The organism is uncultured Sulfitobacter sp. (genome assembly GCF_947499945.1).
Classification (GTDB): Bacteria; Pseudomonadota; Alphaproteobacteria; order Rhodobacterales; family Rhodobacteraceae; genus Sulfitobacter.
On the sequence record NZ_CANMQD010000001.1, the window covers coordinates 516468 to 747153 of the forward strand.

Below are 230686 nucleotides of genomic sequence, written 5' to 3' on the forward strand. Positions count from 1 at the left end.
TGACCTGATGCAAACCCTGCCCACTTTTGTCTACCTGATCCCCGCGATTGTGTTTTTCGGCCTCGGTATGGTGCCGGGCTTATTTGCAACGGTTATTTTCGTCATCCCCGCCCCGATCCGGCTCACATATCTTGGCGTCTCGAAAACTCCGACCGAACTGACCGAGGCCGCCGAGGCCTTTGGCGCGACCCCGACCCAACTCCTCTGGAAGGTCGAATTGCCCTATGCGGTGCCCCAGATCATGGCAGGTTTGAATCAGGTCATCATGCTGTCCTTGTCCATGGTTGTGATCGCGGCCTATGTGGGCGCCGACGGTCTGGGCAAACCAGTGGTGCAGGCGCTTGGGCGCAATGATCCGGGTCTGGGGTTTGAATCGGGCTTTGTCATTGTCGCTGTTGCGATCATGCTGGACCGTATGTTGCGGGTAAAACGGTCATGAACGCGGTAGAGTTCGATAACGTTAGCATCGTCTTTGGCGATGACCCGGCGAGTGCCCTCCCCCTGATGGACGCAGGGCAACAACGCGCCGAAATCAGCGCCGCCTGCAACCAGATCCTTGGTGTGCACAACTGCTCGCTCACTGTGGAAGAGGGCGAAATTCTCGTGCTGATGGGCCTGTCCGGCTCTGGCAAATCGACATTGCTGCGCGCGGTCAACGGCCTGAACCCCGTGGTGCGTGGCGAAGTTCGCGTCCGGACCGGTAACACGATGACAAGCGTGTCTGGCGCCGACCGCAAAACACTGCGCGATATAAGGCTGCGCACCGTCGCGATGGTCTTTCAGCAATTTGGCCTGCTCCCGTGGCGAAATGTGCGCGATAACGTCGGACTTGGGCTGGAACTGGACGGGCAATCCGCTGCCGTGCGCCGCAAAAGGGTGGATGATGAGCTGGAAGGCGTCGGCCTATCGGACCGCGCTGACGCTTTGGTCGGGGAGCTTTCGGGCGGGATGCAGCAAAGGGTCGGACTTGCTCGTGCTTTTGCCACAGATGCTCCGATCCTTTTGATGGATGAGCCGTTCTCGGCCCTCGACCCGCTTATCCGCTCGAGGTTGCAAGACGAGCTGCTGGAACTGCAAGCCAAACGCGGCCGCACGATCATTTTTGTCTCCCATGATCTGGACGAAGCGTTCAAGCTGGGCAACCGCATCGCCATCATGGAAGGCGGGCGGATTGTGCAATGCGGAACACCCCAAGACATCTATACCAATCCCGCCAACGATTATGTTGGCGATTTCGTCGCCCATATGAACCCGCTCAGCGTGCTCTGCGCGCGCGACGTGATGGAGCCTGTGACGGGTGCGCCCTCAACGACCGTTGCCGCTGAGACGAGCATCCGCGATGTGATGGCACAGCTGGGCGAAGACCAGACGACGATTGGTGTCCTTGAGGGCAAAAAAATGATCGGGCAGATTTCAAAAGACCGCATTCTCGCAAAGCTGAGCGACCCCCGCACCTAAGCAAAACAACAAAGCAGACCACTGTGCCACCAGATTGCTGCATAAATGACGAATGGGAGCTTTTAAACCAATCGCGAAGGTTCGCTCAGGGCCGAGAGTGCAATTATGTTGAGCCTCTTGATCCGAAGGCCACTCGTCGGTCTGAATGAGCGTACCGCCTCAAAACTCCGCTAAGTTATAGTTTAGAAAAGTCCTGTCTATCTCGTCAGCCAGTTCGAGCGCGGGGTGAGCATCAGCGATGCGCTGTTCGTTTCGTGCTGCTTGCCTCGCCACGGCGTGCAGTGTCCAGATGGTTTGCTGGGGGTGGTTTAAGTCAATAGGCGAACCAAACATCAAAAGAAGCAAAGCAGCGCACACCACTCACATTACCTACGATCACGACAAAAGGAGCAGCAAGGTACTTCTGGGAAAAACGCCAGTGCATCGTATTGCGCTTTACATCCCAAGGAGTCCGTAGAGAGACCAGCGTTAATAAAAATTGAATAAGATAGTTTGTCTTAGCGTAAATATTTGAACAACTGGTGCGGGCGGGGGGACTCGAACCCCCACGGGCATACGCCCAACAGATTTTAAGTCTGGTGTGTCTACCATTCCACCACGCCCGCAATGGGTGCAACATACCGTGCTCTGGCGCGGTGTAAATGTCTCAAATGTCTTCGCCGATCTTGCCCAGCGGCGCACCTTTGGCCAGCAGCGCCTTCTCTGACAACCACGGGTTATTCGCCACGGCCTCCAGCATCTGCGCGCGCGCCTCCGCGATGCGCCCGAGGTTCATCAACGTCAGGCCCCTGCCCGATTGCGCCGCGACATGGCGTGGCTGTAGTTCCAGCGCACGGTCAAGGTCCTTTAACGCAGCAGCGTAATCCTCGCGCAAAAAACTGATGTAGGCCCGCTGGTTCCAGCCTTCGGCATAATCGGGGCAATACTCGGTAAGCCGTGTAAATTGCGCGTAGGCCTCGACAAAATCGAAACTACCCCGCGCCGCCATGCCACGCTCCAGCACGGCTTGGGCCGCATCGTCGGGCGCACGCAGCCAGACCTTCCACATCGCATCCGAAGCAGCCTGCCCTTCACGGAAGTTCTCCGCCGCCTGCGCTTGAGCGAACAATCCTTCCAACTCTGCACTTACATCCGCAGATGCAGGGCACTCCTGCGCAGATGCAGATAAGGAAAACGCGGGGCCGACCATCACGGCTAAGGCAAACAAGATACGCATGTCCTATAGAATGGCGCGACACGCCCTTGGGTCAAGTCCCCTCCGACAGCATCACTTCCTTCACCGCTTCCATCGCCACATAGGTAGAGGTCGAGGCCACATGGGGCAGCGCCGAAATCGTATCACCCAGAAACGCACGGTAGCTGTTCATATCCCGCGTGCGCACTTTCAGAAGATAGTCAAAGTTCCCTGCGATCATATGGGCCTGCTCGATCTGCGGCACCTTTGCCACTGCTGCATTGAACGCTGCCAAAGCGGCCTCGCGCGTATCTGTCAACCGAACCTCTACAAATGCCACGTGATCAAGCCCTAGACGGATCGGATTCAGCATGGCACGGTAGCCCAGAATAACGCCGTTCTCTTCCAACCGCCGCAGCCGCGCTTGGGTGGGAGACTTGGACAGGCCAATGCGTTTGGACAGGTCGGTAATACTAATGCGTCCATCCTCGGCGAGGGTCGCCAGAATCGCCTGATCGAATTGATCCAAATCAGAAGTGTTTTGCGCCATAAATCTGCCCTCAATGACGTGTTTGGCCCTGAATTTCGGGCATCTTCAGGCAACATGCCTGCAAACGACGTGATAAACTAGTCAAAACCCATCCATGGAGAATCCAATATGGCACGTGACACATCTCTTTCCCTGCGCGCAACCATCGACACAGGCACCTATGCCGAACCCGATGCTGTATTGGCCACTCTTATCGAAACCGCCAACCTCTCGGCGCAGGACCGCAAGGACATTACCACATTGGCCGCTGGCCTTGTGCGCGACATTCGCGGCACCACATCACCCGGTCTGATGGAGGTTTTCCTTGCCGAATACGGCCTTTCCACAGATGAGGGTGTGGCGCTGATGTGCCTCGCCGAAGCGCTGTTGCGCGTGCCTGACGCCGAGACGATGGATGCCTTGATCGAAGACAAGATTGCCCCCTCAGACTGGGGCCGCCACATGGGCCACTCCACCTCCACTATGGTTAACGCATCTACATGGGCGCTTATGTTGACAGGCCGTGTTCTGGACGACGAGCAACCCGGCCCCGTCCGCCACCTGCGCGCCGCGATCAAACGCATGGGCGAACCTGTGATCCGCACCGCCGTAGCCCGCGCCATGAAGGAAATGGGCCGCCAGTTCGTTCTGGGTGAAGACATCAAAAAAGCCATGAAACGCGCCGCAGGAATGGAAGCCAAAGGCTACACCTATTCCTATGACATGCTCGGAGAGGCTGCCCGCACCGAGAGCGACGCCCGCCGCTATCACCTGAGCTATTCCGACGCGATCTCTTCCATCGCCCGTGGCTGTACCCACGACGACATTCGCAAAAACCCCGGCATCTCCGTCAAACTCTCCGCCCTGCACCCCCGCTACGAAGTGGCGCAGGAAGCATCTGTGATGAAAGACCTCGTACCCCGTCTGCGTGCTTTGTGCCTGCTCGCCAAATCCGCAGGCATGGGCTTGAACGTTGACGCAGAAGAAGCTGACCGCCTCGGCCTGTCGCTCGACGTGATCAACGCTGTGATGTCCGAGCCAGCCCTTGCAGGATGGGACGGCTTCGGTGTGGTTGTACAAGCATACGGACCCCGCGCCGCTGGCACCATCGACGCACTTTATGACATGGCAGAACGCCACGATCGCCGCATCATGGTTCGCCTCGTTAAAGGTGCGTATTGGGACACAGAAATCAAACGCGCCCAAGTTGAGGGCGTCGATGGCTTTCCGGTATTTACGCGAAAAGCGGCCACTGACGTCAGCTATATCTCCAACGCACGCAAGCTGCTGGGCATGACCGACCGCATCTACCCCCAATTCGCCACCCACAACGCGCACACCGTCGCCGCCGTTCTGCACATGGGCGAGGACAAAGAGCTGTATGAGTTCCAGCGTTTGCACGGAATGGGCGAGACACTGCACAATATCGTCCTCAAGAACCACGGCAGCCGCTGCCGTATCTACGCCCCTGTTGGCGCACACAAAGATCTGCTCGCCTATCTGGTCCGTCGCCTGCTGGAAAATGGTGCGAATTCCAGCTTCGTAAACCAGATCGTAGACGAAGACGTCGCCCCCGAAGAAGTCGCCGCCGATCCGTTCAGCAAGCTCGAAGAGAGCATTCCGGTGATACCGCGCGGTCCTGAAATCTTCCGTCCCCTGCGTGCCAACGCAAAGGGGTTCGACCTCACGCATACGCCTACACTCACCGCGATTGAACAAGCACGTGAACCCTTCGCCAATGCGACATGGACCGCCAAACCCATCATCGCGGGCGGCACTAAAGGCGGCGACGCGCAAGAAGTGGCAAACCCGACTGGCGCCACCTCCCCCGGTACAGTCCACCCAGCTACACCTGCTGACGTTGCAAAAGCGCTCGACGCGGCAAAACCGTGGGACGCACCCCTCGACGAGCGCCGCAAGGCCCTCCTGCGTGCCGCTGATATCTACGAGGAACGCTACGGCGAAATCTTCGCGCTCCTGACGCGCGAAGCTGGCAAAGGCCTCCCCGACTGCGTGGCCGAGCTGCGCGAAGGCGTGGACTTCCTGCGCTACTACGCCGCCCAAGCTACCAATATGCCCCCCGCTGGCGTGTTCACCTGCATCTCGCCATGGAACTTCCCCTTTGCAATCTTCTTGGGACAGATCAGCGCCGCCCTTGCCGCAGGCAATGCCGTACTCGCAAAACCAGCCGAGCAAACACCACTCATCGCCCATTTGGCGATCAGTGTACTGCATGAAGCTGGCGTTCCAGCGACTGCCCTGCAACTCCTCCCCGGCGCAGGCGATGTGGGCGCGGCTCTGACTTCTGACGTACGGATCAATGGCGTCGCCTTCACTGGCTCCACTGGCACGGCACAGCGAATCCGCGCCGCCATGGCCGACCACTGCGCCCCCGGCACGCCGCTCATCGCGGAAACGGGTGGCCTCAACGCCATGATCGTCGACTCAACCGCCCTGCCCGAGCAAGCGGTTCAGGCCATCGTGGAAAGCGCCTTCCAATCCGCAGGACAACGCTGCTCCGCACTGCGCTGTCTTTATGTCCAAGCGGACATCGCCGAAGACTTCACAAAAATGCTCATCGGCGCGATGCAAGCGCTGCAAATGGGCGATCCGTGGAACCTGAGCACAGACGTTGGCCCCGTTATCGACGAGACAGCCCGCAAAGGCATCGCCGATCACATCGCCGCCGCCCGCGCCGATGGTCGCCTTGTGGCAGAATTGCCCACACCCGATCACGGCACCTACATCGCGCCGACAATCATCAAGGTCAAAGCCATCAGCGATCTGGAGCGTGAAATCTTTGGCCCCGTCCTGCACATGGCGACCTTCAAATCCAACGAGTTAGACAAAGTCATCAACGCGATCAACGCCACAGGTTATGGCCTCACCTTCGGCCTGCACACCCGCATTGACGACCGTGTGCAATACGTCTCCGAGCGGATCGAGGCGGGCAACATCTACATCAACCGCAACCAGATTGGCGCAATCGTAGGCTCGCAACCCTTCGGCGGTGAAGGCCTGTCGGGTACAGGTCCAAAGGCGGGCGGCCCAAACTATCTGCCCCGCTTCTCGGCACCTGATCTGGCCGACGTCTCTCCCGCATGGGACAAAGCGGGCACGCTTCCGGCGCTGCCAGCGCATACACCTACTGCGCTCGACACCGTATCGCTGCCAGGCCCTACAGGTGAGAGTAACCGCCTCTCGACCCTGCCACGCGCCGCGATCCTTTGCGCAGGCCCCACAGCCGACACAGCCGCCGCACAAAAGCGAGCTGTCGAAGCACTGGGTGGCATCGCCGTTGTCGCAACAGGAAGCATTGCAGCCGATGCGCTGACAACTGGACCCGACTATGGCGGCATCCTGTGGTGGGGCGACGCAGAAACGGCACGCCAGATGGAGCAAGCATTGGCAAAGCGTAAAGGCCCTATCATGCCGCTGATGCGCGGCCTGCCCGACACTGCGCGCGTACGCCAAGAACGCCACGTCTGCGTCGACACAACTGCCTCTGGCGGCAACGCAGCCCTTCTGGGCGCCTCTGCGTAAATCCAAACGGTCAGCCCCTATTTGGTGGGCTGACCTTTCCCTTCATTTTGCCATTAGACTGAATTCCTCCAGCTGCACCATGACACCGCGCCGACGGCTTTCGTCCCCGCCCATCGCTTGCCCTTGACGCTCCTCGCGCAATCGCAGAACGTGGCCCGATGTTTCCCATCCGTGATCATAATCCTTCTGGCCGCGTGCCTTACGTGACCTATGCGCTGATGGCCGCCAACATCGGCATCTTCCTCAGCATGCTTCCCATCGCGGGGGATGAGCGTGCGCTGGCACAGCTCTACTACGACTACGCCCTCCTGCCGCGCCGCGTGATGGAGGGCGACGGCTTCAATGCCCTGCTCAGCTCCCAGTTCTTGCATGCAGGCTGGGCGCATATTGCTGGCAACATGCTGTTTTTATGGATCTTCGGTGATAACGTCGAGGACGAGATGGGCCATGCCCCTTTCCTCGTCTTCTACCTCGTCGCGGGTGCGCTCTCGGGCTACGCCCATGTCCTAGCCGATTCCACGTCATATGTCCCCACAGTCGGCGCATCGGGTGCCATCGCTGGGGTCATGGGCGCCTACCTTTTGTTGTTCCCAAAAGCCCGCGTCGACATTCTGTTTTTCATTAGAATTATCCCCATCCCCGCATGGATCATGCTGATGGTCTGGTTTGCAATGCAATTCGTTGGCGGCATGGGGGCTACGCCCGAAACGGGTGGCGTCGCCTATTGGGCCCACGCAGGCGGCTTTGTCGCGGGTCTGCTATTGGCCCTTCCGCTCTGGCTGCGTCTTGGGGGGCCAAAGTTCTGGAAAGCCACCCATGGCCACCCGCCACATCCCCCCGCCCGCTACAACATGCCAAAGGTCAAACGCAAATGAGCCTCAAAATCACAGTTACCTGCCACTGCGGCGCATGCAGCGTGACTGCAACTCTACCCAATGGCTTTACCGATGCGGCACGCTGCACCTGCTCGTTTTGTAAACGCCGTCAGGCGGCGGCTGTCACCGCAACCACTGCCAGCGTTGTAGTCACAAAAGGCGCAGACAGCCTTACAGTTTACAGCTGGGGAACCCACACGGCGAAACACTATTTTTGTAAAACGTGTGGCATCTACCTCTACCACCAACGCCGTTCCGATCCCGCACAATGCGGCATCAACCTTGGATGCATCGAGGGCGTTAACACATGGGAACATGAGCCTGTGGCGTGGACGGATGGCGTAAACCACCCCTCCGACCGCAAGTAGCATTTAGCCGCGCACGAGCTTCGAGAAACCGGTAAAGATCGCTTCGTTCGCGGCGATAATCTCGCCATCCTGAACAACATCGCCGCGCGGATTGATCGGCTCGACCAGACCACCCGCCTCTTTTACGATGATTACACCCGCAGCCAAATCCCACGAGTTCAAACGACGCTCCCAGAACCCGTCATAGCGGCCCGCAGCCACATAGGCCAAATCAAGCGATGCCGCACCCCAGCGGCGAATACCCGCACAAGACGGTGCAATACGCGCCATATCCTGCAAGGTCGCCGGCAGATCAGAGCGTCCACCAAACGGGATACCCGTGGCAAAGATTGACTCGATCATCTTGTGACGCGCCGAGACGCGCATACGGCTCTCGTTCATCCACGCACCCGCACCCTTCTCAGCGAAAAACATCTCTTCTTTAGCTGCGTCAAATACAACGCCCGCGACAACCTGCCCCTTATGCTCAAGTGCTATTGAAATCGCCCAATGTGGCAAACCGTGCAGAAAATTCGTCGTGCCGTCCAGCGGATCAACAATCCAGCGGCGTGTGGGGTCTTCACCCTCCTCTGCACCACCCTCTTCGGCGATCCAGCCATAGGTCGGGCGCGCCGTGCGCAGCTCGTCCTTAATAATCTTCTCGGCGTTGATGTCAGCGCGGCTCACAAAATCGCCTGCACCTTTCATGGACACCTGAAGCTGCTCTACTTCACGAAAGTCCTTCACCAACGCACGCCCCGCTTTACGCGCAGCCTTGATCATGATGTTAAGATTTGCACTGCCAACCATGTCATTACGGCCTTTGTCTTAGAGGATTTCCGCCCTCTTAGGACGTACCGCTCCAATTGCCAATAGCCAGTGACGCAGCGTGCCACTTGTGCCGCCTTGCAACTGCGATACCGTGGGCCAAATCCAATGCCAGAAACCAAAGGGAGAACACCATGTCAGAGACAATGAAACAAATCGTCCTCGCCAGCCGCCCGGACGGCGCACCGACCCCCGCCAACTTCCGCATGGAAGAATTGCCAGTGCCCACACCGGGCGAAGGCGAAGTGCTCGTGCGCGTTCATTATATGTCACTGGACCCCTATATGCGCGGTCGTATGGATGACGCAAAATCCTACGCCGCCAACATCCCAGTTGATGGCAAAATGGAAGGCGGCTCTGTCGGAGAAATCATCGCGTCGAATGCAAAAGGCTTTGAAGTTGGCGAATTCGTCATGGGCGGATTTGGCTGGGCCACACATTCTGTTGCTCCTGCTGCGGGGCTGGCCAAAATCGACCCCAACACTGCCCCCATCACATATGCTCTGGGCGTTCTCGGGATGCCTGGCCTCACAGGCTGGTACGGCCTGACGGAGCTGGGCAAACCAAAAGAGGGCGAAACTCTCGTCGTCGCTGCGGCCACTGGCCCCGTAGGTTCCATGGTCGGCCAGATCGCCAAATCGCGCGGCCTGCGCACCGTTGGCATCGCTGGCGGACCTGCCAAATGCAAACTCGCAGTTGATCATTTCGGCTTTGACGTCTGCCTTGATCACCATGCGTATGCCACCGCGTCGGAGTTACGCGCCGCAATCAAAGAGGCCGCGCCCAAAGGCATCGACATCTACTTCGAGAACGTAGGCGGCAAAGTTCTTGAGGCTGTCATGCCTCTGATGAACCAGTTTGGCCGCATTCCGATCTGCGGCATGATCGCATGGTACAACGAAGGTGGCCTCGGCGCCGATGCGATCGAAAAAGGCCTCACCGCCCCGAAACTCTGGCGCACGATCCTTGTCAACTTTCTGAGCGTGAACGGCTTTATCATCTCCAACCACTGGAACCGCATGGGCGATTTCCACAAAGAGGTCGGCCCGATGATCGCCAACGGCACCGTCAAAGTTCAAGAGGACATCACTGAAGGTCTGGAGAACGCCCCCGACGCCTTTATCAAACTCCTGACAGGCGGCAACACCGGCAAAGCCATCGTAAAAGTCATCTAAACCAATCCCCCGCGCGACTGTCAAAGCTAGCGCGGGGTGCCCCTCTTTCTTTCTGAAATGCTGGACCCATTACCCAGCGCCCCACCTCTCTTCCGCTGTGAAAAGATCAGGCCCTTGTGTGAATGCAGCAAAAGACCGCTTCCAGTCGGAATTTACCGATGCGGCCCTATACAGAATGGCAGCTTTCCGTCGAAGAGTTGAGCCGCGCCCGCAATTCTATCGTTGTTAATAGCAGGATTGCTTTCGCGGCAATTCTCGAAGTGTGGCCGCGCGTTTTTTCAAATTGCTTCGGGAAATGGTGCAATACTCTCTGCGAGCACCTTAGGAGTTTTAGACATCGTCATTAAGCGGGCTTATTTTATTACCATTCCGTTACGACAAGGACAAAAATATGGAAATCCAGTGAGATACAAAATCGCAGCTACCGGACTCTGCTTATTACTTCCCTTCACTTCCCTCGCCTTTGAACCAAAAGAGGTTATCGATATGGGTAGCTGGTGAGGATGCAGGCTCGATTGGTCCAACAGAATGCGTAGATCAACAGATTTGTTCAAGTATGAAGGCTGCGGATGCTCAAGACGACGCATATGTTACGTCACGGTTCTGTGCTACCGAAGCCTCTAATCAGGCTGATCTACTGCTGAAGAAGTTTTATCAATCAGCAATTCTTAAAAAGAACGCTGATAACTTGCTGCCCCAAAAATTCCGGTGTTTTGATTTAGCCTGTTCTCCAACTGAGGAGACAGACGATGAAGAGAAGCTGCTTCAGCGAAGAACAGATCATTGGGATATTGAAAGAGCATCAGGCCGCACTTGGCGCGAAGGAATTGTGCCACAATCACAGTGTCAGCGATGCGAAGTTTTACAAATGGCGATCCAAGGACGGTGCAATCAAAGTCTAGGGCCACTAGGTTCGGGAAATTGGATCATCGCTGCCTTTTCAATTATGATCATTTTGGGTTGCCACAAAGGGCCAAGGCAGTCAGGTAGGATGAAGCGGGTACGAGTTTCTGTTTCTGCCACTTGGGAGATGGACAATGGTTTTTGCCAAATTTTCAACCAGAGCTGACTACAACAGTCTGGTTATCGGACTTCGCACATTGAACAGACGGGAATTCTTCGGAAAGTCCCGCAGATCGTCCCGAATTGTCCCTCAACATATCAGGAAAGTTTGTTAGATGGCATATTTACTCGAACCCGCCATTGGCATCTGCCGTTTTTCGTTTTGTGGTAAAGGGGACTGGCGTGCATCTCGTGCAGCCAAAACACCCGCCGAGATTGAAGACATGCGTGCCAAGACGGCTGAACAGCTTTACACAGATGAACGCATGTCGCTGCGATTTTACCTGTTTGAAAACTTTCTGCTTCCGTCTCTCAAAGCACAATCAGACAAGAACTTCCTGTGCCTGATATTGACGTCAGATATCATGCCAGAGGTGTATAAAAACAGACTTCAAGACATCTGTTCAGCTGATCGCAACCTCGAACTTCTGGTATCATCAGAAGCGACCGTTCATGAGGCATTGTGGCCCAGAATATCCGAGTTGAATACGCTTGCAGGGCGACCGTTGGTCGAGTTTCGGATAGATGACGATGATTGCTTGTCTCGCGATTATGTTCAAGAACTACGTGGATTTATGACCCGCCTCGGGGACCGCATGCCCGTCAGTTATTCGCGTTCGAACGGATTGGTCATAACCAATTATGAGGTCAACGGTGAGATGTTCATCTATCAGGCCCATTTGCCCTTCAACAGCATGGGTACCGCGATCCGCGTTCACGGAGATCGCACAATTTTCTCCTTCGGGCACAATGCTCTGCACAAGCGGTTTTCTGCAATCGTGGATAACTCTGGTATGGGATATATTTCGATCAAAATTGACGGACACGACTCTGAACCGATCAGCATGGAAATGCCTCATATCAGAGACAGCCACGTGCCGATCGGGCGTGATGAGACAGAGGTCATTCTGTCAAAGTGGTTTCCATTTCTAGCCGAGGACAACGCGTCGCTCTATGATGTTTTAGTCAGCAGGATATATCACGCTGCATCACTGTCTCGGACCAAATCCAACGCTCCAGTTCCCGATTGAAAGGAGCCCATGTTTGACGCGTGTTTTCAGCATATTTGAGCGGATCGGGCTTGGCGGCGGGGGAAAGGTCAAGGCCGTCTATCACCGCATGAACGCTCTGTCCGAGATTGCCGAATTCGATCCGATTTTGCTGAACCTCAATCACAGTCCCAACCAAAAGCTCAAGTTTGCCGAGCTGCAGGCGAATGGCACAATCGCGTCCGACGTACAAAACCTCACTGTGCCAGAGGCGTGTTACCAGTCTGCGATTGATGCAGGTATTCAACCCTTCAATGACTTCCCCGAATTTGATCAGACATCGGCCAAAGGGCACAAGGTCGTATACTCCCTAAACGGGATTCCCGTTTTTACCGACACAGTCAAACAGACTCCGATCGGCGTAATCACCAAACGCAGAGTACCTCACCCCGATGGAGAGCTGCTATACACACTCATCGAGGGGGAGGTTCACCAATTGATGCGGCGCACCACCAAAGGTACCGTTGAGACAACTGATTTTGTAAAATCGCTACCTATCCGCTGGTTCAAGACCCAAGATCGCCAGTTCGTCATTGGCAAAAACCTGATCACTGACACAATCTGCAGAACCCAACGCATCTTTGGCCAGAATTTGTTCGAGCTGATCAGCTGGGATGATGCAGTCGTCTTTTTCGACGGCGTTACCTCGGCCTATCTGTCCCCAGTAACCAGTGTGCCCCGCGCCCTTTTTTTGCACGCCGATCATCGCGGCCCCGAGGGCGACATTGTCCCCCGCTCAAAATTCCTAATCGAGAATTTCAAAGGCGAAGCCATCATCACATCAACACATGTCCATAAGCAACAAATCCACGCAGACGTGACACCATCAGCGGAGATCCATGTGATTCCGCATTTCTGTGAAACAACTTCGGTCATTGGCGCACCGCGCAGGAACCTCGTGACCGTCTCGCGGTTGGAGTTGACTGGCAAACCTATTCACGAATGCATCGAGGCCTTTTGTCAGATCAAAGACGAGTTCCCTGACATAGATTATCTGATCTATGGCTTGGGCGCAGGAGAACAGGAGCTGGAAGCACAAATCGTGCGTCTTGGCTGTGATGACCGTGTACAACTGGCAGGGTATACCTCAGAGGCATTGAACGTTTTTCGGCACGCACTTGCATCTGTCTATCCCACAACCACCGAAGGGTTCGGTCTCGCTATTCTAGAGGCACTTTCAAACGGATGTCCGGTAATTTCCTATGACGTAAACTATGGACCGCGCGAAATGATCTCATCAGGTAAAAACGGGGAATTAGTGCAGCGCGGTGACATACCTGCCATTGCAGACGCAATGCGCCGAGTGCTTTTGCAGCCAGAACAGTATCAGCGCAATACGGATCACGGGCTAGAGCGGTACACACGCCAGACCTATGTCTCTAACTACCGCGACTTTGTAACCAAGCTTGCGAAATCAGGCATCTCCGATTGAGCGCAACGAGGTCGCGTGCCTAGCGTTGCAGCTCAAAATCCTTACTCGCAAGTAAGGCCGCTGCGCCGATCATCAATCCGCCGCATATTTTGTTCACCAAGCCAAAAGAAATCCGCTGAAGCACTTTGGCGGCGCGCACGCCAACCCATCCCCAGAGCATCAGAATAACGCCATCCACCACCAAGTAGGTGACCCCAAGGATGAACAATTGAGGCAGCACCGGAACGGTAGGATCAATAAATTGGGGAAAGAGAGCACCAAAAAACACGACCGCAAACGGGTTTGCCATAGATGTCACAAAACCTTGGCGGAACAGACGGAGCGATTGACCGGATGGATTTGCCATAACCTCGTGCGGTTTGCCTTTTGACACGATGAGCTGAACACCGATCCAGACAAGATAGGCCACTCCGAACCATTTGATCAAGATAAACGCATTTGCCGAGGTCGCAATGATCGCAGCAAGTCCGAACGCCGCGCCTGCCATCTGGAGACTGTTGGCTGTCAAATCTCCCGCGATAGTATAAGCACTACGCCTCAGCCCGTGGCGCACGCTGTTTGATATGATCAAAAGTTGGCTGGTATCTGGTGGCGTGGCGAAAAACACGGCTACCGCTGCCAAATAGACCAAATAGCTTTCCATGGGCATCATCGCATTCCTTCGGACATAATCCGCCAACCTTTGGCCTTCGCACCAAATTAGTCAAAGCTTCAATGCCGCCGTTCGCATCTGCACATTACACCGCCGCTTTGCCCCGCTTCGCTGTCATAGCGCAGCCGCCCCATCTCACACCGCTTGCAATTTGCGTGCCTCCGTTCCCGCCAGCCCCAACAACTCCTGCATATACGGCTTTTCGCGGTCATCACTCCGGATTGCCGCATACAAGCGCCGCGTCACACCTTTTTTGGTAAGCGGCCGTGTGACGTAATCCGATGAATACTTCACCTCCCGCACGACCCAGTCGGGCAGTACCGACACCCCGCGATTGGAAGCCACCAGAAGCAGGATGACCGCTGTCAATTCCACCTGACGGATTGCCGCAGGCTCCACTTTGGCAGGGATCAACAACTGACTGAACACATCCAGCCGCGTGCGCTCTACTGGATACGTGATCAGCGTCTCACCACGAAAATCATCTGCCTCCACATACTTTTTTTGCGCCAGAGGGTGCGCCGAAGATGCTACAAAAACCGCCTTGTAATCAAACAGCTCGATAAACTCGACACCTGCAATCTCTTCTGGATCAGAAGAAATTACCAAATCAACCTCTTCGCGCAACAACGCAGGCAGCGCGTCAAAGGCCAAACCGGGCCGGATATCCACATCCACATCGCCAAAGCTGCGGCGAAACTGCTCCAGCACTGGAAACAACCACTCGAAACAGGCGTGGCACTCAATCGCGATGTGCATCCGCCCCGTACTGCCATCGCGCAAGCCACTAAACTCCTCCTGCAAGGCCGCGACCTGTGGCAACACCTGCTCGGCCAACTTTAAAAGGCGCTGCCCCGCAGGCGACAGCTTGAGCGGTTTGGAGCGGCGTACAAACAGCTCCACCCCCGCCTGATCCTCAAGTCCTTTAACCTGGTGACTGAGTGCTGATTGCGTGATGTTCATCATCTCCGCCGCCCGCGCCAATCCCCCCGCGCGGTGGATGGCCTGAATGGTGCGCAGATGCCGAAACTCAATATGCATATGAGATCATCCTCATGTTAATGATGAAAGTTATGAATTTGTTTCACACTCAAACCCATGCGACAAGATATGAAATCAAAAAGGATACGGACCATGACAAACCCTGCCGTTTCATTCGAAGTCTTCCCGCCCAAAACCGTCGATGCCGCATTCAAGCTGTGGGATACGGCACAAGCACTGGCTCCGCTGGCTCCCCGCTTTTTCTCCGTAACCTATGGCGCAGGCGGCACCACCCGTGATCTGACCCATGACGCTGCCCATGTTCTGCGCCGCACATCAGGCCTGCCTGTTTCCGCCCACCTCACCTGCGTTGGGGCGTCCGTGGCCGACACAATGGAGCAAGCCGAGAAATTCCACGCCGCTGGCGTCACCGACATCGTCGCCCTGCGTGGTGACCCGCAAAACGGCGAGGAACGCTTTGCTGCGCATCCCGAGGGCTTCAAAAACTCTGTCGAGCTGATCGAGGCACTTGCCCTGCAAGACAAGTTTACCATCCGCGTTGGCGCCTACCCCGATTGCCACCCCGATGCGGCCAGCCAGCACGCCAACATTCAATATCTTAAGCGTAAATTCGACGCGGGCGCGCACGAAGCGATCACGCAGTTCTTCTTTGAGCCCAAAAGCTTCCTGCGCTTCCGCGATCAATGCGCCGCCGCTGGCATTACCAAACCCATCGTGCCCGGCATCCTGCCCATCACCAACTGGACCTCAGCCCGCAATTTTGCAACCCGCTGCGGCACCAAAATTCCTGCGTGGATGGAAGAGGCCTACCGCGCTGCGGAGCGCGATGGCCGTACTGAACTGCTCTCCACAGCGCTCTGCGCTGAATTATGTAGCGCGCTGGTCGACGAAGGGGTGGATGCCTTGCATTTCTACACACTTAACCGCCCCGATCTAACTCGTGACGTCTGCCGCGCATTGGGGGTTACACCACAAACCGCCCTTTCAAACGTGGCGTAACAGGTTGCGCCATGGCGCAAAACGGTCCTAGGCTGGGGAAATCTTTTCCCAGCCGGAGCGACCCCCATGCGACGCCTTGCCACCTCTCCCGATGATCTGCTGCCCCCATCCGAAGCGCTCAAACTCTCGGGACTGGAATACATGCAAAGCATGCTCGACGGCACCAACCCCGGCCCGCCGATTGGTGCCACGATGGGTTATACCCTTCATAGCGTTGAGGCAGGCGCATGCGTCTTTCGCGGCACACCGGAATTTGGAGTAACCAACCCGATGGGGACGGTGCACGGCGGCTGGTACGGCACCCTGCTCGACTCCGCGATGGCCTGTGCCGTGATGACCCGCGTGCCGCGCGGCTCGGTCTACACGACACTGGAATACAAGATAAATATCTTGCGCTCGATCCCGCTGGGCATGCAGGTTGATTGTATTGGCACAACCGATCACGTGGGCCGCTCAACGGGTGTCGCACATGGCGAAATTCGCGGTGTTGAAGATGGTAAGCTTTACGCCACAGGCTCAACTACCTGCATCGTGATGAAAATCGCGTAGGTTCAATGTGAAGAAGACCGCCTGACCCTCACCCGTATTCTTCCGTCCCCTGCCTTAAATTGCCTGCCGTGCTAAGTCCTCGGGGTCCGGCTGAATACTCTCATGTAGCCGCTCTGACGGGTCCCCCCCCACCACCCGCTTGCGCCGGGTAACAAACAGCGGCCCCCATCCAGCCCATGTGCCGATCGAAGGCGCTCTTGCGTCTTGCTCGAACCGCGCCCGCCACCCGTCAGGCAAAGGCAGATCGGCTGCCTCCGCCCGCTCCAGCATCCAGACCAACGGGATATTCGACAAAGGCCGTGCATGATGCCGCCCGCCCAATTGTCCGCCAACATCGCCATGGCTGCCCCGAAACCAGACCTGCTCGATCTGCACGGGTCGATCAGGGTCACTCTCCCAAATGATGGGTCGATACGCCACGCGTGTCTCGTCGCGTGCCAGCGCGTGATATCCCATCTTCACGTGACGGCCCAGCGCATGGTTGTGAAACGCGTACCGCGCCACACTGAGCCGCCACAACACAGGTGCGTTGATCCCCAGCGATTTAACTGTGTCCCAAACGCCGATCATCTCGATTGGGACGTCTGCCCGGCAATGCGCCGTCGCGAATGCCTCTACCGTGCCATTTTGGGACATACCTTCATACAAGCGATAGGCTTGTCTGATATTACGCTCTGTCGCACAATCACGCCGCAACAGCCCCACTCGGTCAATGATACCTGCAAGCGAGCGGACGGCATATGCGCCCCGCGAATACCCCATGAGGTAAATCTTGTCCCCATCACGGTAACGCGACGCGAGATAGCCGTATGCCCGCTTGATCTGGCGATTTATCCCCCGCCCCGAAACAACGTCACGCACGGTGCGCCAACTGTCCCACTGTAATCCAGGCTCATAATAAATTGAAATCTGTGCGCCCATTTCCTGCGCCAGGTGATAGGCGATGCCTGCGTTCGTCTGGCACCCTTCCTTGAGCGTGGACATGGTCCCGTCAAGAATTACCAGATGGATTTGTTGGCCCCTACTGCTCTTGGAAGGTCCAAAATCACTATCCGGACGCGTCCAGAGGCGGCCAAACAGCCGCCTCAGAAACGGCGTCTCGTTATCTTGCTTATTCGGCGGCGATGGCCTCACCTTGCAGCAACTCCCAAACCTTATGCGGCGTGAACGGCATGTCCGCCTGACGCACCCCATGCTCCCATAGCGCGTCCTGCACCGCATTGGATACCGCCGCAAGCGCGCCAACCGTTCCCGCCTCGCCGCAGCCCTTCATGCCCATGATATTTGCAGTTGAGGGCACAGGCTCACTTGTGAACGAGATGAAAGGGACATCCTGCGCGCGCGGCATGGCATAGTCCATGAACGATGCCGTGAGCAGCTGCCCATCCTCGTCATAAACCACCCGCTCCTGCACGGCTTGCCCGATGCCTTGAACAACGCCGCCATGCACTTGCCCCTCGGCCAGCAACGGATTGATCAGATTACCAAAGTCATCCACGACGGTATAGCGATCCGTGGTCACGATCCCCGTCTCGGGATCAATCACAACTTCGCAGATATGCACTCCGTTGGGGAAGCTACGCGCCTCCAACGTGGCCCGCTCATGGTGAGTCAACAGATCGTCACGCCCCTGTGCGCGCGCCATGTCGGCCACTTCCAGCATTGTCGGCGTCAAGTTAGACCCCTCCGCACGGAACCGCTCGTCGTCAAAGCTAATCTCGGCGGCAGGCACGCCCATCTCATCGGCCAGAAACGCGGTGAAATCCTCGATCATCTTGCCCACAGTCGCCAGCGTGGCATTGTTCTGCACGGTAACAGAGCGCGATCCACCTGTGCCGCCCCCCGTCGCAATGCGGTCACTGTCGCCCTGCACCACCACGATTTTATCGGCTGGTATCCCCGTCTGGTCACTCAGAAACTTGGCGTAAACCGTCTCATGCCCCTGTCCACCCGACTGCGTCCCAACGAGGATCTCAACCGTACCATCCTCAAGGAAGTTAACCTTCGCCCCCTCGCTCGGATCACCCAGAATACTCTCGATGTAATAGCAGAGCCCCTGACCGCGCAGCTGCCCCCGCTTTGCATCCGCCGCCTTGCGCGCGCCAAAACCAGCCGCATCCGCCTCCAAAGCGCCGCGCGTCAACACCTTGTTGAAATCGCCGACGTCATAGGTCTCGCCCGTACAGGCCGCATAGGGAAACTGCTCCGGCTTGATAAAGTTGATGCGCCGCAATTCCAGCGGATCAACCCCCAGCTCACGCGCCGCCCGGTCCATAATCCGCTCCAGCACATAAATTGCCTCGGGCCGCCCCGCGCCACGGTAGGCATCCACCTGCACCGTGTTGGTATAGTAGCCCTCAACCTGCAGCCAAGTCGTCTGCACATCATAGACGCCCATCAGCACGCGGGAGAAAAGCTGCGTCTGGATAAACTGGCCGAACTGGCTGTTATACGCTCCCAGATTACACTTGCTGGTCACACGATAAGCGGTAATCTTGTTATCCGCATCAAAAGCCAACTCCGCCAGTGAGGTCAGATCGCGCCCGCCATTGTCCGTCAGCATCGCCTCGGTCCGCTCGGACATCCAGCGCACAGGTTTGCCCAATACACGGGTCGCATGGCTGATGACAAAATACTCGTGATAGGCCATCCCCTTCATCCCGAAGGCACCGCCCGTGTCAGGATTGGTCACCCGCACCGCATCCTCGTCCAGCCCGAACGCATTCACCAAATTCTTCTTATGAACCCAAACGCCCTGCCCGTTATACGCCACGTGCAGACGCGTCCCGTCCCACTCCGCATAACATCCACGCGGCTCAATGCTGTTCACGATGATCCGGTTGTCTTCAACGTCCAACGCAACAGTCCGCGCCGCCGCCTCAAACGCAGCTTCCGTCGCCGCCTCATCGCCCATGCCCCAGTCGAATGCACAGTTATCCGCCGCCTCAGCGTGCAACGCCTCGCCGCCGCGCACCAAATCCATTTTGGCAGGTAGCTCGTCCACCTCGAACATAATCAGCTCAGCGGCATCCCGCGCCTGCTCATAGGTATCGGCAATCACCATCGCCACAGGCTCGCCCACAAATCGCACACGATCCCGCGCCAGCATGGGCCGCACAGGCGCCGCTGCACCCGATCCGTCACGGTTCTTCACCACAGCCCCGGGTATCTCAACCTTCACGCCTGCGGCTTCCAGATCGGCACAGGTCACAACCAAATGCACACCCTCGGCCGCTGACGCCTCACTCACGTCCAGCTCGGCAATAACACCATGCGCCACAGGAGAGCGGAAAGCAAAAGCATGCAACGCCCCCTCAGGCGAGATATCGTCCACATAGCGCCCCTCGCCGGTCAAAAAGCGAACATCCTCAACCCGTTTGATCGACTGGCTCTTACCGAATTTTTCCATCTGACGTCTCCTGTTGGCCGCGCAATATAGTTGAGCGGACAGTAGCGTCAGAGCAGGCGATGTCCAGTGCGCGCACTCAATTCAGACGTGCTGGAAGAGAGCCGTATTCCGTCATAACCGTCAGCTCGACGGGCTGACCGTAGGCTAAGACTGTAACATCGCTGTTGCGCGCTACACGGCAAACATTCCGCGCTTCCGCCTCGATGTAATAAGCCTCCATCGCGCCCCCTGTTGGATCTTGGAGCCCGCGACTGACCCTTGTCCGTTGCTCCGCCGCCAACACCAAACGGTCCATCCGGATCAACGGGCATAACAGATCAGCATCGCGATCGGTCGTCTGACGTATCTGCGCCCAGCCCTGCATATCCGATTGCCCGGCCGCTGCACTGTCAAATCGGATCAACTGCCCTGCCTTATTCGCACGCATGTGGTCCAGATACTTGAATCCGTGCAGCCCGTAGTGCACCGCATTGATGAAATAAGGGTCCGCCGCTGTCAAACCGCCCCCCGCCCCGGATCCCTCGCGCTGCACAATCTGCCCAAGAGCAAGCCAGTGATCTCCGTTGTAGGGCGCAATAAATACCCGCCGCCTTGCATACTCCAGACGAGTCTGCCCGGGGATATCATCGGCCACGGGTGTCATCGCATATCCTGTCTCGGTTCGCTCCGTCCGCATGCTGGTCCGCTCCATCAAATCAAGCGCGCTAGTATTATAGGGATCATGCTCCAACGTGTCGCGTGCCCAAACTTTTGCACGGTCCAACACCTCGTATTCCATAAGATCAAGACCAAAGCGCAGCGCGATATGCTGGTCGAAATGGTTGGCTTCGGCCACGTCAGTATACCAGTCTTTGCGCATATAGGCCTGAATTTCCGCCGCCGATTCCGCCGTGTAGGGCGTTGTATTCATGAGTGCCTCATGCGCAAAAGCAGCCGCGTTCGGCACATCGCCCTGCGCCAGCAACGCCGCCATGCGCACGGGCCAGTCGTCATAAACGCCCACCTGCGACATCATATCAATCATACAGTAGCGCGGAACATCCAATCCTTCGCTTGGCACCATTGGGGCCAGAACCTCACACAGATATTCCCCGATCTCAGGCGTGCCGCCATATCCCTGCTGCACAAGGGGGAAGGCTTTGGTCAGGGTATGGTAATTCGGCCGCGCCTTCATCACCTCCAACAACACGTCAATGGACCGCTGCCTGTCCCCGCCCGTATTGGCCAGCCGGATCACAGTATCGGACGCCGCCAGCAGATCGCGGTTCCTGTGATACGCCTCCAGCGCCAGTTTGAAGGCCTCGTCGTGCATCTCGTAATGCGCGTTAAATGCGCTTGGATAGGTTTCACGCCCCAGCTTGGTGCCCCGCACCACCCATCCCAAGTGATACAGCACCACAGCATGCGCCGTTTGCGCATGCGCAGAGGTCGGCATCGCCTCCAGCCACGCAGCGGTAAGGGATCGCACAACAGGGTGCGTGGTCTCGAAAACCTCATAAGGCATGCGGGCATTGCGGGGCGTCACATCCCCCGCAAGATAGCTTTCCTGATGTCGGACCAGCGCTGCCTCGACGGCCGATATATCGCCCGCCATCACCAAACCGCGCAACGCTTCCACGGTCACGGGCTGCGCCTGGGCAGTATTCGTGCCCATAACCACCATCACCAATCCTGCAATCCATGCACGCATTCTACGTCTCCTCCAATATTTCCCTCATACAGCAGCCAGAATCTGACCAAATTGCGGAGCCTCAAAGGCAATATCCCAACGCACAGCCCTTCCCCTCTGACGCGTCACAGGCTACATCAGCCTCAAATCCACACCGACGGGAGCCGTATCATGGCACTGGACAAAAAATTCGACGCGGCCGAAGCCGAGACCCGCATTTACGCCGCTTGGGAGCAATCAGGCGCGTTCAAAGCAGGGGCAAACGCCTCCCGCGACGAGACATATTGCGTCATGATCCCGCCTCCCAATGTCAACGGCTCCCTGCACGTGGGCCACGCGTTCAACCATGTCCTTCAGGATATCCTCGTGCGCTGGCACCGTATGCGCGGCTTCGACACGCTCTGGCAGCCGGGTCAGGACCACGCGGGCATCGCCCTGCAACTTGCTGTGGAAAACAAACTCGCCGAGAGCCAGATCAAACGCACTGATCTCACCCGCGAGCAGTTTTTAGACCACGCATGGGCGTACAAAGAAGAAACAGCGGGCACGATCATCGGCCAGATGAAACGATTGGGCAATTCCTGCGACTGGTCGCGCAACGCTTTCACCATGTCGGGCGCTCCGGGTGATACCCGCGTGGGTCACGAGAACTCACCGAACTTCCATGACGCGGTGATCAAAGTCTTTGTGCAGATGTACAACGACGGCAAAATCTACCGCGGCAAACGCCTCGTGAACTGGGACCCGCGGTTCGAGACTGCGATATCCGATCTCGAAGTGGAAAACACCGAAGTCCCCGGTCACATGTGGCACTTCAAATACCCGCTCGCAGGCGGAGCCACATATGAGTACGTTGAAAAGGACGAGGACGGAAACGAGACACTGCGCGAGACCCGCGACTACATCTCTATTGCCACAACCCGACCCGAAACCATGCTTGGCGATGGCGCAGTCGCTGTTCACCCGACAGATGAACGTTACGCCCCAATTATCGGGAAACTTTGTGAAATTCCTGTTGGACCGAAAGAGTACCGCCGCCTGATCCCGATCATCACTGACGAATATCCTGACAAGGATTTCGGCTCTGGCGCGGTGAAAATCACGGGCGCGCATGACTTCAACGACTACCAAGTGGCCAAGCGGAACAATATCCCGCTCTATAACTTGATGGATACCAAAGCCGCCATGCGCAGCGATGGCCTCAGCTATGCCGAGAGCGCGGACAAGGCTCGCACTTTCGCCGAAGCCATGATCGCCCTGATGGAAGACGCAAAATCCCGCTTCCACTCCCCCACCGATCACCCGATGCCAGACGTGACCGAGATTAACCTCGTCCCCGATGACTACCGTGGCCTTGATCGGTTCGAAGCGCGTAAAAAGATTGTAGCCGACATCACGGCAGAGGGCCTCGCCGTCATGCATGAGGTAACCCGCACCGTAAAAGACGAAGACGGCAACACATCCGAAGTCACGGAATCCGTTGCATACGTTGAATCCAAACCCATCATGCAGCCCTTCGGCGACCGCTCAAAAGTCGTGATCGAGCCGCTGCTGACCGACCAGTGGTTCGTGGACACTGACCAGATCGTAGGCCCCGCCCTCGACGCTGTGCGCAATGGCGACGTCAAAATTATGCCCGAAAGCGGCGAGAAAGTGTACTACAACTGGCTCGACAACATCGAACCATGGTGCATCTCGCGCCAACTCTGGTGGGGGCATCAGATCCCAGTTTGGTTCGATGGCGAAGGCAACGAATATTGCGCATCTTCATGGCAAGAAGCCTACGTTATCGCATCAGCAAAATTCCAAGAGTTAGGCGGGTCAGCCAAAGATGATCCGTTTCCGAAATGGGTAACAGCCGATGGAAATGAACCTAAAGATGGGCCGCTCACACGCGACCCCGACGTCCTGGACACATGGTTCTCCTCCGGCCTCTGGCCCATCGGCACCCTCGGTTGGCCCGAGGAGACGCCCGAGCTCCAAAAGTACTTCCCCACCTCCGATCTGATCACAGGTCAGGATATCCTATTCTTCTGGGTCGCCCGCATGATGATGATGCAGCTCGACACTGTGGGCAAAATTCCGTTCGACACCGTCTACCTCCACGGCCTCGTCCGCGATGCCAAGGGTAAGAAGATGTCGAAATCCGTGGGCAACGTCATCGACCCGCTGGAAATCATCGACGAGTATGGCGCCGACGCCCTGCGCTTTACCAACGCCGCCATGGCGTCGCTCGGCGGCGCACTCAAACTCGATGCGCAGCGCATTGCAGGCTACCGCAATTTCGGCACCAAAGTCTGGAACGCCCATAAATTCGCCGAAATGAACGGCGTCTTTGACACCGAGAAGACGCTTGCAGGGGCTGTACCCGTAGCGCCCCGTGCCACACTCAATAAATGGATCATCGGCGAGACGGCACGCGTGCGGATGGAAGTCGACGCAGCGCTCGACACCTACCGCTTCAACGACGCCGCCAGCGCACTCTACGCATTTGTCTGGGGCAAGGTTTGCGACTGGTACGTAGAGTTGTCCAAGCCGCTGTTGCAAGACGATGACGGAAAAGGCGATCTGGCAAAAGAGACACGCGAAACTATGGCTTGGGTACTGGATCAATGCCTGATCCTGCTGCATCCCATCATGCCCTTCATCACAGAAGAGCTCTGGGGCCAAACCGCCGAACGCGAAAAACACCTCGTCCACGCCGACTGGCCCACCTACACCACGGCGGACCTGCTGGACGAGGCCGCCGACCGCGAGCTGAACTGGGTCATCACCCTGATCGAAAACATCCGCTCCGCCCGCGCTCAAATGCACGTCCCAGCGGGCCTCAAGGTGCCCATGATTGTTACTGATATGGACGATGCTGCACAAGCTGCATGGGACAACAATGAGGCGATGATCAAACGCCTTGCACGTGTTGAAGCACTTGATAAAAAAGAGCAGTTTCCAAAAGGAACAGTTGCCATCCCCGCCGCAGGTGCCACCTTTGGCCTGCCCTTGGAAGGGATCATCGACATCGCCGAAGAAAAGGCGCGTTTGCAAAAATCCCTCGACAAACTGGGCAAGGAAATAGGCGGCCTTAAAGGGCGTCTCAACAACCCCAAATTCGCCGCCTCCGCCCCGCCGGAAGTCGTCGCCGAAGCTCAAGGAAACCTTGCCGCGCGACAAGAAGAAGCCGATCAGCTTCAGGCGGCAATGGATCGCTTGGCCGAAATCGGATAACCAACACAGAAAAGGGCGCGGATCAAGATACCCGCGCCCCCGCTTCTCTAGTTTTTCAATAAACCCAATCCCGTAAGAACAACCAAGTTCTCCGCAGCAGTTACTTAAAAACCGCCGCCCGCTTCCCGAATGCCGCTGCCACAACTTCCATTTGATGTGGCTTGCCCATCAGGTCCACCTGCTCGCGCGATTCAGCATCCAGCACCGCCACCGCATTCTGTGTCTCCGCCACGCCAATCAGACGTTTGGCCGCACGGATCGCCGAAGGGCTTTTTCCTGCAATTGTCTCGGCCAGCGCCTGCGCCGCAGCCAGCGGATCATCGGCAATCTCGGTCAACAGCCCCCAGCGCTCCGCCTGCTCAGCCCCCACGGGCTCAGCCGTATAGGTCATGCGGCGCATCACGTCCGAGCGGACCAAGCGGGGCAGCAGAACCATTCCACCCATATCAGGTACGATGCCCCACTTCATTTCCATCACGGCAAACTTTGCATCCGGCGAGGCAATTCGAATATCCGCGCCCAGCGCAAGCTGGATACCCGCACCAAAACATACCCCATGCACCGCCGCGATCACCGGAATATCCATCCGCGACCAGACCATTGCAAACTCCTGCCATTGGTTCGTCGTGCCACCCCCGTGCGTGCGCGGCATCAGCAATTCGGCGGGGTCTTTTCCAATCATCCCCGACAGCCCAGAGATGTCAATTCCTGCACAGAACGCCTTGCCCTCGCCAGAGACGATAACCGCCCGCGCATCTGAGGCGGCAACTTCGTTGCCTGCGTCAATCACCGCCGTGATCATGTCCTGATCCACCGCATTCATCTTGTCAGCGCGGGTCAGGCGTACATGGGCGATGTGGTTTTCATAGGTGACTGAGACGCGGGACATTAGCTTTCCTCCAGTGATGCTTTGCTCGCACCACAGCAGAACACCCCCGAACGCACCAGCAAAACGTGGCGGCACTTACATCGGGACAAGCCGCTCTACCGCACGCATCATGCCGAGACCCTTGTCATAAGCAAGCGTGAGGATTCGCCGCATCTGGGGCTTTGCCACTGTAACGCCGACACCGCGCAGCGCACCTGCGGCAGCTGCCGTTCCGATAAACCCGCGTCTTGTAAGTTTGGCCATGATCCGCCTCCCGTTTTTGCGATCCATTCTCAAATAGATATGGACATCACGATTTACAAGGCTTGCCCTCGCCACAGCCTCCGCATTAACTGCATTCCATGACACACACACGCCTCACCCCGCTTGCACAATCCCTTCCCGCGTCTGTCCCGTTTGTGGGGCCCGAAACCCAAGAACGCGCACGCGGCGCTGCCTTTGACGCGAGGCTTGGCGCGAACGAGAGCGCCTTTGGCCCCTCGCCCCGCGCGATCAGCGCCATGGCCGAGACACCCCAATGGATGTATGGTGATCCGGAGAGTTTTGATCTGCGCACAGCCCTTGCTGCGCACCACGGCTGTACGCCTGCGCATATCATGGTCGGCGAAGGGATAGACGGGCTGCTCGGTTATCTTGTGCGGTTGTTTGTGGAGGCTGGCGATGCTGTCGTGACTTCCGCAGGTGCCTATCCAACGTTTAACTACCACGTCGCAGGGTTCGGCGGCACACTACACACTGTACCTTATGTGAACGACCATGAAGACCCCATAAGCCTATTCGCAAAAGCGGCGGAAGTGGATGCAAAGCTGGTCTATCTCGCCAACCCCGACAACCCGATGGGCAGTCATCATCGCGGTGCGGATATCGTGAAAGCAATGAAGGCACTTCCAACGGGCACTTTGTTGGTGCTGGATGAGGCTTATGTGGAATGCGCCCCCGAAGGCACCGCGCTCCCTCTACCCGCAGATGACCCTCGCGTGATCCGTATGCGCACGTTTTCAAAAGCTTACGGCCTTGCAGGCGCGCGGGTCGGCTATGCCATCGGCCATCCCGACCTAATCGAAGCGTTTCACAAAGTGCGCAACCATTTCGGCATGAACCGCGCCGCCCAAGCGGGAGCATTGGCGGCGCTTAAGGACCACGGTTATCTTGCAGAGGTCCAGCAGCAGATCGCCGGAGCCCGCGACCGCATCACACAAATTGCGCTACAAAACGGCCTCATGCCTCTGCCAAGTGCAACCAATTTTGTCACCATTGATTGCGGCAAAGACGCGGATTTTGCCAAGGCGGTCCTCGACGGGTTGATCGCACGCGGCATCTTTGTGCGCATGCCCTTTGTTGCCCCGCAAAACCGCTGCATCCGCGTCAGTTGTGGCACAGGCCCGATGCTCGACGCTTTTGCCGCTGCCCTGCCTGCCGCCCTCAAGGACGCAGAAAAAAGCTGACGTTAAGGAATTACGCGCTACTCTGACATCCATGCGACACTGATGAGGCCAGACATGCGGAACAAGCCAGGCAGCGCGCCCAACTTCACCAACGCAGCCGTTGTGATGTTCGGCGTGAACATTACGTGGATATTTGTGACGATCTGGGCCGTATGGGGACTAATTGCTGTTGCCGCAGCAGGTTGGGCTGTTCACCACATCATCAACTTTATCGACAAGCGGCGCGGATAGCCCGTCACCAGCGATCACATCTGCCGCCGCATCCAGTGCGCCGCGTCCGTGGGCAATGCCAAGTGCGGACATACCCGCCTGCATCCCGCCAAGTAGGCCCATAATCATCTGACCATTTACATGCCCCATATGTCCGAGGCGGAAAAACGCATCCCGCGCGGGATCGCCCACTTCGGCCATGCCAAGGCCAATGCCAAGCGTCAGACCAAGCTCCTGCTCAACCCAGTTGCGCAGGCGCGTGCCATCGTTCCCCTTCAAACGAAGGGAAGTCACAGCCGTACTGCGGTTAGCAGGATCGGCAATATTCATGCGCAGATCTCCTCCCGCACCCCATGCATCGCAAGCTGCCCAGATCGCACGGGCCAGCACTGTGTGGCGCGCCCAGACCTGCTCAATCCCCTCATCGTGGATCATGCCCAACGCCACGCGCAGCCCGTACATATGATGCGTGGGTGCTGTGCCGTTGAAATACTGCCAAAGCTCGGTGCCCGTGCTGCGCGGGGTCCAGTCCCAATAGACGCTAACCCGCGGCATGGCCTCTCGCACGGCCTGCGCACGCTGGTTGAAAAACACGAATGAACAGCCGGGCGGGACCATCAGCCCCTTTTGACAGCCCGTGACCATGACATCGACGCCCCATGCGTCCATCTCGAAACGGTCACACCCCAGCGACGCAATGCAATCCACCATCAGCAAGGCAGGATGCCCAGCCGCGTCCAGAACATCCCGCACGCCCTTGATATCGTTCAGAACAGAGGTGGAGGTATCGACATGCACGGCCAGCACGGCCTTGATCTTGTGACTTTTATCTTCGGCCAGCGCAGCCGCGATCACATCCAGATCCATGGGCGAGGATTTCCCGAAATCGATCAGCTTTACATCTGCACCAATGCCCGTTGCCATCTCGCCAAAACCGTGACCGAACCGCCCCGTTGCAGGGACCAGTACCCGCTCCCCTGGGGCGATCACATTGCTTAGCGCCGCTTCCCACGCTGCATGGCCGTTGCCGATATAGACTGCGGCGTAATGCTCGGTCCGTGCCACGCGTTTGAGACCATCAAAGATGCCGGGCATCATATCAACCATTTCACCCTCATAGATGTTGGGCGCGGGGCGGTGCATCGCCTGCAAAACCGCATCAGGCATGATGGAGGGGCCCGGAATGGCGAGGTATCCACGCCCATGCGACAGGTTTGGCCTTTGGCTCATATGTCATTGTCCTACAAATCAAACAGGTGCCACAGGGGCGGTTGAGCCAACCATAGCCGCCCGTCGCGCCGCGTCAATCGTGCCACGTCCTTGCCCCCACCTGCACAGCGCTTTATGTTGGCGCAAACGCGTACAAGCGATCCATCAAAGGCCAACATCCCCATGAGCAGTGAACAGACCTACACCTCGAAAGAGCTGATGCGCTGGCTATGGCGTGATTACCTAAGCAAACACCTCGGCAAACTCTCCATCGCAATTGTGTTTATGATCCTTGAAGGCGCCAGCCTCGGGGCCATGGCAAAACTGATGGAGCCCATGTTCGACCGTGTTTTCGTCGCAGGAGAGCAATCGTGGCTGCTCATCGTGGGCTTCGTCCTTATGGGCATCTTCGTTGTACGTGCTGTGTCTGGCGTGGCACAAAAAGTGCTGCTGACCCGTATCGCACAGCGCTCTGCTGCTGATATGCGCATTGATCTGCTGGACCGCATGATGCAACAGGACGGCGCATTCCATCAATCCCACCCGCCCGGCTTTCTGATCCAGCGCGTGCAATCCGACGTGAACGCCGTGAACGATGTCTGGCGTGCAATTATCACGGGCGCGGGGCGTGATTTTATCGGCCTGATGGTTTTGTTGGTGGTGGCGATCTCGATCGATCCAGTTTGGGCACTGTTGGCCTGTATTGGTATTCCGGTGATGGTCCTGCCCGCTGCCTTTGCGCAACGGTTTGTGCGCACGCGCGCGCGTGAGGCACGCGATCTCGGGGCCAGCCTCTCCACCCGTCTGGACGAAGTGTTCCACGGCATCGTCCAGATCAAACTCAACGCACTTGAGGCCTATCAGTCGCGCCAGTACCGCGACATCTCCAAGAAATTCGTTTCCACCGAAGTGCGCACAGCCTTTGGCAGTTCCGCCATTCCCGCCATGATCGACATCATCTCTGGCATCGGTTTTATGGCTGTGATCCTCTATGGCGGCTCCGAGATCATCTCGGGCGACAAAACCATCGGCCAGTTCATGACTTTCTTCACCGCGATGGGCTTCACCTTCAACCCGCTGCGCCGCCTCGGGTCGATCTCGGGCCAATGGCAGGTCGCCGCCGCCGCACTGGAGCGCATCAAGGAGCTGCTGGATGCGCCGCTCAACCAGACCTCTCCGGTAAAACCCCTGCCCGCGCCTGTGAAGGACACCGACATCACCCTTGAGGATGTAACGCTATCCTTTGGCGAGACAGAAGTGTTGCACGGTCTGTCGCTCACGGCGAATGCGGGTGAAACAACTGCCCTTGTCGGCGCCTCTGGCGCAGGGAAATCAACGATTTTCAACCTGCTGACCCGCCTGCTCGACCCGACCGCAGGTACTGTGCGCATCGGCGGCGTGGCCACAACCGAAATGGCCATTCCCGACCTGCGTACGCTGTTTTCCGTTGTGAGTCAGGAGGCTCTGCTTTTTGACGAAACATTACGCGAGAACATCGTCCTTGGCCGCGAGGATGTCACCGACGAGGCGCTGCAATCCGCGCTCGACGCCGCATTCGTCTCCGACTTCTTGCCGCAGCTTGAGCATGGCCTTGAGACACGTGTGGGGCCGCGCGGCTCTGCCCTCTCTGGCGGTCAGCGCCAACGTGTGGTGATTGCACGCGCTCTGCTGCGCAACACGCCTGTGCTGCTGCTCGATGAGGCCACAAGTGCGCTGGATGCCCAATCCGAGCAGGTTGTGCAGGATGCGCTTGACCGTCTGTCCGAAGGGCGCACCACGCTGGTCATCGCGCACCGCCTCAGCACCATCCGCAACGCGGACAAGATCATTGTGATGGACCGTGGCCGCGCCGTGGACCAAGGCACCCATGAGGAACTGCTGGAACGTGGCGGCATCTATGCCGACCTCTACCGCCTGCAATTCAAGGATGGTAAAATTGTCTCGGATCGCAAGCGCGGGATTTTACGCCGCAGTGACAAAGCAACAGAGGAACGCCAGCCCAACCTGCTCCAGCGCATCGGTCAGTTGTTTGCCAGCTAAGCCAGCGCTCTATTTACGGTAAGCCTGCGCGAGGCGATCTGGAGAGGTCCCCGCCGCGTAGCGTATCAATGTCCAAAGGTTCCGCCCCCCGCGCCGCAGCCACCCTTGGGCGCGGTATTTAGCCGCCGAGGTCACGGCCAGCCCGTCCAGCTTCCGCAGCTTCCCGCGCAAGGCCCGCGCAATCGCCACATCCTCCATCAGCAGTTGATCGGGGTAGCCTCCGATAGCATCATAAAGGGCGCGGTGAATGAGCAATCCCTGATCGCCGTAAGGCAGTCCCGCGCGGCTGCGCAGATTGGCCCAGCCCGCAACGATCCCCGCCGCCATACCGCGCCGGTCAAACGCGAGCGGGAACCAACCCGCCTTATCCTGATGTGCCAGATGTGCCGCGACTGCACCGCTCCATCCCGGCGCAAGCATTGTGTCGGCATGTACGATGAGCAGCCATTCGCCCTTTGCCGCCGCCACACCTCGCCTGAGTTGCCCGCCCCGCGAGGGATCGCCATACACAACTTCCGCCCCCCATGCCTGCGCCGCAGCCCCCGTCGCATCACTCGATCCGCCATCGCTGACAATCAACTCGCGGATCAGCCCTGCTTCCAGCCCCTCCATCAGCGCGCCAAAACACGCCCCAAGGAACCCTTCGGCGTTTAATGTCGGAACGATCACTGAAATCTGCGCTCGCATCACGGCTTCCTCTTACGCTGCCCCATACACTACCCCTGTCAAACGGGGTGCGAGTTGCTATATTGAAAACGACCCCGAAAGGACACCCCGATGACCGCACCCTCCCGCCGTATCCTGCGCATTTCAGGCAGTGCCAACCGCGATTTTCTGCAAGGGCTGATTACCAATGACATCACCCACATTGATGCGGGGTTGGTCTATGCTGCCCTCCTGTCGCCGCAGGGTAAATACATGGCTGACTTCTTTTTGACCGCAGATGGCGATGACGTGTTGCTCGACGCGGACGCGGCTCAAGCTGACATGCTGGCGCAGCGCCTGACCATGTATAAACTGCGGGCCGATGTGCAGATCGCCGCCACCGACCTGCACCTGCATCGCGGCTTGGGCGATATACCAGATGACGCCATGACCGATCCGCGCCACGAGGCCTTGGGCTGGCGGGCCTACCGCGAAGCGCCGCAGGACGACGACGCGACCGATTGGAACGCCCTCTATGTCACCCACATGATCCCGCAAAGCGGCGTTGAACTGACGCCCGATACCTTCATTCTTGAAGTGGGGTTCGAGCGGATTCACGGCGTCGATTTCCGCAAAGGTTGCTATGTTGGCCAAGAAGTCACCGCACGCATGAAGCACAAGACCGAGTTGCGCAAAGGTCTGGCCAAAGTATCAGTGCAAGGCGATGCCGCCACAGGCACACCAATCACAGTGGGCGACAAACCCGCAGGCACCCTGCTCACCCGTGCAGGCGATCTCGCACTTGCCTATTTGCGCTTTGACCGTGCCACAGGTGAGATGAAGGCAGACGCAGCAACGGTCACGCGCATCGACTGAAACGCAAGCGCAGCCCCGAGGGGCTGCGCTTGTATGTTCGGTGCGGAAGAGAGCCTTAGGCGCGCTCTACATATTCGAACGTTTCAGTATTCACGATGATATCCTCATCCTGCCCAACAAAGGGCGGCACGGAAACTTTGATCCCGTTGTCCAACACAGCAGGTTTAAACGAATTGGCCGCAGTCTGACCTTTAACCACAGGCTCCGTCTCGACAATCTTGCATGTCACTTTCTGCGGCAAGGCGGCGTTGATCGCCTCTTCCTCGTGGTATTCGACAACAATCATCATGCCGTCTTGTAAAAACGGACGACGATCACCCAGCAGATCAGCGGCAAGCTGCACCTGCTCATAGGTGTCCGTATCCATCAGCACCAACATCCCGTCATCCTCATAAAGGAACTGCTGGTCTTTTTGCTCAAGGCGCACTTTCTCGACCTTGTCCGCACTGCGGAAGCGCTCATTTAGTTTGGAACCGTTGCGCAAATTCTTCAGTTCGACTTGCGCAAATGCACCACCTTTGCCCGGTTTGACGTGATCGACCTTCACCGCAGCCCAAAGACCGCCGTTGTGTTCGAGGACGTTTCCGGGGCGAATCTCGTTTCCGTTGATTTTGGGCATGTGTCAAAACTCTGGCAAAAGGTTGATGAAATCTTGACCCACCCTATATATTGGGGAGAAACTGCACACAAGGAGCCGTGTTTAGTGCTGAACTGAACGTAGCCATGCAAAATTTGCATGGGTGCCATGCCAAAACAGGGTATCCGAATCGCTCGTTATATGTCAGAAGAGGCAGACGCCGAAAATGACAAGAGCAAGAATAATGGAAGGACGACGAGTTGAAAGATTTCGTTGATGGCACGGCCTTTAATAACGAACAAGGTAACCGCGCCCGTAAACTGTTCGCAGCCGTAGTACTGGCTGCACTAGATGATGCAATCGCTGATGATAAGAAGTACGGCAATGGTCCTGAGCAGATCGCCCGTTGGGCACGCTCACGCGACGGTCGTGAAGTTCTTAGCTGTGCGGGCATCGACCCGAACGAACGTGTTGTGACTGGTCTCATGGACTTTGTCGGCAAAGGTGTACGGACATCCGTCGCCTTGTCGCGCGAGGAATCCGAGCGCCGCAACGCTGCTCAGCAAGCTGAAGCCGCATAAGCGACTTCCGTTTGCGAGAAGAAAAAAGACGCAGCCTGCGGGCTGCGTTTTTTTATGCCTGCTGTTCATTGTAAGTGCGTTGAAATCCGCTTTTCCTCCCACCGTCTTTACGCCACGTTGCGCAAAACACAGTCAGGGGCGGCATAATGGCAAAAGCGATCATGATCCAAGGTACAGGCAGCAATGTCGGAAAATCCATGATCGTGGCAGGTATCCTGCGTGCCCTCCGCATTCGCGGCCTTACTGTGCGACCGTTCAAGCCGCAAAATATGTCTAACAATGCCGCGGTCACCAGCGACGGCGGCGAGATTGGGCGCGCCCAAGCACTCCAAGCGCGTGCCTGCGGTATTGATCCCCATACCGATATGAATCCTGTCTTGCTCAAACCACAAACCGCAACTGGGGCGCAGGTTATCGTGCAGGGAATAGTTGCAGGCCATCAGGAAGCACGAAGTTTTGGCAAAAACAAACAATCCCTAATGCCTTTTGTGCTCGAAAGCTTTGCACGACTTGCGACCCAATGCGATGTGATCGTTATTGAGGGCGCAGGCTCCCCCGCCGAGACGAACCTACGCGCAGGCGACATCGCCAACATGGGTTTTGCCCGCGCCGCTGGTGTGCCTGTGATTCTGATGGGTGACATTGATCGTGGCGGTGTCATCGCCCAGATCGTCGGCACCCAGGCGGTGCTGGAAGCAGGTGATAACGCAATGATCAAAGGGTTCTGCGTCAACAAGTTTCGCGGGGATCGCAGCCTCTTTGACGCAGGCCGCGATGATATTGCGACGCGCACAGGCTGGCCCTCCCTCGGTGTGCTACCGTGGTTCGAACACGCAAGCCGCCTGCCCGCAGAAGACGTGATGGACCTGCCTGCACGCTCCCGCTCCGGCGGGCGTGGACTGGTCATCGCCGTGCCACAACTCCCGCGCATCGCCAACTTTGACGACCTTGATCCCCTGATGGCAGAGCCATCAGTAGACCTGCGCATGATCACCAACGGCAATCCTATTCCTGCTGATGCCGATCTTGTCCTGCTGGTCGGCAGTAAATCCACCATCGCTGATCTGGCCGATTTGCGCACTGCTGGTTGGGACATTGATATCGCTGCCCATGTGCGGCGCGGGGGGCATGTGATGGGACTGTGTGGCGGCTATCAAATGCTGGGCAAAACCATAAGCGATCCTGACGGCATAGAAGGACCCGCGGGCACCGTGACCGGCCTTGGCCTTCTGGATGTGCATACGGTTTTAGAGCCTGTGAAAAATCTGGCGTTGCGCGACGGCCATCACATCGCATCAGGTGCAGCGCTCAACGGCTACGAAATCCACATGGGCAGGACTGAAGGCCTTGATTGCACCCGCCCTTGGCTGCATTTCGGATTAACGAGAGATGGTGCAAGCAATGGGACAGGCCGCGTATTGGGCTGCTACTTACACGGCCTGTTTACATCTGACGCCTTTCGCAACGCATATCTCGGCGCACTTGGCACGCAATCAACGGTTATTTTCGAGGATCAGGTTGAGGATACACTTGACGCCCTTGCCGCACATATGGAGGCGTATTTTGACCTCGACGCTATGCTCGTAGCCGCCGCCAAGGTCAGCTAGGTCTTATTCCATTTCCTGCGCAGTCAACGCACGATGGATCTCGCGGCGCACCAGCTTGCGCACATTTCGGGTGATCCGCTCTCCCAATGCACCTTGCAACTCGGCGCGTACAATCTCACTCACCAGATCGCGTAGGGCGTCCTCATCCATCACCTGATCATCCGTTGCGAACGCAGCTGCCGCAGGTGCGGCTTCTGGCTCAATCTCGGGCTCGACCTCCTGAATTAACTCTGGCTCGGCAACAAAAGGCGCTCCTTTTGCGTCCAGTTCAACATCGTCTTCCCACGCCATCGCAGGCGCATCCGTGAGGGGCAGCGTATCGGCCTCGTCTCCGTCCGGCTCCCATTCCTGATGAGTACCGCGCAGAGCAGCTTCCAGGGCTGCAATCTTGGCTGTCAAAGGGGCCCCTGCTGATAGTTTCTCAACCTTGGGGGCCGCATCTTCATCCGACACCGAGGGGTCATCAAGCGCGGCCTCCGGGGCATCGATATTACCCGAACGGTCATAACTTTCATAATTGTCCTCAGACAACTCTGCAATGACGTCTTCTTGCAGATCCCAGTTGGCTTCATCATTCTGATCAGACGCTTCGGCTGCGCCCTGCTCATGATCTAGCTCGACCGCGACCTCATCATCATCCCAGAATGCCTCATCTCCATAGTCAGCCTCATCAAGCTCATCCTCGATGGCCTTCGCCTCATTCTCGAGCGCGTCATGCACCAGCGCATCGAGGGCATCCATTGCCGCGTCTTTCCTCTGCTCTGGCGCGGCAGGAAACAGCACCATGGGACCGGGATCAGCACCATCGACTATTTCTTCAACAGACCCATCCACATCATCTGTTTCATTTTTCCAAGTTTCACGTGCAACAGAACCGAGGTCCAACGGACCATCCTCGGCTTCATCATCCTCAACTTCGGCCTCAAGTTCATACTCGGGCTCAGGCTCTGAAGGGAGCACACGCAAGGCTGGAGTCAGCACCAAACGGTTTGCCTCTGGCATGTCATCTTCCACGGCATCACTTACCTTCGGAACATCATCCACAGGGTTCTCTTCCGCGGCAAGTTCCTCGACAGGCGTGCTACGCAAACCCGCAAGAGGTCGCTTGTCTTCGGATACCAATCGGCGGATTGAAGACAATACATCTTCAACCTCTTCATTCGTGACGGCTTTTGACATTTTTTACCACTCTCTGCTCAGCGCCAAAGATAACCCGCATAACCGATTCCCACAATGGGGCGAAAATCGTTTAGAAATATAAAATTAGCCGATTACCCTCACGCGATCCCGCTACATTAACGAAAAAAGACTGCCCAATGGGCAGCCCTCTAATCCAGCGTTCAGGCGACCGGACCTAGTTTTTCTGCAACCGCCTCAGCACTCGGTCAAGCTGTGCACCCTGCTCGGATTGCGATGTAGGGCTGTCTTTGACCAAATTATAATACTCATTCACATCATACTGCTGAATAGGCAAACGCAGATCACGCGCCGTCAAACGTCCGGTTGCCGCCAACACGGCATAGGCCGCGTTATAGAGCAGAGACTGCGCCGAAATGCGTGAAGCTTCTGCATCCAGCAAAGCCTGTTCTGCATCCAGCACATCAAGTGTCGTCCGCGCACCCAATGTAGCCTCTTCACGCACACCGCGGAATGCAATACGTGCGGCTCTGATTTGGCGCTCCGATGCCTCAAGCGATGCACGCGCAGAGCTCAGCTGCGCATAAGCGATGCCCACGTTCTGCTGGATGTTGTGACGTACCACATGCAGATTGCCGCGCTGCGCATCACGCTGCGCTTGTGCCCTGCGCACTGCAGAGGAACGTGCACCGCCCTGATATATCGTTCCGCCCGCGTTCAGACCAATGCTGGCACCCGTTGAAAAATTGCTGCTGTCGAGGTTCTCGCTCAGCGACAAAGTGCCTTGTGCTGTTACTGTCGGGCGCTTGCTCGCCTCAGCCTGCTTTATGGCCAGCTCTGCCGCCGCAACTTGGTGCTGAACAGCACGCATATTGGGATGCTGACGCACTGCAATTCCTTTGGCCGCATTTATATCATTGCCAATCTTGGGCAGGTTCGGCGGTGGCGACAAGCGGCCAGGCTTGCGCCCGATCACATTGCGATATTCCTCAACAGCGATGGCATAGTTGCCCTGCGCACTAGACAAGCCACTGCGTGCTTGCGCCAGTTGCGCCTCAGCCAAGGCCACATCAGTGCGCGTCACTTCACCAACTTCAAAACGATTGCGTGCAGCACTTAATTCTTGGGTCAGAACCCGCACGTTATTCTGGCGCAATGTCACGAATTCTGCTGCTTCGATCACGCCCATGTAAGCCTGCACGCCGCGTTGTAGCACCTGCTGCTCGATCCCGATCAGCGTTTGGCGCGTCGCCAAAACGGTCTCTTTTGCAACTTCAACACCAAGTGCTGTAGCCCCGAAATCATAGACAAGCATTTCGGCTATCAATCGACCACTCGCCACAAGGCTATCGGAATTTTGCGCACCCAAAAGCAGTGAAGTCTGCCCGCGCCCTAAATTCTGGGTAATGCTCGCCGTCCAGCGCAGGACCGGCTCAAGCGCAGCTCCCGCAGCCGCAACATCTTCATCCGCAGCACGCAACAAAGCGCGATTTTGCACCAAAAGACCAGAGTGCTCATAGGCACTGACCAGTGCATCCGCCAAAGTATCTGCTTTTACAGCCGGCGATGACATCCCCGTCAAAAGAGCAGCGACACCTACAAGAGCAGTCATACGCATCGCACGAACCGCCGCTTGCTTCACTTCACCAAAAAACATTTCCAATGCCCCCAAAGCATATGTCATTCCGCAGATCAAAATCATATCGTCCTGCGGAGACGCGCAGACAACTGCGCGTTCGCTCAAAAATCAAACGTCATCTCTTTTTCAAACCCGGGCAAAATCGGCGCTGTCGCGTTGAACGCCAACCGCCAGCTGATTTTCCCTGCCCGTTTGTAGCCCACGCGAACCTCACCCAGTGGTCCAGACATAAACATCGCAGCGATACGCCCTCCCTCTTTGAGTTGGTCCACCAGTGCTGCAGGCACATCTGCCACGCCGCCCTGCACCACGATCACATCATAAGGACCATGCTGCGGTGCGCCCTCGACGAGTGGCCCTTCATGGACCACTGCATTGTCGGCCCCTGCCGCCACCAGCGCATCCTGCGCTTCGCGGGCCATGTCCTCGTCCTGCTCAACTCCAACAACTGCCTGCGCCATACGGGCGATAACAGCCGTGGAATAGCCCAATGCACACCCCACATCGAGAACGAGTTCGTCCCCGTCAATTGCCAGCGCATCCAACATCTTGGCCAAGCTACGAGGCTCAAGCAAAACGCGCCCCTGCCCTAAGTTCAAATTCTCGCCTATATAGGCTGCTTCACGCTGCGCCGTGGGCACAAAATTCTCACGCGCGACGGTCAACATCGCGTCGATAATCGGAAATTTGGTCACATCGGAAGGCCGCACCTGCGTGTCGACCATCATCGTGCGTCTTTTGGAAAAATCGGTCATGTGGAAATGCTCGTCTGTTCAGAATCCTGTTGGCCCCAATGTGCCACAACCCAGCCGCGTCAGCAACGCCACATCCCAACGTCCTCGCACAGCAGCAAGTCGTAGGCATCTTGCCCCTTGCAGCGCTCAATTTCACGGTCTATAGCGGGGAAACTTCGGCGAGTTGGCGGAGTGGTTACGCAGCGGATTGCAAATCCGTGTACAGGAGTTCGATTCTCCTACTCGCCTCCATTTACATTCAATGAGTTAAATGAAGAATGCTCCATTTACAGGGGGTCATTTTACTGGGCATTTTACATTTATGTTCCTGTAGCATTCCTTTTTGCCTTCGCGACAAGTTCCAAAATCTTGTCGGTTTTGTCAGCTGCAACAACGGCATAGATCTCGATCTATTTGGGTGGCGTATCGTAAGTTCCATCCAAACACTGTCTCGAGCTGAAACGCGTCTGCCCCCGCCTTAAGTAGTTTAGTAGTAGCAGTTCCACGGCAGTCATGCGTATGCAGGCTGTACCCTAGCACCCCCTCAGTGAGACCAGCGCAATTTTTCCAATGGCTCAGACTTTGAGATACTGAGCAGCCCCAATTGAGTGGTCCATGTAAAAAGTCAGTGCATGATTGGCCGCTGGTCCATCGGGATGATGGCCACTGGCGCAGGTGGGCGGTAGCCCAATGCACTATGGGGTCGTTTGGTATTGTAATGTTTCCTCCAGCTTTCGATGAAGATCTGGGCTTCACATAGCGAGTAGAAGATTTCGCCATTCAAAAGCTCGTCTCTCATCCGCCCGTTGAAGCTCTCGCAGTATCCGTTCTGCCAGGGCAATCCTGGCTCAATGTAAGCAGTCTGTGCTCCGACGGCTTTGATCCAGTCCTCCCAGTCTCAGCGATGAATTCCGGGCCATAACACCTTCGGAATGATGCTGGTTCAAAGCCTATGATCGCCTGCGCAGCCCTCATATAGCGCAGCAGGTGATCATAGCCTTGGCTTAAGTCTCTACAATGGTTTTGCATAAACCACACCGCAAAGTAGACCAACTATGACCGTGATTACAATTGCGCAGACCGCGCCTGCTTTTGATGGCTATCGACATTGCCAAAGCGCGGCATGAAGTTTTGATTGCAGTTCTTGGCACGAAGCGCCGTCGTCTCTTAACTGTTCTAAACGACCTTGCTGACTTCATCCGCCTTATCACTACGCTAAAGGACTACGGTCGCCCAGTGCGTGCAGCTTTTGAAGCTACTGGGAATTACCACCGCGCCTTGGCTTATCATCTGGCAACCGCAGGCTTTAAGGTGAAGTTGGTGTCGTCAGTAGCGTTGGCGCGCACTTAGGAAGCTCTTCACAACAGCTGGGACAAGAACGACCCCAAGCATGCTCAGGTCATCCTCCACATGATGGAGATCGGGAACGAGCAATTCTACCACGATCCGCTGCTTTGTGGGACAAACGATATTCAGGAGCTGTCCAAGAGCCACGATATCGTTTCCAAGTCAAAGACCGAGCTTTGGCACCGCGTGCTAACGCATTATCTACCGCTTTATTTCCCCGAAGCTGACCGTTTTCATCGCAGTTCACGCAGCGACTGGTTCTTTGCGTTCCTTTAGCGTTACCCGTCACCACATTTCATCACTGCTATGGGCAAGGATGCATTTACCGCTGACGCTTGGGATGTTGTGGGCCGCAAGGTCGCAAAAGAACGTTTGCTTGCCGATATTTACCAGATATCCAAAGTATCAGTGGGATCGCCAGTCGGTTCTGACTCCGATGTAATTAGAATGTTCCGTTTGGTTCTCAAAGAAGGCAGGAGTTTTATCGCACAATGCAATGAGATCGAGGATCGTACAGTTGCATTGCTCAAAGATCTTCCTGATTATCAACTTTTCACATCAATACCTAGGATCGGTCCGATCAACTCGCTGACCATCTTAGCCGAAGCAGGTTACCTACGCCGCCTCAGACATCACCGACAATTCCCTAAATTCTGCGGAATGGACCTCGCGACCATCCAGTCCGGCACATTCCGCGGCCAAACCAAACTTTCCAAATATGGTAACACACGCCTGCGCCGCACCCTCTGGATGGCCGGCCAAATCGCCATTCTGCAACGAACCAACAGCTTCTGCGACAAGTTCGAACGCTACATCGCGAAGGATCGCCACAACACCCTTTTGCGTCGTAAAGAGTATACTGCAATCGCCGCCGAGATGGCCCGTACTGTTCATGGGGTCATCAAAAATGGCGACCCTATCGCGCCTTCTTTGAGGGGTGATCGATCGCATAAGGACCTTTCTCTGTGTGGGCCGTAGAGGCAGTGATCTGACCTCGTAGATAATGTTTAGGCCCTTCTGTGTTAGCGACACGATGATCTCGTCTTAAGGACGGTGAGAGCCGCAAAAGCGTACTCTGTGTTTGTTATGGGAGAGACTGTCGTTGACCAAAATGCCGAACTGAGCAATGATTTGAGCGTGTCGAGATGCCTCGATACGATAATGACGTGATGCCAAATCAGCCAATTATTCCTCGCATAAGACGTTGTCCGAAGGAATGTAGGCTGGCACGCCGCGCAAGATGAACAGGTCTGTCAGCGCGTCGATAACTTCGTTCGAGTTGAGTTTTCTTTTTACTCGGATCCAAGGCATTCTCGGCTGTGTTCATCGAAAATATTGAGCGTCCGGAACACTCTGCCATCATCTGTCCGGTTATGCGCGAAGTCGTAAGATCAAACATGATTGCGATACTCGGGGCGAAGCCGAAAACATGACCCATCATTCAGCCAGAGCCGTCCCTTCCTTGGGTGCTTCATTGGCACTTTAAGCCGCTCACGTAGCCATAGGCGTTCGACACGCTTGTCATTAACTTGCCAACCCGCATCCCTCAAAAAAGAAGCAACCCGACGATAGCCATATCGACCGAACTGGCGTGTCAGCTCGATCATGTCCGCAACCAAGCGTTCTTCGTCAGCACGCCCTCGTGGCAACCGCCGCTGCGTGGATCGGTGTTGGCCCAATACACGGCAGACACGACGCTCAGAAACTGTGAACTGACTACGAACGTCATCGATGCAGGCACGCCTGCGCAAGGGGCTTAGAAGTTTCCCGATGTGGCCTCCCTTAAGATCAACTTATCCAGCGTCAGGTCGGAAACTGCACGCCGCAGACGCTCGTTCTTTTTCTGTAGTCGCTTCAACTTCTTAAGTTGTTCTGCGCCCATTCCACCGTACTTCTTCATCCAGCGATAATAGGTTTGTTCAGTCACATTGATCTGTCTGATTGGATCAATCTGGGGCATGCTTTGCCCCATCAAAACTTCAACCTCTCGTAACGTCACGACAATCTCTTCCTGCTTAGATCTCTTGATTGCAATCTTTGGTCCTCCGCTTTCCTAACTATAGGCGAGGACCACCTCAAAGGGGGAGGCTCAGTTGCGTGGGGAGTTTGATGCGGCAAAACAGTATTGCTGTTGTTAGAACGCGCAAACACAAAGCGACAAGGGACAGCAATCAAAAGTTCAACATTGCGCCAAACCTGCTGGATCGTAACTTCACGGCAGATCAACCAAACCAGAAATGGGCCGGTGACATTACTTATATCTGACGCGCGAGGGTTGGTTGTGTCTGGCTGTGATCCTGGATTTGCATTCGCGGCGCGTGATCGGCTGGGCGATTAGCAATAGGATGAAACGGGGCCTGGCAATCAGGGCGTTGAAGATGGCCATCGCGTTCCGGTCTTCGCCAAAGGGCTGCATCCATCACACGGATCGCGGTAGTCAGTATTGTTCGCATGACGATCAGATGATCCTGCGCCCGAACGGGTTTAAAGCGTCGATGAGGGGAAAAGGAAATTGCTATGATAATGCGGCGGTTGAGACGTTCTTCAAAACCATCAAGGCAGAGCTGATCTGGCGAGACACCTAGGACACCCGCAGGCAGGCTGAGATAGCGGTCTTCGAATACATCAATGGCTCCTACAATCCGCGTCGCCGACACTCAGCACTGGGCTGGGAAAGCCCCGTCGCTTTCGAACGGAAGGTGGCTTGAACGAGCACTTGGAGCGGCACGAACGCGAGACAGGTCCAATCTCTCGCACCGTCCTGTCTCCACGAAGCGCTTCAAGCGCCACCTTAGCTTTAAACTTGGCTGAAAAACTGCGTCTCTTCCTCATTCGTGTATCCTATCGTCGTGATCGGAAACATCTTAGCACGATGTCCAGTTTTGTCGGACCACTTCAGCCCCACCGGAATAGCATAGCTCAAGCGGCTTCACCTCACCACAAAACGACGGGAACCCTTTTCCATCGTTTCACAATCCCCAGTATTCAGGGGCTGCGGTGTGCGACAGATTTTCATCTTACCCTTGCATAGGGCTTGCCAAATTCTTGGCTATACCAACCGTTTATAGTTTAACGCGGCATTTTGTGCCCGCAGGGATGTCGCCGTTGGGGTTTGGCAGCTCGAGTCTTACAAAAAAGGTGCTGCTTGCGGCATCAAAAACACTATCTACGACCGTGACCTCAGCCTCAAAGCTGCGGTCAAATGGCAGGACTTGGCGCACTTGGCGCGTGGTCCCCACGGAGACCCGACCGAAGGCTGTGATCGGTGCGAATACGCCCACGTGTAACGGGTTCGTTTCCGCCACCGTAACAACGGGAGTTTGCTCATTGGCAAATTCCCCCTTGGCAGCAAGGATCGCTATTACAATGCCATCAACGGGGCTGCGAAGAACGCGCCGGTCGCGCACCTGCGTCGCTTGTGCCAGCTCAATTAATGCAACTTTCTGCTCCAACTCCGCTTCCTCTACGGCCAGCGCTGCAAGTGCCAGTTCGATCTCCGCGCTTTGACGCAGAGCGACGGCCGCCACATTGCGCTGCTCGAGCTGCAAAGCGCGATCAAATTCCGTCTGGCGCAGTTCCAAACGCGAGACTTGCGCCCGTATGTTTACGTCAGATGATGCCCGCGCTTGAGCAAGGTCGATCTGGAGGGTTTCAAGACGGTCATCAAGCCGCGCCAAAGCCTGCCCCGCTTTGACAGGGTCCCCCCGTTTTACCAAAATCTCAGAAATAATACCGTCTGTTGCTGCAGAAAGGTCAGCGATCGAGCGTGGCTCGATCAGACAATCCAGATCTATCAACGGCTCCGTAACCGCTTGTTGTGCCTCTGCCTGACTGCTGTTCACAACCCCAGTCAAGCTGACAGTGGCCGCAAGAACCACACCTGTAAGGTTTCGCGCCGATGCCCTGATCATTCTACTCTCCCAGCAAATCCAAATTGTTCTTCACGGCGCAAATCATGCCGCAGTAAGTCCGTGCGAGCGCGTGCATGCAACCGCTCTGCGCGGGCCTGTGCGCGGTGGAACGCCTTTGGTCCCTGCACCCATCGCAATAGCCGCGCGCGTGCAAAGCTGCTGATCAGCGGGTCCTCCCAGCTGACGAATGCTTCGCAACTACCCGGATCACCCTGCCGTGCACAACGTCCAATCACCTGCCTGTCAATCCGCCGTGCTTCGTGCAGTTCCGTCAAGAGCACGTGCATCCCGCCCAAGGCCCTTACCTGTGTCGCCAAACCGATATCTACGCCACGCCCCGCCATATTGGTCGCAACGGTGATCGCGCCAAGCTGTCCGGCAGCGGCAATAATCTCGGCCTCCTGACCGGATTGCGCGGCGTTCAGTAACTCATGCGGCAATCCTGCTTCGGTCAAACGCGCTGAGACCGCAGCACTGGCACGAACGGTACGGGTCGCGATCAAAACGGGGCGCCCCTTTGCGTGCAGCTTGGCCACACGTGCGGCGACCTTGTCCCACTTCACCGCTTCGTTCCGCAAAATACGTCCGCGCCCATATTTGCGCCTCGAAGCGCGCGGAGGGGGGACAGGCACCACCGACAATCCATAGACCGCGCGTAACTCGGCCGAAACTTCGCGCGCCGTCCCTGTCATGCCCGCCAATCTGCGATAGCGGCGGAAAAACCTCTGATAGGTCATGCGCCCGAGCACCTCTCGGCGCCCCGTGATCTCGACATCTTCCTTGAGCTCGATCAATTGGTGCAGACCGTCCGACAGAGCCCGATCAGGAGAGACCCGACCAGTGTATTCATCGATCAGCTTTACTGTGCCGTCTTCGATCAGGTAATGCTCATCGCGGTCAAAAAGATAGCGCGCCGACAAGGCAAGCGTGGCGGCATTCTCGCGGCGCGCCGTGTTGCGCCAAATACCTCCCATCTCTTCAGCCTCACGGGTCAGCGCACGGCGGCCGGAGGCGGTCAACTCAATCTGCCTGCCAGAACGATTCACCACAAAATCGCGCCCCTCGACCAGCAGCTGTGCCAAGTGCCACGCCGCTGCCGCCCAGTCAGGATCAGGCTGCGCTGTTGCCGACAGGATAAGCGGCGTGCGACATTCATCGATCAAAACAGAGTCCGCCTCATCCACGATAGCAAAAGGCAATCCATTCATCGAAATCCCCGCACCACGCGGTGTCTGCGCACTGATCATCTCAAAGGTCAGCCGTAGTGGTCCCACTTCTCCGGTCAGCCGGATGCGGTCGCGCAGATAGTCAAAGGCCATCTCCTGATTGGAGCCATAGGTGATCGCGCAGCGGTAGGCGGCGGCGCGGTTCTGATGCTCGATATCAGCAGTGATCAGCCCGACCCGAAGGCCCAAAGCCTCAGCAAGAGGCAACAAAGTCTCACCATCGCGTGCGGCAAGGTAGTCATTGGCCGTAATGACATGGACGCGTTCCCCCATCAGGGCGATCATCACAGCGGCGACAGAGGCGGTGAGGGTCTTGCCCGATCCCGTCTCCATTTCGGCGAGCCGTCCCGAGACAAGAACCAAGACGCCGGCGATCTGGCTACGAAACGGCATAAAGCCGAGCTTGCGTTGTGTGAGGACACATAGAAGCGCCAGCAAGTGCCGCGCAGGACGAGACAGCGGTTTGCGCAGATCTGCCCGCTCTCTTGCCGTCTCGATGCGGACCATCAGGACGTCGTCCTCAAGATGGCTGAGCTTGCGGGCCTGACGGGCGATGCCACGCGCACGCCACATCATGCGCCGACGTGTGGCAACAGCGACAACCGGCTGGGTCGCCTGTGCCACCACCCGTTTTAACGTAAAGCGCCAGTCCAGCGGCTGCTCGACCCCCTGTGCAGGTACCATCTGCCGAAAAAGGCCAAGCCCTGCAACGGCTTGCACCTTAGATGGCGAAGGGGAAACCTGATCAAACATTGAAACGTCTCAGGAAAAGCTGCCGCAAACGGCGCCACCCACGCTGAACCAACGGCTCGGATCCGTGGTCAAAACGCACATGGACACGCATGCCCAACACCAAACTGGGTGGTGCCGCGACCGGTTCCAGATCAAACTGCATCACCGGTTGCAGCGCCACCGCTGCACCATTTGCGACAGGATCAAGCGAAAACTGCCCCCCTCCCTCAGTGGTCAAAGCGAGCGAGGCCAGCTCATATCCGATTGCAGGCACTTCTCTGGCAACACGCGCCTCATACCGGTGTTCAGGCGCATCCGCAGGACGCATTTCAACGCCAAGAGTGCGGGCTCTGACAAGGTCGGCCTTGTCTTGGGACACCGCTACACGCACGACGATGGAGGTCGGATCAACCACATGCCCGATAACATCACCCCGCCGCAAAAATCGCCCTTTAAGATCACCGGCATTCGGCAAGACAAGCTCTCCGGCCCGGTGCGACACCACATCCCGCGCAACCGCAAGGCTTTGCAGAATGTTCAGCTCTTGCTCTGCGCGCACGGACTGCGCTTTCCACAGCTGCATATCATAGGCACTCTCGCTTAAGGCCTGTTCGTAGCGGTAGCTATATTTACGGAACTCCGCCTCGGCGGCACGCAGGCTGGCATCCGCATAAGGATCGGAAAGTTTCAGGATCACCGCCCCCTGCGCGACTTGATCGCCTGAGGCACTGACGACCTGCTCGATCACGCCTTCGGCCTCGGCATAAACCGTCTCGTCACGAGTGGAATGAACCACGCCTTCGGCCATCGTCCGGTACGGGACACGGATCACTCCCAATGACAGCACAAGTGCACAGATCACAATCCCACTGACCGCAAATGCCCTGCCCCGCCGCCCCCGCAGCCGCTCTCCAATCACAACAAACTTCAGATGTTTGAGCATCGGCACAATAAACATTAACGTCAAAGACCAGATCGCAAGCGCAATGCCGACAATGAAAAAACGCACAGCCACAATGGAGATTATCGTCACTGTTATCACGATCCGATAGCAAAACGCTGCGATAGAATAGAAAAAGAACCATCCTTTTTCGCCGCGCGCCCGCACTGGAGACCGCGCATCGGCAATGCCAAAGGCATAACGCTGGATCAAATAACCCAGATACTGGTTCGACCGGTTGCCAAGATTGGGGATTTCAATCGCGTCCGCCAAAACAAAATACCCGTCAAAGCGCAATAGCGGATTGCCATTGAACAGCAGCGTTGAAATCCCGCCAATTACCATCGTATTAAATGCAACCGCCCGCCACAGCCCCGGCTCCAGCTCGACCCACAGCAGCATTGCGCCCGCAGCCAACCCCAGCTCGACCATGATCCCCGCCGCACTGACCAGAATCCGTGCGCGTTTGTCCGGAAAACCAGACGCCGCGGACGCGTCAACGTAGGGCACGGGGATGAACACAAGAAACATCAGACCGACTTCGCGCACTTCGCCGCCAAATTTCTTTAGCGCAAACCCATGGCCCAACTCATGCAGGAGTTTGACCACCGGATAGACCATTACCAGCGCGATGAGCGAATTTGTCGCCAGCACACGATCGATCAGGTTTTCGGTCAACGCGTCCCAATGCTGTACCGCCGTCACTGCACCAGCGCCGAGAAGCAACAGATATAACAACCCGCCCCAGATCGTAAAAAACGGCCGCGCAAGAGGCCAGCATTCCGTAAGAAAATGGTCGGGATCCATCAGTGGAAACCGCAGCGCAAGCGGGTTCATAAATCGCGCAACCAGCCCTTTGCCTTCCTTTTTTAACGCCCGTTCAACCAGCCGGTCATTGTCAGGCATCCCATCCGTTACCAGCAGATCAATCGAGCTAAGCTGCGCAATCGTGCTGAGCATTTCATCTTGCGTGGGTGCAGTCTCACCCAGCTCCGTACAGGTGATGTCCCAGATTTCACCAACGGTGCGCTTGCCATCCATTTGGGCGACAACCCAATGCGTGCTGTCCGACAATCTGCAAAATTTGCCTGACAGGGGATCGCGCATAACGAACCACTCGACACCACGAAACACCTGTCGCGTAATCTCTGTGCGCGGAGCAAGCCACGGGCGCAGATGTGCTGCGCGGTACCATATCGGGCTTTCAAATCCGGCGGCCATCCTCTCAGCCCGTCCAGCGCCAAATGGCCAGACGCGCCCAATCGATGATCGGCCGTGTCCAAACATCGATCAACAACCGCTCTTCAATCTGCACTTTACCGATGCCGCGCATGCCAGGCCGCAAATCGCCAGAAGTTTGGGTCAACTGCGCCTCTACTATGGCAAAGTTACGCCCGCCTTGGGCGTTCATCCTCGGTGTAATCTGGGTCAGCTTGAATTCGAATTTTTGGTCTGGCAAGGGCGCAAGAACAAGCGAGCCTGTCTGGCCGATCCGTACTTGATCGAGGTCGCGTTCCTCAACCTCCAGCGCCACACGGTAACTGTCGAGCGGAGCCAGACGGAAGAGTTGTTGCCCCAAACGAACTGCTGCTCCGAGAGACTGGCTGTGGTCGCCCTCAATCACGACCGCATCAAAAGGCGCACGCAAAACTGCACGATCCAACTGGCGCTGCGTCAGTTCCGCCTTTGCGCGAGCCTGCTCGATATTAGCCGATGCGATGCGCGCAGTTGCGGCTGAGCGCCCTGCAAGCGCTTGGTCATACTCACCCTCATACCGGCCCACATCTGTGAGCCAACGGGTCAATTCGATTTGCAGATCACGCTGGTCAAGGCCCAGCAGCGGCTCACCTTTTTGCACGATGTCACCGGCACGGACGAATTGCTCAGCGATATGCCCGTCGAACGGCGCGACCATCATCCGCACGATTTCGCCCTGAATTTCCGACTGTGCCACAACGCGAAAATCCGCCTTGGCATACCAGAAAAACGCAATCAATCCCGCAAGCGTTAACACCGCCAGTTTGCGGCCCAAATAGCCTGCCCCAAACAAGCGCCCCAGGGCCTGACGGCCGCTTTGCCACAGCACACGCAGCACGCCACGCTCACCTTGTTCACGCTCGTCAATCAAAGCACCCAATGCCGCCCCTACGCCCTCGGCAACCATTAAATCCTGTTCCGAGAAACTCTCACCTGCTGGTCTTGCCAGATGCAAAGCGCCAATTGCCTCCCCGCCCGCGCCGGAGAAAAGGGCAACGGACAAAAGCTCACCCATGCCTGCCTCACGCAGCAAGGCGGCATGATGTTGCGCCACCATGAAATCCTGAGAGTCTCGCGGCGGATAAAGCACTGATCCTTCTTGGTAAAAAGCCTCGGACATTGCCAAAGCGATAGCCTGTGCATGGGTCGTCTCGCGCGGGCGTTCCGAGACATCGGACAAGGCTGTGACTTTCATCCGCCGTCTCGGTGTCGCGCGTCCAATCGCAACATATGCACAGTCCAACTCACGCGCCAGAAGATTGCACGCCGCCAACATGGCCGACCGCGACGAGTTAGCCTCCAGCACAGCGCCAATCGTGTCGAGGACCAAGGATGCCTTTGCGCGATCACGGTCCTGGGAAAAAGCCAAATCACGGCGCAGCGCCGCGATGAGCCAACCGCTCGCCCAGCGCATACCATGAAGCGTCACAGCAGGATCATCTGGTGGCGTCTGGAATTCCAGACAGATCGCGCCAAGTACCTCTTCGTCAACGATCAACGGCAGAGCTAAACATGTCCCCGACTGCACAACGCCCCGCTCCTCTTCGAGAGCAGCTTCGACCGTGTTCATAATCGTGTGGCCCGGACTGTCCCCCTGCGGCCACAGAGCGATCGGCACAAGACCTTGTGGCATCATCACGACGACCGCGCCAGCGGCACACGGCCCAAGCGTTCGCACAGCAAGCGCAAGCCAGACCCGCGCAAAATCATCAAGATCAAGATCGTCAGAAAACCGCGACCATAGAGCCTTGTCCAGGATCGAAACTGTGTCGTCTTGGGCCTTTGGCGCTTCCGACGCACCGGACCGGTCAGGTGGAGGGCTCATCATAATCTACTCCCCGCAATGCGGCGGATTGGGAAAGGATCAGCCGCTCAGGCGTCCCCACCCTTGGCTTTTTGCCCACCCGCAGCCGCAGCAGCAGCCAATCCGTCGAGCTTGATCTCGCCAAAGCGATTTTCATATTGCGACAGAACAGCACCCATCAAAACAAACAGTCGCTTTGCAGCGTGCGGATTGAGAATAATCCGCTCTTCCAGCCGTACATCAAATTCTTTACCCGCGGCAGGGTTCCATGTCTGATTAGAGCCGAACAAAAGCGTCACTTCCTCACGCGTTGAGGAGGCATTAACCACATTCGCATAAGTGGTCTGCATTTGACTATCATCCCAGTTCACGACCGGTGCAGCAGGAGCGCCGACTTCGGCAGGAGTGGTCGATGCGTCAGCGTCATTTGCAGCGGTTTTCTTATTCGTCATCTGAAACTCTTTCTTATTGATATTTATAGATTAATATTAAAAATAGCATGGCTCAGCTGCTGGTAAAGTACAAGAAAATTAACTGTTTTACACCCTAATTCATAGGCTGCGCAGCAGAGAATTGACTCCGCTGCGCAAGAGCTACTGTGCGGCCCATTTAAAAGACTTGGCCTTCGCCTTGCCTTTTCCCTTAACCACCAGAAGCGGTGCGGCATCAGCTGCATCCAGAAGCAAGACTTCGTCAGGTGTCAGCATACCATCTACACGTGCATCATAGACCAGCACCTCATTTGTGTTGGTCGCTGGCGCAGTATCGGCAGCATCTTGCGCTGACATCATAGGGAAGAGCGGTTGAGCAGGGTCAAAGCCACCAATCTGCGTGGTATCGCCCAACGGCGACAAGGCCGAGACGATCTGGCTTTCAACGGATTGAACCGACAGCATGGTCACGCTGGTGTCGGCCTGCAAAGGCGCAGAGGTTACGGCAGGATCAGCGTTTGGCCCACCCTTGCCGTTGTTGCCTTTACCGCTGTTTCCGTTGCCGTTTCCATTGCCACCGCCGGTACCGCCTCCGCCAGTCGTACCAGTGCCCAGCGTTGTATCGCCTGCCGCACGGGTGTCTTTCGCCCCGCGCGAATTACCGGGCTGAGGATCATCAGGCGCACCGCGCTGATCGCCCGCATGCGGGTCTTGCTGTTTCACAAGACCAATTTCGCCAAACGGCTCACCATTGCGCGCGGCGTCTCCTCCATCGGCAATACGAGTCGGATCGGCGCCGTCCGCCTCAGATAAATCGTAGAGGAACGCTACAATCGACGGGTTACCCGCGCGGACAATCGTACCTGCCCCGAATGGAGAGAATGGCACGAGGTAGCTGTTGTATTCGCCATTCCAGTCGATCATCCGGTCGCCACCAGTATTGGCCAGAAGGATATCACGCCCGCCGCCGCCAAAGGCGATATCGGCATAGCTGTCAAACGGGTCAGGCGCATCGTTGACGCCATCGCCCGTCGAACGATCATCGTCGATGTCCAGCATGTCATCGCCAAAGCCACCAAACACATGGTCACGACCAGTCCCGCCAACCAGCCAGTCATTGCCCAGATCGCCAAAGATGCGGTCATCACCATCGCTTGCCAGACCGTCAACCTGATCGGTGATATCGGTGCCTGTGCCATCGCCCGCATCAAAGTTGAGCAAGAAGGGCACAGCGTTCGCATTCGTCGCAGGATCAGCAAAAACATAGCCGTTGGTCGGATCGACAAAGATCAAAGGCCGCGGGCTGTTCTCGTCATAGGCGGCAAATTCGGTCGGACGACCATCCGCGCCACCCCAATTGAGGATATCTCCCGGATTGCCGGGATTGTCATAGCTAAACGGCAGCAAGGTGAAGTCATAGGTCACCCCGTCAAAGGTGTAGCTCACATCGCCCGGCATCGCCTCGGCACCTGATATGGCGTCAGAACCATATCCGCCATGCAGTGAATCTGAGCCAAGACCACCAAAGATGATGTCATTATCTCCCGTGGAGCTGTCCGCTACGTAAGCCAGTGGATCAGCAATATCGTCAGAGGAGAAGGGCGTCAGATCGATCGTCTTTTTCAGCGCATTATCTACGTGGATAACAGCCTGATGCATATCACCATTGGTTTCAATCAACTGATCTGTTGGTACGGTTTCAATACCGTAAAGTGTTTCGGCAAGGCTGCCATCGGAGGTGTTCTTAGATGTCCATACGCGGCCATCCCCACCGATCATACCATCCTGACCGGTACCACCCGACATCCAGTCATGGCCATACCCGCCAATAACATCATCATCTTCGCTATTACCGTAAAGGGTATCATCACCCACCTGACCATAGAGGGAGTCGTCGCCGCTTTCCCCGTGGATTTCATCTGCATGGCCCAGATCGCCGGCCGCTGATGCAGCATCCACATCCAAACCGCCTATGGTATAGTCAATTAGCTCTGCGGCACGCACAACAATACGTTCAGGAGCATGAATGGTAAGTTCTGATTGTACCACTGGGTCGCTGGTCAAATTGTTCGAAACTGACGACGACGCCATGAAGAATCCTTCAACACCGCGTTCGTGTGCGCTGTAGTGTTCATCTGCATTGTCTCTTAGCGCGTCGTAGCTGAAAGACAGATACGCATTGTTGGCAGTTGCAGGATCTACACTTATCAACCGGAATATCCGGCCGTTATCACCCAGTATGATATCTGCGTCCCGAGCGTGACGCTCTTCAATGGTAATATCATCAGTACCGGTGTTCAGCGCGCCAAGGTCTTCGACATAATTGTTGCGCGCAATCCGCGTGCCTGCGCCACCAAAGAGGATATCAGCACCCGTCGGGGTTCGCTCATCCAGCGTATCAAGGCTGTAGAGGTCGGAGTTATCCCCAAGGATGTCGTCCTGCCCGAGGTTACCAAATATCAAGTCGTTGCCGCCGTTGCCTTCGATATAGTCGTCGCCATCTTCCGCTGATTTAACACCTGTGCTCAGCTCAAAAGACGCGCGGATGGTCAAGGCCCCGCTCGCATCGCGCATCGCAAAGACGCCCTCACCGTTCTGGTCCAACCCATCAACCGAGCCATCGCCCTGAACCGTATCATCGCCAAGCTGGGCAAAGATCACATCGTCATCGCCGCCCCCTGCGATATAGTCCGCACCAAAGCGGTTCTGGGCGTCGCCCTCAACAGCAGTAGTGTGGTCCAGCAGATCAATCTCGAAGTTTTCCCAGACTGCGGCATCTTCGGTTTTCGCCACCGGGGTTCGGTCAACAAGAGCAGCCCCCTCGTCCCCCGTGCCAATGCCATCGCCATAAAGCTGTGTGCCGCTGAGTTGAACAAAGCGCGGATCGGTCACATCGTCGAACAGCGCATCTGCAATGCGATCAAGTGTGACATTGTCGCCAAAGATCAGATCGCGGTGCGTGTCGCCATCAATCACGTCCGCACCCGCGCCGCCAATCAGCACATCCTCGTCTGCGTCACCAAAGATCGTGTCGGAGCCGCCTTGGGTATTGTCGGTGATCGTCACATGGCGAACAACATTGTCCAGCAGCTCAATCCGACCAAAATCTCCCAACACGATATCGTTTTGCGCACCTGCTGCAATACGGTCATTGCCAAAGCCACCCAGAACAAGGTCATTGCCAAGAGAAGTGGTTATCAGATCATCGCCGCCTTGTTGCGTGTCCGTTGTGCGGATCACGTCCAGTGTTGTCAGATCAACTCCGCTTGGGGCTGCCCCCTGCGCGGCAATCGCCGTACCTACATAGACATCGTCAAGGATAACTTCGCCATTATCTCCCAGCACGATATCTTTTTGATCATGCGTAGTTGTCAGGCCGCCCATATGATCGCCGTGCAGCGTATCATCGCCCAAGCCACCAAGAATGATATCGGTGCCCGACGCACCCGTAATGAAATCCGCAGCCCCCGTCGTCGCGGCAAAGCGTTCTATCGCGTCAGTCGTCCGAATTTGGGTAAACAGACCACCATCCATACGGATTTCGCCATTGTCAGCCAGCACAACGTCATCGCCATCCACAGCCGCATCAAGGTTGCCTGCATCATTACCATGCACCGTGTCACTGCCGTAGCCCGCAATGATCAAATCAGCCCCACGATCGCCAGTGATCAGATCATTGTCGCCCTGACGGTTGCTCTCTTCAACGCCTTCCTGAGCTTGGCTGGTCACCACATCCAGATCGGACAGATCACCATCCGCATCCCAGACCAATTGACCATTATCCCCGAGGATCAAATCATTGCCGTCATGTATGCTGCGAAGTCCGGTCATGTGATCGCCGCGGATCACATCCTGTCCCAGACCGCCGATCAGGATATCGCCACCTGAGGCACCCGTAAGCGTATCATTGGAGGAGAAGCTGCCTGTGGCATCTGTGGCGCGGATTTGTGCGAACTGGCCAGTCGTCAAAAGGATTTCGCCATTATCGCCCAGAATGACGTCCACAGTGTCCAGCTCTGCGTCTTCGTTCGTGTCGCTGTTACCCGACAGCTCATCAGCACCGTAGCCACCGAGGATCAGATCGGCCCCTGCATTGCCCGAAATGACATCTGCGCCCCCAAGACTATCTTGCGCGCTCACAACCTGATCAAGCGTGGTGAAGTCCGGCGTTATCTCCGCCCCCCAAAACATCAGGCCATTATCGCCAAGGATGACGTCATCACCGTCGATCAGGCCATCACCTGCACCGATGTCTGTGCTGCCCGCATCGCCATAGATCGTGTCGGCGCCAACGCCGCCAATCATACGGTCCGCACCAGCGCGGCCACGAATAAGGTCGTCGCCACCTGTGGCAGAGCTCAAGTCCGTGCTTCTGATCTCCGACAGGCGTGAAGTGCCGGTCGAGGTCTCGAACAGGACCAAACCGTTGTCGCCGATCAGCAGATCATTCCCGTCCGTGGCACCTGCGTTGCCCTGTGCGTCATCGCCGTCAATCATATCACCGCCAAAGCCGCCAATCACAATGTCAGCGCCCGCATCAGCCGCAATCGTATCAGCACCGCCCACAAAATCACCTGCACTTGTCACCTGTAACAGGATCGACGTGGTCGGTGCCATACTGTCATCAAGGGTCATATCAATGCGGCCATGATCACCAAGGATCACGTCATCGCCGTCTACTGCGCCCAGATCAACCACCGCAGCATCACCACGGATTATGTCACCGCCCAGACCACCAAAGATCAGATCACCAGCAGCATTGCCAAAGAGCGCATCCGCCTCACCGTTGGTCCGGTATGTTTCTGCAAACTGCAACACACCGTGCAACAGATGGGCATAGCCCGCGTCGCCAAAGATCAGATCAGCGCCATCGCGCCCTTCGGCTCCTGCCCCATCGGCATCACCAAAGACAGTATCACTACCTACGCCACCGATAAGCATATCGCTGCCTGCGTTGCCGCGCAGCGTATCGTTACCGCCGATCGACAATTCAACCGAGTTTACGCGCGAGACGAAGGTTTCCACTGCCTCACCGATGACAGGGTTCAGATTGGGGGATGCGCCAAAGTCAAAGGTCACCCGACCCAGATCACCGAATACGACGTCATCATCGCTCAGCACTCCAGCATCATCTACGCCCGCTGTGATATCATCGTCCGCCTCACCGCCCATGACCACATCGTCGCCCACACCGGTCGAGATCACATCATCATCACCGCCCGCATCCGCAATCGCAATCACAAGCCCAGCGCCCCATTGCACCATATCAGTCTGGTCTTCGGGGAGAGTCGAGATTCGCAGACCCGATGTCGCGTCAAGCGCGGTTGAGAAGTCAGGAGAGATGGTCATGCCGTTGAGGGTATTCCCCTCGATCAGTCGCGGCTCTTGCAGGAAGCCGGTTCCGTTGTTGATGTCAACATAAAGACCGATCAGGCCGGTATCACCACTCAACAGTGGATCACCTTGCAGACCGCTTGCCAGATCGGGCAGCGGCAATGTCTGGTTGGTGTTCAACACGCCAAAGCCAAACGGCCCGACGGCAAGGCCGCCGATCACATCCGGCGTCTGGCCAAGACGGGTGACAACCGCGCTTACTCCATTTGCGTTGGGAATGCCGCGATAATCCACACGACCCACGTCGCCCAAAACGATATCCGCACCACTGCCCGTCAGGATTGCATCCTTACCGGCGCCACCGAAGACGACCACATCCATTGAGGAGCCCTGAGCGTCAAACCTGTCGTCACCACCCTGCAAATCAACCGAGAGGTTCCCATCCGCTGGATCAAAAATCTCCCACGTAGCATCTATGCCAAAGGCATCGATCGGGCTATCGATATTCAGCGTATTTGCGTCGTTTCCAAGGATCCAGCGCTCAGCCAATTGCAGCCCGCCTGCATCCAGAATACGAACTTTCTGGCCCAGATATTCATCAACGACAAAGCTGCCATCAAGGGTAAGGGTGGTCCGGAAATCTGCGGCGTCCTGCGCGTTTTCCAGCACGGCGGCCATACCGTCTGCCAAGATACGCTCTTCTTTGTGGATGTCGGCCGTGACTGTATCGCCCACACGCACGCCCGGCTGGTTCGGATCAGTAATCTCGTCGCCGGTGCGGATGATCGTCCAGACCCGTCCGCCATCATCGCGGGTTGGTGTCCCCTTGATTTCAAAGTCATTGTAGCCCGCACCAAGCGTGATATCGATCACTTCAAGGTTGCCGAATGTGATACCGCCCGCGCGCTCACGCTCACCGATCACGGTGTTTGGCCCCATGTTTAGTCCAAACAAGCGGTTGGCGGTCAGAACGCCGCTGCTGTCGGCTGGGCTGTCATCATCATTCACAAACATCACATCAACCGATGCGACCTCATCGACAAAGAAATTGAGGCTTTCGGACGTCAGGGCATAGCCCACATCACCCGTCAGCGCCTCAATTACAGTGCCGTTTTCATCTGTGGCAAGCTCATAGGGCGCATTCAGCGTAAAGACGACTTCGTCATCGGCCAGATCGGCCGTCCCTTTCGTGTCAATCTGCGCGTCGATGATCAGGCGGAACTGGTCTGTCACGGACTCTGCATTCTGGGCCGAAACGATCTCGATGGTTTTTCCCACGAGCGCGCCGATTTCAGCATCAGTGGCCAGCGGGAAGGGCGCGGCAGTGTCATCAACCGAGACGCGTAAGCGAAGATCATCCAGCACAATGCCCGTCAGATCCGTACGGCTCACGGTGATTTGCGTGTTGCTTGCTGAATTGTCGATTGCCAGTGCCGTGCCAATGCGCGGCTTGGCATTCAATTCACCTGGCAGGCGCACGGGTTCGGCCAAACCGTCCAGCGATCCGCTGCCGCCTGCGCCGTCGATATAAACAGGCCCAAGGATGCCCGCCAGCGTGGCAGGACCAGGTGCAAACACTTTGGTATCCCCACCGTCCACAACAGCGTCGTCAACCGCAGCCACCGAAATGACCATGGGTACGTCCCACTTGTCGGGTGCAAAGGTAGCCATCACTTTTGTTACCAGATTGCCGCCTGAATCGAATTGCTGGTTCCCGCTGGCATCCAGCGCTGCCACTTCGGTGAGCGCAATGGTATCGGTGCCCTGCGTGATACCAGTGATCTGGAGCTGTACCAGATCATGGCGGATTCCGCCTGTGAGGGTGGATTTTGTGACCAACTCGGTCAGATCAACGGTAACCGCAGCACTTGGCTGGCCCGTCAGAACCAGCTCATAGGTATCGCCCGGACCGCCCTCAATCACATTTGTCGATCCACCTGTTTCCCGCAGCAGCAGCGTTGGCGCGTCATCATCCGAGATGGTCACCAGAACGCTTTGAGAAAAGGCTTTGTCAAAGGTAGGAAGTTCGAACGTATATGACACGGCAATCCTGCCGGACCGCTCTGATGGCTGACCCGCCGCATCAATAAACATGATGACGCCAGAACCTTTTACGACAACATAGTCCTGCCCTTCAATCTGGGCGACATTATCGACGGTAAATGCGGTGATCGCTTCGGGCAATTGCGTCAAGCTGAACGAAGTTACCGGCGCGCTGGCCGGAATATCGAGCGCCAGCGACGTGCTATCTTCGGTCGCCTCAGCAAAATCAGGTGCAAAGCCAAAGCGTATCTGCTCTGAATGCGCACCTTCGCGGGCAACGTCATTCACCGCGCGCACTTCGAGCAAGATACCATCCAGCGCATTTGCAGAAGTAAAGTCGATGGACGTCACTGGAGCTGCGCCCTCGGCGGCGCCCACGGCCACCAGATTGATCTGTGAGGTGTCATAATTGAGCGAAAGGGTCATCGTATCGGCCCCCGCCACAGCCTGGTTCAGACGCAGGCGCAGAACGTCACGCTCACCCTCTTGATCGCCATCGGACCCTTCGATCACAGCAGTTAGCGTGTCGTCATCCGCAATTACATTGCCGTCGCCGTCGAGAGCGATGTTCTGATCAACAATCAGGCCCGGCGTGTCGTTGTCATTGATCGTCACTTCAACGCTGCGGGTTTGCAGCCCGTCATACAAGCCGATGCTGAAGACGCTATCTGCAGCAGGATCAACGCCCCAGATACCATTCAACGTCAGTTCGGTCGCGGTGTTGCCGATGATCAAAAGCTCTTGGCCCGCGCCCGTGCCACCCACGATCTTGAGCTTGCGCCCGATCATGCTGTCGTCCGCGCCAAATTGCAGCGAAGCACCAGAGGCCGTTGTCGCAGTAAGAGTCGAGCGGTCGTCAAAAATTTCTTCGCCTTTTATCTCAGTCACCGTATCGATGAGGCCGGTTACAGCATCCGAGACACGCAGGACAAAACCGGACTGCAATGTAGCAGGCAGATCATCCGCGTCCCAAGCGCTGTCAAATTCAAGCTGCATCGTCGCGCCAAAATCTACAGCACCGGTGATGAAACGGCTTTGTCCAAATCCGGGCCCGGACGAGATCGTAAGACTGCGGCCCAGCAGATCATCGGGTGTCTGGCCCTGCAAAGCAGTTTTCAGAACCACCATTTCCGTAGCTGTCGCCTCAATCGTCGCACTGGCACCCACCACGACATCAACGCCCGATTTGAACAGATGCGTCACCACGCCGTTGGTCTGGTCTTCGTAGGCGGCATCATCATAGTTGAATGACACCGGAAGGTTGCTTTGACCGTCCAGATCGCCACGTGTGAACAGGCTGCCGGGTGTCTCCTGACGGATACCGTCGGCAATAACCGAAACATTTTGCGCAGTAGCCCAATTCGCCGCCGTAAACGTCAGCGTGACAGCAGATCCATCCGCTTTGACATTTGCGCCACTGGCTGTGCTGTCAACGCGGAAGGCATATTTGCTTTGATCGCGACCATCGGGTGACGGTAAAGGTGCGCCCACAATGACCTGCACATCGCGCGTGGGCGCCCGGGTCAGAACAACGGAGTAGACGTCGCCAAGGGCGTCGCCTTCGTCGATGATCGTGCTACCCTGAGTTTGGGTGATCACGGCAAAGGCCTGATCATTGTCCGCCACATTTGCCGAAACGCCAAAAACCTTCTGACCGTCATAGCGCGTATCCGACGACGTCATGTCGTGGGTGATGATGCCGGAATGACCCCGTAGATCATTAGAGACCACAGGAGGTGTTGGCCCGCTGGCACTGAAGGTATCGCTACCCAAGCCGCCAAACAATTCGGTGAAGACTGTACTCTTGGTAGATTGCAGGAAGAAGCGGTCGTCCCCCTCGCCCCCGTCAACCCGCAGGCTTTCGATGTTTACGAAGCTCACGTTCAAACCTGCGCCAAACACGCCCTCGTCCGTGATGACGAAATCATCACCGAATTCCGTGCCGATCACAACCAGCGTATCATAGCCGTCACCGCCGTTGATGTTGAGGGGCGCATTCACGGCATAACGCACCGTATCGGCACCGGCACCGCCTGTCAGATCCGTCCGCTCGCGCTGAGGCTCAGACGAGCCGATAAGGGCAAAGGCGCGTACTTCGAAAAGGTCATCTCCGCTTTCGCCATTAAGCTGCAAGACGGCGAGGTTGTGATAGACAACAAAGGTATCGTCCCCGATGCCACCATTCACAGTCATCGGGAAACTGATCCCGTTCGACAGCCAGCCGCGCGTCGTCTCGATCGACAAGAAGAAATCGTCAGCATCAATGCCCGTATCGATTCCGCCATTTTCGGCGTTCACATTGCGCGCTGTGCGGAACAATTGACCAATCTGAAACTGGTCAGCGCCAGCGCCACCATTGAGCGTCATCTCCGCTGCAGTGTCATCGGCCGCAAAAATATCATCTCCACCGTGACCGTTTACAATCAAACGCTCAAGCGTGGCACCATAGTTTACTCGCTCGACATAGAATTCACCATTCAACCCCGCGATAAACGCGTTCGTCCCGGACGCATCCGAGCGCACAAGGAAGCGGTCGGCACGGTCCGTGCCGTTGACCTCAAGAAGGTCCACATCACCGGAATCGCCTGCATCTACAATGGTAATCCGGCTGTCCGTTGTCCCACCAGATAAGTTGACGCGGTAGGTATCGCTACCCTGCCCGCCGTTCAAATCATCCGAGCCTTTGGTGGCAGTAATCAAATCGTCGCCGTCACCGCCCTCGACCGTGTCGGCGCCAGTGCCGCCATCAAGGATGTCATTGTCTTCTCCGCCTTCAAGCCGGTCAGCCTGACCGCCGCCCCGAAGATCGTCCATGCCCGCACCACCACGCAGATGGTCGCTGCCGCCGCCGCCCAGAACCAGATCATCACCAGCCCCCGCCGTGACGTCATCATTGCCCACACCAGCAATAATAATGTCTTTCGAGCCGCCCGAAGTGATTACATCACCCGCGCCGTCTGCCCCAATGGCCAAACGCTCCAGCAGAACATTAACATTGCTCGCGTCCGTCAACGCCAAGAGGTTTGCGACGAAGTCATCCGACGCCGCAACCAGCAAGGAAGACAAAATCCGCCCGCTGTCACCGAAGATCAGATTGTTGCCCTCACCGCCCGAAATCGTATCAAAGCCGCTGCCGCCAAAGATAATGTCTTTGCCCGAATTTCCGCTAACCATATCATCGCCATCAGCGGCAAAAATCACGTCGTGGTCCGCACCACCTGCGATGTTGTCAGCTGCCCCGCCGCCATCAACATCTGTTACGCCGCCATTGTGCAAAGCGTTTAAGTTGCTCAGTATTTTGAGGCCGGTGGAGGCAAAGCTCAATGTGCCGCCATCACCCAGCAGCAAATCATTTCCGGAACCGCCGTCGAGCGTATCGCTGTTGCCGGCACCGACCAGAATATCATCACCGCCACCACCGCCAACAGTATCACGCCCGTCTGTCGCTGTCGCTTTGGAGGACACCACAGTCTCAAGTAGATTGGCCTGATCACCCAACACAAGGTCATCGCCCGCGCCGCCAAATACGTCGTCATCACCCGCACCACCGATCACAAGATCGTTGCCGCTGGACCCGATAATCGTGTCGCGGCCCGCGCCACCGTCAAGTAGGTTGAACTTGGACGACACTCCAGAAGGTGTTTGATTATTGGTAAACTGGATCAGGTCGTTCCCTGCACCACCGCGAATGTCAAAGTGGACTTCGTTTCCGTTCCAGCCTTCTAGCGTAATAATATCATTGCCGTTGCCGCCATCGACAACAACCGTCTGGCCCTTGCGAACCTGATAGGTAAATGCCGCGCCACTTGTTGGGCTGTCTTCGCCAAAACCATTCGGTGTCGTAAAGACATCGACATTGATAAAACCACCCGCATCTGTACCCTTGCGCACCGTGACGGTTTCGCCAAAGTCCGTCGGATTGCCCAGCAAACGCTGCGGCGCGAATTGACCAGTGTTGATGATCAGATCGCCATTGGCAGCCTCAGAGGCCACAACTGGAGGGCGGAAGAAATCAATCTCGAATTCGGCAATCGTAAACTGTTCGACCAGATCCCATTCCTTGTCGATCTCGAACAAAAACAGATCAATCTTGAGGAAGGCAAACAAGCGCGCAAAAATCTCGCCCGTTACGTCAAAGATCGCAAGCGGCGCAAGCAATTTGTCCGCGTCATCCGGCGCGCGCGTCTGGTTCACGAAGTTCGATACCAATTCGTTGATCCGCACCTTGCCATCGTTGTCAGGGTCAAACAGATCAAACAGAATTTCGATGAACAGACCACCGGCCACACCCGCCCGCGCCACACCCAGGTTCAGCTCGGCAGCCGCCGTAATGCCGCCAAGGAACGTCAGTTCGGGGACGTCGGCACCAGTGCCATCGGCGTTCTCACGGTCAGATACATATAGTCCGTCCAGCAACAACAGCGGGTTGCGGAAATCACCGTCCACAAAGCTTGAAATACCCGTGGTGTCATAGCCAAAGGCAAAATCAGCAACAAATTCAATCCCGAGGTTCAGCGAGACGCCCAACGGGCCAAAGATCGAGAAGAAGAAGCTCTTTTCGAAATCAGCAACAAGAGGCGCCAGATCATAGGTAACAAGTGTGGCCTCATCGCCCATCAGCAGACCGAATATCTGGCTGGGGTCGGACAGGATCGGGAAGGCAAACGCGCCATTGGCCTGCAAGAGACCCTTCATGGTCCGCGCGCCTTTTTTGTCGGCATTATTGCCGTTAGCCGCTGCAGTATCGATTTCGCTATTCACATCACTGGTTTGCAGCGTGCCACTGGCTTTGCGCTGCTGATAGACATCATTCCCCGAGAACCCGTCACCAAACGGATTGCTGCCTTCACCGCTGCCATCGAGGTTGTCGAATATGACAAAATCACCAATCGGAATAACCAGATTGATGTTGCTTTCCGCAAGCTCGGCAACGGTGTTGACCAGCGTGATCACTTCGGCAATCGCCTTAATCATACCGGGATCGACCTTGCCCGCAGTGGCGGCGATATCCAGCATCGTCAGGTTAACGCCGAACACATCAATCAGCGGGATCGGGGCCGTCAGAACATCAATCAATGGCTGCAGCGGCTCTGTCACCTCAGCCACTTTTTCAACAATAGGACCAAGGACTTCAGTGATATATTCACCCAGATCCAACTGCACATTGTTGAAGGCAAGATATTTCATACCGTCCGCAAGCGACGCGCCCAGATCGTCTGACTCGCCACTCCCGATCAAAACAAACGTGTTTTCAAACTCCCACAAGAAGTCGAAATCAGCCATGATCGAAGGGAAGCCAGAAGCACTGTTGCCGCCCAACAAGCTCGGCGATATGCCAAGCGTCGCGTCCAGAACTGCTGCCGCCGTTACATCAATCCCGAAATTGAGACCAATCTCGCCAAATTCAGCGAGACCCAAGCGGTCCAAATCGTCGCCCCCACCGCTATCAACATCGTCGGTCACATCAAGCGAGACCACAGCGGTCAATTCGGTCGTCTCGTCAAAGCCGTCACCGTCAATATCACGCCCCGAGGACGTCTCGGCGTTTAGCCCCAGAAAGCCCAGTTCGCCGCTGATAGAGCCACGCGGCGTTGCCGTTGCGGTGAATTGCAGCTCTTTGATCTCGTCGCCATTTTCGTCGATCTCATTGCCCACATCAAGGTAGAAGCCTTCCTTGGTCGAAAGGCCAAAGCCAAGATTGAGCGCCCAATCAATGCTCAGGTCCATCTCCGCCTCGGAACGCAGACCAAGACCGGGAATGCCGATATCAAACCCAAGGTCGATGTTGCTGAGATCGTCGGGCAACAGCGCTGCTCCGAGGGTGAAGTCCCAGAAGATGTCGGCGGCGCTAATGTCTGCACCTTCAAACAAGACCTGACGCAGGGCCTCTCCGTCCAGCGCGATATAGTCGCCAGCCGTTACTTCAGTCAGGTCAGCCCCGTCAAGCGCAAGCAACAAATCCAAGCCATCCGGTCCAAGCAGATCGAACAACAGGTTTGAGATCACGTTAAGGTCCGCATCGGTGAAGTCAGCAGCTGCATCCTCGATCGCGTCCACCGCGTTGCGGAAGTCACCGATAAAATTGTCACGAAAATCGCCAATAAAATCAGATGCATCGGCAAAGGATGAGCCAACAAGCGGCAGATTTAATTCTGCCAATGTGCCGAATAGATTGTCGCCCAGCAGGCCGAGAAACCCGTCAAAGCCGTCAACGGCCAGCCGGATGTTGTCAAAGATCGACAAGCGCGAGAAATCAAAAGTCTCAAGGTAGGAAACAAGCTCGCTGATATCGATGACGACATTGCCACCGGTGACCGCCGCATCCAGCGATGCATCATCAGTCGCGACAACAAGCGATGCGATGTTGGCAAGGTTGCCCTGCGAAGTGGTGAGCGCAGTGCCTGAGGAATCCTCGGCGATGGCGTCACCTACACGGATTGCTCCGATATAGTTGGCATCATTTGGGAAAAACAGCGGCAGCACACCTTCGACGGTGCCATATGCGCCGTTTTGATTCCCACCAATGTCAAAAACACTGTCCAACTGGATGTCCGCCAGCGCGATGGCCTCTAGTCCAGCATCGGCCCATGAAACCGCAGCACCAGCATTGATCTCTACGCGCGCCGTCTCGCTGTCACTATTCTGGATCGCCAAGGCGAGCGGGCCCAGCGAGGCGTTAAAGGCAAGGTCTTCACCGCCCACGCTCAGTGTGGCTTCAAGCGCTGTTTCATCCAATAAAAAGATGGAATCCGCCACCGAAGAGGACGGATCAAGAATGGTATCAAGGTCGATCCCGAACGCCAGCGTCATAAAGACACCACCCTGCGCCCTCAGACCCGCCGAGCCGGAGAAATCGACGATCCCACCGATGCCCAGATCGTCAAAAATGTCGCCAAACCCCAGATCGGCAAAGCCCACATTCATGGTTTCGCTAAAGGCGGTGCCCAGATTAAGGCTGAAGGTTAGCATTTCCTGATCGCCGTTATCTTCAAAGCCGATGCTGAAGGCTTCAAGCGCGGTATTCGTAGATCCGGTAGCAAGTTCAAACGCTTCGCCCAATGTCGCCGAGGACAGACCGATCGCGTCATTCAGCGCGTCTTCGAGGAATTGCAACGATTCTGCAGGATTATCGCGCAGCGCATTGATATAGTCACGCAGATCATCGGCCATGGCCAAGACATCGCGGATGGATTGATCAAGGACAGGAATGTCTTGATCAAGGAACTCGAAGCTTTCGAAATCGGCAAGGAAATCTGCGACAAGGATCAGGGCGTCAAGAATTTCATTCAGGCCGAAGTTACTGATTCCGTCGCCCAGAATCGCCGATACATCAGGCAGATCGACAGAGACAGAGGGGCGCAGTACCACGCTATCGATGGCCGCTGTTTGCAAGGTGGTGACAGGCGCGCCAGGGCTGATTTCGCGGAGGTTTTCAAGTGTGACCGTGGTTGTGGCCCCACTGGCGAGCGTTGCGACTGTCGCGTCAAAGATCGTACCATCCGCGTTCGTGAACCGAAGATCGGCACCGATAGCAAGGATATCGCTCAGGTCCTGCCCGACGCTAAAGCTGTCAGGCCCTGTAACATTCAGGCCGCCATAAGACTCAAATCGCGTGCCCAGAAACGGATCGCCAATGGCCAGAACATCGACGCCTACACTGACGGAGGTGTTCCCTCCCAGAAGCGCGCTCGACAATGCATCAAATCCGGTAGAGTCGCTTTGCAAAGACAGCAAAAGATCAGCGCCACCATAGCTGGTCGCGTCCGGATCACCGCCCGTCCCCTTGGCAAAAGTGATTTGGGGCAGGGCCAGCAGGTCCAGCGGACTATCACCGTTTCCAAATGTCTCAAGGATCTCCCCGAGGGTCAAAATATCATCACCGGCAGGCGCACCCACGGATGTGTTGAAACCTAATGTGGCCGTCGCTGCAAAATTCGCCGTGCCCGTCAGATCGACACCAATGAACCCGAGGCTCGCCTCGGCCTCAACGCCGGTCTCGAGAACGCCTTGCCCACCGCCCTGTCCCGCATCACCCACTGAACCACTCAACCGCACACCAACTGAATCGAGCGTGCCATCGCCAGTCGTATCAATATCAACATCTGCGCCGATGATATAAGTGCCTGCCGTAAGATTACCTACACCTGTCAGGCGGATGCTGGTTCCAGTATATTCTGTCAGATCAAAGGTTTCAGAGAACACCACATTGCCCGCGCCATATACGGCAACATCGCTGATCAACCGACCTGCTTCGGCTTCGAAGGTGAAGCTACCCACATCGGAAAGATCGTCACTGCGCAGGAAGAGACGGTCTGCCAGTTGCACGCCACCAATATCGGTACCCGTGATCACCCCATCCGGCGTCTCAGGGGTTGAACCCGCTATAGTTACGGCCGTATCTGTTCCAACGATCCCCAGATCGGATGCTGCGGTTGAGCCATTTGTCGCCTCGACCGAACGGAGCAGAACGCCTCCATTGTTATAGCTGATCTGAATGCTTTTGCCGGATTCGTCCTCTGCTGTCAGGTCATCATCAGGCGTCACGACCGCCTGCAGGTGGCCCGCGCTATCGGCGGCCTCAATCGCGACGAGTACATTGCCCAGATTGACTGCATTTGTCAGATCAACAGTAAAGACCGTGCCATCATCTAAACGGATCAAAATGTCGTCGGTGTTTGACGCACCCGCCTCAAAGCCCAGTTCGGGCACGCTGTTTACAACGGAAAAATCATTCGCACCCAATGCGTTGCCAGATTTCACCGACAACACCAGCAGGTTGCCCTGATAATCCGCCTCGATTACTCCAGATAGGTCCGACGTGGTGCCATTCAATGCTGTCCAATCCAGCCCGCGCGCCTCGGAGAGGGCCGCGTTCAAATCGGCGACCAGATCAATAATATTGCGGTTCAAAGCCTGAGTGCTGCCGCCATCAACAGACAACGTTGAACTGGCAGGAACCACCACATCATAGGCCGTACCATCAACATTCAGCGTCAGTGTCACATCATTGGCAAACACACCGACGCCTTTGGCAACCGTGCGCGCCGCCTTGAGAGTTTCTGTGCCAGCTTGCCCATCATTGATGCCCAAAACCGCAATTGCAGGGTCGCTATCTCCGACGTTTAATTGAATGCCAACACCTACGCCCGCAGAGAACACGAGTGTGCCGGTGCCATCCACCGCCGCCGTAATACCAGTCGCACCAGCAGATAGATCGGCGTTGATCAAGCCCGCAATTGTTGCGGCGCTCACCTGAAGATCCTGATTGGCCAACTGCACCTGTGTGCTTGTACCCGCAGTGGTGTTCGCAACCGTGAAGTTCAGTGTCGCAATGCCTGTAGGCACGCTTGTCCCCGTGATCGCTTCTTCAGATTTAGGCTGCACTTTCAGTGCGCTCAACAAGGTCTGCGGATCCATATCGCCCGTGTCAGAGGGCACGCTCCCCGCAGGGACGCCCGGGATCGGGTCGCCCGTGATTGGGTCGATCGTGTCCGGGCCCGGCGTGAAATCAGTGGTCAGGTCAATCCCGAAACCAATCTGCAAATCGCCCTGCCCTGTCAGGACAATGCGGCTGTCGCTACTGACGCTTGCCAGCTCGCCCAGATTGAGGTCGAAGTCGGTTTCAAGCTCGGTCGCAAACAGGCTGCTCGACAGGGCCAGATCAAATATGAGCTGGTCCTCGGTGGTGTCATAAGTAAAACCGTCAGGCAGAATGCCGCGATCCTCGAGAATATCAAAGAAGCCCTGCGCAGAACTGAAATTCGCGCCGTTAAAGCGGTTCAGCAAACCTGCCGTATCATCGCCTAAGCCTACGTTATTCCGCAGCGCCTCGAGGGTCACTTCCATGTCACGTTGCAGGCTTGCACGGGTCGTGTTGAAATTCACAGTCACGCTTGCAGCCAAAGCCGCACCAAGCTGGCCACTCAGATCGGCCACAGTCCACGAGCCGCCAGCTCCGGAAGTGATCAGCGTCGTGTCCACAAGACCACCCAGCGTATCGTCAAACTGGACAGAGGCCACAGTCGTATCGACGACTTTCAGTTCAAGTGCTGTTCCCACACCGCGGAATTCGATGAAATCAGCCAGACCTGCCTGCCCCAAAGCGTCGTTCAGGTCTGTGACCAGCTTGTCCGCGGCATCTTTGACGCCATCCGCGCCACGGTCGTACAAGATAAGATCGGACAGCATGCCGCCCAGATCTGCAATGTCATCCAAACCTCCAGAGACAAAGGGAAGATTGATGTCGGACAACAAAGTGCTATCGGTCGCATCTTCCATCCAGACGATGAAGTCAGCCAACATCGAAATAAGATCATCAGCAGAAAAATCATTAAAATCAAGAAAGTCTGCAACGCTGCCGCCCAAAACGACCTCTGCACCTTCGCCGTCAAACAAATCCGTCTTCGAGAACTCAAGGGTCATCTGCCCCAAGCTGGCCAAGCCACCACCCGCAGCGAGCGTTAAGCTGCCATCGAGGTCCGCAGTCCCGCCCAAGGAGAACACATCAGAGTTAAAGTTGTAGGTGGCACCGGTCGTCGACAACGTGAGTGCAGCGGCTAGGCTCGAGCCACCTGTAGTCCCCGTAAAGGAAGCAGCACCGGTCGCGTTCACGCCAGCGGCCGCATCCAAACTCCCCGTGATTATCCCTTCCAGAACGCCAACCTGCGCTCGGGTATTGAGGTCTAGATCAGCCACAAATCCCGCGCCCAAGCTGTTGATTTCGCCAGTAACACCAGAGGTCCCAACCGTCAGTGAGGCATTTACGACGGCGCCAACGCCCAGACGCGCCTCGGCCTGCGCGTCCAGCTCAAGCCCGACTGCATCGGCTTTCGCCCCGAGATCAACCGTCAGTCCTGTTTGCCGCGCTGCTGACAGCTCAAAATCAAAAATAACTTCATTGGTACCCGTCAGACCAAAAGACACATCCGACAGATCAAGGTTCAACGCACCAAGCCCGACCAGACGCTGCTCAATCGCGTCGCGCAGAATTTGCTCTGGCGTGTTGCTGAAGCCAAGCGCCGAGGCAACGGCATCAAGCGTGCCTGTTGTGACGCTCAAGGATTGCACATCATCCGCTTTGATCTGGAATGCGATCCTGTCATCGATCTCGCTGACAAAAATCCGATCCCCAAGCTCCGAAAGGGTGGCATTTGTCGCTAGCTCCGCCGCAATACCATCCACGATCTGCTCAAGGGCCGACGCTGCCGATACCGCAAGAGGAGGCGTGAAAATTGTCGGCAAGACATCCACGACAAGGGCCTCGTTAATGACAGTGCCGTCTGTCAACGTAAGCGCAATATTAACATTGAATTGACCGGCAGGAATTTCTTCCGTCAGCTTCAGCGGACTCTTCACCGACGGCCCGATCTCACCTGCTGCAAAATTAACTGCGTTCAGCGCCGCCTCAAAGACCGCGGCACTGCTGTCACCGGTCGGAAGGGCGGCGATGATTTCCGCACGGGTCGCATCAATCATTTCGTAAAAATCAATGGCCTGCCCAAGGGTGACACCGGCCTGTCCAATCAGTGTGCTGCCCCCTATAAAAGGTAAAGACTGCGCAAATTCGGCAGCACCGGACAGCCCTGCGAGCACATCGGCAAAGGTATCGAAACCGTCACCAACCGCATCAGTGATCTGCGCCAGCGTTAGCGCCAGATCAGGGCCGGTAATCGAAGCTATGTTATTCGCCGTCCCAGCAGCCAATCCACCAAGCGAGGTGACACCACTGCCCAATTCGACCAGATCGCCTGCGCTGGCCTGAAAGCTCTCAACATCACGCAAGCTGACTTCACCATCAAGCGCTGCAGTTGCTCCGTCAATGATCCAAGTATTCAGAACGCCGGCACCCGAATTGATAACCGTATCAATCCCATCGCCGCCATTAAAAGTAATTGGAGGAAAGATAAAATCACCCAGAATAAGCTCATCATTCCCAGCGGTACCGTCAATCGTGATCGTACTCACATCAGCGAGCGTATGCGTTTCTGTCACGGTGGACATGTCAGCTCTGATCTTTTCGATCTCAAGGTTGCCGCCATCGATATCTAGAGCGATCTGCGCAAACCCCGCCATCGAGACCATCGGATCAGCTGACAGCAATATCCGCGGCTCCAGCATTTCCACGTCCATCTTCGCCGCCTGCGGTCCCTTGCGCGGTTTTGACAGGATAGCCCGAGGAGAAACGGCCCTCAGGAAGCTTGATTTCTTTTTACCAGCAGGTTCATACACACCGCCCGAGAGATGCTCGCCAAAAATAAAATCTTTCATGCAGAAATATCCAATATGTGCGGCGCTTCAGCCACGTCTCAGGCTGACGGCTAAAGGCAGTAGAATTAAAAAGCGCAATTAAACGAAAATAATGGCGAATATAAGGTTACAAGTCGAGGCAGCAGGTGTGGGTCGGATAGACTCGCGGGACAGACCACCCCCGTAGATATTATACCTCAAAGAACCCGCAAAGCTTACCTAAAGTCAAGGAAAACCGCCATAGTCATGGATTTTCAGTTGAAAATGGCACTGCGCTAGATCGGTAATTTTGGCCAAGAATTGACCCGCTAACTTCGCCCTGTTCCATGCGGCAGCCTGTTGTGTGATTTTCTTTACAGCCTCGGAACTGGTCTTGAGGCAATCATTGTCAGACACAATCGATCTCGTCGTTGCGGTGAAGCAATGTGTCGTGGTTTGGCAAAACCGAACAGCGTGCTTAGGTGTATCCACAATGACGACAGGAAACAGACGCAGTTCTTCAGACAAGTTTAAAGCCCCAGCGGCGCTTGAAGCGCATCGTCAAGATCGCAAAGTGCAAGAGACAGCAGCCAAGCACACCGTTAAGGCTCAAACCGGACCACCGCATCGCCCTCCAAAAACGACTGGAATACTCGGAGGCTTTTCGAGCGTGCCCGCACTTTACCCCGCTCATGGAAATAAATACAAATTGTCGGTAATGAAACAAATCATGTCTGCTCATAGCCGGCTGAGAAGAGCGATTTGTAAATGTTTCATTTTACAACGGCACTGTTAAGCCATTGAATGCAGGCGGTCACTGGCCACGTCACTCTACAAAACTAATCAATAATTTCAATTGAAAATCCGTGTAGAGGAGTTCGATTCTCCTACTCGCCTCCACTTACCTTTGATTTGACATAGATAATGCAACGATAATCGCAGTCTTCGGCGATCATGTTCTTGAGAGACATGCTACACGTCGGGTATGGCGTGGCTGGTCTTGATAAGAATTCTCCCGGAAATCCGATTTACGTTCGCGATTTTTCAAAAGCACTCCAGGCGCGCTCGAAGGTCTCGAAATCAAAACCTGCCTCACGCGCGGGTCCAAGGATCAGCGTTTCTGTCTCCTGCATCTTGTGGATTGCTGCAGCCAAACCTCCAAGCACCTCCATTGGGACTACAACTGCACCGTGACGATCCGCATGAATTAAATCACCCTGCGAAACAGTCATCCCGAAAATTGTGACAGGCGTGCCAATTTCGCGCACATGCACAAAACCGTGGCTTGGCCCGATTGAGCCAGCCACGACGGGGAATCCTGACGCCATGTCCCCCAGATCGCGCATCACTCCGTTGGTGAGCGCACCAGACATGCCGAACCCTTTATGGATAGTAGTGTTCACCTCGCCCCAATAGGCACCGACGGCTTGGGGATAATCCAGATCCTCGACCACTGCCACAGAGGGCGTTGGCCCCTCGGACATCGCCTTGTAATAGGCCATGCGCCGCGCACGAATCACAGCTGGCGCGTCTGTCGGTGGCTCCACGGCAGCAATCTTTGCCGTCACGGCAAAGCCGACAATCGCCCCGCCATCGGGATCAGAACACAACATCGTGCCTCGGGTAAACGCATCAAACCCGCGCCTGCCCTGCGCCACTTCAATGGCATTGCATACTGTCGGTGTATCCGCTGACCGCAGCAGCGCCAACAATGCCTTGTCCAGAACCTTATCCGTCATGCGTCCTCCATCCAGCGAAGCAGTGCCGCCGTGGTTTGTTGTGGTTGCTCAAGGGTCGGCAGATGACCTGCCCCCTCAATGATCTCCAGCACCGAGCTGACCACCAGCTCATGCATCAATTCATGCCGCGCCACTGGGCACAGACGGTCATCACGCCCGCACAGGACCAACGTCGGCACGCACACCCCGCGTAACGTATCGCGTTGGTCTGGCCGCCCGCGCAGGGCCATAGACTGGCGTACAAATACATCCGCGCCAAGGTCCATTGCCATATCCATGCACAGATCAAGGATCGCAGCACGTTGCGGCCCCTCGGTGAGGTAATTCGGCTTCATCTCCTCGCGCATGACTTGTTCAAGCTGCCCTGCCAGTGCCTTCTCCAACTGTGGCCCGCGCCGCACCTGCATTTCAGGCGCTTCAGCCAAAGGGTTGGTATCCATCAACGCCAATTTCGCCACCCGATCAGGCGCTTGGCGCAGCACTTCCATCGCGACAATGCCCCCCATCGACAAACCGCCCAGCGCAAACATTGGCGGCGCATCGGCCAAGATCCCTGCCGCCAGCGCTTCCACCCGATCATGGCCACTCATGTCAGCCACAGTCACGGGCCAATTAGCCGAAAGCGCCTCAACTTGCGGCGCAAACAGCCGCGCATCGCACATCAATCCTGGCAACAGAACCAGAGGCATGATCATGACGCCAGCGCAGCCCCGTCCGCTAATGCCCGCAATTTCGCAAACGCGATATCAGGGTCAACCGCACCGAACCCCGCAAAAGTGCCAAAGCCACAATCGCTGCCCGCGATCACGCGGTCATGGCCCACCAGCGGGGTAAAGCGGTCAATCCGCTGCGCCACCAGTTCTGGATGCTCGACAAAATTGGTCGTGGTATCGACAACACCGGGCACCAGCACCTTACCGTCAGGAATGTCATTCTTGCGGTCGCGGAACACGGTCCACTCGTGGCCGTGACGCGGGTTGGATGTCTCGAACAACACATACCGCGCCTTTGCCGACATCAGCGTGTCAAACATCGTGGCCATCGGCACATCGCACACATGCGGCCCCTCATAATTGCCCCAGCAGATGTGGATGCGCACTTTTTCTTCGGGAATGTCGCTCAGCGCGTGGTTAAGCGCCTCCACATGCATATTGGCGATCTTCACAAACTCCGCATCCGACAGATCGTTGAACAACATATGCCGCGACAACGCCAGATCGGGACAATCCAGTTGCAGATCAAGCCCCGAAGCCACAATCGTCTCGTACTCCGCCTTCATTGCATCCGCCAAAGCGGCCAGATAGGCCTCGCGCGTTTTGTAAAAATCATTCTGCAAAAACAGGCTGATCACACCGGGCGACGCTGCGTTCATAAATCCGCGCGTGGCTCCATGCTCGGCCATACCTGCCTTGAGATTGGCGATATCCTTATCCAACTCACCCTGCCCCTTGGAGCGCACTTCACCCACACACATGGGCCGCGCATATTTTGGCGTCCCGCCCTCTTCGGTCAGCCGCTTCAAATAACCGGGAAACTGCTTGAGGTCCGCAGGCGCATTGCGCGGGCTGTCCCCGTCAAATCCGGTGTAGCGGTCCTTGACGTAGGTGGCATAGCTGATCTTGGACGTCTCGCCGTCCGACACAATCCCAACCCCTGCCACGACCTGCTTGGCCACAGTCTTGGAGACCGCCTTGGTCATCGCCGTATCAAACGCACCCTGAACGTAAGGCGTGTTATTCTCCCGCGCGAAAATGAAATCCACCACTTCCTGAGAGCGCGGCAACGACCCCACATGGGTTGTAAGAACTTTTGACATAGCTGAGACCTCTTATTTGTTTTTAGCACGCAACCCACGATCACATCGCCTTAATCGGAAAGCAGACCATTCGCGCCAAGATACACATCAGCGCCATGCTCTTCTTCCCAAGGCAACACAAAATGCGCAATCAGTTTGGTGTCCGCATCCTGTTGCGCAATTATTAGGTTAACATGAGAAAGCCATTCAGGATCGACCCACCCCGCAGGTGGTGTACCGTCAGCATTCAGGCCGTAGTGCACCCAATTCACTTTATTCACTTCCGACTGATTCAGGGTGTATGATTCGTACCCAACACCTTCAATGAAATCGACAGCATGTCCGCGACAATTCTGCGCTAATGCACCCGCAAGCTCGGACAAACGATCAGAGCCATAAGCGAGAAAGTCATTTACGCGGTCCGCAGCAACCTGTGGCATCGGCGCTTTCGGGTCATGCTCAAGCACCACAAATTCGACAGTAGTCCCAAGCAGCGGAACGAAAATCTCGCCATACCGCTCATTGGGATACGTCTCGTCTGGCACGGTCATGTCGCGAATTTCTTGCGGCGTCATTTCTTATTCTTTCCACGTGGGGCCTGCGCCCTCACCCGTCGCCACAACATGAAACAGCGAGGCCTCTCCCGTCATTGACGGCACCGCACTATGCATCACCCCTTCAGGCACCGACATCGTATCACCAGGGTTGAGCACGGCGCTATGTGTCGCGCCCTCCGCCTGCCACGTCACGTTCCAATGGCCCCGCATCGGCATCAGCACACTTGGCACATCATGCATATGCATATCCGCCGTGGCAGAGCCGCGTGTCACAAGATGCACTTCAAATCCGGGCTTGTCGGGCAGCATCCCGTTCTCGCCAATCACCAGCGCGGGTTTGCGATCCCCAAGAGCGACCATATCCCAATACCGCGCCACATGACGCGGCACCACGTCAGCTGTTGTCGGCTCGGGATAGGCCTTCAACTCATCCTCGGTCAGCACAGGCATGGGCGAGATACCCTCGGGCAAAGTCTGCCCCTTCTTGGTGTCATAAAGCTTGCCGTTACTCCCCAGCATCAGCCCGTGATCCGCTGCATCCTCAATCACTTGCGGCGCCCAAATGACACCGCCGCCAGCATCATCACCGCCCAGCACGGCCATAATCATCCCGTAATCGGTGCCGATATTCTCGAACCCGCGAAAGATGCCTGTGGGGATGTTGATGATATCCCCCTCTTCCAGCACGACCTCACCCGCCGTGCCATAGCGCCCCCAGAAAAACCGCCAGCGGCCCGACAGCACAAAAAACACCTCCGCCGTGCGGTGGGAATGCAGCGAGTTGCGGCACTTAGGCGGCTGCCCTGCGGCCCCGATGTTGAACCCGTGTGGAATACCGATATGCACATGCTGATCTGGGCTCTCCGAGACGCCACCGCCAATAATCGTAAAATTCTCTTTCTGGTCCGATCCAGGCGTATGCGCGTCAATAAACGCAGTCTTACACGGCATCAGCTCACCATAGCGGACAATGCGGGCGTTCATTTGTTCGGGAGTCATAGCGCACCTGTGTGCAAAAGGATCTGCTTCCAGATCGCGGTTTCGTCAAAGATTACGTATTCGCGGCGCAGCTTCGGCTCGGAACCGGTGATCGCGCCGAATTCAGCATGGGAAATGCCCATCACATAAACCTCCGCGCCCGTCGGCTTGCCAAATCCGCCCCAGCCGGAGTGCTTGCCATGCAAGCTCCACCGCACCGCAGCACGTGGCGGCAGGGTAGGATCATCACGGCCAATCACATGGTGGACTTTGAACTCGGCATCGGGGAAGGCCGCGCGCAGCCCCATCCAGAACGTATCTGCATCGCCCCAGCCATGCCCCGTCACACCACCGGGCAATTCCTGCTGGCAACCACGGTCATAGCTGGCAGGGATCGCGGCCATATCCGCACCCATGATCCGCGTCAGCAGATCGGCATAGCGTGCGCCCCACTCGTTATCATTGCCGCGCCCTTTGTAGGGGCCAGGTTTGTCAATTGCGGGCGTAAACGGCTTGACCGCCGCCTCTGGCCCGCCCTCGGTTGCAATCAGATCGCGGGCATATTGCTCGGGGTCCCAGCCCATCTGCCGCACAATCGCACCTTGGTCGCGGATCAGCCATTCATCATTGATTTGGTCGTTGATCGCATGACAGTCGGCAATGATGCGGTAGCCAAGCTTTTTGCCCGTCGCCTTGCCGTAAACCCCGTCGCCCAGATGGGTCGCAGTGGAATAGATACGGTGCGAGGACAGCATCCCCTCCTCAGGCGTGCCGGACCAGATCACGTCCTCCCCCAATAATGTCCGATCAGGAAATTCCGCCAGCGTGGCCATAGTCGCCCCGATGACATTTTCGTTCCCGGTCACCACGGATGAGGGCGAGCGGACCACCAGGTCAGGCGTGTAATAATGGTGCAGCGTGGCAATCCCGCGCTCCTCCCAAATCTCGCGTGTAATCCCCAGAATATAGTCGGGAAAATCCTCGAACTTCTCTGAAAAACCCTTCATTGCGTCCATCCTTCTGGTATTCTGGCCGATCCTCGCAGGATCAAAGGCCCTTCAATTTCAATCTTCTGCGAGGGGCGCGCCGCATCCGTAATCTGCCCCAAAAGCGTGTCCACAGTCGCCTCAACCATACGATTGAGCGGCTGGCGCAAAGTTGTCAGATCATAGGCCGCCCAAGCGGCCAGCGGCACATCATCATAGCCCACAACCGATACGTCTTTCGGCACTGACAGCCCCAACTCCCCGCGCAGCGTGTCCATAACGGCAAACGCCATATGGTCATTGCCCACAAATATCGCGTCGGTCGCGTCGCTTCGCGCCATGAGATCACGGGTGGCCTGCGCCGCAATCTCGCGGTCAAAATGCCCGTCGATCACAGTGACAGGTTCCATGCCACGCGCCGCCAACCCTTCGCAAAATCCACGCGCACGGTCACGGCCCGTCGAGGACCCCTCCCACCCCGCAATATGCGCAATCCGTTTATGCCCGCCAGCAATCAGGAACTCTGCAATCCGTGCGCCACCTGCCACATTGGCAGACGTCACCGAGGATATCCCACCCCCATCCTGCCCACGGTTGAACATCACCACAGGGATGCCCGCATCCGCACAGCGCTGGGTCAGATCGTTGGTCATGCCGACACTGGCCGTGATGATCCCCGCCACCTGATAGTCCATGAGGTCATGCACAACCTTCTCAACCGCGTCCTCGTCATTGGGTGCCATAAACACCAGCACATGATAGCCCTGATCCTGAAGCGCGTTCGACAACCGCTCCAACGCCAGCGGGTAAAACTGGTTGTTCAAATAGGCAACCACCAGCCCGATCATCTTGCTCTTGCCCGTGATCATCGCACGGGCCAGCGGATTGGGACGGTATCCCAAATGCTCGGCCGCCTTGCGCACTTTGATCACTGTCTGCGGTGAGGCCGACGCCCCCGAAAACACACGGCTCACCGCCGACTGGCTGACCCCTGCGCGCCGCGCAACATGCAGTGATGTGACCTTTCCCTCGGGCATCAGTCGGCTGTCCAACCCCCGTCAATAAGCAGGCTGGTCCCCGTCATTAACGCCGATGCATCCGAGGCCAGAAACACAATCGGCCCCATCATATCCTCGATCTCGCCCACACGGCCCAGCTTTATCATGCTCTCGATCCATGCCCGCCGCTCTGGAATGGCCAATGTCTGCTCGGCCAGCGGCGTGCGGATGAACGTCGGGCACAGCGTATTGACGCGGATGCCCTTTGGCCCCCACTCAATCGCCATCGACTTGGTCATCCCTTCCAGCGCGTGTTTCGTGGCGCAATACACCGCACGGTCAATCCCGCCCACATGACCCATCTGCGAGGATATGTTGATAAGGCTGCCGCCCCTGCCCGCCTCGATCAGACCGCGTCCGACATTGCGCGTCAGGAAATAGGCCGCCTTCACATTGAGGTCGGTCACGGCATCATAATCCGCTGGCGTTGTCTCAACCGCAGCCGAATGCCGCGCCAGACCTGCTGAATTCACCAGCACATCAAACGGCCCATGCGCCGCCACAGCCGCCTGCGTCGCGGCAATATCCGTGATATCCAGCTGCAAACTCTGCGCCGACATACCCGCCGCCGTCATCTGCGCCGTCACAGCCTCCAGCGCCACGGCCCCCCGCGCCACCAGCACCACATGCGCCCCCGCCTCTCCCAAGGCGACCGCAGCGGCGAGGCCAATGCCCGAACTGGCCCCCGTCACAAGCGCACGCTTGCCTTCAAGGCGGAAACTCGGTGTCTGTGGCAGGCTCATGAGAACTGTCCTTCTGGCAATGTAATCGGGCCCAGATTGCGGGCCTTGTTAAACTCGCCCATGCGGCCAAAGACATCCACCCCCAGCTGGCGGTAGATATCAATCAGATCAATCAGCACCCAGTTTTCGCGGATCAGCCCGTCTTCCATGCGCCAGAAATCAAGCGACCGCATGAGGATTTCGCGCCCAGCAGGCGCAATCCCCATCCACTCCCCCTCACTTACCGTGAGGCGCATATTGGGCCAACCTGTCTCACAGACATACTCCCCTTGGGCGAACCAATGCGACATCAGATCCCCCATCGCATCCAGCTTGCGATCAGGCATCGCCTTGAGAAACGGTATCTGGTGCCAGTTGCGGAACCCCGCAATCCCGCGCCCCGTGCCAATGCCTGCAGGCCCGTACCAGTTGCTGCGCGGATGCCAGTATGTCTCCAGCTTCATCACCGCAGGATCAGGCTCAGCAGGATGCTTGCACAGGTCTGTCAGCATCGCGATCACATGATCCATCGTGGCGCTGCCATCGCCATCCGCAACCAACCCGTCTTGCGTCATCGGCGCAGGGGTGGCGATGAATTTGCCCAGCTGCGGGGCCAGCGGCCATGCCCGCGCCTGCATCATCACTTCGGGAATGTCCCAGATGATCTGGGCCTGCGTGACCCGTCCGCCTTCAATGCGAAAGAACTCGTGATAGCGCATATGCACCAGATGCCCCGTGGGCGGAATATCCAGCCACGGGCGCAGCATCGTGCCCATGTAATTGCCCATACACCCGACCCAGACCTCGCCCTCGGGTGTGGTATTGGTCAGCGTAATCATATCGCGCCGCTCAAGATCGGGCATCGCCTCAAGCAGGGGCGCATACATCCGCTCAAACACATCCTTGCCAGCAATATCGCCAATCGGCGCACACATATGGATCACCGCATCGGGCGCAATCACGCCCAGCGCGTCGCGCAGACCATCAGCCGTGGCTGTCGCCAGCGCCTTTTGCAGCGGCACCAATGCCGCATGCATCGTCATTCCGCCGCAGTCCCGTAGGCGACATTCTTCCCGCCATAGCGCCGCACGCGCACATTGCACTGCTCCGCATGACCGACAAACCCCTCCAGCATACACAGCCGCGAGCCATATTCGCCCACGGTCGTCGCCGCCTCGTCGCTCGTAATCCGCTGGTAGCTGTGGGTCTTGAGGAATTTCCCCACCCAAAGGCCACCGGTATACCGCCCTGCTTTTTTCGTGGGCAGAGTATGGTTCGTCCCGATCACCTTATCCCCATTGGCCACATTGGTCCGCGGGCCAAGGAACAGCGCCCCGTAGCTGTGCATATGCTCCAAGAACCAGTCATCACGGTCCGTCATCACCTGCACATGCTCATAGGCCATATCGTTGGCAACACTCAGCATTTCCTCATGCGTATCGCAGAGGATCACATCACCATAGTCACGCCAGCTGACCGCAGCCGTCTCCCGCGTGGGCAAAATCTCCAACAAACGGTCAATCTCCGCCAATGTCTCCTCCGCCAACTTGCGGCTGGTGGTGATCAGGCACGAAGGCGAGTTATAGCCATGCTCCGCCTGCCCCAGCAGGTCAGTCGCGCACAGCTCCGCATCGACTGTGTCATCTGCAATCACCATCGTCTCGGTTGGTCCTGCAAAGAGATCAATGCCGACGCGCCCAAACAACTGCCGCTTGGCCTCCGCCACAAAGGCATTGCCGGGTCCGACCAGCATATGCACAGGCTCGATCGTCTCCGTGCCGATCGCCATCGCGCCCACGGCTTGCATCCCGCCCATAACGTAAATCTCATGCGCCCCACCCAGCTGCATCGCGGCCACAATCGCAGGATGCGGCGCACCATTCATCGGCGGGGCGGATGCCACAATGCGCGGCACACCCGCCACAGTCGCCGTCAACACGGACATATGGGCCGAAGCCACCATCGGAAACTTCCCCCCCGGCACATAGCACCCCACCGATTGCACAGGAATATTCTTATGCCCAAGGATCACACCCGGCATCGTCTCGACTTCGATATCGGTCATGCTCGCCCGCTGTGCTTCGGCGAATGTCCTGATCTGGGTCTGGGCAAACTTGATGTCCTCCATGTCCCGCGTGCTGACCTTCTGCATCGCTGCTTCGATCTCGGAGGCACCCAGACGAAAGTTGGCAGGCTCGTATTTGTCAAACTTCGCCGACAACTCACGGATCGCCGCATCGCCCCGCGCCTCGATATCGCCCAGCGTCGCCTCCACCGTCTTGCGCACGGCGGCATCATCCTCCGCACGCTCGGACTCGGGCTTGCCTGATTTCATGTGAGTAATTGTCATGTCAGTCTACCTCAAGAAATTAAAGACGCTCGCCAGTCTGGCGGTCAAACAGGTGGCACATATCGGCGGGGACAGTTGCAGCAAACGCGGCACCAATCTCGGCACGAAAGTCCTTATGCGCTTTGACCGAAACCAACGCACCGCCAGACTTCACTGTGACCATCGTGGCATCGCCCAATAACTCCAGCGAATAGATCGGCGCACTTACCTGCCCCGCCTCCGCAGCCTCCGCATCCTCGGCGCGAAAGCCAAGGGTCGCAGGCCCGTCAGGACCGCTCAGCCCACCAATCTCGACGTTAGGCGCGATAAACACGCCGCCCTTCAACGCCCCTTCGATCAGGTTCATCGCAGGGCTCCCGATAAAGCTGGCGACAAAGGCATTGGCAGGACGGTCATAAATCTCAGTCGGCGTGCCAACCTGCTGCACCACGCCTTTGTTCATCACCACCACACGGTCGGCCAGCGTCATCGCCTCGATCTGGTCGTGGGTCACATAGATCGTCGTGACCTTTAACTCATGGCTCAGGTTCTTGATCTGCGCACGGGTCGAGACGCGCAGCTTTGCGTCCAGATTTGACAGCGGCTCATCCATCAAAAACACATTTGGCTCGCGCACAATCGCGCGGGCCAAAGCAACGCGCTGACGTTGTCCACCCGATAACTCCGCAGGACGGCGATGCAAGAACTCGTCCAGCTCCACCATCGCACTAGCACGACGGACGCGCTCGTCATGCTGATCCTTCGGCACGCCCCGCACCTTGAGTGGAAAGCGGATGTTTTCATAGACATCCATGTTCGGGTAAAGCGCGTAACTCTGGAACACCATCGCTACATCGCGGTCCTTTGGGTCCAGATCATTGACCCGCTTGCCGTCAATCAGGATGTCCCCGCTTGATGCCTCCTCGAGACCCGCGATCATCCGCATGGTCGTCGTCTTGCCACAGCCCGATGGCCCCAAGAGAACCAGAAACTCGCGGTCCGCAATGGTCAGATCGAAATCTGCCACCCCAACAAAGTCCCCCCACTTCTTCGAGATATTCCGGAGTTGAACTTCCGCCATGGCACGGCTCCCTGCATACGTTTGCAAACATTCAATGCAGCATTTTTGAACGCATGCAACTCCTTTTTCTAATAGCTGCATTGATCGGTTAATTATCCAGAAAACACTTGCCTAATGGGCTTGTTTGCGAATTTAATTGCAATCGTATGCAGACGACGCTCGATTCGTCAGATCACCAAACCGGCATAGGTCGGCAACTATAATCAACGGCCTCCCCCGACATAAGGCGGAGCACCGATACGATAGGGATAGAATTTCATGAACATGTTTAAAACAGCAGCTCTGGGTACGGTATTCGCCGTGCTGTCAGGCACCACAGCCATCGCAGGCTGCGGCATCGGCGCGGGCAACGTGTCGATCATCGCAAACGATTTCCCCGCGATCCACGCCATCACCGACGCGGCGAAAGCATGCGCAGATGACGGCCTCACCGTCACCGCAAACATGACCAAAGAGCATCAGACCCTCAACGCCCCTGGCATGAGCGGCAACCCCGCCGAATACAGCGTCGCGGTTGTGGCGAACTCCTCCATCGTGGCTCTGCTCAACGATGGCCTGATCCGTCCGCTGGATGATCTGATCGCACAATACGCACCAGACCTGCCAAACGTGAACAAAGTGACCGTTGACGGCAAAGTCATGGCCGTTGCCTTTATGGCCAATGCCCAGCACCTCTTCTACCGCGCTGACGTTCTGGAGAAGGCAGGCGTCGCCGTGCCTACCACATATGAAGAAGTCGTAGCAGCAGCCGAAGCCATCCGCGCCGCTGGCATCATGGAGCATCCTGTTGCGTTGAACACAGGCGCAGGCTGGAACCTCGCCGAAGAATTCATAAACATGTATATGGGGACGGGCGGTGAATTGTTCGAGGCAGGCAGCGCCGTGCCAACAATCGAGAACGAGAACGGCGTGGCGGCGCTGAACATGCTCAAATCGCTAACAGAATACTCCAACCCCGACTTCCTCACCTTCGATTCCAACGCAACCCAAGCACTTTGGGAAGCGGGCGATACAGCCCTCTCGGTCATGTGGGGTTCACGTGGCGCCGCAGTTCTGGACAACGAAGGCTCCTCCGAAGATGTCGTAAGCTCGACTGTTCTGGCAGCGGCCCCCACACTTGGCGGTGGTGCCACACCTGCAACAACTCTGTGGTGGGACGGCTTCACAATCGCCTCCAACGTATCTGACGAAGATGCAGCAGCCAGCTTTCAGGCGATGATGGTCGGCCTGAGCGAAGACGTGGTCAAAGCAAATCAGGACGCAGCCGTCTGGCTCAACCCTGCCTACGTCGCCACACCTGCCTCCGCTGGTGTAATCGCATCTGCTGAAGCAGGCGCAAACCCCTACCCGATGCTCCCTTACGTGGGCCTGATGCACTCCGCACTGGGTGATAACCTCGCCGAGTTCCTGCAAGGCTCCGAAAGCGCGGAACAGGCGCTTGCCGATGTGGTTGCCGCCTATACCACTTCCGCGAAAGAGCAAGGCTTCTTGCAGTAAACCAATCAGTTAGGGGGCGGCGCTTATGTCGCCCCCAGCCACCTACCGCCTCCCCAAATTGACAGGTCGAAGCTGATGCCCCATCGCACGTTTTTCTGGTTCATCCTGCCTTCCGCCCTTGCGATGCTCCTGTTCATCGCCTTCCCGCTTGTCTCCGTGATCGTGCAATCGCTTCACGTCGAGCATGAACAAATCCTCGTCACTTCTGAGAACTGCGGCCCCTTCGGCTGCAAGCAAAGCACTTCTGTTGATGTCGAAGCCACCGCCAAACTGAAAGACGCCGCCCCCCTTGGCCGTTTCAATAGCCTAGGCACCTACATGGACCGCGGCCACCTCGCCACTGCCGAGATATCCCAAGCTTGGTCCACCACCGACAGCTGGCGCGCGTTCTTTTCCCGCGTCATGAACCTGCCCTTCTACAAAGCGCTCGCTTTCACCCTCGCCTATACCGCCGTCGTCACGCCGCTAGTGATCCTCTTCGGGCTGGCAGTTGCCTTGGGCGTAAACGGCCTGCCCAAACTGGTGAAAGGGCCAACAATCTTCATATCGCTCCTGCCTATGATCGTGACGCCACTCATCGGCTCGCTGATCCTCTATTGGATGATCGACGCAGACGGCATCTTGGGCAAAGGGCTGCAATATATCTTCGACGATCCTGCCCTCTCGCTCAAAGCATCGCCCCTGCTGACATGGCTCACGCTCTTTACCTACGGCGTCTGGCACGGCATCCCCTTCGCCTTTGTTGTCTTCTACGCGGGTCTGCAAACCGTGCCCGAAGAAACCCTTGAGGCCGCCATGATCGACGGGGCAAGCCGTTGGGAGCGTATCCGCTATGTCGTGATCCCCTACATGGGGCCGCTCTTTGTCTTTGTCGCTCTCATCCAGTTGATGGATAACTTCCGCGTGTTCGAGCCGATCATCGGCTTCTCCGCACAGGCCAATGCCTCTTCGCTCTCCACTGAGATCTACGGCGATCTTTTGGGCGACAATGCTCAATATGCCTCCGCTGCCGCAACCTCCATGCTCACCGTGATCGGTGTGGCGATCCTCCTGACGCCCGTGCTGATCCGCACATGGCGCGACTTTAACCGCAAGGCGGTGTAACCCATGGCTATCGCATCCAAACGCCGCTCGACACCGCTGGTCCTCATCTCCTCCGTCCTCGTTCTGGCGTGGATCGTGGTCGCGGCTTTCCCGTTCCTGTGGACCCTCTGGGGCTCGTTCAAAGTCCAAGGGGACTTCTTTTCAAAAGCCGACTGGATGAACGCCCTCTGGGGCACCCGCACGGTGATCGAGACCGGCGCGCCCTTCACAGGCGCAGGCTATGAGGGCGCATGGATCGAGAAGGAATTCTGGCGTGCAGCCCTGAACACAGGCATCATCGTGTTCTTCACCGTCATCATCTCACTCACCCTTGGCACGCTGGGCGGCTACGCACTTGCGCGCTCTGGATACCGCTACGCCTTCTGGCTGCTGATGCTGGCGCTTGTCTTCCGCGCCATGCCACACATCACGCTTGTTTCGGGCTATCTACTGCCCTTCTTTGAGTGGAACCTCTGGGGCCATATCCCAACCACCATCGTCGTGCTTGTCGCCATCAACCAGCCCTTCACCCTCTGGATGCTCCACTCCTTCTTCCTCAACATCCCCAAGGATCTGGACGAAAGCGCTATGGTCGACGGCTGCACACGGTTCCAAGCGTTCCGCCATGTCATCGTACCTGTCATGTGGCCCGGTGTGATCACCACGGGGCTGTTCTCCTTTCTGCTGGCCTATAACGACTTCACCGTGACGGCCCTGCTGCTCAATCAGGAGAACCAGACGATGATCCCTAAGATTGCCAGCTTCCTTGGCTCGACACAGGTTGAAGGGAATGTGATGTTCGCCGTTGCCGCCGTTGTCTCGGCCACCGCACCGCTGTTCGTCCTCATCCTGTTTTTCCAACGCCAGATCGTCAGTGGCCTCACCGCAGGCGCGGTAAAGGGGTAGCCCCATGTCCGACTTCCAAAACGCAAAAGCGGTTGTCCGTGCCTATCAAGCTGCCGTGATTGCAGCCGCCCCCGATGCCGTGGCTGATGCCTTGGCCACCCACACCAGCGCTGATTATCTCTGGCGCGGCATGCACCCCTTTGACATTTGCAACGGTGCTGCCGAAGTGGCCGAGGTCTTCTGGACCCCCCTCAAAACCACCCTCACTTCACTCACACGCCGCGAGGATATCTTTATGGCAGGGCGCAATCAGATGGATGATTTCAAATCCGTCTGGGTTGTCTCTATGGGCCACCTCATGGGCCTGCATGACACTCCGTGGCTGGGCATCCCCGCAACCCGCAAAATGGCCTTCTTGCGCTACGCAGAGTTCTCACGCGTCGAGGATGGCAAGATCACAGAAACGGCCCTCTTTTGCGATATCCCGCATCTTATGGTGCAAGCAGGCGTAAACCCCTTCCCGCCCCAAACCGCCGCCCATCTGGTGCAACCCGGCCCTCTTACCCACGCAGGTATCATGGACACCCCCCAAGACCCCTCCGAGGGCGAGAAAACCCTCGCCGTGATCAACGCCATGATCAACGATCTGGGAACATGGCAATCAGGCCTCCCGCTCGTGGAGGAACTGGCCCGCACGTGGAACGACGATATGATCTGGTGGGGACCCGCAGGCATCGGCGCGACCTACACGATTGACCGCTACGCGGAGCAGCACGCTGGCCCCTTTCGCGCCAGCTTCACCAACCGCACAGGCACGGGCCATCTGTGCCGACTGGCCGAGGGCGAATTCGGCGGCTTCTTCGGCTGGCCAAACTTTACTGCCACTGCGACAGGCGGTTTTATGGGCCTGCCTGCAACAGGCAAAACAGGCGAATTCCGCGTGGTCGATATCTACCGCCGCGGCGGAGAAAAACTCTCCGAGAACTGGATCTTCATGGACCTGCTCCACTGGCTGCACGGTCAGGGCGTGGATGTGCTGGGCCGCATGAACGCAGGCGCGCGCTAGTCGATAAAGGCTGGCGCACGCTCGGCAAATTCAAATCCGCCAGAACGCCCTCCGACCTGCTCGGCCAGAAACTCCTCGATGAGCCGCGCACGACGCAGATGGTCACGCCAGCTGCTCATGCCGTGGCCCGCCTCCTCGAAATAATGGGTCACCACTGGTGCATCTGCTGCCTCCGCCGCCTTTTCGAAATCCCTGACCTGCTGGATCGCTGTGATCTGGTCCTTCACGCCCCCTAGCACCATGATCGGACCATGGATTTCCGCCACCCGATTGATCGGCGAATATTCCCGCATCATCGCAAGGTCATCGTCATTCTCGATCCGGCCAAAATACCGCCACCAGACGTTCAGCCCGTTCTCCCAAAAGCCCGGGTAGTGCCGTGTCTGGAATTCCGCATCCAGCATCGGAAACTCGACAATCGCGGCATCAAACAGACCGGGATCACGCGTCATCGCCATCGCAGCGGCATACCCGCCATAGCTTTCGCCCATCACGACCAGCGCATCCGTATCGGCCAGCCCCTGCGCCACCAGCCAGTTCGCCGCGTCTGTTATGTCATCCTGCATCGCGCGGCCAAATTCCTTGAACCCTTTGGATTGGAACGCCTTCCCGAAACCTGTCGAGCCGCGATAATTCACCGCCAAAACGCCGTAGCCGCGGTTCACTAGCATCTGCGTGAAATGCCCGTATCCAACCTCAATATGCAGCGCAGGACCGCCATGTACATAAACGATAAAAGGCACAGGCCCCTCCACACCTTTCGGCAAGGTCATCACGGCAGGTATCTCCAACCCGTCGCGGGCGGTGTAGGTCACCGCCTTCTCCAACACCAGATCATCGCCGTAGCCCCGCAGCGGATGCTCGGACAGAGTGACATAGGATTTCTCCTCCAGATCAATCAGCAAAAAAACATAGGACTGGCTCTGCACCGACAATGCTTGGGTCACATAGCGCCCGGAGGCGGTCGGGACGGTTGCCCCCAGACTGACAGGCTGCGCGAACTGCGCCAAAACATCCAGAAACGCCTGCCCCCGCTCGGTCAACGCCTTACGCTCATGGGTATTTGCACCCATCTGGATCACATCAGGCTCCCCCTGATGGGTGAGCGCGATGGTCCACCCGATATCGGCGTCAGGGTTCTCAATAAGCACAGTTTCCTCGCCCGTATCCACGTCAAAGGACACCATCGCCGCCTTATCGCGCCCCCGTGCCGAGCGCACAAGAAGCGTCCCATCACTACGCACCGCAGACAGGGGCCAGAACACATCGTTCAAGCTGATATCAATCAAGTTGCGCCAGCCATCTTCAGTCTTCCGCATGAGCCGCTCTGTTGCGGGATCAAGGCTGTCGAGACGCAGCACAGGGGCTATGTCCGCATCAAAAACCCAATACCGCGTCTTGTCCGTGCCATCGGCAACTTGCTCCGCGCTCTGCCCGTCCTGCGAGACAAGCCACATGGCGGGTGTCGCACTCGGCGAAGTCCTACCCCATGTCAGGATCGTCATCTCGTCATCTGTAGCGATCCGGTTCTTCGCCCAGCCCCCCGACAGGCGCACTGGACTGGTCCGCTTCCAGTTCTTGCGCTCGGGCGCAACTGGATCAACTTCCCAATCCTGACCCTCAAAAATGAACCGCAACAGCGGCTTGCTCGGATGCCAGCGCAGAGCTGACAGACCAAGCGGCAACTCACCGAATGTCTCCGTCCCGCCCACTTCGCGTACCAAAAAACTGCGCCCGGTGATGGTCGCCCGCTCGAAAACGACGAATTTGCCATCAGGGGACGCGACGTGGTTTGAATCGAGGTTGGGGTTGGCAAAGAACGTCCGCGTCGGAATGAGCGGCGGCAGATCGCTCGCCTTCAGCCCTGCATGTGTCGCCCCACGATCAAGCGTCGCGACATAGCCACCCGCACCCAACAACAGCACACAGGCCGCCACTCCGATAAGTATTTTCTTCAATCCAACCAGCCTTTTACGAGAGTATCTGGCAAGAATGCTAGCATAGCGTGAAGATTCAACAAGGCTCTTTAAGGTGCTAATTGTGCAGGCGGGTGAAAAACTTATCAACAGATCAGCAGATTATGTTGATAACCCGAGATATTCAAACCCCGCCAGTGGATTACCTGTGGCAGCTAAAGTAGAATACCTAAAGGATATCCACAGCCTCAATACTGCGTCCGCAGATAGGCCATCACAGAGTCGCGCACAGACATTTCCCCCCGCGCGCGCGCATCCTCAATCACCGCACGCACTTCGCCCAGATCACAGCGCCGCAGCAGGCTCTTTACAGGCCCGATAGAAGCAGGGCGCATGCTCAAGGTCCGGAACCCGATCGCCGCAAAGCAAAGCGCCTCAACAGGCCGCCCTGCATCCTCCCCACAAAACGAAACAGGCGTGTTGGAGGCCTCACAGCGTTTCACAATGCCCTCCAAAAAGGTCAGAAAACTCACGTTCAACGTGTCATACCGCTTGCGCACCCGTTCGTTCTCACGGTCCGCCGCAAAGAAAAATTGCTTCAAGTCGTTGCCCCCAATCGACAAAAACTCGACTTCCTCAAAAAACTTATCCGGCGCAAAGGCCAAACTCGGCGTTTCCAGCATCGCCCCCACTTCGATCGAGGACGGCACCACATGGCCCAGCTTCTTCTCCCGCACCAGCGTTTTGTCCACTTCGGCACGCGCCGCGCGGTACTCCTCGAACTGCGCCACAAAGGGGAACATCACCGTCAGCGGCCCACCATTGGCCGCCCGAAACAACGCCTGCAACTGCATCCGCATGATACCGGGTTTATCCAAGCCCACGCGGATCGCCCGCCACCCAAGCGCAGGGTTCGGCTCGTCGTTGGGCTTCATATAGGGCAGCACCTTGTCCGATCCGATGTCGAGCGTGCGAAAAACCACCCGTTTACCCTGCGCCGCGTCCAGGACACGCTTGTATAATTCGCTCAATTCGGAGCGTCTGGGCATCTGATTACGTACTAAAAATTGTAATTCTGTGCGGAATAGACCAACACCCTCCGCACCAGAGCTTTGCAAGGATGGCAGGTCCGCCATCAGACCCGCATTCATTTGCATCCCGATGATATTGCCGCATTTGGTCTCGGCAGGCTTGTCACGAATGGAGGTATAGCGCTCCTGCGCCGCCGCCTGCATTGCGATCTTATCCCGAAATGCCGTGGCCACATTGTCCTCGGGGCGCAAATGCACAATTCCCTGCTCCCCGTCGATCATCACATGATCCCCGTTAAGCGCCTCATTCGTAATCCGTCCCGCATGCACGATCAGCGGAATCGCAAGCGCCCGCGCGACAATCGCCGCATGCGACCCGACAGACCCCTGCTCCAATACGATTCCGCGCAGGCTGCGCCCGTATTCCAGCAACTCCGCAGGCCCGATATTGCGCGCCACGAGAATCGGATCACTCGGCATTTCTGCACCCGTATTGGATCCTTGCCCCGTCAATATCCGCAACAAACGGTTCGACAAATCATCCAGATCGCTCAACCGCTCGCGCATATAGCTGTCCGAGGACTGCCCGATACGAGACCGCGCCAGCGATTGTTCTTTCTCCACAGCCGCTTCCGCCGACAAACCTTGTACAATATCCGCCTGCATCCGCTGCATCCAGCTTTTGGAATTTGCGAACATGCGGTATGTCTGGATCACTTCTTGCTGGTCTTTATCGCCCAGCGACATGCCCATCATCTGGTCCACACTCAGCCGCAGCGTATCCACCGCTTCCGTCAGACGCTCCGCTTCACGCTCAGGATCGTCCGAAATCAAATTCGACACGACAACACGCGGTTCGTGCAACCAGATATGGCCCTCGGCCACACCCTCTTGCGCAACTGTCCCGCGCAGCAAAACCGGCTGGCTGTGGCGGGCCGACATGGCCGCGCCCTCACCCACAAAGGCACCCAATTCCGTCATCTCGGCCAACACCATCGCCACAACTTCGAGAGCATACTCCTCGTCAGGATTGAACTCCCGTGCGGTTTTAGACTGCACGACCAGCACGCCCAAAGTGTCGCCCAACCGTTGGATCGGCACACCAAGAAAACTCGAGAAAATTTCCTCGCCTGTCTCGGGCATATAGCGAAAGCCTTTGGCCTGTGGCGCGTCAGGTGTATTGATCACGCGCCGCCGCTTGGCCACGCGCCCCACAAGGCCCTCACCCATCTTCATGCGCGTCTGATGTACGGCGTCCTTGTTCAAACCCTCGGTCGCACAAAGCTCAAGCGTGTCCTCATCCCGAAACAGATAGATCGAGCAGACTTCACACCCCATCGAAGTCGCGATCAAATTCGTAATTTTGTCTAGCCGCGCCTGACCCGCATCGTCGCCCGCCATCGCATCCCGCAGACGCCCTAGCAGCTTGCGACTGTCGCTTTCTGTCCGTTCTGCCATGCTGCTCCCCAGTCATTGCCTGATTGCGATCATATCCCCTTTGCAACCGGATGGGGAGAGAGAAACATGCAATCAACATGAATGGGTTTCACTGCAAAAAACGAGTTAAAGCATTACCTTAAATATCTCAATTAAATTATTGAATTTATTGTATAAATTATTAAAAAAACAGGCTTAACCAGCTTTATCCAACTCAAACGCATCATGCAGCGCCTGCACGGCAAGCTCCATGTATTTACGGTCAATCAGAACACTTATCTTGATCTCGGAGGTAGTGATGACTTTGATGTTCACCCCTTCATCCGAAAGCACCTTGAACATCTTGGCCGCAACACCTGTATGGCTCCGCATCCCGATACCCACGACCGATACCTTGGCAACCCCCTCATCCGCGATCAGCTCATCATAGTTAATCACGCCGTCCTTGGCCGCCTTCTTCATTGCTACATCCGCACGCTTGACTTGATCGACAGGACACGACCATGTCATGTCTGTGCGTCCCTCTTCGGCAATGTTCTGAACGATCATATCGACATTCACGCCGCCTTCGCTCAGCGCGCCAAAGATGGCCGCCGCGATGCCCGGACGGTCTGCAACCGACACCAGCGTCATTTTCGCCTCGTCGCGGCTGAACGCCACACCCGCTACTACATTGCTTTCCATGATTTCCTCCTCATCACAAACGAGCGTGCCAGCATCGTCCGATTGTTCCTCAAAACTGCTCAACACCCGCAGCTTAACCTTATAGCGCATCGCCAACTCAACAGAACGCGTTTGCAATACTTTCGCACCCAAAGACGCCAGTTCCAGCATCTCCTCGAACGAGATCTTATCAAGTTTACGTGCCTTGGCCTCAACCCGTGGATCAGTGGTATAAACTCCGTCCACATCTGTATAAATATCGCACCGCTCGGCCTCAAACGCCGCAGCAAAAGCCACCGCAGTCGTGTCAGACCCACCGCGCCCCAACGTTGTAATCCGACCCTCAGGGCTCACCCCTTGGAAACCCGCAACAACCGCCACACGCATACCATCGGCAAACTTCGCCATGATATTCTCGGGCGGGATCGCCTCAATCCGCGCGGCGGCATGGGTTGATGTGGTCTGTACCGGCACCTGCCAGCCCTGCCAACTGCGGGCAGGTACGTCCATCTCTTGCAACGTAAGTGCCATAAGCCCCGCCGTCACATTTTCGCCCGACGACACAACCGCATCATATTCGCGTGCGTCATACATCGCAGAAGTTTCATTGACCCAGCCAACCAACTCGTTAGTTTTGCCCGACATTGCGGAGACAATGACGATCACGTCATAGCCTTTGGCCACTTCCACGCCCACTCGTTTCGCCGCGCGGCGGATACGGTCCAATGTGGCCACCGAAGTGCCACCGAATTTCATCACCAATACAGGCATCTGACCCTCGTCCTATTGCTCGGGCCGCGTTTACGCGAGGGACGCGGCCTGCGCAACAAAGATCAGTAGGGGTGCGGGCGGCCGTCCCATGTCTCGAAACATCCCGTTGTCTCGAGGTTCAGCGCCGCAAACCGCTCCACCAGCCCCGCAACAGACGCGTCCACGGTGATCGCGGCCGTCTCCCCGCCCATATCCGTCTGGACCCAGCCGGGGTGATAGATGCCCACCGCAATTCCCTCATCCTTCAGATCAACCGCCAGATTGCGCCCCAGATTAAGCGCCGCCGCCTTACTTGCGCGGTAGATATAGCTGCTGCCAGAGGCGATCTCGCTTGATCCCATCTGTGACGAAATGATCGCAATGCGCGGATTACTTGCACGCCGCAGATGCGGCAACAGCGCCTGAATGCTCAGGAACACACCCGTCACATTGGTCGCAAAACTCTGCGCCCACAAATCAGCACCAAAACCCGTCTCAAGGTCATCACCACGGTCCAGAAACACCCCAGCATTACACACCAACAACTCGACAGGCTTGTCGCCCAGCGCCGCCGCCATTTCCGTATGGCTGCTCGGATGCGTCACATCCAGCGTGATATCCCCCATTGGCGAGCGGCTGGTCCCCGCCACATCAAGTCCCTGCGCCCGGTAATGCTCAGCAAGACCTGCCCCGATGCCACGGCTCGCGCCTGTTATCACAACTGTCATCTGAATGTTCCTTTGGGTTATTGTAGCTTTTGCTTTGCTTTGAATGGCAACGGCACAACCGGCACGCCGTCTTCGATCAAGGCTTTTGCCTCCGCCAGGCTCGCTTCGCCATAGATAGACGTCTCGGGCGATGTCCCCTCATGCATTTCACGTGCGGTTTGTGTGAACTTGCCGCCCACATAGGTCGCATTTCCCTCAACCTGCTTGCGCATCTGCGCAATGGCCACATCCGCGTCCACTTCGCGCTCGGATTCGGCCTTTGGCTCGGTCGCCACTTCGGTTTTGCCCACCAGCCGGGGCGCCATGAGCGCTTTGGACACATCCGCACTGCCACATGCCGCGCAGGTTACATGCCGCGCCTTGACCAACGCATCAAACGCCTGCGCCGACTGGAACCAGCTCTCAAACGCATGTCCATCCCGACATCTTAGCGCATAACGGATCATCGGCTCACGTCCCTGTCTGTGTGTGCTCTCGCCTCACGATGTGTCACGCCGCCCCGATTGGTCAAGAAGCCTCAACAGCTGCGGGTGCCGATTTCGGCGGAGAAAAGCCGGCAATCAGCTTGGACAAACCCCGCTCACTCACCATCTTGGCCGCTTTTTTGCGCGATACCCACTTACGCCTCCTGTCCTTGCGCTCAGGAAATTTCTTCTTTAGTGCCTTGACCTTAACGGGATAGATCATTGCCAAACAGGGGATATCTTCCTCTCCCTCACGCAGCCGCGCATAGGAATAGACACCCAAGCAGGCATCACTCGCCTTGCCCACCACGCCCGCTTCTTCCCACGCTTCCGTGAGCGCACATTCTGCCGGGGTTTTGCCATCCATGGGCCAGCCTTTGGGCACAATCCAGCGTTTGCGCCTGCGCGATGTGATCAACAATATCTGCACTTTGCCGCGCCGCTCGCGCCAACACAGCGCGGCAAACTGTGTCCGCGCGCTGCCCTTTGCTCCGCCATGTAACGAGATCGGCAATTGCTTTGCCATATCGCGAAACCCATCCTTGAAATACCGCTCAAGCCCCTGTCATAGAGGGTTTTCCCCGTGAGCACCAGATGGGACCCGATGATGCTCCGGCCCCCCTTGCAGCAGCCCCCCGCTTGGCGGATAGTCACCCGCATATGCGTACCCTCATTGCCCTTCTTTTCGCGATCCTTACCCTGCCTGCGCAGGCGCAAAACGTGACGGTCTTCGCTGCTGCCTCGCTGCGCGATGCCCTGACCGAGATTATAGCGGAGTACCCCGCCGAAGTTACGCTCTCCTTCGCAGGCTCAGGCACCCTCGCCCGCCAGATCGCCGCAGGTGCGCCCGCCGATGTGGTCATCCTCGCCCACCGCGACTGGGCCGACTGGATGGCAGACCAAGACCTCATTCTGAAGGAAACCCGCACAGAGGTCGCAGGCGGCCAGCTTGTCCTTATCGGCGGCCCCAATGCCGCCCTTATCCCCAATCCAACTGCGCAAACGCTTAACTCAGCCCTGAACAGTGGCCGCCTCGCCATGGGCCAGCGCGACGGCGTCCCCGCAGGCAGCTACGCCCGCCAATGGCTCTGGCACATCGGCGCATGGGATGCGATCCTCCCCCAGATCGCCGAGACGGACAACGTGCGTGCTGCCCTTGCCCTCGTGGCCCAAGGGGCCGCCCCCCTTGGCATTGTCTATGCCTCTGACGCCATGGCGGAATCGCGGGTGAAAATCCTTTACACGATTCCGTCCGACACCCATGCCCCCATCCGCTACCCCGCCGCCGCCATCACCGAGGCGGGCCGCCCCTTTCTCACCCACCTCACGACACCTGAGGCAACCGCAGTCTTCACCAAATATGGCCTCACCCCATGACGCTGGACGCAGTTGCATGGGACGCCCTGCGCCTCTCGCTTTGGGTTGCGGTCTGGGCCACAGTCATCGCCGTTCCATTGGCGCTCTGGATCGCATGGATACTGGCCCGAAAGGAATTCTGGGGCAAATCCCTGCTCAACGCCCTCGTGCATCTCCCCCTCGTCCTGCCCCCCGTGGTCACAGGCTACGTCCTTCTCGTTCTTTTCTCCCCCAACGCCCCCGCAGGTGCTGCACTCGCCACCATCGGCCTCACGCTGGCATTCAAGTGGACAGGTGCGGTCCTCGCGGCCATCGTCATGGGCTTTCCGCTGATGGTCCGCGCCATGCGCCTCGCATTCGAGGCCGTAGACCCCAAAATCGAAGACGCCGCCGCAACATTGGGTGCATCGCGTCTAAGCGTCTTCACCCGCGTCACCCTGCCCCTCATCGCCCCCGGCATCCTCGCAGGCTCCGTCATGGGCTTTGCCAAGGCGATGGGCGAATTCGGTGCCACCATCACCTTTGTCGCTAACATTCCGGGCCAAACCCAGACCCTACCCATCGCCATATGGACCGCCCTGCAAATTCCGGGCGGTGAGGGCAAAGCCGCCGCAATGGCGCTTCTTTCTTGTACAGTCGCCCTCGGCGCCGTCTTCCTCTCCGAATGGCTGGCGCGGCGCGTTGCACTCCGCATCGCAGGTGCCCCATGAAACTCCGCCTCAAACACCACTTCTCCGACTTCACTCTTGATCTCGATCTTGAGGCAGGCAGCGGCATCACCGCCCTCTTTGGCCGCTCTGGTGCTGGCAAAAGCACGATCATCAACGCCGTCGCGGGCCTGCTGCGCCCAGATGAGGGCCATCTCGAAGTCGGCGGCGAGACCCTCATGGACACCACCCGCAACCTCCACACGGCCCCGCACAAACGCCGCTTTGGCACCGTGTTCCAAGACGCGCGGCTTTTCCCCCACCTCACCGTGGCCCAAAACCTCGATTTCGGCACGCGCTACGCCCCCAAGGGCAGCAATATCCCCCGCAATGACGTCATCGACCTGCTCGGCCTCAACGCCCTCCTCACCCGCGCGCCCAACACCCTGTCGGGTGGCGAGAAACAGCGCACAGCCCTTGGCCGCGCCCTCCTCTCCGCTCCGCGTATGCTCTTGATGGATGAGCCGCTGGCCAGCCTCGACGCCACCCGCAAACACGAAATCCTCCCCTACCTTGAGCATCTGCGCGACGGCCCCCTCAAACTCCCGATCCTTTACGTCAGCCACGCCGTGGACGAGATCACCCGCCTCGCCGACACACTCGTTCTGCTCAAAGATGGAAAAATCGCCGCCCAAGGTCCCCTGCGCGATGTCATGTCCGACCCCGCCGCGGTGCCGCTCATCGGCGTGCGCGAGGCAGGCTCCGTGATCGAAGCAACCGTGCAAAGCCACGACACAGACGGCCTCACCACGCTAAAACTCCACGCAGGCACGCTGGTCCTGCCCGCCGTTACCGCATCCGTTGGGACAAAACTCCGCCTGAGGATCAAAGCGCAAGACGTCATGATCGCCCGCACGCGGCCCACAGATATCAGTGCGCTCAACATCCTCGCCGCCAGCATTACAGGAATTCATGAGGGCACAGGCCCCGGTGTCGCAGTCACCCTCGACATAGGCGGCGAGGTCGTCCTCGCCCGCATCACTCGCCGCGCCGTTATTGCACTCGACCTGCGCGTAGGCACATCGTGCTTTGCCGTGGTCAAATCAACAACAATCGCACCGACCAGCGTCGGGCGCTAACGCCCGCAAATTTCATTGCGCTAACGCCCGCCAAAATCCATTACGCTAATGGCTCAGCGCGTGTCTTTGGTCTTCTTGCGTTTGAAATTACAAACCTTTGTCTTTGATCCATCGCCGTTCTTACGCCACACACAGCCCACATTCTTCGGCTGCGTCTCGTGGATGATAAACTTGCCCCGCTTTTGCTTGGTGAAGGTCTGGTTCGACACATCATTGCCACCAATCCGCACGTTGTTGCCAAACCGCACTTCGGCAGACACGGGCAGCGCAAAGCTGCACACACACGCAACAACAACGGCAAAACGGATCATAGCATACTCCTCTGGTTGACCTCAGTCTGACCCAAGCCTGCTCACCTGACAAGAGCCAGCACTCAGGCCTTCGTCAACAGCAACATCTTCGCCGCCAGCCGCTTGTTCAACTCCTCAGGCGCAACATCCGCCTCGATCGCCAGCTTGCGCAGACCAAAATGCACATGCGCCATATCGTGATAATAACTGGTATAGGCGTAATTCGTCGCTGCCCCTGCAACAGCCCCCAAAACAGGCACCGCTTGCGCCGCCAGCTTCTGCCCCAACACTACCGCCAACCGTGGTGCCACTTTGTGAATAATCGCCTGAACCGCCTTGCCCGACAACGCCAACCGCGCTGTTAGAAAGGCAAGGTCAGACCCGTCATCCTCCGCCAACGGCCCCGCCGCAGAGAAAACTTGCACACAATCAAACCGCACCGACTCAAGCTCTGGATCAAACCCGTGCTCGACCGCCACACCCTCAATCACCCGCAGCAGCAGCGTTGTCGTCACAGGCAGCTCCGCCAACGCCGTAGGCAATCCACCCGCACCCCCCGCAGCCCCAAGGCCCATCGACACGGCAGAGTTCAACCACGCCGCCTGATCAGGCACTTTACCACGGCTCTTATGCGCCGCCGACATCGCGTGATCGAGCGCGCGAACAGTCGCCCCCTCCAACTGCTTGCACACAGATACGGGCAATCGGTCCAGAAGGTTCTCCGCCTGCCCGCCAATAACATTGAGGACATTGATCCCGACCCCACCCGCAGCATTATACCGCCGCGCAATGCGCTCCAGCTCAATTTCCACATCTATCGCGACAGGTAGTTTCATATCACTCATCGGGTTCTCCTCTGCAGTTACATGTGGGCGGACAGGCTGCGTTTTTCAACGCGCGCGCATAACCTCACCCGTCACACCGTCCCACGCACCCTCAACCAATGCACGCCCCAATACCCGCTCGGGGTTGGTCGGCGGCGGCATGATCACACCGTGCAACATCGAAAACCCGTACCGCCCATAATAGGGTGCGTCGCCGACCAGCATCACACGCTCCCACCCCTGCGGGCCCGCATGCTCCATCGAGGTTTGGATCAGCAAACCGCCAAGGCCCTCACCCTGACGCGTCGGATGCACCGCCACAGGCCCCAGCAGCAGCACGTCATGCCCACCCACTGTCACAGGCCAGAACCGGATCGCCCCGCCCAAAATCCCCAAATCATCCCGCGCCACATGGCTCAGGCCCGCAACTGGCGGCACCCCCTCGCGCAAGCGGTAGGACGACAACGCCGTGCGCCCCGGGGCAAAGCATGTGTCATACAGCGCCTCAACCTCCCAGTGGTCATCAGCTGTCTCAGCGGCAAGCTCGTACACGGGCAGCAGTCCTTTAGGGAATTTCTATCTGGTCAGCGGCCTATCACGGCGCTAGCTCTATGTTCAATCACAACAAAAGCGAGCCCGCATATGTTCTACCGCCCCGCAGACGGCCACGACCTGCCTCACAACCCGTTCAACGCCATAGTCACCCCCCGCCCCATCGGCTGGATCAGCACGCGCGACGGGCAAGGGCGCGATAACATTGCCCCCTATTCCTTCTTCAACGGCGTTGCATATGTCCCCCCCCAAGTGATGTTCGCTTCCACAGGTGTCAAAGACGACGTGGACGGCACCAAGGACTCCATGGCCAACATCAAGGAAACAGGCGTCTTCTGCGTCAACATCGTGCAACTCAGCGCCGCGGACGCCATGAACAAATCTTCCGCCACCCTGCCCCACGGCACAGACGAGTTCACACAAGCTGGCATCGCAAAAGCTGAATGCACAGAGATCGACTGCCCACGCGTCGCAGACGCCCCCGCATCGCTTGAGTGCCGCATGACCCAGATCATCCAGATCGAAGGCCAGAGCAATTTTGTCTGCTTCGGAGAAGTCATCGGCATCCACCTGCGCGATGATTGCATTGTAGATGGCCGCTTTGACGTGACGCAATACACCCCGCTCAGCCGCATGGGCTATCGTGATTATACCGCCGTGCGCGAAGTTTTCGAGATCATCCGCCCCGATGATTGATCCTGCCTCCCAAAAGGATAAAACATGAGCGATCCCAACGATCTGGCGGCCTTCCTTGCACAAGCGTGGCAGCACCTGTCGCGCGGAGTGGCCGACCGCCGCGCCCCCGCACGCTATCCCACTTTCGCCACTGTGGGGCCTGATGGCACACCCCAATCCCGCACAGTCGCCCTGCGCGGCGCGTCCCCCAGTGCTGGCACGCTTGAAGTCCACACCGACATCGTCACAGACAAAGTTACCGCCTTGCGCCACACCCCCGTCGCTGCCCTACATGTCTGGATCCCCCGCTCAGACCTGCAAATCCGCGTCACCGCACAGGTCGAAATCCTGACAGGCGACGCGGTGCAGTCCCAATGGAACCAAATCCCTGCAGGATCGCGCGTATCCTACGGCACCCTCCCCGATCCCGGCACACCGATCGACCACGTCTACGCCTTTGAGAAACCCGCCGAGCGCAGCCGCTTTGCTGTGCTGGCTTGCACCGTCACAGCGCTTGACCTTGTACACTTGGGCGAACAGCACCGCCGCGCAGGCTATTCCCGCGCCGATGGCTTTGCAGGCAGGTGGCTCGCTCCCTGATGACGCCTCGGCAGAATCAGCCGTAAAAACCCTCCCCTCCGTCTGGTTGAAACTCCAAACCCCTCATTCCCTTGCAGTTTTTGAACGTTGACTCATCTCAAATATGTAATAATGTAATTACATGACTACAAATGATTCGATGGACGCGGTTTTTCACGCGCTTGCCCATACAACACGCCGCGAAATGCTCGACCACCTGCGCGCAGATCCGGGCCTGCCCGTGGGCAAACTGGCCAGCCATTTCGACGTGAGCAGGATCGCGGTGATGAACCACCTCGCGGTGCTGGAAAAAGCAGGGCTTGTGATCTGCGAAAAAGAAGGTCGCACCCGCAAACTCTACCTCAACGCCATGCCCATTCAGGACATCCACGAGCGTTGGACCGACACCTATTCCGCCCACTGGGCCGACCGCGTGAACATCATCAAACACGCCGCCGAAGCGGCAGTGCCCAAACTACAAGAAAGAGACGACGATGACTGACCCCGTATATGCAAAAGCAAACATCAACCGCACCTTCATCAAGGCCCCGATTGAGACGGTCTGGTCAACGCTTGTCGCCACGGACAAGGCGCTGCCCTTCTTCTTCGGTTCCATCTGCCAAACCACCGATGGCCTGAAAGCAGGCGCAAAATACCGCATGGTCCACCCGAACAAGAAACTCGCCATGGTCGTGGGCGAAGTCATCGCTTTCGATCCACCCCGTCTCTATTCCCATACCTTCCAGATGACCAACATCGACGAGCCACCGTGCAAAGTGACCTACACCCTTGTCGAAAAAGACGGCGGTACGGAATTTTCCCTCACCATCGAAAACGCCATCGAGGGCGGCAAACTCTTCAAGGAAATGGCCTCCGCCCAAGGGTTCATCGGCTCCAACCTCAAGGCGCTGTGCGAAACGGGCCGCCCCGCTTTCACGGGGCGCATGGTCGGCCTGCTGTCACCCGTCTTTGGTCTCTTGGCCAAGAAAAGCCAGCACATCTCGAACTGGCCGCTCAAGTAACCGTCCCTAAGGACCAGAAAAAAGGATACCAAAATGAACACCGCAACACACGCACACCCCGCCCCGACATGGATCAAAGCCGCCGCGAGCATTGGCGTTGTCTGGTATGCTTTTGGTCTGTTCCAGTTCTGGTTAGGTTTCTCGACTGACACCGCCGCCGCAGTGGATGCAGGCAAGATCACAACGGCCCATGGTGCGGCCATCGACGCGACACCGCTCGTCATCTGGCTTGCCTTCGCCGCCGCCTCTGCCGCTGGACTGATCGGGTCGGCGCTGCTGTTTGGCGGGTCCCCCGCCGCACGGACCCTGTTCGCCCTCTCCCTTATCTCAGCAGCGCTCTACTATATCTGGATCTACGTAATCAGCGGCACAGGCGCAGATCGCCCCACCGAGGAAATCTATGTCGCCGCCATGGTTGTGGCCGTCACCCTTGGCTTCAACTTCCTCAGCCGCCGCATGACATAACAGCAAAGAGGCAAATCCCGTTCAGGCGACAGAACGTCCCGCCACATAGCCCCACGACAAGCGGAAAGACTGGAGAAGGCACATAATCGTAAACGCAAGTTGCGCAAAGAACGCGATCAACACAGCAGCCTTGAACACAACAACCCCTTCCGCCCCGCTCCCGCTTTTTGCCAGCGCGACCGAGATCGCCAACAGCCCAAACGCCACCCCCCAGCCAATCATCGCCCGCCAGAAAAACGCGATCTGGCGAGTGTAATGTACCGTGCTCTGAGGCTCAGTCTGGCGCCAGCGGTAGGCCAGAAAGACACCGATAAACATCGACACCACAGTCACCGTGCCCGCCGCACACAAAGCAAAGACAAGCGCGGGATAGGCAGAAGGCGCAGTCGCAACGGGGATCGGCGGCGGAGCAACCTCATCCTCCTGCTCGACCTTCCACAGCAAGATGCCATCGCCATCGCGATCGTCCCACTTCTCTTTCTCAGGCTCTACAAAAACAGGCTTTATCCAAGGCCGCTCGATATCCGGCAAAATTGCAGACCAAACCCCGATTTCATGATCCGCAAAGACCAGCTGACGCGCCACGCCCTCGGCATCGGGTGCGAGCAGATAAGAATCTCCACACCCGTTTTCTGCCACAATGAACGCCCCTCCATCAAAGTGCCAGTACTCTGCGGGATCACCCCAGCCGTTCATCTCGGTGAGCAGGTTCCCCCACTCATCGTCAAACAGCGCACCCCCACGCGCCTTGTCAGACAAGACCAACTTAAACGGGTTTCCCTCAGGCATCTTGATCTCAAAAGCGCCCGTCTCAATCAGGCGTGCGCGCGCATCATCAGGCAACACAGAGCCGAGCGTTTCCTCGGCCTGCTCAATGATCAATCGGCGCTCTTGGGGTGTCGTCATGGGGTCGCATCCTTCGGTTTCACCCGAAGTGTGCCAAACCCCTTAGCCAGAAATGAGGCAACCCTGCGTAGAAATCGCGACGGCGCAGCATCCCTGCCACGCCGCGAGGTTTAGTGCCCGCCCAGAACGCCTGTGCGCACACGGTAATCCACCGCGATCTGGTAATCAGGGTCGTCATCGCTGTCGATCATCAAGTGCCCCGCTTTGGTGAGCAGCGCATGGCAATCGCGCGTCAGATGTCGCAGCTCGATCCGCTTGCCCGCATCCTCGTATTTCCCCGCAATCGCTTCAATCGCCTGCAAGGCGGACTGGTCCACCACACGGCTGTCGTTGAAATCCACAATCACCATGCCGGGGTCATTGTGAATATCGAACAACTCCACAAAGCCCGCAGCAGAGCCAAAGAACAGCGGACCCTGCACCTGATACACCTTGGCACCCTCGGGCGTTGTATACGTCTTGGCATGGATACGCCGCGCGTTGTTCCACGCATAGGCCAGCGCACTCACGATCACACCGACAACCACTGCAACGGCAAGGTCTTTGTAGACCGTCACAACCGTCACCAGCAGGATCACAAACACATCCGTTTTCGGTACTTTAGTCAGGATCGTTAGGCTGTTCCACGCGAACGTCCCGATCACCACCATGAACATCACACCCACGAGGGCCGCCAGCGGGATCAACTCGATCAACGGTGCCGCCACCACGATAAACAGCAGCAAACAAATCGCCGCAGCGATCCCCGCCACCCGCGTACGACCACCGGACTTCACGTTGATCATCGACTGACCAATCATCGCACAACCGCCCATACCGCCAAAGAAGCCGGTCACAGTATTGGCCACACCTTGAGCCACACATTCCTGTGACGCACCGCCCCGCGTGTTGGTCATATCCCCCACAAGATTCAGCGTCAGCAAGCTCTCGATCAAACCAATCGCAGCCAAGATCACAGCATAGGGTGCGATGATATACAGCGTTTCCATGTTAAACGGCGCAAGGGCTGTCCCGTACAGACCAAGCCCCTCACCGAACGGATTGTGAAAGCTCGGCAAACCGCCTTGGATCGACGCCAGATCACCCACACGTGGCACATCCATACCCGTGAAAATCACCACCGCCGCGACAATCCCGATACCGGCCAAGGGCGCAGGGATCGCCTTGGTAATGCGCGGCATCACCCAGATAATCGCCATCGTTGCCGCCACCAACGCCAGCATCAGATAAAGCGGCATCCCCGACAGCCACTCACCACCGGACATGCCGTGGCCTGTATCAACCATCGTACCCGGAACTTTGAACTGCCCCATCTGCGCCAGAAAAATAACAATCGCGAGGCCGTTCACAAAGCCCAACATCACAGGATGCGGCACCAGTCGGATAAATTTCCCCCACTGCATCACCCCTGCAAAAATCTGCAAGAAACCCATCAAGACAACAGTCGCAAACAGATACTCAACCCCGTGCTGCGCCACGAGCGCGACCATCACAACCGCCAACGCCCCCGTCGCCCCCGAGATCATGCCCGGACGGCCCCCGATCAGCGCCGTAATCAGCCCGACTAAAAACGCAGCATAAAGCCCTACCAGCGGATGCACCCCCGCCACAAAAGCAAAGGCCACCGCCTCGGGCACCAGCGCCAAGGCCACCGTCAGGCCGGAAAGCAACTCGATCCGCAAGCGCGAGACCGAAAACCCGTCCTCCCCCATCCATCGCAAATCCGTCATACCTTTAGGGGTCAACGCTTGGGTAAAACTACGAAATGCTGTGCGCACCATGGGGCATCCTGTCTCAATGTCTGGAAGTCAAAAATGTGCAAACGCACGTTGACGCTGCCCTAACAAACATGCCGCAAAAGTGCAAACCCCACGCCGCAGCGGGTTCGTTTGCGATGCCAAAACAAGTATCGCGTGACCGACAATCTAATCCATCTCGCCGCACACACAACTCTACGCCACACAAATGGATTTCAATAAGCCAATCTCAACCCCCTCATAAGCCCGTCAAAAAACCTCCCCAAACCGGCCTTCCCTTACCTTAGTCTCCAAGCTCCGCAACGCGGGACAGAGTTTGACTTCGCTGCAGCTCTCTCGAACGGCTGCTTCACTCAAATAGCCTATGAACATGGCCCTTGGTCTCTCCGATGACCTCTTTCAGCACGGACGCCGGTGTCGGCCAGTAGGGATGGAGGACAGCTTCAATCGCATCCTGATCATTGCGCAGCAGCGCATGGTGCTTTGACGCCAAGTGTCGCATGCGGTTGTTTTCTTTCAGGCACATCATCTGAATGGTCCTGACGCCCCGGTTCTGGGCCATTGCAAACATACGTACAAACAACGCATCTCCTATCCCGATATTCTGCCAGTCAGGTTCGACAGAGAGCGCAGCTTCCGTCGTTGAGCTCCAAGAACGAAAGACGCTGCGCAATTCAACAATTCCCCGCAACTGACCATCGACGAAAGCGCCGCAGACGATGCTGTCATCACGAAAGATGTTCTGTGCGTATTCTAAGATTCCATCGTCGCTGACCGCTCCACAAAACCGCGCGCGACGAGATCGGATATCGAGACGTAGAAAATGATCGCAAATATTGCCTTGATTGGCCGCATAAAGACGACTGACCAGCATATCCTGAGGATGTCTGTTGAGACGCATTGCTTGAGCCTCCTGTTTGCCCGAAAGTTCGGGCCAGCATCTTCGGGAGGAGGTGAAGATGCTGGCCCTGTGCATTGGCGCTCCCTGTTGGTTTTGTTGCCGCCGCTGCTCGTGCTGGCTTACTCTGGGAGGAGTGAGAACCAGCACTTTTCGTGTATTTCTCAGACCGATCGGCCTGTCCTTTATTCCTCAGCCATCAGTGTTTCTGCATACTTGGGTATGTCGGAGCGCTGGATGCCGATCTGGGCAAGCTGATGGTCGCTCATGTTCGCGAGAGTGGACAACATCCGGGCCATTTGAAGGGACTTCAGTGCGGAATGCGCTTTGACACCAATCCGCGCCAGTATCGAAACAAAGCCATGCGCCATCTTTGACAAAGAGGTCGAAGCGGCGGCTGCGTGACGGGTATCCGACCCAATCATATCTGAATTAAAGGCCATATGCTGCCTCCAAAGCAAATCTCTTGATGTTGCTGCGCGGAATGCCCAGATCTCTTAGATCACGATCCGTGAGCGCCGCGAGTTCTGAAAACGTGGCGCGATAGACCTTACGCTTGGCCAGAGACTGTCGGATCTGATCAAGCTTTTGATGAAAGATTGAGCGGCCAGCATCCAAAACGACATCTAGCCCAGAATTTGATCGTGTAACTGCCATGTGATTACCTCGTCTATTGCTGCGATGCAGTATTCATGCTGCACTGCAGAGGTACGAGTATTTGGTAGCGCTCACAATTGGGCTATTTGGCAAAGGGCCTGTTCCAGAGTGGCACAGGGAAGTGATGTAAAATGGATATTTCTGCGCAGATGTTGACCTTTGCGACTGTTGTCGAACGCGGCAGCATTTCGGCTGCGGCACGCAACATCGGACAGACGCCCTCTGCGGTCAGCAAACAAATTGGTCTGCTTGAGGATCAGGTTCACTACCGTTTGCTTAATCGGACCAGGACGGGCGTGACACCGACACAGGAAGGTCAAGAATTCTACGAAAAGTGCAAAGCCATGGCGGAAAAGTTCAGGGAGGCCGAAGCGCTAATCCTGAACTTGGACGGTATCCCGCGTGGGATGCTCAAAATCGCATCAAGTGTTGCGTTTGGTAAGTCTCAGTTGATCCCAGTTTTGCCTGCATTTCTAGAGGAAAATCCCGACGTTCAAGTCTCATTGGAGCTCACAGATCGTGTTGTCGATTTGCAGAGCGAAGGCTTTGACGCGACCATATGTTTCGCCGAACAGCGTAAAATTCCTGACGTCATGGTCCGTCGCATTATGCAAAGCCGACGGGTGTTGTGTGCGTCACCTGCCTATTTGGAGCGGTGCAGAACCCCCCAAAGTTTTGAAGAACTGAGCGAGCATAATTGCCTTAGGATTGCTGGAAATAGCGAGCGGAACTCTTGGAACAACCCCGAGCCATTCAATGACCAAGTTTTTGAGGCAAAGGGAAGTTTTGAGGGAAACAGTACTGACGTTGTATATCGCGCAGCGCTTGCCGGGATTGGTATTGCGCGGCTGCCTTGCTACTTGGCAGACCAAAAATTCCAGTCTGGTGAGTTGGTCCATGTCTTGCCGGAATACGCGCCACCAAGTACCGACATCGCCATCATGTTTGCCGACAAGCGCAACCTCGTTCCCAAAACACGTGCGTTTATTGATTTCCTCGTGCGTCAGTTCCGGGATGTTCCAGAATATAAAATGACGGAGTCTTAATCGCTGGCAAATGGAAACTCTCAAAACAGGAAACCCTATGACAAAGAATACAACACAAACAGGCAGAGACCTTTCCGAACGTTTGAACCCAGGGATGGAGGATGCGCTCAATGCGCGCTATGGCCACTTGCTGCCCGGTATGGCCGAGGGGGTCGTCGACTTTGCATATGGTCGCCAGTATGCTCGGCCTGGGTTGCCCCTGCGTGACCGGTATCTGGCAACCATCGCTGCTTTGACTGCATTGGGTGGGCACACAAGACCGCAGTTGATGGTTAATATTGCGGGTGGTCGCAAAGCCGGATTATCACAGGAAGAAATCGCAGAAGTTATCTGGCAGATGGCGCTCTATGGCGGCTTCCCATCAGCGATCAACGCACTGAACGCGGCGCTGGAAGTTTTTGAAGCAGAGAATGATGAGACCTGAGAAGAAAATCTGGGTTAATAATGCCGGTTTTTTTTTGAGCAAAGCTGATTGTCAGGAAATGTGAAAATATCAACATAAGAATTGCCGTACTTGCCGATATTCACGAGAACTCGTTTGCTTTGGAGGCAGTCCTTTAAAAAGACTGCGCGCTTCGACCAATCTTTAAGCAGAGGTACGCTCGTCAAATAGAGAGTGTAACGAAACAGAGGTTTCATACGGCTCCGAAATTTCCGGCATTGAAACCTGCTGGTTATGCCCTTCTTTCCTGCGCCATTTTAGAATGATCGTGGCCGTGTTTTTGATCCCGTGGTGTGCAAGAGTTGCCGACAAAGATTGGATTTCGCATGTCGCGATTACCTGTGCTTCAGATTGTGCATTTGCGACAATCGTAACACAGATATCAGCCGCTCCGGGTTTCGCAGACAAATGCGCGCTGACATTCTCCGCCGCACCCACCGCCATATACAGAGCGATACAGCTGCCCGGGGACAGATCCTTAACCGCATCAGTTACGCCGTATCCACCGGAAAGATGACCCGTGGTCAGGATCAGGGTGTCGATCGCATCGCGTTCAGTCAACGTCTGTGAAGCAGCCGCTGCGGCACCGCAGGCCGCTGTCACACCCGGCACTATCTCAAAGGGTATGGCGGCGTCACGCAGTGCCTCCATTTCCTCTAAGCTGCGGGCAAAAATCGCAGGATCACCAGATTTCAAACGAACGACACGCGCACCATTCTTTGCCGCCGCAACCATTGTCTGAGTAATTTTTTCCTGCGGCCAACTGTGGCATCCGGGTCGTTTGCCAACATAAACGCGCATTGCATCCCTACGGGCAAGTTCCAGAATTTCAGGATCAACCAACCTGTCATAATAGATGACATCCGCTTCCTGAAGTCGTTGCACACCGCGCAGGGTGATCAGGTCTTTCGCGCCAGGGCCCGCACCGACCAATGCGACACTGCCCCCCGTATCGTGACCAAAATCGCCGGTTTCAATCGCCTGTTTGATCATCTGGGCGGCTTCTCTTGCGGCACCGCGTGCATGGCTGCGGCGCGGCGCATCCCCAAACACCCAACGCCACAGATCACGCCGCAATCGCGGGCTAAGGCGTGCCGCAGCACTGGCGCGCAAACGCCCTGCCAGCGCTGCCAAATCACCCAGGTTTGGCTCCAACATTTGCTCAACTTGGGTCTTGATCTGGCGCGCCAGAACTGGGGCAGTGCCTTCGGTGCCGATGGCGACAACCACCGGATCACGGTCCACAATCGAGGGTGTGATGACATCGCACAGGCTCGGCTGGTCGACCACATTCACAGTGGCTCCAGCGGCTTTGGCCACAGCGTAAATTGCGCTGTCCGCACCGGGGCATCCCGTCGCAATGAAAACCAGCGTTGTGTCGGCAAAATCGCGTGTCCGTATCTCACCACCCTGCTGCGTGATGCGGCCTAAGGCCGCCAATCCCGCAAGCTCGTCGTCAAGAACATCACTGATCACGACGATATGCGCGTCCGTTTTGAGCATCAGGCGGGTTTTCTGCGCCGCTTGCTCACCTCCGCCGACAATCACGACCTTCCGGTCGGTCATTTGAAAGAACATGGGAAACGTCTTCATGCAGGGAGTCCTTCGTATGCGTCGCGATTGGCCCACAGGTCTTGTGCTTTGACCTCGGCCTGCGCAATTGTTGTGGTTGGATCGACAGTCCAAAGGGCGAGTGCTGCCGTCCCGGTAACTGTCGCTTGGGCGAAAGCGTCGCGCGTTTGACCCTGCCAAAGCTTGTGGGCGTCAACGGCTGCATCAATTTCATGCAGGCGGCGGGTTTCAGAAAGCATCGCAGGCGCTGTCTGTTGGATATGCGCACCTGCGCGTAGCCCGAAACAGACGGTGTCTTTGGACGGATGCCGCTCAAACTCGCCGCCACCACCTTTGATAATGCTCAGGGTTTGTTGCCCCAAAATTTCCGCAGCTTGAGCCTGCAAGCTGCGATAGGACGGATGGAAAACGCCTTGAACGGTGGCATTGGCACGCGCGGGGTTCCACATGCGCAGAACCGTGTTGATACAAGACCGCAGACCAAGATCAGCGCGCAGATCAAGGAGATGAAACGCCTCGGGACACAGCGTAGCAAGCGGATCGTACCAGACCAGCGGCCCCAATAGCGCACGGATATCTTCGACCCTAAGCGTCGCGTTTTGATACGCGTTATGCCCATGCATCGAGATGCGGACCCCCGCTTGCGCCACCAGCCGTGCTGCCAGCAAATAAAGCGGCGCACCACGACTGCGTCCCGCAGCATAGCTTGGCCAATCCAGATCGGCGGCAGGGAGTACTCCGGACACATGCCCCCGCAATGCAGCCGTAAAACCAGCTATCTCTTGTGCCTCTTCGCCGCGCAATCTAAGCACCATCAGCAGCCCTCCGACGGCCTCGGGTGCGGCGCGACCTTCCAGTATTTCGGTCATCGCCTCTTGGGCCTCGGTAAATGTGAGGGCGCGGGCGCGGCCCTTGCCTTGGGCTACAATCCGGACAAAGGGGGCAAGCGTCATTCGGCGGCCACCGGCATAAGGTTCTGCGCAACAAGGCGTGCCAGTTCTGGCTTGCACGACCCGCAATTCGTCCCTGCACTCGTCATCTCTCCAAGGGCCTGAACAGACTGCGCGCCTTCACCAACCGCCCTCAGTAAGGTGTTCTCCCCGACATTGAAGCAAGCGCAGACCACGATACCCGGATCGGGCTGGTCTTGTCCCATTCTCCCTGCAAGCGCGTGAAGCGATGCTGTAGGGGTGCCAACAGATGAGACCGCAGCCGCGCGCGACAAGATCACAGGCGCGCGCGCCGCAAAGAAGACCGCCTGCACCAGATCATTTTCATGCAGGACAACACGAATGGTGCCATTTGTGTTGTCCTCGTAGATCGACGCCATCGCTTCGGGCAATCCTGCAAAACGGCGGGCTTCAACTATCCAATCCTCAGGCGTCTGTGTATTGGCCAATTCCATCTGCCAGCCAGTGCGGGTGCGCGCGATTGCTGCATAGGACGTATCTGCGACGGGTCGGTTCGTGCAGGCCAAAAAACCGTACCATTTGGCCGTGTACAGATTTATGGAAACGCTGCCACTTTTTAACGCTGGCTGGCCAGAATAGGGGTCTGTAAGGGGGGCAATCACGCTGTTGATCGTTGCATTCCGCGCAGTCTGGCGGGTCCAGTGCATGGGGGCAAAAAGCTGGCCCTTTGTAACACGGTCCGTAACCACCGCCCGCAATACCGTATTGCCAAACGCGTTTTTCACTTCAATCAGATCACCATGAGATGCGGCTATGTCTGCCGCATCATCGTGGTGTATTTCCAGATAGGGCTCTGCCAAATGCGCGCCCAGCTTTGGTGACTTCCCCGTACGCGTCATCGTATGCCATTGATCGCGGTTACGGCCCGTGTTCAAGGTCAATCCGGCGCGGCGCGGTATTGGGGCATTTACTGGTAGCATCCGCGCTTTTCCATCAGCGTGGTAGAACTGCCCTTCAGCAAAGAACCGCATGTCATTGCGCGGCCATTGTGTTGGAAGCAGATTGGCATAATCCGCATCGGCAAATATGCTCAGGTCGAGATCACGTCCAAAGGTTCGTGCGGATGCGTCCAATGCGATATATTCTGCAAATATTTCCGAAGGTGATGTATAGTCAAAAGCACCCCCAAATCCCATCCGCGTAGCCACGTCGCTGATAATACGCCAATCAGGACGGGCTCCGGCAAGTGCGGGCAAAAATGCACGCTGGCGCGAGATCCGGCGCTCGGAGTTGGTGACTGTGCCGTCCTTTTCGCCCCAACCAGCCGCGGGCAGCAGCACATCGGCCAAATCGCCTGTATCCGTGCGCGCCATAATATCGGAGACGGCAACAAAGGGCACGTTCTTGATAGCCTGCGCAACGCCGTCCGCGTCTGGCATGGAGACCGCGGGGTTGGTGGACATGACCCACAGCGCTTTGATCTTGCCCGCAGCACAAGCGTCGAACAGATCAACTGCCTTAAGACCTGCTGACGTGCAAATGGTCGGACTGTTCCAGAAGTTCTGCACCGTTCCACGGTGGTCCGCGTTCTCGATATCCAGATGATTGGCGAGCATATTGGCAAGGCCGCCAACCTCGCGACCGCCCATGGCGTTTGGCTGTCCAGTGACCGAAAACGGACCAGCGCCAGCCTTACCGATGCGTCCCGTGGCCAAATGACAATTCAGGATCGCACCAACCTTATCGGTGCCACATGCAGATTGGTTTACCCCTTGCGAATAGACAGTGACGACCTTTGTCGTCCGCGCCCAAATCTGGTAGAACTGCGCAAGCGCTTCGGCTTCGACACCGCTCTCCAGCGGATCACTGGCGCGCGCCGCGTCCAAGGCCGCCCTACAGCCGCCCACATGCGCAGTGACATACTCCATATCTAGGTGATCGTGATCTGCAAGATATGCCAGAAGCCCGTTGAACAGAGCGACATCACCGTCAGAGACCACGCGCAGATGCATATCCGCCAAATCACAGGTCGCCGTTCTGCGCGGGTCAATGTTCACGACACGCATATTTGGCCGCGCCTGCCTGGCCGCCGCGATGCGCTGGTACAGCACAGGATGACACCACGCGAGGTTAGAGCCGACCAGCACAATAAGGTCCGCCTCGTCCAGATCAGCATAGGTGCCCGGCACAGTATCGGTGCCAAACGCGCGTTTGTGGCCCGCCACAGATGACGCCATGCACAGCCGTGAATTGGTGTCGATGTTGGCTGATCCGATAAAACCCTTCATCAGCTTGTTGGCGACATAGTAGTCCTCTGTCAGCAGTTGCCCCGAGACATAGAAGGCAACGCTATTAGGGCCATGCTCGCGGACCGCCTCGCTGAATTTCCCAGCGACCAGATCAAGGGCGCTGTCCCACGTGGCCTGCTTGCCTGCGATCTGCGGATGCAATAGCCGCCCCTCCAGATCAATCGTCTCTCCCAATGCCGACCCTTTAGAACACAGCCGCCCAAAGTTGGCTGGATGGTCAGGGTCGCCCTTGATCGTCCCATCCGCCCCCGCCAAAACGCCACAGCCGACACCGCAATAGGGGCATGTTGTTCGCGTCAGGCTCATGCGACGATACGTTGGTTCAAAGTGGCTTTATCCAGCAAGATACGCCCGTTCTCCACCTTTGCAGGGTAGGTATCAACGCGCCCGATATCCGCCCCCCGTGCCTGTCCAGTCTCAAGTGAAAACACCCAGTTGTGCAGCGGGCAGGTTACAGAAGCGCCATGCACAATGCCCTCTGACAGAGGACCACCCATATGCGGGCAGCTGTTGTTGAGCGCATAAACCTCATCTTCGGCGGTTCGGAATACGGCGACACAGCCACCGGGCGTTTTTACTACCCGTGACCCGCGTTGTGGCACGTCGTCCAAGGCTGCGATGTCCATCCAATCACTCATTCTGCAGCCTCCAACGAAAAGTTTGCCAAGGGTCGATAGCTTTGTGATTTGTCGCGCACGTGATCCGCCCATGGGTCGCGGCGATAGATTGTCTGGCTCAACTCGAACCGTTCCACGAGGGCCGCGCGTTCCGCTAAATCCTCAACCACGCGCTCCTTGATCCAATCCATTCCCACCTTGCCCATCCATTTATAAATGCGGTCCAGATACCGCGCGTTCTCGCGGTAAGACTGTGTGATTGCTTTGATAAGGTTGATGGTTTCCTCTTCCGTGGCCACCTGCACCAACAACTCGGTTTCGCGCACATCCATGCCCGCAGCACCCCCGATGGAAATCTGAAAACCACTGTCGACACAGACCACACCGATATCCTTACAGGTCGCCTCCGCACAGTTCCGCGGACAGCCTGATACACCGAGTTTCAGCTTATGCGGCGTCCACGATCCCCACAGCGTCTTCTCCAGTTTGATGCCCAGTCCTGTGCTGTCTTGCGTGCCAAAGCGACAATGATCAGTCCCTACGCAGGTCTTCACCGTCCGCAGTCCTTTGGAATAAGCGTGCCCCGAAACCATCCCGGCCGCGTTCAGATCGGCCCAGATGGCGGGCAAGTCCTCACCTTTCACCCCCAGCAGATCAATGCGCTGGCCACCAGTAACCTTGACCGTCGGCACGGCGTATTTATCCGCTGCATCGGCAATCGCTCGCAGCTCGTCAGGTGTGGTTATCCCGCCCCACATGCGCGGCACGACGCTGAATGTGCCGTCCTTTTGAATATTGGCGTGTTTGCGTTCATTAATGAAACGGCTTTGTGGATCATCTTGATACTCAAGTGGCCAATCAGCCAGTAGGTAAAAGTTGAGCGCAGGACGGCAGACGTGACACCCGCAGGATGTCTTCCACCCACATTCCTGCCAGACGGCAGGCATGGAGGTGAGGCGTTGCGACTTGATCATTCGGCGCACGTCCTCATGGGTCATGTCGGTGCAGGCACAGATCGATGCGGCAGCAGGCAAGACGAAATCATCGCCCAAGGTGGCGGCCAAGACCTGTTCGACCAATCCGGTACATGTTCCGCAAGACGCCGAGGCTTTGGTGGTGGCTTTTATCGCTGCCAGATCACCAGCGCCCGCTGCAATCGCGTCTTCAATCTGGCCTTTGCAAATGCCGTTGCAGCCACAGATTTCCGCATCACGCGATAAGGCTGCAACGGCTGCGAGCGGGTCCAAGGGGGTTCCCCCCTGATATGCGGGGCCAAAGATCAGCGTATCGCGCATCTCGGCGATGTCGGTCTTGTCGCGGATCAAGCCAAAGAACCAGTTGCTGTCGGCGGTGTCACCGTACATGACCGCGCCGATGACGACGTCATTCTCGATCACCAGACGGCGGTAGACGCCGCGTGCGGGATCGCGGAACACAATGTCTTCGCGACCATCCCCGTCGGCGAAATCACCAGCACTGAACAGATCGCATCCCGTCACTTTCAGCTTGGTCGATAGCTCCTTTTGAACGAAGGTCGCATGCTCGCCCAGCAAGGTTTTGGCAGCCACACGCGCCTGATCATACAAGGGTGCGACAAGGCCAAAAATCGCGCCGTCATGCTCTACACATTCACCCACAGCCAAAATGTCGGCGTCAGAGGTCAGCATCTGATCATCCACATGGATGCCGCGCCCGACGGCCAGTCCAGCCTCAGCCGCCAGCGCCACATTAGGGCGAATGCCGACGGCCATGACAAGCAGGTCGCAAGGCAACTCGGTGCCATCATCCAGCAACAATGCGCGGACATATCCGTCTTTACCCAGTATCTCTTTTGAGTTGGCGGAACATTTGATTGTAATGCCTTTGTCCACCAGTGCGCGGCGCAAAAGGTACCCCGCCGCTTCGTCCAACTGGCGCTCCATCAGGTGGCCCATGATATGGACAACCGTGACATCGACGCCGCGTGCAGCCATGCCAGCGGCGGCCTCAAGTCCCAACAAACCACCGCCAATGACGACGCATTTGCTGACAGGTCCAAGCCCCATCATCCGTTCGGTGTCTTCCAGATCGCGGTAGGCGATGACGCCCTCCAGATCATGACCAGGCAGGGGGATGATGAAAGGATTGGAGCCGGTTCCGAACATCAGCTTGTCGTAGGCCAGCACATCGCCGTTCGCGGCTGTCACCGTCTTGGCCACGCGATCGATGCTGGCGATCTTTTCGCCAAAGCGGCAAGTCACACCATTGTCGGCGTACCACTGCGCATCGTGCGTCTCAATCTCGGCATAGGTTTTGTCACCAGCCAGTACGGGCGACAGCATAATGCGGTTATAATTACCGCGCGGCTCGGCGTTGAACAGGGTCACGTCATAGGCGTCCGGTGCTGTTACCAGCAGGGTTTCCAAGGCACGACCTGTCGCCATGCCCGCCCCAATGATGATCAGTTTTTTTTTCATCTCTTCACTCCGCTGCGATTGGTTTTTTGGGGGTGGTTGAGGCGATCTTGGATGTGTTGCCATGCTCATACTCCTCAAGGAAATCGAGAACCTCTTGGCGGTAGGCATAATAATCCGGATGCTCCAGCAGCGCTTTGCGGGTGCGAGGGCGCGGCAGTTTCACGTCCGTGATCTTGCCGATGGTCGCTTGCGGCCCGTTGGTCATCATCACCACACGGTCGGCAAGCAAGATCGCCTCGTCCACATCGTGTGTCACACAAATGGCGGTGACTTTGGTACGCGACCACACCTCCATCAGGACCTCTTGCAGCTCCCAGCGGGTGAGGCTGTCGAGCATGCCAAAGGGCTCATCCAGTAACAACAATTTGGGCGATAGCGCAAAAGCCCGCGCAATGCCGACACGTTGCTTCATGCCGTTGGAGAGCGACGCTGCATCCTTGTCCATACTGTCGGCCAGACCAACGCGTTCAAGATAATATTCGATAACATCCTGCCGCTCTGCCCGAGATGCGCGGGGATAAACCTTGTCCACCCCGATCGCGACGTTCTCCTTGGCTGTCAGCCACGGAAACAGGTTGGGCGATTGGAACACCACAGCACGTTCGGGGTCTGCGCCCTCGACGTTCCAACCATCCAGCCGGATCGCCCCTTTAGAAATGGGGTTAAGTCCCGCCGCCATGGTCAACACGGTTGATTTACCGCAGCCCGAATGCCCTATCAGCGAAATAAACTCGCCTTTATTGATCTTGAGGTCAAAATCCTCAACCACCGTCAATGGTCCTTTGGGCGTCGGGTATACTTTGTGCAGCTGCGAAAAGTTGAGGTAACGTTCTTCAATCGGGCTTTTCTGCGCCTCAGTCACCACACGTGGCACCGCGTGGATCGGGGTCACATTGGGCAAGGTCTTGGTCTCTTCAACCTTCGCCTCGATGCCGACATCCATCAGGTAATTGGTCACACTGGCCCGCAACGCTTTGAATGTCTCGTCGTTGTTCATGGCCATCCGGTCACGCGGGCGCGGGATATTGACCTCAATTGGGTCGGCAAGTGTGCCATCTGGGTTCAGCGGCACGATGCGGTCGGCCAACAAAATGGCCTCATCCACATCATTTGTAATCAGGATGCACGTCTTTTTGTCTCGCTCCCAAATCTCGAGGATTTCATCCGCCAGATTGGCCCGTGTCAGCGCGTCCAATGCCGACAGCGGCTCGTCCAGCAGCAACATCTCGGGGTTCATCGCCAGCGCGCGCGCTACGGCAACCCGCTGCCGCATACCGCCTGACAACTCGGACGGGCGGCGGCTGGTGGCGTGGGACAGGCCAACCATCGACACATAGTGGTCGATCTTTTCCTGGCTCTCTGCCTTTGACAGCTTGGGGTACACCGCATCAACGGCCAGACCTACATTGCCGCCGACTGTCAGCCACGGCATCAAGGAATAGCTTTGGAAAATCAGACCCCGTTCCGGCCCCGGCTCGGTGATTGGCGCGCCTTTGAACGTCAGGCTGCCGCTGTCGGGCGTCTCCAGACCCGCAATCAGGTTCATCAGCGTTGATTTTCCCGTGCCGGAAAAACCAAGAACGGCGAGGAACTCACCCTCCTTAACCTCCAGATTAATGTCTTTGAGGATCTCGGCGCGGTGGGTACCTACGCCAAAACCTTTGTTCACGTTTTTGATGGATAGAATGCTCATAGGGGTCACCGGTTTGCCGAAAAGGTAAACATGGACTGCAGCGCGTACATCACGCGGTCCAGCAGGAAGCCGATGATCCCGATGGTGAAGACCGCCACCATGATCTTGGCCAGTGATTGCGACGATCCGTTCTGGAACTCGTCCCAGACGAATTTGCCTAAACCGGGGTTCTGCGCCAGCATTTCAGCGGCAATCAGCACCATCCAGCCAACACCAAGGCTTAAGCGCAGTCCGGTGAAGATCAGCGGCAGCGCCGAGGGCAGCACCAGCTTTGTGATTTTTGTCCACGTGTTCATTTTAAGAACGCGGCTGACGCTCACGAGGTCTTTGTCGATACTGGACACCCCAAGTGCTGTGTTGATCAGCGTGGGCCAAAGCGAACAGAGCGTCACGGTGATGGCGGAGATCAGGAAAGATTTGGAGAACATCCCGTCATTGCTGGCGTAAACCGCAGAGACGATCATAGTTACGATCGGCAGCCACGCCAGCGGAGAGACGGGTTTAAAAATCTGGATGAGGGGGTTGAGGGCCGCATTTGCCGTCTTTGACAGACCCGCCGCGATGCCAAGCGGGATGGCGATGATGGAAGCAATCAGAAAGCCGAAGAATACCGTTACGATAGAGGTCCAGATTTGCGCGTAATAAGTGGGTCTGCCTGTATAGACACGCTCTTTGACGTCCTCCGCCTTGCCGTCTGCAACCAACTTTGCATTGCGCGTATCTTGGCGCTCGTAGAATGCTGCCGCTTTTTCACGCTCGCGTATGGCATCGGCGTTCAGGCTGACGGCCTGCTCCCAAACTTGTGCGGGACCAGGGACCGCGCCCAGCGATGTTTGCACTTTGGGGGCCAGCGCACCCCATGCCAGCAGGAAGATCGTAATTGCCAATAGGGGCACCCCCAGCAAACGCCAGACCTCGCCAGCCTGTGCCTTTGGGTTATCCCCCGCCGCCGCTTTCAGGATCGGCGTAAGCCATGCCAGACCAAGAACCTGAAACCAGTTGTCAGCCTTGTTGATACGGGTGAACAGGCGGGCACGCTTGGCCTCTTTGTTCAGGGTGGCAGTGGTGAATGTATCGGGGTCTGTTGCAGACATGTGGGGTATCCTTTGATCTTGGCAAAGATGTTGAGTGCGCCTCGCAGCAGATCCCACGAGGCGCTCAGGGCTCAGCCCTTGATTTCGCTATCAACGATTGTTTGCTCACCCTTCAGACCAATCGGAAGACTATCGAGGTAGGCGTTGGGCGTGCGCCCGTCATAGCCGATACCGTCAATGATATCCTCGGCAGGTGTTGGCGCTTTGAAACCGTCGCTGTCGAAAGGAAAGTCGGCCTCGTTCGCCATTCCGTCATCGACCAGCAGCTTGGCCGCCTGAAGATAGATATCGGGGCGGTAGACATCCTTGGCCGTCTCCATGAACCATGCATCCGATTTCGGCTCGGCGATTTGCCCCCAACGGCGCATCTGGGTCAGATACCAGATGGCGTCCGAATAGAACGGATAGGTCGCGTTATACCGGAAGAACACGTTGAAATCTGGTGCGGGACGGCGGTCGCCCTTCTCGAACTCGAAGAAACCGGTCATCGAGTTGGCGATCACTTCGGCGTCGGCTCCCACATACTCGGAGCGCGATAGCATCTCGACCGCTTCCTCGCGGTTGGCGTTGTCATTCTCGTCCAGCCAGATGGCTGCGCGGATCAGTGCTTTGGTCAGGGCGATGGTAGTATTGGGATTCTCATCCGCGAATTCCTTGTTGATGCCAAAGACCTTCTCGGGGTTGTTCTTCCACATGTCATAGTCGGTGATGACCGGCACGCCGATGCCCTTGAAGACAGCCTGCTGGTTCCACGGCTCGCCCACGGCATAGCCATAGATTGTGCCGGCTTCCATCGTGGCAGGCATCTGCGGCGGCGGTGTAACAGAGAGGAAAACATCCGCCCCAATTGTACCTGTCACATCATCAGGAGAGTAATAGCCCGGCTGCAACCCCCCAGCTGCGAGCCAATAGCGGATCTCGTAATTGTGCGTGGAGACAGGGAAAACCATACCCATGTTAAAGGGCAGGCCTTCGTCCTTATACTTTTCCACAACAGGGACGAGGGCGGCGGCGCTGATCGGATGCTGAGGGCGGCCATCGTCCATCATAGGCACATTTGGTTTCATCTGATCCCAGATCTCGTTGGAAACCGTGATGGCATTGCCGTTCAGGTCCATCGAAAAGGGCGTGATGATATGTGCTTTGGTACCGTAGCCGATGGTGGCGGCAAGCGGCTGACCTGCCAGCATGTGCGCGCCGTCAAGTTGGCCATCGATGACACCGTCCAACAGCACCTTCCAGTTGGCCTGTGCTTCCAGCGTGACGAACAAACCTTCGTCCTCGAAATAGCCGTTTTCATATGCGACGGCCAAAGGTGCCATATCGGTCAGTTTGATAAAGCCGAAGGTTAGCTCGTCTTTCTCAAGGTCCAGCATTTCGGCGTACGCGGCAGTTGCCAGAAGGCCGGATGCCACGACTGCATATGGGAAATTTCTAAACATCTGTGATGTCCTTTGTGTGGAAGGGCAAAGCCCGAAAAACAGAAAAAGCCGCACGTAAGCACCACGGAAAAATCCATGCTTCTTACGAGCGGCTTTGCTCTTGGGAGTGTTCCACCGTCATTGGCAGAATAAAGTCAGGCAGCAGTGTCTGACACGTTGATACAAAGATTGAACAGATTACCGGCAGCTTCAACAGCTTTCTGCACTGCGGCATAAAAACGGCGATGGTAATGGATGAATGCCTATTTATTCACCAGCAATTGCCACAAAATCGAACGTTCTGCCGTCAAAAAACGCATCCGGCGCAAGAATCATCTGACCACGAGACGATGCAACGGCAGTCTCCTCGCGGATCGTTCCTTCAATTTTTTCCGACGCGCCGGGCAAGTCCGCACCGATGGGGCCAAGGTTCTCGCGGTATAGATCAGTGCGAAAGCACTGTTTGGCGCGGCCGATGCCCGTCGCATCCGCCCCCAGTTGCCCCGCAATCCACGCGGCCTGACTACGCCACGGAAATGACGCGGCATGATTATGAAACATCAAGAACCGGTCGATCTTCTTTGGCGTACCGCCCTGCGAAAGCGTTAGAAAACCAGTGACCGCAGGTTCGATCACTTCATGAGAGAGGTTAAGGTGTTCGCTGCGCCCCAGAATTTCGATGGCAAGTGGTTTGTTCTTTTCTAAATCCAGCCAACGGGCGGATTGGTAAACAGCACGCATCAATTGCCGCGTTGTATCAGGGTTATCAGCGATCCAGTCATGGCGGGCCGCCAGCACTTTTTCCGGCGCAAAGCCCCAGACATGCCGCCCCACCATTAAGATGCTGCCGACACCACGCCCGACGATCGCACTGCCCCAAGGTTCACCGACCCAAAATGCATCCACGTGACCGTCCGCGACAGCATCCGCCATGCGTGGAGGTGGGACGGTCACAATCTCGACCTTTAGATCAGGAGCCGTGGCGATCCAATAGGACAGAAGCAAGCGATGCATGGAAAAGGGAAACGGCACACCTACTCGCAAGGGCTGGAGATCACGCGTTATTAATGCGGAAAGCAACAGATTTGGATCGCCAAAGGGCAACATTCCCAAAGTATCCGCCAGCCTTGTAGATACACCAAACACAGTGCCATTGGCCGACAGTCCCATCAGATTGTCGATCTTTGCCGGCAATCCACCAAGCCCGAGCGACATAGCGACTGGCATCGGTGACAGCATCTGTGCAGCATCCAGATGTCCCAAAGCAAGCATGTCACGCAGCGCCGACCAGGATGGTTGCCGGACAAGATTAAGGTCCAAGCCTTCTTCGGCGGCAAAACCAAGCTCGCGTGCGATGATCAGCGGCGCAGAGTCCACCAACGGCACATAGCCGCAATTCAACACGGTGCGACTCATGTCAGTAGGTCCGATGCGGTCACCAATGCTTGGGCTACATCAATCACCTTGCGCCCCTGATCCATCGCGGCCTTGCGCATCAGTTTATAGGCTTCGTCTTCGGGGATAGAACGCCTGCGCATCAAGATGCCCTTAGCCCGATCAATGGTTTTGCGATCCTCAAGGGCCCGTTTGGCAGCATCCAGCTCCGACTGCATCTGCCGCATCATCTGGAACCGTGCAATCGCGGTTTCGATCACCGACTTGATGCGATTCATCTGCAACCCGTCAACAACATAGGCGCTGACACCGGCGGCAAGGGCGGCTTGGGTCAGATGCTGGTCGGTCTGATCAACAAACATCGCAACAGCTCGCGATTTGGCATCGGAGACCGCACCTATGTGCTCCAGCGTGTCACGGTCCGGGTTGGCTATATCGATCAGCACTATGTCAGGGGCATGTTTTGCAACAGACTGCTCAAGCCCAGAAACCTGGGCAATTGCATGCACATCGTTCCACCCTGCCTCCAACAGCGCGTCGATAATGTTTTTTGCTTTGGCACTATCAGATTCGACAACAAGGATGCGCAGATCTTTTCTCATCCTGGTCAAGTAGCGCCGTACTGCTTGAGAAGACATCGCCGTGAACGCGATAGCGTGTGAGGTCTGTTGGAGTGTGCGTATTTTGTGCAGTTTCTTGGCTTAGCGACTTATAAATGGGCACTTGGAGGTTGTGGGCCCTAGAGAAATTGGTTGGTTGAAGTCACTGAACTTTAGTAACAGATGGCCGCTTTCAGACATCACAAGAGAAGCAACGAAAGTTCATTGTGGCTCTCACACGGACGTTTTGGTCAGCAAAATACGGCGCAATGCAATAATAGTCGCTATGGCGAAACTGCGCCGCATCATCGATAATTTTTGACGACGGTCCAGTTCGGGCCGAAAATTTTGCAGTGATTTTTCATTGCACCGGTACCAGACATTCGGTGGGTCACAGAAGATCGGTAAAGAGGGCTCCTTGCTGCCGTTCGCTGCGTTCTACATAAAGGTCTGCTTATCAAGTTAGTCAAAGAAATGACCCAATGGCGAAAGCCGCAAAACGCCCTACCCTCCATGCATCATAAGGTGTACAAGGGGTTTCCAGCGGGTGTACGCATGGCACCCCCCTCACATCGCGCCATTTGTCCGGTTGCATTAACCTTTGCCCCGCGCCACCATCGCCGAAACCGATCTGAGGATATCCCATGACCAACACCAAAATCGCCGTCATCGGCGGCTCCGGCATCTATGACATCGACGGCCTTGAGGGCGCACAATGGACCACGGTTGAGACCCCTTGGGGCGCACCCTCCGACGCCATCCTCACAGGTACTCTAGACGGGGTCGAGATGGCCTTTCTGCCGCGCCATGGACGCGGTCATGTCCACTCTCCCACCACAGTTCCCTACCGCGCAAACATCGACGCGCTAAAGCGTCTCGGCTGCACCGATGTGATCTCTGTCTCCGCCTGCGGCTCCTTCCGTGAGGAAATGGGGCCGGGAGATTTTGTCATTGTAGATCAATTCATTGACCGCACTTGCGCACGCGAAAAATCCTTCTTCGGCACAGGCTGCGTCGCCCACGTCAGCATCGCCCACCCCACCTGCCCGCGCCTGTCGGATGCTTGCGAAACAGCCACCAAAACAGCTGGCGTCACCGTCCACCGCGGCGGCACCTACCTCGCCATGGAAGGCCCGCAATTCTCGACATTGGCCGAGAGCAAAATGTACCGCACCGCTTGGGGCGCAGACGTCATCGGCATGACCAACATGCCCGAGGCAAAACTCGCACGCGAGGCCGAACTCTGCTACGCTTCGGTCGCCATGATCACCGACTACGACAGCTGGCATCCCGACCACGGCGAAGTGGATGTCCCCGAAATTATTAGAACATTACAAGGCAATGCGGCGAACGCCCGCGCCCTCGTCGCACAGCTCCCAAACCTCCTCGGTGCTTCGCGGGCAGATTGTCCCAACGGCTGCGATCGCGCCCTCGAATACGCCATTATGACCCAGCCTGACGCCCGCGATCCCGCATTGCTGGCCAAGCTGGACGCAGTAGCAGGGCGCGTCCTCTGATCCGTGTCGCCCTCCTGATTTGCATGGCCCTGCCTGCTGTTGCCCAGGATTTTGTCGACAGCAGCGGGCCGCTTAGTGACGAGGCATTCTACCGCCTTGTGGCCTGCGCTGCCCCTCCAGATGGACAGTGCACCAAACCATTCTACAAATGGGAGAAACCCAGTATTACCGTTGGCATCACCCAACGCGACCCTGCCTTTCTCGGCGGCAAGCTCAAGCGGGCCGAAGCCGCCGTCGTCCGCGCCATCCAGCGCCTCAATGCGGTCGGCATGGGCGTGACCCTCGTCGCCACTGAAACCGCGCCTGACATCACCATCCATCTGCTCGACATTGGCCGTGGGCAAAAAATAGCAGGCAGCGCTGCGCCGCTGCTCAACGGTCTCACTATGGCCAACGCGATCACTGCACTGGATGTAGAGGAAACCATGATCACAGGCGCTGCCATCGGGTTTTCCAACACCATGACGATGCGCCAGTACGAGTCGGTTATGCTCGAAGAAATCACCCAAGCGCTCGGGCTCATCACCGACATCCAAAACCCTTATTACCGCACCCGTTCAATCCTGTCGCAAAAAGCCGACAACAGCTTGAAGCGCCTTGGGATACAGGACAGTATGGCTCTGTTCCGCCATTACCCCCCAAGCTGAAAGCACCTCTATGTCCTTTGACCTCTGGCTTACTTTTGTCGCCGCAACGATTGCCCTGCTCCTAATCCCTGGCCCTACGGTGATGATCATCCTGAGCTATGCCCTGTCAAAAGGGCGCTCTGTTGCTGTGGCCACTGCGGCGGGGGTCGCGTTCGGAGATCTTGTCGCCATGACCGCCTCCCTCATGGGATTGGGTGCGCTGGTACTCGCCTCTGCGACTGCATTTACCCTGCTCAAATGGGCCGGTGCAGTCTATCTGATCTATCTCGGGTTCAGGCTGATCCGTTCCGCTCCCTCGGACGGCCTCGACATGCCCGAGGCGGATAACATCACGCCTGCACATGTATTTCGCCACACGGCTGCTGTGACTGCATTTAATCCTAAGAGTATCGCGTTCTTCATCGCCTTCGTTCCCCAGTTCATTCAGCCCTCCGCGCCCCTGCTGCCGCAGTTCGCAATCCTTATCATCACTTTCGTTACCCTTGCAGGGGTCAATGCATTTGCCTATGCGCTGGCGGCGGACCGTTTGCGTAGCATCATCGCACGGCCCAGCATTATCACGTGGATCACCCGCACAGGCGGGGCCGCACTCATTGCAATGGGCGTCCTCACGGCCACCCTCCGCCGGAGCACAACATGAAAACTGTCGCCGACTACATCCGCACCATTCCCGATTTTCCGCATGAGGGGATCATGTTCCGCGATGTCACAACACTATTTGCCGATGCACGCGGGTTTCGCATGGCGATTGACCAGATGCTGCACCCCTATGCGGGCACCCGCATCGACAAGGTTGTAGGACTTGAGGCACGCGGTTTCATCATGGGCGGTGCGATCGCGCATCAACTCAGCGTAGGCTTTGTCCCGATCCGCAAAAAGGGCAAGCTGCCCAGTAAGACTTTGAGCCAAGATTATACGCTGGAATATGGCACAGCCACCATGGAAATCCATGACGACGCCGTGCAGCCAGGCGAAAGGGTGCTGGTTGTCGATGACCTGCTCGCCACGGGCGGCACCGCAGAGGCGGGGATTAAACTGCTGGAGCGTCTGGGCGCACAGATCGTCTCAACCAGCTTTATCATCGACCTGCCCGCACTCGGTGGTCGCAAAAAACTTGAAGCGATGGGGATAGACGTCCAAATCCTCTGCGAATTTGATGGGCTTTAAGCTCGGCGACTAGGCCTTGAGGACTGCACCAGGGTTCATAATTCCTAAGGGGTCCAGCCCCGCTTTGATCGCCCGCATTGCCGACATTTTGGCTGGATCACCGTACTTCTCAAGGTCGGCGACCTTAAGGCGCCCCACCCCATGTTCTGCAGAGATTGAACCACCAAGCTCATGGGTCAGATCATGCAAACAGGTCTTGATGGCGTCGCGCTGGTTCTCGTGGTCTGCACGTGTCCGCCCCTTCTGCGGGAATACGTTATAGTGCAGGTTCCCGTCGCCCACATGACCAAAGCAGTTGATCCTGAAATCGCCCATCTGAGCAATCCGCGCACCGCCTTTGGTGATAAACTCGGAAATCGCGCCGAGGGGCACCGAGATGTCGTGGCTTGAAACAGACCCTACGCGGCGGTTCGCCTCTGGGATGCTCTCACGGATTGTCCAGAATTCATCAGCCTGTGTTCCCGACTGCGCGATGAGGCCGTCAGGCACGAGGCCTGCGTCGAAAGCTTGGGAGAACAATGTCTCAAGCGCCTCTTGCGGGTCCATACCTTCGGCCAACCCAAGCTCGATCAGCACGCACCATTCTGGCGGCGTCTCAAAGGGCTGGCGCACGTCGGGCATTGTCTCCGTCAGGAAATCAAACCCTTGGCGGTGGATAAGCTCAAACGCGCTTACCATCTCGCCAAAAAGACTACGTGCAATGCTGAGCAGCTTGAGCGCCGCGTCAGGGCTCTGCACCACCAAAAGCGCGGTTCCCGTTCGGGCAGGCCGCGCAAAAAGCTTGAGCGCGGCGGCGGTAATCACACCCAATGTCCCTTCGGCCCCGATCAGTAGATGGCGCAGATCATAGCCCGTGTTGTTCTTGCGCAGCCGCGTGAGGCCATGCCAGATTTGCCCGTCAGGCAATACGGCCTCAAGGCCCAGACACAGATCCCGCGCATTGCCATAGCGCAGCACGCCTGTACCGCCCGCGTTGGTCGCCAGATTACCGCCAATCCGCGCCGTCCCTTGCGCCGCAAGGCTAAGCGGAAACAAGCGGTCCACCTCTTCGGCGGCTTTTTGAACGTCAGCCAAGATCACACCCGCTTCCGCGATCAACACGTTTTCATCCGCATAGGTAGCGCGGACCTTGTTCATGCGCTCCAGCGACAGGATGAGCGGGGCTATACCATCCGTGGCCACTTGGCCTCCGACCAGACCCGTACCACCACCATACGGGATCACGCCGACACGCGCCTCCCCTGCCATACGGATCAGGGTCGCCACTTCCTCCACGGTGCGCGGACGGGCCAGCACACCGCTTTGGCCCGCATAAAGGCCGCGCGGCTCTTCGAGATAACGCGCAGAGGCGTCCTCCAGCGTACCATCAGGCAAGGCAGCGCGCAGGGTGTCGGCAAAGGCGGTATCGGCGGGGTTCAATGCATGTGTCATGGTTATTGATCTAACGCCCCTGCACAGGATGCAAGGGCTAGTCGTCAGAGATATAGGTCGGGCGCAGCACCATAATCGTAGGTTGGCTCGGCAAGGCATCGCGGCGCACGTTGAGATAAGGCCCCTCAACGTCAATCACCGTAAACTCGTCCCGCATCCCGTCCAGAAACTCCTCCAGCGCAAAAAGCGAGAACCAATGCATCGGAATCACAATCCGCGAACGCAGGCGTTTAAGCACAGCGATCATCGTCGCATGGTCGAGTGTCATGCCTCCGTCCACAGGAGCCATCACCACATCCAAACGGCCAATCGCAGCATATTGTTCCTCATTCGGGGCATGGTGCAAATGGCCCAAGTGCCCGATGCACAGGCCCGCAATCTCGAAAACAAAGATCGAATTGCCCTTCTCCTCTATCCCCGACCACTGTGAGCGGATATCGGTTGAGACATTCCGTACCAGCACCTCACCAAGATCAAGGTTATGCTCGACCCCCTCGCCAAATGTCTCGCCCCAGCCGCGCAGGACATAGGGAATGGCAGGATCAGGAAAGGCCGTCCAATGGGTGTCATGGGCGTGGTTCATCGTGACCACATCGGGGATCATACGGGTAGAGCCGACAAAGCCTGTGAAATCAGTAATCATGTTCAGGCCAGCCGCACTGCGGATAAGGAAGCTGGCGTGGCCAACGTAATGTATATCGACAGTCTCCTCCGGCACATCACGCAGACTGGCACGGTGGATGAACTCCATCCCGTCGGTTGCATCGGCAAGGGCGTGACAATGGCTGGGCGTGCGCGTGACCTCCGTGTCCTGCGCGACAGCAGGGTGGGCGAGGACCATCAACGATATGAGTAAACGGATTATCATAAAATCAAAGCTAGCACCCTGATCCGATTTCATACAAGAACAAGATGCCCCTGCGTCAGTCTGGCTCACCTAGCCTGCGGTGCTTTTACCCCGACGGTCACCACGCAGACTGGCATAAAGGACGTGGGTACGCCAGCGCCCGTCAATCTGAAGATAGCTTTGCGCGACACCCTCGTATTTAAAGCCCGAGCGCTCGAGCAGCCCGCGCGACGGGGTATTCTCGGGCAGGCAGGCAGCCTCGATGCGGCTCAGTTCCAGATGGGTGAACGCATAATGCACTACCGTCTCTATTGCTTCGCGCATGTATCCCTGCCGCGCAAATGGCTCTCCCGTCCAATACCCCAATGTGCCCGCAAGTGCCGGACCACGGCGGATATTATCCAACGTGATTGCCCCCAACAGCGCGTTATCTTCGCGCCGCACCAGAAAAAGCGGCACCGCTGTCCCTGCATTAACCGACCGATTGGCCCAATATACACGGTTAGAAAACGCCTTGCGCGAAAGGTGATCAGCAGACCACGCGGGCTCCCAAGGGGTCAGGAATTCACGGCTGGCACTGCGCAGGGCCACCCAGGGACGAAAATCCTGATGGGTGGGCGGACGAAGGGTCATCCGCTCTGTCTCGATGCTGAGTTTGCGCCGTAAAGACAACATCAGGCCGCGCGCCTTGCCTCAAGCTCTTCCAGCGTGGGCGCCTTCTCGACAGGACCGTAAAGCGCCAATGCCGCAGGGGCCGTAGCCGCCATCCGCTCAGCAAAGTCGCGCACGTCCCCTGTGGTCACGGCATCAATCTGCGCAATGGTTTCTTCCAGCGGCGGAATACGGTCCCAAATCTGGATCAGTCGCGCCAGACGCTCGGCACGGTTGGAGGGAGACTCCAGCCCCATCAGCAAACCAGCCTTCATCTGGGCGCGCGCACGTGCCACTTCGGCGGCGGACATGTCGGTCGCTGCACGCTTCATCTCGTCGATGGTAATCCCGGCAAGCTCTGGCAACTGCTCGCCCGACGTGCCTGCATAGACGGTCATCATCCCAGTATCGGCATAAGCGCCCGCTTGGGCAAAGATGGTATAACACAAGCCGCGGTTCTCACGCACTTCCTGAAACAGACGGCTCGACATGCCGCCGCCAAGGGCCGAAGCATAGATTTGCGCCACATAGATATCGTCGGCGCGGTAGCCGGGGGACTCAAATCCAAGGGCGAAATGCGCCTGCTCTAGTTCCTTCACCTGACGGTGCTCGCCGCCAGCAAAAACAGCCGAAGTTGCGCGCAGCAGCGGCTTTGTCGCCATATCCCCGAACAACTTTTCTGCCATCGCAACCAGCGCATCATGATCCACCGCGCCCGCCGCCGACAGGATCATCTGCTCGGGGCCGTAGTGCTGGTCGATAAAGCCTGTCAGGTCCGTGCGATTAAAGTTCGACACACGCTCGGCCGGGCCAAGGATTGTGCGGCCAATGGCCTGATCGGGATAGGCCTGCTCTTGCAACCAGTCAAAGATCACATCGTCGGGCGTATCAAGCGCTTGGCCAATCTCTTGCAGAATCACACCGCGCTCCACCTCGATCTCGGAATCGTCCATGACCGGATTGCGCAGAATATCAGCAATGACCTCAAGGCCCAGTGGCACATCATTTTCCAGCACACGCACATAGTAGGCCGTCACTTCGCGCGAAGTATAGGCGTTGATATAGCCGCCCACATCCTCGATGGCTTCGGCGATTTGCAGGGCGGTGCGCGTCTTGGTGCCCTTGAACGCCATATGCTCAAGAAAATGCGCGATGCCGTTTTGGGCAGGCGTCTCGTGGCGGCCACCAGCCCCCACCCAGATCCCGATAGAGGCCGAAGCAAGGCCCGGCATATGTTCAGTTACAATGCGAAAACCGTTTGAGAGGCGATGGGTTTGAAGGGTCACTGAGCAATCAGTCCTTTAATTTGGGCTTTGAGCGCTTCGAGGTCATTTGGCACGCGGGTCAAACGCTCGGGGCGGTCATAAAGATCGGCCATACGCGGAGGCAAGGGCGGGCGGATGCCTGTCGCCACTTCTACCGCGTCGGGGAATTTTGCAGGATGTGCTGTGGCCAGCGTCACCATAGGTGTCTTGGGGTCGCGCAACTCATTGGCGACTTTCACACCAATGGCGGAGTGCGGGCAGAGAAGCTCGGCGCTGTGCGCCAGCGTGTCGGTGATGGTCTTCGACGTTTCCTCTTCGGAGGCACGGCCAGAAGCGTAATGCTCGGACAACACCTGCGCCGCCCCTTGAGACACATCAAACCCGCCCTGCCCCAGCTCTGTCATCAACTGCGCCACGGCACTGCCGTCACGGTCATAGGCGTCGAACAAGGCACGCTCGAAATTGGAGCTAACCTGAATATCCATCGACGGGCTGATCGACGGATGCACCGTGTCCTTGTGATAGCCCTGCCCGCTCAAGCAGCGATGCAGGATATCGTTCTGGTTGGTCGCCACGATGAGCTGGTCAATCGGCAGGCCCATCTTCTTGGCAATGTAGCCCGCAAAGATGTCGCCGAAATTGCCGGTCGGCACGGTAAAGCTCACTTTGCGCTCGGGCGCACCAAGGCTCACGGCGGAGGAGAAATAATAAACCACCTGCGCCAGCACACGGCCCCAGTTGATCGAATTGACGCCTGCGAGTTTTACCCCGTCGCGGAATTCAAAATCGTTGAACATATCCTTGAGCCGAGCTTGGCAATCGTCGAAATCGCCGTCCACGGCCAGCGCATGCACATTGCTCTCCACTGGTGTCGTCATCTGGCGGCGCTGCACCTCGGAGACGCGACCATGAGGGTAGAGGATCACAACGTCCACGTTGTCGAGGCCTCGGAACGCTTCAATCGCCGCCGATCCCGTATCGCCCGAAGTTGCACCCACAATCGTCACCCGCTCACCTTTACGGCCAAGAGCAAGTTGGAACATCTGCCCGATCAGCTGCATGGCGAAATCTTTGAAGGCCAGCGTCGGACCGTGAAACAACTCGAGCAGGAAATGGTTGGGTGCCAGTTCTTTCAACGGTGCGCGGCTTGTATGGCCAAACCCTGCATAGGCTTTGGCAATCAGATCACGGAATTCGGCATCGGTGAAGGTATCGCCGATAAAAAGGCGCATGACGGTAAATGCCACTTCCTCATAGGACTGACCCGCCATCGCAGCGATATCATCATGGCTTAACTGCGGAATGCTTTCGGGGACATAAAGACCGCCATCGCGGGCCAGCCCTGTTAGCATCGCCTCCTCGAAACTTAGGATCGGGGCAGTGCCACGGGTAGAGATATAGCGCATCGGTCAGCTCGTCTGTTTAGGGGCGCGGCGGGCGCGCAGGGTAAAGGCAAGGGTCATCGCAATCCATATCGCAGCAAGCGAGAACCACGTAATCGCGTAGGAAAGGTGGTCGTTCGGAATCGCCGTGGTGTCAACAGGCAGCGGGCTGATTGGCCCATCGTCAAAGGAAGTTTGTTTCGACACAACAAAAGTTTCTTCGGTATTTAACGCGGCTGCCATGGCCGCCACATCGCGAGCAAACCAGATGTTTTTGGCCACATCAGGCTCTGGCGTGAAGCCGTCCACCTCCTGCGGCCATTGCAAATTGCCGCGCACAGTCTCGGATCCTTCATGCACAGGCACCTCTGTTTGGTCCACCAGCATAAAGCCACGGTCAAGCAGCACACGCCGCCCGCCCATATCCATAGCCGAGATAATGCGGTAGCCCGCGCCGATCTCTTTCTGGCTAACCAAAACGCGCAGATACTCAGGCTCTACTACGCCGCGCACTTCAACAGGCAAATAGGCATCGTTTTCAGGATCAAGCACATCCGGCAGCGGGATCGGTGCCGCCTCTATCCGCGCATCAATATCCGCGATCACACCCAGCTTCCACTCCAACCGCTGCATTTGCCAGAACCCCAGCCACAACAGGATCGCAGCCCCACCAATACCAACAAAAACGAAAAAGAAACTGCGACGCATGAAAGCTCCCATGAGCGGTAGGATATGAAAAACGCGCGAGGCATCGCCCCGCGCGCTTTATCTAACTTGGATCGCTAAAGGTACAAGTCCGCGTTTAGTTTGCGGGGATACCAAAGACGTAGACGGCGAAGAAGAGGAAGAGCCATACAACGTCAACAAAGTGCCAGTACCATGCAGCCGCCTCAAACCCCACGTGGTTTTCACTGTCGAAGTGACCTGCACGGGCGCGGAACCAACAGACCAGCAGGAAAATCGTGCCGATCACAACGTGGAAACCATGGAAGCCTGTTGCCATAAAGAAGTTGGAGAAGAACTTGTCCCCGCCAAACTCCCAGCCTTTGTAGAGCAGGTAGTTATACTCATAGGCCTGAAGCGCTGTGAACAACACACCCAGAACAACTGCAATCAGCAGACCGTTCTTGAGGTCGGCACGGTTGTTGCCGTGGACCAGCGCGTGGTGCGCCCAAGTAACGGCACAACCCGACAGCAGCAGGATCAGCGTGTTGATCAGCGGCAGGTGGAAGGCGTCAACCTGATAGATCACTGGCGGGATATAGGTGGAACCGAAGTATTCGTTCATCGGGTACATGGCGTGCTTGAAGAAGCTCCAGAACCACGCAACGAAGAACATGACTTCGGACATGATGAACAGGATAAAGCCATAGCGCAGGCCGATCTGGACCACGCGTGTGTGATCGCCAATCTTGCTTTCCTCAACAACCTCGGACCACCATGCAAAGCTGCAATAAAGCGTGCCAACAAGGCCGATCAGAAACACATATGGTGTCACGTCGTGCATCCAGAGGACACCGCCGGTGAGCATGACAAATGCAAAGAGCGCGCTGAGCAGCGGCCAGATGGAGGGGGCGAGAATATGATAGTCGTGATTTTTTGCGTGGGCCATTTTGGGCGTCCCTGTGTTTTAGTCTTAGTTCAATTCAGTAGGCTGATCGGCATCAAGGGCGGCATACCCCTCGGGCAAATCGATTTCGTAGAATGTATAGGAGAGTGTGATGGTATGTATATACTGACCTTCACGATCCCCTACAATTTCGGGGTCAACAAAGAAGCTGACGGGCATTTGTACGCGCTCACCTGGGGCGAGCACTTGCTCCTCAAAGCAGAAGCAGTCGATTTTCTCGAAAAACGCGCCGGCCTGATAGGGGGTCACGTTGTAAGAAGCCATGCCAGCGATGGGGCGGTCCGTGGGATTGTAAGCCTCATAGAAGGCCAGTCCCGTCTCACCGATGCGAATCTCCATCTCGCGCACGACAGGTTTGAATTCCCACGACATATGGTTGTTCAAGGAGCCGTCAAAGCGGACTTTGATCGTTTCTTCCAGCACATCTTCGGGAGCGACCGAAGCATAGCCAACTGTGCCACCAAAACCGGTCACACGGCAGAACCAGTCATAAAACGGAACGGAGGCCCAAGCGAGACCTCCCATGACCACGACCAACCCGACCGTCTGCGCAACAGTTTTTTGCGGACCAGAGAGCGCCATCAGTTGGACTCCTCTACGGGTATCTGCTGCCCCACACCTTTTGCCGCAGAGGCAGGGATCTGGAATTCAGCAGACGTAATCTTGGTATAAGTCAAAAGCATCACGAGCAGTACGAAGCTGCCCAGCATTAGGCCAACGCCGATGTTCAGGCTTTTGCGACGGGTGTGAATTTCGTGTTCGGGTCGTAGTGCCATTACCAGCCTCCAAATCCGATGGGTTTCAATGCCGCTTCGGCCAAAATCGCAAGGAAATGCGCGAAGAGATACCACAGCGACAGGCGGAAGAATTTGCGCTCGACGGCGAAGTTATCAACTTCGCACATCTCTTCATCACGCTTCCAGATATCATATGCGCCCTTCAGGAACAGCGCGTTCAGAACTACTGCGGTTGTCAGATAGACCCAGCCACCAACGCCCGTAAAGGCCGTACCAACAGCCAAAACAACCAACAAAACAGTGTAGGCCAGAATGTGATTGCGCGTCGAGCGGCGGCCATGTGTAACCGTCAGCATCGGCACTTTTGCATCGTCGTAATCATTGCGCATGAACAGCGCCAGCGCCCAGAAGTGCGGTGGTGTCCACATAAAGATAAGCGCGAACATCAACCACGGCTCAAGCACAAGGATGTCACCGGTGGCGATGATCCAACCGATCACAGGCGGAAACGCACCTGCTGCACCTCCGATCACGATGTTCTGCGGTGTCGAGCGTTTCAGCCACATTGAATACGGCACAACATAAAAGAAGATCGTGAACGCCAGCATAAAGCCCGCCAAAAGGTTCGCGCTCAGCGACAGCATCATGACCGAAAGACCCGAAAGCGCCACACCAAGGTACATCGCGGACTGCGCCGTGACCTTGCCTGCGGGAATCGGGCGCTTGGCTGTGCGCTTCATAATTGCATCGATATCGGCGTCCCACCACATGTTGAGAGCACCCGACGCACCCGCGCCAATCGCCAGAAACAGGATTGATGCAAAGCCGATCACAGGGTTTACAGCAACAGGAGCCGCCAGCATGCCAACAACGGCTGTGAACACAACCAATTGCATCACACGGGGCTTTAACAGGGCATAGTAGTCACCCAGCTGCGGTTCGTTTTCAAAGCTCTGCACATTTGTCACGTCGGTCATTATCCGGTCATCCCATTTATGGCGCGTTGGGCAAATTATTCAGCAAAGGTCCACAGCACAGGGTCAAAAGCTGGGAAAGGTGGTCGGGCGGCGCGTTGGCCCCGCCCTCCCCTATTTAGTCAGCGGAAGCGACTGTCAGCGGCTGGGGAATACCTGCGTATTCCTCTCTCGCGCGGCTCAGCCATTCGGCATAGGCGTCCTCGGAGACAACTTTTACCGTAATCGGCATGTAGGCGTGCGCTTGACCACACAGCTCGGAACACTGGCCAAAGTAGACGCCTTCTTTCTCGGCCTTGAACCACAGCTCTGCCAGACGACCCGGTACGGCGTCTTGCTTCACGCCAAAGGCAGGAATGGTCCATGCGTGGATCACATCAGAGCCTGTTACCTGCATCACGATCGTCTTGTTGATAGGCACAACAACCGCTGTATCTGTCGCCAACAACCATTCGCTTTCGGAATATCCAGCTGCCTCAAGCTGCGCGATAACTTCTGGCGTTTTCATATTCTCGCCACCCAACGCAGGGGCGCCAATCATGTAGCTATCAAAGCCGAAGTCGTCGTCCACGTACTCGTAAGACCAATACCACTGGTTGCCCACAGCCTTGATCGTCACGTCAGCGACAGGAATTTCCTGCTGGCGGAACAAGATCGGCAGGGACCATGCACCAATCCCCACAAGGATCAGAATCGGAACAATTGTCCACGCAATCTCGACCGGAGTGTGGTGGGTGAATGTCGCAGGCTCGGGGTTACGCTTTGCGTTATAGCGGAATGCGACCCAGAGGATCAGCGCGGTCACAAACAAAGTGATCACAGTAATGATTACCAGAATCATACCGTCGAGCCACTGCAAGTCTGTGGCAAGTTCGGTCACGCCGGGCTGGAACCCCATTTTACCGTCTACAGGTTTCCCGATGATCTCAAGACCTTGTGGATCAACGCTTTGTGCCCATGCTGGGAGGCTTGTGAAGCCAGCCAAAAGACCGGCAAGTGTGAGGTGCTTTGTCATCATGTTCGTCCTGATTTTTTTGACCCTAGGTGGCTAAAACGCGCGGATAGGCTCACCCGGCGTTGTAATCTTACGCCTTACAATCATATTCTGGTTACGAAAGAAAGTCCTATGCTTGCGTCAAATGGACACCAAGCAGCAACAAATCCCGCAGCCCCCACTTCCCCCACCGGAGCGCTTTATATGTCTGATACCCTCTTTTTGCCTTTTGACGATATGCTTGACCGCGACACAGCTTTGACCGTGCTGCGCGAAGCAGTCGCGGGGGCAGACGATGGCGAACTATTTTTCGAGCGCACCCGCTCGGAGGCGTTGATGTTTGATGATGGCCGCCTAAAGACGGCCAGCTATGACGCGACAACAGGATTCGGTCTGCGGGCTGTGCGCGGCGAAGTAGCAGGCTATGCTCACTCGACCGAAATATCGGAAGCCGCCCTGCGCCGCGCCGCCCAGACCGCACGCCTTGCTGTGGGCGATGGAGGCGGCACATGGGCAGATGCGCCTGTTGGCACAAACAAGCAGCTGTATACTGACCAAGACCCCATTGCAGGAGCCGCGCTTTCGGTAAAAGTCGACACATTACGCGAGATGGACGATTACTGCCGCAGCCTCGACAAACGCGTGGTCCAAGTAAGCGCGTCGATCGCCGCCTCGATCCAAGAAGTCGAAATTCTGCGCCCTGAAGGCACCTCTTTTCGCGATACCCGCCCCATGACGCGCGTGAATGTCTCTATTATAGTAGAGCATGAAGGCCGCCGCGAAAGTGGCACGGCAGGCGGCGGCGGTAGGATCGGCCTCGACGGCCTTCTCGCCCCCGAGGATTGGCAAGCCAAAGCCCGCGAAGCGTTGAGAATCGCCCTCGTCAATCTCGACGCTGTCCCTGCCCCTGCTGGCATGATGGACGTGGTCCTCGGCCCCGGCTGGCCCGGTATCTTGCTACATGAGGCCATCGGCCACGGCCTTGAGGGCGACTTCAACCGCAAAGGCACCTCCGCTTTTGCGGGCCTCATGGGCCAGCAGATCGCCGCCAAAGGTGTGACTGTACTTGACGACGGCACCATCCCCGACCGCCGCGGTTCTATTTCCGTCGATGACGAGGGCACGCCCAGCGCCAAGAACGTCCTGATCGAGGACGGCAAGCTGGTTGGCTACATGCAAGACCGCCAGAACGCCCGCCTGATGGGCGTCAAAAGCACCGGCAACGGACGCCGCCAAAGCTTTGCCCACATCCCCATGCCGCGCATGACCAACACCTATATGCTGGGTGGCGACACGGCCCCCGGTGACATAGTGACGGGGCTAAAGGATGGCATCTATGCCGTAGGGTTCGGCGGTGGTCAGGTGGACATCACCAACGGCAAATTCGTCTTCTCCTGCACCGAAGCCTACCGCGTAGAAAACGGCATCGTCGGCGCGCCCGTCAAAGGTGCAACCCTAATCGGAGACGGCGCAACCGCGCTGAAACAAATCCGCGCCATCGGCAATGACCCCAGCCTTGACCCCGGCATGGGGAACTGCGGCAAACAGGGCCAATGGGTGCCAGTGGGCGTGGGCCAGCCAACGCTAATGATTAGCGGGCTGACGATCGGTGGTGCGGCAGCTTGAGAATGTGGAAAACACGAGAGTTCGGACAAGAATTTCTCAATCGAGATGATTGGACAGTCGTTGCCCTTTCCACAGTTTTTGTAACCCCGATATTAGCCTACGGAACTGCATCGCTTGCAAATCATTTGCTGCGCGGCACATCAAAGTCGGACTTGATAAGTTTCTATTTGAGATTTTTGTATTCCCACGCATTTGCGCCGTTGCTCACCATATTCCTGATTGTACCTGCGATGTTCGTGCTTTTGGGGCTACTCAGGGTCGGCTGGGCTGGCTTGGGAACCGCACTTGCCGCACCCGCTGCAATCTTTTTCATTGGCGCAGTCGCTTTACTTCCAGTTCATATTTTAGATGGCGTTCAATTTAAAGCTGCTGCCAACTTAGCTATATCTGCGGCACTGCATGGCGCTGTTATGTGGGTGTCCTTGTTCCTCCGGTGTCCTGAAGCAGTTGCGCCACGCAAAACTTCATCCTGAACCCGCCTGTTGAACCGAATTGCACCCAAACGATTCACCCCTTGTTAACCACCAAAAGCTATACCTGATTCTAGCAACAGACGGAGCATCGGGATGACTATCGAGGACCACAATCCTTCTTCCACTCACCCCCCACTCCCACCCACCCCGGAAGACGAACAGTTTGCCCGTCTCCGTTTGTTGCGCTCGCGCCGGGTCGGTATATCCACGTATAAACGACTGCTGATTGAACACGGCACTGCGCAAAACGCGCTGGCCGCGCTGCCAGAGGTGGCGCGCGCCGCGGGCGTTGCAGGATACGAGATTTGCCCCGAGGGCGTTGTGCGTGCCGAACTACGTGCCGCCCACGCCCAAGGCGCGAAGCTGCTGCACATCGACCACCCCGATTATCCCGCCTCCTTGGCCGAACTTGACGATGCGCCACCATTCCTTTGGCTCATGGGCGATCCCGCTCTGCTAAGTAAACCGATGATCGCCCTCGTGGGCGCACGAAATGCCTCCTCACTCGGCACCCGCATGGCCCGCAGCCTCGCCCATGACCTCGGCGAAGCTGGCTTTGTCGTCGTCTCGGGCCTTGCGCGCGGCGTGGACGCTGCCGCTCATCTCGCCGCCCTGCCCTATGGCACCATCGCGGTGCAAGCAGGCGGTGTCGACATCATGTACCCCGCCGAGAATACCGCCCTTGCCGAAGATATCGCAAAACAGGGCCTGCGCCTGTCTGAGCAACCCATGGGCCTGCAACCCACAGCGCGATACTTCCCGAAACGTAATCGCATCATTTCCGGCCTCGCCCGCGCTACTGTTGTGGTCGAGGCGGCGGCAAAATCAGGCAGTCTGATCACCGCACGCGATGCGCTGGACCAAGGGCGCGATGTGCTGGCCGTTCCTGGCCATCCTTTTGATGCACGCGCATCGGGTGGCAATATGCTGATCCGCGACGGGGCCACTTTGGTGCGCAATGCAGCCGATGTAATCGACGCCCTCGGCCCGATGCAAAGCGACGCGCCCCAACTCCCGCTTGAGGCCCGCCCGCCCGCCGCCAAAGCCCCAAAACCACGGCGCAGCCTGCGCGAAACAGCCAGCCTTCATTTGACCATTCTGCAACGCCTCGGCCCCTCCCCCGTGGCCGAGGATCAACTGATCCGCGACCTGCAACTGCCCTCCTCGTCGCTTACCCCCGCGCTGGTCGAACTTGAGATGGAGGGAAAGGTCACGCGCAACGCAGGCGGTCTTTTGACCCGCCCCGTCTGAGCGCCGAAACTAGCCGATCCGCCTCTGCAATTGCGCAGATTTGAGACGGACACCCCACGCTTTCCCCCTGCGATAACAGCCTCATCCTCTTAGTGCGCATTGACAAAGACCCCTTGCATCCCACATGTCAAAGGCCATAGACGCCGCAACACACCTCCGTCGAAGGACCTTATTTGCATGCCAGTAGTCGTTGTCGAATCTCCCGCCAAGGCCAAGACGATCAACAAATATCTCGGGGATAACTTCACGGTTCTGGCCTCATACGGTCACGTCCGTGACCTCCCGCCAAAGAACGGATCAGTCGATACCGACAATGATTTCGAGATGCTTTGGGAGATCGACAGCGGCTCCAAAAAGCACATGAAGGCCATTGCCGACGCGCTGAAAAACGACAACGAACTGATCCTCGCGACCGACCCCGACCGCGAAGGCGAAGCGATCAGTTGGCACCTCCAAGAGGCGCTCACACTGCGCAAGTCGATCAAGAAAGACACACCCGTCAGTCGCGTTGTATTCAACGCGATCACCAAAACCGCCGTGACCGAGGCGATGAAAAATCCGCGTCAAGTGGACATGCCACTGGTCGAGGCCTACCTGGCCCGCCGCGCGCTCGATTATCTTGTGGGCTTTAACCTCAGCCCCGTTTTATGGCGCAAGCTGCCCGGTGCAAAATCCGCAGGCCGCGTCCAGTCGGTTACACTGCGCATCATTTGCGAACGCGAGATGGAAATAGAAGCCTTCCGCCCCCGCGAATTCTGGAGCGTTAAGGCAATCGTATCCACCCCTGCAGGTCAGGAATTCGAAGTGCGCCTGACCGAACTTGCAGGCAAAAAGCTCGATAAATTCGACCTCGACAACGCGACAAAGGCCGAAATGGCGGTCCAAGCTGTCTCGAGCCGCGATTTGCATGTCGCGTCCGTCGAAGCCAAGCCTGCATCGCGCAACCCCTCCGCGCCCTTCATGACCTCAACCTTGCAACAAGAGGCCAGCCGCAAGTTCGGCATGGGCGCACGCCAGACCATGAGCACCGCCCAGCGCCTCTATGAAGCCGGTCACATCACCTACATGCGGACCGACGGCATCGACATGGCACCTGAAGCGATCGAGATGGCTCGCAGTGCCATCGCTGACCGTTATGGCGAAAAATATGTCCCCGAAAAACCGCGCGTCTATAAGAACAAGGCAAAAAACGCCCAAGAAGCGCACGAATGTGTGCGCCCCACCGAGATGTCCAAAGACGCCGATGCGCTCAAACTCATGGATGGCGACCAGCGCAAACTCTATGATCTGATCTGGAAACGCACGCTGGCCTGCCAGATGGAAAGTGCGCGGATGGAGCGGACAACTGTCGATATATCCTCGGCGGACAAGCAGGTCGCACTGCGCGCCACAGGTCAGGTTGTCCTCTTTGACGGCTTTCTCAAAGTCTATGAAGAGGGCCGCGATGATGTAGCCGATGACGATGAAAAACGTCTGCCACAGATTACCCAAGGCGATAAGGTCAAGAAGGCAACCGCTGCACGCTATAGCGAAGAATTCACCAAAGCCGCAGGTGTAGCGGATGAAGAGCTCATCGACGCTGGCGACAAAGGCAGCGCTGGCATGCAGCGCAAAACAGGCGCGGTCTTGGCCGAAAAAGAAGCGATCCTTGGCGGGCAGCACTTCACCCAACCGCCACCGCGGTACACCGAGGCGACACTGGTCAAGCGTATGGAAGAGCTCGGCATCGGCCGTCCCTCCACCTATGCCAGCATCGTGACCACCATTCAGGACCGTGGATATGTGCGCCGCGAAGGTCAGCGTTTGATCCCCGAAGACAAGGGTCGTCTGGTCACTGCGTTTCTGGAAAACTACTTCCGCCGCTATATCGGTTATGACTTCACGGCCGATCTTGAAGACCAACTGGATAAAGTGTCGGCTGGTGACGCCGACTATAAGAAAGTGCTGGACCGGTTCTGGCGCGATTTCTCGGCCGCGATTGCGGAAACATCCGAGCTGCGCATTACCGAAGTGCTCGAAAAAATCAACGATGTGCTGGCGCCGCACCTCTTCCCACCGAACGAGGAAGGTACAGATCCGCGCCTTTGCCCTAATTGTGGGTTGGGTCGTCTGAGCATGCGCACGGCCCGTTCGGGTGGCGCATTCATCGGCTGTTCCAACTACCCCGAATGCCGCTACACACGCCCCTTCGGCCCCCCCAACCCCGAGGCTGAGGCATCCGCAATCCCGCCAGATGGCAAATTGCTGGGCGAAGATAACGGCGACGAAATCCGCGTGTTTAAAGGCCGCTTTGGTCCTTACGTCCAGCGCGGCGCACAGACCGACGAAGTACCAAAACCACCGCGCCAGTCCATTCCAAAGGATTGGGAGCCGGAAGAGCTCGACCTTGAGCGTGCAGTGATGCTGCTCTCTTTGCCTCGCGAGATCGGACCCCACCCCGAGGATGGCATTATGGTTTGGGCAAACATCGGCCGCTATGGCCCCTATCTCAAACACGCGCCAAGCACCTCGGATCGTGGCGGCACAAACGCCAACCTTGAGGGCATCGACGAAGTCTTTACTGTTGGTATGAATCGCGCGGTGCAGCTGTTGGCGGAAAAAGTGGCCTCACGTGGCCAACGCGGTGTTGCCGCAGCCCCGTTACGCGAGTTGGGTGAGCATCCGACTGCTGGCGGTCCTGTAAACGTGATGAAGGGCAAATATGGCCCCTATGTGAAGTGGGAAAAGATCAACGCAACGATCCCCGACACGATAGAACCTGAGGACATTACAATAGATCAGGCTGTGATCCTGATTGACGAGCGTGCCGAGAAAGCAGGTAAGAAAAAGCCTGCTGCAAAGAAGAAGGCCGCACCCAAGAAGAAAGCGGCAGCGAAAAAGACGTCTGCAAAAAAACCTGCCGCAAAGAAGGCACCTGCAAAGAAAGCCGCAAAGAAGCCTGCGGCAACAAAAGAAGACGGGTAATATAGAATAAGACAGCCCTGCCTGTGCGGGGCTGTCCCTGTCCTTGATAACGTTTGCGTCAGATTGCTAAACGGCTCTTTTATTTCTGCTCAAAATAACTCATTCGTGTTTTTGAATATCTCAGTGAAAGATAGAGCAGTAACATGACACAAAACAACTTCTCCCGCCGCCGTATGATACTCGCAACAAGCGCCGCACTGGCCTCCCCCTCGATCCTGCGGGCGCAAGATGCTCCGCCACCTGTGGTCACGCGCCGCAACATTATGGGCTTCACACCACAACGTTGGCAGGACCACTTTGAGGATTTGGGTAAAGGTGCCATTGTTGCAGATATTGCATCACGCACTCTCCACTTCTGGAGCGGCGATGGTGAAACATACAAGATGTATCCGTCCTCTGTACCGCGCACCGAAGAACTGACCAAGCGGGGCTACACAAAGATCGTACGCAAGCGCATTGGTCCCGACTGGACGCCAACCTCCTCTATGGTAGAGCGTGACCCGACCCTCAAATACATGCCCCCCGGCCCCGGCAATCCGCTGGGCACCCATGCGATGTATCTATCATGGCCTGCCTATTTGATCCACGGCACCCATGATACGCGCAAAATCGGGCGGCAGTCGTCCGACGGATGTATTGGCCTCTATAATCACAAGGTCGAAGAACTCTTTGCCATCGCGCCCATTGGCACGCAGGTTCGCCTCCTTTAGAAGTCGATATGTGCCGCGCCGCAGCATATCATTGACACCCCCTTGCCTGCGAGTCACATACTTCACTGACCATTTCACGGATCAGGGGAGCACCACTGCATGAAAAAAGTTTACGCAAACGCCAACGAGGCCCTCGACGGGGTTCTCAAGGACGGCATGTTGATCGCCTCGGGCGGGTTTGGCCTGTGTGGTATCCCCGAATTGCTGCTGGCAGCGATCCGTGATGCAGGCACAAAAGATCTGACATTTGCCTCGAACAACGCGGGCGTTGATGATTTCGGCATTGGCATTCTCTTGCAGACCAAACAGGTCAAGAAAATGATTTCTTCCTATGTGGGCGAGAACGCCGAATTCATGCGCCAATATCTCAGTGGAGAGCTTGAGCTGGAGTTCACCCCCCAAGGGACATTGGCCGAGCGTATGCGCGCAGGCGGCTCAGGTATTCCCGGTTTCTACACCAAGACAGGCGTTGGCACCGTTATCGCCGAGGGCAAGGATGTGAAGAACTGGAACGGTCAGGACTATATCCTTGAGGAAGGCATCTTTGCCGACCTCGCCATCGTGAAGGCATGGAAAGCGGACGAAACAGGCAACCTGATCTTCCGCAAAACCGCGCGTAATTTTAACCCCCCTGCGGCCATGTGTGGCAAAATCTGTGTTGTAGAAGTAGAAGAGATCGTGCCGACTGGCAGCCTCGACCCCGATCACATCCACCTGCCAGGCATTTATGTGCACCGCATCATTCAGGGCGATCATGAAAACCGCATCGAACAACGTACGACCAGACCTCGCCCCGATGGGGCGACACGCAAAAGCGAGGAAGCATAATCATGGCATGGGATCGTAACCAAATGGCGGCACGCGCCGCACTTGAGCTTGAAGACGGCATGTATGTGAACCTCGGCATCGGTATCCCGACGCTGGTGGCCAACTATGTCGGTGACAAAGATATCACCCTGCAGTCAGAGAATGGCATGCTGGGCATGGGCCCCTTCCCCTATGAGGGTGAAGAGGACGCGGACCTGATCAACGCGGGCAAGCAGACCATCACCGAGATGGATCGCACGGCCTATTTCGATAGCGCCACATCCTTTGGCATGATCCGCGGTGGGAAGATTGCTGCGGCGATTCTGGGTGCGATGGAAGTGGCCGAGAATGGCGATCTGGCGAACTGGATGATTCCGGGCAAACTGGTCAAAGGTATGGGCGGCGCGATGGATCTGGTCGCGGGCGTGGGCCGTGTGATCGTTGTGATGGATCACGCCAACAAACATGGCGAGAGCAAAGTACTCAAGGAATGTACCCTACCCTTGACAGGTAAGGGTGTTGTGGACCGTATCATCACCAACCTCGGTGTGCTCGACGTGGTCGAAGGCGGCCTGCGCATTGTCGAATGCGCCGAAGGGGTAACAGAAGAAGAATTGCGCGCCGCAACGGACGCCACACTGGTCTGATACGGCAGCGTTTAAGTCTCCGTGAGACTTTGTGCACAGAATTTCAAAGAAATTCTGACGCCGCTCTATTTCATCTGGGCAAAGACACAGCCGTCCGAGATCAACTCGGGCGGCGTTTTACATAACCCCTTCGCGACCTGAAATGCGGCCAGTACTTTAGGGACATAATCGCGTGTTTCCGCAAATGGCGGGACGCCCGCATGCTTGCGCACTGATCCTTCTCCTGCATTATATCCTGCAAGTACTAGAATGGGATCGTTCCCGAACTCCCCCATTAACCAATCAAGATACTTGATGCCGCCAGAGATGTTTTGCTGTGGGATGGTGCTGTCCTCGACACCAAAGCGGCTGGCAGTTGCTGGCATCAACTGCATTAACCCTTGCGCACCTGCACTACTTACCGCGTCGATGCGACCGGACGATTCCACAGATATTACTGCCAAAGCCAAGGCTGGCGAAACTTTTGTACCAATGCTTGCTCTTAGAATGTCGATGCCATGCAGTTTCGCGATGTTCTGCATATGCTGAAGGCGCGGTGCAGGCACGCGTGAGCTCGAGGCAGAGAGTGTCGACATCGCTTTTTCCAAACGCCCTGGCCCCGAATCCGATGCATCGGGTGAAATTTTCGCCCAGAACCAATCGTATTGCCCTGTCTTAGGCCTGCTCACAGCGCCAGAAGGCGCGATTTGCGCCACAGGAGCTGGCGCCACTGCGGGCGAAGGACGGTTTATTTGTACATTTACCCGTTTTCTCTCGCCCGCTTTGGGCGGTTTTACAAATTTTGGCTTAAAATCAGGGAACGGTTTGGGCGGTTCCGCATGGAGTGCGGCCCCGATGGGGACAAAAACCAGCGCCGCAGCGCATACCAGCGGCAAAATTATACGTTTCATGGGGCCTGCATTCATTTCTCTACCGCTTTTTTTCTTCAATATTGCTGAAAACGGCCCTCAAAACCAGCAAATGAGGCAGCCAAACATGGCGAATTTGCCTTAATTGGGTTGTTTTGGCCGCACGCGTTAACCGTGCACAAAAAAATCGAACTTAAAAATGTATATATTTCAGCATTTTAAGTAATTACTTCAAATTTAATGGTTATCTCCGCCAAAAGCCTCAATTGCCGCCAAATTCATGCCCCATTCATACAGCTATATAGCGTCATACCAAGTCGAGCAGGCCTGAATGAGAGCGGGCCACACGGTAAGACAGGGTTGTAACTTAAACATTGAAAAATCCTTTGGAGGGATACTAACATGATGAAATTCGTAAAAAACTTCCGCAATGACGAAGACGGCGCAGTAACAGTTGACTGGGTTGTTCTGACAGCCGCAGTTGTTGGCCTGGCGATCGCAGCCTACGGCTCCATCCAGACCGGTTCCGAAGCCATGACAGCCAACACCTCCACCTTCCTTGGCGCACAGGTTATCGGTGAAGTTGGCGCACCAGCAGCTGACTAATCTCTACCGGGTTTAACGGCTTAGGCCGCGACCCACCTAAGGGGCTGCGTTCTGCATGGAATGCAGCCCCTTTTCTCATTTTCCTGGGTTGCGTACCGCCGCGACGAAATTGAAAGAATAGTGATGATACATCGCATTAAAACATTCGCCGCCGACGAAAACGGTGCAGTAACCGTGGATTGGGTTGTACTAACAGCAGCTGTATGTGGGCTTGCCCTCGCAGCGTTTGCGTCGATTCAAAGTGGTAGCCAGAGCGTTGGCCACAACGTCAACGAATATCTCGTCGACACATCCATCGAAGACATCATGGATTTGGGCGGCAGCTAAACCCGCCCGCTTCGGTCCGCTTATAAAAAATCTCTGGACCGCACAAACAAGATTTCTGCGCCCAAGCCGCAGAATTACCACAATCAACTGGCAGTATAGTCAGACTACGAAACACGTTCGGCCTTGCCGGACCTTGAGGTAAAGAGGAACATAAAATGCGCATGATTTTTGGACTCGTGTTACTGGTCGGAATAGCTTTGGCCGGCGGCGCTGTGTATCTCGCAAAAGGTCAGATCGGCCAGTACAAGACCGCAATTGCGCGCGCGGAAGCCGCAAAAGCAAAGATCGTCCCAACAAAACCAGTATTTGTCGTGAACAGAACCCTAAAATATGGTGAGAAACTGTCAAAAGAGGATGTTCGCTCGGTCGACTTTCCTGTGACAGCAATCCCTGAGGGTCATTTCAACGATATCAGCGTTATTTTCCCCGAAAATACTGACGAACCCCGCGTTGTGCTGCGCCCTATTGAAAAGGACGAAGTCCTGCTTTCTATAAAAGTGACCAAGCCTGGCGAAGACGCGGGGCTTACATCACGGCTTGAGCGTGGCATGCGCGCATTCGCGATCAAAGTCGACGTTTCCTCTGGTGTGTCAGGCTTCCTGCGCCCTGGTGACCGTGTCGATGTTTATTGGACTGGCACTGTTGGTGGCGGACAAAGCCGCACAGAAGTCACAAAACTGATCGAGTCCAGCATACCCTTGATCGCAGTCGACCAACGCTCCGGCGATGTTGAAGGTGCACAGATTGCCCGCACCGTGACCGTGGCGGTCAATCCGACACAGGTCGCCTCCCTCGCTCAGGCTCAATCAACCGGGCGTCTGGCGCTCTCGTTGGTTGGTGTTGGTGATGATGTGATCGTGGCCAGCAACATCGAAGTGAATCAGCAGGATTTGCTCGGTATTCAAGCGGCTGTTAAAGCGCCAGAAGCCGAAGCCGAGAAAGTTTGCACCATCCGTACCCGTCGCGGTGCAGAGGTCCTCAACATTCCGATCCCCTGCACAAACTAAGCGAGGAACAGGCGGTTAGCCCCGCCCTTCCATGCGAAAGACGCAACGCCGCCCTCTGCTCGGGGCGGCGTTGCGCATTTGACGCTGTTGCCATTTATCCACAGCAGGTTCGCCATTGAACGCATTGATTCTTGCATAAAAATCGGAATTGCCGCAGAGTTATCCAAACGACGGGCACTAAGACCCTATTTTGAGGCGTGATCAAAAAGGCAGGTCACATGAAAATTGATAGATTTCTTAAGGCAACCCTTCTCGGGTTGTCACTGAGCGTATCCGCATATGCAGTGACTGCCCCTTCGGCAGCCTTCGCAGATAACTTGCGCATTGTGAAAAGTGGCACCAGTTCAAAACTGAACGTCCCGCTTAATCGTGCAATTGTTGTCGAAAGCGATACCCCATTTGCAGAGCTGAGCATCGCCAACCCTGGCATTGCCGACCTCTCATCGCTGTCGGATCGCACGATTTATGTGCTGGGCAAATCGCCGGGCACAACCACGCTCACGCTGTTTGATGCGGCAGGACGCTTAATCACGAACGTTGATGTGGTTGTGACTCCTGACCTGTCAGAGTTCAAAGAGCGCCTGCGCCAGATCCTTCCAGGGGAAAAGATCGAAGTCCGATCCGCTAATGACGGTATTGTCCTGTCTGGCGTGGTATCATCGGCCCCCAAACTGGCCCGCGCACTTGAACTTGCGCAACGCTATGCACCTGAACGGGTTTCGAACCTGATGAGTGTCGGCGGCATCCAACAGGTCATGCTCAAGGTGCGCTTTGCCGAAATGCAGCGTTCCGTATCCAAATCCCTCAGCTCCTCACTCTCTTTGAGTGGCGGTATCGGCAGCGATATCGGCGTGCGTGGCGGTTCTGGTACTTTGACTACAAATGGTGGCAGCACAGCAGCCATCGCAGGCAGCCTGCCCGCAACCAATACCAACAATGGCGCGATTCTGTTCGGCTTCAACGCAGGCTCCACTCAAGTTGGCATCCTTCTCGAAGCACTTGAGCAAAAAGGCGTCGTGCGTTTTCTTGCAGAGCCGAACCTTGTGGCGCTATCAGGCCAAGAAGCGAAATTCCTCGCGGGTGGTGAATATCCCATCCCCGTTTCGCAGTCCGACAACCGTACTTCGGTTGAATTCAAACCGTTCGGTGTAGAGCTCTCCTTTATCCCCCGTGTGGTGGACAAAGACCTCATTAATCTTGAGCTGAAAGCGGCTGTTTCCGCGATTGATCCGTCTAATGGTATCACGCTTGACGGGGGCTTCTCTATTGCCGCCTTCTCGCGTCGCGAAACCTCGACAACAGTCGAGATGCGCGACGGCGAAAGCTTTGCCATCGCAGGTTTGCTGCAAGATGACTTTACTGACAACTCGTCCCAGCTCCCGTGGATCGGCGATGTGCCTGTTTTGGGCGCCCTTTTCCGCTCCGCAAACTACCAGCGCAGCCAGACCGAGCTGGTCATCATCATCAGTGCCCACCTTGTGACCCCGACTCGCGGCGAAGCCCTCGCCCTGCCCACCGACCGGATCAGACCGCCGACCGAACAAGACCTCTTCTTGCACGGTCGTACAGCTGCCGGCACGCGGACCCCGAAAAAGGGAGCAGCAGGAGAGGTTGCAAAGCAGGACTTTACCGGGTCATATGGCTACGTACTGGATTGAGACAATGAACCGCATGACCCATCGCAAGATAATTACCGGCAGCATACTGTCAGCCGCGATTGGGCTGACGGCCTGCACCACCAGTTCTGATCCCATTTATACCCAGTTTTATTCGGAATCCGGTGCGCTTCTCGACACAGGTGACTTTGGCGAATCAACGCTGAACAATCGCCTTGTGATGACAGGAGAGCGCCAGTACACCTACGATCTTGCACAACGTTTTTCCTCTGAGGTGGATAGCACCGTCAATTTCGCGTTCAATTCTGCGCAGCTTGATGCGCGGTCCCAGTCTATTCTTCGCCAGCAGGCCGGATGGATTCGGCAGTTCCCCGAAATCCGCTTTCGGGTCTATGGTCATACTGATGCCGTCGGCTCCAACCGCGCGAACAAAAGCCTTGGCCTGCGCCGTGCAAACGCAGTTGTCCGCTATCTTGCGACACAGGGAATCAGCCGCAACCGTCTAGAGGCCGTTGTTTCCTTTGGCGAAACGCAACCCCTCGTTGTGACCCAAGGGCGTGAGCGCCGTAATCGTCGCACCGTGACAGAGGTCAGCGGCTTTGTGAAACGTCACCCAACTGTGTTGGATGGCAAATACGCCCAGATCATCTACCGTGACTATGTTGCCAGTGCTGTGAGCCCATCGACCCTGTCGAGTGACCAAGTTGTAGGTCTCGGCAGCGAGTAAGACAAAAAAATTTTCTACAAAGGCGTCCTCTGAGGGCGCCTTTTGCATGTCTGATTGCCCGTCTTTGTCATGGGTCAATCCTGCCGATATGCGGTGATCGTTTCACGATACCCAACAATCGCAGCTTTTCGGCCCCAATCTTGCCTAACTTCCCTGCGATTAATCCTTCAACGAGAAAACTCTGTCCGGGAAAAATACCGGCGGGGGGCAGGTCTTATCAGACGCTGACGCAAATGCGCGGCACTGTTTTGACCATAACGCCCTTTGATAGAAGGAATGAAGGCAATGAGCAGCGTAATGCCACAACCCGATCAGGACGCGATCCTCGCATGTACGGTCAGCCGTGATGTGCAGAACTTTGATCTGTTGATTGAAGACATGGAAACCGCCATGGGCGAGGCGTGGGGTGATCTCGGCTTTGCCGAGGCGTTATCATTTTTCGGTCAGCCCGAGGCGAAAGGCATGGAATTCATTGCCTTGGCCATGGATGAGGAAGATGAAGACAACTTACCTCTGATGACCGAAATTATCACCCAAGCCAAAGCACGTGATATAAGGGTGATCCTGATCGCCGAAGATGTGACTCCCGGCGCGCTACACTCGTTGTTGCGTCAAGGCGCAGATGAATTTGTCCCCTACCCGCTCCCCGAAGGTGAATTGGCCCAAGCGATTGAGCGTATCCGTACGCCCGCACAAGCTCCTGCTACCGCAGCGGCACCCCAGCCCAACGCGTTGCATGCAGGTGCCCAAAAAGATGGCGCAGTTATCGTTGTCCATGGTTTGGCGGGTGGCACAGGGTCCACCACACTGGCCGTGAACCTTGCATGGGAACTGGCAAATGTCGAAAAAGCAGGCGGCCCTTCTGTCTGTTTGATTGATCTGGACCTTCAGTATGGTTCTGTCTCGACATTCCTCGACTTGCCCCGTCGTGAGATCATTTATGAAATGCTGTCAGACACCGAGAGCCTGGATGAAGAAATCTTCGGTCAGGCGCTTTTGGCCTACGAAGACAAAATGCAGGTATTGACGGCTCCGTCGGACATGCTGCCCCTTGATCTGATCACCTCTGAGGACATTGGCCGTGTGCTTGATATTGCCCGCAACCAGTTCGACTATGTGGTTGTCGATATGCCCTCGACGCTGGTGCAGTGGTCCGAAACCGTACTGACTTCCGCACATATCTATTTTGCGATGCTTGAGCTCGACATGCGCTCGGCTCAGAATACGCTGCGGTTCAAGCGTGCCCTGCAATCCGAAGAGCTTCCGATCGAAAAGGTCCGCTATGTGCTGAACCGTGCGCCCAAGTTTACGGACATCAACGCCAAGAGCCGCGTCAAGCGTATGGCGGAGAGCCTCGACATCAGCATCGATCTGCAACTGCCCGATGGCGGCAAGCCGATCACACAAGCCAATGATCACGGCATGCCCCTTGCAGAGTCGGCGCCAAAAAGCCCTCTGCGCAAGGAAATCGCCAAACTTGCAGTCTCTATTCACAACCTGCGCGGCAGCGAATCCGCTGCCGCTTAAGTCCTGACCTTCAGAAAGCATAATACAATGTTCTCCAAGTATAAAAAAACGGACACGGCCCCTGCGGCGCAGGCAGTTGTAACACCCATCGAAGTGGCAAAGCCCGAAGCCACGGCAGCATCCATGCGCCGGGCCGCGCCTGCGGCCTCTGCCGCGCCAGTGGACAAAGAGGTCAAGCGCAAGCAGCGCATGGGCGAGATCAAACTCGACCTGCACCGTGTTCTTTTGGATAACCTCAACCTCGCTGCTCTTGAGCATGCCTCAGAGAGCGACCTGCGTGCAGAAATTAACGCAATCTCGTCCGAGCACCTGAACGAAAACTCCATCGTTCTGGGCCGCGAAGATCGCATGATCCTCAATTCTGAACTGTATGACGAGGTGACAGGCCTCGGGCCACTTGAGACATTGCTCAAAGATGAAACCGTAAACGATATTCTTGTGAACGGCCCACAGCAGATCTTTGTGGAACGCTCCGGTAAGCTTGAGCTGACGGATGTTACATTCAAAGACGAACGCCATCTCCTGCGCATCATCGATAAAATCGTATCTGCCGTGGGCCGTCGTGTTGACGAATCAAACCCTTACGTCGATGCGCGTCTCAAGGACGGCTCGCGTTTCAACGCGATGGTGCCACCAGTTGCCGTTGATGGCTCCCTTGTTTCCATTCGTAAGTTCAAAAAGGACAAGCTGGGCATCGACGATCTGGTGCAATTTGGTGCCTTCACCGAAGAAATGGCCGCATATCTACAAGCCGCCGTTGCAACACGCCTCAACATCATCGTGTCAGGTGGTACAGGTTCTGGTAAAACGACCACGCTCAACGCGTTGTCGTCGTTCATCGACAACGCCGAACGTATCCTGACCATCGAGGATACAGCGGAACTCCAACTGCAACAGACCCACGTAGGCCGGATGGAATCGCGTCCGCCAAACGTTGAAGGCAAAGGCGAGGTTTCACCGCGCGACTGTCTAAAAAACGCCCTGCGTATGCGCCCCGACCGGATCATCGTGGGTGAGACGCGTGGCGAGGAAGTTATCGACATGCTCCAGGCCATGAACACCGGCCACGACGGTTCCATGACCACAATCCACGCAAACTCTGCGCGTGATGGTGTGTCTCGTTTGGAAAACATGATCGCGATGGCGGGCATCGAGATGCCGCTCAAGGCCGTCCGCTCCCAGATTTCCTCGGCTGTGAACCTCATCGTGCAGGCCTCGCGTTTGCAAGATGGCTCGCGTCGCATGACGTCCATCACCGAGATTACCGGGATGGAAGGGGACGTAATCTCTATGCAGGAAATCTTCCGTTACCAGCGCGTGGGCCTCACGCCTGACAACAAGATTATCGGACACTTCACCGCTACAGGCGTGCGCAGCCACTACGCAGAGCGCTTCCGCATGTGGGGTTACGATTTGCCATCCTCTATCTACGAACCCATCGCGGCTGAATAAGACAACCACCCCGAGCGACCCTACGCATTCAGCGTAAAAAGGACCAAGACCATGAGTGCAGAACCAATCATCTACGGACTGATCTTTATCGGCGTGCTTGTGCTCGTCGAGGGCCTGTACCTTGTGGCCTTCGGCAAATCCATCTCGCTGAACTCCCGCGTGAACCGCCGCCTCGAGATGATCGAAAAAGGGGATCGCCGCGAGGAGGTTCTCGACAAGCTGCGCAAAGAAATGCAGCAGCATATGAAATCCAAGAGCATCCCGCTCTACTCCCTGCTCTCCGAGAAGGCGCAAAAGGCCGCGATTGCCTTTACGCCTCAGCAGCTTTTGATGGTGATGGGCGGACTGTCGGTCATCGTCTTCCTGGGTCTGACGGTTGGCACCGATACCGAAACGCCCGTGCGTCTCGTCATGTCAGTGATGATGGGCGTGGGCGCTGTCTTCATGTGGATCAGCATGAAAGCCAACAAGCGTATGGGCCTCATCGAAGAGCAACTGCCCGATGCGGTTGAACTGATGGTGCGTTCCTTGCGTGTGGGCCACCCCTTCACCAACGCCATCTCGATTGTGGCAAAAGAGATTCAGGATCCGCTTGCCTCTGAATTCGGCATCATCTCGGACGAGGCCGCTTATGGCCGCGATGTGGGTGAAGCACTCAAAGAAATGGCCGAACGTTTGGATATGCAGGATTTACGCTTCCTCGCCGTTGCCGTGACGATCCAGCAGCAATCAGGTGGTAACCTCGCCGAGATCCTCGCGGGTCTGGCAAAAGTGATCCGCGCCCGCTTCCGCCTTTTCCGCCGTGTCAAAGCGATTACGGCCGAGGCGAAATGGTCGGGCAAGTTCCTGTCCGCCTTCCCGCTCTTGGCCCTTGCCGTAATCACAGTCGGCGATCCGCACTACTATGACGAAGTCAAAGAAACACCGTATTTCATTCCCGCCTGTTTCTTCGTCGGCATCTTCCTTGGTGTGAACCTTCTGGTGATGCGCGTCCTCACCAATATCAAAGTTTAGGGGGCAGTCATGCTCGATACCGCAAACACAGCAATCGGCGATGTGATGGGCCCCTTCGGCCTCATTATTATCCTTGGCGCACTTGGCCTGATCCTTGTGATGGTCACCGTCGTCATGATGGTAAACCAGCCCGAAGATCCGCTGGACAAGCTCAAGCGTGACCAGAGCGAACGCCGCAAGGGTATGGGCGAAGGCCCGGCCAGCCTGCGACAGAAAGACGGCAACGCCCAGCTTGAGAAGTTTGCAAAGTTCCTCGAGCCTGAAGATGAAGGCGAGTTGAGCCAGAAGCAGCTTGAACTACGTCAGGCTGGATACCAGTCGCGCGATGCGGTCCGTATGTTCTACTTTGCCCAGATGGCCCTTGGTCTCATTGGTCTGTTTATCGGTGTCGTCTATACCAACTTTATCGTCGAAGTTGAGATGACCACGCAAAAGACAATGATGTGGACCCTTGGCCCCGGCGCGATCGGCTATTGGCTGCCCAAATACTGGATCACCCGCCGTGTCGCCGCCCGTGCAGAGCAGATTGAACAGGGCTTTCCCGATTGCCTCGACATGATGCTTGTCTGCGTTGAGGCAGGGCAATCACTCGACCAGTGTATTGTGCGCGTCGCCAACGAGCTTAAGGCCTCCTACCCTGCCCTTGCCGACGAGTTCGAAGTGGTGGCCCAAGAAATGAAAGCGGGTAAAGACAAAGTAAACGTGCTCAACGATCTGGGTACCCGATGCGGCGTGCAGGATATATCGTCTTTTGTAACCGTGCTGGTGCAATCGGCTGCCTTTGGTACATCCATCGCGGATGCATTGCGTGTCTATGCTGCCGAGATGCGCGACAAACGCGTAATGCGTGCCGAAGAAGCCGCAAACAAGTTGCCAACCAAGATGACACTTGCCACAATGATGTTCACCGTGCCGCCCCTGCTGATCATCCTTGTTGGTCCTTCTGTGATGGGTATCACGAAAATGAGTGAAATGGCTGGACCTGGACAATAATGACACCACGGCTAAGGCGCTTTGCCTGCCTATCGATACTGCTCACTGCTTTAGCCGCCTGTTCGTCAGGCGGCTTTGGCGCGTCTGTGTTCACGCCAAAAGACCCTGATGCTATTGACGCCCCCGGGGTTGATCTGCGCGCCGATGGTGCCGACAATCTTGAAACCGGTCACCGCCTTGTCGCCGCTGGCCAGTACGAGCTTGCGATCCGCTCCTTCAATCGCGCGGCAATCGACCGCGGGACCGTGGATGCGGAAATCCTGTCAGGTCTTGGCACTGCCAATCTGGGGTTGGGCCGTTTGGGACAGGCCGAACAACTGTTGCGCCGCGCGATTGAACGGGACGCGACACAGCCCGAAATCTGGAATAATTTGGGTGTTGTACTGATGGAGCGTGGCAAAAATGTCGACGCAACCCAGATATTTCGCAAGGCTTTTGCCCTCGACAATGGCGAAAGTGTCTCAATCCGCGACAATCTGCGATTAGCGCTCGAAAAATCAGAGAATTCTGGTACGTCTAATGGTAACTATGACGAATATAAATTGGTGCGCCGTGGATCGGCAGATTATGTGATCCGCTCGGGGCTGTGACCTAAAAATAGGCATAGCGTGCAACCCACCCTTGGGGCACCTCATGAGGCAGAAGCAGTAAAGGACGCAAAAATGCGCCATAATTCCGTTCTGGCAGCCCTTCTTGCGGGCGCTACATTCCTATCCGCATGCGCAGAGCAAAGCGGTGAAGAAACTGTCGAGCGTGCGTTTCAGGACGTAAACGTCATTGATGACGCAAACCTCAACGAAGTGATGCTGACCGTGGGTGACCCCAATGAGGCCGTCACATACTTCCAACGCGTTGTAAAAGAACAGCCAAAAAATGTTGAATTCCAGCGTGGCCTTGCCCAGTCGCTGATCCGCGCCAAACGCTATGACGAAGGGGCCGCCGCATGGCAGCGTACTGTCGCCCTGCCAGCCGCCACCAATGACGACCGTGTGGAGCTGGCCGATGCGCTAATCCGCGCTGGCGATTGGGCTAAGGCCGAGAAAACGCTTACCGCCATTCCGCCCACCCACGAGACATTCAAACGCTACCGCCTTGAGGCGATCATCGCCGACAGCAAGCAGCAGTGGAAGAAAGCTGACAGTTTTTATGAAACTGCCGTAGGCCTGACCACGTCACCTGCACCTGTGCTGAACAATTGGGGCTATTCCAAACTCACACGCGGCGACTACAAGGACGCCGAGCGTCTGTTCAACAGTGCCGTGACGCAAGATAACACTCTCTTCACCGCTAAGAACAATCTCGTTCTGGCCCGTGGCGCACAGCGCAACTATAATCTGCCCGTGGTCCCTATGGACCAGACAGAGCGCGCGCAACTCCTGCACACCATGGCGCTGTCCGCGATCAAACAAGGCGACGTTGAGACTGGCAAAGGCCTTCTGCGCGAAGCCATCGACACCCATCCACAGCACTTCGAGGCGGCCTCGCGCTCTCTCGCTGCGCTCGAAGCCTGACCGATGGCCATTACGACCTACGCCGCTGCGTGGTTTTTGCCCTTTGTCGTGCCGATCTGCCTCTATGTGATGTACACTGACCTGTCGCGTATGAAGATTACCAATATCGCCAACCTCACGTTGGCAGGTGTCTTTGTCGCGGTGGGTCTCATCGTGCTACCCTTTGACGAATACCTGTGGCGCTTGGCTGGCATGGTGATTGTTCTGTTTGTGGGCGTCATTCTGAACGCCGCAGGTGTGATGGGTGCCGGCGACAGCAAATTCATTGCCGCGGCCGCCCCCTTCGTAGCGCTTGGGGATCTTGTGCTGCTGACATTCATCTTCATCGCGAGCCTTCTAGCCGCTGTTGTCACTCACCGAACCATCAGAATGACCCGTCTACGCCAACTCGCCCCTGATTGGACAAGCTGGGAGCAAGGTAAGAAATTTCCCATGGGCCTTGCCCTTGGACCTACACTGATCATCTATCTCGTCCTCGGTTTCCTTTATGGTGCCTGAAAAGGGCCATTTTTACCCCCTAAGGGTTAGTTAGCACCCGATTTCAGCACAGGGACAGACCAATGAACGCTCCACTTTCCGCCGTAATGGCGCCCCCCGCGCCAAAAACTCTTAGCGATATGCGCCTGCCTGTCGTGATGATGCGCGATATCCTGTTGAAAACGATCTTCCGCAAAAACCTCGATCTGGTGAGCGATCTGTCAAAAGCAGTCTGCCTACCGATCCCAGTTGTACAAGAGCTCGTCGACATGTGCCGCACTCAGCGCCTCGTCGAGGCGACAGGCACGCTTAACGCCCAAAACGGCAATGAGATGGGCTATCAGCTCACCGATGCCGGAAAAGACCGCGCCCTCGATGCCCTTGCACAGTCCGAATATTTCGGCCCCATGCCCGTCCCGCTTGATGTCTACCGCGAGCAGGTAAAGCGCCAGTCTGTGCGCAATATGCAGATCACCCGCGCCCAGCTTTCGGGCGCTATGGGGCACCTAATCCTGCCCGACGAATTGCTCGGAAATCTCGGCCCCGCTGTCTCTGCTGGCCGTTCCATCTTGATGTACGGCCCTCCCGGCAACGGAAAATCCTCGATCTCGAACGGCATCCGCGATGCACTTGGCGATCAGGTCTATGTGCCACGCGCAATTGAATATGCCTCGCAGGTCATCACCGTCTTTGACCCTATTGTGCATGTCGAAGTCGAAGAAGCAGGCCAAGACCCGACATCCCTGCGCCGTATCACCCGCTATGACGCGCGTTATGTCTGTTGTGAGCGCCCCGCCGTGATCACGGGCGGTGAATTGACCATCGACATGCTTGATCTGGTCTATAACCCCACTGCCAAAACCTATCAGGCTCCGCTTCAGCTGAAATCGACGGGGGGCATCTTTATCGTGGACGACCTTGGCCGCCAGAAAGAGCCGCCACAGGCCATCGTCAACCGCTGGATTGTTCCGCTCGAAGAGAGCAAGGACATCCTTGCCCTGCAATCAGGTGAGAAGTTCGAAGTGCCTTTCGACACGCTGGTCATCTTCTCCACCAACTTCCACCCGAACGAGATTTTCGATACCGCCGCTCTACGCCGTATCTTCTTCAAAATCAAAATCGACGGACCAGATCAGGCGAACTTTCTCAAAATCTTTGCCATGATGGCAAAGAAGCGCAAAATGCCGCTAGACGAGGCGACCCTTATTCACCTGCTGAAAAATAAATACCCCACTATCGACAACGTCTATGCGAACTACCAGCCGATCTTCCTGATCGATCAGATCATCGCGATCTGTAACTTCGAGGGCATCCCCTACCAGATGTCGCCAGAGTTGATGGACCGCGCATGGGCCAACATGTTCGTCAAAGACGAACATATCGTGAAATAATGCGATCAAGAACCGGAGTTGCAGGATGTGGCCGCATGGGGGCGCCGATGCTGGCAGCTTTGCGTGCCGCAGGCCTGCCGGCGCGTGGGTATGACGTGCTCCAAATGGGCAGCCCCCATATCACGGATGACATCGCGGTCTTTTCCGAAGACCTCGACACACTGATCACAGTGGTCCGCGACATCGAGCAAACCGAAGCGGTGCTCTTTGGCGAGCAAAATTTCGCGGCTATCCCGACCCTAATTCGCATCATTATCAGCTCCACCCTATCACCCAAGTACGTCAAATCCCTACGCACACGCATCCCTTCCCACATCGCCCTGATCGACGCACCGATGTCAGGCGCACAGATCGCCGCACAAGAAGCGCGGCTGAGTTTTATGATCGGTGGCGACTCTGCGGATATCGATGGCGCGATGCCACTCTTTCACGCCATGGGGAAACATTTCCACCGCATGGGCAGCTATGGCGCTGGCATGCAGGCGAAAGTTCTCAACAACCTGCTTGCCGCCTCTAACACTGCAATGACGCGCCTGATCCTCGACTGGGCCGATGCCGCTGATATGGACCGCAGCGCACTTCTGGACCTCATCCACACCTCATCTGGCCAAAACTGGTTCGCCTCAGGCTTCAATTCGATCGAATTTTCTCGTGACGGCTTTGCGCCTGACAACACAATCGGCATCCTTGTCAAAGACGTAGCAAGTGCGCTTGATGCAGCACCCGAAGGGGCGGACACCAGCCTGCCCGAGATTGTGCAACGCACCATTGCGGCCCTCAAACCACGCGAGCCCAAAGGCTAGACCAATTTACCCATGGTCCCCCGCGCGCCACACGCTATCTTACTCACCATGCAGCACCTTCCCGAAAAATTCCGAAACTGGTTCAGTACAAAAGGCTGGTCCATTCACCCACACCAGCAGGCGATGCTGGACCGCGCGGATGCGCCTGCCCTGCTGCTCATCGCGCCCACAGGCGGCGGTAAAACCCTCTCTGGCTTCCTCCCTACCCTCATTGACCTGCATGAGACGCCCCATGAGGGCATGCACACCCTCTACATCTCCCCACTCAAAGCGCTGGCCGCCGATATCAAACGTAACCTGACCACGCCGGTGCAGGAAATGAACCTCGACATCCGCATTGAGGAACGCACAGGCGACACAACCGCCACCCTCAGAAAACGCCAACGTGCCGACCCGCCCCATATTTTCCTCACTACCCCAGAAAGCCTTGCACTACTGGTCAGCTATGAGGACGCACCGCGCATGTTCAAGGGGCTCAAGCGCGTGGTCATCGACGAAATCCACGCGCTGGCGGAGTCGAAACGTGGCGACCAGATGATGCTGGCCCTCGCACGGCTCAACACCATTTGCCCCGATCTCAAACGCGTCGGGCTCTCAGCCACTGTCGATGACCCCAAAGCCATCGCGCATCTCATGGCGCGTCACCCAGACCCTTGCCAGATATTGCAAGCAGACCCCGGCCCCGCCCCCGACATCCAGATGCTCCAGACCGAGGAAGCCCCACCATGGTCAGGCGGCGGTGCGGCCTATTCCATACCCGCCGTCCTCGAACAGGTGAAGGACCACAACACCACGCTTATCTTTCACAACACCCGCGCCCAGGCGGAGATTTTCTTTCACAAACTTTGGCTCGCCAACGATGACAGCCTGCCCATCGGTATCCATCACGGCAGCCTCGACCGCGAACAACGCGCCCGCGTCGAGGGCGCAATGGTGCGTGGAGAATTGCGGGCCATTGTCTGCACCGGCAGCCTCGATCTTGGCATCGACTGGGGCGATGTAGACCTCGTCATCCAGATTGGCGCACCCAAAAACGTCAAACGCCTCGTTCAGCGTATCGGCCGCGCCAACCACCGCTATAATGCACCTTCAAAGGCACTCCTTGTGCCCGCAAACCGATTTGAAGTGGTGGAATGTGTCGCAGCTCTTGAGGCTGTCCTCGCAGGCGAACTTGATGGCGACCCTCGCAGTACGGGCCCACGTGACGTTCTCTGCCAACACATCCTGATCACAGCCTGCGCTGGTCCGTTCGATGAAGAAGCCCTTTACCGCGAGGTTAAATCCGCAGGCGCATACAGCTCTCTCTCCCGCGCAGGGTTCGATGCCTGCCTCGATTTCTGCGCCACAGGCGGCTACGCTCTGCGCGCCTATGACAAATGGCAGCGTCTGATCCAGCGGCCTGATGGCAAATGGCAACTCCGCGACCCTCGCGCCACCCGAAACATCCGCATGAACATCGGCACGATCCAGGACACCGACACGCTCAAAGTGCGCATGCAGCGCAGCCGTGGCGGCAAACCTTTGGGCGAGATCGAGGAAGGCTTTGCCGCCACCCTCACCAAGGGCGACACTTTCCTGATCGGCGGCCAGATCGTCAAATACGAAGGCCTGCGCGAAATGACAGTCGAAGTGTCCCGCGACAGCGCCAAAAAGCCAAAAGTCGCGACCTTCATGGGTACCAAATTCGCGACCTCCACCCAACTCTCCGCCCGCGTCCAGCGCATGTTCACGCAAGAGGACTGGCCCGAGCTGCCGCCACACACAGCCCAATGGCTAGAGCTCCAACGCACCCGCAGCCAACTCCCGCAACCGGGCCGCCTACTGGTCGAGAGCTTTCCCCACGATGCCCGCGCCCAGACCGTCATCTACGGCTTTGCAGGGCGCAACGGTCAACAAACACTTGGCCTCCTACTCACCAAACGCATGGAGGAGATTGGCTACAGCCCCCTCGGCTTTGTCGCGACCGACTACGCAACGCTTATTTGGTCCCTCGACCCTGTGACCGATGCCGATGCATTGCTAGAAGCCAACGCTCTGCAAAACGGCATGGAAGCATGGCTCGCAGGGAACGCCGTGATGAAACGCACCTTTCGAGCCTCCGCCACCATCGCAGGCCTCATCGAGCGCAACTCCCCCCAAGCGCGCAAATCTGGCCGCCAGGCAACCTTCAGCTCCGACATTCTCTATGACACCCTCACCAAATACGACCCCGACCACCTCATGCTGGAAATCACCCGCGAAGAAGCTTTGCGTGGCCTCGTCGATTTTGGCCGCATCGAGGAGATGCTCGCCCGCACAAAGGGCCGCATCGATCACCTGACCCTTCCCCGCGTCACGCCACTTTCGGCCCCTCTTTTCATGGAAATGGGCCGAGTCCCCGTCAAAGGCGACGCGGAGGAACGCCTGCTTGCCGAGGAAGCCAAACGCCTGATGGAGAACTCCGGCCTTGCGCAAATCACCCCCGCTGCTTCTGATAAACCCCGCTGGCGGGTGGGCTACTAAGCCCCTTGCAGAGGGTCGGATAATCTTCCACCTTGCCGCCGATGAATGGATACAACTTCACAATCGCCGGGGCGTCCCTCATGGCGCTCGGCTCTGGCGCCCTTTGGTGGCCTGACCAGAATTTGCTCGTAGTTTCCGATCTTCATCTGGGCAAGTCCGAGCGGATCGCACGGCGCGGCGGCACATCCCTGCCCCCCTATGACACCCGCGACACGCTCAACCGCCTCGCTGCCGATCTGGCCCTCTGCCACGCACGCACTGTTGTATGTTTGGGCGACAGCTTCGACGACCTCGCCGCCTCCGAAGCCCTCCCCGAGTCCGAGCGTCAATGGATTTTCCGTCTCCAGGCAGGACGCCGCTGGGTCTGGATTGAGGGCAACCATGACCCCGGTCCTGTTGAATTTGGTGGTGCTCATCTGGCAGAATTGCCCCTGCAACCTCTCACCTTCCGCCACATTGCACATGAGAGCGCGGCGGGAGAAATATCAGGCCACTACCACCCAAAAGCATCACTCGCCCTGCGCGGCCGCACCATCACACGCCCCGCATTCCTCATCGACAGTGACCGTGTGATCCTGCCCGCATACGGCACCTACACAGGCGGCCTGCGCACCCAAAGCGATGTCTTGAACACCCTTATGCGGCCCGAGGCACTTGCCGTGCTCACAGGCCCCATGCCCACCGCCATTCCCATGCCGAGGTAGCCAATGGACCACAATATCAAAGATCGCATCCGCGCAAGCTTCCAAGCGCAAAGCATGATGGAAACCCTCGGTGCCGAACTCTCAGAGATCAGCAAAGGCCTCGTGCGCATCACCGCACCCATCCTGCCGCACACGCGTCAGCAACAAGGGTTAGGACATGCAGGTCTTACCTTCTCCATTGGGGACAGTGCGGCGGGCTACGCCGCTCTCACGCTCATTCCGCTGGATATGGAAGTCGTCACCGCCGAGATCAAAATAAACTTGCTGGCTCCCGCCCGCGGAGACTGCCTCATCGCTACAGGCCGCGTCATCAAAGGCGGCAAACGCCTCAGCATCGTCACTGCCGAAGTCCATGCGGAAGCTGACGGTGAACAAACCCTTATCGCGATCCTGCAAGGGACCATGGTCCCCGTTCCACGCTAAAGCAGTCCCGCATCCTGCGCAGCACTTCGAAAACTCCGGCTCACGGGCACTTGTGCTGCATCCGCCATCACCAGCACGTCCCGCCCGTTTTCACGACGGCTCTTGGTCACTGCATCCGTTGCAATCCAATGCGACCTGTGCACTTGCAACCCGCGCCCTTCCAACTCAGCGATTGCGTCGCCAAGCCGCATCAAGATCAGCGTCTGGCCCTTAGCAGTCACGACATTGAGATAGTGATCCTGCGCCTCGATCCGAACCAAAGGCCCACGAAATTCAATCGGTAAACGGCGCAAAAACGCCTCACCCTCAGGCTTCCCCACATCCTCTTCCACAGCAGGCACCACCGCCCAGACCACCAGATTTACTGCCGCCGTCACCAAGCCAACAGTACCGGTTAGATAGACCCAATCGGCCCAACCGCCCCAGATTTCAAAGACAAGACTGTTCATCAAATGCGCAAGGCTGGCCACCACCAGAACAAACCCCGCCTGAACGGCGATCTTGCCCCAGCGCCCCATATCACGGGCCAGCCACCGCGCACCAAAACTCAACAGGATCGACCCGCCCGCAATACCGCCCCAATAGAGTACACGGCCCCCAAGCCGCATCGCATCCAGCGTCCCGAACGGGCCCGCCACAACAGCGACTGCCGTCACCACAAGCCAGATCAAAAGAGGCACACGGTGGCGGGTCATTTCACGAAGCGCGAATTGCATATGGTCCCTTGTCCTTGTCATTCACGTATTGAGCCACCCTGCCCACGTAACGCAACTGGCCCCCTGATCGTCAACTTGCCATGAGAGGTCAACCCAACACAATGGAGCCCTGACATGACCCTCACCCCCCTCGCCAATGCATCGCTGATGATCCAAATCCACACGGCCCTTGCCCTTGGCGCAGTATTCCTGACAATCGCAATATTCAGCTTGAAAAAGGGCAGCCGCTATCACCGCGTCATGGGGTGGGCATGGGTGATCATGATGGCCACCGTCGCAATCAGCAGCTTCTGGATCAACACAATCAAACTGGTCGGGCCGTTCAGCCCGATACACCTGCTTTCGGTCTTTGTACTCTGGAACTTGTACCAAGCCGTCACAGCAGCCCGCAGCCACCGCGTCGCAGATCACAAACGCGCGATGCAGGGGATGGCCTTTGGCGCACTCCTGATCGCAGGTGCGTTCACCTTTCTGCCGGGCAGGTTGATGAACGCAGTTCTCCTAGGCGGTTAAGCCGCTCGGCGCGTCCAACCCATTGGCGCGACAACAGGCGGTGACTGTGTTAGCCAACAAACATGCAATCGTCATCGGCCCCACACCACCCGGAACAGGCGTGACAGCCTTGGCAACAGTCATCGCCTGCTCAAAATTCACATCCCCCAGCAGTTTGCTCTTACCGGGCTTTTCAGGGTGTGGAATACGCGTGATGCCCACATCAATCACAGTGGCACCGAGTTTAATCCAGTCCGCTTCGACCATCTCCGCACGACCCACAGCAGCCACAAGGATATCCGCACGGCGGCAGACCTCTGCTAAATCCTTGGTCCGCGAATGGGCGATCGTGACGGTACAGTTTTCGCGCAACAGCAGTTGCGCCATCGGCTTACCGAACAGGTTCGAGCGGCCAATCACCACCGCTTCCATTCCGGACATATTACCAATCTGGTCGCGCAGCAGCATCAAACACCCCAAAGGCGTACAGGAGACCAAGCCCACTTCGCCACTGGCCAAAAGGCCCGCGTTCACAACGCTCAGCCCGTCCACATCCTTGGACGGATCAATCCGCGCAACCACAGCGCGTTCATCAAGGTGATCAGGCACAGGAAACTGGCACAAAATACCATGCACACTTGCATCCGCATTCAACGTGTCGATCAGGGCAAACAAATCCGCCTCCGATACATCCGCAGGCAAACGGTGCTCAAACGAGGCCATGCCGACCTCGACCGTTTGCTTGTGTTTCGCCGCAACATATACTTCGCTGGCAGGGTCTTCGCCCACCAGCACAACCGCCAAGCCGGGCGTAATCCCGTGATCGGCCTTCAGGCGCGCCACATGTTCCGCAACTTGCCCCCGGACCCGCGCCGCAAATTCCTTACCGTCAATAATCGTCGCCGTCATTTGTATTCTCCTAGTGGTGCGCAATAAATGCGCACCCTACCCGTAGGGTGTGCATTCATGCGCACCTTCTTTAAATCGCACCTGTCTTAAAACAAGCCTTCAACTTCACCCGCATCGTTCAACCCGATGCTCTCGGCCGAGGGCACACGCGGCAGACCAGGCATGGTCATGATCTCACCACAGATGGCGACCACAAAACCCGCACCAGCACTCAAGCGCACTTCACGCACCGGAATGTCAAAGCCTGTCGGCGCCCCGCGACGCTCTGGATCAGTGGTAAAGCTGTACTGCGTCTTGGCCATACAAACAGGCAAGTTGCCATACCCCTGATCTTCCCATTCTTTCAGCTGGTTGACGATCTTCTGATCCATCTGGGCTGAATCCGCACGGTAAATCTTGGTCGCAATCGTGTTGATCTTATCGGCCAGTGACATCTCATCAGGATAGATCGGCGCAAAATTCGCATCACCCTTCTCGATGGTCTCGACAACCTTGGTCGCCAGATCCGCAGACCCTTCCGAGCCCAACTCCCAGTGACGCGACAGAACCGCTTCGGACCCTTGCGTCGCCACATAATCCTTAACTGCCTGCACTTCTTCATCTGTGTCGGTAACAAAGTGGTTGATCGCGACAACAACAGGCACGCCGAACGACTTCATATTCTCGATATGACGGCCAAGGTTGGCACAACCGTTCTGCACAGCCGCGACATCCTCGTTCCCCAGATCGGCCTTGGCCACACCACCGTTCATCTTCATCGCGCGCACAGTGGCCACAACCACGACACAAGAGGGCGACAGGCCTGCTTTGCGGCATTTGATGTTCAGGAATTTCTCCGCACCAAGGTCCGCACCAAAGCCTGCTTCCGTCACAACATAATCCGCCAACTTCAGCGCAGTCGTGGTCGCAATAACCGAGTTACAGCCATGCGCGATGTTGGCAAACGGACCGCCATGCACAAACGCAGGGTTATTCTCCAACGTCTGCACGATGTTCGGCTGCATCGCATCTTTCAGCAAAACCGTCATCGCTCCGTGCGCTTTGATATCGCGCGCAAACACTGGCGTCTTGTCACGGCGATAGGCCACAATCATCGACCCCAAACGCTCCTGCAAATCGGCAAGGTTCTTGGCCAGACACAGGATCGCCATAACCTCGGATGCCACAGTAATGTCAAAACCAGTTTCGCGCGGGAAGCCGTTGGCGACACCACCAAGTGACGTTGTGATCTGGCGCAAAGCACGGTCGTTCATGTCCACCACGCGGCGCCACACAACGCGGCGCGTGTCGATCTCAAGGGAGTTACCCCAATAGATGTGGTTGTCGATCATCGCCGACAATAAGGAGTGCGCGGAGGTGATCGCGTGGAAGTCGCCCGTAAAGTGCAGGTTCATCTCTTCCATCGGCACGATCTGTGCGTAGCCGCCTCCCGCAGCCCCGCCCTTCATACCAAAGTTCGGCCCCAGCGAAGCCTCGCGGATACAAACAGCAGCATTCTTGCCAATGCGGTTTAAACCGTCACCCAGACCAACAGTAGTGGTCGTCTTACCCTCACCCGCAGGGGTCGGGTTGATCGCTGTGACAAGGATCAGCTTGCCATCGGGGCGGTCCCGCACGGAATTGATAAACGACTGCGATACTTTCGCTTTATCATGGCCATAAGGCAGCAAATCATCCGAGGAAATACCCAGCTTTGCGCCAATCTCCTGAATAGGTTTCTTGGTCGCTTCGCGTGCGATCTGGATGTCAGTTTTAAAAGCCATGGTATCCCCCAATGAGTTTGCCGCTTCGGCATGTTCTGATGCATGCATACTAGGGCATACCACTAACGCAGGTCAGGATTACGACATTTTTGCCCTGTGATGCGGCGCAGCGTCGCAATCTCGTTTCGTTTAAGAAACCTGTGGGGCAGCACAGAAACCCGCAAGGACACTGCCTCGGACCCAAGACCCTGCCATGCTAATCTCTCTCTATTGACTTAAATCAGCCCCAAATTACCGCCAAATCGATCACAAACCCGCCTCTGGGCGTTTTATGGAGTATTGGCCTGTGGCCGACATGTTGCTGGGCGGCATCGTAATCAACGAAATCCTCGTTGATCCAAACGGTGCTTTGAATTTCGATACCGATGGCAACGGCACCGCAGCTGCCACCGATGAATACGTCGAGCTCTACAACAGCTCAAACGCCGCCATCGACATCTCGGGCCTCCAGCTTTGGGATATGGGCGTGGGCAACTGGTTCACCTTCCCCCCCGGCACAATCCTACAGGCGGGTGGTCATGCTCTTGTTCTGTCAGGTGTGCAAAGCGGTGGCAGCCTGCCCACAGGCAGCGCGAATGATCTGTTCTTTGACGCAGGTCGCGCCGCCCCGCTGATTAACAACGGCGGCGACAACATCACACTTTACGATCCTACCAATGACGAATTTGCCCAAGCGACCTTTAATGGCGACGCACTGGACAACCCGACACTGGGCGCATCGAGCTATTCCGGTTTTTCCACCACTGCAACACGTATCGGCACGGGCGAGGATTTTGGTAACGATACGGACGGCCTATCACTACAGCGTGCTGGCGACGGCGCGGATATCTTCACCACCGACACGCCCTCGGCAGGTGTGACAAACGTATGCTTTGCCGATGGCACCCGCCTCGCGACACCGCGCGGCGACATCGCTGTCGAAGATTTGCGTATTGGTGATCTGGTCCTGACTGCCGATCATGGCGCACAGCCGATTACATGGGTGTTTTGCAAAACATGGACCCCTGCCGAGATCAAAGCAGCCCCTAACCTCGCAGCGGTGCTAATTCGCCGCGACGCCCTTGGCGATGGCATGCCATCGCGTGATCTGCGTCTGTCCCAACAACACCGCGTCATGGTCCAAGGCAGCATCGCAAAACGCATGTTTGGCAGCGATCAAGTCCTCGTGCGGGCAAAATCCCTGCTGCGCCTCGCAGGTGTCACTTTGGAACGTCCCAAGATGGACGTCACATACTACCACGTCATGCTTGCCCGCCACGAAGTGGTCTTTTCCAACACGGTCCCCAGCGAAAGCCTCTATCTGGGGGAACAAGCGTTACAGTCTATTCCGCGCGATGCGCTGGACGAGCTTTGCACTCTGCTCGGCGTGCCGTTTAACGATCTGGGCAAAACGCGCGGCCCGATCCGTCCCGCACGCCCCTTTGCTGAGGGCAAAAAAGCCAAGCGCCTGATCAACCGCCATGCACGCAACCGCCACGCTGTTGTTGCCGAGGCGCATCACTAACTGCCTCAGTACGAGGGTTTGATCCATATCAATATTTATGCAGGGCTGATCCGCCAAATTGGCCTGACCCCTAAACAAGAAGGCCAGTCTATGATCCGCTCCCTCGCTGCACTTACACTCTCCACCCTGGCCATTTCCGCCTGCACGGCCAGTTTGGCCCCTTCCCCCAAAGCGAGCGGCGCGTATCTGTTCGACAAACACTGCACCAGTTGCCATGGCCGCACCGCCGAGGGGGACGGTCCCCTTGCCAGCGGCTTCGCCATTCCTCCCGCAAACCTGACGTTGATCGCACAACGAAATGGCGGCACTTTTCCCACTGCCGGAGTGATGGCCCAAATCAATGGATATACCGGCCGTCATCAGTTGGGCGGCATGCCGGAGTTTGAGGAAGTCATCCAAAGCCCACTGGTCGATTGGGCCTCCCCCTCGGGCGAAGTGATCCCAACGCCCCAATCCCTACTTGCCCTCGCCACCTACCTCGAAAGCATCCAACAATAGCGACGTTTTCTTAGATCATCGCAGGTGCCCACGGCCGCTGATCTGGAACATGTAGGCGCATGTGCTCACCCAGCTTCAATGTGCCTTCCCGCTCCACCCACGCAGTAACGCCGCGACGGTTCTTGGACGCTCCTTTCACAGCAGCGCCAGCCCCAGGCATATCCTCCTCAATCCCGCGTGCAGGCAACACGCAAGGGCGGTTCTCCATATCAATCACAATCGTCGCCCCCGATTCAGCTTGAAGCCGTGAAGACGGCGGCACATGGGTAAAATCAGCAATTCCCTCAATCACCAAAGTCGCCCCCATATAACTTGGGTCGAGAGCCTCAACCCCCATCGTCGACGCAATCGCCGCGAGTTCTTCCGTACTCATCACGCAAAGCTGGCGGGTGTTACGGATCACCGTATCGCGCGTATATTGCGACAGCACGCGACTACATGAGGGCCGCGTCAGCCCGCCATGGTCCTCCCCCTCCGGCCCTGCAAGGCTAAGAATTAACGTCTCGCGCCGCTGCGCCTGCAACGCGGCAGAACGGTCAGGTACAACGCCCAGCCAAGTGATTGTCGCATAGTAATCGGTGGGAATAAGCGCTGGCATATATTGTCTCCTGTTGCGGCAATCCTGCAAGCCTTGCGTCAAAAAGAAAAGGCCCCGCGCAGTGCAGGGCCATGATCTTTTGTATTGTCTGTTTCACAAAGTGTGATCAGGCTGAAGGCTCAGGTTCCATCCCACCAGAGGGGGGTGTTTTCTTACCCTTCGCCTTTGGAATCGCTGTGATGCTTGGGGCGGACCCGCTGTCAGGCTTGTCATCATCCTCAGGCTCGGTCGGCGGATTACCCGCCATCACGCGCTTGATTTCCTCACCCGTCAGAGTTTCATACTCAAGCAGGCCTTGCGCCAGCCGCTCAAACTCTTCCGCGTTATCTTCGATCACCTTGTACGCAACAGCATAACCAGTATCGATGATCGCCTTAACTTCGCTCTCGATCAGCTCCTTGGTCGCCGCCGAGACACTGAAACCGCCCGCGCCACCATTGGCCTGATACCCAGCTGCCGCTTCCTGATAGTCGATGTTACCGACCTTGTCGGACATGCCATAGCGCATGACCATCGCACGCGCCAAAGCACTGGCTTGCATGATGTCGCCCACAGGACCGGAGGACACGGAATCAGCACCGTACTTAAAGATTTCGGCTGCCTTGCCCGCCATCGTCATAGCGATACGCTCTTCGGCTTCATCCTTGAACATCTGCAGCTTGTCCATTTCCGGCAGGCTCATCACCATGCCCAAAGCACCGCCACGCGGGATGATCGTGGCCTTATAGACAGGATCACACTTCGGCATCTTGATGCCCACAAGCGCGTGGCCAGCCTCGTGGTAGGCAGTCTTTTCCTTCTGGTCTTGCGTCAGCACCATCGAGCGGCGCTCGGCACCCATCATGATCTTATCCTTGGCAGATTCGAAATCCATCATCGCGACGAAACGACGGCCAACACGCGCAGCCGTCAATGCTGCCTCGTTCACAAGGTTCGCTAGATCAGCACCGGAGAACCCGGGTGTACCGCGCGCAATAATGCGCAGATCAACGTCAGGGCCCAGCGGCGTCTTGCGTGCATGCACACCCAGAATCTTCTCACGGCCTTTGATGTCGGGGTTGCCAACTGTCACCTGACGGTCAAAACGACCAGGTCGCAGCAAAGCAGGGTCAAGCACATCTTTACGGTTGGTCGCCGCGATAATGATCACACCCTCGTTGGCTTCAAAACCATCCATTTCAACGAGTAACTGGTTGAGCGTCTGCTCACGCTCGTCATTACCGCCACCGTAACCAGCGCCACGCGAGCGGCCAACCGCATCAATCTCGTCGATAAACACGATGCACGGCGCATTCTTTTTCGCCTGCTCGAACATGTCGCGCACACGGCTTGCACCCACACCCACAAACATTTCGACAAAGTCGGAACCGGAGATGGTGAAAAACGGCACACCCGCCTCGCCTGCAATCGCACGCGCCAGTAGCGTTTTACCGGTACCTGGCGGGCCTTCAAGCAACGCACCCTTGGGAATCTTACCACCCAAACGGCTGAATTTCTGCGGATTGCGCAGGAATTCCACGATCTCTTCGAGTTCTTCTTTAGCCTCATCAATGCCTGCCACGTCATCAAACGTCACACGCCCATGCTTTTCGGTCAGCATTTTAGCCTTGGACTTACCAAAGCCCATGGCGCCACCTTTGCCCCCACCCTGCATACGGTTCATGAAATAAATCCACACACCGATCAGAAGCAGAATAGGAAGCAACGAGACAAGGAATGTCTGCAAACCGCTTTCCTGCTGGCTCTCTGCACGGAAAGGAACATCGTTTTCCGTCAACAGCTTGGTCACTTCGGCATCAAACGGCTTGATCGTGACATAGTCGCCATCAGACTGGCGAAAGCGGACCTGCTCCCCGTCTAGGGTTACATTGCTGACATTCCCGTTTTCAACGGAAGTGACGAAATCGGAATAGCTGATCTCACGGTTCTGCATGCCACCGCTGCCACCGCCACCATTGAACAAATTGAACAACGAAAAGACGAGCACGAGCAGCACGGCCCAGAATGCGAGATTGCGAAAATTGCCCAAGGAAACACTCCTGAATACATCTCGGCCAAAGGGGACTCCTTCAGCCACTCTCCTAAGATAGAGATTGAGGCGGTTTGTTCAATGCGAATCCAGAAATGAGGTGAAATCTGCGACGATCTGTACAGACCAATCGTCATTGTATCCCGCAAGCGGCACCGCAACGAGTAAATCCCCCCGCCAAACCGCCGGTGAGGCCATCAATGTCGCCCGCGGCTGCCCCGTATCACGCCAGTCGGGCAGAGCGCTCACAGATTCGCCCAAAGCCCGCACTTCCAAATCAGGCGCATGCGGCCCCTCGAGCCGCCAGCGCGTATCCCAAACTGCATCAGTCGCCGTTACCAAATCCTTCACCGCGTTATATTCGCGGGTGATGCGGTAGTGTCCTTTGCGCTTCATAATCAAACAGCCCGCAAGCGTCTTGCGCTGTTGGCCTGCCACATCCACGTCCAGCAATCCCGCCCAAACCCCGCGCGGCGGATACCTGTTCGATCCTACCCACTGCAGCGCCGCCGTAACCAACCGCCGCTCAATCTCCGTAGGGATCGGCGGCATCGGGCGCACGGGGATGAGCAGATCGCCTACCTCCTGCATCACATGCAAAGCAGCTTCCTGATGCGTATAATGCACCAATGCGCTTTGCGCCTGGCGCAGGGCAAAGGCCGAGGCGTGGATGGTTTGCGCCGTAACACCAACATCGGCCAATAAGGGCAGTGCCTTACGCGCCCGCGTGCGCAGATATTGTGGATCATCGTTACTCGGGTCTTCAATCCATTGCACATCGTGACGCCGCAGATAATCGCGCAACTCGCTCCTGTGTTGCTGCCACAACGGGCGCGACCATAAGATGCCATTACGCTCAAATCGGGTCTCCATTTCGGCCAACCCGTCAATCCCAGCAGAGCGCCCCAACCGCATCAAAAAGTTCTCTGCGGAATCGTCAACAGTATGACCCAAAGCGATGTTACGGATGCCTTTGGCCTTCGCCCACTCCGCCATCAGGGCATACCGCGCATCGCGTGCGGCGGCAGGCAGGTTTCCCTCTGCTTGCCCCCCCGCCCAAGTCAGAATCTCGTGTGGAATGCCCGATTGGGCACAAAGTGCAGCAACGCGGCCCGCTTCCGCGCCACTCTCGGGGCGCAATCCATGATCCACTGTTACGGCAGCGATCGGATGGCCTGTCTGCTCCGACCAACGGGCAAACAGGTGCAACAGCGCCATTGAATCCCCACCACCCGAGACGGCGATACCGATTGGCCCCGTTGGCGCACGAACAAACGCAACATCAATAAAATGCAGCAGCATGGCATCCTCGCCCTGCTGCATCACCCAGCTTTGGTCTAGCTGCATCCCAGCTTGGCCCGCTCCGCTTGGGCGCTGCCCGATGCGGGGCTGTCAGGGAAACGGGTGGAAACTTCGGCAAGCGTCACACAGGCCTCACCGCTTTGACCCAACGCGCCAAGGGACGCGCCAAGTTTGTAGAGGGCATCGGGTGCTATCGGTCCCGTTGGAGCCGCGCCAAAACTGGCCAGATAGGCACGCGCCGCTTCACGCGTATCACCCAAACCTTGCAACGCATCCCCGCGCAGCAATTCAACTTCCGCGGCTATTGGAGAGCCCGGGTAGGTCTGATTGAAGGTCGCAAGCTGGTCTGCGGCGGTGCGAAAGTCACCGGTTGCGAGCGCCTCCTGCGCCCGCTTGAAGTCGTCTTGCTCACCCACGGCGAGTTGGCTTGTGTTGGTTTGAGGGGCCACAGCAGGCGGCGGTGCCGTCGCCTGATCATTGCCACCTAATGTCGTCGTCTCACCAAGGGTGGAGATATCGCCGCCCTCCAGCTCAACCAGACGGAACTCCAGATCAGCAATCCGCCGCGTGCCATCATCAACAATGCGGTTAATGCGGAACTCAAGCTCTTCCGCTTTAGACGTCACACGGCTCAGCTCGCTCTCCATTGCATTGACCCGCTCCAACACGGAGGCAGGCATTTGCACCCCACCCGCCGTGCCTGTCGTGGCAAGCTCGCGCTTGAGCTTGGTCATCTCGACACTCAATGTCGTCAACTCTTGCCGAATATCGGCAAGAGTTTGCGCGTCCTGCGCCACAGCACCCATCGGCACCGCACCCAGTACAATCGCAAAGATAAAAGCAAAACGCATCACGCAGGCTCCCTAAAATTTAGCTTGTTTGACCACCGGCCAGCACAGTCACCGCACGACGGTTTTTGGCATAGCAGGCTTCGCTGGAACATATCTCAATGGGGCGTTCTTTACCGTAGCTGACAACCCGCAGACGGTTTGCCGGAACACCTTTGGACACCAGATATTCCTGTGCCGCATTGGCGCGGCGCGCACCCAGCGCGAGGTTATACTGGCGCGTGCCCTGCTCGTCCGCATGGCCTTCAATGACGGCCTGATAGTCGGAGTTGGTAAGTAGCCATGTTGCCTGCCCGTCCAGCGTGGCACGGCCTGCGGCTGTCAATGTGGATTGATCCACTTCAAACAACACGCGGTCGCCAACAGTCTGGTTAAAATAGGCTGTAGATGTCGGATCATTCGCCCCCCCAGTACCCACACCGTTGAGCGGCGTGCCAACCGTAGGGGCAGGATTGGCCAACGCGTCATCTGCGCCAAAACGGTTCGGGTTTGTACAGGCCGACAGCGCAACAGCTGCAACCAAAAGGCTTATGGGTAGGAATTTCATCTGCTCGACCTCATCATCGGGTTTTTATTATTACGCCTAATCTATCACAGCATCAGGCGGCGGGGAAAGGGGGTGCAGGCACCCGTTACTGTTGCAGCGGCGACCAGCTCGGGTCTGATCCGCCCTCGGGTGTGTCCACCTGCCGCAAAACGCGGCCCGTAATATCCACGGAGTAGAGCGACGATGCACCGCCCTCGCCCTGTGTCTCACGCGTGAACATGATCACACGGCCATTGGGCGACCACGTCGGACCCTCATCAAGGAAAGAGGCTGTCAGCAGCCGCTCTTCCGAGCCATCCGTGCGCATTACACCAATATGGAAGCGCCCCGATGTCTGCTTGGTAAAGGCGATCAGATCGCCGCGCGGCGACCAGACAGGCGTGCCATACCGCCCGTCGCCAAAGGAAATTCGCCGCGCCTCACCGCCACCCGCCGACATAATGTAAAGCTGCGGAGAGCCGCTGCGATCACTCTCGAACACGATCTGCGTGCCATCAGGGCTATAGCTCGGGGCCGTCTCGATTGCAGGTGTATTGGTCAGGCGCACCGACTGCCCTGACCCGATATCCATGGTGTAGATGTCCGTATTACCGCCCTGCGACAACGAGTAAACAACTGTATTGCCCGATGGCGAAAAGCGCGGCGCAAAGCTCATCGTGCCCTCCGCACTCTCCAACACACGCCGCTGGACCGACCCTACATCAAGCACGTAAATGCGCGGAAATCCGCTTTCATAGCTGGTATAAAGCACGCGATCACCATTGGGCGAGAAGCGCGGGGCCAGCACAATCGCACTGCTATCCGTCAAAAACCGCACATTCGCACCGTCATAATCCATAATTGCCAAACGCTTCTGTCGCTTGTCCTTTGGACCTGTCTCGGAGACGTAAACAACGCGGCTGTCGAAATAGCCGCCCTCGCCGGTGATCCGTGAGTAAACTTCGTCAGCCACCTTATGCGCCATGCGCCGCCAGCCATCGGTAGTGCCAGAAAATTGTAGCCCCTCCCCGATATTGGTCCCAGACACCACGTCATAGACGCGGAACTTTACGTTCACTGATGTCCCGTTGACCGAAACTGCCCCCGTGACAAGAGCCTGCGCATTCACTGCCTTCCAATCAGGAAAGGACACAGGCGCATTGAAATCAGAATAATTCGCGATAAAGGCCGAGCTTGGGATTTCGCGGAACACGCCCGTGCCCTGTAGGTCAGCCGCAATCACCCGTGACAGATCACCAGCCAACTGGCCCGCCTCACCTGTCTCTGCTTGGAAATCAGGAACGGCAAAGGGCAGCGGCTTGATGATACCCTCCTCAATAGTGATCTGCAGCGGCCCTTGCTGGGCCTGCGCGCCAGATGCTGCTACAAAGGCACAGACAAGCGCCAGACACATACTCAACAATCTCATCTAAAAATCACCTTTTCAGGGTTAAACGTCACAACAACGTCCTGCCATTCATCATATTTCCATTTTGGCAGGGTGTATCCATCAACACCGCACAGCCAAACGGCCCTTTTCGCTAATGCAAATGCCGAAGTTACGGCAGCCTCCTGCGCCTCTGCATGATCAATCTCTTTAAACGACCCTGCAACAGGCCGCCCGTCACGGTCCAGTGAAAAACCCACCTTGACCAGCGGCGCATCTTTTCGCGGCATCCAACAGGCAGATATCTGCTTGTCAAAAATGACCAACTCATCATCGCTTAACGCCGCTTGCGTCGAAGCGGCCATCATCGGGCGCGACGGACCTTGCATTTGAGGCTCAATCGGAGTGCGCATCAGCGGGCGCTCTTTCGGACGCACCTTGTCATCGGCCATCGCACCTGTCGCAAAGCCAAAGGCACTTATGAAGCACATGAGAACCCTCATCTGATCCGCATCCGTTCTGGGTTGAACGTCATCTCGATCTCTTGCCACTGCCCGTATTTCTCTGGCGGCAAAGGGTATCCATCCTTCTGGCACAGCAAAATCGCCCGCCGCGCCGCTCCAAAGGCCGCGTTGGCAGTAGAGGCATCGCCGCCCTCACTCGCAATCATCCGCAAAGACGAGGCAACAACCTTGCCGTCCTGCGTCATGCTCATCAAAACGGTCACCGTCGTCTGCGCCCAACGCGCACCGGGGTCCACGTTCCAACACCCCTGAACTGCAAGGCGCAGCGCGTCCTTCTCACCCGACGACATCGGCGGCCCTGTCGGCACAGTATTGGTGGCAGAAGAGCTCAACGCAGCCTCCAGCGCTGCCTGCACAGCCGCATCATCCACCACATTCTCAGAAGGTGCAGGGGTCACTGGTGTCTCAACCGTCTGTGTTGGCTGCGGCGCAGACGGTCTGCGTGCAGGCGGCCGCAAAGACGCAGTCGGCGAAGACGCTGGGGCTTCTGCCGCCTCGGTAACAGTGCGATCCGTTGCCTCTGGCGCAGCGGTCGCCTCTTGCGGCTGCTCCACAGTCTCGCCTGTCTCTTCGGGGATCACGGCCTCCTGCGGCGCAGGATCCTGCACTACATCGGGCTCGGGGCGCGGCGCTGGCTCGGGTGCGACCACTTCGGCCGGCCGCTCCACTGGTGTTTCATCCACAGGCGCATCTTCCACCGCAACTTCCGCAGGAGCCTCCGGTCGCTCTGGCGCCGCCTCCGATATCTGGGGTGCCAGTTCCTCAACAGGTTCTTCCGCAGGCTCGGCTACATCCTGAATAGGTGCCGCCACAGGTTCCTGCACACCCAAATCCACTTCAGGCGCATCGGCTGTCACTTCGGGCGCTGCTGGCGCAGGCTCTTCCGCCTCCACAACAGGCTGCCGCGAGGCCTCGACAAGGGCCGCAAATTCCTCACCAGAAATCATCGACGCTTCGCGCACCTCAACAGGATCGGGCCGCGAGGTGAACAACCCACCGAACAGCACAAAGGTGATGAAGCCCACATGCCCCACCCCCGATACGATATTGCCAATTTTGCGTGCGCGAGACATCGCTTAGTTTCCAGTGCCGTCCAGCGTTGGCCCGCCGATATCCGTCACCAGACCAATGTTGGAAAATCCACCCGCATTCAGCGCACCCATAATTTCCATCACAGCACTATATGGCACGGCACCATCTGCACGCAGGAACACTCGGTCCCCCTCGCGCTCGGCTGCAACAGCTCGCAGCTTGGGGATCAACTCATCACGCGCTGTCTCTGTCGTCATTATTTGCACACTACCTTCGGCCGTGATCGTCACGGTCAGCGGCTCTTCTTGCTCCGCTGGCAGCGCCGAGGCGGCCGTCTTGGGCAACTCCACGGGCACACCCACGGTCAGCAACGGTGCCGCCACCATGAAGATAATGAGCAGCACCAGCATGACATCCACAAACGGCGTGATGTTAATCTCCGACATCTGCGCCGCACCCCCGCGCCGCCTGCGCCGCCCGTTGCCGCCGCTTTTTTGCATCACACCCCCGGCCACGATCAGCTGTCCACTTGGCGGCTAAGGATGGTCGCAAATTCATCAGCAAAGGCCTCGTATCCACCAAGGATACGATCGCTATCGGCGTTAAATTTGTTGTAATAGACAACCGCAGGGATCGCGGCCATCAGGCCTAGGCCCGTTGCCAGCAATGCCTCTGCAATACCGGGTGCAACTACTGCAAGGTTGGTATTCTGCTGCTCCGCAATCTCGATAAACGCGTTCATAATCCCGAAAACAGTCCCGAACAGACCGACAAATGGTGCCGTCGATCCAGTGGTCGCCAAAACGGGTAGACCCTTTTGCAAGACCTCTGCTTCCTTGGCAATCGCCACATCCATGGAACGGTCAATCCGTGCTGTGGCCCCTGGAATAAGTCCACCATCCTCGCGGTGCGAACGACGCCACTCCGTCATGCCCGCCGCGAAAATCTTCTGCGCCGCACCCGTAGGCTCCGGCCCGATCTGCTCGTACAAACCGTCCAGCGGCTCACCCGACCAAAACGCACGGTCAAACTCTTCCGCCTCGGCCTTGGCCGCGCGATACTGGATCGTCTTTTGTACGATGATGGACCACGTCCAAAAACTCGCCACCACAAGTGAGATCATCACCAACTTTACGGTGAAGGTCGCTTGGGCAAACATGCCCCATACGGTAATGCTATCGCCTACGCCGGCGAGTATAAACGCTGTCTGCATGTGTATTGCTCTACTCTACTGCCTCAGGTGGGCCTGTTCTCAGGCTCCATTTGGGTAGAATCTAGCGCAGCACAAGGGAAAAAGCGAGGGCCAAGCGTACCGCCGCCCGATCACGTTTTCAGCAGGCGACATTCCGCTGGCAAACGCACAGGTTTTCCGGATGCTCCAATGCACACAATCAGCACCTTTGCAGTGAAAATCAGCGTATCACCACGCCAGACCTCCTGCCCCATCACCATCTTGGCCGCACTCAAACTGTCTAGCGTGGTGCGCACGTCCAAGATATCATCAAACCGCGCAGGGGCGACATAATCCGCCTCCACCCGACGCACAGCAAAGACAACACCCGCCTCCTTCATCGCCAACTGGTCAATGCCAACCTCCCGCACCCAGTCACTGCGCGCCCGCTCGATAAACCGCAGGTAATTGGCATAATACACTATTCCCGCCATATCCGTGTCCTCATAATAGACACGTATTTCCTTGCGGTGGATCATTGGCTCAATCTTACTCATTGCACGACCCCCGCCCCGGCCTGCATCCGCGCATACAACCGCAATGCATGGCTGCTATCCGTAGCAGCCGACGGCAACACAGGATCATAAGCCGCCCGTATCAATCCCGCCACATCTGGCCGCAAGATCGTCTTCTCCCCGACCACTGCCAGAGGCGAGCGATCCTTGAACGCTTCATCCGACCAAAGCACATAAGACTGTACAACTTGGCTTAAGGCCAGTGTCTCCGCAGGTACTGCAGTCAGATGTTCATCCATCCGCAAGAACACAAAACATGCCTTGATCGCACCGCTCTCATCAAAGCGGAAAAACCGATACTGATTAGCATCCACATCCGTCAGCTTCTCAACCAGCGGCCCCAGATCAGGCACCAAACGGTCCATCCCCGGCACATCCAACAATTCCGCCCATTCAGAGAAGAAAAAGACCATCATGTTGGAGCCAAGCTCCATATCAGTCTCGGCCATCTTATGCCCCGCCAACGCGGTCACAGCCTCCAACGCGCCCTTCACAACCTTCAAGGTCGCCTCTTCCACGCCAAATACCACAGGCGCGATTGGCCGCCCCCAACGCGCAAATACAAACTGCCCGTCGCCCCGCGTAAACAGCGCTTCAATATCACTCGGTTCCATCTTCATTTGGCCCTTAAACTCAAATCCAACCTCAGCCAAACAGGTCAACATCCCGTTTTGGCGGTTCCATTCCCAAATGCGCCCACGCCTTCTGCGCTAACATACGGCCTCGCGGTGTCCGCTGGATCAAGCCCTGCTGCAACAAAAACGGCTCGATAACTTCCTCAAGCGCATCACGGCTCTCACTCAAGGCCGCTGACAACGTCTCGATGCCCACAGGCCCGCCCTGATAGTTCTCCGCAATCAATCGTAGATACCGTCGGTCCGCCCCGTCCAGCCCAAGGTGATCCACCCCCAGCCGCGTCAGCGCCATATCAGCCAGTGCCCGCGTCACACGTCCGTCCCCTTCAACAACCGCAAAGTCAACGACACGGCGCAGCAACCGCCCCGCAATCCGCGGTGTTCCGCGTGCACGTTTCGCAATCTCGCGTGCACCGCCCTCATCCGCAGGTGCGCCCAATTTTCGGGCGTTGCGGTCCACAATAATGAACAACTCGTCTTCGGTATAAAACTCCAACCGCGTCGGGATACCAAAACGGTCACGCAGGGGCGTGGTCAACAATCCCATCCGCGTGGTCGCCCCGACCAAGGTAAAGGGCTGCAACTCAATACGCACCGTCCGCGCCGCTGGCCCCTCGCCAATCACCAGATCAAGCTCGAAATCCTCCAGCGCAGGATAGAGCACCTCTTCTACCGCAGGGTTCAGGCGGTGAATCTCGTCAATAAACAAAACATCCCGCGCTTCGAGATTGGTCAGGATCGCAGCCAGATCACCGGCCTTGGCCAGCACTGGCCCCGAAGTCATCCGAAACCCGACCCCCAACTCCCGCGCCATGATCTGCGCCAGTGTGGTCTTCCCCAATCCGGGGGGGCCATGGAACAGCGTGTGATCCATCGCCTCTTCGCGCTGCTTGGCGGATTGTATAAATACCTTGAGGTTGGAGCGTGCCTCCGCCTGCCCCACGAATTCATCCAGCATTTGGGGCCGCAATGCGCGGTCAAAATCTTCGGGCATCCCCTCAGGGCGCACAATCGGATCACTGTCTATCATGTCACGTCCCTAAGCGGTGAGCGCCATCGCTGGCCTATTTGTGCGCACATTACTCTCTAGGCGCCAGAAGTTTCAACGCCGCACGGATCAGCGTTGTCGTTTCTGCATCAGGTGCCTCGCCAGCCGCCTGTGCCACCGCACCCGCCGCATCGCCAGGCGCATAGCCAAGGTTGCTTAGCGCAGACAACGCCTCAGACTGCGCCGACGCGTTGGCCGCAGGTGCTGCCTTTTTACGCGAGGGCGCAGGCGCTTCAATCACTTCCGCGTCCTGCTCGCCCAGCGCCTCGGCCACTGTGCCACCCATCGCCATCATCGCAGGCGCTTTATTCTTCAGATCCAGTACAACGCGCTGCGCGATCTTTGGGCCAACGCCTTTGGCCGCCTTGACTGCGTTCCAGTCACCCAGCGCAATCGCACGCCCCACCCCGTCAGGCCCCAGCGCACTCAGGATCGCAAGTGATGCCTTCGCCCCGATCCCCTGCACGCTCGTCAGCAGCTTGTGCCACTCCTTCTCAACCAGCGTTGTGAAACCGAACAGCTGTAAATTCGTCTCCTGCACCAGCAGATCGGTATAGACCGCCGCCACTTCCCCAACAGGCGGCAACCCCGCCAAAGTCCGCTCCGAGCAAAACACCAGATAGCCCACACCGCGCACATCAATCAGCACATGATCCACCGCGCGATATTCAATCCGTCCCGTCAGCTTGCCAATCATGCGCTCGCCCTCGCCACCGCTGCGGCATAGTTGGACGCACCGCCATGATGCGCGTGTGTAATTGCGATCGCCAAGGCATCCGCTGCATCGGGTCCTTCAAACACCACACCGGGAAGTTGCATCCGCACCATATGCTGCACCTGCCCCTTATCCGCATGACCCACGCCTACGACTGTCTTTTTGACGTTGTTGGGCGCATACTCCCCCACGGCTAGCCCCATCTGCGCAGGCACCAATAGGGCAATCCCCCGCGCTTGACCCAGCTTGAGGGTCGCCACGGCGTCCTTGTTCACAAACGTATGCTCCACTGCGGCTGTCTGCGGCTGATAGGTACTGAAAACCCGCGTCAACTGCGCATGCAGGCTCAACAACCGCTCGGCCAACTCGACCCCTGTCGCAGAATGACAAATCCCGTTCGCAACATGGCTCAACCGACTGCCATCAACGTCAATCACGCCCCACCCCATGTTTCGAAGGCCCGGATCGATGCCAATTACCCGTATCATCTGCCTGCATCCCTCGCGTTTGTTGCTTTTTGGATGCAGTAGCACGAAAGGCGAACATTGCATATCCTTTTAAATCATCCGTCGCGTTCGGACTAGGGCATGTCGCAATCGCTGCATTGCAGCAAAACACCTCTAGCTTGCGATAAAATTATTGACAAAATGGCCGCGATTTTGTCATATTTTATTAAGGTTATAAGCCGATTTCTGCTATGCAGAAAACGCATAGCAGATGTGCGCCCACAAGGGTTGCGCCATCTTCGCACTGTGCCTAATTAGCAATCACATCGCTGAGCAAATCGGCATAACCCCATACAAGAAGGACGGCTCAAATGGCTGCTTTTGACACCACACGCACTACCTATGGCACAGCATCATTCGCATCGCGCGCAGTTGCATTTGTTGCCGATCTCGCACTTCGCGTTCAATCTTGGAACGACACCCGCATCACACGCAATGCGTTGACCGACCTCTCCGACCGTGAATTAGCCGATATCGGCCTCGTACGCGGTGAGATCGACAGCATCGCACGCAGCAATCTGATCCGCTAACGAACGGCGCATCTGCACTGGTCGATATACAATCGACGCATAAAAAAGGCCGCGCGGGTTTCCCCGTCGCGGCCTTCCTTTTTGCGCTTAATGAGAATTGCGCAACTTTCCACCGTGGCCGCCCCTCCCCCCGGAGGGCTGGGCCACGGTGGTTGTTCTAATTCAGCGGAACAACGGCCCTGCCTGATCTGCTATAAACTGTGTCACCGGATCAACCGCCAGCACGCGTGCGCCCATCGCTTCGATCATTGTACCGTTTTTCAGAATGGTAAGGCGATCTGAGTACGCTTCCGGCCCATTGGCCGAGAGCATAAGAGCCTTAAAGCAGAAAAAGCCGAGGACCATCAGGCCAAAGCCTTTCACAGGGAATTGCAGGCCGCGGCGTTTTGCTTTTACAACAACCACACCGTTGTTATCGATGCGTGTGACAAAAGCGTTCTTACCGCGCCGTGCCGATTTCTTGGACACAGAACCTACACGGCTGTTAAAATCTTCTTTTGTATAAACCATGACAGTGGTCTTTCTCAGCAACAGCCCCCACCGTTGTTGAGATAATTTTTAGATAAAGAATGTGGCAAAAGTTGGGCAAATGAGGCGCAATCGCCTCAAATAAGGTTAATTCGCGTTCATTTTCCGAAGCGTTATCGTCGTCCAGTCACCAATACTCTCGCGGTGATGTAGATTGATGCCAGATCGTGCATAAACCTCGACCACCTCATCCGCCTGTTCGTTTAAAATGCCAGATAGAATCGCGTAAGCGCCATCGTCCATCACCCCCGCCATGTCCGGCGCCAGCGCAATCAGCGGCCCTTTGAGGATATTGGCGAACACCAGATCGAATGGAGCAGCCCCCGCCAGAGCAGGATGATCAAACCCTGCCGCCTCGACACACTCGACACGCCCCTCAAGCCCGTTGGCCACCACATTGGCCCGCGCCACGTCCACAGCAACCTCGTCAATATCCGACGCCAGCACCGTATCGGCCCATATCCGCGCTGCCCCCATGGCCAGCACTGCCGTACCACAACCGATATCCACAACATGCTTGCCCACAAACCCGTCAATCGCCAGCCGGTCCAGCGCCTTAAGACAGCCCAGCGTCGTTCCGTGGTGCCCCGTGCCAAACGCCATGGCCGCCTCGATCAACAGCGGCTCGCACTCCGCAGGCACCTTATCCGCATCATGAGAGCCATAGACAAAGAAGCGTCCCGCCTCGACGGGGGCCAATTCACGCCGCACATGCGCCACCCAATCCGTTTCCGGCAACTCTGAGACGTTGAAATCCTTCGCCCCGAACGCAGCCGCCAGCACAGCCAACCCTGTCATGTCGGGCGCTTCCTCGAAATATCCGCCCACTTCCCACAGGCCCGATCCGTCTTCCATCTCGAACACGCCCACGCCTGTCGGCTCTGGCATCATGTCCTCCATCGCCTCACCCAGCTTATAAGCAGGCTCGCGCCCCGTGAGGGTGGTCAGTGCAGTGAATGTAGGCATCTATCGGCTCCTGTGTCTGTCAGGGTTCGGGTACGGTGCGGGCGCGGCAGGGTCAAGCGGCACAACGTCCGTGCGCAACCCCTTAACATAGTACCACCCCCACGTGGCCGAGATAGCGCCCACAATAATCCCCGCCGCCGCCTGCCCGTAAATCACACCCGCCGCGCCAAACATCCCCGCAAACCAAAGCGCCGCAGGCATCGCCAGCACTCCGTCCTTGATCCAGTTCACCAACGTCGAGCGCGCAGGCCGCCCCAGATTGTTGAACGCCGCATTAGACACAAACAGCGCCCCAAAAAAAATGAACCCGCCAACTCCGATCACCGCAAAGGCATTGAGCACATCCGCCCCCTGTCCGCTCAGATCAAAGGCCGCGATGACATAAGGCACCAGCGCCACAAACAACCCCCAAGCAACCAGTGTATATAGTAGGCAAAAAATCAGTGCATCGCGGTACGTACTGCGCACACGGTCCAACTGGCCTGCACCAAAATTCTGACCGAAATATCCCGCCAATCGCTCCACTCAGCGCAAATACCCCACCGAACACCACCACGGTCAGCCGCCCGACCACGGCCCACGCCGCCACAGCATCATCGCCAAACGGCGCCATTACCCGCGTCAGCAAGTAGTTCCCCACAGGCGTACTCATCTGCGTCGCAATCGCGGGGATCGCCACAGCTACAAACGGCGCACCAATATTGCGCAAGGTACTAAAACGCGGACGGTCCACCAGATGCAGCTCGTAAATCGCAAACCGCACCGCCAGCGCCAGCAAAGCAAAGCGGAACAGCACCAAACCAATGGCGGCCCCATCAAGGCCCCAGCCCATGTAGAAAATCAGGAACGGATCAATCACCAACAACACCGTGCCCGCAAAGAGCGTGATAAACATCGCTTTGGCGCCGTAACCATCCGCCCGCAATGTCCCCGACATCACCAACGCCGCCGACATCGGCAGCAACGAGGGTATGGTGATCGCCAGATACCGCGCCGCCAGCCGCAGCGTCTCCCCCTGCGCCCCCGCAAACCCCAACACCTCATGGCGAAAGCCCACAATCAAAAAAGAAACCGCCGCCAGCGTAGCCACCGCAATCACCACCGCCGCACCCGCCTGCCGCCGCGCCGATGCACGGTCCCCGCTGCCAATACTGCGCGACACCACCGCCGTCGCCGCAATCATCAGCCCCACTGCAACAGAAACGGAAAAGAACTGCACCGCATAGGCAAAGCCAATCGCCGCCACGAGCTGCTTATCCCCCAGCTGCGAAACCCACAGGAGATTCGCAGCATCTACAATAAAGACAAACGTAATCCCAACCGCACCCGTTGCCGTCATCCGCACCACATGCCCAAGGGTCGAGCCGGTCAAAAACCGCCCCTGCCCCTGCGCCGCAGCACTCACTCGGCAGCCTTGAGGCGTTGCACAAACACCGTCTCGTTCCCCGCTTCGGGATGGCGCGGTATCATCGTGGACAGGATAAACGACACAGAGGCCATCCCCGCCGCCAGCAAAAACACCGCCGCAGGCGACACCAGCCACAACAACCCCAACAACACAGGCAAGAATACAGCTGCAATGTGATTGATCGTAAAGGCCACCGCCGCCGTGGGCGCCATATCACCCGGTGCGCCGATCTTCTGGAAATACGTCTTCAAGGCCAGCGCAAGACCAAAGAACATGTGGTCCAGCACGTACAAGACTGCGGCCACCTGAAACCCCCAGTCAAAGAAATAGACGCCGCCATAAGAGAGGAAAACGATCACCAGACCCGTATATTCGAACATCAACGCATTGCGCTCGCCAAACCGCGCTACGATCCGCCCCAGCATGGGTGCGATGATCATGTTCAGCACTAGATTGACCAGATATAGCCCCGCAACTTCATGCACCTGAAAGCCAAACTTCTCGACCATCATGAAACCAGCAAAAACCATGAAAATCTGCCGCCGCGCACCCGCCATGAATTGCAGCGCATAATAAAGCCAATAGCGTTTACGAAGCACCAGCCGCTTGATCTGCGGATGCGGGCTCTCGTATTGCGGATAGGCCAACAGCGCGAATAGCGCCGCCGCCATCGTGATCCCGCCCCCTGCCATGAACACGATGTTATAGGTAAGCCCCAAAGGCTCCCACAGGATCATAATCACAAAATACACAATGAAAGTTGCAGCCGACCCCGTCGCCATAAGCCAGCCCAATATCTGCGGCGCTTTGTCCTTGGGCAACCATTGCAACTGCAACGACTGGTTCACCGTCTCATAATAATGAAAACCGACCGAACTGATAAACGTCAGTATCATGATCCCCGTCAGCTGCGGATACCACGCCGTAATTGCCGTCGCCGCCCCCAACATAATGAGCGAGACAAGCCCGAGAACCTGCTCGCGCACAACGATGATCAAAAAGATCACCAGAAACGACAAGAACCCCGGTATCTCGCGCACTGTGTGAAGCAGACCAATGTCGGCCCCGTCAAAATCCGCCACTTCCTTCACGAAGTTATTGAGGAGGGCGTACCACGTGAAAAACGCAATCGGCATGGCAAGCGCCATGACAAACAGCAGTGCAATTGGCCGCCGCCAAAGCGGCTGATCCTTGGCGTCATCGAGCGTCAAAAAATCTATCATAAATCATCCCTACGCCCGCCCCGACCCAAACGCTACGAGAAATGCGATACACCGCGTGGTGAACAGTGGAAGTACAGGGAATGCAGGCATGGCACCCCTGTACTTTGGCAATAAACTCAAAATCCCGCTGCTCAATAAAAACTCTGCGGATCGATATCTACCGCCAGTCTTAAATCACCCTTAAGCTTGATCTGGCTTACCCAAATCGACAGCGCGCGTTGCAGCGCCACGTTCTTATCCGCCTTCACCAAAAGCCGCACACGGTGCCGCCCGCGCACCCGCGCAATCGGTGCTGGCGCTGGTCCAAAAACCTGCGCCCCAACGTCACGTAACGCCCTGTCTTTACGCGCTAATTGGTTGCCCGCATCAAACACTGCAGCCACATCAGGCCCACTTAGTATGATCCCTGCCAGCCGTCCATATGGCGGCATACCTGCCTGCTGTCGCTCCTTGGCTTCCGCACTCCAGAATCCTTCCTCATCCCCTGCCAAAATGGAGCGGATCACCGGATGATCAGGCTGATAGGTCTGTAAAAGCGCCGTCCCCGGTGCCTCCGCCCTCCCCGCGCGCCCCGCCACCTGCCGCATCAGCTGGAAGGTCCGCTCCGCCGCCCGCAGGTCAGATCCCGTTAACCCAAGGTCCGCATCAATCACTCCGACCAACGTCAGCTTGGGAAAGTTGTGCCCCTTCGCAACCAGTTGAGTTCCAATGATAATATCAGCGGACCCCTGCGCGATCCCCGCAATCTCTTCCTTCAGCGCACGCGCCGATCCATACATATCCGAACTCAGCGTGGCGATCCGCGCATCAGGCCAAAGCGCATGCGCCTCCTCGCCCAACCGCTCCACACCGGGCCCGATGGGGGCCATCTTGTCCTCCGCCTCACAGCTGGGACAGGCAGTGGGCATCGGCTTGCTCTCACCGCACTGATGGCAGATCAAGCGCTTCAGAAAACGGTGCTCAACCATCCGCGCATCACAGTCATCACAGCCGATCTGATGCCCACAGGCACGGCACAACGTCACAGGCGCATACCCACGGCGGTTGATGAACAGCATCGCCTGCTCGCCCCGCTCCAGACGCGCGTCGACCTCCTTTTTAAGCGTGGGCGACACCCACCGATCCGACGGCAGCCCCTCGGTCCGCATGTCAATTGTGCCCATCGTGGGCATCACCGCAGGTCCAAAGCGTGAGGTCAATTCCAGCTTGGTATACTTACCTGCCTGCGCATTGGCCCAACTCTCAAGCGATGGCGTGGCCGAGGCCAACACCACATGCGCCCCGCAAATCGAAGCCCGCAAAACGGCCATGTCGCGTGCGTTATACAGCACGCCATCCTCTTGTTTATATGAGGTATCATGTTCCTCATCCACCACGATCAACCCGAGGTTCTGGAACGGTAAAAACAGCGCTGAGCGCGCGCCGATGACCAGCTGCGCCTGACCCTGCCCCACCATCCGCCAGATACGCCGCCGCTCGGTCATGGTGGCCCCCGAATGCCACTCCGCAGGCTTGGCCCCAAACCGCGCCTCGACGCGGGTATAGAATTCAGCGGTCAACGCAATCTCTGGCAACAGCACCAGTGCCTGCCGCCCCGCTCGCAGGGCTGCTGCAACAGCCTCCAGATACACTTCTGTCTTGCCCGATCCCGTCACCCCGCGCAGCAGGGTGGTACCATAGTCGCCCGAAGTCACTCCCGCCGCCAGAGCCGCCGAGGCTGTGGCCTGATCTTCCGTCAACTCCTTGCTGGGCAGATCGGGATCAAGGCGCTGGAACGGTAGGTCACGCGGGCTGTCTTCCTCAAGTACGACGTCCTGCTTTACCAGCCCTTTGATGACTGAGGACGTCACCCCCGCCATCTCCGCCAGCTCTTTCAAGGTAAATGATAAATCGCCGTACTCGGCCAAAGTTTCCAACACCTTGGTCCGTGCCGCCGTCACGCGGTCAGGCTCCCCCGTGCCACGTCGGTAAATCTTGCGCATAGAGGGCGGATCGCCAAGACCCGGCGCACGCGTTGTCAGCCGCAACATCGCGCTCAATGGCGTCAGTGTATAAGCGGCGGATTTCTCCAAAAAGCTGACCATTTCGCGGCGCATAGGGGCCGCATCCAGCACCCGAATGACCGAGCGGATTTTACTATAGTCATAGTCACCCTGCCCCGCGCCCCAGACCACACCAATCACTTTGCGCGGACCCAGAGGCACTTCGACGTAAGCGCCCAGATGACAACCACCTTCAGGCGCTTTATAGTCCAGCGCACGGTCGAGCGGCTGGGTTGTCAGCACGGCAACCAACTCTCCTTCATCAAAGAACAATTTGGGGGACAAGCGCGGGTATCCTTCGGCCATGTTGGGTTGAGGGCTATCACCATCGCAGATCATAGGCTAAAGCAACACCCAATATAACCTTTAGTACGCCCGTTCCAACCAGATAGGACACCATATGAAATTTTTTGTAGATACCGCTGAAATCAAGGACATCGCTGAGCTGAACGACCTAGGCATGGTAGACGGGGTTACAACCAACCCCTCCCTGATCCTGAAATCAGGCCGCGACATCATGGAAGTTACAAAGGAAATCTGTAGCATCGTGTCCGGCCCCGTCTCTGCCGAAGTGGTCGCGATGGAAGCGGATGCGATGATCGCTGAGGGTCGCAAGCTGGCCGAGATTGCAGAAAACATCACCGTCAAACTGCCCCTGACATGGGACGGACTAAAAGCGTGTAAAGTATTGTCAGGCGAAGGTAAAATGGTCAATGTGACCCTATGCTTCTCCGCGAACCAAGCGCTGCTTGCGGCAAAAGCGGGTGCAACATTTATCTCGCCCTTCATTGGCCGCCTCGACGATATTGACCTCGACGGCATGGACCTCATCGAGGACATTCGCACCATCTACGACAACTACGGCTTCGAGACGCAGATCCTTGCGGCGTCCATCCGTACCGTAGGCCATGTGCGTGAATGTGCGCTGGTCGGTGCCGATGTGATGACTGCGCCCCCAGAAGTGATCCGCAAGCTGGCCACACACCCGCTGACCGACAAAGGTCTGGAGCAGTTCATGAAGGATTGGGCCAAGACCGGCCAAAACATCCTCTAAACGACAGCCCTAGCTGTGTGTGCCCAACAAAGCGCGCAAACGCTCGGGGCTGAGCGGGAAAAGCGGGGGTGGGGTATGGGATATGATTTGCTGCATGCAGCCGATCCTATGACCTGCCCTCCTTTCTACGAAGGGGAATGAGCTTCATGCTCTTCCCCGTTACGGCAAATTTGGCACGATCGCCTGATTTATTAGCAAAAAAGAGCAGAAATGATATATCTGCCGTGCTAAGAGAGAGGCAAAACAAGATGAGAGCAGCATGAGCAGCAGCCCAAAAATAGAAGATTCAATCCGCGAAGCTATCATTTCGCAGCCTGATGTGATTCTGGATGACAGCGATGTCATGCAGGCCCTGATTGCGGCCAATGAAAAAGCGATGGGCGGTAATATCGTCGATCTGCGTGGCATCGCGATGGAGCGGTTGGAGACGCGGCTTGACCGCCTTGAAGACACGCACCGCAGCGTCATCGCCGCCGCCTATGAAAACCTCGCTGGCACCAATCAGATCCACCGCGCCATCCTGCGCATGCTGGACCCGCATGAATTCGAAGAGTTCCTACGCAACCTTGGCGGCGAAGTGGCGGAGATTCTGCGCGTGGACACCGTCAAGCTAGTGCTCGAATCCGTCCAAAGCGACAATGACCCTGCTGTGCAACGCCTTGGCGCTGTCCTGAGCGTGGCAGAGCCTGGTTTCATCGACAGCTACCTCACGCAAGGGCGCGGCGGCACAGTGCGGCAGGTCACCCTACGCTCGGTTCAGGATGCCTCAGAGCAGGTTTACGGTCCCAACGCCGAATGGATTCGCTCCGAAGCCTGCCTCAAGCTTGACTTTGGCGCAGGTCGTTTGCCTGGCATGCTGGTGATGGGCGCTGAGGATCCGCATATGTTCGGACCGCAACAAGGTACTGATTTGCTCGGCTTCTTTACTGGTGTCTTCGAGCGCTCCATGCGCCGCTGGCTGTCTTGAGCACGCCGTTAGATACGCTTGCTATCTCTCCTGCGGCGCGGGACGCCCTCCAAACTTGGCTGGAACACCAACGCGCCCTCAAAGGGGCCGCTGACAACACACTGACCGCCTATCGCGGCGATGTGACGGAATTTCTGGCCTTTATGAGCGTGCATCACGGGGGCACCGAAGGTCTTGGTGCTTTGGCAAAGATAACCGTGGGCGATATGCGGTCATGGATGGCGCGGACACGGTCGGAAGATGTCGGCCCCCGTTCCCTCGCCCGCAAACTCTCGGCGGTCAAAGCCTTCTACCGCTGGCTGGCGGAGCGTGAGGGGTTTGAGCCGACTGCGGTCCTCTCCACACGCTCGCCGAAATTCACCAAAAAACTCCCGCGCCCATTGGCGATTGATGCGGCAAAAGAGCTCATCACCTGCGTTGAAACACAGTCCCGCGAGCCTTGGGTCGCTGCCCGTGATGTAGCAGTCCTGACCCTGTTGTGGGGGTGCGGCTTGCGGATATCGGAGGCTTTGGGCCTGATGGGTGCAGATGCCCCCCTGCCCGATGTGCTGCGCATTGTTGGTAAAGGCGGCAAAGAACGGGTGGTGCCTGTGCTGCCTGCGGCCCGTGACGCGGTAGAAGCCTATCTACGCGCATGCCCACACGGGACGGAGGCAAAAGGCCCGCTGTTTCGCGGCGTGCGCGGTGGGGCGCTCTCCGCAGGGGCGATTCAAAAAGTTATGGCCAGCGCACGAATGCAGCTTGGCCTGCCCGCCAGTGCGACACCCCACGCTATGCGCCACAGTTTTGCTACCCATCTGCTGGATGCGGGCGGTGATTTGCGGGCCATTCAGGAACTGCTCGGCCATGCATCGCTGTCGACCACACAGGCCTACACCGCTGTGGATACGCTGCGTCTGATGGAAGTCTACAACCGCGCCCATCCGCGTGCCTGATCGTTTTACAATTGCACCCTTAGCGATGATTTGCGAGACAAGCCTATGACCCTTCGCCAAAAAGCCCTCGCAGTTCACTTGCTCACCGGAACCGGAGCTGTTTTCGCCATGCTGGCAATGCTGGCGGCTGTGAAACTACAATATGACCTGATGTTTTTGTGGCTGGTTGTGGCCTTCTTTGTGGACGGGATCGACGGGCCGCTCGCACGCAAATATGATGTAAAAACCAACGCGCCCGAATTTGACGGTGTGCTGCTCGATCTCATCATCGACTACTTGACCTATGTGTTTATCCCCGCCTTTGCGCTGTTCCAATCGGGCCGCATGGACGGGTGGAGCGGGTGGCTCATGCTCATCATCGCTACCTTTGCAAGTGCTATGTATTTCGCTGATACCCGAATGAAAACAAAGGATAACTCCTTTTCCGGCTTTCCAGGATGCTGGAACATGCTGGTGCTGGTGATCTTTGCGCTGAACATTCCGTGGTACATTAGTCTGGTGCTCGTGACCTTCCTTGCGATTACCATGTTCGTTCCGCTGAAGTTCGTGCATCCCGTGCGCACGGAACGCTGGCGTATGATCACCCTGCCGATGGCGCTGGCGTGGACCTTCTTTGCCGGATGGGCCGCTTGGGTGAACTTTCATCCCGAAAGCTGGGCGGCATGGGGTCTGGTAGTGACGTCAATCTATCTGCTCTTCGCAGGAATAGCTCAGCAGATCATGTATGACGGTCGCAATATTTAAGGCATCCTAAATCAGGAAACCGCCCGCGCCCTCATGGCGCAGCAACGCGACCTTAGTCTCTACGCCACCAGCCCCTGAAAATCCGGTAAGCCCTTTTGCGCCCATCACGCGGTGGCATGGGATGATGATCGGGATCGGATTGCCACCGCAGGCTTGCCCCACTGCCTGAGCAGGCACGCCCAAAAGTTTCGCGATATCGCCATAAGTGCATGTATCACCAAAGGGTATCTCGGACATGGCGGCACAGACATCGCGCTGAAAATCTGACCCGCTCACGCGCAGCGGCAAGTCAAACTGCTCCAACTCACCGGCATCATAGGCCAGCAGTTGCCGCCGCCCCTTCACCAGCACCTCTGTGCTGTCTTCGGACGGGGCACGCCCCCAGTTAAGAGCGGTAATGTAGTGGTCTTCTTCAATAAGGATGAGATCGCCAAATTGTGTGGGAACTGTACATGTTTTCATGGGGTAAGTATGGGCGCATCGGCCAACCTACTCAATCCGAATGATGCGGATAGAAAATGGGGCAGACCTGAAGCCTGCCCCTGAGCATGTGTTAAACCGCGTCGTCGCAGCGAGCGCAGACACCCTCATGGCTGTGGGTGCCGACGTCAGGCAACACTTTCCAGCAGCGGGCGCATTTTTCGCCTTCGGCCTTGGCAAAGGACACTGCAACGCCTGCAATTTCAGGCACACGGAAGGCATCTGCAGGGGCCGCATCACCTGTGACAGTGATGGTCGATGTAATAGTCACATCTTCGAACGACACACTCTCAAGGGCGGCACGGGTGTCATCATCCTCGACATAAACGGTCAGGGCGGCCTCAAGCGAGGCACCGATCACCTTGTTCGTCCGCTCGACTTCCAGTGCAGCAGTGACCACGCGGCGTGCGGCACGCACTTTGGCCCACTTCGCCGCCAGATCGGCATCCAGCCAGCCATCAGGCGTCGCAGGAATATCCTCAAGGTGGACCGAGCTACCCTCACCGCCAAAGCGCTCAAGCCAGACTTCCTCCATCGTGAAGACCAACACGGGTGCCAGCCATGTTGTCAGGCGGTGGAACAGCAGGTCCAGCACAGTGCGCGTGGCGCGGCGGCGCAGGGTATCGCCATCGCAATAAAGCGCATCCTTGCGGATATCGAAGTAAAAGGACGACAGGTCCAGCGTGGCAAATTCAAAGATTGCTCGGAACACGCCTTGGAAATCGAAACGCTCATAGCCGTCGCGTACCACAGTATCCAGCTCAGCAAGACGGTGCAGCACCCACCGCTCAAGCTCGGGCATGTCGGCGATTTCGGTACGATCCGCCTCGGTAAAATCGCTCAGCGCACCCAGCATATAGCGCATCGTGTTGCGCAAACGGCGGTAGCTGTCGGCGGTGCCTTTGAGGATCTCGTCACCGATCCGCTGGTCGTTGGTATAATCGGTTTGCGCCACCCAAAGACGCAGGATATCCGCGCCGTACTGGTCCACAATCTTTTGCGGAACGATGGTATTGCCGATGGATTTGGACATCTTCATGCCCTTCGCATCCAGCGTGAAACCATGTGTAACCACATTGCGGTAAGGTGCGTGGCCTGTGGTGCCCACTGACTGTAACAAGGATGAATGGAACCAGCCGCGGTGTTGGTCGGTCCCTTCCATATAGACATCGGCGATACCATCATCCGAGCCGTCCTCGCGGTCGCGCAGCGTGAAGGCGTGGGTGGAGCCACTGTCAAACCACACGTCCAAGATATCAGTCACTTGGTTATAGTCGTCAGGATTCACGATACCGCCGAGGAAGCGCTCTTTTGCGCCATCTTCATACCATGCATCAGCACCCTCGACCTCAAAGGCCTCAACGATACGCTGGTTCACATCCACGTTGCGCAACAGGAAATCGGGATCGGTCGGCAGCTTACCTTTGAGCGTGAAGCAGGTGAGCGGCACACCCCATGCACGTTGACGCGACAGCACCCAGTCGGGGCGCGCCTCCATCATCGCGTGCAGGCGATTGCGGCCTGATTTCGGCGTCCAGTTGACCTTGTCGATCTCCGTCAGCGCACGCTCACGGATGGTAAAGGTATCGTCACCTATGGACATCGATTTGTCGATAGCAGCGAACCATTGTGGCGTGTTGCGGTAGATCACCGGCGCTTTGGAGCGCCATGAATGCGGATAGCTATGCTTGATCTTGCCGCGTGCGAGCAATCCGCCCACCTCAACCAGCTTGTCGATGACAGCGGCGTTGGCGTTGCCCTCCTTGCCGTTCGGCTTGAGGATCGCCTTGCCACCAAAGAACGGCAGATCATCGCGGTAGCGGCCATCAGGGTTCACGTTATAGGTGATGACCTGCTCCAGCATGCCCAGATCACGGTAGAGGTCATATTCCTCAAGGCCATGCGAGGGTGCGCAATGCACAAAGCCTGTGCCTTCGGTATCGGTCACAAAATCCGCAGCGCGGAAGTCGCGCAGGTCGTCCCATTCGCCGTTGCCACCTTCAGCGCCTGCAAGCGGGTGCTGCAACTTGATCTTGGCCAGATCGTCTTGACTCACGTCGCACAGGCGGCGGTACATCGTCTCGTCCAGACGCGCCGCTTTCAGCACACCCTCAGCCAGATTATCAGCCAGCAAATAACGGTCACCGATCTTAACCCAACTCTCTTCAGGGCGGCCTGTGATCTCGTAAAGACCGTAAGAGATACCCGCGCCGTACACGACTGCCTTGTTGCTCGGCATGGTCCACGGCGTCGTAGTCCAGATCACCACCTGCGCGGAATCGAGCGTTGCATCGCCTGTGTCCACAACTTTAAACTTCACCCAAACGGTAAAGCTGTCCTTATCGTGATATTCCACCTCGGCCTCGGCCAGCGCGGTCTGCTCGACGGGTGACCACATGACGGGTTTGGAGCCTTGATACAAAGTGCCGTTCATCAGGAACTTCATGAACTCTTCGGCGATCACACGCTCGGCGTGGAAATCCATCGTGAGGTACGGGTTCTCCCAGTTGCCGGTGATGCCAAGGCGCTTGAACTCTTCACGCTGGATATCGACCCAGCCTGCGGCGAACTCGCGGCACTCGGCGCGGAATTCGTTGATCGGCACTTGATCCTTGTCGCGGCCTTTCTTGCGATACTGCTCTTCGATCTTCCATTCGATCGGCAGGCCGTGGCAATCCCAACCGGGGATATAGCGCGCGTCGCGGCCCATCATCTGGTGCGAGCGGACGATCATGTCCTTGATGGTTTTGTTCAGTGCATGACCGATATGCAGGTGACCGTTGGCGTAGGGAGGACCGTCATGCAGCGTGAACTGCTTGCGGCCGCCATCCTTGGCCTTGTCGCGCAGGCGGTCATAGATGCCGATCTGCTCCCAACGCGCCAGCCATTCGGGCTCACGCTTGGGCAGGCCTGCACGCATGGGGAAATCGGTCTTGGGCAAATTCAACGTGGATTTATAGTCAAGTTTCGCTTCAAGGTTTTCTGGGGTATCGGCGCACATATGGAGCGTCCTTTTTAGATCGGATATGTCAGGAATGTGGGGGGCGGTGCGAGGGGCTCAAACACCTTTGCCCGGCGGCTCAGATGAGGCTGAGCGCCGGGGAAGTAATTCGTTGTATGATCAGGTGTGCTGTCATGTTGAGCAGGCTTATAGGCCGCTGCCCCCAAGGGGGCAAGCGCGTCTTAGTCCTGCGATGGTGGCAGTGCTGTCGGACCTGCCGCTTCCGCACGGTCACGGTCCTGCGCCCAGCGGTTTAGCCATGCAAGAGCCGCCAGCGCCAGACCAAGGACAAGAAGCGAGAACACCCGTGTGAGGCCGTCGAGATCAGTGACATCGATCAGAAACACCTTGGCCACCGAAAGGCCGATCACTAATAGCCCTGCCTTGCGGATCACAGCCGAACGGCGTGCAAGTGATTGATAGAACAGCACGGCCCCCGTCAGCAGCAGAACGATGGTATAGGTGTATTGCTCAGGCTGGGAGATGCCACGGCTCAGGAACATCGCATCGCCCCCCTGCCAGAAGTGCCGGATTACCATAAAGGACCATAGCGCGAGCAGTCCGCCACCGAGGGCAAGCATTACCGCCCGCAGGCGATGGTCAATCTTGTCCAGCCTCCATGCCCCGCCAAACAGAACCAACGCAGGAAGGGCATAAGCTGCCGCAAGCGTATTTAATAAGACCGGTCCGAAGACGTGGTTAGAGGCCCCGCTTACCAGCAACGGATTCACAAAGGTCAGCGCACCAAAGAGAGCGCACCCACCCATTAGCGTGAACACCCCAGCCAACGCCCAGCGAACCTTGTCGAGCAGACCCTGTGTCTGGCCTTGGGTCCGCTGCACTTGGGCCAGTGCAAGCCCAAGCCAGATCGCGGCGTTGAGGCCAAGGCTCCAATGACTGTCGACATAACCCGCGCCCACTTCACGCTCAATCCAGCGTAGCAGCAAGATGCTGAGCGTGAGACCTGCCGTCGACCACGCCGCAGAGTCGAGCATGACTTGCGCTGTGGGCCGATCTAACGGACGCAGCAACCACAGCGATGCAATGAAGGCCGCGAGTGTGCCGAGATAGGCCAGCAGCACACTGGGCAGCGGCCCCTCGCCTGCAAAATCAAGTCCGGGATCAACCACAAGGCGGTAGCCCAATGTAACCACGCCCACCGCAACAAACCACGTCAGCGCGGTCAGGTGCCACGCACGGTCCAGTGCCGCCGCCGCCACTACTGTCACGGCCAGCGCCACGGTGAGCGCGACAGAACTGAGAACAATCACAAAGGCAAAGGCCATACAGGCCAGCGCCGACATGATCGCAAAGCTCACGCGCAAACGCTGCTCCTCATCGACCCGCGCCAAACGCTCTGCGAAAAGCACCATCAGCACAGCCAAACCCGCCGCATGAAGCGCCCAGGGGTAGCTGCCGAGTACATCAGCAGGCTGCCACGACATCTCAAGCACAATTGCCATCGCAGGGGCAAACACAGCGGCAACCACAGCCCAGATCACGCCGAACTGCCCCCCCCGCAAAGCACGCCACAGCGCAAAGGCGGAAATAACCACACCAATTCCGACCAGTATCGTGATCACCCAAGGGAACGCCGCCTCGGGGTTCTCTGCGTAGGTTTGGGTAAAGGTTTGATAGGTCACACGACGATTTTCAGCCTGTGCAAAGACCGACAACAACAGCGTCAGCGGCGGCAGTAAAGCGGCATCCTGAAGCGCAGGCGCACGGTACGACCATGAAATCAGCACAATGGAGAGAAGTGACAGCAGCGCCACGCTCAGCCATATCTCGGCCTCACCTGGTTTCCAGCAGGTCAAAATAATCACGCAACTTGCTGCGACGGAGGAGAACGCCAGAAGGGTGGGGAAAGCAGGCCATGTCACGCCGCGGGCCTTTGCGCCCAATGTCATCCGCCCCAGCACTCCAACCAACGCAGGCGGTCCCGCATGATCAGGCACTACACTTCGCGCAGGGATCAGGATCGCCAGAACAGGCAGCAGCGCAAAGTATAGCTGCGCTGTCCAAGGCACATTGCCCCCACCGCCAAGCACCAGCGCAAAACCCATGAAATATGCCAGCACAAGCGTCAGCGCCGAAATCCAGCCCCAGCGGCGGATTGTATCCACCCCAAGGCCGAGGACTGCGACAATCGCAAAGAACCCGAACAGCGCACTGGCGTCGGTATTTGAATTCTCGAGCACAACAGGAGCGGCATAGGCACCGATCACGCCCACTGCCACCAACAGCGGCCCATGCATCCAGCCCAGCACAACGGCCACGAGGGCTACGATCACCATACCGCCCATGGCGGCACCGCCGCCAATCAGGTCATAGAGCATCCGCGCCGACAGGATTGCTCCGAACAATGTCACAATTCCCGCGCCAGAGAAAACCGAGGGTAAATAGGCCGTGGTTGATTGCGCACCATCGCCAAAGCGACGGCGGATAAACTCCCCCACACCGATCAGACCCGCACCAAAGGCCAGTGCTGCCGCAACCCGCGCACGTGGTGGCAACAGGCCGTTCTCCATACCGTATTGCACAAGGAATATCCCTGCCAACGCCAAAGACGCGGCAGAAACAGCATAAAACCAGTTTTCTTGAAGCCACGGTCCAAGATCAGCCAAAGCCTTTGCAATGGGTGATTGCGGACGCGGCTCTGCGCGCGTGAAGGGGGGAGTGGCGCTTTGCGCCATAGCGGCTTTTGACTGCGGTTTGGGCAAGGGCGGCGTAGATACAGTCGCTGATTTCTCTTCGGATGCATCCACTTCAGGGGGCGACGCTTTTGCCTCTCTGCGAGCAGTTTGTACGGGCCGTTCACGGCTTAACCCTGCCAAGTCAGATTGCAGATTACCAATCTGCCGCTCCGCCTCGGTTAGACGGGTGCGCAATCCGATCTGGGTTATTATGAGCACAACAAGCGTGACAGGAATGGCCAGTACCACAACTGCCGCAAGTACAAGAAGACCGTCCATAACCCCAAACTCCACACCGTATGATCAGATTTTCAGCACCCTATCGGTCTGGTGCAGGAGTTCACAGTAAGGAAAACCTTAACTGCTTTTATCGGACTTCCCGAACAGCCCACCAAGGCTGGCCGTGATAATGCTGCGTACCTTGGGGCGGCGTGCGGCGGAAAAGGGCAGCGGGCGGCAGACTTCCATCGCGGCAACACCCACACGCGCGGTGAGTGCCCCGTTCACCAATCCCTCACCAAAGCGGCGGCTGAGTTTGCCCAAAAGCGAGCCCCCAAGGATCGGTTCAAGCATATCATCGCCCACAGCCACCGCACCCGTTGCCACCAAATGCGACAGCACCGCACGGGTCAGTCGCCAGCTGCCAAAAAAACCTGAGCGCCCACCGTAAACTTCGGCAATACGGCGGATCATGCGCAGGTTGGAGGTAAGAGCAGCGGCAACATCTGCCAAAGCAAGCGGCACCAAAGCCGTAACAGTCGCTACCTGACGCGCGGCGGCTTCAACTTCGCGCTGTGCAGCAATGTCCAGTGGTCCAAGCACTTCGGCCTCCGCTACGGCCAGAAGGCCCGCCGCATCAAGTTGGTCGCCGCGCAACTCGGCCAGCCGCTCACGACCCCACCGCGTATCTTCGCGCCCTTTATAGAGGTGCACCAAACGGTCCGTGGCATCCCGCGCTGCCGCCAGATCATCGTGGGCCAAAGCCTCTGTCGCGCCGTGACGCAACCCGTCAAGGCGCCCCAAACGGCCAAAGGCCGCCAGTTCGCGCAGGGCCACCAGTGCTAGCACCAGCAAGAACGTCCCCATCAGCACCGACATGACCAGTCCGACAAGCGGATAACGCGCCATCAAATCGGTGATAAAGGTCCAAGCAGTAATCGAGACAAAAGCCCCTACAAGTATCGCGGCCAAGCCCCAGAACAGACGCATCAAAAAGGAGGGTTTGCGTGCGGCCAAACGGGCGGCGATCTGCATCGCTTGGCCCTGAGGGGCCTCTTGGCCAATGCTGTCCATAACCATCGGTGCCTCGGAGACTGACGGAGCGGGCGTGCCGTCTTGCTCCAGATCAAACAGAATTGGGCCTTTGGCCATTATTCTGTCTCCTTGTGCCACTCAAACCGCATATCGGGGAGATGCGCGTCATTGCCTGCACCGTCCGTGTGCTGAACCGCGACAAATCCCGCTTTCTCGTAAAACCGCGTCGCGCGGTCATTGGCCTGATAACTCCAGAGCCCCAGTTTTTTCGCATTGCGCTTTGCGTCATTCATCAGCGCACGCGCGACACCCTTGCCCTGCATGTCGGGACGCAGGCATAGCGCATGGATTTCCGTACCTTTCCGCCCGATCCAGCCGACAATAACATCATCAACAAAGGCGACCCGCACCCAGCCTGCATCGATCATATCCCCGATCAGCTTAATCTCTTCAGCAGAGCTGTAGAGCTGCGGCAACCAGTCAAGCCGCGCATTCGCAGCCGCCAGAATATCTGCCAGTTTGCTAGGCCCCATCGAGCCCGCAGGTCGGATCATCACAGGGGTCATAGCCGGTCTCCGATTAAAAATTCTGCCGCGCGGTCGAGCCTGATGTGCGGTGGTCCATCACCGGATCGCAAGGTAAGCGGCGCAGGGGCAAATCGCATGATTTGGTAGTCGGCGTCCAGCCATTTCTCCGCCCCCGCCCGTGCAGGGCTGAGCAAATGGGCAGGATCATCGGGCAATGCACCAGGGTAGAACGCCGCCTGTTTGCCCGTGTCCAGCAGCGTGCCGCGCACCACATCGAGCGGTGTGCCCTCATGGGTCATCGTGTCTTCGGTTGTGGCACGCAACGAGGCGATGGCCATCGCTTGGGTCTTTGCCCCGGCAAACCGCGCACGCTCCCGTGCATCGCGGGTCAGCGCCTCCATAATCGCGGTGAGTTGGGCATGTTGGCTGTGGTGCAGATGATCCGCCTTGGTCGCGGCAAAGAGGATTTTTTCAACCCGTTTGCCCCCCAGAAGGCCGCTGAGAAAGCTGTTACGCCCCGGGCGGAAGGCACCCAGCGTCTCGCTCATCGCAGCGCGAAGGTCTTCCACAGCAGGTGGGCCAGCATTTATTGCGCCCAAGGCATCGACCAGAACAACCTGACGGTCGATGCGGGCAAAATGATCGCGAAAGAATGGCTTCACCACTTCGCGCTTATACGCCTCGAACCGCCGCGCCATTTCGCGACGCAGGCTTTTGCGGCCATCCCCATCGGCGGCTGGCAGCGGCGCAAAGGTCAACACAGGTGAGCCAGCCAAATCACCGGGCAGCAAGAAACGCCCCGGTGTGCAGTCAGAAAAACCATCGGCCCGTGCTTGGGAAAGGTAGGCTGCAAAACTCTGCGCCAATGCTTTTGCCTGAGGCTCTTCAAGCTGTGCTTGGGGATCAGTCGCCCCTACAAGCGCCAGATAAGCCTCGGCCTGCGCACGCGATGCAATACGGGCAAGCGTTTGTGCACTCCAATCATCATAGCTGATGTCGAGCAGCCCCAAATCCAGCAGCCATTCACCAGGGTAATCGACGATATCCAAATGGATCGTGCGCGGTCCTTTCAAGCCTGACAACAGGCCATTGGGTCGGACACGAAGGCTCAGCCGCAACTCTGACACCGCACGCGTGCTGTCGGGCCAACTTGGTGTTTTTGCCGTGAGCGCGGCCAGATGCGCCTCGTATTCAAAGCGCGGGATCGTGTCATCGGGCTGGGGCTGCAAAAACGCAGCCTCAATCCGCCCCTCACCTGCCGCCACCAAACCGGGCATGCGCCCACGGTCCATCAGGTTGGCCACCAACGATGTTATGAAGACGGTCTTGCCCGACCGCGCAAGGCCCGTGACGCCCAAACGGATTACCGGCTCAAAGAATGTCTCGGACACAGTATCCTGTACGGCCTCGACCTGGCGCCAGATACCATCAGCGATTTGAGAAATTACCACACGCAGCCCTGCCCTAAATCTGTTACTCTACATAGGAGTAAAGTGCAGGGATTGCCACAGGCCAGCCCCCGCGATAAAGCCCCTTTTATGCCTAGATATGCTCTTCAAGTTGAATATGACGGTGCGCCGTTCCACGGCTGGCAGCGCCAGAATGATTTTCCCTCCGTCGCGGGGGCGATTGAAGACGCGCTGGCCAAGCTGGAAAAAGGCCCGCACAAGATCGCTGCCGCAGGGCGCACGGACCGCGGCGTGCATGCGCTGGGCCAGATTGCCCATTGTGATATGGTGCGCGACTGGACACCGTTCCGCCTGTCCGAGGCGATCAATTATCATCTCAAGCCTCACCCCGTAGCGATTGTAAACTGCGCCCAAGTGCCTGACACATTCCACGCACGGTTCGGCGCGGTGGAGCGGCGGTATCTGTTCCGCATTCTGCCCCGCCGTGCGCCGCTGACACATCTGCGCGGCTTTGTTTGGCAGATCAAGCAGGAGATGGACCTCGACGCCATGCGCGATGCCGCCACTGTTCTGGTGGGCCGCCATGACTTTACCACCTTCCGCTCGACAATCTGCCAATCCGCCAGTCCTGTGAAGACGGTGGACAAGATCGGGATCGAGGCGGTCGAGACCAACTACGGTACCGAAGTGCATTTCGACGTGCGTGCGCGATCCTTCCTGCACAACCAAGTGCGCAGCTTTGTCGGCACGCTGGAGCGGGTTGGTTGTGGCTCGATGACGGCTGCAGATGTGCAGGCTGCGTTGGCTGCCCGTGATCGCGCAGCTTGTGGTCCTGTGTGTCCACCACATGGCCTGTATCTGGCGCAGGTTAGTTACCCAGAGCCGCTCTTCGACTAATCGTTATCTGTTAGCCCAGCGCCCGCGCCTGACAGGCGTGATGCCTCGCTTTCTGGAACCAGCAATGCCGCAGCCAATGCCGTCCATGCGGCCTGAGTTTCCTCGGCCAAGTCGACACGATGCACCGCAGCGCGGGGCGCGGGGCGATTAAGATCAAGATGCACAGTGCCGCTTTCGGTTAGCGCAGCCACACAGGGCAATGCCGCGACATAACTCTGTGCCAGTGGGCTGTCTTCGGGATCAAGTACACCTGTTGCAATGCCTTCGACCTGACTTTCAGCGATACGAGTGAGTGCGAGGGGAAGATTGACAATCGGACCTTCGGGCAAGGCGGCAAGGGCGGCGTCCAGTGCCGCGACATCCCGCCCCGCCGTGAGATGCACCACTGCCGCAGCCCCGAATTGCGCCGCTTGGGCAGGCGGTGCGCCTGCGCCCCGCGCCGCTTTTGTCGCCAGCACCATCACTTCGTTGACCGAGCGTGTCACGCGGCAAACACTGGCAACCACCAGTCGTCACCACCCTGCCCGAGGTCCTCTGCCAAAGGTGCACCTTGGCAAAGCGTGATGCGGGTCCAGCGGTCCGACTTGGGGTCAAACTTAGACGCGCCAAAAAACGACAGCTTGCAGCGCAGCATATCAATCGGCAGACAGCTTTGTGCGATGAGATTGTCGCGTATCTCGGCGTAGGGGTATCGCGCACTCAGCGTCACCCGCTCTACCGCCAGCGCATGTTCAGGGTGGCGGGCAAGGAGGGTCGAGACAGGCTCGGGCCTTTGCGGCAGATCAGCATAGGCGGCATGCACCCGCCGGCCGATATCAAGCGGGGATTCCAGTGCCGCCCCCTCCTCCTCAAACCGCAAGCCAAGGCGCGGCTCCATCTTTTCCTCGGAGACATACCAAAACTGCCCGCAGTTTTGCGGAGCGGTGTAGTTCACGCCCAGCGCCCAGCCAAACTCTGCTTCCATCTGCGCCCTGAGCGCATCCGTATCGCTCAGCGGCGTCGCAAAGGCACCGTAAGGGTCGGCCATGCACTCGGTCAAACCATCCACCAGGTCGCCAAAAGGCTCAATCAGCAAAGCCGCCATCAATTCTTCGACATTTTCGCCCATGCTCTGGCTGGCGCGCATCACGGCATCAAGGGGCCGAACACCTGTGAGCCTTTCAGACGCAAGCAAGTCAACAGCATGGCTCCACGCTTCCCGCAAAGTGTTGATCCGTGCCTGATGCACGGCGTCTGGCACCCTCCACTGTTCAAGATGAGCGGCGGCGCGCTGCGCAAGCACGCCAATGCGCGCGATCTGCTGGGGCGAGAGTCTCTCAATCGCACGCACCCGCGCCAGCGCCGTCTCACGCACCAGCATCCAGTTGTTCAGCAGCACCGGATGGTTCACGAGGAAGGGCGCCATGCCGAGGCCTGTGGAGTTGCCAATGCCAAGGTGTCTCTTGATCACGGGATCAAGTGTTCCCTGCCCCACATGCTCCACCAGTGCATGGGTGAAATGACGGATTAGCCAAACGGTGAGCATCTCGGCCGCAAACGGCCCTTCGAGCCCCGCACGCGTGTCAAAGGTAGCGCGGTCGGCAATCCCGAATTTACCGTTGCCGTAGACGGCAGTCGTCCGCATGAGATAACCGACATCACGGATCATCGCGAGGTCAGGCTGCCGCCCCGCGCGCAGTGCCTCGATCACATGGGCAAACAAGCGGACGGATTTATTGGCGCGGCTCAGGATCAGATCGCGCGGACCAAAACGCCCCGCCTCCTGAAGTGGCGCATTGGCCGTGATCCGCGCAATGTCTTCTGCGTCAGGAATGCCATCGAACAGGACATAGGCGCTGTCCCATGCCGTCGCGATGACACGGTCGGTGCGCATCTCGGGCGGTAAATCGGTTGAAATTGCAACCAACGAATAAGTATGCCCGCCCAGATCAACGCTGAACACGCCATGCCCGAACCCTTCGGCACACATCTGCCACTCGCGGCGCACCACATGCGCCTGCTCCTCGGCAAGGCGGCGCAGGAGGCTGCGCAGGAATGACAGCCGCGTGGGGAACATCGACCCCATAAGCGACAGCCGCATCACGGTGTCGGGCGGGCGCAGGGGCATCTGCGGCGGCGCTTCAAAGATGTCTTTCATGGCAGCACTCCCGAACCTTGCCTTGGCAGATCACCGCGTGCTGGTGCTTCACCAAAGGGGGATCTTCCTCACATTGATGGCGCAGGCCACCTTGTCAGTCTAGCCAAAATGCGATCTCTGGGAGGCGTCACGCGACAGCGCAGAGGAGAAACATATGGACACCCCGCAGATTGAGTACTTTTATTCAGCCCATTCCGCATATGCCTATCTTGGCGCTCCCACTTTGACGCGCATTGCCAAGGATACCGGCGCGAAAATCGTCCACCGCCCTTTTGACTTTATGCCCGTCGTCCAAGCCGCAGGTGCCACAGGATTCAAACAGCGTAGTGCTGCCCATATCAACTATTTCTTTGGTCGCGAGGTGCGGCGCTGGGCGCAGTGGCGGGAACTGGAAATCCTCGACTTTCGCCCGACCCATCACGACAATCCGCTTGGCACTGCCAGTGGGATGATCCTTGCCGCAACAGACCCCGACGCGCTCAGCTTTGCCATTCTTCAGGCCCATTGGCGCGATGATGCGGATATTGCGGATCGCGCCACTCTGATGACAATCGCCCACGACTGCGGCGAAAATTCTCAAGCATTGATGGATGCAGCCGCCAGCGCGGATGTCCAAGCACAGTTTGCCGCCAATACCGCAGAAGCCATCGCGCGAGGCGTTTTCGGCTCCCCCACCTATTTCGTGGGCGGTGACATGTTTTACGGACAAGACAGGCTCGAAATGGTGGCCCGTGCAATTACGCAGCCTTTCGCGCCCTGAAAACGGGCTAGGCAAGATCAGCGCCCCGTGATTAGGTCACAGCAAAACACCTGCCAGAAAGTACCCTTATGCAAGCACCCGTTCACACCAGCTATGATGTCGTTATTGTCGGCGGTGCCATTTATGGATCCTCCGTGGCGTGGTGGCTCACGCAGATGTCAGGATTTGACGGCAAGGTGCTGGTGGTCGAGCGCGATCCGACTTACGAATTCGCCTCCACCTCACACACCAACAGCTGCATCCGCCAGCAGTTCAGCAATGCCACCAACATCTCGGTGAGCCAGTTCGGCGCGAAATTCATCCGTAATTTCCGCGAATTCATGGGCGGAAGCGAGGAAGTCCCGCACCTGAGCCTGCAAAGCTATGGCTATATGTATCTCGCCGACACGCCAGAATTTGCCGAAACGCTGAAAGAAGCGCAGGCGGTGCAACAATCGCTGGGCGCGGCCACCCGCCACATGAGCCGCGACGAGATCGCCGCCGAATATCCGTTCTACCAGCTGGATGATATTGTTGGGGCCAATCACAATCTTGTCGATGAGGGCTATTTTGACGGCGGTACGATGTTTGACTGGTTCAAACGTGCGGCCCGCGCCAATGGCGTCGAATATATCCACAATACCGTCACCGCCATGACCCGTGTGGGCGATGCCGTACAGAGCGTCACACTGGCCGATGGAACTGTTGTGGCGTGCGGCACTGTGGTGAACGCATCCGGGCCGAGTGCAGTTGAGACCGCCAGAATGGCAGGCCTCGATATCCCGGTGGCCCCGCGCAAGCGCTATACCTTTATTTTCGATGCGGCACAGCCGCTCGACCGTGATCTGCCACTGACGATTGATCCCTCCGGCGTGCACATGCGCTCGGAGGGGAAATACTACCTTGCGGGCTGCCCACCCGATGAAGACCCCGATGTGGCCTATGACGATTTCGCCTTTGATCACAGCCTGTGGGAGAACAAAGTCTGGCCCACCATTGCCACCCGCATCCCGCAATTCGAGGCAATCAAAGTGATCAATGAATGGGTTGGCCACTATGCCTTTAACACCTTTGACCAGAACGCCCTGCTAGGCCGCGCACAAGACTGCCCTAACTTCATCTTCGTGAACGGGTTCTCCGGTCATGGCCTGCAACAGTCCCCCGCCATGGGGCGCGGCATCGCCGAACTTATCGCCTATAATGAATACCGCAGCCTTGATCTCAGTGCCTTTGACGTGAACCGCGCCGCGCGCGGGGAACGTTTTCTGGAAAAAGCTGTCATCTAATCCAAAGAGGAAAAGCATATGTCTGTCACCGTGCGCCCTGTTGCCCAAACTGACAAAGCAGCTTGGGAAGTCCTCTATCAGGGCTATGCCAAATTCTATCACGTCGACCAGACCAAAGAGATGCGCGACCGCGTTTGGGGCTGGATCACCGACCCCGATCACGAAGTGAACTGCTTTGTCGCCGAACAGGACGGCATCCTCATCGGGCTGACCCATTACCGCCCGTTCTTCTCCCCGCTGAGTGCGAACGTCAAAGGCTTTCTCGATGATCTGTTTGTCGACCCTGCTACCCGGGGCTCTGGTGCGGCCCAAGCGCTGATCGAAGCGGTGAGTGCCAAGGGCCGTGAAAAAGGCTGGGCTGTTATCCGCTGGATCACTGCCGACGATAACTACCGCGCGCGCGGGGTCTATGACAAAATAGCCACGCGCACAGGCTGGGTCACGTACGACATCCCGCTTTAGCGTTATGGGCCGATATGGGCGCGGACCATATCCGCCACAGGCAACTTCGCCCCAAGTCGCGCACCGAGCAGGAACATGCCCGCAAATTTGCGTTGGAGATAAAGCACTTCCATCGGCACAACAGGCGGCACAAAACCGTCCCGCGCCAAGGCTTCGCCCTTGATCTGGATCTCACGGGTCAGGGTCGTATCAGAGAAATCGAACATCGGCACCCTCAGCCCGTCAAACGCCATGTGCACCAGTTCAAAGACCTGAGCGCGATGAGGCTTGGAGGTAGTTTCATCAATAAATCCGAGGGTTACACAGAGTTCCTCAACACGCCCACGCTCCGCATTCAGGCCACATCTGAACATCTCCCCATAAAGTTTTGAAATCTCAATACTTAATTCTCGCGTCGCACCAAAATCCAGCAGTATGATCGCCCCTGTTTCGGGATCATACCGATAATTTGCAAAGTTAGGGTCGCTCTGCATCAACCTGAATTCAAACAGTTCCTTGAGGGTAAGATCAATCAATCGCTGCATGATCAGATTACGCTGCGCCTGATCTTCTTCCACCGCCTCCTCAATCGGGCTACCCGCGACAAAACTCATCGCAAGGATGCAGTCGGTACTCCAATCCTCATAGACCTCGGGCAGCACAAACCCTTCACTCCCCGCCAGCAGATCACGAAAACGGTTGAGGCAAGCGGCCTCGCGCAGATAGTCGGTTTCCTCATGCAACTGCCGCGCGGCTTCCTCCAAGTAAGGCGTCAGCGCAAATCCCTCTGGCAGCATCCCAGACATCTTGATCAACGCGCCAACATTAGCCACGTCACTGTCAATGCTGCGCGCTACACCAGGGTATTGCACCTTGATCGCCATATCGCGCCCATCGCGGGTTTGCGCACGGTGCACCTGCCCGATGGAGGCCGCAGCAATAGGGCGCACATCAAAGCGGGCAAAGTCGCGCAGCCAGCCTGCGTGCCACTGCGCGCACAGCACTTTCTTGAGCTGTGCAGGCGGCATGAAATGCGCATCGTCGCGCAGACGCGCCATAATCTGGGCCAGTTCAGGGGGCAGCATATCGCCCGTATCCATCGAGACCAGCTGCCCGATCTTCATCGCCGCCCCGCGCATCTTGGCCAATTGATCCGCAACCCGTGTCACATTCGACGGGGTGAGCAACAGCCCGCGCCAATCCGGCCGCTCGCCCCGTCCCAGTTGCGCCATGCCGCCCAGCGCCATGTTTCCTGCCACACCTGCCGTCATCGCACCAAGGCGCGACAAACGGCCCAGACGGCTGGCTGGCACAGCGAGGCCTCTATCGCGCGGTCCGCTCATTTATACTGTTCTCGCCGTGTGCCAAAAGCATGCACCCGCTTGCGCCACGCCCGGTAGCTGCCTGCCTTGAGTTCACGCCGCATCAGTGCCTGCACTTCTTTCTCGGACAGGCCGTATTCCATCTCGATTGTCGCGAACGGAACATGATCGCTCAGGGCCATCTGGATTATGGCACTAACGTCTGCGACGGCGAGCACCCTTTGCTTTTCGGGTCCGCTCATTTGTAGAACCTTATGCCTGAGACCGCGATGTCCGCCTCCATCTCTGCGCCAATGGCAAGGATGCCCAGCCGCCGCAATCTGGCGGGGTCAAACGCGGCATCGGTTCTATGTGCCTCAAAAGTGGACCATGGAAGGCGCACGATTTGCCATTCCTGCGAAGGCTCTATGACAGCCCGGTACGACTGCCATGGACGTGTCAGCTGATCCGTGCGCAGCCGCAATTCGTAACCTGATCCAAAACCGCGCAGATCAACTTCGACGCCAAGCCATCCAGATGCATCAAATATATCGCCATGCGCCAGATCAAATGCCATTTGAATAAAGCCGCCGTTATTCTCAAGCGAGACAGTCCCCGTCAGGTGCACCGCATCGCGCCCCTCCACGTCGCCCCTTGTGATTTGGCCAGAGGAGACGCCGCCCATTACCGTATCTGCGACATATTCCCAATCGGGTCTCAACTCCATCACGCTTTCTCCTGCTAGGGCTGGTGCAACGAAAAGCGCCAGTGCCAGAACCGCCTGCATTGTTCTCGGCATATGGACCTCCATCGTCGCTAACGTTGATTTAGTGGCGAATGCCCTGCTGACCAGCCCTGCCGCGACAAATGGACTTCAGCGCTGCGCCTTCTGGTGGCCCTTTGCCCGTTATGAGATAGATAACTTGATAGCCACGGAGGGCTCTATGTTGCTGCACGTCACCGATCTCAAGAAATCCTATGCGGGCGCGGACGAGTTTATACCCGTTTTGCGCGGCATTGATATGGAAGTCACCAGTGGTGAGACAATGGCTCTGACCGGCGAAAGTGGTTCAGGCAAAAGCACGCTGCTGCACCTGATCGGCGGACTTGATACAGCGGATTCAGGTTCGATTGTGATGAACGGGCAGGATATCAGCAGCATGGATGATGCAGGCCGTGCCGCTGTGCGCCGCCACTCTGTCGGGATTATCTTCCAGCAGTTCAATCTCATCCCTTCGCTCGACGTTTCCGCCAACATTGCGTTTCAGGCGCGACTGGCAGGTGTGTATAATAGCGCAAAAGCGGATGAATTGGCGGCGGCCCTCGGATTGGGCGATCAGCTGCGCAAATATCCCGAGCAACTGTCGGGCGGCCAGCAACAACGCGTGGCAATTGCCCGTGCATTAGCTGCCAAACCCCGGCTGATCCTCGCGGACGAGCCTACGGGCAATCTGGACGAGGCGACCGCCGCAGAAGTTATGGCGCAAATGTTGGCGCTGGTGGCCCAAACAGGCGCGGCCTTGGTCATGGTCACCCACTCACCACGGCTGGCAGGCCAGATGGGACGGCAATTACACCTGAGCAAAGGGTTGCTCGCGTGATCGCAACAGGACTTTCCGCACTTTGGTCCCATTGGCGGCGCAACCCGCTCCAGCTGTTTACGCTCGTCGCCGGGCTGGCACTGGCCACGGCACTTTGGTCGGGTGTGCAGGCGGTCAACTCAGAGGCCCGCGCCAGTTATGACGCCGCTGCTGCCACGTTGGGCGAAGGGCAATACGACCAACTCCTGCCCAAAGCGGGGGAGGATATCGCGCAGGAGACATTCATCGCATTGCGACGTGCAGGCTGGCTGGTCGGACCTGTGATCGAGGGGCAAATTGGCGCGGCAGGCGCACAGGTCCGCCTTGTGGGCATTGATCCACTCACCGCCCCGGGGGGATTGGGACCAGTGGCGGGCGGTAGCATCGCGCTGCCCGATTTTCTGGAGGATCGCCCTGTCTTTGCAAACGCCGCAACCGCCGCCAAGCTGGAAGGCTTTATCGATGCACCCATCGTGGTGGAGCCAAGCATCGCGCCCGACACAGCCATCACGGATGTTTTTGTGGCCCAGCGCGTTCTGGATGCCCAAGGCAGCCTGAGCCGTCTAATAGTCGCCACAGAGCAGCCTATGGGTCGGCCACCGCTTGAGCGGATTGCGCCCGCTCTAACCCGCCGCCCTGCACAAGGTGGCTCTGACGTAGGGCGGCTCACAGACAGCTTTCACCTCAATCTCACCGCCTTCGGGTTGCTTAGCTTTGCTGTGGGCATCTTCATCGTACATGGTGCGATCGGCCTTGCCTTCGAGCAGCGGCGTGGCATGGTGCGCACCTTGCGGGCCTTGGGCATGCCTTTGCGCAGCTTGATTGCGCTCATGGCGGCGGAGTTGCTGGTGCTGGCGCTGATCGGCGGGGCAATCGGTGTGTGCCTTGGCTATCTGGTCGCGGCAAGTCTGCTGCCTGATGTGGCTGCCACGCTAAAAGGGCTGTACGGGGCACAGGTCTCTGGCACGCTCCAGCTTCGGCCTGCGTGGTGGCTGTCGGGCTTGGCGATCTCGGTTCTTGGCACAGGCATTGCGGCGACGGGTGCGCTGGCCTCGGTGGCGCGGATGCCGTTGCTGGCCAGTGCGCGACCACGTGCATGGGCGACCTCACGCGGCGTGATGCGGCAAGTACAGATGACAGCGAGCATCGGTTTGCTGGGCCTTGCGGGTATCCTCGCTGCCTTTGGCAACGGGCTGGTCATGGGGTTTGGTCTGCTGGCCTGCTTGCTGATCGGGGCAGCTTTGGCGCTGCCACTGCTGCTGGACGGGGCGCTGCGGCTGGCGGCATCCCTCGCACGTGGAGTTACAGCGCAGTGGTTCTGGGCCGACACGCGCCAACAGCTGTCAGGCCTGAGCCTTGCACTCATGGCGCTCCTATTAGCAATGGCAGCCAATGTTGGGGTCTCTACGATGGTGTCGAGTTTTCGGCTCACCTTCACTGGCTTTCTGGACCAGCGCCTCGCCTCCGAACTTTATGTGAGCACAGAAAGCATCGAGCAGGCCCGCGCCCTTGAGGCATTTGCGGCTACACGCACCTCCGAGGTGCTACCGCTGCTGTCGGTAGAGTCTGAACTGGCTGGCCTGCCAGCCGAGCTCTATGGCGCACGGATTGGTGCGACATACCGCGAAAACTGGTCCTTGCTCGCATCCTCCCCGCAGGTTTGGGATCTAGTGGCGGCAGGGGATGCTGTGCTGGTTAATGAGCAACTGGCGCGGCGTGCCGGTATTTGGGTCGGCGATGCGCTGACTGTTGCGCCTGAAACAACACTTCCTATTGCGGGTGTCTTTGGCGACTATGGCAACCCGATCGGCCAAGCGATCGTCAGCGAGCCCCTGTTTGCGCAACTCCATCCGCAGGTGCGTGCCACCCGCTTTGGTCTACGCACTGACGATGCCGGCAGCCTGCGCGTCGCCCTTACGGCTGAGTTTGGCTTGCCTGCACAAAGCATTACGGATCAGGCCCAGATCAAAGCATTCTCGCTGGGCGTGTTCGAGCGGACATTCACTGTTACGGCTGCGCTAAACGTGCTGACCCTGACTGTGGCGGGGTTTGCGATCTTTATGAGCCTGCTCACGCTGGCGGGCATGCGCGTGCCGCAACTGGCGCCCGCATGGGCGCTGGGGATGACGCGGCGGCGGCTGGGGCAGCTGGAGCTGATCCGCGCTGTCGTGCTGGCCGCCCTCACGGCCGCCTGTGCCTTGCCACTAGGGCTGGCACTGGCGTGGGTTCTGCTTACAGTGGTGAACGTCGAGGCCTTTGGCTGGCGCCTGCCGATGTACGTATTCCCGCGTGACTATGCGGTGCTGGGGCTGTTTGCGCTGGGGGCGGCAGTTCTGGCCGCCGCATGGCCTGCACGCAAAATGTCCCGCACACCGCCTGCGGATTTGTTGAAGGTGTTTGCCAATGAACGTTAAGGCCACTCTTTTCGCGGCATTTCTCGCGCTTGCGGCACCGCTGCCTGCGACGGCCCAAGGGTTCGGCGGCTTGGGCAGTGCGGCGGATGAGGCATTTGCCGTTCCCACCCCTGCGCCCACATTTGATTTCCCTGCCGATCACGGCGCACATCCTGAGTACCGGATCGAGTGGTGGTATCTGACAGCCAACATGACCGGACCTGATGGCACAGCATACGGCCTACAATGGACGCTCTTCCGCTCGGCCCTTGCGCCGTTCGAGACAGACGGTTGGGACAGTCCGCAAATATGGTTCGGTAATGCCGCCGTCACGACCCCCGCCGCGCATTACACCTCCGAACGGTTCGCCCGTGGCGGCACCGGACAAGCAGGCGTGACCGCCGCACCGTTTGAGGCGTGGATTGACGAATGGCACATGCGCGGGGAAACCTTTGACGTCTTGAACCTGCGCGCGGCGGGTCCGCAATTCAGCTATGATATCGCGCTGACCGCTCAGGGGCCGCTTGTTTTCCACGGCGACGATGGGTTTTCAGTCAAGTCCGAACAGGGCCAAGCCAGCTATTACTACTCCCAACCCTTCTTCGATCTCTCTGGCACACTGAGCTTGCCCGAGGGGGATGTGGCGGTCGCAGGCACCGCTTGGCTCGACCGGGAATGGTCGTCCCAGCCGCTGGCATCGGACCAGACGGGATGGGACTGGTTCTCGATCTCGTTTGATGCGGGTGAAAAGCTGATGGGTTTCAGGCTGCGCCAATCCGATGGCAGCTATTACACCTCTGGCACATGGATCATGCCTGACGGGCAGACAACCGCCCTGCCCAACGGCAGCTTTGACGCGGAACCACTGGAGAGTGTAGATGTCGGCGGCCGCGAGGTGCCAGTGCGCTGGCAATTACGCGTGCCAGATTTCGATGTCGATGTGACTGTAGCGGCGATCAATCCGCAGTCGTGGATGGAGATGGCAGTGCCTTATTGGGAGGGGCCTGTGACAGTGTCAGGCAACCGCAAGGGCATCGGATACCTTGAGATGACAGGCTACGATTAGGCGGGTGTACCCTTAGTCCAGCTCGAGCACCCGGCGGGCTACGCGAAAACATTCAAGCGCCTGAGGGACGCCGCAATAAATACCGATCACGTGGATGATCGCGCGAAGCTCCTCTGGTGTGACGCCATTTTTGATCGCGCCTTTGCAGTGGATTTCCCACTCTGTCATCTTGCCCAGCGCACCGATCATTGACAGATTCATCATGCTGCGCGTTTTGGCATCGATGACATCGTCGCCCCAGCCGAAACCCCAACACCATGCAGTCATCGCTTCTTGAAACGGCCGCGTAAAATCATCTGCAGCGGCGAGGTTCTTCTCCACATACTCTGCACCCAGCGTCGCCTTGCGTTCCTCTAATCCCTTGAGAAACAGTTCCTCATCAAAAATACTCATATTCAAATCTTTTCATAAAGTTACATTTTATAGCTAAAGCTTTACCTGAATGGATCAGAGGTCCACTTCGATCACACCATCCGCATGAGCCGCGCGGGACTGACACAGAATGACCGCCGTCTCGCGCTGTGCCTTGGACAGAACAAAATCGCGGTGCTCGACCTCTCCTGACACCAAACCGCATTTGCATACGCCGCACAGACCATCGGCGCATTTCACGTCCAGATGCACACCATTTTCGGCCAGTACGTCCGTCGCCGCACGGTCCGCAGGCACCAGCAGATCGCGGCCCGATTTGGCAAGCCGCAGAGTAAAGGCGTGGTTCTCGTAGTCGGGCAGTTCGGGGACCGAAAAATACTCAAGATGCAGCGCTTCGTCGGGGAGACCAGCAGCTGTGGCCACCTGCATCACCGCATCCATATAGCGGGTCGCACCACAGGTGTAGACATGGGTGCCCTCTGGCTGGGCGTCAAAGATTTGCGCCAGATCGGCGCGCCTGCCCTCATCCGATATATGCAGGGTCACATTGTCCGCCCATCCAAAGCTGGCAATGTCATCCAGCAGGCCCATCGTGCTGCGCGAACGGCCTGAATAATGCAACTCGAACGACTGCCCCTTGGCGTGCAGCGCATGGGCCATCGCAATCATCGGTGTGATCCCGATCCCGCCGCCCATCAGCACGCTGTGAGAGGCCGCCTTGACCAAGGGGAAGTGATTGATCGGACGGGAGATAAACACACGCCGCCCTTTGGTGAAAATCCGCTGCATCAATTTGGAGCCGCCACGCCCCTCCTCCTCGCGCAGCACTGCGATCTGGTAGCGCGAGCGGTCGGCAGGATCTCCAAACATAGAGTACTGCCGCAGGAATTCTGGCGCGATGACAATGTCCAGATGCGCACCCGCTTCCCATGGCGGCAGGTCGCTGCCGTCCAGCGAACGGAAGGCATATTTCGTGATGCCTTCGGCAGTGGTTTCCGCCTCCGATACTTCGACCTGAATAACAGGGCTGGTGCCATCAGCGGTATAGATATGGGCAACCTCATCGATTGTCCCGCGTGCCAAATGACCTTTGTATTCCTCGGCTGTCACCATGGCCTGATAGGCTTCAATCCCGGCCTCGCGGTCCATCATATAAGGATAGGGATAGGGGTGCGGCGCAAGCGTGGCAGGATAGACGGCAAGGGTTTGATCCTCATACTTCAGATCAAGTTCCTTTTGCAGCGCGCGGGTGTTTACCGGCACTTTTACCTTCTCATAGGCACCGCTGTCTTCGAGTTTAAGGTCCCACCACCACTTTTTGACGGGGTTGAGCGATCCCTTGCCCAGCGCATCGTCCAGCTTTGCCAGAACGGGGGCCGCTTTGGGGATGTTCATCGCGGCCCAGCGAAACGGCTTTTCCGCAAAAAGCCCCTCAAGGTTCCACGGGCAGGTTTTCATGCAGCGCCCGCACATCGCCCCACCTTCGGTAGTGAGGCGGTAGGTGGCGCATTTCTGGCTGTCGGATTTCCATATCTCATAGCCGTTAAACATCAGCTTTGGCCCTGCCGTGATCGCGCCAGAGGGGCATTCGCGCGCGCATTTGTTGCAGCTTTCGCAGAATTTTTGCAGACCGAAATCAATAGGTTTGTCATGCGCCATAGGCAGATCGGTTGTTACAACCCCCGATTTGAGACGCGGCCCCAGAAACGGGTTGAGGATGACCTCGCCGATGCGGCTCACCTCGCCCAAGCCTGCGAGCAATAGCAGCGGCGGCTGCAAAACTTCGCCGTCCAGCACGGTATGCGCCTTGGCGCTATAGCCCAGATTGCGGATCTGTTGGGCAATGACACCGCCAAGCAAGGAAAACCGCAGATAGGCCCGCATGGATTGGGCGACACTGATCCAGTCATCGCCGCTGGCCCCCTCCATCGTCTCGAACCCCTGATCGATAATAATACTGATGGCCTGATCGTGGGGCGGATTGAGCACATCACCACGCGCATCATGGCTGTACCATGTCCAGTCAGGACAGGCGGAAACGCCTACTGCGTCACAGCCCAGCCAATAGGCGGTCGCCTTGACCAGATCGGCAGCCTCTTGCGGGGGCAGTGTCACTTTTTCGGGGGCTGGTGAGCCATCCTGAAGCAGAACAAATGCGCCCAAGGCACGGCGCTGCGCCATGGAAGGCGCGGCCTTGCGGGCATAATATCCGCCGCCCGCAGCTTTTTGAACCGCCTTGCCCATATCGCCGAATTGCGCACGCGCAAACATATCCGTGCGCTTTGGCACCCGCGCCACGCGCGGCGCATCGATATAAGTGGTCGGGTCATCCACACGTTTCAGCGTCTCGAAGGGGTACGACCCATCGACAAACCGCCGCTTGGCATAAGGCACCGCGTTGGAGGCGTTGCGCGCATATTTACCCCCCACCCGCCAGCGCAGACCAAAGGCCGAGGCAGGCTGCTGGTCAAGTGGGACCAACGGCAGGTCAGGTGCCACCTCGAACGTGGTGGTAATCGCGGCAAGGCCAAAGCGGGTACTGATATAGGGATGGGTCAAGGCTCCCCGTTCTACCGTAGCGAGGCCTGCGGCAACGGCCAGCTTATTGAGGTCAACATCCGCGTCAGCAGCAGTATGCGCACGCGCCTCATATCCCAGCAGGCGAATATATTCCGCTAGAACAACGGCGGTCTCGGCCCCCAGCAGCCCCGCACGCTGTGCCTGTGCATCGCGGAACCAATCGGTACCACATTCACCCGCCTCGGGGTCGCGCGGATTCTCATAGAGGAAAACAATCGCATGGCTATGGCCCGTGACTGGCCCTGCGGGCGTTTTGATGGAATCCTTGAGATCGGCCATTATCATGTCGATGCCCGCGGCCAGTGTCTTGGTTTGGCGGGTTTGGAGCGCCTCGGCCAAGCGATCAAGCGCGGGGTTGCGGAGCGACACATCCAGCACGGCGGCCTGCGGCAAGAGACATGTCCCCACAATCGTAGCATCCGCGAAATAGCCGAATGATTTCAAATGCTCCGCCCGCAGGGCGGGATCATCGGGACATTCAGCACGCTGCGGGTTTAGCGCCCCGTGACGGATCGCATCAAGCATCGCCTGATATTCCTGCATCGCGTTCAAGACGCTGCGCGGATCGTCAGGACGCTCGAACGAGACGGCACCGTGGGCTGGTACGTGCCTGAGGTCCGGCACGCTAGTGCTGCGGGCCAAAAGCTCGCAAGGGTAGCCGCCCATGTGCACAGGTCTGTCTTTGCTGGAAAAGAACTTCATGGGGGCGCTAACTATTTTGTTTCGAAGCAAGCTAAAGCTTAGCCGAGACAATTGTTAACGTCACCCCATCACGATGGCGCCCTTAATCTTGCGCCACACAATCCGCAAAATACTGTAGCTGCCCGTTTTCGTCCTCTTGCTGCACCAGACCATGGATGTCGGTTTCGAACCCTGGGCATTCGCGGGCAAAAGCGCGGTTGAATTTGAGATATTCAACGATCTTCTTGTTGAACACTTCACCTGGGATGAGCAGCGGGATGCCGGGGGGATAGGGTGTCACAAGGCTGGTCGTGATCCGCCCCACCAGTTCATCAATGGACACACGCTGGGTTGTGCGTGCCGCGATGCAAGAGAACGCCGCCGTGGGCGTCATCTGGGGTGTGTGATCACTGAGGTAGATGTCTGTGGACAGGATCGCCACGTCATATTTCGAATAGAGCGAGTGCACATGCTGGCACAGATCACGCAGACCCATCTGCTCATAGCGCGGCTGTTTGGCGCAGAATTCGGGCATGCAGCGCCACATGGGGCGGTTTTTGTCATAGTCGTCTTTGAACTGCTGCAATTCGGTCAGCAGGGAATTCCAGCGGCCTTTTGTGATGCCAATCGTGAACATCACGAAAAAGCTGTAAAGCCCCGTTTTCTCAACCACAACGCCGTGCTCTGCGAGATACTTGGTGACGATAGAGGCAGGTATCCCCGTCTCGTCAAATCGCCCGTCAAGGTTGAGACCTGGCGTGATCAGTGTCGCCTTGATCGGATCCAGCATGTTAAAACCGGGGGCCATGTCGCCAAAGGCATGCCATGATTCCTCACCGTCCGCAGGCTGCACGCCTTCTGCATCGGTTTTTTGCAACACCCAGCCTGACGGGTCATCTACACCCTCATCACCAAGGTCGTCAGGCCCCCAAACCTTGAACCACCAATCCTCGCCATATTCATCATCGACTTTTCGCATTGCGCGGCGAAAATCGAGGGATTCGAGGATGCTTTCCTCAACCAGCGCCCGCCCACCTGGTGGTTCCATCATCGCAGCCGCCACATCGCAACTGGCGATGATGCTGTATTGCGGGCTGGTGGAGGTGTGCATGAGGTAGGCCTCATTGAACAGATGACGGTCAAGCTTGGTGTTCTGGCTGTCTTGCACCAGAACGTGGCTCGCCTGACTGATCCCTGCCAGCAATTTGTGAATCGATTGCGTAGCATAAGTCACCGGCTGCAAAGGGCGCTCTCGTTTGCGACCCATGGCGTGGAAGTTGCCATAAAACGGATGAAATGCGGCATGAGGCAGCCATGCTTCGTCGAAATGCAGGTTGTCGATATACCCGTCGAGCAGATCCTTTATCGTTTCGGTATTATAGAGCACACCGTCATAGGTAGACTGCGTCAACGTAATAATGCGTGGTTTGACCGTTTCCGCATCCACATGGGCAAGCAGCGGGTTTGCACGTATTTTTTGGCGGATAGCCTCAATTTCAAACTCGGCTTTCGGGATCGGGCCAATGATGCCGTAATGGTTGCGGGTAGGCTTCATAAAGACGGGTATCGCGCCCGTCATGATGATGCTGTGCAGGATGGATTTGTGGCAGTTACGATCGACCACCACCACGTCACCGGGAGCGACAGTATGATGCCAGACCATCTTGTTTGACGTCGAGGTGCCATTGGTCACAAAAAAGCAATGATCCGCGTTGAATATCCGCGCCGCGTTGCGCTCGGACGCACCAATAGCACCGTTATGATCAAGAAGCTGGCCTAATTCCTCCACCGCGTTGCACACATCTGCACGTAGCATATTTTCGCCGTAAAACTGGTGGTACATTTGGCCGATCGGTGATTTCAAAAACGCGACGCCTCCAGAGTGGCCCGGGCAGTGCCATGAATACGAACCGTCCTCGGCGTAGTCGAGCAGCGCCTTGAAGAACGGCGGCTGGATGCCTTCAAGGTATTTTTTGGCGTCGCGGATTATATGACGGGCCACAAATTCGGGCGTGTCCTCGAACATATGGATAAAGCCGTGCAACTCACGCAGGATGTCGTTGGGCAAATGGCGTGAGGTCTTTGTCTCACCATAAATATAGATCGGCACATCGGCGTTTTTCCAACGCACCTCCTCAATGAAATTGCGCAGATTGACCACTGCGGGATCAAGATCTGGACCATCCTCGAACTCTTCATCATCAATGGAGAGCACAAAGGCGCTTGCTCGTGATTGCTGCTGGGCGAACTGGGACAGATCGCCATAGGTGGTGGCACCCAATACTTCGAACCCCTCCCCCTCTATGGCTTCGGCAATCGCGCGAATACCAAGGCCCGAAGAGTTGTCGGACCGAAAGTCCTCATCAATGATTACAATCGGAAAACGGAACTTCATAACTCAATCCTGCAAAAACGTGGACAGGCGCGCGCGCCGAAATAGCTCAGCGGCACGTAACTTGTTCCAATCCGTCACAATTGGAGAAGTATCGCCCTAAGACAGTAGTTATCTTTGCCGTGCCTGCCGTCAAGCGGCGAAAAACCATTGGCAAAGATGCCGTTCGGCATGATGGTTAAGCAAGACCTTCACAGCCTATTTCTCCAATTGAGTCGTCAGCACCTCACAGCTCCGAGCAACCCTATTAAGGTATATGCTGATAACAACAGCCGCTTGTCGTGGCAGATAGATTTCAGTGGTCCAGCCTGCTAAGACATTTCCAACACCGTCGACAGAATGCACAAATGGCTATAAGATATGACCTTAATAGTTGCGTGGCGCTTGAGGCGTTTCGTGGAAACGGTTGGCGATTTATCCACGCCCTGCATCACCCCCGAAAATGAACGAAAACCGTATGTTAATAATCGAGCCCAGAAATAAATTCTTGGGATTCGGTTTTGCGCCCACAGTTTTTTGTCTACATGACTTGGTCGGCGCAATCCGAGCTTTTCAACAGACGTCTAGTTACTGCCAATGATCGAGTTGCTGCCTTGGTAAATTACGGAAATCTATAACGTGTCGCTGTGCACGAAGCGGGCTAAACAGTTGATACCCATGCTTTGGGCTTGTATTTGCCCAAAGCCACCGCATCACATCACATCACATCACATCACATCAGAGAGTGGGCCGTAATTGAACCGGAAGCTAGGGGCATCGAAAAAACCGGCTATTAACGATCTGGCTGAGGCAACCGAGCTCGCCTTTCCAGCGCACGATTACTGCGGCCTGTATGCAAACAGTCTGCTGTTTCCGAGTACTAACCAAATTCTGGAATTGAATCCTCTCCAAGCTCTCCACACGAACTTGAACGCTGGTATGATGATCCTCCAAAAGCAGCCAAAAGACATCGCACAAATGCACGCTTCGACTATTCATAGGGCCAAAGATGCTTTTCCAGAACACCGCAAGATGAACGGCGCAAGCCTGTCGAAACCCCTGAAGGTTGTAGGAACATTCCCAACTCGTCAGCAAGGCAGTTCTTAGGTGGAATAACGACAGCTTGCAAAATACAAGGCCGCCCAGGTCACCAGCAAGACAACTCTCAGGAAGAGAGCTTCACATCCGTTACAAGCGCGCCCGATCTCAGGTCAGTCTGGGGCAAGCCCAAGACGACCTTAAAGCAGAAATGTACCTCGAAGGATACTCCACGCACCCACCTATAAAAAACATCGATACGTTTAAAGTTTTAAATGGGATGTAGGTGGCGGAGACGAAGGGATTCGAACCCTCGAACGCGTTAACGTTACTCCCTTAGCAGGGGAGCGCCTTCGACCACTCGGCCACGTCTCCGCTGTCCCGTTTAGCGATGGGGTCTGGGGAGGGCAAGGGGGTTTTTGGGGAGATTTTTCGAGGGGGTGCTTTGTGTACACCCCCTGTGCACCACCTGTACACTGGGGTGGCGGTAGTGGGATGCAGGTTGGAGGGCAGGAATTGGAGGGTCCCTGCCCTCTTTTGACCTTTAGAGGGGTGCTGAGGTCCCGCCGCTGGTGAGAGCCAGACAGAGGCGCAGGAGAATGGTGAGAGCGACGACCCAGCGGACAGGCACGCCAGACCTCTATTAGTTTGGAATACTCCAAGTCAGCTCCAAAGCTTTAGGTTGTGCAATCGGAGGGTTTCGTTACGATTTCAAAAACGGCGCACGATACTGGGTTTGATGGAACGGTTTTTACACGGTGTGAATGTCGGGGGCTGCTGCCTCCAGATGGTGACGGGGGCGGTCGAGATTGCCTCGACGGGGGGTGCATTGTCGGCTGTGGGTGCGGGTTTGTCTGCGCTGGCGATGCGTAAAGCCCCTGACCAACAGCGCGAGATTGCGCTGCGTATGGTGGGCGCACTGGAAGCGCATCTGGAGACGGCGCAGATACCGCAAGAATTGCAGAAACAGATTGTGCTGATCCTAGATAGTTTTGCGGTGACGCCGCAGGATATTGCCCGAGGTGATATTGTAGCGGTCAAGATTGCACAGCACATGCGCGGGCGGGTCGCGGCAGAAGCGATCATGGCGGAGCATCGCGAGGATGCGGTGCTGGACGCCTATGAAGCGATGTTGGCGGCGACACTGTTGCCGCTATGCCAACCGCAGACGCAAGCGGAGGCTAATGATCGGGAGGTGTTGGGCAGGCTCGCGGGGCTTGAGCAACTCATCAAATCGCAAAACGCCGATCAGCCGCTGCGGGATGCGGGGATCAGCGCGGAGGTTATCCTTGGGCTGGCGCGCAAGGCATCGGGGAGCACGGATAACCTTGAGCAAGCTTGGATCGACCTAACCGCGTTTTTCGAGGCGGCGTTGCAGGTGCAGGAACAGACCCCAGCCACGAACCACGCTGATTTTGTGGATGATGTGATCGCAATGACCCGTGATCTGGCGGCAAAGGGGGAGTATAGCCCTGCGCTGGACGCGATTGCTGATGCCCTTGCACGGGATGCGACAGAACAGGCGGCACAGCAGGAGGCGTTCCAGGCCCGCACCGCTCGCCTGATGCAGCGTCAGCGCAACTTGCTGGTGCTGAGCGATCCGAAAGAGGCGGCAACATTCCTTGTTGCTCAGGCGGACCGCACGGCAGGCGGGACAGCAGATTTTGAGGCACTGCGCCTTCTGCAAGACGAATTTGACGAGCGGGGCCGCGACAAAGGAACGGCAGCAGATTTGCTGATTGCGATTGAGGTATCAAACGCCACTTTGCCGCGCGCAATAGCGACCGAAGCGCGGGGGGCTGTGCTAAATGATCTGGCAATGGCGCTGCAAACCCTCGGGGAGCGGGAAAGCGGGACGGCGCGGCTGGATGAGGCGGTGCTAGCCTACCGCGAGGCGCTGAAAGAGTACACACGCAAGCGGGTGCCGCTGGAGTGGGCCACGACGCAGAACAATCTGGGAAATGCGCTGCGAACCCTCGGGTCGCGGGAAAGCGGCACAGCGCGGCTGGATGAGGCCGTTACGGCCTACCGTGAGGCGCTGAAAGAAAACACACGCGAGCGGGTGCCGCTGGACTGGGCAATGACGCAGAACAATCTGGGAAATGCACTACAAACCCTCGGGTGGCGAGAAAGCGGCACAGCTCGGCTGGATGAGGCCGTTACGGCCTACCGTGCGGCGCTGAAAGAGCGGACACGCGAGCGGGTGCCGCTGGAATGGGCCAAGACGCAGAACAATCTGGGAAATGCACTGCAAACCCTCGGGTCACGGGAAAGCGGCACAGCGCGGCTGGATGAGGCCGTTACGGCTTACCGCGAAGCGCTAAAAGAATGGACACGCGAGCGGGTGCCGCTGGAATGGGCCACGACACAGAATAATCTGGGAGGTGCGCTGCAAGCCCTCGGCGAGCGGGAAAGCGGCACGGCGCGGCTGGATGAGGCGGTGCTAGCCTACCGCGAGGCGTTAAATGAGCGGACACGCGAGCGGGTGCCGCTGAACTGGGCCACGACGCAATTCAATCTTGCGGGGATCTATATTGCGTATTTTGAGAAAGACGGGGCGGCGGCGTATTTGGACGTGGCAGAGCGCCACGCCTCATATGCGCGTGAGGTTTTTGATGAGGCGGGGGCTACGCATTATCTGGAGATGGCGGATACGCAGCTTGAGCGCATTCACTCCCTGCGGGACTAGTTATTAAACAAGAAGTGCAGCACATCGCCGTCTTTGACCGTGTATGCCTTGCCTTCCGCGCGCATTTTGCCCGCTTCCTTCGCCGGGCCTTCGCCGCCTAGGGATACAAAATCATCGTAGGCGATTGTTTCGGCGCGGATGAAGCCTTTTTCGAAGTCGCCGTGGATGACGCCTGCGGCTTTGGGGGCGGAGGTGCCGGACTTGATAGTCCATGCGCGGGCTTCTTGGGGGCCTACGGTGAAGTATGTCTCGAGGTGCAGCAGCTCGTAGCCTGCGCGGATGAGGCGGTCGAGGCCTGCTTCCTCCAAGTTCATGTCGTCGAGGAACATTTGGGCGTCCTCGGCGTCGAGCTGGCTGATTTCTTCTTCAATCTGGGCGGAGATGACCACGGCGGAGTTGCCTTGGGCTTCGGCCATTTTGGCGACGGCGGCGGAGTGGGCGTTGCCGTTGGCCGCATCATCCACGCCGACGTTACAGACATAGAGGACGGGTTTTGTGGTCAGCAGTTGCAGCATGCGCCATGCTTTTGCGTCGTCTTCGTCGATCTCGCAGGTGCGGGCGGGGTTACCTTCTTCAATAGCGGCTTGGGCCATAGCCAGCAGGCGGTCCTGTTGAACGGCGTCTTTGTCGTTGCCCTTCATCTTGCGCACGAGGCCTGCGCGGCGTTTCTCGATGGATTCGAGATCGGCAAGCATCAACTCGGTATCAATGGTTTCGGCATCGGCCACGGGATCGACGCGGTCCTCGACGTGGGTGACGTCATCGTCCTCAAAGCAGCGCAGCACGTGGGCAATGGCGTCCGTCTCGCGGATGTTGGCGAGGAACTGGTTGCCGAGGCCTTCGCCTTTGGACGCGCCCTTCACCAGACCCGCGATGTCGACGAATGTCATACGCGTGGGGATGATGGATTTGGACTTAGCGATCTCGGCCAGCGTGTCGAGGCGCGCGTCGGGGACAGCGACCTCACCCACGTTCGGCTCAATCGTGCAAAAGGGGAAGTTGGCGGCCTGTGCGGCGGCCGTGCGGGTGAGCGCGTTGAAAAGCGTTGATTTGCCCACGTTCGGCAGACCGACGATACCCATTTTGAAACCCATGATAGCATCCTCTTTTGCGTTTGCGCCGTGTTATGGCGAACGCGGTCGCTGTGCAAGGGTCTGATGGTGCGCGCGCGGGTGCAGTCGTGGATTGATTTCCCCTGCGGAATTGGGCATTCCAAGCGTAACATTCATCTAAAAGGCCATCCCATGACCCGCATTGACGCCAAATTCGCCGACCTCAAAGCCAACGGTAAGAAGGCATTTGTATCTTATGTGATGGCGGGAGATCCTGATTTTGACCGCTCGCTGGAGATTGTGCGCGGGTTGCCAGCGGCGGGTGTGGATATCATCGAGTTGGGATTGCCGTTTACGGACCCGATGGCGGATGGGCCCACGATCCAGCTGGCGGGACAACGTGCGTTGGATGGCGGAATGACCCTGTTGCGCACGCTGGAGCTGGCCTCCGAATTCCGCAAGGGCGACGACACGACCCCGATTGTCCTGATGGGCTACTATAACCCGATCTATTCTATGGGCGTGGAGAAGTTCCTCAAAGCCGCGACTGCAGCGGGAATTGACGGGCTGATCGTGGTGGACCTGCCGCCAGAAGAAGATGTGGAGCTGTGCATTCCAGCACAAGAAGCAGGGATCAACTTTATCCGCCTAGCCACGCCAACTACCGATGATCATCGACTTGAGCGGGTGGCCCAAAATACCTCCGGCTTTGTCTACTATGTTTCGATCACGGGGATCACTGGTGCGGCCGAAGCAGACGCGGGTGATGTATCGCCTGCTGTTGCGCGTATCCGAGAGACGACTGGCCTGCCTGTTGTTGTGGGTTTCGGGGTGAACACGCCCGAGAAGTCAAAGGCGATTGCGCAAGTGGCGGATGGCGTGGTTGTAGGCTCCGCTATTGTGAGCCAGATCGCAGCGGGTAAAAGCGCGGATGAAGTGCTCGCCTTTGTGAAATCGCTGAGCGACGGGGCGCATTCAGCCTGATTTGCAAGATGATGCTAGACGTTGGGCAGAGATGCGGACGATCCTCTCTTTTGCTGACGCAGGTTTGTCAAACGTTGGCTGCACTGGTTTGACAAACCTGCGTCAGCAGATCGACAGGTCCCGCTCTGCGAGCTCCTCAGCCTTTGGCTAAAACCGCACCAATGTCTGGTTTGGCGAACCGTTCCACAAACGGTCGTTTTCGAGAGTGTTGTAATGGCCAAGGAACGCCTGACTAAATCAGACGTAGCTAGCGACATGTCCGACAAGATTCCCGTCGAGGGTATAACTTCGATCAGAAGCCCAACCCAGTTCGCCAAAAGCATTCCGGACCTGATCGCTGCTGATATGTTTGTCAGGCGATTTCTTGTTGCAAGTGACGATGATCACTTCTTGTCCATGCTTTGAATTCTTGGCAAGCCAGTTCCGAAGTTCCTGCTCTGATGATACTTTTACCCGCTTCAGTTTTGGTATGGTCATGGCATGCAATCCTATGAGGCTCACATTTGCTCATAGGACGAAGCGGCTATTGCCGCAAATCCGGCCAAGACTGTCCTTGTACACAATATGAACCATAGGCCATTCCAAAAACCCCGTTCAAAATCCAATTGGTTGTTGAAGGTTTGTGACTGTGCCCATGACTGCGGCTGTTCGTGCAAATCCAAGCATGTTGTGGGCGGGGCCCGATTTCCAGTTTTGTAAATCGCGCCGAGCCACAGTTAGTGACCAGCGCTGCCAAAGGCTTCTCGCATCCGCCCAAAATGGGCCGTTGATCTGCGCCTGCCAAATTGGTAAACAAACCTAACCAATCAGACTGGATTTCTCCCATGCCCGTGATCACCAACATCGACGACCTGAAACGCATCCACCGCCGCCGCGTGCCAAAAATGTTTTATGATTACGCCGAAAGCGGCAGTTGGACGGAGCAAACCTTCCGCGAGAACACGTCAGACTTTGACCAGATTCGCCTGCGCCAGCGTGTCGCCGTGGACATGTCGGGGCGCAGTACCGCCACCCAGATGATCGGACAGGACGTGTCGATGCCTGTGGCCCTCGCTCCTGTGGGCCTTACAGGTATGCAGCATGCCGACGGAGAGATTAAGGCGGCGCGTGCAGCGGAAGCCTTTGGTGTGCCTTTCACGCTGTCGACCATGTCCATCAACTCCATTGAGGATGTTGCAGGCGCCACGCAGAAACCGTTTTGGTTCCAGCTTTATACCATGCGCGACACGGATTACGTCAGCCGCTTGATTGAACGGGCGCGGGCCGCAAAATGCTCGGCACTTGTGATCACGCTTGACCTGCAAATTCTGGGTCAGCGGCATAAGGACATCAAAAATGGCCTGACTGCGCCGCCGAAATTGACCCCCTCGACGATTGCCAACCTCGCCACCAAATGGCGCTGGGGCATTGAGATGTTGCAGACTAAAAATCGCAGCTTTGGCAATATCGTGGGCCATGTCGAAAATATCTCGGACGCATCTAACCTGAGCGCGTGGACCGCCGAGCAGTTTGACCCCTCCCTAGACTGGGGAAAGATCGAGAAGATCAAGGAGCAATGGGGCGGCAAGGTGATCCTCAAGGGTATTCTTGATGCAGAAGACGCCAAGATGGCGCTGAAGGTCGGTGCAGACGCGATCATCGTGAGCAACCATGGCGGCCGCCAGCTGGACGGTGCATTGAGTTCCATTCGCGCCCTGCCCTCGATCCTCGATGCCGTTGGTGATCAGATCGAGGTCCACATGGACAGCGGTATCCGCTCCGGTCAGGACGTGCTCAAAGCGATTGCGATGGGGGCAAAAGGCACTTACATCGGGCGCGCGTTCATTTATGGCCTTGGTGCTATGGGTCAGGCAGGTGTGACGCGTGCGCTCGAAGTGATCCACAAAGAACTCGATACCACGATGGCACTATGCGGTGAGACAAAAGTAACTGATCTGGGCCGCCACAACCTGCTGGTGCCAAAGAATTTCGAGGGCGACTGGCAAGACTGATGCTGGTATTCTCCGAGCAGAACCTTGTGCTCTTTTCGACCCCCAAGACGGGATCGACAGCAATGGAAGTCGCGCTGAAACCTTGGGCGGATATTGCGTTTTACAAGCATCGCAAACATACGCCCGTGAACAGATACCAGCGCAAGATTGCGCCGTTTCTGCGAGAAGCCTATGACCTCACGCCCGAACCGATGGCCGTGATCCGCGCACCTTTGGAGCATTTGCGCAGCTGGTACCGCTACCGCGCTGCGACACTGGACGTGGATTTTGACGGCTTTCTCGACGCGGTCATGTTGGACAGCCCCCCGACATGGGCACGGGTCGGTACCCAGCTGAACTTCCTGACCGACAAGCAGGGGCGCTTGGGCATCACGCATCTGTTTGCCTACGAGGCACAGCCCGTTCTGCGTGACTGGCTTAGCGCACGGATGGAACGCGAGATCGTATTCAAACCGCAAAATGTCTCGCCAAATGCGCCCACCTCGATCAGGTCAGAGACGTTGGCGGCATTTAACGCCCACTATGCCAAGGAGATCGCATTGCACGCCCACGTCACTGGCGCTGGAGGGCATCTGATCACGCAACTTTAATAGCAGCATTTCTTCATTTTGGCTTCAAACTGTGGGAAAGCTTTGCCCTTGGCAAAGGCTGGGCGGAGCCCCTTAACGATCCTGCCCCCAAAACTCGCATTTAATGCTTCCCAAATCCCTGATTCCCGTGTATCTGCGCGACTTCACGCAAAGCGACAGCCTTGGAGGCGCTTTGCCCTAATTTATGGAGAATTATTATGGCCGGAGAGATCCCAGATCTTGAAGTTCAAGCACGTACGGGGACAGGCAAGGGCGCCGCTCGTCAGGCACGCCGCGATGGCATGGTTCCTGGAATTGTTTTTGGTGGCGACGTTGAACCGCTGCCGATCCAGATGAATTTCAACAAATTGCTGACCATGCTGCGCAAAGGCCGCTTTAAAGCGACTTTGTTCAACTTGAAAGTCGAAGGCCATGATGACGTTCGTGTTATCTGCCGCGATGTTCAGCGCCATGTTGTAAAAGACCTGCCAACGCACGTCGATTTCATGCGCCTGAAGCGTACCACAAAGATCAACCTATTCATCAACGTCGAGATCGCTGGCGAAGAAGAATGTCCGGGTCTGAAGAAGGGTGGCACGCTCAACGTACTGCGCCCTGAAATCGAACTGGTTGTGACCGCTGCTGACATTCCTGAAAGCATCGTTGTGGACATCACTGATTTGGAAGTTGGCGACAACATCACCATCTCCAGCGTTAAGCTGCCAGAAGGTTCCAAGCCTGTTATCGACCGTGACTTTGTGATTGCACAAGTCTCCGCACCATCCGCCCTCACCTCAGCTGGTGACGACGAAGATGATGTTGATGCAGACGAAGTACCAACAACAGAGATGAACCCGCCAAATGGTGAAAAATCCGGCGATTGATCTCATAGTTTGATCGATACGTTTTACGGGGCTGCCTTATGGGTGGCCCCGTTTTTCTTGGATATTCCCAATGCACCTGATCGACTTAAGACAGTACCTTAAAGCATGAAAACAAATCGACCCTCTGGTTCGAATATCGCGAAAAGCCTTCGGCGGGTAACGGAACTGAGCCTGATTTGGTACGCAATGTTTGTCCCGGCCACTATGCTGTATCTGGCGCAGCTAGCCTCTTTTGTCAGTGAGACAAAAGGCGCTTCATCCCTGCTGGGCCTCAACCCAACCAGCGCCGAAGCGGTCCTTTTGGATTTACTGACCGCCTCACTGCCAATGATCACAGCATTTGCGATATATCTGCGCGTTCTTGCACAGCGTAGGAAAAAGCTACGGATTTCTTTTGTTGCGCAGCACATGGAAGACGATCTGGTGTACCTGCCGACCTATCCTGCGCTAATTTATAGACGTAGCGGTGCGCAGATACAGGTACTCTGGAACGCAGACGGATTTGTCGCGGGCGGGCCGATCTACCCCGTTCCGAGCGACATTACGCTAAGGGCGTTTGATCCTGACCATTTCATCGCTGATGGCACGCCCTGAGCGACGCTGCCGCTGGACGCTGCCCTGCCCGCTCCATATGATGCGGGACAAGCAGTGGAGCAGCACATGAAACTCATCGTCGGCCTTGGCAATCCGGGTGCCAAATACGCGCGCAACCGTCACAACATCGGATTTATGGCGGTTGAGCAGATCGCGGCAAATCATGATTTTGGGCCGTGGAAATCCAAGTTTCAGGGCAGCCTGAGCGAGGGGCGCTTTGGCAGCACCCGCGCGGTCCTACTGCGCCCCGAGACATTTATGAACAAATCCGGCGATAGCGTCGCGGCGGCTATGCGATTTTACAAGCTGGAGCCAGAGGATGTGATTGTGCTGCACGACGAGTTGGACCTCGCGCCCGGCAAAGTGAAGTTCAAGATGGGGGGCGGACATGCAGGGCATAACGGATTACGCTCAATCCACAGCCATCTGGGGCCGGACTATGGTCGCGTGCGCCTCGGCATTGGGCATCCCGGACATAAGGATCGCGTCGCGGGATATGTTCTGAGCGATTTCGCCAAGGCAGAGGCAGACTGGCTGGATGATGTGATGCGCGGGATAAGTGACGGGGCACCCTATCTGGCCGAGGGCGACAATGCGAAGTTCATGAATGCGGTGAGCCTGCGCACGGCCCCTGCGCGCCCCTCAACGGGGACCAAAGGACCTGCAAAGCCCGCCGTTGCGAAAGTGGCCCAAGAAGTGCCGCCCAAAGAGACTGAACCGCAAAGTCCACTGCAAAAGCTGCTGGGGCGTTTCAAATGATCCTCAAAGACGCGTTTCGCCATCAGGCAAAATCCTGCGCTGCGTTGGGCAGTCCTTTTATGGAGCGCTTGCTGACACTTTTAGCCGATCACTGGCCTATAGAAACTGCTATTGCCCGCAAGTTTGCAAGTTTCGGGGGCGATATTGGTCCTGCGGGTCATTCGCTGCCGTTGCGCATCGCAGGCGGGCTTCATGCGCTGGTCCTGACCCAGCGCGATGCAGCTCTGATGGCGGTTTATCCGCCGCATACTCCTGATGATGACGCAATGCGCGATGCTGTGCTGGCCGCCCTTGTGACGCATAGCGATTTTCTGCTGGACTGGGTGGAAAGCCCGCCGCAAACCAATGAGGTGCGCCGTTCTGCCGCACTGATCGCAGGCGCGCGGGTTGCTGTGGCACAGTTTCCCCTGCCCCTCTATTTGAGTGAGTTGGGGGCAAGTGGTGGGCTGAACCTCATGTGGGATCACTATGCGCTGGATGTGGGTGGCAAACGCTATGGCCCTGATATGCCTGTCCTGTCGCTCAGCCCTGAATGGCGCGGTCCTGCCCCGTTGAAGTCCGAGCCGCGCATTGCGTCGCGCAAGGGCGTGGACCTGAACCCGCTTGATCCACAACGCAGGGACCACCTGCTGCGCCTCACGGCATATCTGTGGCCGGACCAGCCTCAGCGGCTGTCGCTGACCCGCGCAGCCGCCTCTGTCATGACGGCGCCGATTGACCGCGGGGACGCCATTGAGTGGCTTGGAACGCGCCTGTCTGCTGCGCCGCAAAAGCACCTGCACCTGATCCAGCATTCTGTAGCATGGCAGTATTTCCCGCGTGATGTGCAGGCCCGTGGAACAGCCATGATCGAAGCCGCAGGCAAGCGTGCAACGCTTGAGCGCCCCTTGGCGTGGCTTGCGATGGAAAGTGACGGCGATACAACCGGCGGCATAGGCGCGGCTGTAACCTTGCGACTTTGGCCCGGCGATATCACTTTAATGCTGGGGCGTGCAGATTTTCACGGGCGCTGGATCGAATGGCAACATGACGCCACGGCGTGAGCGTGCGGCAGGCTTGTGCTGTACCTGCCTTTGCGCCCATGTTGGGATAAGTGACCTCTTAACCTAGGATACCCCCACCATGCGCACCTTCGGAAAATGGCTCCTCCGCATTATTGTGATTCTGGTGCTCGCGGCAGTTGTCGTAGGCATTTGGCAGCGCGAACAGATAACGCGCCTGCTCGCGGTCAACTCGCTCTTTTCCAAAGAGAAGATCGTGAATAACTTCTCTCATATGGATACTGCGTTTCTTACGACGCCTGTATCGCGGGGCAACGGTCCCACGGCAGAGTTGCTCTATGGGGCGGATGCGGAAATTCCCGCAAAGGTTGCAGACTGGATCACCGCACGGGATGTGACAGCGCTTGTTGTGCTAAAGGACGGCGAGATCGTGCACGAGAGCTATTACAAGGGGACAGCACCAGAAGATCTGCGCATCTCGTGGTCGGTGGCCAAAAGTTATCTCTCGGCACTGGTGGGAGTGTTGCTGGAGAACGGTACCATCTCTTCAATCGACGATCCCGTGACGGATTATGCCCCTGCCCTCACAGGTGGTGCGTATGACGGGGCCACTATCCGCAATGTGCTTAACATGGCGAGCGGTGTGACCTTTGATGAAGATTATCTCGACCAGTCTTCAGATATCAACCGCATGGGCCGTGTCCTGGCCCTTGGCGGTAGTATGGACAACTTTGCCAGCGGCCTGATGGAGACCTTCGCTGACGTCGGCATAGAATGGAAATATGTCTCGATTGATACGCATATCCTGTCGATGGTGGTCCGCGGGGCGACGGACCGGCCAATTGCGGAACTGCTGAGCGAGAAGATTATTGCCCCCATGGGGCTGGAGCGGGAGCCCTATTACCTCACAGACGGGTTTGGCACTTCTTTTGTGCTGGGCGGGTTAAACCTGACCACGCGCGACTATGCGCGGATGGGACAGATGTTCTTGCAAAACGGGGAATATAACGGGCGCCAGATTGTACCTGTTGACTGGGTCGCCGCCTCTACCACAGCCTCCGCGCCAACGGCCGAGGGCGAGATTGGATATGGCTACCAGTGGTGGATTCCCAAAAAGGCAATAGAGGGTGAATTCATGGCGCGGGGCATCTATGGGCAGTATGTCTATGTGAATCGTGCGCGTGGTATCGTAATTGCGACCAATGCGGCAGATCGCAAGTTTCGCGATGACGGCGTGGCAGATGAGAACGTGGCGATTTTCCGTGCGATTGCGGATGGTATTTGAGGAGAGAGTGCATGGAACCTGACGAGAGTATCAACGTAGTTGGCGGTGAATTAGCTCTGTGTGGAACCGATCCTGTGACGGGTTTTTTCCGCGACGGGCATTGCAACACCTGTGCGGCAGATCAGGGCAGCCATACGGTTTGTGCAATCATGACAGCAGAGTTTCTGGCGTTTTCGAAATATGTCGGTAACGATCTGTCCACGCCGCAACCTGCCTTCGGGTTTGCGGGGCTGAAACCCGGTGATCCGTGGTGCCTGTGTGCGGGACGGTTCATGCAAGCGGCCGAGGAAGGCTGCGGGCCAAAGGTGCATCTGGCGGCAACGCATATACGGGCGCTGGATGTGGTTCCATTGGACGTTTTGCGCAAACATGCCTTGGAGAGTGAGGGATGAAAGCTGCGTTTATCGCGGGTTTGGGCCTGCTGATTGCTGGCGGGGCTGTGGCCCAGGAGATCAGGCCACAGGAGCAGGCGCGTCTGGACCGTTTCGAGCGGTTGGCGGGGACAGCACTGCTGGAAGCTATGGCGCAGGGTGAGGCAAGTGATGTGGCTGCGTTGAGTGGTGCGTTGGCTGGCGTGCCGCAGGTTGCGTTTGATCCGTCGCTCAATGGTGAGTGGAAGTGCCGTACAATGAAGTTGGGGGGCGCGCCGCGGCTGGTCGTCTATAGCAATTTCAAATGCCGCATGCGTTTGGACAATACTGGCGTGATTTTCGAAAAGCTGTCTGGCTCGCAGCGCACCACGGGGCGGATCGAGATGCGCGAGGGGCGCGCGGTCTATCTGGGGGTGGGCTATGTCTCATCCGAAGAACCGCAGAATTATGCAGATCTCGACCCCGCATTCGAGGGCAATGGGACGATCACACCGGATGTAGCAGTGTTCGAGCGTATCTCGGATAAACGGGCACGGCTGATGTTTCCCGCGCCCGTCAATGAGAGTGATTTTGATATTCTGGAGCTAACCCGCTAGGCCCTAGGCGAATTCACCCATTTCAAAACCGAGGGCGCGGGCAACAGTGAAAATATCCTTGTCGCCACGGCCGCACATGTTCATCACCAACAGGTGATCCTTTGGCAGCGTTGGTGCGATCTTAATCACATGGGCCAGCGCGTGGGACGGCTCAAGGGCGGGGATGATTCCCTCCAACTCACAGCATTTCTGGAACGCGGCCAATGCTTCGACATCGGTGATCGAGACATATTTTGCGCGGCCAATGTCGTGCAGCCATGCGTGTTCTGGCCCGATGCCAGGGTAGTCGAGGCCTGCGGAGATGGAGAACCCTTCGAGGATTTGTCCATCGTCGTCTTGCAGAAGATACGTACGGTTACCGTGCAGCACGCCGGGTCGGCCACCTGTGAGGGATGCACAATGCTCCATTTTGGCGTTCACGCCTTTGCCGCCAGCTTCAACGCCGATGATGTTTACCTCTTTGTCGTCGAGGAAGGGGTAAAAGAGGCCCATCGCGTTGGACCCGCCACCGATGGCGGCGATCAGCGTGTCGGGCAGACGGCCTTCCGCCTTCTCCATCTGGGTGCGGACTTCCTTGCCGATGATGCTTTGGAAATCCCGGACCATGGCGGGGTACGGGTGCGGACCTGCAACCGTACCGATGCAATAGAAGGTATCGCGCACGTTTGTGACCCAGTCGCGCAACGCATCGTTCATCGCGTCTTTGAGTGTGCCACGACCTGAAGTAACGGGAATGATCTCGGCGCCCAACAGGCGCATGCGGAAGACGTTGGGGGCCTGACGCTCAACATCGTGGGCGCCCATGTAGACGACGCATTTGAGGCCGAATTTGGCACAAACGGTGGCCGTGGCCACGCCGTGTTGCCCCGCGCCTGTCTCCGCAATGATGCGTTTTTTGCCCATGCGGCGGGCGAGAATGATCTGACCTAACACGTTATTAATTTTATGGGCGCCTGTGTGGTTCAGTTCGTCACGCTT

General features: G+C 57.3%; 195 protein-coding genes, 3 tRNA genes and 5 pseudogenes (2 of these 203 only partly in view). 89 read left to right on the forward strand and 114 right to left on the reverse strand.

Annotation, left to right across the window (positions count from 1 at the left end; genetic code table 11):
- Both choW and choV read left to right on the forward strand, forming a co-directional pair.
- A protein-coding gene (choW, locus tag Q0775_RS02505; protein WP_298857752.1) for a choline ABC transporter permease subunit crosses the window boundary here: on the forward strand, positions 1–439 show its 3' portion. It extends 395 nt beyond the left edge of the window; only the last 439 of its 834 coding nucleotides appear in the window; the start codon falls outside the window, past its left edge; the stop codon is at positions 437–439.
- Positions 436–1458: a choline ABC transporter ATP-binding protein gene (choV, locus tag Q0775_RS02510; RefSeq protein ID WP_298857753.1), complete on the forward strand. Its 1023-nt coding sequence runs from the start codon at positions 436–438 to the stop codon at positions 1456–1458. The genes choW and choV overlap by 4 nt, the downstream gene beginning before the upstream one ends.
- Positions 1459–1977: 519 nt before the next feature.
- Here the strand turns inward: choV and Q0775_RS02515 are convergent.
- The 3 genes from Q0775_RS02515 to Q0775_RS02525 form a co-directional block, all read right to left on the reverse strand.
- Positions 1978–2063: transfer RNA gene (locus Q0775_RS02515), tRNA-Leu, on the reverse strand.
- A gap of 41 nt (positions 2064–2104) precedes the next feature.
- On the reverse strand, positions 2105–2674 hold the full coding sequence (locus Q0775_RS02520; protein ID WP_298857754.1) for a tetratricopeptide repeat protein: 570 nt from the start codon (positions 2672–2674) through the stop codon (positions 2105–2107).
- Between the two features lie 31 nt (positions 2675–2705).
- The gene (locus Q0775_RS02525) at positions 2706–3182 is read right to left on the reverse strand and encodes an Lrp/AsnC ligand binding domain-containing protein (protein WP_298857755.1); all 477 of its coding nucleotides are present in this window, start codon (positions 3180–3182) and stop codon (positions 2706–2708) included.
- A 108-nt stretch (positions 3183–3290) separates the two neighbouring features.
- On the opposite strand from Q0775_RS02525, the gene putA reads away from it, so the two are divergent.
- From putA to Q0775_RS02540, 3 genes are all read left to right on the forward strand, one after another.
- Complete coding sequence (gene putA / locus Q0775_RS02530) at positions 3291–6704, forward strand: bifunctional proline dehydrogenase/L-glutamate gamma-semialdehyde dehydrogenase PutA (RefSeq protein WP_298857756.1); 3414 nt, start codon at positions 3291–3293, stop codon at positions 6702–6704.
- A gap of 158 nt (positions 6705–6862) precedes the next feature.
- Positions 6863–7579 carry a rhomboid family intramembrane serine protease gene (locus Q0775_RS02535; RefSeq protein ID WP_298857757.1) on the forward strand — a complete coding sequence of 239 codons (717 nt, stop codon included), beginning with the start codon at positions 6863–6865 and terminating at the stop codon, positions 7577–7579.
- The gene (locus Q0775_RS02540; protein ID WP_298857758.1) at positions 7576–7947 is read left to right on the forward strand and encodes a GFA family protein; all 372 of its coding nucleotides are present in this window, start codon (positions 7576–7578) and stop codon (positions 7945–7947) included. Before Q0775_RS02535 ends, Q0775_RS02540 begins: the two co-directional genes overlap by 4 nt.
- A gap of 3 nt (positions 7948–7950) precedes the next feature.
- Here the strand turns inward: Q0775_RS02540 and Q0775_RS02545 are convergent, their stop codons facing one another.
- The gene (locus Q0775_RS02545) at positions 7951–8736 is read right to left on the reverse strand and encodes an inositol monophosphatase family protein (RefSeq protein WP_298857759.1); all 786 of its coding nucleotides are present in this window, start codon (positions 8734–8736) and stop codon (positions 7951–7953) included.
- Positions 8737–8888: 152 nt separating this feature from the next.
- Here Q0775_RS02545 and Q0775_RS02550 point away from each other — a divergent pair, with 152 nt between their 5' ends.
- The 4 genes and pseudogenes from Q0775_RS02550 to Q0775_RS02565 all read left to right on the forward strand — a co-directional run bounded on the left by Q0775_RS02550 (position 8889) and on the right by Q0775_RS02565 (position 13472).
- Positions 8889–9929 carry an NADP-dependent oxidoreductase gene (locus tag Q0775_RS02550; RefSeq protein ID WP_298857760.1) on the forward strand — a complete coding sequence of 347 codons (1041 nt, stop codon included), beginning with the start codon at positions 8889–8891 and terminating at the stop codon, positions 9927–9929.
- A 749-nt stretch (positions 9930–10678) separates the two neighbouring features.
- Positions 10679–10828, forward strand: a pseudogene (locus Q0775_RS02555) (transposase); the annotation flags it as partial.
- Between the two features lie 279 nt (positions 10829–11107).
- On the forward strand, positions 11108–12022 hold the full coding sequence (locus Q0775_RS02560) for a glycosyltransferase (protein ID WP_298857761.1): 915 nt from the start codon (positions 11108–11110) through the stop codon (positions 12020–12022).
- Between the two features lie 13 nt (positions 12023–12035).
- The gene (locus Q0775_RS02565; RefSeq protein ID WP_298857762.1) at positions 12036–13472 is read left to right on the forward strand and encodes a glycosyltransferase; all 1437 of its coding nucleotides are present in this window, start codon (positions 12036–12038) and stop codon (positions 13470–13472) included.
- A 19-nt stretch (positions 13473–13491) separates the two neighbouring features.
- On the opposite strand, the gene Q0775_RS02570 is transcribed toward Q0775_RS02565, so the two are convergent.
- Together Q0775_RS02570 and Q0775_RS02575 are read right to left on the reverse strand one after the other, a co-directional pair.
- Positions 13492–14115, reverse strand: a complete 624-nt coding sequence (locus Q0775_RS02570) for a LysE family translocator (protein ID WP_298857763.1) — start codon at positions 14113–14115, stop codon at positions 13492–13494.
- 144 nt (positions 14116–14259) lie between these two features.
- A complete protein-coding gene (locus Q0775_RS02575; protein WP_298857764.1) occupies positions 14260–15165 on the reverse strand; it encodes a LysR family transcriptional regulator in 906 nt (301 codons plus the stop codon).
- A 93-nt stretch (positions 15166–15258) separates the two neighbouring features.
- Between Q0775_RS02575 and metF the strand changes: the two genes are divergently transcribed.
- The gene (gene metF / locus Q0775_RS02580) at positions 15259–16125 is read left to right on the forward strand and encodes a methylenetetrahydrofolate reductase [NAD(P)H] (protein ID WP_298857765.1); all 867 of its coding nucleotides are present in this window, start codon (positions 15259–15261) and stop codon (positions 16123–16125) included.
- Between the two features lie 66 nt (positions 16126–16191).
- Entirely contained in the window at positions 16192–16674 is a 483-nt protein-coding gene (locus Q0775_RS02585) for a PaaI family thioesterase (RefSeq protein WP_298857766.1), read from the forward strand.
- Between the two features lie 54 nt (positions 16675–16728).
- On the opposite strand, the gene Q0775_RS02590 is transcribed toward Q0775_RS02585, so the two are convergent.
- From Q0775_RS02590 to Q0775_RS02600, 3 genes are all read right to left on the reverse strand, one after another.
- Positions 16729–17754 carry a DUF2235 domain-containing protein gene (locus tag Q0775_RS02590; RefSeq protein WP_298859908.1) on the reverse strand — a complete coding sequence of 342 codons (1026 nt, stop codon included), beginning with the start codon at positions 17752–17754 and terminating at the stop codon, positions 16729–16731.
- Between the two features lie 31 nt (positions 17755–17785).
- Entirely contained in the window at positions 17786–20083 is a 2298-nt protein-coding gene (locus Q0775_RS02595; protein ID WP_298857767.1) for a xanthine dehydrogenase family protein molybdopterin-binding subunit, read from the reverse strand.
- Between the two features lie 76 nt (positions 20084–20159).
- Positions 20160–21773, reverse strand: coding sequence for a DUF4034 domain-containing protein (locus tag Q0775_RS02600; RefSeq protein ID WP_298857768.1), 1614 nt, complete (start codon positions 21771–21773; stop codon positions 20160–20162).
- A gap of 150 nt (positions 21774–21923) precedes the next feature.
- Between Q0775_RS02600 and Q0775_RS02605 the strand changes: the two genes are divergently transcribed.
- Positions 21924–24974, forward strand: coding sequence for a valine--tRNA ligase (locus Q0775_RS02605; RefSeq protein ID WP_298857769.1), 3051 nt, complete (start codon positions 21924–21926; stop codon positions 24972–24974).
- Between the two features lie 100 nt (positions 24975–25074).
- Here Q0775_RS02605 and Q0775_RS02610 read toward each other — a convergent pair whose 3' ends face one another.
- Complete coding sequence (locus tag Q0775_RS02610; RefSeq protein ID WP_298857771.1) at positions 25075–25863, reverse strand: crotonase/enoyl-CoA hydratase family protein; 789 nt, start codon at positions 25861–25863, stop codon at positions 25075–25077.
- 75 nt (positions 25864–25938) lie between these two features.
- Positions 25939–26106, reverse strand: coding sequence for a twin-arginine translocation signal domain-containing protein (locus tag Q0775_RS02615; RefSeq protein ID WP_298857772.1), 168 nt, complete (start codon positions 26104–26106; stop codon positions 25939–25941).
- Positions 26107–26204: 98 nt separating this feature from the next.
- Here Q0775_RS02615 and Q0775_RS02620 point away from each other — a divergent pair, with 98 nt between their 5' ends.
- On the forward strand, positions 26205–27308 hold the full coding sequence (locus Q0775_RS02620) for a pyridoxal phosphate-dependent aminotransferase (protein WP_298857773.1): 1104 nt from the start codon (positions 26205–26207) through the stop codon (positions 27306–27308).
- Between the two features lie 159 nt (positions 27309–27467).
- On the opposite strand, the gene Q0775_RS02625 is transcribed toward Q0775_RS02620, so the two are convergent.
- The gene (locus Q0775_RS02625; protein WP_298857774.1) at positions 27468–28748 is read right to left on the reverse strand and encodes an aminotransferase class V-fold PLP-dependent enzyme; all 1281 of its coding nucleotides are present in this window, start codon (positions 28746–28748) and stop codon (positions 27468–27470) included.
- Positions 28749–28910: 162 nt separating this feature from the next.
- Here Q0775_RS02625 and Q0775_RS02630 point away from each other — a divergent pair, with 162 nt between their 5' ends.
- Positions 28911–30767 carry an ABC transporter ATP-binding protein gene (locus Q0775_RS02630; RefSeq protein ID WP_298857775.1) on the forward strand — a complete coding sequence of 619 codons (1857 nt, stop codon included), beginning with the start codon at positions 28911–28913 and terminating at the stop codon, positions 30765–30767.
- Positions 30768–30776: 9 nt separating this feature from the next.
- Here the strand turns inward: Q0775_RS02630 and Q0775_RS02635 are convergent, their stop codons facing one another.
- Positions 30777–31454 carry a glycosyltransferase gene (locus Q0775_RS02635; RefSeq protein WP_298857776.1) on the reverse strand — a complete coding sequence of 226 codons (678 nt, stop codon included), beginning with the start codon at positions 31452–31454 and terminating at the stop codon, positions 30777–30779.
- A 90-nt stretch (positions 31455–31544) separates the two neighbouring features.
- On the opposite strand from Q0775_RS02635, the gene Q0775_RS02640 reads away from it, so the two are divergent.
- The gene (locus Q0775_RS02640) at positions 31545–32288 is read left to right on the forward strand and encodes a folate-binding protein (RefSeq protein ID WP_298857777.1); all 744 of its coding nucleotides are present in this window, start codon (positions 31545–31547) and stop codon (positions 32286–32288) included.
- A 55-nt stretch (positions 32289–32343) separates the two neighbouring features.
- Here the strand turns inward: Q0775_RS02640 and efp are convergent, their stop codons facing one another.
- Positions 32344–32907 (reverse strand): elongation factor P, encoded by a 564-nt coding sequence (gene efp / locus Q0775_RS02645; RefSeq protein WP_298857778.1) that lies wholly within the window; start codon positions 32905–32907, stop codon positions 32344–32346.
- Positions 32908–33125: 218 nt separating this feature from the next.
- On the opposite strand from efp, the gene Q0775_RS02650 reads away from it, so the two are divergent.
- Together Q0775_RS02650 and Q0775_RS02655 are read left to right on the forward strand one after the other, a co-directional pair.
- Positions 33126–33446, forward strand: a complete 321-nt coding sequence (locus tag Q0775_RS02650; protein ID WP_008228933.1) for a DUF6280 family protein — start codon at positions 33126–33128, stop codon at positions 33444–33446.
- 146 nt (positions 33447–33592) lie between these two features.
- Positions 33593–35053 (forward strand): cobyric acid synthase, encoded by a 1461-nt coding sequence (locus Q0775_RS02655; RefSeq protein ID WP_298857779.1) that lies wholly within the window; start codon positions 33593–33595, stop codon positions 35051–35053.
- 3 nt (positions 35054–35056) lie between these two features.
- On the opposite strand, the gene Q0775_RS02660 is transcribed toward Q0775_RS02655, so the two are convergent.
- The 3 genes from Q0775_RS02660 to Q0775_RS02670 all read right to left on the reverse strand — a co-directional run bounded on the left by Q0775_RS02660 (position 35057) and on the right by Q0775_RS02670 (position 38584).
- Complete coding sequence (locus Q0775_RS02660) at positions 35057–36232, reverse strand: hypothetical protein (RefSeq protein WP_298857780.1); 1176 nt, start codon at positions 36230–36232, stop codon at positions 35057–35059.
- 175 nt (positions 36233–36407) lie between these two features.
- Positions 36408–37802, reverse strand: coding sequence for a TolC family outer membrane protein (locus tag Q0775_RS02665; protein ID WP_298859910.1), 1395 nt, complete (start codon positions 37800–37802; stop codon positions 36408–36410).
- Between the two features lie 128 nt (positions 37803–37930).
- On the reverse strand, positions 37931–38584 hold the full coding sequence (locus Q0775_RS02670) for a protein-L-isoaspartate O-methyltransferase (RefSeq protein WP_298857781.1): 654 nt from the start codon (positions 38582–38584) through the stop codon (positions 37931–37933).
- A gap of 157 nt (positions 38585–38741) precedes the next feature.
- On the opposite strand from Q0775_RS02670, the gene Q0775_RS02675 reads away from it, so the two are divergent.
- A tRNA-Cys gene (locus tag Q0775_RS02675) sits at positions 38742–38815 on the forward strand.
- A gap of 373 nt (positions 38816–39188) precedes the next feature.
- On the opposite strand, the pseudogene Q0775_RS02680 reads toward Q0775_RS02675, so the two are convergent.
- Positions 39189–39481, reverse strand: a pseudogene (locus Q0775_RS02680) (transposase); the annotation flags it as partial.
- Positions 39482–39618: 137 nt separating this feature from the next.
- Here Q0775_RS02680 and Q0775_RS02685 point away from each other — a divergent pair.
- Positions 39619–40888: pseudogene (locus Q0775_RS02685) on the forward strand (IS110 family transposase).
- 225 nt (positions 40889–41113) lie between these two features.
- On the opposite strand, the pseudogene Q0775_RS02690 reads toward Q0775_RS02685, so the two are convergent.
- Positions 41114–41945: pseudogene (locus tag Q0775_RS02690) on the reverse strand (IS3 family transposase); the annotation flags it as partial.
- A gap of 62 nt (positions 41946–42007) precedes the next feature.
- On the opposite strand from Q0775_RS02690, the pseudogene Q0775_RS02695 reads away from it, so the two are divergent.
- Positions 42008–42618, forward strand: a pseudogene (locus Q0775_RS02695) (IS3 family transposase); the annotation flags it as partial.
- Positions 42619–42972: 354 nt separating this feature from the next.
- Here the strand turns inward: Q0775_RS02695 and Q0775_RS02700 are convergent.
- The 17 genes from Q0775_RS02700 to Q0775_RS02780 form a co-directional block, all read right to left on the reverse strand.
- A complete protein-coding gene (locus Q0775_RS02700) occupies positions 42973–43821 on the reverse strand; it encodes an efflux RND transporter periplasmic adaptor subunit (protein WP_298857782.1) in 849 nt (282 codons plus the stop codon).
- On the reverse strand, positions 43818–45800 hold the full coding sequence (locus tag Q0775_RS02705) for a translocase (protein WP_298857783.1): 1983 nt from the start codon (positions 45798–45800) through the stop codon (positions 43818–43820). Before Q0775_RS02705 ends, Q0775_RS02700 begins: the two co-directional genes overlap by 4 nt.
- Positions 45793–47940, reverse strand: coding sequence for a peptidase M50 (locus Q0775_RS02710; protein ID WP_298857784.1), 2148 nt, complete (start codon positions 47938–47940; stop codon positions 45793–45795). Before Q0775_RS02710 ends, Q0775_RS02705 begins: the two co-directional genes overlap by 8 nt.
- Before the next feature lie 4 nt (positions 47941–47944).
- Complete coding sequence (locus Q0775_RS02715) at positions 47945–49804, reverse strand: efflux RND transporter periplasmic adaptor subunit (protein ID WP_298857785.1); 1860 nt, start codon at positions 49802–49804, stop codon at positions 47945–47947.
- A 44-nt stretch (positions 49805–49848) separates the two neighbouring features.
- Positions 49849–50232 carry a DUF3467 domain-containing protein gene (locus tag Q0775_RS02720; protein ID WP_298857786.1) on the reverse strand — a complete coding sequence of 128 codons (384 nt, stop codon included), beginning with the start codon at positions 50230–50232 and terminating at the stop codon, positions 49849–49851.
- A gap of 141 nt (positions 50233–50373) precedes the next feature.
- On the reverse strand, positions 50374–69855 hold the full coding sequence (locus Q0775_RS02725) for an LEPR-XLL domain-containing protein (RefSeq protein ID WP_298857787.1): 19482 nt from the start codon (positions 69853–69855) through the stop codon (positions 50374–50376).
- Positions 69856–70841: 986 nt separating this feature from the next.
- Positions 70842–71537 carry an RraA family protein gene (locus Q0775_RS02730; protein WP_298859913.1) on the reverse strand — a complete coding sequence of 232 codons (696 nt, stop codon included), beginning with the start codon at positions 71535–71537 and terminating at the stop codon, positions 70842–70844.
- Positions 71538–71548: 11 nt separating this feature from the next.
- On the reverse strand, positions 71549–72247 hold the full coding sequence (locus Q0775_RS02735) for an alpha/beta hydrolase (protein WP_298857788.1): 699 nt from the start codon (positions 72245–72247) through the stop codon (positions 71549–71551).
- The gene (locus tag Q0775_RS02740; protein ID WP_298857789.1) at positions 72244–73368 is read right to left on the reverse strand and encodes a cobalamin-independent methionine synthase II family protein; all 1125 of its coding nucleotides are present in this window, start codon (positions 73366–73368) and stop codon (positions 72244–72246) included. The genes Q0775_RS02735 and Q0775_RS02740 overlap by 4 nt, the downstream gene beginning before the upstream one ends.
- 50 nt (positions 73369–73418) lie before the next feature.
- The gene (locus Q0775_RS02745) at positions 73419–73922 is read right to left on the reverse strand and encodes a hypothetical protein (RefSeq protein ID WP_298857790.1); all 504 of its coding nucleotides are present in this window, start codon (positions 73920–73922) and stop codon (positions 73419–73421) included.
- 3 nt (positions 73923–73925) lie between these two features.
- A complete protein-coding gene (locus tag Q0775_RS02750) occupies positions 73926–74903 on the reverse strand; it encodes a cupin domain-containing protein (RefSeq protein WP_298857791.1) in 978 nt (325 codons plus the stop codon).
- A complete protein-coding gene (locus tag Q0775_RS02755) occupies positions 74900–75889 on the reverse strand; it encodes a nuclear transport factor 2 family protein (protein ID WP_298857792.1) in 990 nt (329 codons plus the stop codon). The genes Q0775_RS02750 and Q0775_RS02755 overlap by 4 nt, the downstream gene beginning before the upstream one ends.
- Entirely contained in the window at positions 75886–76905 is a 1020-nt protein-coding gene (locus Q0775_RS02760; RefSeq protein ID WP_298857793.1) for a LacI family DNA-binding transcriptional regulator, read from the reverse strand. The genes Q0775_RS02755 and Q0775_RS02760 overlap by 4 nt, the downstream gene beginning before the upstream one ends.
- A complete protein-coding gene (locus Q0775_RS02765; RefSeq protein WP_298857794.1) occupies positions 76905–77669 on the reverse strand; it encodes an SDR family oxidoreductase in 765 nt (254 codons plus the stop codon). Before Q0775_RS02765 ends, Q0775_RS02760 begins: the two co-directional genes overlap by 1 nt.
- Positions 77666–78691: an ester cyclase gene (locus Q0775_RS02770; RefSeq protein ID WP_298857795.1), complete on the reverse strand. Its 1026-nt coding sequence runs from the start codon at positions 78689–78691 to the stop codon at positions 77666–77668. The genes Q0775_RS02765 and Q0775_RS02770 overlap by 4 nt, the downstream gene beginning before the upstream one ends.
- Positions 78688–79998: a histidinol dehydrogenase gene (gene hisD / locus Q0775_RS02775; RefSeq protein ID WP_298857796.1), complete on the reverse strand. Its 1311-nt coding sequence runs from the start codon at positions 79996–79998 to the stop codon at positions 78688–78690. The genes Q0775_RS02770 and hisD overlap by 4 nt, the downstream gene beginning before the upstream one ends.
- A gap of 19 nt (positions 79999–80017) precedes the next feature.
- Positions 80018–81058 (reverse strand): ABC transporter ATP-binding protein, encoded by a 1041-nt coding sequence (locus tag Q0775_RS02780; RefSeq protein WP_298857797.1) that lies wholly within the window; start codon positions 81056–81058, stop codon positions 80018–80020.
- Positions 81059–81316: 258 nt separating this feature from the next.
- Here Q0775_RS02780 and Q0775_RS02785 point away from each other — a divergent pair, with 258 nt between their 5' ends.
- The 4 genes from Q0775_RS02785 to Q0775_RS02800 all read left to right on the forward strand — a co-directional run bounded on the left by Q0775_RS02785 (position 81317) and on the right by Q0775_RS02800 (position 85550).
- Positions 81317–82555 carry an extracellular solute-binding protein gene (locus Q0775_RS02785; RefSeq protein ID WP_298857799.1) on the forward strand — a complete coding sequence of 413 codons (1239 nt, stop codon included), beginning with the start codon at positions 81317–81319 and terminating at the stop codon, positions 82553–82555.
- A 75-nt stretch (positions 82556–82630) separates the two neighbouring features.
- Complete coding sequence (locus Q0775_RS02790) at positions 82631–83659, forward strand: sugar ABC transporter permease (RefSeq protein WP_298857800.1); 1029 nt, start codon at positions 82631–82633, stop codon at positions 83657–83659.
- Positions 83660–83662: 3 nt separating this feature from the next.
- Positions 83663–84544, forward strand: coding sequence for a carbohydrate ABC transporter permease (locus tag Q0775_RS02795; RefSeq protein ID WP_298857801.1), 882 nt, complete (start codon positions 83663–83665; stop codon positions 84542–84544).
- Positions 84545–84548: 4 nt separating this feature from the next.
- Complete coding sequence (locus Q0775_RS02800; RefSeq protein ID WP_298857802.1) at positions 84549–85550, forward strand: ester cyclase; 1002 nt, start codon at positions 84549–84551, stop codon at positions 85548–85550.
- On the opposite strand, the gene Q0775_RS02805 is transcribed toward Q0775_RS02800, so the two are convergent.
- The 6 genes from Q0775_RS02805 to Q0775_RS02830 all read right to left on the reverse strand — a co-directional run bounded on the left by Q0775_RS02805 (position 85547) and on the right by Q0775_RS02830 (position 93065).
- Positions 85547–87508 carry a prolyl oligopeptidase family serine peptidase gene (locus Q0775_RS02805; protein ID WP_298857803.1) on the reverse strand — a complete coding sequence of 654 codons (1962 nt, stop codon included), beginning with the start codon at positions 87506–87508 and terminating at the stop codon, positions 85547–85549. The two genes, Q0775_RS02800 and Q0775_RS02805, sit on opposite strands and share 4 nt — an antisense overlap.
- Before the next feature lie 206 nt (positions 87509–87714).
- The gene (ptsP, locus tag Q0775_RS02810; protein ID WP_298857804.1) at positions 87715–89955 is read right to left on the reverse strand and encodes a phosphoenolpyruvate--protein phosphotransferase; all 2241 of its coding nucleotides are present in this window, start codon (positions 89953–89955) and stop codon (positions 87715–87717) included.
- A gap of 174 nt (positions 89956–90129) precedes the next feature.
- Positions 90130–91368, reverse strand: coding sequence for an aspartate kinase (locus tag Q0775_RS02815; RefSeq protein ID WP_298857805.1), 1239 nt, complete (start codon positions 91366–91368; stop codon positions 90130–90132).
- 62 nt (positions 91369–91430) lie between these two features.
- Positions 91431–92075, reverse strand: coding sequence for an SDR family oxidoreductase (locus tag Q0775_RS02820; RefSeq protein ID WP_298857806.1), 645 nt, complete (start codon positions 92073–92075; stop codon positions 91431–91433).
- A 17-nt stretch (positions 92076–92092) separates the two neighbouring features.
- On the reverse strand, positions 92093–92521 hold the full coding sequence (locus Q0775_RS02825; protein ID WP_298857807.1) for a DUF1178 family protein: 429 nt from the start codon (positions 92519–92521) through the stop codon (positions 92093–92095).
- 61 nt (positions 92522–92582) lie between these two features.
- Positions 92583–93065 carry an NUDIX hydrolase gene (locus tag Q0775_RS02830; protein WP_298857808.1) on the reverse strand — a complete coding sequence of 161 codons (483 nt, stop codon included), beginning with the start codon at positions 93063–93065 and terminating at the stop codon, positions 92583–92585.
- A 68-nt stretch (positions 93066–93133) separates the two neighbouring features.
- Between Q0775_RS02830 and modA the strand changes: the two genes are divergently transcribed.
- Genes modA through modC form a run of 3 tightly spaced genes read left to right on the forward strand, consistent with a single transcriptional unit; the run spans position 93134 to position 95681 of the window.
- Positions 93134–93916, forward strand: a complete 783-nt coding sequence (gene modA, locus Q0775_RS02835) for a molybdate ABC transporter substrate-binding protein (protein WP_298857810.1) — start codon at positions 93134–93136, stop codon at positions 93914–93916.
- Positions 93913–94605, forward strand: a complete 693-nt coding sequence (gene modB / locus Q0775_RS02840) for a molybdate ABC transporter permease subunit (protein ID WP_298857811.1) — start codon at positions 93913–93915, stop codon at positions 94603–94605. The genes modA and modB overlap by 4 nt, the downstream gene beginning before the upstream one ends.
- The gene (gene modC, locus Q0775_RS02845; protein WP_298857812.1) at positions 94602–95681 is read left to right on the forward strand and encodes a molybdenum ABC transporter ATP-binding protein; all 1080 of its coding nucleotides are present in this window, start codon (positions 94602–94604) and stop codon (positions 95679–95681) included. Before modB ends, modC begins: the two co-directional genes overlap by 4 nt.
- Positions 95682–95734: 53 nt before the next feature.
- Here the strand turns inward: modC and Q0775_RS02850 are convergent, their stop codons facing one another.
- From Q0775_RS02850 to Q0775_RS02860, 3 genes are all read right to left on the reverse strand, one after another.
- Complete coding sequence (locus tag Q0775_RS02850) at positions 95735–95992, reverse strand: hypothetical protein (RefSeq protein WP_298857813.1); 258 nt, start codon at positions 95990–95992, stop codon at positions 95735–95737.
- 62 nt (positions 95993–96054) lie between these two features.
- A complete protein-coding gene (locus Q0775_RS02855; protein WP_298857814.1) occupies positions 96055–96816 on the reverse strand; it encodes an EcsC family protein in 762 nt (253 codons plus the stop codon).
- A gap of 45 nt (positions 96817–96861) precedes the next feature.
- Positions 96862–97347: an N-acetyltransferase gene (locus tag Q0775_RS02860; RefSeq protein ID WP_298857815.1), complete on the reverse strand. Its 486-nt coding sequence runs from the start codon at positions 97345–97347 to the stop codon at positions 96862–96864.
- Positions 97348–97437: 90 nt separating this feature from the next.
- Between Q0775_RS02860 and Q0775_RS02865 the strand changes: the two genes are divergently transcribed.
- The 5 genes from Q0775_RS02865 to Q0775_RS02885 all read left to right on the forward strand — a co-directional run bounded on the left by Q0775_RS02865 (position 97438) and on the right by Q0775_RS02885 (position 100088).
- Complete coding sequence (locus Q0775_RS02865) at positions 97438–98043, forward strand: flavin reductase family protein (RefSeq protein WP_298857816.1); 606 nt, start codon at positions 97438–97440, stop codon at positions 98041–98043.
- A gap of 24 nt (positions 98044–98067) precedes the next feature.
- A complete protein-coding gene (locus Q0775_RS02870) occupies positions 98068–98622 on the forward strand; it encodes a pyridoxamine 5'-phosphate oxidase family protein (protein WP_298857817.1) in 555 nt (184 codons plus the stop codon).
- 121 nt (positions 98623–98743) lie between these two features.
- On the forward strand, positions 98744–99103 hold the full coding sequence (locus Q0775_RS02875) for a helix-turn-helix transcriptional regulator (RefSeq protein ID WP_298857818.1): 360 nt from the start codon (positions 98744–98746) through the stop codon (positions 99101–99103).
- Positions 99096–99623 carry an SRPBCC domain-containing protein gene (locus Q0775_RS02880; protein WP_298857819.1) on the forward strand — a complete coding sequence of 176 codons (528 nt, stop codon included), beginning with the start codon at positions 99096–99098 and terminating at the stop codon, positions 99621–99623. Before Q0775_RS02875 ends, Q0775_RS02880 begins: the two co-directional genes overlap by 8 nt.
- A 33-nt stretch (positions 99624–99656) precedes the next feature.
- Positions 99657–100088: a hypothetical protein gene (locus Q0775_RS02885; RefSeq protein ID WP_298857820.1), complete on the forward strand. Its 432-nt coding sequence runs from the start codon at positions 99657–99659 to the stop codon at positions 100086–100088.
- A 21-nt stretch (positions 100089–100109) separates the two neighbouring features.
- Here the strand turns inward: Q0775_RS02885 and Q0775_RS02890 are convergent, their stop codons facing one another.
- The 5 genes from Q0775_RS02890 to Q0775_RS02910 form a co-directional block, all read right to left on the reverse strand.
- A complete protein-coding gene (locus tag Q0775_RS02890; RefSeq protein WP_298857821.1) occupies positions 100110–100994 on the reverse strand; it encodes a hypothetical protein in 885 nt (294 codons plus the stop codon).
- 110 nt (positions 100995–101104) lie between these two features.
- A complete protein-coding gene (locus tag Q0775_RS02895) occupies positions 101105–102775 on the reverse strand; it encodes a SulP family inorganic anion transporter (RefSeq protein WP_298857822.1) in 1671 nt (556 codons plus the stop codon).
- A 325-nt stretch (positions 102776–103100) separates the two neighbouring features.
- Entirely contained in the window at positions 103101–103652 is a 552-nt protein-coding gene (locus Q0775_RS02900) for a GNAT family N-acetyltransferase (RefSeq protein ID WP_298857823.1), read from the reverse strand.
- Positions 103653–103834: 182 nt separating this feature from the next.
- Positions 103835–104092 (reverse strand): DUF1127 domain-containing protein, encoded by a 258-nt coding sequence (locus Q0775_RS02905; protein ID WP_298857824.1) that lies wholly within the window; start codon positions 104090–104092, stop codon positions 103835–103837.
- Positions 104082–104306 carry a DUF1127 domain-containing protein gene (locus Q0775_RS02910; protein ID WP_298857825.1) on the reverse strand — a complete coding sequence of 75 codons (225 nt, stop codon included), beginning with the start codon at positions 104304–104306 and terminating at the stop codon, positions 104082–104084. Before Q0775_RS02910 ends, Q0775_RS02905 begins: the two co-directional genes overlap by 11 nt.
- A gap of 131 nt (positions 104307–104437) precedes the next feature.
- Here Q0775_RS02910 and Q0775_RS02915 point away from each other — a divergent pair, with 131 nt between their 5' ends.
- On the forward strand, positions 104438–105352 hold the full coding sequence (locus tag Q0775_RS02915) for a LysR family transcriptional regulator (RefSeq protein ID WP_298857826.1): 915 nt from the start codon (positions 104438–104440) through the stop codon (positions 105350–105352).
- A 37-nt stretch (positions 105353–105389) separates the two neighbouring features.
- Positions 105390–105776 carry a carboxymuconolactone decarboxylase family protein gene (locus Q0775_RS02920; RefSeq protein ID WP_298857827.1) on the forward strand — a complete coding sequence of 129 codons (387 nt, stop codon included), beginning with the start codon at positions 105390–105392 and terminating at the stop codon, positions 105774–105776.
- Between the two features lie 162 nt (positions 105777–105938).
- Here Q0775_RS02920 and cysG read toward each other — a convergent pair whose 3' ends face one another.
- From cysG to Q0775_RS02970, 10 genes are all read right to left on the reverse strand, one after another.
- Positions 105939–107387 (reverse strand): siroheme synthase CysG, encoded by a 1449-nt coding sequence (gene cysG / locus Q0775_RS02925; RefSeq protein WP_298857828.1) that lies wholly within the window; start codon positions 107385–107387, stop codon positions 105939–105941.
- Positions 107384–108319, reverse strand: coding sequence for a glycosyl transferase family 3 (locus Q0775_RS02930; RefSeq protein ID WP_298857829.1), 936 nt, complete (start codon positions 108317–108319; stop codon positions 107384–107386). The genes cysG and Q0775_RS02930 overlap by 4 nt, the downstream gene beginning before the upstream one ends.
- Positions 108316–110892 (reverse strand): nitrate reductase, encoded by a 2577-nt coding sequence (locus Q0775_RS02935; protein WP_298857830.1) that lies wholly within the window; start codon positions 110890–110892, stop codon positions 108316–108318. Before Q0775_RS02935 ends, Q0775_RS02930 begins: the two co-directional genes overlap by 4 nt.
- Positions 110889–111224 (reverse strand): nitrite reductase small subunit NirD, encoded by a 336-nt coding sequence (gene nirD / locus Q0775_RS02940; RefSeq protein WP_298857831.1) that lies wholly within the window; start codon positions 111222–111224, stop codon positions 110889–110891. The genes Q0775_RS02935 and nirD overlap by 4 nt, the downstream gene beginning before the upstream one ends.
- Positions 111221–113659, reverse strand: a complete 2439-nt coding sequence (gene nirB, locus Q0775_RS02945) for a nitrite reductase large subunit NirB (protein ID WP_298857832.1) — start codon at positions 113657–113659, stop codon at positions 111221–111223. Before nirB ends, nirD begins: the two co-directional genes overlap by 4 nt.
- 4 nt (positions 113660–113663) lie before the next feature.
- Complete coding sequence (locus tag Q0775_RS02950; RefSeq protein ID WP_298857833.1) at positions 113664–115352, reverse strand: ABC transporter ATP-binding protein; 1689 nt, start codon at positions 115350–115352, stop codon at positions 113664–113666.
- Positions 115353–115357: 5 nt separating this feature from the next.
- On the reverse strand, positions 115358–116446 hold the full coding sequence (locus Q0775_RS02955) for an ABC transporter permease (protein ID WP_298857834.1): 1089 nt from the start codon (positions 116444–116446) through the stop codon (positions 115358–115360).
- 71 nt (positions 116447–116517) lie between these two features.
- Positions 116518–117888: a CmpA/NrtA family ABC transporter substrate-binding protein gene (locus tag Q0775_RS02960; RefSeq protein ID WP_298857835.1), complete on the reverse strand. Its 1371-nt coding sequence runs from the start codon at positions 117886–117888 to the stop codon at positions 116518–116520.
- A 246-nt stretch (positions 117889–118134) separates the two neighbouring features.
- Positions 118135–119283, reverse strand: a complete 1149-nt coding sequence (locus tag Q0775_RS02965) for an ABC transporter substrate-binding protein (RefSeq protein WP_298857836.1) — start codon at positions 119281–119283, stop codon at positions 118135–118137.
- Positions 119280–119864 carry an ANTAR domain-containing protein gene (locus Q0775_RS02970; protein ID WP_298857837.1) on the reverse strand — a complete coding sequence of 195 codons (585 nt, stop codon included), beginning with the start codon at positions 119862–119864 and terminating at the stop codon, positions 119280–119282. The genes Q0775_RS02965 and Q0775_RS02970 overlap by 4 nt, the downstream gene beginning before the upstream one ends.
- 641 nt (positions 119865–120505) lie before the next feature.
- Here Q0775_RS02970 and Q0775_RS02975 point away from each other — a divergent pair.
- The 4 genes from Q0775_RS02975 to Q0775_RS02990 are packed head-to-tail and all read left to right on the forward strand — an operon-like array spanning position 120506 to position 123192.
- Positions 120506–121378, forward strand: coding sequence for an S-methyl-5'-thioadenosine phosphorylase (locus Q0775_RS02975; RefSeq protein WP_298857838.1), 873 nt, complete (start codon positions 120506–120508; stop codon positions 121376–121378).
- 23 nt (positions 121379–121401) lie between these two features.
- The gene (locus tag Q0775_RS02980) at positions 121402–122025 is read left to right on the forward strand and encodes a DUF2927 domain-containing protein (protein ID WP_298857839.1); all 624 of its coding nucleotides are present in this window, start codon (positions 121402–121404) and stop codon (positions 122023–122025) included.
- 10 nt (positions 122026–122035) lie between these two features.
- A complete protein-coding gene (locus Q0775_RS02985; RefSeq protein WP_298857840.1) occupies positions 122036–122665 on the forward strand; it encodes a LysE family translocator in 630 nt (209 codons plus the stop codon).
- Positions 122662–123192, forward strand: a complete 531-nt coding sequence (locus Q0775_RS02990; RefSeq protein WP_298857841.1) for an adenine phosphoribosyltransferase — start codon at positions 122662–122664, stop codon at positions 123190–123192. Before Q0775_RS02985 ends, Q0775_RS02990 begins: the two co-directional genes overlap by 4 nt.
- A 9-nt stretch (positions 123193–123201) precedes the next feature.
- Here the strand turns inward: Q0775_RS02990 and Q0775_RS02995 are convergent, their stop codons facing one another.
- From Q0775_RS02995 to coxB, 11 genes are all read right to left on the reverse strand, one after another.
- Positions 123202–124623 (reverse strand): FAD-binding oxidoreductase, encoded by a 1422-nt coding sequence (locus tag Q0775_RS02995; RefSeq protein WP_298857842.1) that lies wholly within the window; start codon positions 124621–124623, stop codon positions 123202–123204.
- Between the two features lie 37 nt (positions 124624–124660).
- Positions 124661–125491, reverse strand: coding sequence for an MBL fold metallo-hydrolase (locus Q0775_RS03000; RefSeq protein WP_298857843.1), 831 nt, complete (start codon positions 125489–125491; stop codon positions 124661–124663).
- A 69-nt stretch (positions 125492–125560) separates the two neighbouring features.
- Positions 125561–126145, reverse strand: a complete 585-nt coding sequence (locus Q0775_RS03005) for a GNAT family protein (RefSeq protein ID WP_298857844.1) — start codon at positions 126143–126145, stop codon at positions 125561–125563.
- Complete coding sequence (locus tag Q0775_RS03010) at positions 126145–127407, reverse strand: pitrilysin family protein (protein WP_298857845.1); 1263 nt, start codon at positions 127405–127407, stop codon at positions 126145–126147. The genes Q0775_RS03005 and Q0775_RS03010 overlap by 1 nt, the downstream gene beginning before the upstream one ends.
- Entirely contained in the window at positions 127404–128792 is a 1389-nt protein-coding gene (gene thrC / locus Q0775_RS03015; protein ID WP_298857846.1) for a threonine synthase, read from the reverse strand. Before thrC ends, Q0775_RS03010 begins: the two co-directional genes overlap by 4 nt.
- 3 nt (positions 128793–128795) lie before the next feature.
- Complete coding sequence (locus tag Q0775_RS03020; protein WP_298857847.1) at positions 128796–129476, reverse strand: SURF1 family protein; 681 nt, start codon at positions 129474–129476, stop codon at positions 128796–128798.
- A gap of 94 nt (positions 129477–129570) precedes the next feature.
- Positions 129571–130380, reverse strand: coding sequence for a cytochrome c oxidase subunit 3 (locus Q0775_RS03025; RefSeq protein ID WP_298857848.1), 810 nt, complete (start codon positions 130378–130380; stop codon positions 129571–129573).
- 24 nt (positions 130381–130404) lie between these two features.
- Positions 130405–130980 carry a cytochrome c oxidase assembly protein gene (locus Q0775_RS03030; protein ID WP_298857849.1) on the reverse strand — a complete coding sequence of 192 codons (576 nt, stop codon included), beginning with the start codon at positions 130978–130980 and terminating at the stop codon, positions 130405–130407.
- A complete protein-coding gene (locus tag Q0775_RS03035) occupies positions 130980–131174 on the reverse strand; it encodes a cytochrome C oxidase assembly protein (RefSeq protein ID WP_298857850.1) in 195 nt (64 codons plus the stop codon). The genes Q0775_RS03030 and Q0775_RS03035 overlap by 1 nt, the downstream gene beginning before the upstream one ends.
- Complete coding sequence (gene cyoE, locus Q0775_RS03040) at positions 131174–132112, reverse strand: heme o synthase (RefSeq protein WP_298857851.1); 939 nt, start codon at positions 132110–132112, stop codon at positions 131174–131176. Before cyoE ends, Q0775_RS03035 begins: the two co-directional genes overlap by 1 nt.
- 115 nt (positions 132113–132227) lie before the next feature.
- A complete protein-coding gene (coxB, locus tag Q0775_RS03045; protein ID WP_298857852.1) occupies positions 132228–133124 on the reverse strand; it encodes a cytochrome c oxidase subunit II in 897 nt (298 codons plus the stop codon).
- 183 nt (positions 133125–133307) lie between these two features.
- Here coxB and tldD point away from each other — a divergent pair, with 183 nt between their 5' ends.
- From tldD to Q0775_RS03080, 7 genes are all read left to right on the forward strand, one after another.
- Positions 133308–134729, forward strand: a complete 1422-nt coding sequence (gene tldD, locus Q0775_RS03050; protein ID WP_298857853.1) for a metalloprotease TldD — start codon at positions 133308–133310, stop codon at positions 134727–134729.
- A 2-nt stretch (positions 134730–134731) separates the two neighbouring features.
- A complete protein-coding gene (locus tag Q0775_RS03055; protein ID WP_298857854.1) occupies positions 134732–135202 on the forward strand; it encodes a hypothetical protein in 471 nt (156 codons plus the stop codon).
- 93 nt (positions 135203–135295) lie between these two features.
- On the forward strand, positions 135296–136453 hold the full coding sequence (gene dprA, locus Q0775_RS03060; protein ID WP_298857855.1) for a DNA-processing protein DprA: 1158 nt from the start codon (positions 135296–135298) through the stop codon (positions 136451–136453).
- Between the two features lie 177 nt (positions 136454–136630).
- On the forward strand, positions 136631–139417 hold the full coding sequence (topA, locus tag Q0775_RS03065; RefSeq protein WP_298857856.1) for a type I DNA topoisomerase: 2787 nt from the start codon (positions 136631–136633) through the stop codon (positions 139415–139417).
- 143 nt (positions 139418–139560) lie between these two features.
- Complete coding sequence (locus Q0775_RS03070; RefSeq protein ID WP_298857857.1) at positions 139561–140127, forward strand: L,D-transpeptidase; 567 nt, start codon at positions 139561–139563, stop codon at positions 140125–140127.
- A gap of 99 nt (positions 140128–140226) precedes the next feature.
- Positions 140227–140955 carry a CoA transferase subunit A gene (locus Q0775_RS03075; protein ID WP_298857858.1) on the forward strand — a complete coding sequence of 243 codons (729 nt, stop codon included), beginning with the start codon at positions 140227–140229 and terminating at the stop codon, positions 140953–140955.
- A gap of 2 nt (positions 140956–140957) precedes the next feature.
- A complete protein-coding gene (locus Q0775_RS03080) occupies positions 140958–141581 on the forward strand; it encodes a 3-oxoacid CoA-transferase subunit B (protein WP_298857859.1) in 624 nt (207 codons plus the stop codon).
- Positions 141582–141646: 65 nt separating this feature from the next.
- Here Q0775_RS03080 and Q0775_RS03085 read toward each other — a convergent pair whose 3' ends face one another.
- Positions 141647–142471, reverse strand: coding sequence for a lytic transglycosylase domain-containing protein (locus tag Q0775_RS03085; RefSeq protein ID WP_298857860.1), 825 nt, complete (start codon positions 142469–142471; stop codon positions 141647–141649).
- 360 nt (positions 142472–142831) lie between these two features.
- On the opposite strand from Q0775_RS03085, the gene Q0775_RS03090 reads away from it, so the two are divergent.
- From Q0775_RS03090 to Q0775_RS03170, 17 genes are all read left to right on the forward strand, one after another.
- Positions 142832–143035, forward strand: coding sequence for a hypothetical protein (locus Q0775_RS03090; RefSeq protein ID WP_298857861.1), 204 nt, complete (start codon positions 142832–142834; stop codon positions 143033–143035).
- Between the two features lie 123 nt (positions 143036–143158).
- On the forward strand, positions 143159–143362 hold the full coding sequence (locus Q0775_RS03095; RefSeq protein ID WP_298857862.1) for a hypothetical protein: 204 nt from the start codon (positions 143159–143161) through the stop codon (positions 143360–143362).
- A 155-nt stretch (positions 143363–143517) separates the two neighbouring features.
- Positions 143518–144369, forward strand: a complete 852-nt coding sequence (cpaB, locus tag Q0775_RS03100; RefSeq protein WP_298857863.1) for a Flp pilus assembly protein CpaB — start codon at positions 143518–143520, stop codon at positions 144367–144369.
- Positions 144370–144587: 218 nt separating this feature from the next.
- Entirely contained in the window at positions 144588–146027 is a 1440-nt protein-coding gene (locus Q0775_RS03105) for a type II and III secretion system protein family protein (protein ID WP_298857864.1), read from the forward strand.
- Positions 146028–146040: 13 nt separating this feature from the next.
- The gene (locus Q0775_RS03110) at positions 146041–146712 is read left to right on the forward strand and encodes an OmpA family protein (RefSeq protein ID WP_298859915.1); all 672 of its coding nucleotides are present in this window, start codon (positions 146041–146043) and stop codon (positions 146710–146712) included.
- Positions 146713–146997: 285 nt separating this feature from the next.
- Positions 146998–148239, forward strand: coding sequence for an AAA family ATPase (locus Q0775_RS03115; RefSeq protein WP_298857865.1), 1242 nt, complete (start codon positions 146998–147000; stop codon positions 148237–148239).
- 27 nt (positions 148240–148266) lie between these two features.
- A complete protein-coding gene (locus Q0775_RS03120) occupies positions 148267–149691 on the forward strand; it encodes a CpaF family protein (protein WP_298857866.1) in 1425 nt (474 codons plus the stop codon).
- A gap of 51 nt (positions 149692–149742) precedes the next feature.
- Complete coding sequence (locus Q0775_RS03125) at positions 149743–150705, forward strand: type II secretion system F family protein (RefSeq protein WP_298857867.1); 963 nt, start codon at positions 149743–149745, stop codon at positions 150703–150705.
- 9 nt (positions 150706–150714) lie between these two features.
- A complete protein-coding gene (locus tag Q0775_RS03130; RefSeq protein ID WP_298857868.1) occupies positions 150715–151698 on the forward strand; it encodes a type II secretion system F family protein in 984 nt (327 codons plus the stop codon).
- Complete coding sequence (locus Q0775_RS03135) at positions 151698–152288, forward strand: tetratricopeptide repeat protein (protein WP_298857869.1); 591 nt, start codon at positions 151698–151700, stop codon at positions 152286–152288. The genes Q0775_RS03130 and Q0775_RS03135 overlap by 1 nt, the downstream gene beginning before the upstream one ends.
- 72 nt (positions 152289–152360) lie before the next feature.
- Positions 152361–153209: a tetratricopeptide repeat protein gene (locus tag Q0775_RS03140; RefSeq protein ID WP_298857870.1), complete on the forward strand. Its 849-nt coding sequence runs from the start codon at positions 152361–152363 to the stop codon at positions 153207–153209.
- A 3-nt stretch (positions 153210–153212) separates the two neighbouring features.
- The gene (locus tag Q0775_RS03145; protein WP_298857871.1) at positions 153213–153707 is read left to right on the forward strand and encodes a prepilin peptidase; all 495 of its coding nucleotides are present in this window, start codon (positions 153213–153215) and stop codon (positions 153705–153707) included.
- Between the two features lie 62 nt (positions 153708–153769).
- Positions 153770–155077 carry an ATPase gene (locus Q0775_RS03150; RefSeq protein ID WP_298857872.1) on the forward strand — a complete coding sequence of 436 codons (1308 nt, stop codon included), beginning with the start codon at positions 153770–153772 and terminating at the stop codon, positions 155075–155077.
- A complete protein-coding gene (locus tag Q0775_RS03155) occupies positions 155077–155880 on the forward strand; it encodes an NAD(P)-binding domain-containing protein (protein ID WP_298857873.1) in 804 nt (267 codons plus the stop codon). Before Q0775_RS03150 ends, Q0775_RS03155 begins: the two co-directional genes overlap by 1 nt.
- 48 nt (positions 155881–155928) lie before the next feature.
- On the forward strand, positions 155929–158382 hold the full coding sequence (locus tag Q0775_RS03160; RefSeq protein WP_298859917.1) for a ligase-associated DNA damage response DEXH box helicase: 2454 nt from the start codon (positions 155929–155931) through the stop codon (positions 158380–158382).
- Between the two features lie 41 nt (positions 158383–158423).
- A complete protein-coding gene (pdeM, locus tag Q0775_RS03165) occupies positions 158424–159086 on the forward strand; it encodes a ligase-associated DNA damage response endonuclease PdeM (RefSeq protein WP_298859919.1) in 663 nt (220 codons plus the stop codon).
- Positions 159087–159089: 3 nt separating this feature from the next.
- The gene (locus Q0775_RS03170) at positions 159090–159509 is read left to right on the forward strand and encodes a PaaI family thioesterase (RefSeq protein ID WP_298857874.1); all 420 of its coding nucleotides are present in this window, start codon (positions 159090–159092) and stop codon (positions 159507–159509) included.
- Here Q0775_RS03170 and Q0775_RS03175 read toward each other — a convergent pair.
- Complete coding sequence (locus Q0775_RS03175) at positions 159506–160225, reverse strand: LytTR family DNA-binding domain-containing protein (RefSeq protein ID WP_298857876.1); 720 nt, start codon at positions 160223–160225, stop codon at positions 159506–159508. The two genes, Q0775_RS03170 and Q0775_RS03175, sit on opposite strands and share 4 nt — an antisense overlap.
- A gap of 114 nt (positions 160226–160339) precedes the next feature.
- On the opposite strand from Q0775_RS03175, the gene Q0775_RS03180 reads away from it, so the two are divergent.
- Positions 160340–160738 carry a DUF2306 domain-containing protein gene (locus tag Q0775_RS03180; RefSeq protein ID WP_298857877.1) on the forward strand — a complete coding sequence of 133 codons (399 nt, stop codon included), beginning with the start codon at positions 160340–160342 and terminating at the stop codon, positions 160736–160738.
- Here the strand turns inward: Q0775_RS03180 and folD are convergent.
- Both folD and Q0775_RS03190 read right to left on the reverse strand, forming a co-directional pair.
- Positions 160727–161626 carry a bifunctional methylenetetrahydrofolate dehydrogenase/methenyltetrahydrofolate cyclohydrolase FolD gene (gene folD / locus Q0775_RS03185; protein ID WP_298857878.1) on the reverse strand — a complete coding sequence of 300 codons (900 nt, stop codon included), beginning with the start codon at positions 161624–161626 and terminating at the stop codon, positions 160727–160729. The two genes, Q0775_RS03180 and folD, sit on opposite strands and share 12 nt — an antisense overlap.
- 86 nt (positions 161627–161712) lie before the next feature.
- Positions 161713–163389, reverse strand: coding sequence for a formate--tetrahydrofolate ligase (locus Q0775_RS03190; protein ID WP_298857879.1), 1677 nt, complete (start codon positions 163387–163389; stop codon positions 161713–161715).
- 295 nt (positions 163390–163684) lie between these two features.
- On the opposite strand from Q0775_RS03190, the gene Q0775_RS03195 reads away from it, so the two are divergent.
- Positions 163685–164893 carry a Hint domain-containing protein gene (locus Q0775_RS03195; protein ID WP_298859921.1) on the forward strand — a complete coding sequence of 403 codons (1209 nt, stop codon included), beginning with the start codon at positions 163685–163687 and terminating at the stop codon, positions 164891–164893.
- Positions 164894–164983: 90 nt separating this feature from the next.
- Positions 164984–165391, forward strand: a complete 408-nt coding sequence (locus tag Q0775_RS03200) for a c-type cytochrome (protein ID WP_298857880.1) — start codon at positions 164984–164986, stop codon at positions 165389–165391.
- Between the two features lie 10 nt (positions 165392–165401).
- Here Q0775_RS03200 and Q0775_RS03205 read toward each other — a convergent pair whose 3' ends face one another.
- From Q0775_RS03205 to ruvC, 15 genes are all read right to left on the reverse strand, one after another.
- Positions 165402–165989 carry an MOSC domain-containing protein gene (locus Q0775_RS03205; protein ID WP_298857881.1) on the reverse strand — a complete coding sequence of 196 codons (588 nt, stop codon included), beginning with the start codon at positions 165987–165989 and terminating at the stop codon, positions 165402–165404.
- A gap of 106 nt (positions 165990–166095) precedes the next feature.
- Positions 166096–168018, reverse strand: a complete 1923-nt coding sequence (gene ftsH / locus Q0775_RS03210; RefSeq protein ID WP_298857882.1) for an ATP-dependent zinc metalloprotease FtsH — start codon at positions 168016–168018, stop codon at positions 166096–166098.
- 78 nt (positions 168019–168096) lie between these two features.
- Entirely contained in the window at positions 168097–169365 is a 1269-nt protein-coding gene (gene tilS / locus Q0775_RS03215; protein ID WP_298857883.1) for a tRNA lysidine(34) synthetase TilS, read from the reverse strand.
- Positions 169356–170171, reverse strand: coding sequence for a tol-pal system protein YbgF (gene ybgF, locus Q0775_RS03220; RefSeq protein WP_298859923.1), 816 nt, complete (start codon positions 170169–170171; stop codon positions 169356–169358). The genes tilS and ybgF overlap by 10 nt, the downstream gene beginning before the upstream one ends.
- Positions 170172–170190: 19 nt before the next feature.
- Entirely contained in the window at positions 170191–170715 is a 525-nt protein-coding gene (gene pal, locus Q0775_RS03225) for a peptidoglycan-associated lipoprotein Pal (RefSeq protein ID WP_298857885.1), read from the reverse strand.
- An 85-nt stretch (positions 170716–170800) separates the two neighbouring features.
- Positions 170801–172123 (reverse strand): Tol-Pal system beta propeller repeat protein TolB, encoded by a 1323-nt coding sequence (tolB, locus tag Q0775_RS03230; RefSeq protein WP_298857887.1) that lies wholly within the window; start codon positions 172121–172123, stop codon positions 170801–170803.
- Complete coding sequence (locus tag Q0775_RS03235) at positions 172120–172572, reverse strand: hypothetical protein (RefSeq protein ID WP_298857889.1); 453 nt, start codon at positions 172570–172572, stop codon at positions 172120–172122. The genes tolB and Q0775_RS03235 overlap by 4 nt, the downstream gene beginning before the upstream one ends.
- 8 nt (positions 172573–172580) lie before the next feature.
- Complete coding sequence (locus tag Q0775_RS03240) at positions 172581–173678, reverse strand: energy transducer TonB (RefSeq protein WP_298857891.1); 1098 nt, start codon at positions 173676–173678, stop codon at positions 172581–172583.
- Between the two features lie 3 nt (positions 173679–173681).
- Entirely contained in the window at positions 173682–174152 is a 471-nt protein-coding gene (gene tolR, locus Q0775_RS03245; protein ID WP_298857893.1) for a protein TolR, read from the reverse strand.
- A 2-nt stretch (positions 174153–174154) separates the two neighbouring features.
- Positions 174155–174850: a protein TolQ gene (gene tolQ / locus Q0775_RS03250; RefSeq protein WP_298857895.1), complete on the reverse strand. Its 696-nt coding sequence runs from the start codon at positions 174848–174850 to the stop codon at positions 174155–174157.
- Between the two features lie 110 nt (positions 174851–174960).
- Positions 174961–175347, reverse strand: coding sequence for a tol-pal system-associated acyl-CoA thioesterase (gene ybgC, locus Q0775_RS03255; protein ID WP_298859925.1), 387 nt, complete (start codon positions 175345–175347; stop codon positions 174961–174963).
- Between the two features lie 14 nt (positions 175348–175361).
- On the reverse strand, positions 175362–175997 hold the full coding sequence (locus tag Q0775_RS03260; protein ID WP_298857896.1) for a hypothetical protein: 636 nt from the start codon (positions 175995–175997) through the stop codon (positions 175362–175364).
- Positions 175998–176028: 31 nt separating this feature from the next.
- Entirely contained in the window at positions 176029–177048 is a 1020-nt protein-coding gene (gene ruvB / locus Q0775_RS03265) for a Holliday junction branch migration DNA helicase RuvB (protein ID WP_298857897.1), read from the reverse strand.
- Positions 177049–177097: 49 nt separating this feature from the next.
- The gene (gene ruvA / locus Q0775_RS03270) at positions 177098–177763 is read right to left on the reverse strand and encodes a Holliday junction branch migration protein RuvA (protein ID WP_298857898.1); all 666 of its coding nucleotides are present in this window, start codon (positions 177761–177763) and stop codon (positions 177098–177100) included.
- Entirely contained in the window at positions 177760–178266 is a 507-nt protein-coding gene (gene ruvC / locus Q0775_RS03275; RefSeq protein WP_298859927.1) for a crossover junction endodeoxyribonuclease RuvC, read from the reverse strand. The genes ruvA and ruvC overlap by 4 nt, the downstream gene beginning before the upstream one ends.
- A gap of 332 nt (positions 178267–178598) precedes the next feature.
- Here ruvC and Q0775_RS03280 point away from each other — a divergent pair, with 332 nt between their 5' ends.
- Positions 178599–178817: a DUF1127 domain-containing protein gene (locus tag Q0775_RS03280; RefSeq protein ID WP_298857899.1), complete on the forward strand. Its 219-nt coding sequence runs from the start codon at positions 178599–178601 to the stop codon at positions 178815–178817.
- A gap of 162 nt (positions 178818–178979) precedes the next feature.
- Here the strand turns inward: Q0775_RS03280 and Q0775_RS03285 are convergent, their stop codons facing one another.
- The 6 genes from Q0775_RS03285 to Q0775_RS03310 form a co-directional block, all read right to left on the reverse strand.
- Positions 178980–179327 carry a hypothetical protein gene (locus Q0775_RS03285; protein WP_298857900.1) on the reverse strand — a complete coding sequence of 116 codons (348 nt, stop codon included), beginning with the start codon at positions 179325–179327 and terminating at the stop codon, positions 178980–178982.
- 105 nt (positions 179328–179432) lie between these two features.
- On the reverse strand, positions 179433–180311 hold the full coding sequence (locus Q0775_RS03290; RefSeq protein ID WP_298857902.1) for a 50S ribosomal protein L11 methyltransferase: 879 nt from the start codon (positions 180309–180311) through the stop codon (positions 179433–179435).
- Positions 180312–180779, reverse strand: coding sequence for a hypothetical protein (locus tag Q0775_RS03295; RefSeq protein WP_298857904.1), 468 nt, complete (start codon positions 180777–180779; stop codon positions 180312–180314).
- Positions 180676–181716, reverse strand: coding sequence for an MATE family efflux transporter (locus tag Q0775_RS03300; RefSeq protein ID WP_298857905.1), 1041 nt, complete (start codon positions 181714–181716; stop codon positions 180676–180678). Before Q0775_RS03300 ends, Q0775_RS03295 begins: the two co-directional genes overlap by 104 nt.
- Positions 181713–182942: an MFS transporter gene (locus Q0775_RS03305; RefSeq protein WP_298857906.1), complete on the reverse strand. Its 1230-nt coding sequence runs from the start codon at positions 182940–182942 to the stop codon at positions 181713–181715. The genes Q0775_RS03300 and Q0775_RS03305 overlap by 4 nt, the downstream gene beginning before the upstream one ends.
- Positions 182943–183073: 131 nt before the next feature.
- On the reverse strand, positions 183074–185269 hold the full coding sequence (locus Q0775_RS03310) for a primosomal protein N' (RefSeq protein WP_298857907.1): 2196 nt from the start codon (positions 185267–185269) through the stop codon (positions 183074–183076).
- Positions 185270–185384: 115 nt separating this feature from the next.
- Here Q0775_RS03310 and fsa point away from each other — a divergent pair, with 115 nt between their 5' ends.
- The 4 genes from fsa to Q0775_RS03330 all read left to right on the forward strand — a co-directional run bounded on the left by fsa (position 185385) and on the right by Q0775_RS03330 (position 188684).
- On the forward strand, positions 185385–186038 hold the full coding sequence (gene fsa, locus Q0775_RS03315; protein WP_298857908.1) for a fructose-6-phosphate aldolase: 654 nt from the start codon (positions 185385–185387) through the stop codon (positions 186036–186038).
- A 259-nt stretch (positions 186039–186297) separates the two neighbouring features.
- On the forward strand, positions 186298–187005 hold the full coding sequence (locus tag Q0775_RS03320; RefSeq protein WP_298857909.1) for a DUF484 family protein: 708 nt from the start codon (positions 186298–186300) through the stop codon (positions 187003–187005).
- A complete protein-coding gene (locus tag Q0775_RS03325; RefSeq protein WP_298857910.1) occupies positions 187002–187940 on the forward strand; it encodes a tyrosine recombinase XerC in 939 nt (312 codons plus the stop codon). The genes Q0775_RS03320 and Q0775_RS03325 overlap by 4 nt, the downstream gene beginning before the upstream one ends.
- Before the next feature lie 45 nt (positions 187941–187985).
- Positions 187986–188684, forward strand: a complete 699-nt coding sequence (locus Q0775_RS03330) for a CDP-alcohol phosphatidyltransferase family protein (protein ID WP_298857911.1) — start codon at positions 187986–187988, stop codon at positions 188682–188684.
- A gap of 6 nt (positions 188685–188690) precedes the next feature.
- Here Q0775_RS03330 and Q0775_RS03335 read toward each other — a convergent pair whose 3' ends face one another.
- From Q0775_RS03335 to Q0775_RS03360, 6 genes are all read right to left on the reverse strand, one after another.
- Positions 188691–189146 (reverse strand): methylated-DNA--[protein]-cysteine S-methyltransferase, encoded by a 456-nt coding sequence (locus tag Q0775_RS03335; protein WP_298857912.1) that lies wholly within the window; start codon positions 189144–189146, stop codon positions 188691–188693.
- 91 nt (positions 189147–189237) lie between these two features.
- A complete protein-coding gene (ileS, locus tag Q0775_RS03340; RefSeq protein ID WP_298857913.1) occupies positions 189238–192165 on the reverse strand; it encodes an isoleucine--tRNA ligase in 2928 nt (975 codons plus the stop codon).
- Between the two features lie 182 nt (positions 192166–192347).
- Complete coding sequence (locus tag Q0775_RS03345) at positions 192348–195140, reverse strand: DUF2339 domain-containing protein (protein ID WP_298857914.1); 2793 nt, start codon at positions 195138–195140, stop codon at positions 192348–192350.
- 78 nt (positions 195141–195218) lie between these two features.
- Positions 195219–196232 carry a YcjF family protein gene (locus Q0775_RS03350; protein ID WP_298857915.1) on the reverse strand — a complete coding sequence of 338 codons (1014 nt, stop codon included), beginning with the start codon at positions 196230–196232 and terminating at the stop codon, positions 195219–195221.
- On the reverse strand, positions 196232–196681 hold the full coding sequence (locus Q0775_RS03355; RefSeq protein ID WP_298857916.1) for a GNAT family N-acetyltransferase: 450 nt from the start codon (positions 196679–196681) through the stop codon (positions 196232–196234). The genes Q0775_RS03350 and Q0775_RS03355 overlap by 1 nt, the downstream gene beginning before the upstream one ends.
- On the reverse strand, positions 196678–198093 hold the full coding sequence (locus tag Q0775_RS03360) for a YcjX family protein (protein ID WP_298857917.1): 1416 nt from the start codon (positions 198091–198093) through the stop codon (positions 196678–196680). Before Q0775_RS03360 ends, Q0775_RS03355 begins: the two co-directional genes overlap by 4 nt.
- An 87-nt stretch (positions 198094–198180) precedes the next feature.
- Here Q0775_RS03360 and truA point away from each other — a divergent pair, with 87 nt between their 5' ends.
- On the forward strand, positions 198181–198948 hold the full coding sequence (gene truA, locus Q0775_RS03365) for a tRNA pseudouridine(38-40) synthase TruA (protein WP_298857918.1): 768 nt from the start codon (positions 198181–198183) through the stop codon (positions 198946–198948).
- Here the strand turns inward: truA and Q0775_RS03370 are convergent.
- Both Q0775_RS03370 and Q0775_RS03375 read right to left on the reverse strand, forming a co-directional pair.
- Positions 198945–199454 carry a hypothetical protein gene (locus Q0775_RS03370; protein ID WP_298857920.1) on the reverse strand — a complete coding sequence of 170 codons (510 nt, stop codon included), beginning with the start codon at positions 199452–199454 and terminating at the stop codon, positions 198945–198947. The two genes, truA and Q0775_RS03370, sit on opposite strands and share 4 nt — an antisense overlap.
- Positions 199430–201085 (reverse strand): hypothetical protein, encoded by a 1656-nt coding sequence (locus tag Q0775_RS03375; protein ID WP_298857921.1) that lies wholly within the window; start codon positions 201083–201085, stop codon positions 199430–199432. The genes Q0775_RS03370 and Q0775_RS03375 overlap by 25 nt, the downstream gene beginning before the upstream one ends.
- A 154-nt stretch (positions 201086–201239) precedes the next feature.
- On the opposite strand from Q0775_RS03375, the gene Q0775_RS03380 reads away from it, so the two are divergent.
- The 3 genes from Q0775_RS03380 (at position 201240) to Q0775_RS03390 (ending at position 203572) form a co-directional block, all read left to right on the forward strand.
- On the forward strand, positions 201240–201845 hold the full coding sequence (locus tag Q0775_RS03380) for a 2-hydroxychromene-2-carboxylate isomerase (RefSeq protein WP_298857923.1): 606 nt from the start codon (positions 201240–201242) through the stop codon (positions 201843–201845).
- 68 nt (positions 201846–201913) lie between these two features.
- Entirely contained in the window at positions 201914–203110 is a 1197-nt protein-coding gene (locus tag Q0775_RS03385) for an FAD-binding oxidoreductase (protein WP_298857924.1), read from the forward strand.
- 18 nt (positions 203111–203128) lie between these two features.
- Entirely contained in the window at positions 203129–203572 is a 444-nt protein-coding gene (locus tag Q0775_RS03390) for a GNAT family N-acetyltransferase (protein WP_298857926.1), read from the forward strand.
- A gap of 2 nt (positions 203573–203574) precedes the next feature.
- On the opposite strand, the gene Q0775_RS03395 is transcribed toward Q0775_RS03390, so the two are convergent.
- Genes Q0775_RS03395 through Q0775_RS03405 form a run of 3 tightly spaced genes read right to left on the reverse strand, consistent with a single transcriptional unit; the run spans position 203575 to position 205651 of the window.
- Positions 203575–204894: an AarF/ABC1/UbiB kinase family protein gene (locus tag Q0775_RS03395; RefSeq protein ID WP_298857928.1), complete on the reverse strand. Its 1320-nt coding sequence runs from the start codon at positions 204892–204894 to the stop codon at positions 203575–203577.
- Positions 204891–205115 carry a TIGR03643 family protein gene (locus Q0775_RS03400; RefSeq protein ID WP_298857929.1) on the reverse strand — a complete coding sequence of 75 codons (225 nt, stop codon included), beginning with the start codon at positions 205113–205115 and terminating at the stop codon, positions 204891–204893. The genes Q0775_RS03395 and Q0775_RS03400 overlap by 4 nt, the downstream gene beginning before the upstream one ends.
- On the reverse strand, positions 205112–205651 hold the full coding sequence (locus Q0775_RS03405; RefSeq protein WP_366863032.1) for a CIA30 family protein: 540 nt from the start codon (positions 205649–205651) through the stop codon (positions 205112–205114). The genes Q0775_RS03400 and Q0775_RS03405 overlap by 4 nt, the downstream gene beginning before the upstream one ends.
- Positions 205652–205796: 145 nt before the next feature.
- On the opposite strand from Q0775_RS03405, the gene Q0775_RS03410 reads away from it, so the two are divergent.
- From Q0775_RS03410 to Q0775_RS03420, 3 genes are read left to right on the forward strand one after another with little or no spacing between them, the layout of a single operon-like run.
- A complete protein-coding gene (locus tag Q0775_RS03410) occupies positions 205797–206453 on the forward strand; it encodes an ABC transporter ATP-binding protein (RefSeq protein WP_298857930.1) in 657 nt (218 codons plus the stop codon).
- Entirely contained in the window at positions 206450–208846 is a 2397-nt protein-coding gene (locus tag Q0775_RS03415) for an FtsX-like permease family protein (protein WP_298857931.1), read from the forward strand. Before Q0775_RS03410 ends, Q0775_RS03415 begins: the two co-directional genes overlap by 4 nt.
- Positions 208836–209891, forward strand: a complete 1056-nt coding sequence (locus Q0775_RS03420; protein WP_298857932.1) for a lipocalin-like domain-containing protein — start codon at positions 208836–208838, stop codon at positions 209889–209891. The genes Q0775_RS03415 and Q0775_RS03420 overlap by 11 nt, the downstream gene beginning before the upstream one ends.
- A gap of 12 nt (positions 209892–209903) precedes the next feature.
- On the opposite strand, the gene Q0775_RS03425 is transcribed toward Q0775_RS03420, so the two are convergent.
- From Q0775_RS03425 to Q0775_RS03435, 3 genes are all read right to left on the reverse strand, one after another.
- A complete protein-coding gene (locus Q0775_RS03425; RefSeq protein ID WP_298857933.1) occupies positions 209904–210284 on the reverse strand; it encodes a carboxymuconolactone decarboxylase family protein in 381 nt (126 codons plus the stop codon).
- 54 nt (positions 210285–210338) lie between these two features.
- Positions 210339–213545, reverse strand: coding sequence for a reductive dehalogenase (locus tag Q0775_RS03430; RefSeq protein ID WP_298857934.1), 3207 nt, complete (start codon positions 213543–213545; stop codon positions 210339–210341).
- An 82-nt stretch (positions 213546–213627) separates the two neighbouring features.
- Positions 213628–215919: an arginine/lysine/ornithine decarboxylase gene (locus Q0775_RS03435; RefSeq protein ID WP_298857935.1), complete on the reverse strand. Its 2292-nt coding sequence runs from the start codon at positions 215917–215919 to the stop codon at positions 213628–213630.
- Positions 215920–216651: 732 nt separating this feature from the next.
- On the opposite strand from Q0775_RS03435, the gene Q0775_RS03440 reads away from it, so the two are divergent.
- Positions 216652–217002, forward strand: a complete 351-nt coding sequence (locus Q0775_RS03440; RefSeq protein ID WP_298857936.1) for a hypothetical protein — start codon at positions 216652–216654, stop codon at positions 217000–217002.
- A gap of 218 nt (positions 217003–217220) precedes the next feature.
- Here Q0775_RS03440 and Q0775_RS03445 read toward each other — a convergent pair.
- Positions 217221–217308 (reverse strand) — tRNA-Ser (locus Q0775_RS03445).
- Between the two features lie 364 nt (positions 217309–217672).
- Here Q0775_RS03445 and Q0775_RS03450 point away from each other — a divergent pair.
- Positions 217673–219622, forward strand: coding sequence for a tetratricopeptide repeat protein (locus tag Q0775_RS03450; RefSeq protein ID WP_298857937.1), 1950 nt, complete (start codon positions 217673–217675; stop codon positions 219620–219622).
- Here the strand turns inward: Q0775_RS03450 and ychF are convergent.
- Entirely contained in the window at positions 219619–220716 is a 1098-nt protein-coding gene (ychF, locus tag Q0775_RS03455; RefSeq protein ID WP_298857938.1) for a redox-regulated ATPase YchF, read from the reverse strand. The two genes, Q0775_RS03450 and ychF, sit on opposite strands and share 4 nt — an antisense overlap.
- Before the next feature lie 150 nt (positions 220717–220866).
- Here ychF and trpA point away from each other — a divergent pair, with 150 nt between their 5' ends.
- The gene (gene trpA, locus Q0775_RS03460; protein ID WP_298857939.1) at positions 220867–221658 is read left to right on the forward strand and encodes a tryptophan synthase subunit alpha; all 792 of its coding nucleotides are present in this window, start codon (positions 220867–220869) and stop codon (positions 221656–221658) included.
- A 237-nt stretch (positions 221659–221895) separates the two neighbouring features.
- Here trpA and Q0775_RS03465 read toward each other — a convergent pair whose 3' ends face one another.
- Complete coding sequence (locus Q0775_RS03465) at positions 221896–222135, reverse strand: hypothetical protein (protein ID WP_298857940.1); 240 nt, start codon at positions 222133–222135, stop codon at positions 221896–221898.
- Between the two features lie 347 nt (positions 222136–222482).
- Between Q0775_RS03465 and Q0775_RS03470 the strand changes: the two genes are divergently transcribed.
- From Q0775_RS03470 to Q0775_RS03510, 9 genes are all read left to right on the forward strand, one after another.
- Positions 222483–223649, forward strand: a complete 1167-nt coding sequence (locus Q0775_RS03470) for an alpha-hydroxy acid oxidase (protein ID WP_298857941.1) — start codon at positions 222483–222485, stop codon at positions 223647–223649.
- Entirely contained in the window at positions 223649–224239 is a 591-nt protein-coding gene (locus Q0775_RS03475) for a hypothetical protein (RefSeq protein ID WP_298857942.1), read from the forward strand. The genes Q0775_RS03470 and Q0775_RS03475 overlap by 1 nt, the downstream gene beginning before the upstream one ends.
- A gap of 197 nt (positions 224240–224436) precedes the next feature.
- Positions 224437–225102, forward strand: coding sequence for a 50S ribosomal protein L25/general stress protein Ctc (locus tag Q0775_RS03480; protein WP_298857943.1), 666 nt, complete (start codon positions 224437–224439; stop codon positions 225100–225102).
- A 105-nt stretch (positions 225103–225207) separates the two neighbouring features.
- Positions 225208–225696: a hypothetical protein gene (locus Q0775_RS03485; RefSeq protein WP_298857944.1), complete on the forward strand. Its 489-nt coding sequence runs from the start codon at positions 225208–225210 to the stop codon at positions 225694–225696.
- 66 nt (positions 225697–225762) lie between these two features.
- The gene (gene pth / locus Q0775_RS03490) at positions 225763–226455 is read left to right on the forward strand and encodes an aminoacyl-tRNA hydrolase (RefSeq protein ID WP_298857945.1); all 693 of its coding nucleotides are present in this window, start codon (positions 225763–225765) and stop codon (positions 226453–226455) included.
- Positions 226452–227498 (forward strand): DUF2332 family protein, encoded by a 1047-nt coding sequence (locus tag Q0775_RS03495; protein WP_298857946.1) that lies wholly within the window; start codon positions 226452–226454, stop codon positions 227496–227498. The genes pth and Q0775_RS03495 overlap by 4 nt, the downstream gene beginning before the upstream one ends.
- Positions 227499–227577: 79 nt before the next feature.
- On the forward strand, positions 227578–228741 hold the full coding sequence (locus Q0775_RS03500) for a serine hydrolase (RefSeq protein WP_298857947.1): 1164 nt from the start codon (positions 227578–227580) through the stop codon (positions 228739–228741).
- An 11-nt stretch (positions 228742–228752) separates the two neighbouring features.
- Positions 228753–229133 carry a DUF2237 domain-containing protein gene (locus tag Q0775_RS03505; protein WP_298857948.1) on the forward strand — a complete coding sequence of 127 codons (381 nt, stop codon included), beginning with the start codon at positions 228753–228755 and terminating at the stop codon, positions 229131–229133.
- Positions 229130–229708 (forward strand): DUF4893 domain-containing protein, encoded by a 579-nt coding sequence (locus Q0775_RS03510; protein ID WP_298857950.1) that lies wholly within the window; start codon positions 229130–229132, stop codon positions 229706–229708. The genes Q0775_RS03505 and Q0775_RS03510 overlap by 4 nt, the downstream gene beginning before the upstream one ends.
- Before the next feature lie 3 nt (positions 229709–229711).
- On the opposite strand, the gene trpB is transcribed toward Q0775_RS03510, so the two are convergent.
- A protein-coding gene (trpB, locus tag Q0775_RS03515; RefSeq protein WP_298857951.1) for a tryptophan synthase subunit beta crosses the window boundary here: on the reverse strand, positions 229712–230686 show its 3' portion. The gene runs 258 nt beyond the window's last position; the window shows 975 of its 1233 coding nt (coding positions 259–1233); its start codon lies beyond the right edge, outside the window; the stop codon is at positions 229712–229714.

What these genes read in the sequence shown, in the direction of transcription:
- choV (WP_298857753.1), top strand. Translation starts at nt 436, where the DNA reads ATGAACGCGGTAGAGTTCGATAACGTTAGCATCGTCTTTGGCGATGAC.
- Q0775_RS02520 (WP_298857754.1), bottom strand. Translation starts at nt 2,674, where the DNA reads ATGCGTATCTTGTTTGCCTTAGCCGTGATGGTCGGCCCCGCGTTTTCC.
- Q0775_RS02525 (WP_298857755.1), bottom strand. Translation starts at nt 3,182, where the DNA reads ATGGCGCAAAACACTTCTGATTTGGATCAATTCGATCAGGCGATTCTG.
- putA (WP_298857756.1), top strand. Translation starts at nt 3,291, where the DNA reads ATGGCACGTGACACATCTCTTTCCCTGCGCGCAACCATCGACACAGGC.
- Q0775_RS02535 (WP_298857757.1), top strand. Translation starts at nt 6,863, where the DNA reads ATGTTTCCCATCCGTGATCATAATCCTTCTGGCCGCGTGCCTTACGTG.
- Q0775_RS02540 (WP_298857758.1), top strand. Translation starts at nt 7,576, where the DNA reads ATGAGCCTCAAAATCACAGTTACCTGCCACTGCGGCGCATGCAGCGTG.
- Q0775_RS02545 (WP_298857759.1), bottom strand. Translation starts at nt 8,736, where the DNA reads ATGGTTGGCAGTGCAAATCTTAACATCATGATCAAGGCTGCGCGTAAA.
- Q0775_RS02550 (WP_298857760.1), top strand. Translation starts at nt 8,889, where the DNA reads ATGTCAGAGACAATGAAACAAATCGTCCTCGCCAGCCGCCCGGACGGC.
- Q0775_RS02560 (WP_298857761.1), top strand. Translation starts at nt 11,108, where the DNA reads ATGGCATATTTACTCGAACCCGCCATTGGCATCTGCCGTTTTTCGTTT.
- Q0775_RS02570 (WP_298857763.1), bottom strand. Translation starts at nt 14,115, where the DNA reads ATGGAAAGCTATTTGGTCTATTTGGCAGCGGTAGCCGTGTTTTTCGCC.
- Q0775_RS02575 (WP_298857764.1), bottom strand. Translation starts at nt 15,165, where the DNA reads ATGCATATTGAGTTTCGGCATCTGCGCACCATTCAGGCCATCCACCGC.
- metF (WP_298857765.1), top strand. Translation starts at nt 15,259, where the DNA reads ATGACAAACCCTGCCGTTTCATTCGAAGTCTTCCCGCCCAAAACCGTC.
- Q0775_RS02585 (WP_298857766.1), top strand. Translation starts at nt 16,192, where the DNA reads ATGCGACGCCTTGCCACCTCTCCCGATGATCTGCTGCCCCCATCCGAA.
- Q0775_RS02595 (WP_298857767.1), bottom strand. Translation starts at nt 20,083, where the DNA reads ATGGAAAAATTCGGTAAGAGCCAGTCGATCAAACGGGTTGAGGATGTT.
- Q0775_RS02600 (WP_298857768.1), bottom strand. Translation starts at nt 21,773, where the DNA reads ATGCGTGCATGGATTGCAGGATTGGTGATGGTGGTTATGGGCACGAAT.
- Q0775_RS02605 (WP_298857769.1), top strand. Translation starts at nt 21,924, where the DNA reads ATGGCACTGGACAAAAAATTCGACGCGGCCGAAGCCGAGACCCGCATT.
- Q0775_RS02610 (WP_298857771.1), bottom strand. Translation starts at nt 25,863, where the DNA reads ATGTCCCGCGTCTCAGTCACCTATGAAAACCACATCGCCCATGTACGC.
- Q0775_RS02615 (WP_298857772.1), bottom strand. Translation starts at nt 26,106, where the DNA reads ATGGCCAAACTTACAAGACGCGGGTTTATCGGAACGGCAGCTGCCGCA.
- Q0775_RS02620 (WP_298857773.1), top strand. Translation starts at nt 26,205, where the DNA reads ATGACACACACACGCCTCACCCCGCTTGCACAATCCCTTCCCGCGTCT.
- Q0775_RS02625 (WP_298857774.1), bottom strand. Translation starts at nt 28,748, where the DNA reads ATGAGCCAAAGGCCAAACCTGTCGCATGGGCGTGGATACCTCGCCATT.
- Q0775_RS02630 (WP_298857775.1), top strand. Translation starts at nt 28,911, where the DNA reads ATGAGCAGTGAACAGACCTACACCTCGAAAGAGCTGATGCGCTGGCTA.
- Q0775_RS02635 (WP_298857776.1), bottom strand. Translation starts at nt 31,454, where the DNA reads ATGCGAGCGCAGATTTCAGTGATCGTTCCGACATTAAACGCCGAAGGG.
- Q0775_RS02640 (WP_298857777.1), top strand. Translation starts at nt 31,545, where the DNA reads ATGACCGCACCCTCCCGCCGTATCCTGCGCATTTCAGGCAGTGCCAAC.
- efp (WP_298857778.1), bottom strand. Translation starts at nt 32,907, where the DNA reads ATGCCCAAAATCAACGGAAACGAGATTCGCCCCGGAAACGTCCTCGAA.
- Q0775_RS02655 (WP_298857779.1), top strand. Translation starts at nt 33,593, where the DNA reads ATGGCAAAAGCGATCATGATCCAAGGTACAGGCAGCAATGTCGGAAAA.
- Q0775_RS02660 (WP_298857780.1), bottom strand. Translation starts at nt 36,232, where the DNA reads ATGTCAAAAGCCGTCACGAATGAAGAGGTTGAAGATGTATTGTCTTCA.
- Q0775_RS02665 (WP_298859910.1), bottom strand. Translation starts at nt 37,802, where the DNA reads ATGACTGCTCTTGTAGGTGTCGCTGCTCTTTTGACGGGGATGTCATCG.
- Q0775_RS02670 (WP_298857781.1), bottom strand. Translation starts at nt 38,584, where the DNA reads ATGACCGATTTTTCCAAAAGACGCACGATGATGGTCGACACGCAGGTG.
- Q0775_RS02700 (WP_298857782.1), bottom strand. Translation starts at nt 43,821, where the DNA reads ATGATCAGGGCATCGGCGCGAAACCTTACAGGTGTGGTTCTTGCGGCC.
- Q0775_RS02705 (WP_298857783.1), bottom strand. Translation starts at nt 45,800, where the DNA reads ATGTTTGATCAGGTTTCCCCTTCGCCATCTAAGGTGCAAGCCGTTGCA.
- Q0775_RS02710 (WP_298857784.1), bottom strand. Translation starts at nt 47,940, where the DNA reads ATGGCCGCCGGATTTGAAAGCCCGATATGGTACCGCGCAGCACATCTG.
- Q0775_RS02715 (WP_298857785.1), bottom strand. Translation starts at nt 49,804, where the DNA reads ATGATGAGCCCTCCACCTGACCGGTCCGGTGCGTCGGAAGCGCCAAAG.
- Q0775_RS02720 (WP_298857786.1), bottom strand. Translation starts at nt 50,232, where the DNA reads ATGACGAATAAGAAAACCGCTGCAAATGACGCTGACGCATCGACCACT.
- Q0775_RS02725 (WP_298857787.1), bottom strand. Translation starts at nt 69,855, where the DNA reads ATGAAAGATTTTATTTTTGGCGAGCATCTCTCGGGCGGTGTGTATGAA.
- Q0775_RS02735 (WP_298857788.1), bottom strand. Translation starts at nt 72,247, where the DNA reads ATGATCATGCCTCTGGTTCTGTTGCCAGGATTGATGTGCGATGCGCGG.
- Q0775_RS02740 (WP_298857789.1), bottom strand. Translation starts at nt 73,368, where the DNA reads ATGTCAAAAGTTCTTACAACCCATGTGGGGTCGTTGCCGCGCTCTCAG.
- Q0775_RS02745 (WP_298857790.1), bottom strand. Translation starts at nt 73,922, where the DNA reads ATGACGCCGCAAGAAATTCGCGACATGACCGTGCCAGACGAGACGTAT.
- Q0775_RS02750 (WP_298857791.1), bottom strand. Translation starts at nt 74,903, where the DNA reads ATGACTCCCGAACAAATGAACGCCCGCATTGTCCGCTATGGTGAGCTG.
- Q0775_RS02755 (WP_298857792.1), bottom strand. Translation starts at nt 75,889, where the DNA reads ATGAAGGGTTTTTCAGAGAAGTTCGAGGATTTTCCCGACTATATTCTG.
- Q0775_RS02760 (WP_298857793.1), bottom strand. Translation starts at nt 76,905, where the DNA reads ATGCCCGAGGGAAAGGTCACATCACTGCATGTTGCGCGGCGCGCAGGG.
- Q0775_RS02765 (WP_298857794.1), bottom strand. Translation starts at nt 77,669, where the DNA reads ATGAGCCTGCCACAGACACCGAGTTTCCGCCTTGAAGGCAAGCGTGCG.
- Q0775_RS02770 (WP_298857795.1), bottom strand. Translation starts at nt 78,691, where the DNA reads ATGACGATGCATGCGGCATTGGTGCCGCTGCAAAAGGCGCTGGCGACA.
- hisD (WP_298857796.1), bottom strand. Translation starts at nt 79,998, where the DNA reads ATGACAATTACTCACATGAAATCAGGCAAGCCCGAGTCCGAGCGTGCG.
- Q0775_RS02780 (WP_298857797.1), bottom strand. Translation starts at nt 81,058, where the DNA reads ATGGCGGAAGTTCAACTCCGGAATATCTCGAAGAAGTGGGGGGACTTT.
- Q0775_RS02785 (WP_298857799.1), top strand. Translation starts at nt 81,317, where the DNA reads ATGAACATGTTTAAAACAGCAGCTCTGGGTACGGTATTCGCCGTGCTG.
- Q0775_RS02790 (WP_298857800.1), top strand. Translation starts at nt 82,631, where the DNA reads ATGCCCCATCGCACGTTTTTCTGGTTCATCCTGCCTTCCGCCCTTGCG.
- Q0775_RS02795 (WP_298857801.1), top strand. Translation starts at nt 83,663, where the DNA reads ATGGCTATCGCATCCAAACGCCGCTCGACACCGCTGGTCCTCATCTCC.
- Q0775_RS02800 (WP_298857802.1), top strand. Translation starts at nt 84,549, where the DNA reads ATGTCCGACTTCCAAAACGCAAAAGCGGTTGTCCGTGCCTATCAAGCT.
- ptsP (WP_298857804.1), bottom strand. Translation starts at nt 89,955, where the DNA reads ATGGCAGAACGGACAGAAAGCGACAGTCGCAAGCTGCTAGGGCGTCTG.
- Q0775_RS02815 (WP_298857805.1), bottom strand. Translation starts at nt 91,368, where the DNA reads ATGCCTGTATTGGTGATGAAATTCGGTGGCACTTCGGTGGCCACATTG.
- Q0775_RS02820 (WP_298857806.1), bottom strand. Translation starts at nt 92,075, where the DNA reads ATGACAGTTGTGATAACAGGCGCGAGCCGTGGCATCGGGGCAGGTCTT.
- Q0775_RS02825 (WP_298857807.1), bottom strand. Translation starts at nt 92,521, where the DNA reads ATGATCCGTTATGCGCTAAGATGTCGGGATGGACATGCGTTTGAGAGC.
- Q0775_RS02830 (WP_298857808.1), bottom strand. Translation starts at nt 93,065, where the DNA reads ATGGCAAAGCAATTGCCGATCTCGTTACATGGCGGAGCAAAGGGCAGC.
- modA (WP_298857810.1), top strand. Translation starts at nt 93,134, where the DNA reads ATGGGACCCGATGATGCTCCGGCCCCCCTTGCAGCAGCCCCCCGCTTG.
- modB (WP_298857811.1), top strand. Translation starts at nt 93,913, where the DNA reads ATGACGCTGGACGCAGTTGCATGGGACGCCCTGCGCCTCTCGCTTTGG.
- modC (WP_298857812.1), top strand. Translation starts at nt 94,602, where the DNA reads ATGAAACTCCGCCTCAAACACCACTTCTCCGACTTCACTCTTGATCTC.
- Q0775_RS02850 (WP_298857813.1), bottom strand. Translation starts at nt 95,992, where the DNA reads ATGATCCGTTTTGCCGTTGTTGTTGCGTGTGTGTGCAGCTTTGCGCTG.
- Q0775_RS02855 (WP_298857814.1), bottom strand. Translation starts at nt 96,816, where the DNA reads ATGAGTGATATGAAACTACCTGTCGCGATAGATGTGGAAATTGAGCTG.
- Q0775_RS02865 (WP_298857816.1), top strand. Translation starts at nt 97,438, where the DNA reads ATGTTCTACCGCCCCGCAGACGGCCACGACCTGCCTCACAACCCGTTC.
- Q0775_RS02870 (WP_298857817.1), top strand. Translation starts at nt 98,068, where the DNA reads ATGAGCGATCCCAACGATCTGGCGGCCTTCCTTGCACAAGCGTGGCAG.
- Q0775_RS02875 (WP_298857818.1), top strand. Translation starts at nt 98,744, where the DNA reads ATGACTACAAATGATTCGATGGACGCGGTTTTTCACGCGCTTGCCCAT.
- Q0775_RS02880 (WP_298857819.1), top strand. Translation starts at nt 99,096, where the DNA reads ATGACTGACCCCGTATATGCAAAAGCAAACATCAACCGCACCTTCATC.
- Q0775_RS02885 (WP_298857820.1), top strand. Translation starts at nt 99,657, where the DNA reads ATGAACACCGCAACACACGCACACCCCGCCCCGACATGGATCAAAGCC.
- Q0775_RS02890 (WP_298857821.1), bottom strand. Translation starts at nt 100,994, where the DNA reads ATGACGACACCCCAAGAGCGCCGATTGATCATTGAGCAGGCCGAGGAA.
- Q0775_RS02895 (WP_298857822.1), bottom strand. Translation starts at nt 102,775, where the DNA reads ATGGTGCGCACAGCATTTCGTAGTTTTACCCAAGCGTTGACCCCTAAA.
- Q0775_RS02900 (WP_298857823.1), bottom strand. Translation starts at nt 103,652, where the DNA reads ATGCGTCTCAACAGACATCCTCAGGATATGCTGGTCAGTCGTCTTTAT.
- Q0775_RS02905 (WP_298857824.1), bottom strand. Translation starts at nt 104,092, where the DNA reads ATGGCCTTTAATTCAGATATGATTGGGTCGGATACCCGTCACGCAGCC.
- Q0775_RS02910 (WP_298857825.1), bottom strand. Translation starts at nt 104,306, where the DNA reads ATGGCAGTTACACGATCAAATTCTGGGCTAGATGTCGTTTTGGATGCT.
- Q0775_RS02915 (WP_298857826.1), top strand. Translation starts at nt 104,438, where the DNA reads ATGGATATTTCTGCGCAGATGTTGACCTTTGCGACTGTTGTCGAACGC.
- Q0775_RS02920 (WP_298857827.1), top strand. Translation starts at nt 105,390, where the DNA reads ATGACAAAGAATACAACACAAACAGGCAGAGACCTTTCCGAACGTTTG.
- cysG (WP_298857828.1), bottom strand. Translation starts at nt 107,387, where the DNA reads ATGAAGACGTTTCCCATGTTCTTTCAAATGACCGACCGGAAGGTCGTG.
- Q0775_RS02930 (WP_298857829.1), bottom strand. Translation starts at nt 108,319, where the DNA reads ATGACGCTTGCCCCCTTTGTCCGGATTGTAGCCCAAGGCAAGGGCCGC.
- Q0775_RS02935 (WP_298857830.1), bottom strand. Translation starts at nt 110,892, where the DNA reads ATGAGCCTGACGCGAACAACATGCCCCTATTGCGGTGTCGGCTGTGGC.
- nirD (WP_298857831.1), bottom strand. Translation starts at nt 111,224, where the DNA reads ATGAGTGATTGGATGGACATCGCAGCCTTGGACGACGTGCCACAACGC.
- nirB (WP_298857832.1), bottom strand. Translation starts at nt 113,659, where the DNA reads ATGAAAAAAAAACTGATCATCATTGGGGCGGGCATGGCGACAGGTCGT.
- Q0775_RS02950 (WP_298857833.1), bottom strand. Translation starts at nt 115,352, where the DNA reads ATGAGCATTCTATCCATCAAAAACGTGAACAAAGGTTTTGGCGTAGGT.
- Q0775_RS02955 (WP_298857834.1), bottom strand. Translation starts at nt 116,446, where the DNA reads ATGTCTGCAACAGACCCCGATACATTCACCACTGCCACCCTGAACAAA.
- Q0775_RS02960 (WP_298857835.1), bottom strand. Translation starts at nt 117,888, where the DNA reads ATGTTTAGAAATTTCCCATATGCAGTCGTGGCATCCGGCCTTCTGGCA.
- Q0775_RS02965 (WP_298857836.1), bottom strand. Translation starts at nt 119,283, where the DNA reads ATGAGTCGCACCGTGTTGAATTGCGGCTATGTGCCGTTGGTGGACTCT.
- Q0775_RS02970 (WP_298857837.1), bottom strand. Translation starts at nt 119,864, where the DNA reads ATGAGAAAAGATCTGCGCATCCTTGTTGTCGAATCTGATAGTGCCAAA.
- Q0775_RS02975 (WP_298857838.1), top strand. Translation starts at nt 120,506, where the DNA reads ATGACCAACACCAAAATCGCCGTCATCGGCGGCTCCGGCATCTATGAC.
- Q0775_RS02980 (WP_298857839.1), top strand. Translation starts at nt 121,402, where the DNA reads ATGGCCCTGCCTGCTGTTGCCCAGGATTTTGTCGACAGCAGCGGGCCG.
- Q0775_RS02985 (WP_298857840.1), top strand. Translation starts at nt 122,036, where the DNA reads ATGTCCTTTGACCTCTGGCTTACTTTTGTCGCCGCAACGATTGCCCTG.
- Q0775_RS02990 (WP_298857841.1), top strand. Translation starts at nt 122,662, where the DNA reads ATGAAAACTGTCGCCGACTACATCCGCACCATTCCCGATTTTCCGCAT.
- Q0775_RS02995 (WP_298857842.1), bottom strand. Translation starts at nt 124,623, where the DNA reads ATGACACATGCATTGAACCCCGCCGATACCGCCTTTGCCGACACCCTG.
- Q0775_RS03000 (WP_298857843.1), bottom strand. Translation starts at nt 125,491, where the DNA reads ATGATAATCCGTTTACTCATATCGTTGATGGTCCTCGCCCACCCTGCT.
- Q0775_RS03005 (WP_298857844.1), bottom strand. Translation starts at nt 126,145, where the DNA reads ATGTTGTCTTTACGGCGCAAACTCAGCATCGAGACAGAGCGGATGACC.
- thrC (WP_298857846.1), bottom strand. Translation starts at nt 128,792, where the DNA reads ATGCGCTATATCTCTACCCGTGGCACTGCCCCGATCCTAAGTTTCGAG.
- Q0775_RS03020 (WP_298857847.1), bottom strand. Translation starts at nt 129,476, where the DNA reads ATGCGTCGCAGTTTCTTTTTCGTTTTTGTTGGTATTGGTGGGGCTGCG.
- Q0775_RS03025 (WP_298857848.1), bottom strand. Translation starts at nt 130,380, where the DNA reads ATGGCCCACGCAAAAAATCACGACTATCATATTCTCGCCCCCTCCATC.
- Q0775_RS03030 (WP_298857849.1), bottom strand. Translation starts at nt 130,980, where the DNA reads ATGGCGCTCTCTGGTCCGCAAAAAACTGTTGCGCAGACGGTCGGGTTG.
- Q0775_RS03035 (WP_298857850.1), bottom strand. Translation starts at nt 131,174, where the DNA reads ATGGCACTACGACCCGAACACGAAATTCACACCCGTCGCAAAAGCCTG.
- cyoE (WP_298857851.1), bottom strand. Translation starts at nt 132,112, where the DNA reads ATGACCGACGTGACAAATGTGCAGAGCTTTGAAAACGAACCGCAGCTG.
- coxB (WP_298857852.1), bottom strand. Translation starts at nt 133,124, where the DNA reads ATGACAAAGCACCTCACACTTGCCGGTCTTTTGGCTGGCTTCACAAGC.
- tldD (WP_298857853.1), top strand. Translation starts at nt 133,308, where the DNA reads ATGTCTGATACCCTCTTTTTGCCTTTTGACGATATGCTTGACCGCGAC.
- Q0775_RS03055 (WP_298857854.1), top strand. Translation starts at nt 134,732, where the DNA reads ATGTGGAAAACACGAGAGTTCGGACAAGAATTTCTCAATCGAGATGAT.
- dprA (WP_298857855.1), top strand. Translation starts at nt 135,296, where the DNA reads ATGACTATCGAGGACCACAATCCTTCTTCCACTCACCCCCCACTCCCA.
- topA (WP_298857856.1), top strand. Translation starts at nt 136,631, where the DNA reads ATGCCAGTAGTCGTTGTCGAATCTCCCGCCAAGGCCAAGACGATCAAC.
- Q0775_RS03070 (WP_298857857.1), top strand. Translation starts at nt 139,561, where the DNA reads ATGACACAAAACAACTTCTCCCGCCGCCGTATGATACTCGCAACAAGC.
- Q0775_RS03075 (WP_298857858.1), top strand. Translation starts at nt 140,227, where the DNA reads ATGAAAAAAGTTTACGCAAACGCCAACGAGGCCCTCGACGGGGTTCTC.
- Q0775_RS03080 (WP_298857859.1), top strand. Translation starts at nt 140,958, where the DNA reads ATGGCATGGGATCGTAACCAAATGGCGGCACGCGCCGCACTTGAGCTT.
- Q0775_RS03085 (WP_298857860.1), bottom strand. Translation starts at nt 142,471, where the DNA reads ATGAAACGTATAATTTTGCCGCTGGTATGCGCTGCGGCGCTGGTTTTT.
- Q0775_RS03090 (WP_298857861.1), top strand. Translation starts at nt 142,832, where the DNA reads ATGATGAAATTCGTAAAAAACTTCCGCAATGACGAAGACGGCGCAGTA.
- Q0775_RS03095 (WP_298857862.1), top strand. Translation starts at nt 143,159, where the DNA reads ATGATACATCGCATTAAAACATTCGCCGCCGACGAAAACGGTGCAGTA.
- cpaB (WP_298857863.1), top strand. Translation starts at nt 143,518, where the DNA reads ATGCGCATGATTTTTGGACTCGTGTTACTGGTCGGAATAGCTTTGGCC.
- Q0775_RS03105 (WP_298857864.1), top strand. Translation starts at nt 144,588, where the DNA reads ATGAAAATTGATAGATTTCTTAAGGCAACCCTTCTCGGGTTGTCACTG.
- Q0775_RS03110 (WP_298859915.1), top strand. Translation starts at nt 146,041, where the DNA reads ATGACCCATCGCAAGATAATTACCGGCAGCATACTGTCAGCCGCGATT.
- Q0775_RS03115 (WP_298857865.1), top strand. Translation starts at nt 146,998, where the DNA reads ATGAGCAGCGTAATGCCACAACCCGATCAGGACGCGATCCTCGCATGT.
- Q0775_RS03120 (WP_298857866.1), top strand. Translation starts at nt 148,267, where the DNA reads ATGTTCTCCAAGTATAAAAAAACGGACACGGCCCCTGCGGCGCAGGCA.
- Q0775_RS03125 (WP_298857867.1), top strand. Translation starts at nt 149,743, where the DNA reads ATGAGTGCAGAACCAATCATCTACGGACTGATCTTTATCGGCGTGCTT.
- Q0775_RS03130 (WP_298857868.1), top strand. Translation starts at nt 150,715, where the DNA reads ATGCTCGATACCGCAAACACAGCAATCGGCGATGTGATGGGCCCCTTC.
- Q0775_RS03135 (WP_298857869.1), top strand. Translation starts at nt 151,698, where the DNA reads ATGACACCACGGCTAAGGCGCTTTGCCTGCCTATCGATACTGCTCACT.
- Q0775_RS03140 (WP_298857870.1), top strand. Translation starts at nt 152,361, where the DNA reads ATGCGCCATAATTCCGTTCTGGCAGCCCTTCTTGCGGGCGCTACATTC.
- Q0775_RS03145 (WP_298857871.1), top strand. Translation starts at nt 153,213, where the DNA reads ATGGCCATTACGACCTACGCCGCTGCGTGGTTTTTGCCCTTTGTCGTG.
- Q0775_RS03150 (WP_298857872.1), top strand. Translation starts at nt 153,770, where the DNA reads ATGAACGCTCCACTTTCCGCCGTAATGGCGCCCCCCGCGCCAAAAACT.
- Q0775_RS03155 (WP_298857873.1), top strand. Translation starts at nt 155,077, where the DNA reads ATGCGATCAAGAACCGGAGTTGCAGGATGTGGCCGCATGGGGGCGCCG.
- Q0775_RS03160 (WP_298859917.1), top strand. Translation starts at nt 155,929, where the DNA reads ATGCAGCACCTTCCCGAAAAATTCCGAAACTGGTTCAGTACAAAAGGC.
- pdeM (WP_298859919.1), top strand. Translation starts at nt 158,424, where the DNA reads ATGAATGGATACAACTTCACAATCGCCGGGGCGTCCCTCATGGCGCTC.
- Q0775_RS03170 (WP_298857874.1), top strand. Translation starts at nt 159,090, where the DNA reads ATGGACCACAATATCAAAGATCGCATCCGCGCAAGCTTCCAAGCGCAA.
- Q0775_RS03175 (WP_298857876.1), bottom strand. Translation starts at nt 160,225, where the DNA reads ATGCAATTCGCGCTTCGTGAAATGACCCGCCACCGTGTGCCTCTTTTG.
- Q0775_RS03180 (WP_298857877.1), top strand. Translation starts at nt 160,340, where the DNA reads ATGACCCTCACCCCCCTCGCCAATGCATCGCTGATGATCCAAATCCAC.
- folD (WP_298857878.1), bottom strand. Translation starts at nt 161,626, where the DNA reads ATGACGGCGACGATTATTGACGGTAAGGAATTTGCGGCGCGGGTCCGG.
- Q0775_RS03190 (WP_298857879.1), bottom strand. Translation starts at nt 163,389, where the DNA reads ATGGCTTTTAAAACTGACATCCAGATCGCACGCGAAGCGACCAAGAAA.
- Q0775_RS03195 (WP_298859921.1), top strand. Translation starts at nt 163,685, where the DNA reads ATGTTGCTGGGCGGCATCGTAATCAACGAAATCCTCGTTGATCCAAAC.
- Q0775_RS03200 (WP_298857880.1), top strand. Translation starts at nt 164,984, where the DNA reads ATGATCCGCTCCCTCGCTGCACTTACACTCTCCACCCTGGCCATTTCC.
- Q0775_RS03205 (WP_298857881.1), bottom strand. Translation starts at nt 165,989, where the DNA reads ATGCCAGCGCTTATTCCCACCGATTACTATGCGACAATCACTTGGCTG.
- tilS (WP_298857883.1), bottom strand. Translation starts at nt 169,365, where the DNA reads ATGCAGCTAGACCAAAGCTGGGTGATGCAGCAGGGCGAGGATGCCATG.
- ybgF (WP_298859923.1), bottom strand. Translation starts at nt 170,171, where the DNA reads ATGCGTTTTGCTTTTATCTTTGCGATTGTACTGGGTGCGGTGCCGATG.
- pal (WP_298857885.1), bottom strand. Translation starts at nt 170,715, where the DNA reads ATGAAATTCCTACCCATAAGCCTTTTGGTTGCAGCTGTTGCGCTGTCG.
- tolB (WP_298857887.1), bottom strand. Translation starts at nt 172,123, where the DNA reads ATGAGATTGTTGAGTATGTGTCTGGCGCTTGTCTGTGCCTTTGTAGCA.
- Q0775_RS03235 (WP_298857889.1), bottom strand. Translation starts at nt 172,572, where the DNA reads ATGTGCTTCATAAGTGCCTTTGGCTTTGCGACAGGTGCGATGGCCGAT.
- Q0775_RS03240 (WP_298857891.1), bottom strand. Translation starts at nt 173,678, where the DNA reads ATGTCTCGCGCACGCAAAATTGGCAATATCGTATCGGGGGTGGGGCAT.
- tolQ (WP_298857895.1), bottom strand. Translation starts at nt 174,850, where the DNA reads ATGCAGACAGCGTTTATACTCGCCGGCGTAGGCGATAGCATTACCGTA.
- ybgC (WP_298859925.1), bottom strand. Translation starts at nt 175,347, where the DNA reads ATGATCCACCGCAAGGAAATACGTGTCTATTATGAGGACACGGATATG.
- Q0775_RS03260 (WP_298857896.1), bottom strand. Translation starts at nt 175,997, where the DNA reads ATGGAACCGAGTGATATTGAAGCGCTGTTTACGCGGGGCGACGGGCAG.
- ruvB (WP_298857897.1), bottom strand. Translation starts at nt 177,048, where the DNA reads ATGATAGACAGTGATCCGATTGTGCGCCCTGAGGGGATGCCCGAAGAT.
- ruvA (WP_298857898.1), bottom strand. Translation starts at nt 177,763, where the DNA reads ATGATTGGCAAGCTGACGGGACGGATTGAATATCGCGCGGTGGATCAT.
- Q0775_RS03280 (WP_298857899.1), top strand. Translation starts at nt 178,599, where the DNA reads ATGGCTGCTTTTGACACCACACGCACTACCTATGGCACAGCATCATTC.
- Q0775_RS03285 (WP_298857900.1), bottom strand. Translation starts at nt 179,327, where the DNA reads ATGGTTTATACAAAAGAAGATTTTAACAGCCGTGTAGGTTCTGTGTCC.
- Q0775_RS03290 (WP_298857902.1), bottom strand. Translation starts at nt 180,311, where the DNA reads ATGCCTACATTCACTGCACTGACCACCCTCACGGGGCGCGAGCCTGCT.
- Q0775_RS03305 (WP_298857906.1), bottom strand. Translation starts at nt 182,942, where the DNA reads ATGATAGATTTTTTGACGCTCGATGACGCCAAGGATCAGCCGCTTTGG.
- fsa (WP_298857908.1), top strand. Translation starts at nt 185,385, where the DNA reads ATGAAATTTTTTGTAGATACCGCTGAAATCAAGGACATCGCTGAGCTG.
- Q0775_RS03320 (WP_298857909.1), top strand. Translation starts at nt 186,298, where the DNA reads ATGAGCAGCAGCCCAAAAATAGAAGATTCAATCCGCGAAGCTATCATT.
- Q0775_RS03330 (WP_298857911.1), top strand. Translation starts at nt 187,986, where the DNA reads ATGACCCTTCGCCAAAAAGCCCTCGCAGTTCACTTGCTCACCGGAACC.
- Q0775_RS03335 (WP_298857912.1), bottom strand. Translation starts at nt 189,146, where the DNA reads ATGAAAACATGTACAGTTCCCACACAATTTGGCGATCTCATCCTTATT.
- ileS (WP_298857913.1), bottom strand. Translation starts at nt 192,165, where the DNA reads ATGTGCGCCGATACCCCAGAAAACCTTGAAGCGAAACTTGACTATAAA.
- Q0775_RS03345 (WP_298857914.1), bottom strand. Translation starts at nt 195,140, where the DNA reads ATGGACGGTCTTCTTGTACTTGCGGCAGTTGTGGTACTGGCCATTCCT.
- Q0775_RS03350 (WP_298857915.1), bottom strand. Translation starts at nt 196,232, where the DNA reads ATGGCCAAAGGCCCAATTCTGTTTGATCTGGAGCAAGACGGCACGCCC.
- Q0775_RS03355 (WP_298857916.1), bottom strand. Translation starts at nt 196,681, where the DNA reads ATGACCCCTGTGATGATCCGACCTGCGGGCTCGATGGGGCCTAGCAAA.
- truA (WP_298857918.1), top strand. Translation starts at nt 198,181, where the DNA reads ATGCCTAGATATGCTCTTCAAGTTGAATATGACGGTGCGCCGTTCCAC.
- Q0775_RS03375 (WP_298857921.1), bottom strand. Translation starts at nt 201,085, where the DNA reads ATGAAAGACATCTTTGAAGCGCCGCCGCAGATGCCCCTGCGCCCGCCC.
- Q0775_RS03380 (WP_298857923.1), top strand. Translation starts at nt 201,240, where the DNA reads ATGGACACCCCGCAGATTGAGTACTTTTATTCAGCCCATTCCGCATAT.
- Q0775_RS03385 (WP_298857924.1), top strand. Translation starts at nt 201,914, where the DNA reads ATGCAAGCACCCGTTCACACCAGCTATGATGTCGTTATTGTCGGCGGT.
- Q0775_RS03390 (WP_298857926.1), top strand. Translation starts at nt 203,129, where the DNA reads ATGTCTGTCACCGTGCGCCCTGTTGCCCAAACTGACAAAGCAGCTTGG.
- Q0775_RS03395 (WP_298857928.1), bottom strand. Translation starts at nt 204,894, where the DNA reads ATGAGCGGACCGCGCGATAGAGGCCTCGCTGTGCCAGCCAGCCGTCTG.
- Q0775_RS03400 (WP_298857929.1), bottom strand. Translation starts at nt 205,115, where the DNA reads ATGAGCGGACCCGAAAAGCAAAGGGTGCTCGCCGTCGCAGACGTTAGT.
- Q0775_RS03405 (WP_366863032.1), bottom strand. Translation starts at nt 205,651, where the DNA reads ATGCCGAGAACAATGCAGGCGGTTCTGGCACTGGCGCTTTTCGTTGCA.
- Q0775_RS03410 (WP_298857930.1), top strand. Translation starts at nt 205,797, where the DNA reads ATGTTGCTGCACGTCACCGATCTCAAGAAATCCTATGCGGGCGCGGAC.
- Q0775_RS03420 (WP_298857932.1), top strand. Translation starts at nt 208,836, where the DNA reads ATGAACGTTAAGGCCACTCTTTTCGCGGCATTTCTCGCGCTTGCGGCA.
- Q0775_RS03425 (WP_298857933.1), bottom strand. Translation starts at nt 210,284, where the DNA reads ATGAGTATTTTTGATGAGGAACTGTTTCTCAAGGGATTAGAGGAACGC.
- Q0775_RS03430 (WP_298857934.1), bottom strand. Translation starts at nt 213,545, where the DNA reads ATGAAGTTCTTTTCCAGCAAAGACAGACCTGTGCACATGGGCGGCTAC.
- Q0775_RS03435 (WP_298857935.1), bottom strand. Translation starts at nt 215,919, where the DNA reads ATGAAGTTCCGTTTTCCGATTGTAATCATTGATGAGGACTTTCGGTCC.
- Q0775_RS03450 (WP_298857937.1), top strand. Translation starts at nt 217,673, where the DNA reads ATGGAACGGTTTTTACACGGTGTGAATGTCGGGGGCTGCTGCCTCCAG.
- ychF (WP_298857938.1), bottom strand. Translation starts at nt 220,716, where the DNA reads ATGGGTTTCAAAATGGGTATCGTCGGTCTGCCGAACGTGGGCAAATCA.
- trpA (WP_298857939.1), top strand. Translation starts at nt 220,867, where the DNA reads ATGACCCGCATTGACGCCAAATTCGCCGACCTCAAAGCCAACGGTAAG.
- Q0775_RS03465 (WP_298857940.1), bottom strand. Translation starts at nt 222,135, where the DNA reads ATGACCATACCAAAACTGAAGCGGGTAAAAGTATCATCAGAGCAGGAA.
- Q0775_RS03470 (WP_298857941.1), top strand. Translation starts at nt 222,483, where the DNA reads ATGCCCGTGATCACCAACATCGACGACCTGAAACGCATCCACCGCCGC.
- Q0775_RS03475 (WP_298857942.1), top strand. Translation starts at nt 223,649, where the DNA reads ATGCTGGTATTCTCCGAGCAGAACCTTGTGCTCTTTTCGACCCCCAAG.
- Q0775_RS03480 (WP_298857943.1), top strand. Translation starts at nt 224,437, where the DNA reads ATGGCCGGAGAGATCCCAGATCTTGAAGTTCAAGCACGTACGGGGACA.
- Q0775_RS03485 (WP_298857944.1), top strand. Translation starts at nt 225,208, where the DNA reads ATGAAAACAAATCGACCCTCTGGTTCGAATATCGCGAAAAGCCTTCGG.
- pth (WP_298857945.1), top strand. Translation starts at nt 225,763, where the DNA reads ATGAAACTCATCGTCGGCCTTGGCAATCCGGGTGCCAAATACGCGCGC.
- Q0775_RS03495 (WP_298857946.1), top strand. Translation starts at nt 226,452, where the DNA reads ATGATCCTCAAAGACGCGTTTCGCCATCAGGCAAAATCCTGCGCTGCG.
- Q0775_RS03500 (WP_298857947.1), top strand. Translation starts at nt 227,578, where the DNA reads ATGCGCACCTTCGGAAAATGGCTCCTCCGCATTATTGTGATTCTGGTG.
- Q0775_RS03505 (WP_298857948.1), top strand. Translation starts at nt 228,753, where the DNA reads ATGGAACCTGACGAGAGTATCAACGTAGTTGGCGGTGAATTAGCTCTG.
- Q0775_RS03510 (WP_298857950.1), top strand. Translation starts at nt 229,130, where the DNA reads ATGAAAGCTGCGTTTATCGCGGGTTTGGGCCTGCTGATTGCTGGCGGG.